The following is a 230,686-nucleotide window of genomic DNA, read 5'->3' as shown; positions in this document are numbered from 1 at the left end:
CTTGTTTGCGCCAAACCGCTAAAGTGAATGAGCAGCCCATCTTCCATAACTTTTGATTCTACCTTAGCTTCTGTCCTTTCTCATGATTTTCGAGTCAGTTCTACTACTTTAGGAAAAGTTGTTGCTCAGAACTTCGCACAAAACCCTAATTTACCCGGAGTAATCGTCATGGATGAAACTCGTTTCTTAGGAATGATTTCACGAGCAAAGTTTCGAGAACAAATGAACACCCCACAGCGGGAAAATCTTTATTTTAACAGTCCTATTCGAGTGCTTCTTGACTATCTCAGAACTCCCCCTTTATTATTAGATCAGAATTCTAAAATAGCAGATGCTGTTAATAGTGCATTAAATCGATCTAAAGAATTAATTTATGAGCCGATTGTGATTGTTTCTGGACATACAATTTTTCGGATTATTGATGTGCAAGTGCTGTTATTAGCTCAAAATCAACTGTTAAATCATGCTCAGAATATTATTCGACAACAACAATCTCAAATTCGACAATCTTTTGATATTATCAAAAACGAAAAAAACAAAGTTAAAAAATGCAGTAAATATTATCAAAATAAACAAGAAATCATCAAGAAAAATTATGAGGATTTTTTAAAAGTCAAACAACAGGAAATTTTTGAAACCGCCAAAAAAATTACTGAGATTAATGAAGATTTTTTGCAAATTAGTCAGCTAGTTATTAAGGAAACAAACAAATCTTTTAATGAAATTGTTGTCAATACTAATTCCATTAATTCTAATACCGATTACATCCAAGAGATCAGCACGTCTATTGCTCATGATTTAGACTCGATGCACTCCGCTTGTAATTTAAGTAGTAAAATTCTCCAACAAATTCGTCATTTGGCTGTCAAAGGATCGATTGTCGCTTATCAATCCCAATCTACACCCCAAGGATTTAATCAAATTAATACAGAAATCAATCAAATGCTGAATCAAATTTTAAATATTAATCAGCAAATGAATAAGATGGCTAATCATTTTAAATTTCATGTTCATAAACTCCAAGATATTGCTCAAAATCAGTCTGGTATTTCTCGCTCGGTTTCCTTGCAGTTAGAACGAGTGGAAATGGTGATGAAGGAATTAAAACACCTCATTGGTAATTATAATCCTAATTTGATTGTTTTAATTGTAGAACAAGCTAAAAATATTAGTCCTGAGTTGACTCAATTCTTTGATTATACTCCTGGGAAAGAAATAAATTCAGACTCCAATAGTCAAAGTTTAATTAAGTTAATTGAACAAACTTTAAAACACCGGAATGATTCTCCCCCGCCTGAATCTTAATGCTATTATTCTCCCGCTAATAGCAGTTGAGCCGCTTCGATCATTTCGGTTTGAAGTCCTAGTAAATCTTCCCGACTGGTTAAATAGGTTTTCAGTGCGTCCAGGGGATCAATACTACTTCCAGAATCCAATTCAGGCAAACGGGGTCGTGCTAATTGGCTAACTAATTCGGGTTTAATAGTGTAGCTATGGGCGGCACTCAAAAGCTGGTGTAATTCTGTATTATTAACGGAATCTAATTGGTCGGAACGCAGTTGATAAATTAACCTAACAACTGCGTCTTGGATGTGATTTTTTTCAATCACTTTAATTAAGGTTTGGAGAGGATCATCAGATTTAGAAAGATCTACTTTAATCGTACAAAAAGATCGCACAGGTAAGGTACAGAATTGCCATTTAACTTGACCTTTTTCGACTTCAATTAAAACAAATCCTTTGTCTTCTTTTTCTTCACTAAAATCCACTCGCTCAATACTTCCGGGATAAATAACAGGGGGATCATTAGTCCGATTCAGATTTTGATGTTTATGGACATGACCTAGGGCAACATAATCAAAACAAGAGCGGGTTAACAAGGACAGGGGAATATTAAATCCTTTACCAACAGCCAAAAACCGTTCCGCTCCTAAATTGGCTTTATCTGCCATCAAATGCCCTAATAAAATAGTGGGTGATTCGGGGTCTAACTGCCGAATTTCTCCCTCTAAAACGACGGTTAAACGGTCAATTAAGAGTTGATTTACTGCTTCTAAAGAGAGTCCTTCGGTTTCAGGACGAGTTAATAAAGTTGACCGAGTTAACCAAGGTAAAGTAATAACTTGAATTGTGCCATTGCGGGTTTGAATGGTATGGGTTGCTAAACTATCCCCAACTACAAAACCGGGAACTCCTAAAGTGCGATAAATCCCTAAACTGGCTCCTCCTTGTCCCTGGGAATGTTGATCGTGATTTCCTACTAATAAAACCGTGGGAATTTCTGCATCGACTAACCGTCGAAATTGGGCAGCAAAGGCTTGTTTAACATAGGGGGCGGGAGTCGCGTCAGGAAAGGCATCTCCGCCAAATAAGACTAAATCCACGGGTTCTGCGATCGCTCGATCAATACAACGCCCCAAGGTGGCGGTAAAGTCCTCTAAGCGAGTATTTAAGCCAGTTTCAGGATTGATTTGTCCATGGGAAAAACCACTTCCCAAATGAATATCCGAAAGATGCAATATTTTAATCATTACTGAGTTTACTAAAGTTGATCAATTATAGTATAATTATTGCTTTCCTAGTCTCAACTCCTCTAGCCCCTAGCCCTTTGAATTTAATAATTAATACAAATAATATGTTTAATAAAAAGCAATGGCCGGAACTCGTCGAATTAATTTTTATTATTGCAGCAATTATCGGTTCCTTTGGTCTGCTCACCGGACAATCAATCACCTATGCAGCAATTCCGGGTGCCTTTGCTCTGGGATTAAATTGGCTTAATCGTCAATTATTAGCCCAACAAATTCGGAAAAATAGTGCGACAAATAAAAGTTTAACTCAGCAACATCAAGCTGATTTAGATCAACTCATGGATCAGTTACAGAGAACGATCTCCACTTTAAATATATCTTCGGGACTTGCTTTAAATCCCAATCCTCAATTGGCTCAGGAATTGCAATCTTTAATGGCAGTGATTCAAAATTTATTAGAACGTCAAAATCTATTAGAAAAAACATTAAGCATGATGCAATCGGAGTTAGAAATTGTTGTGCAAGCGTTCCAAAAACGGCCGGAGTTAGACCAGATTAATAGTTTAACCCATGTGATTGTGGATCTGCAACAATTTATTAATCAATTACCCCAATGGGGAAATTTACAACAACATCAAATGAACGAACTACATCAAAAGGTGGAAAAATCTTTGGAAAAACTATCGACAGAAATAGACAATATTCCTAACCAGATTGAACAGGAAGTTAAACGACAAGGAAAGTAGTTGGGTTGTTGGTTATTTAAAATTAAACAAAAATCAGGAGTTCAGTTGTCTAAATCCTGTATATAATTAATGGAATGATTTCATTAATTAGTAAAAGGATCAACTATATTTAAACTTGAAATTCCTTGAAAATCATCTATATTTCGAGTAACCAAAACTGCCCTTTCTACTAAAGCCGTGCCAGCAATAATAGCATCGGGCAGTTTAATTTTATGTTGTTTTCTGATTTGAATAGTTATTTCCTCAATTTTAGGATTAATAAAAATATTGTCAAACTGCTCTAAACATTCTCTAATAGCTTTATCTTCTTTAACAGATAATCCTAAATAAGATAATAATTCCATTTTGATAATGGTTGAAATTATAACTTGATTATTAGTTAAAAAATCTTCAGTAAACCATTCAATAATTGCTCCCTCATCAGCAAAATAGTCAATAAAAATGTTGGTATCATAAAGATATTTCATTCCCACTCCTGACGTAGTTTTTGAGTATGGGCAATTAAATCCTTTTTCTTAGCTTTCAAAATTCCTCTAACTTGAGCAATTTTATCATAATTTATAGTCTGATCAGTTTTTAAACAATCATCAGGCAAATTTAAAGTAATTGAATCTTGATCTTCACTAATCAAACAATCTTTAGAAATTTTGATAATAGCCATCTATTGATGCTCCTATTTGTTAGGGTAATAATTTAATTATAATCCAACTAGGTGCTACTATTTATTTTGTTGTCATGGTATATACTCCATCCCATTCTTCAGGAACAGCAGTCTGTAAATATTGTTGCGATCGCACTAAATGAATTTGTACCGCCCGATCATCAGGGCGCATTTTTTTCGCTTCTTCAAAAATCCGAATTGCTTGTTTAAAATCTTTCGCTAAATAAGCGATTCTCCCTTGATTAAAACAATCTAAAAACTCTTGTACCTGGTCATCTAAAGCAATTGAACGATTGCCAATTAACTCATAAATACTCACCGCCTGATTCTTGCCTTTCACCCGCACTCGATCCAATTCCCGCACCCAAATTTTATCTTGACATAAATGATAAGTCATCTCACTAATAATAATATCACAACCATATTGTTTAGTAATTTGTTCTAAGCGAGAACTTAAATTTACCCCATCCCCAATAACGGTATAATCCATGCGTTTTTGTGAACCAATATTTCCCGATACCACTTCCCCCGAACTCATGCCAATACCGATTCTAATTTGCGGTTCATCGGGTCGCATTTGATTAAATTCCTTCAGGCGGCGACGCATATCTAAAGCCGATTTTACCGCCATCCAAGCATGATTATCCCGCAGAGGAAGGGGAGCCCCAAATACCGCCATTAAGGCATCCCCAATGAATTTATCTAAAGTACCTTCATGGGAAAAAACCGCTTCTACCATAGTTTCAAAATATTGGTTTAATAATGCCACCACATCGGAGGCTTCTAAATTTTCTGTTAATGTTGTATAACCCCGAATATCGGAAAATAAAATTGTCACTTCCTTGCGTTCTCCCACCATTAAAACATCTTCTCCCAAAGCCATAACCTGTTCGGCAACCCCCGGAGTCATATAGCGATACATGGTGGTTTTCATCCGTTTTTCCCGACTAATATCTTCTAAAACCACTAACCCCCCCCTAACTCCACCTTCGGGGTTAGTCAGGGGATTAACGGTTAAATTAATACTGCGCTCGATTGGTCGAACTTGCTGTTTAGGATAGGTTATAGTGTTGGGTTGTGGGTCTGTGGGTTCTCCCCAGGGATGATAAATTTCCGAATTGGAGTGATCGGGAATGCCTAAAATATAGGTAGTTTGGATGACATCTCCTTGAGTTTCTTCCTGTTTAATTAAACCGACGGTTAAACTTTGTTCAGGAACATAGTGACGGGCGGCATGGCGGAGACTATCTTCCAAACGGAATCTTAAATTGTCAATTGGTAGGACTTCCCAAACATAACGTCCGGCTAATTTTTCTTCCCAATATTGACGAATGGAGCGATCGCCAACTTGTGGTTTCGGACAGCCCAATAATTCCAAAGCCGCATCATTAATCGTCACAATTTTTCCTTGTAAATCCGTAGAAATTACCACATCAGAAAGACTTTGTAAAATATCTTTCTGATATTGCTTTTCCACCATGACATTTTCAAATAACTGGGCATTTTGTAAGGCAATTCCCGCCTGAGCATTAAACGCCCTTAAAAATTCTTCATCGGAATTAGTAAAACTCCCTTTATTCTTATTAATTAACTGAGTTACCCCAATTAATTCCCCCGCCGCATTAAACACTGGCATACATAAAATATTTCGGGTTTGATAACCAGTTCTGCGGTCAGTGTTGGGGTCAAATCGAGGATCACAATAGGCATCGGGAATATTCAAAACTTGACCCGTTGAAGCCACATATCCGGCAATCCCACGATTAGCAGGAATCCGAATTTCTATCATTTTTGAACCATCGGCATTTGCTACTTTTGTCCATAATTCTTGAGTTTCTTTTTGTAATAAAAATAAGGTGCTGCGATCGGCCTGCATTAAATCCCGCGCCTGTTCCATCACCGCTTGTAAGGTGGTTTCTAAATCCAAACTTTGCCCTAAAGTGGTTGTGGCTTTTAATAAGGCGGCAACTCCCCGTTGATTTCGGGCAGCAACAAAAAACGATTGACAACTTTCTAAAATAATCCCAATCGAATCAGCAAAAGCTCTAAATTGTTGTTCATCTTCTTCGGTGAATTCTGCATCTTCAGCTTTATTTAATAACCGTACCACCGCCACGGATTCTTCTGGATTTTGGCTACTAAAAATTGGCATACACAGAATGGTGCGGGCATAATATCCTGGGGGTTCATCCACATCCACATCAAATAATTCACAGTTATGAGCATCGGTGACATTCATGCCTTTACCCGTGCGGGCAACATAACCTAAAATTCCCGAATTCATTGGTAAACGGATTTCTTTTGCTAGTCCAGTTTCTTCCTGAATTTTCGTATACCAGAGTTGATTTTTTTCACGATTTACTAAAAAAATTGTCGTGCGATCAGCTTGCAGAATTTGCCCAATTTTGAGGGTAAAGGCATCGAGCAATTGTTCTAATAGAGTTTCGATTCCTTCATTATTAATCAGATCAATTGCCCGGAGAAATTGCTGAAATTCTGCGGTAATAAAATCTAAAATGCAAATAAACTCCCCAATTGGCAGATGTTTAACACGCGCCGCCAATAGGCCCATACGATCCACTTGTGTCAGCGTAGCTAAGATGCTACCAGCATTAGAAAAAGTCATGGGAAGGGGATAGTTTGGGTGAGGGATTTGAAATGAAAAACTTTGATTAGAGAACGTTAAGTAGCTTGAATAGAATAAAACCTTCCCAACTAGGACATATTAATATATTGACTAGATAATAACAGACAACGGATGGTCATGGCTTCCATCCCTGTCTTGAATCAAAAATTTCTGGTGGATACTAGGCAACGGAGGGAAACGAGTAACGGTAGAGAATCTCCTGATAGTGGTGTTGTAGCTGTTGGGTGGCCGCGGCCCATCCCCAACGTTCGGCTTCTAAACGGGCATTTTGGCGCAGAGTTTCCCCTTCCTGGGGATTGAAAAATAACCGTTGAGTCGCGGTAATTGCTCCATCTTCCTGAAGCGGATCGAACAAGTAGCCATTCACACCATCGGTAACAATATCGGGAATCCCCCCTGACCGGGCTGCGACCACGGGAGTTCCGGCGGCCATAGCTTCTAATAGCACCAATCCCAGGGTTTCAGTACGGGAGGGGAAAATAAAAGCATCGGCGGAGGCGTAGGCTGTGGCTAGGTCTTTTCCTCGCAGATAACCGACGAAATGGGTGGGAGTTCCCTGAAAATGGGCTTCTAGGGCTTGACGATGGGGGCCATCGCCTACTAGGGCTAAACGGGTATTGGGAATTTTCTCTAAAATGGGTTTAATTCGTTCAATTTCTTTTTCCACCCCCAAACGACCGACATAGAGTAATAGATGACAGTCCGGGTGTCCCAGGCTGAGGCGATCGCGCATTTCCACAGTAGCTAAAGAAGGTTGAAACATCTCCGTATCCACTCCCCTCTGCCACAAATCCAGTCTTTCTATCCCATGATCATGTAGTTCTCGTACCATCGCCGTTGAGGTACAAAGATTTAATTGGGCTTGGTTATGGGCTGCTCTTAACATACTCCAGAGTACCTCCTCTAAAAGTCCTAAGCCATAATGGTGCAAATATTGGGGAAGATGGGTATGGTAGGATGCCACTAAAGGAATATTTAATTTTTTGGCATAATATAAACCCCCTAACCCTAAAATCGCTGGATTCGCCACATGAATCAGATCGGGCTGGAATTTTTCTAATTGCACACCAATACCCGGATGGGGAATACCTAATTTTAACTCCGGGTACAGGGGTAGGGGAAACCCTTCCACTCCATAGATTCTAGCCCCTTTATAGTCCGTGAGTCCCCCAGCCGGAGAAATCACCAAAACCTGATCTCCCAACCGTTGTAACTGTTCCACCGTATGACACAGCCGCGTCACGATCCCATCTATTTTGGGCAAAAAAGTCTCAGTGAAAAGAGCGATTCGCATACAAGCTATACACTGATGTCAATAGTCCGAGCTTTCCCATCATCTCATTATTCGTGATCACGGATTTAAGAGGATTGCACGGATTTCACGGATTTTAATCTGCGTAATCCTCTTAAATCCGTGATGGGGAATGGGTTATGGTTAATAAACGGATGACTGATGACTTATGATAAAAAATAGTGATTTTTGACTAATTTGGGGTTAAATTTTAACAATGATAGTCTCGGAAACCCGTTCTATTCCTTTAGTTGAACTTGCTGTAAGAACTCGTTTAGCAGCACAGAAATTAGGGATATTATCAACAGCAGAAAAAAATCAAGCTATTGAAGCCGTTGCTCAGGCTTTAGAAGCGGCTGCATCGGAAATTATTGCGGCCAATGAAGCCGATTGTCGTGCCGCTGAGGCTGAAGGAATTGCTAAACCTTTATATAATCGTCTCAAATTTGATCTGACTAAATTAAATAGTACCATTACCGGATTAAGAGATGTTGCTAAATTGCCCGATCCGGTGGGAGTGGTGCAAATTCATCGAGAATTAGATCAGGGGTTAATTTTAAAAAGAATTACCTGTCCGTTAGGAGTTTTAGGGGTAATTTTTGAAGCTCGCCCGGAAGCGGTGATTCAAATTTCTGCCTTGGCAATAAAATCGGGAAATGGAGTTATTTTAAAAGGCGGAAAAGAGGCGATTAATTCTTGTCAAGTTTTGGTTAAAGCCATTCGTCAAGGATTATCACAAACGGCGATTAATCCCGATGCAGTTCAACTTTTAACCACCAGAGAGGAAATTTTAGAATTATTACGGTTAGATGATTATGTGGATTTAATTATCCCTCGGGGTTCTAATGCTTTTGTAAAGTTTGTTCAGGATAATACTCGCATTCCTGTTTTGGGTCACGCCGAAGGAATTTGTCATATTTATATTGATAAATTGGCGGATATTAAAAAAGCGATCGCCATTACAATTGATGCGAAAACTCAATATCCTGCTGCTTGTAATGCGGTCGAAACCCTATTAGTTCATCGAGATATTGCCTCGGAGTTTTTATTAGAAGTGGTAACGGCTTTACAGGCGAAAAATGTTGAATTACGGGGGGATGAGAAAACCTTAAAAATCGTTAATATTAAACCCGCAACGGCGGAAGATTGGTCAACGGAATATAGTGATTTAATCTTATCGATTAAAATTGTTGAGAGTTTAGAAGAAGCGATCGCCCATATTAATACCTATGGTTCCGGTCATACCGATGCCATTATAACAGAAGATCAAACCACCGCCAAGACCTTTTTAAATCAAGTCGATGCTGCGGGTGTTTTCCATAATTGTTCGACTCGATTTGCGGATGGATTTCGCTATGGTTTTGGTGCAGAAGTAGGAATTAGTACCCAACAAATGCCCCCCCGCGGCCCCGTTGGTTTAGAAGGATTAGTCACTTATAAATATCAAGTGATTGGGGACGGGCATATTGTAGAAACCTATTCTGGAAGTAACGCTAAACCGTTTACCCATCGAGATTTATAATATCGTAATCGGTAATAGGTTATACTGTTAGCCAGGGGTTTTTATCCTTGGCTAATGTTTAGAAATCACTTGTTATGAGTTCAAACAATCAAGACATTCTTGTTCGGTTCTATTTGGGTTTATCTCCTGATGCTCAAGGACGGAAAATAGAAGATATTTGGCAGTGGAAACATGATCGTTTAGAATATACCCATGATTATATTCAATGGTTATTTCCTATGGTAGAAAAAAGCAATTTTAATCGCAATGCACCCACCTTAAATCCCTCTGTTATTGAAACTTTTAGAAAGACTCCAGAATTAAAACAAAGGTTATACCAATCTCTATTATTAATGTTAGATTTTTATGGATTAAAATTAGAATCCCAGCCCTCTCAAGAGATAAAAATTATCAAAAGTGAAAACTATCAACAAAGAAAAAAAAATTGGATTGATTGGCGAGATCATAACTATTTACGCTTGACTCGAATTTTAACCAGTTTAAGGCTATTAGGACTAGAAAATGAAGCCAAAGCATTATTTCAGTGTTTAGATGAAATTTATCAAGAAGAAAAGGATAAAATTGGGTCAGAAACCTATAGTTATTGGAAAAATGCTTAGGGACTTGAGAACTTGAAAGGAGAAATAATATCAGTGGGAGTATATTTTATGGGTAAAATGATGATAAATTCTGTACCCTTATTTTCCGAAGAATGTACTTGAATTTCAGCTTGATGTTTTTGGATAATTTGATAGGCGATCGCTAAACTTAAACCCGTCCCTTTTCCAATGGGTTTGGTCGTAAAAAAAGGATCAAAAATTCGCTCCTGAATATGAGCAGGAATTCCATGCCCATTATCTCTAATTCTGATTCTAATATGATCACTGTCATTCATTTCCGTATTAATAATAATCGTGGGATTCCTACTATTCTCAATATCGGCTTCTTCAATTGCATCAATCCCATTCGTCAAAATTGCCATAAACACTTGATTTAAAGAGGCAACATAACATTCAATCTTAGGTAAATTACTATAATTTTTGATCACTTCAATTTTAGAATTTAAGCGATGATTTAAGAGAATCAAACTATTTTCAATACCCTCATGAATATCAACTGTTTTAATTTCTGATTCATCTAAACGTGAGAAATTTCTTAATGATAAAACAATTTTATGAATTCGATCAGCACCGCTTTGAATTGAGTTGACTAAATTAGGTAAATCTTTAATAATAAAATCCAAATCAATATCTTCAAGAACTGTAATAATTTCATCGGGATTATCAGGATAAAATTCTTGATAAATTCTGATTAATTTTAGTAAATCTGTGGTATACTGTTTGACATATTCAATATTTCCATAAATAAAACTCACAGGATTATTAATCTCATGGGCAACTCCCGCCACTAACTGACCCAAACTTGACATTTTTTCCGATTGAATTAATTGGGATTGGGTGCGCTTCAATTCGGAAAGTGCTTGGGAAAGTTGGTCTAATTGGTTTTGGAGTAAGTATTCACGTTCGGCTAACTGTTCCGCCATTTTATTAAAGGCTATACCCACCTTCCCTAGCTCATCAGAACTATTGATTGTAACTCTTACCGTTAAATCCTGAGCCGCTAATTTTTGAGTAACATGGATAAAATTTTTCAAGGAATAGGTAATTGCACGAGCAATTAAAAATCCTGTAATCGTAACCACTAATACACCAGCCAATAATAATTGTACTAATTCTATCCAAAGCAATTTCTTTCCTTCTTCAAGCCTTGTTGTAGAATATAATATTGTAATGAGTAAGGCATTTTGATTTTTTCCGCCTAAACCAATAGTTTCAGCTAAATAACTCTGATTTTTAATCGTAATATTTTTAGGGGATTGATTAATTTTGGGAGGATTCCAATTCATCTGGGTAACTTCGGGTAAAGTAGAGGCAATAATTTTAAATTCGGGATTCCAAGCTACCAGATCAATATTCATTCCTTTCTTGAATTCCTCCAGCAATTTCGGTGTCACTAACCGACCAAAAACAATAGCTCCTAGTACATTATTTTCGGATTTAATTAGAGAGGTTGTGATGATTAACCCTAGGGACAGATCCTTGATATTTACCAAATCAGAAACAGGCAATCCATTAATACCATTATTAATGTCTATTTTGTGATTAATTTTTGAAACTTTTATGGGTTGAGATCTCAAATCAACGACAATTTTATTTTGAGCATCAACAATCTTTAACCAATCTAGTTCTAATTCTTCTTGTAAGGGTGTAACCTGTTCAAAAATCGAGTTATAATTGCCTGTCTCTAAAGCCGTTTTTAAGGTTTCCAAATTGGAGAGCTTGCGATTTTCTATCATTAATAACTCAATTTGTTCTCCAAACTCTCGGCTAACCCAAGGATTCGCCATTTTCATATCCTCTTGAATATTGGTTTCTAAACTCTGCGTAAACCAGGAACCAATAATCATCACTCCAACAATTAATACGACCAAAAATACAATCAAAAATGGCAGAATAATTTTTTGGCTTAAGGGAAGTCGAGCATAGATTTTCATAATTGTTGGGAGTTGGAGCCAATGGGATAGGGAAGAATATTAAATTAAATAGTTTTATGATTATTATAAGCTATCGTTATTCTCAAAATTCAACTCAACAAAAAACCCCCCGGGGGTCACCGGAGGGGTTAGGAGTTAATCTTTCAGATTAGGCTAAACCATTGTTAGTGGTGGTTGGGTTCAACAAACCTACACTGGCTTCATAGGAGAAGACATTCAAATAGTTCACCTGTTCAATTGCAAGACCTGTATATTGAACTAAGGCTTGAGCATTAGCTTGTTTGAAGGCTGCCAAATCTAGTCCAGGATTTTTCGTTAAGAATTCATCGCTGAAAGGTTCGTGACCATCTAATAAACCTTTACCCACCATATAGGTGACAATTTGAGGATTTGTCAGTGCATCAGCCGACCCAACATTGTAGTAGGTTAAGACATCTTCTTGCACTTGAGGATCAGCAACGTATGCGTCGAAATCCTTCAACAATTCAGAAGGTTTGTTTCCTTTAATTAAACCTTCCCCGGTTGCATAAACATACAACTCATCGTTAGAAAGTTGGGAATCTCCATTGGTATCAATTTTAGGTTTATTGGTCGCAAGATCATCGGCATATTGTTCTTGATACCAAACTAAATCAACCGTTGGAGCCGTGCTAGAAATGTCTTTTTGATTTTCAGAAACGTAGTCAAAGACTTTCTTGGGATCAATATTGTAGACCTTTTCCTCACGGTAATTTTCTAACAAATCTTCCCCGCCTTGATTCACATAGTAGTCAAGATTGGTGTATTTTTTCCCATCTAAATCGTAGGAAGAAGCTTGTTCTAGGATAAAGTCTTTGAGGAAAGCTTTATCAAGTTTTTTGAGTTCCTTGGGTTCGATACCAAAAATCTCGGACAGTTCTTTTTTGTGTTCCTTAACAAATCCATCCACATCCACAGGTGCGATCGCTTTTCCTTGCGGAATTGTCACGTCTAAAGCGTGTTGCAGGATCTCCGTATCTGTGACTTGTTCAATGGGTTTGTTGAGGGTGGTTTCTAACTCGGTTTTGTAGGTTTGACTATAGAATTTATAGTCAATTTCTGCCCCCAGAATCCCACCGTAAACATAATCCGCGACCAAGGAATCATCGAGTTGAGCAACTGCCGATATATCAACGTTGTAATGGGTTGCTAGTTCACCTTTGAAAGCCGTTTTTAGGTATTCTTTATCAACGAATTCCAGAGGATTAATTCCTTGTTTAATTCCGTCGCTAAAGGCAAACTTAATAACATCTTTGTCGCTGATTTTATCAATTAGGTTGCCATTTTCGCTATGAACATCTTCGGGGTTATCGAGAGGAGGAGCAACTTCGCCATCGGGAGGAGGAGCAACTTCGCCATCGGGAGGAGGAGTAACGCCATCGTTGCTTGGGAAATAGTAATCAACAAGCTGTTGGGTGTAACCTTGCCGATAAGCGTCAACATTGATAGCGGTTAGTTGGATACTGTCATCCGGTGACACTTGTTTATAAGCATCGCTCAAAGTGATAGAAATGATGTCTTTGTCCGTCAGAGAATTAACATCTTTCTGGATTTTCAGATCAGTTAATAACTGCGTTTGTTGTTCAACACTTAACTGGTCAAATTGATAACGCAGATAGTTGACATCCAATTGATTGTAGTCATCTTTCAACCAATTTAACGCCACCTGATCATCAACTGCAACGCTATTAATCGCGCTTGTATAGGTGTCTCCGAGATAATCAAGAGCAAGATATTTATCAAGCTGAATACCCTGTTTAACTCCTTCACCATAAATGAATTGCTTGACCTGTTGCAGAGTGATATTTTTGATATCGGTCACATCTGGATAGGCTGCTTTCAAAGCATCGGTATTGTCCTTAATGTACTGTTCATAATCAACAGGGGAAAGTTTCAGCGTTTGATTCTCTGTTTTTAACAAATCCTTGAAGTCAGGACTATAGACTAACTGAATGATTTGGGCATTTGTCAAGTCTTCAACGGTGGTGAACGTTGCGTCTCCACTTCCTAAGAATTGTTTGACTTGATCTAAACTTACTTTTTGGTCAGTAATTAATTTTTCCAGTTGATCACTGACATATCCCACATCAATTGTTGACAGTTTTTGTGTAAAGGCTGCAAGGATTTGTTCGTTGGTTAGGGTAACAACATCTCCCGCTAAAACATCATTAACTGAAACACTATAAGCACCCGCTAATTCTTGAGCGTAAAGGTGACGCACATAGTTATAGTCAGGTGTCTCCGTTTGTGTTAGTTTCAGAGCTTTATCTGCACCCAGTTTAGTGTTAAAGGCTTCGTTAACCACTAATTCTTGAACTTGTTCATTGGTTAACCCATCTAACGCTTGAACATCGGTAGTCAAAACACCATTAACATCTTCCAGGGTGATCACATTGTTATCCAACAAATCTTTCAGTTGGAATTTCACATATTGTGGATCAAAGTCTGCCACTGGGCTAGTTGGTGGCACTGGCGCTGGAACTTCCGTCACCGTAAGCTGTTGAATATATTGTTCAACCGTTACACCTGCGGCTGCAATTTTTTCAGCATCTGCGGTAGTGAAATAATCCTTAATTTGTTGTTCGGTAAATTGAGTATCCGCAGGTAAACCGTATTTTGCTGACAGTTCAGTCTGATATTTAGAAATCAAGAAACCTAAATCTAAAGTATCAGGTTGAACTAACTCAATACTGTCTTCACCTAATGCGGTTTGCAAGTCTTTATTGAGTAATAATTCCGTCAGATTTGCGTCGGTAATTGCTGCTAAAGACTCAATCGGTGTAGTTAAGAATTGATTAACCGTATCGAGGGTAATTTTTCCGTCCGTAACCAACTGTTCTAGCTGATAACGACCGTAAACTAAATCGATTTTAATGGGAGTACCGCCATCGGTTGTACCACCATTATCCAGGGTAATCAGATTGGCTTTAGTTAACCATTGTTGTGCTAATTCCGGTGTAACTTCAGCTTCAGTAACTTTGGCAAATGCCGCGATTTCTGCTGCTTTATTTTCAACCAGGTAGGTTAGGACTTTATCGTTAGAAACAACCTTGGTTGTATCACCCGTAAGGGAGGCAACATTTACCCCTAAAACTTCTGCTAAAGCGGGAGCAAAGGTGGCTTTGATATAATCCAAATTCGGGGGATCTTGAGACAGTTTAATTTCAACACCCGCGCCTAAAGCGGTCTTGAATTCACTGTTATTAATAAGGTCAATCAGTTGTTTCTTACTCAACAAATCAACGCTGGTAACGGTTGTTCCTAGAACTTGATTGACTTGATCTAAGGTAACAGTTCCCGCTTCAATCAAACCACTGAGTTGAAACTCAACATATCCAGCATCAACGCTAATATATTGACTAATCCATTTTTCAGTAACTTGATCCCCACTCACAATTGCAGCACCAAAAGTGTCGGTAACGTACCCTAAATCAATCAATCCTTCTACGCTAAACGCTTTAGCTTCAGGACTAAAAGCAAACTTGATAATTTGCTGACTAGACAGTTCACTAATGTCTTTAACGTGGTAGGAATCTTTCAGCGCGGCTTCAAGTTCTTTACCGTATTTTTTGACATATCCATCGGTATCAAACCAATTGATTGTCTTAACATCAACGGTTTCCTGATCATGCAGATATTGGAGAATTTGTAAATCCGTGACTTTAGCGATCGCATCTACACCAAATGTCGCTTGAACATCTCCTGCAAATTTCACCCGGAAGTAGTCAGAATCAAGGTCATCAGACCAGCCACCAAAGACAATATCGAGTAGAACATTGGGATTTAATTCCTGAACAACGCTGACCTCAACACCATATTGAGACGCGATTTTTTCCGCGTATTCTTTCTGGTAAAATGCCAATCCATCTGCTGAGATAAATTCAGAAAGATTGAGATTCAATTTTGAGGCTTCTTGGGTGATAAACTGATAAATTTGCGCTGGGGTAATTTCCGTAACCGCAGTTACACCATAAAACGCAATTAACTGTGATGAATATTGGGTACTGAACGCTGTTAAATCGAAAGTGACTAGGCTCTTTGCCGCATCAAACTTTTCATTGCTGAAAAAGTATTTTTTCAGATCGTCTAGGGTTAATTTTTTGGAATTTTTCCCTAAACTATCGGCATATTGTGTGAGTTCGTCTGCATATTTATCTAAGCAGAATTTCACATCAATAACTGGAGATTTATCACCAAATAGAAAATCAATGATGTTTTCCGCTTTGATATCTGCTCCAAATTCAGCCGTTAAGACTTTACCATAAATTTCTTTATAGTATTCGACATCAACGACTTCACTAATTTGCTTCAGCAGTCCGAGTTTTTTACCTTCACCCGATAGGAAACCTTTGATTTGTCCATCGGTTAAGTCTTTAACATCTTTGACTTTAAAGAAGTCTTTGAGTTCTTTTTCCAGCAGTTTTTCGACTTTCTTAAAGTCAATGGGATTTCCAGTTAATCCCAATTCTTTGCCAATTCCCAGGATATAAACCTTGATTTTTTCATCCGTTAGGTTGGCAACTTCTTCCTCGGAAATTTTGAAATAAGCGGCTAACTGAGTAGCGTATTTAACGCGAGAGTATTCAACGTCAATGAGGTAATCTACATTGATACTTTCGAGAATATTTTCACTTCCAATTTCATTGGTTTGTGTGATGTCATATTTCTCGACAATTTTATCGAGATTCAACTGTTTCACATAATCCAGACCCAGGAAGGGAGAAACGGTATGTCCGTTTTTAATTCCTTGTTCTTCAATGAAATTAAGAATTTGTTCAACGGACGGATTTTTTCCTAACCCAGCGACTAATTCTTTCCCATAAACAGCTTCTAAGTAATTTAAAGAAACTGTCCAAGAGGTATCGACGTTTTGTTCTGGTGGAACATTATTAATGAACAGCAAAATCTGAAGATTGGGCAGAGCCAGGACTTGTTCAACGGAAATATTGAAGTAGGCTGCAATCTCTTTCGCGTAAACAACTTTGACGAAGTTAATATCAACGGTAGGTGAAGGATGGGTAATTACTTCAGATCCTTCTTTACTGTTGATAAATGCAAAGATTTGCTGATTACTAATGAGTTCTAAGCTCACCCCAAATTTAGCAACCAGTTCCACATTATACGTTGACCGAATGTAATTAAAGTCGATGGAACCTGAGAGTTGATCTCCACTTCCAATTCCTTCTTGGTCAAGATATTTTAAAATATCTTTGTTGGTGATTTTGTCAAGGGTTTTCTCAAGGAATTTCTCTAATTTTTTAGCATGATTTTTCTTGACAAAATCAAAATCAATGAAGACAGAGGGACTGTTTCCTGCTTCTAAACCTACTCCACTAATATAGTTGAGAATTTGTACAAAAGTGAGATTGGAAACAGAGGCAACTTGATAGAAACTTAGTAGTTGTTGGCTATAAGCTTCTAGGTAACTCTTAATATCTACATAGGCTGAGGTATTAATCCCCAGCTTTAATCCATTTTCTTTGATGAAATTGAGAATTTCACTATCTGTAATTTTGCTGAGATCCTCAACTTTTAAACCCGCTTTCAGTTCAACCCCATAGGTGATTTTAATATAGTCAAGATTGAACAATTCTGAGGGAAGTTCCGCAGTTGGTTCTAGTGTGGGAACGGGTGTTGGTTCAACCGTTGGTACGGGTGTTGGTGTTGCGGTTGGTGCGGGTGTCGGTTCAACCGTTGGTACGGGTGTTGGTGTTGCGGTTGGTGCGGGTGTCGGTTCAACCGTTGGTACGGGTGTTGATGTTGCGGTTGGTGCTGCAGGTGTTGTGGTTGGTGCGGGTGTCGGTTCAACCGTTGGTATCGGTGCGGGTGTTGCGGTTGGTGCGAGTGTGGGTGTGGGCGTGGGTGCGGGTGTGGGTGTGGGTGCGGGTGCTGATAGCGATGCCTCAATAAATTGCTTGATTTGCTCAATACTAATTACTGAGAGGTTACTAACCTTAAATTGTTGCAGAATCTTAGTAACAGAAACGTTAGGATTGAACGGACGATTTTCCCCCAGACCAAATTCGAGAAAATGAGCGATCGCACTAATTTGACCTGACTTAACAGCCAACTTAATATCTGGGTTTGCTTCTAAATAATACTTGACATTCAAGAAGGACTTATTGCATTCTCGACCTTCAAATTGACCCACATTAAAAAAGTGGAGAATCGGATTGATTAGACCCTCTTGAGCTTGGACTGCAACATCAGGATTAAGTGCTAAATAATCTTTGAGTTTGAAGACAAAACTAAACTTTCGTGTTTCATCTATTCCCTGCTCCAAGAAGTGTTCACTAGCATTGGTCAAACCATCTTGAACAGCTTGCTTAACATCAGGATTAAGATTGAGATAGTCCTGAATATTAAATAGAGGATTCCAGGGACGGTTTTCACTCTGTCCAAAATCAACAAAATGTTCAGCAACACTTAAACCCTGTTGTTCAGCTACAAATTTGAAATCTACATTCAGCTTTAAGTATTCACGAACACTAAATAGATTACTAAATTCCCGATTTTCATAAATTCCATAGAGTAGAAAGTGTTCTTCTGGTGTTATTAAGTTGGCTTCAACGGCTAGTTTAACATCGGGATTGAATTTCAAATAAGCATCTTTATCAAACAGCTTATCTAGTTTCTTGAAGAATTTATCGGGTTTGTTGGCTAATTTGCCCAGTTTGTCACCCAATTTGTCTAATTCTTTTGAAAATTTGTTCAGGTCATTCATGGTTTTTTCAACCTTGTAATCTATACGACACAATAACGGTATTCTTGCAGATCCATTCTGAAACTATCGAACCGAATATCAATCAAGGATTGAATATTATTCGATTCTGATTGTTTTTTCTGCCCATATTCACTCTAAAACATTGATTTAAGATGGTTATGAATCCTTTATGAGAAAAATCTTAATTTTAGAGTTTTATCAGCTTATTTTTTTAATTTAAACGACAAAAACTTGCCCTATTTTTGTTTTTTAGGTGGACTTTTTGAAATTTAAACCACAAACTTTTTCTTTAACCCTTTTCAAAAATTAGGTTAAAGAAAGACAGTGATTAATTTTAATTCAAATCTCCATTGACTTTGTTATTCCTCACCCACTTAATTTTAGTATTCCCTTAGTTGAGGCAAGAGATAACAGTTTTTAAAATATTGTTAATAGCCTGAGCCATAGACACAACATAGCCTGGCTATTTGTAAGCAATAGATAGCTAATTTTCGCGCTTTTTCAAAAAAAATCCCCACCGGACTTTGCTTGTATCCCAAAGTCACAATATTTGATCGTTAAATGTCCCTGATGAACCAACCGCAGATCGGATAAAACCAATAAAACCTATCCTGATCACTAAATCTGTCCCAATCGCTGGTTACGACCGGGTTACCGCCGTGGACGTTCTGTTGAGTTCAAAAGTTCCCAGAAGTTTCAAGACACCAGACGATAACCCATCCCCCGTACCGTTTCAATCCGTTGACCCCCTAACTTTTTACGCAGATAACCCACATAAACATCAACAATATTCGAGCCTGGATCATAGTCATATCCCCAAACCTGATCCAATAGTTGTTCCCGACTCAACACTTGACCCGGATGGCGCAAAAACGTTTCTAACAGTTGAAATTCCTTAGCCGATAGAGTAATCGGTGTTTCCCCCAAACAGGCTTGACGGGTATATAAATCCAGTGTAATCTGGCCAACAGTTAAAGCCTTATCTTCGTTACTCATCAATGGGGGATGATGTCGCAAACGAACACGAATCCGAGCTAAAAGTTCTGCAAATCGGAAGGGTTTAGTCACATAATCATCTGCACCCCCCTCTAATCCTGCTACCTTATCCGTAATATCATCCCGGGCGGTCAAAATAATAATCGGAATTTGTTCTCCCTGACCCCGTAATTGTTCTAAAACTTGAAACCCATCTTGATCAGGAAGTCCCAAGTCGAGAATCAATAAGTCAAACTCATGGGCGAGGGCTTTTTCTATAGCTTCCTGTCCATTGCGGGCCAAAGTTGTGATAAATCCATTCGCTCGCAGTCCCTTTTCCAGAAAGGAGGCAATTCGGGGTTCATCTTCAGCAATGAGAATTCGACTCATGCGGTCATACCTAGGATGCTTTAAAACGTAGATGCGGATTCCTAACTCACAATCGAATTTTAACATAGACAGGACTTACGCAGCTACACTATATTTAGAGTAGCCAGGGTTAAGAATAGCATTTTCTAGTGGGACTTAGATATTTTCTCGTCGCCAAAGGGCTAAAACCCTTAAATTAATAAATACTCTTGGTTATCGGAAATTTTGGGTTTAAAACCCCTAAGTTCCACTTAGGCTTTTTATTCTATTTTAGTGTACACTAAAGAAGAAGGTTTTAAACCAAGGCAATGAAGCTAAGATATCGATACAGAATCTACCCAACAGACCAACAAAAGAGGCTGATGTCTCAATTGTTTGGTTGTTGTCGTGTAGTTTTTAACGATGCCTTGGCTTACTGTCAAGACCAATACCGTGCGGGTAACAAAAAACCTTCTAGTAGTGAACTATCTAAAAGACTTACAGAACTAAAAAAAACCGAAGAAAAAGAATGGTTAACAGAAGTTTCCTCTGTTCCCTTGCAACAATCTTTGAGAGATTTAGAACAGGCTTATTCTAACTTTTTTAAATCCTGTAAAGTCCAAAGAAAAGGCAAAAAAGTTAAACCACCCAGATTCAAGAAACGTAAATCCAAGCAATCAGCTAGATTTACCGATAATGGGTTCAAACTTTATCCTGACTCTAATTACATTCACCTGGCTAAAATAGGTGATATCAAAGTAATCTGGAGTAGATTATTACCCGCAGTTCCTTCTAGTGTCACCCTAATCAAAGATAGTGCTGATAGATATTTTGTTAGCTTTGTGGTTGAGTTTAACCCCAAACAATTACCCAAGAATGGACAAAGTGTTGGAATTGACTTGGGAATCACTGATTTTGCTACATTAAGTAACGGTGAAAAAATTAAATCACCTAAACCTTTAAAGAAACAATTAAAGCGTTTAAGGAAATTACAACGTAATTTGTCAAGGAAACAAAAGGGTAGTAAAAGAAGGGAGATTGCTAGAAAGAAATTAGCTCAACTTCACGCTAAAATTTCTGATACCAGAAATGATTTTTTACATAAACTGTCAACTAAGATTATTCGTGAAAATCAAACAATAGTCTTGGAAGATTTGAATGTGTCAGGGATGATTAAGAACCGAAAATTAGCCCGTGCCATTAGCGATTTAGGTTGGCGTAGTTTTAGAACCATGTTAGAAGCTAAATCAGTCATGTACGGGCGGGATTTTCGAGTAATTGATAGATGGATTCCCACTTCTCAAATTTGCTCTTGTTGCGGTTTTCACAGTGGCAAAAAAGAGCTAAATATTAGAGAGTGGATTTGCCTCAATTGTGGAACTTCTCATGACAGAGATGTTAATGCCGCAGTAAATATTTTAGCCTGCACTGAGCCCCATTCGACTCCGCTTATGACAGGCTTCGACTGCGCTCAGGACAACCTAGGTCGAAGTGTCGCCGGAGGGCATTCGGAGACTTTAAACGGACGTGGAGGCAGACATAAGACTACCGCCAAGATAGCAGTAGCCCTTGAAGCGTCAACCCATCCAGCATTTGAGCAGCTATCAATTTTTGATCTGCTATGCGTCTAATTATTCCTAGCTTTCAAAAACTTGCCCTGCGTGCTATTCTCGTGTTTTCTTTTGTCATACAAATTTAGGATTAACGGGGTGGTTGTCTTTACGAAATGGACACAGAGCGATTAATAAAGTAGCAAGCCAATTACAAAACGAGATTAGCGATCGCATTGAGCAAGAACTATAATTCTATCAGAATCATCAAAACCTTAATAGTATTTTAAAGTTCTTGCTGATCAAAAATAACCATCAATAATTAATATAAGTAAATTTATGACAGATATGACCTATTACCCAAGTACGATTTTAGTAGTAGATGATATCCCTGCTAATTTAGGAATCTTAGCGAATTTCCTCAATGAAGCGAATTTTGAAGTTTTGGTGGCGGAAGATGCAGAAAGTGCCATGCAAAAACTAGAATATGTGATTCCTGACTTAATTTTATTAGACGTAATGATGCCAAAAATGGATGGATTTGAGATGTATGAACGATTGAAAGAAAATCCTTTATATAGTCAAATCCCAGTAATTTTTATTACGGCTCTTTCCGAAACAGACAATATTGTCAAAGGTCTTTCTTTAGGAGCAGTAGATTATATTACCAAACCTTTTCGTAAAGAAGAAGTTTTAGCTAGGATTAAAACTCATTTAGAATTGCAAATTTTAACTGCAATTCTTGAACAAAAAAATCACTGTTTATTACAAGAAATTGCCGAACACAACCAAGTTCGTACAGACTTGAATCAGTTAAATCAAGAATTAGAAATTCGAGTAAAAAAACGCACCTCTGAACTTTCTCAAACCTTGGAAGACTTACGCAGAAGTAAAGCTCAATTAGAATATAATGTCTTCCATGACTCCTTAACGGGTTTGCCAAATCGTGACTGGTTGATGAAGCGATTGCAGGAGTTAATTGCAGCTAAGGCTAGTTATTCTGTTTTATTTATTGACTTAGATCGCTTTAAAATTATTAATGATAGCCTGGGACATTTAGCCGGAGATGAGCTATTAAACTGTGTGGCAAATCGGATGCAAGGATGTTTAAAACCTTCCCAAACAGCAACGAGGATGGGTGGGGATGAATTTGTAATTTTAGTAGAAACGGAAACAGGGATTTCCGTCGCTCAACAACTATTAGAACAGTTTAAGTTACCCTTTAATTTTAATGGGGGCTACGAAGCAATTATAGAAGCGAGTATTGGCATAACTTCTAGTGTCATGGGTTATCAACAACCGATGGATATTCTTAGAGATGTAGATATTGCCATGTATCAAGCTAAAAAGCGGGGGAGTGGTAATTATCAGGTTTTTGATCCGCAAATGCAGGCCGATGTAATTACACGCTTACAATTAGAACAAGATCTGCGAAAAGCAATCTCCCAACAAGAATTTTGTTTGTACTATCAACCTATTGTTTCCCTGATCACTCAAGAAATTAAAGGTTTTGAAGCTTTAATTCGCTGGAATCATCCCGAAAAAGGCATGATTCCACCGGATGAATTTATTCCTATGGCTGAAGAAATAGGATTAATTAACCCTTTAGGTTGGTGGATTTTACGCGAAGCTTGCAATCAGTTAAGACATTGGCAAGATCAATTACCTGACGTATCTTTGACAATGAATGTTAACTTTTCTCCGCTGCAATTCCAGCAAATTAATTTATTTGAAAAGATTGCAGAAATTGTACAACAAACTGGTATAACTAAAAATACTTTAAATATAGAAATTACTGAAAGTTGTTTATTTAAAGAAGCAAATTTAAACTTTAAATTTTTAAAAAATCTTGGTGTTGGTATATGTATTGATGATTTTTGTACAGGCTACTCCTCATTAAATTTACTCAAGGATTTGCCCATTGATATTTTAAAAATTGATCGTTCCTTTTTGGAAAATCTGAATCGAAATCCCAATGATACAATTCTCATGCAAACAATTATATTATTAGGTGAAAATTTAAAAATGGAAGTTGTTGCCGAAGGAGTTGAGACTCAAGAACAAATAGAAATTCTTAGAGAACTAGGATGTATTTTCGGACAAGGTTACTTTTTTTCCCGCCCCTTAGATAGTGAGAATGCCACGCGGTTCATCGGCTTATAATTAAAAAAAATATTAGGGGATTCTCAAGTATCAATTTGATTTCTATTAAGTACCTAAACAAAATTAATTACAAGTCCTTTACCCTATTCCCCGTTCCCTGTTCCCTCTCTCAACTAGGTAATTTATTTTGTGCAACTACTTATTGGGTTTATAATCATTGATAAATAATCGTAATTGTTTTTCTTGAAAACTTCCAGCTAATTCCCCTAATCGTTCGGCAAAGGGGATATATTTTGCATCTAATTTTTTTAATTGTTCCAGTTGTTTAGTAACGGCTTTTAAATTACCTCTCATTACCAAATCGTACAAAATTACAAGTTCTTCATCCGGTGGTGGTACTAAAAAAGAAACTGAATCTGATTCTACAGATTGATTGACATTTTTATCAAGTTCAACTGACTCTTGATATGTCCAAGATATCCCTAAATGCTTTTGTAATAATGCAAATAACTCGGCAGCTTGTATGGGTTTGGGTAAAAAGGCATTTGCTCCCACATCTAAACTCTTATGCTGATCAGCTTCAAATACGCTGGCGGAAGAAATGATAATCACTAAATCTTGCAATTCAGGTTGAGAGCGAAGACGACTTACTAACTCGAAACCATCCATTTCTGGCATGACTAAATCAGTAATAACGGCATTAAATTGGACAGAATTAACTTGTTCTAAAGCCTCTTGAGCATTAGCAGCTTCTAAGACTTCAAAACCCAAGGGTGCTAATAAATTAACTAGCACAGATCGGTTTTCCCACCGATCATCAACTGCGAGAATTTTCAGTTTAGTTCCCCCATAACCCGCGATCACAGTTTTTGGCTCAATGTTGCATGATTCCCATTGACTAGCAGAAGGGATGTCTAAATCAAACCAAAACTGACTACCAGTATTTAACTGACTGTTAACTTGAATACTGCTACCCATCATTTCAACAATTTTTAAGCTAATTGCCAATCCCAAACCAGTTCCTTCTGACCTCTTATCAGTATTACCCACCTGTTCAAAAGGTTGAAAAATTTTCTGCATTTGCTCTTTACCGATACCAACTCCAGTATCTTCAATTTGAAAGCGGATAGTGTTGATAGCCTGTAATTCCTGGGTATTAGGTTCTAAGGGTACTAATTTTATCAGTTGAACTTTGAAAGTAACGCCTCCACAATCAGTAAATTTAACCGCATTACCCAAGAGATTAATTAAAACCTGCCTTAAGCGTTTTTCGTCCCCGTGCAAGTTGTCGGGTAAAGAAAAGTCAAATTCACAAGTAAAACTGATAGATTTTTGTTCTGCTCTGAGACGAAAGATTTGGCTAACATCCTCTAAAAATGCCCCAAAATTAAATGGCGTTGGGTAAAATTCTATTTTTCCAGCCTCGATTTTAGAAAAGTCGAGAATGTCATTAATTAAAGTAAGTAAATGAGAACCACATTGATAAATAATTTTTACGCTGAGCACATTTTGAGAGTCTAAATTTTTTGCACCCATGAGGATTTGAGCATAGCCTAAAATCCCATTCAGGGGAGTGCGTAATTCGTGGCTCATGTTTGCCAAAAATTCACTTTTGGCTTTATTCGCAGCGTCAGCAGTTTCCTTGGCTATTTGCAATTCTATTTCTGTTTGTTTGCGATCTGTAAGATCGGTATGAGAACCAAGTAAACGCATGGGTTTGCCTTCTGCATTTCGCTCGACAATCCGACCTCGTGATAGTATCCATCTGTAGCTACCATTTTTGTGCCACATCCGAAATTCGCAACTATAAGGTTCATTACAGTCACTTTTTAAATGCTCTCCTAAAAAGTCTAATACCTGGTGCAAATCATCGGAGTGAACCAGTGTTTCCCAAGAACTAAATAGGTTAGGAATTTCCTTGTCTTCATAGCCTAGCATGGCTTTCCATTGGGGTGAAAAATAGATCGTATCGGTTGTGATTTGCCAGTCCCAGATGCCTTCATTCACACTTTCTAAAGTTAGTTGATATCTTTGTTCACTTTTCTTGAGTATCTCTTGTATTTCTTGGCGATCGCGTATTTCTTGCTCTAATTCTTGGGTTCTTTCGGCAACTTTTTGTTCTAAGGAGTGCGAATAATCTTCTAATTGCTCGTAAAACTGCTTGAGTTTCTGACTCATAAGATTAAAAGCATTAGCTAAAGCATTGACTTCTTCAATGGCGGAAGTATTTATTGTTTGATCGAAATTACTATCAGCTATTTCCCTTGCTGCTATACCCAAATTTTGAATGGGTTTAGTAATCCAGGTAGAAGTGACAATTCCCGAAATAATTGCCAAAAATAACGCTAAAAAACATAGTAAAATTGTTGTCTGTTTGCTGGCATTAATTTCTCCCATAAAATCGTTTTCTGGAATGGCAATTACAATTAACCAATCAATACCTTTACCGTCTCGAAAAGGAACAACTTGTACAAATTGTTTTTGTCCATTGATAAAAAAAATCAACTTTTGAGAACTTTGAATAGAATTGAGATTTTTAAATTTTGTTACTAAATAGTTGGCGGTAGCTTGGGTTAAAATATTTTTGCTATCGGTGGCTAAAAATCTTTGTTTATTGCGGTATGGCTTTTCTGACGTAGAAGTAGCCACTAGCATTCCGCTTCTTTCCATAATAAAAGTTTGTCCCGTTTTTCCTACTTTTAAATCTTGCAAAAAATTCCCAATCAAGGATAAACGTAGAACTGCAAATAAGGCTCCAGTAATTTTTCCATTTCGATCAAAAAGAGGCTGATTAGCTGTAATTATTGGAGTGTTAACAATATCACCAAAATCAATTTTACTCCAAGTATTTTTTCCAGATTTTGTGGCTTGTTTGTAGATTTTAATATTTCGCGGATCGAAATTTTTAAATACTTTAATTAATTTGGTTCTTTCACCCTTAGTCCCAGCCAAATAAATATATAGCTGATTCGGCTTTGTTGTACTTGTTGCTTGAATTAATACTTGTCCTTCTTCGTTACTATTAATAGCTATACCCTGACCTTTTTCAGTAATCATTACCATGCCATTGACGTTATGAAAAGTATTTTTTTGTTTCCAAAAATGACGCTCCCATGCTGTCAGGTCTTCTGTGTTTAATTGACCTAGACTAATAGCATCAGCATTAATTTGATTAACTAAACGAGGTGTGGCTAAATAGCTATGTAAATTTTGTTCAATTCTCGTGGCAATTTCACCGCGCAACTGTTCCGCCAGATCATTAACAGCTTTCTCTCCATTTTTTAGCGAAAAATACCCCGTTAACCCCACAAAGGCAAAGATTTGTAAAATAAAAGGAACAATTAAGACACCGCGTAACGGAATTTTCCGAGAATTATCAATATTTTGATCCATAATGCAAAAAATGTGTTGATCCACACTCTACATATCACAGGACTTAGGCAATTACACCATATATAGCGCGCAAAAACCGAGTCTACATAATATATAGCAATTACACAATGACCCCAAAATCTATAATTTGGGTTGCCCCCCATAAAATTAGAACCAAATTTGACTACAATTGGAGTCGAGTCTTGCTAATCGTGGGCAGGAAACTTGCGAATTAAAGGTGTGAGTGATTGGATATGGTAACGGTTTGGATTGGGAATTTGGCTTGGGGAGTGGGTTCTATCGTCGGAGCAGAAATGGTAAGGGATCTTTATCATGTCGCGGCTCATGTTTTCCCGCCCTTAATTCGTTTACACAATTGGCATCATCGGGTATTCCGCCCAGATTTAACTCCCGTGAGTCAGGAAATTTATCGCCAAGCCCATTGGTATAATGATGTCCCCGAAGCCGGGGTGATGTTCAGTTTCAGTTTGATATTTCTGGCGATCGCCCATATTTACACCCCCGAACACCAGGGATTTGCCCTTCTCGGTTGTCTTTATACCCTCAGTTTCCTATTCTCCGCCATTGCCCGAGGTTTGGGAATTCCCAATGCGGATCAATTGACGGATTTGACCCATACTCCCGGGGAATTTGACCGTCCTCCCGCTCCTTGGATGGTGAATCGAACTTACCATTGGCGGCATCATTTTGATAATCAAAATGCCTATTTTTGTGGAACTTTGACTTTATTAGATAAAATCATGGGAACGGCACTTTCACTCAAGGGGAAAACCGTTGCTGTGACTGGAGCATCGGGAACTCTCGGACAAGCTCTTTTATTTCATCTCCATGCTCAAGGGGCAAAAGTTCTGGCTTTGACCTCCGGTGACCAACCCTTGAGTTTAACGGTTGAGGGGGAAACAATCCCGATCAAAACCGTAACTTGGCAAGTCGGACAGGAACAACAATTAGGGGAGTTATTGCAAAAAGTAGATATTTTAATTATTAATCATGGAATTAATGTTCACGGTCAAAGGACTCAAGATGCGATCAGTCAATCCTATGAGGTGAATACGTTTTCCGGTTGGCGTCTATTAGAATTGTTCCTGAGTACCGTTAAAACTAACGCTGATATTGCTAAAAAGGAAGTTTGGGTGAATACATCGGAAGCAGAGGTTGGGCCAGCGTTAAGCCCCCTCTACGAACTGAGTAAACGGACTTTAGGAGATTTAATTACTCTGCGTCGTTTGGATGCACCCTGCGTGATTCGTAAATTAATTTTAGGGCCATTCAAAAGTAACTTAAACCCGATTGGGGTGATGTCTCCTAACTGGGTTGCTAAACAAGTGATTAAACAGGCTCAAGCAGATGTTCGTAATATCATTGTTACGATTAATCCTTTAACTTTTATTGCTTTCCCGATTAAACAATTCTGGGTTTCTACTTATTTTAAATTGTTTAGTCGCCAGCCTAATTAGGGAATTACTAATTACGAATTACGAATTACGAATGGGTTATGAGTTATGGGTAATAGAAAGAGTTTACCTCCCCTGCTCCCCCTACTCCCCCTGCCTCCCCTACTCCCCTACTCCCCCTGCCTCCCCTGCTCCCCTACTTCCCCTGCTCCCCCTGCTCCCCCTGCCTCCCCTGCTCCCCCTGCCTCCCCTGCTCCCCTACTCCCCTACTCCCCTACTCCCCCTGCCTCCCCTGCCTCCCCTGCCTCCCCTGCTCCCCTACTCCCCTACTCCCCTGCTCCCTGTTCCCTGTTCCCTAAGCAAATAAACTATGGTGAGTAATCGTTAAAAGGGTGACGGGGTTGCAGGAAGAAAAACGGGTGAAATGATTAATGGGAACCCCCTGAGATAACTGGACATTGAGAATTCGATGACTCCAACTCCCCTCAATACGTTGTCGTTGTTCTAACCAATTTAAAGCCGCGTTTAAATGTTCAATGGTTTCTAAGGCTAAAACAATTACACCACCAGGACTTAAACGAATACTACAAATCCCTAATATTTCGCCTAAATTTTTTTCACATCCCCCCATAAAAATTCGATTAGGAGAACGTAAATGATGTAAAATATCTGGGGCTTCTCCATGAATTGAAATCATATTATTCACTTGAAACCGTTGGCGATTTTGTTCAATTAAGCTGGTTCCGACCGCTGTTTTTTCAATTGCATAAATGGTAGAATCAGGAAAAATACGAGCAATTTCTATAGAAACTGAACCCATTCCGGCGCCAATATCCCAGATTGTTTGTTTGGGTTGTAATCCTAATTCTCCCAAGATTAAACTCCTCACTTCCCTTTTTGTCATTAGTTCGGGGCGATCGCTATAACTTAAAAATAGTTGATCCCGAATGCCAAAAGTCGGAAGTTTAGATACATCTAAGGGTTCTAGGGATGATCGAGATTGACGTAGTAAGATAACAATATTTAAGGGTGAAAAAACTTGATTTTTTAGTATTTCTATATCCCATTGTTGCACCTTTTCATCCCTTCCCCCTAAATTTTCACAAACCCAAAATTGATAACAATTAGGTAAATCTAAACTTCTGATTAATTGGGCGATCGCGAAGGGATTATAAATAGTATCCGTTAAAATTGCTATTTTTTCTATCCCCTGTTGTAAGGCTTGGATTAAGGTTTCCATCGCCGGACTCTGGGCTCGGAGAATTTGAGCATCTTGCCAAGGGGTTTTAATCCGATTAAAGGCTAACTGAATCGAACTAACATGGGGATGAAAGGTTAATTGTTCGGGGGAAAATTCGGCTATCAATAAATGACCTAATCCAAAAAATAACGGATCACCTGCTACCAAAATTACAATATAATTATTACTAGATTGTTTATTTTCGACTTCCCATCTAATCAGTTGTTGACGAATGGCGACAATGGTTTCTGTTAAATCTCCCAAGGTTAACTGGGTGGCTAAATGTTCAGGAAAATAACTTAAATGGCGATCGCGTCCGACTAATACCGTCGCTCCCATAATTAAATTAAGCACAGACTCACTCAGTCCTGATGCCCCTTCTAACCCAATTCCAATAACATGAATCATCAATCAGGATTTCCTATTGCCCGTTGCCCTTTCCCCGTCCCTTCTTCAACAGGTGTTGATCGTTAGAGATTAACCATCAACACCCGAACAACCAATCACTAACCCCTAGGATTTAAACTCTAAAACAGGCCAGTTTGGTTCTCGATAATAGCGATTCATGTCGTCAAATTTGCGGAGTTCGGCTCGGTTAACCCAGATTTCTTGAGTTGAATCCAACCATTGTTGATTAAAAGAAGATAGAATATTACAAAAATTTGCCCGATCTAAATCTTCAGGAATACTTCCGAAATAACCCAAGGTAATGTGCGCCGTTAGATAATATTGTTGATCGACACCTAACGGAATTAAACCCGGATTTTGATAGATAGATCGGCGAAATTCAAGAGTTTTTTGATAGGACTCTTGATCTCGGGGAACCAAGCAAACGGCAATCGCCCTTGGTAATAACATAAAACCAAAAATTTGCCAACGGATACCCGGAGAAATCGGGGTTGATTTAAACGTCTCAAAAGATTGAGCGATCGCTTCATGCAAATTCGGCTCAAAATTAGGATCTTGACTAGCATCTCGATAGGCACTGTCCCAGACCAAATCAGCCAAGGTAAAATGTAAACTATCCGGGGGGATAGTAATTAAAAAATCAGGATCAAACTTTTCACCCAGTTGCTGTTGACAAGCTTGGAGATTTTGATAGAACTCTTGATTATCCAAGTCTTCCGCCGCCGGAGGCGTAATCACGGTATAACCAGGGAAAGGCACAGCTTGGCGTCTACCCTGGGAGTCGGGTTTAAACTTAGGGGACTCCTGGATATACTCCAACTGAGAGTGATAGGATTCTGGCAGCGTTAACCGCGCCACCCGATTCACATAAACTTGATAAGTATCGTCCAATTTTAATCGCCTCTTTTGAAAAAATTAAGTTATTATGCCAATCTACCTATACTGGGGAGACGATGACTTTTCCTTATTGCAAGCGGTGGAACGATTGCGATCGGCCGTCGTTGATCCCAGTTGGGATAGTTTCAATTCTGACAGAATTGTGTCCGATCAAGCAAATTCTATCGCAATGGGACTCAATCAAGCCATGACTCCCCCGTTTGGGTTGGGTGGACGCTTTGTTTGGTTGGCCGATACCCCCCTGATGCAGCAATGCCCGACGGAGGTTTATCAGGAATTAGAACGAACCCTGCCCGCAATCCCCGATACCACCACCTTACTATTAACCAGTGCCCACAAACCCGATAAACGGCTAAAATCCACTAAACTCTTAGAAGAACAGATTAGTAAATCCAAAGGAGAATTACGGGAATTTTCGCGGATCAAACCTTGGGAAACCGATAAGTTAGAACAGCAAGTTAGAACCCTGGCCACCGAACGCGGGGTAAAACTGACCCCCAATGGTATCGCTCTCCTGGCGGAGTTAGTCGGAAATGATATCCGACAACTGTATAACGAATTGGAAAAACTCCAACTCTTTAGTGGAAAGACTCATCAACCCTTGAGTGTGGAGGACATTTCCCGATTAGTTCAGTCCAATACTCAAAACAGCCTAAAACTTGCCACTTGTATTAAAGCCGGACAAACTAGCGAAGCCCTAGAGTTAATTGCCGATCTACTTTTACATAATGAACCCGCCCTGAAAATTGTGGCAACTTTAGTTAGTCAGTTTCGGACTTGGTTATGGATTAAATTAATGATGGAAACCGGAGTTCGGGATAAAGTCGAAATTGCTAAAACCGCCGAAATTGGCAACCCTAACCGGGTATTTTTCCTGCAAAAAGAAGTCCAAACTCCCACACTCAAGCAATTTCAACAGAGTTTACCCCTATTGCTGCAACTAGAAGCCCATCTCAAACGCGGTGGAGAGGAACTTTCGACCCTACAAACCCAGATTATTGAATTGTGTCGTCTATTTCAACGGGGATAAAAGTTCTAATTTTCAGAAAATAGTTGCACAGCGATTAATGAGTGATACTATCATTGTCATGGACAGGTGAAATCATTTTAGCTATGTCATCACAAGATCAAAGCCCACGGGAACTGGCTAAACAGGGCGATCCCAAGGTGATCGCAGACGCGATTAACCGTTCCCTAAAATCTAAAGGAATTAACGCAGATGTCATGCGGGATAACGGCTGTCTCCATGTCATGATGGAGGGGGATCAGGTTCCTCACTATCAAAAAGATTTGGTTAAATTAGTCCGAAATGGTATGGATCGCCTCGGTGTTGAAACGATTTACACCGTTCGGGTTTATGGGCGTCAGTTCGGAGATGATTTACCCGTTTGGGAAGAAGAAATTGTTCTGAGAACTCCACCGGAACCCGTGATCAGGCCAGTTGCTGATGTCTTTTTGGATGAATCTTCCGTGCCTTTGGTGGATGATGAAGATGAAGACTACAATATTGACGACGAAATTATCGATGATGACGAAATTATCGATGATGATGAATATTTGCCCGACCATAATAATAATGTAGCAGCCGCCTACAATCCCGAGGAGGATGATGATCCCGATGAGGAAATTGAGGAAACTACTCGACAGGTTGAACCCAAAAAGCCCAAAAGCAAGGTTTTACCGTTGATGATCTTGTTCGGGGTCTTAGCGGTTTTGGCCATCTTGGGGGGATTGCATTTTGCCGGAATCTTCCGCTTACCCTTCCTCCCCACAGGTTCCTCCTCCTCTCCAGAGTCCTCCGATACTTCATCTACTCCTTCGACTGCCACCTCTCCTAAACCGCCTGCTTCTCCAGCCACACCAGTTGATCCATTTTCTGAAGCAGTTAAAACCGCAACCACTACCGCAAATTTAGCTCAAAAAGCCCAAACCCGCGCAGAATGGACAAAAGTGGCAACGGAATGGAAACGGGCTAGTGAGTTGATGAAAAAGGTTCCTAACTCCCATCCTAAGTTTACGGTGGCTGAAGATAGGGCCGTTCAATATGCTAATAATCAGAAGATAGCGGAACAAAAAGCTGCTGCTACTCCCAATTAAAATATAGTTGATGGTTTCTATTTTAACTGTATTTCAATTCGGAGATGTGATCAGAATTTTTTTCTGGTAAGGTTATTTATCTGGGTATAAAAAACAATAGTAATACTAAAAAAGCAGGGAAAACTGATACCTACCCGCCTTTTTTTTAGGCAATCTTGCTATGGGCAATAGGTAGTATAGCAAGAGGCAATAGGGAATAGGCAATCTCGCTATAGGTAAATACTTACTGTGAGCAGCTTTTAGCTTTCAAGAATGTCCTAATAGATGTGGCGACTGTTATACCTAATTAAAGATTGAGCCAGTGTATTATTTGGCCCGGGAGCAATTGTAAATTTTTAATAAAGTGCAGACCCCTTTTCATTAAGTTTTCATCAAATTTTGATGAAGTTTTAAACCGAATCGATGCAGGGAAAGGGGCAGTGGTTAATAATAAAGATATAAGTCTTCTACTACTATCATGGTCTTTGGTGATCTTCTATTGGTATCCCAACTTACTTCAGAGCAAACCCTGAATCAAATCATGACACTTACGCAGAAAATTCACCAACAGCTTGAATTAGGTGAAGTTTTAGACGTAACGGTCAAAGGAATTAGGGCAATCTTGGGTTGCGATCGGGCTGTGGTCTATCGTTTCTTACCTGATGGCGATGGGGTCGTAGCAGAAGAATCCGTCAGTCCTGAAGGGATACCAATTTTAGGACAACTAATCTATGATCCCTGCTTTCAAGCCAAGTGGGTAGACCTCTATCGTCGAGGACAGATTAGCTCAATTGAAGATGTAGAGACTAAGCCGCTTCAAGCTTGTTACAAAGAGCTTTTACAACGATTACAAATCCGCGCCAATCTGGTTGTCCCGATTTTACTCCTGAGATCTCCATCGCCTCAAACTTCTCCAACCTTACCCGAGCTTTGGGGTTTATTGATTGTTCATCAATGTCAAAGTTCCCGTCAGTGGACAACCCTAGACATTAAATTTATGCAACACATGGCGATGCAATTAGGAATTGCTATTCAATATAGAGAAGCTGATCACCATCTCCGGCAATTATATCAACAAAAATCGCAAAGAATATCACTACCTATCCAAGAAATAAACGCCAGACCCGATTGCCAATGTTCTCATCTTGATGACGAATATTTAACTGAAAAATCTAATAATGCTATATCAATTCTGGAATTAAATGGGCTAGATCGACTCCAAACCCCAGTCTGGATTTTTGATATTGAGAATTTACAAATGTGGTGGGCTAACCCTGCCGCACTTCATATCTGGAATGCTACTGATCGAGAAGAATTAATTCAACGTAATTTTCAGGATATTTCAGAAGCTACTCGCATTCGTTTAAACGCTTATTTACAACAATTTAAATACAAAAAAAATATCACCGAAACCTGGACATTTTACCCCCAAGGTAAACCGATATCAGTTCGTTGTACTTGTTCTGGAATTCAGATTGAAACGGGTCGGATAGCAATGTTAGTGGAAGGGATTACAGAAGTTGCTAATCAAAGCTCTCCTGAAACCCTGCGGGCGATTGAAGTCCTGAATCATACCACCGTGATGATTTCCCTATATACCCTGGAGGGTGTCCCCTTAATGCAAAATCCCTCCGCTCTTGAGTGTTATGGCGATACCCTCTATCCCAATCTCAATCATGATAATGCCTTTGCCCGCCATTTTGTCGATCCTAAGATTGGAGAAACCGCGATCGTAACCGCCCAATCCGGGGCAATTTTTAGTATTGAGACTCAGGTTTATACTTTAAATGGTATTCGTTGGCATGGTTTAGATGTGCGTTTTACCCGTGATCCAGTAACAGGAAATGCCATGCTTCTTGTGAATGAAAAAGATATTACAGAACAGCAAACTGCTTTGATTGAACATCTGCATACTGAACAAGAATTGCGCTGGAAAGAAGCCTTATTACGTTCGATGACGGATACGTCTAACTTGGCATTTTTTGTTGTTGATAATCGGACGGATAATATTCTCTATTTTAATCATCTTTTTTGTAAAATTTGGAGAATTGAACACTTAGAAATTCAGATGTTAGCAGGAGTTTTAAAAAACAAGGATATTATTCCCGATTGTATTCCTTTAATTGCTGATGTTCCTGCCTTTACCGAGTCCTGTAAACCCTTGCAATCACAAGACAATCGGGCGGTAATTGAGGATACAATTGCTTTTTCTGATGGGCGTACTATTCGCCGTTTTTCTAGTCAAATTCGAGATCAAGACGATCACTATTTTGGACGGTTATATATTTTTGAGGATATTAGCGATCGCCAACAGGTAGAAACCAATCTGAAGGAAAGTGAAGAACGTTATCGCTCTGTGATTGCAGCCATGGCTGAAGGAATTGTCCTCCAGCAAGCCGATGGTCAGATCACCGCCTGTAATCAAAGTGCGGAAGATATTTTAGGGTTAACGACCGACCAGATGATGGGCTTAACTTCCATTGACCCCCGGTGGCGAGCCATTCAAGAGGATGGTTCAAATTTTCCTGGAGAAAACCATCCAGCGATGGTCACTTTACAAACAGGAAAGCCTCAATTTAATGTGATAATGGGAGTATATAAACCCGATAAAAATTTAACCTGGATTTCGATTAATTCCCAACCCTTATTTCCTCCCGACTCACCCCAACCCTATGCAGTGGTGGCTTCTTTTACCAATATTACGGCGCGTAAACAAGTGGAAGAAACCTTAAAACAACAGGCTGAAGGGGAACGGATGATTTATACCATTACCCAACGAATTCGTCAGTCTTTGGATTTAGATGAAATTCTGCAAACCACTACCGCCGAGGTGCGTCAGTTCCTACAGACAGATCGGGTGATCATTTACCGTTTCAATTCCGACTGGGGTGGTATGGTGGTTAAAGAATCTGTAAGTCCTGGGACAAAAGCTATTCTGAAAATGGAAATTACCGATAGCTATTTTGTGGAAAATCAGGGACAATACTATTGGAAAAACACGATTAAAGCGACTCCTGATATTTATACCGCCGGGCTTACTCCCTGTCATTTGGAATTATTAGAACTTTTACAAGTACGAGCAAAATTAGTGGTTCCGATTATCTTACAAACCCAGGGTTTATGGGGGCTATTAGTCGTCCATGATTGTACTCAGCCGCGGGAATGGCAAACCCTAGAAATTGAACTGACGCAGCAATTAGCAATTCAGTTAGCGATCGCCATTCACCAATCAGAACTTCATCAACAATTACAACTGGCTAATCAACAATTACAAAATTTAGCCATGGTTGATCAACTGACCCAAATTGCTAATCGTCGCTGTTTTGATGATATCTTAAATCAAGAATGGCATCATTTAATCCGAGAGCAACGCCCGCTTTCCTTATTGCTTTGTGATATTGATTATTTCAAGCAATATAATGATACCTACGGACATTCTCAAGGAGATACCTGTTTACAACGGGTTGCTCAGGCTTTGCAACAGGGTGTTCAGCGTTCCATTGATTTAGTTGCCCGTTATGGGGGGGAAGAATTTGTGGTAATTTTACCTCACACTGATCGGGAAGGGGCGTTGCAAGTGGCTCAGAAAATTCAAGATGTCCTTGAACAATTTAATCTACCCCATCGTAGTTCTAACGTTGCTGACCGGGTAACCATGAGTATTGGGATTTGTACTTTAATTCCTACGGTCGAGCGGTTTCCTTTGGATTTAATTAATGCTGCGGATCATGCTCTATATCAGGCGAAAACCCAGGGACGAAATCGGGCCGTTGTCAGTATATTATAGATTGAGATGATTTTTTGTATTTTTTAATTAATTCTATGGAATGGACAGCAGAAGCCGAAACTCGTTTGAAAGAAATTCCCTTTTTTGTCCGTCCAGCGGCTCGGAAAAAGATTGAAAAGTTTGCTCAGGAATTAGGCGTTACTCAAATTACCGTTGAGGTTTATGAGCAGGCTAAACAAAAATTTAATTAATAGGGAATAGGGAATAGGAAAAATATTGAATTTAAGATTATGGGAAAACTCAAAGCGGTGATTTTTGATGTGGATGGTACTTTAGCGGATACAGAACGGGATGGCCATAGAATTGCGTTTAATCAAGCCTTTTCTCAGGTGGGTTTGTCTTGGAATTGGTCTGTAGATTTGTATGGTAAATTATTAGCAATTGGTGGGGGAAAAGAGCGAATTCGTTATTATATTGAACACTATGAACCAGACTTTTTATTAACAGACAACTTAAATGATTTAATTAGGGATCTACATCAGTTAAAAAATGAATATTATCGAAAATTATTAGATCAGGGTTCAATTCCTTTGCGTCCTGGGGTACAACGGTTGATTCAAGAAGCCCAGGAAGGAGGAATGAGGTTAGCGATCGCTACAACCAGTGCTTTACCGAATGTTTTAGCCTTATTAGAAAATACAGCCATTCATCCCAATTGGTTTGAAATTATTGCCGCCGGGGATATTGTTCCTGCAAAAAAACCTGCCCCGGATATTTATTTTTATGTCTTGGAAAAATTAGGATTAAATGCAGCAGATTGTTTAGTATTTGAAGACTCCTATCATGGATTTTCAGCTTCTAAACAAGCGGGATTAAAAACAATTATTACCGTCAATGATTATACCAAAAATCAAGATTTTACCGATGCTCTCTTAGTAGTAAATCATCTGGGTGAACCGAATCAACCGTTTACAGTATTAGCTGGGAATATTCCCGAAAAATGCTATTTAGATTTAGCCTTAATATCCTCTTACTTCTCTTGAAAAATTGAACTAACAGGACTAATAACTGATAACTCTTAAACTGATAACTCCTAAACTGATAACTCTTAAACTGATGACTCTTAAACTGATGACTCTTAAACTGATGACTGATGACTGATTCCTACAGTGGTAAAGCTAAAGGTTTAAACCCATGTTTGACTGAAACCTCACCAATTTTTTCCATTTTCTCAACAGTAATTTGATTGCGACCCCAGGAAAAATTAGTATAAATTTTCTCAAATTCCAGTAACATTGATTCTGCAAAACAGGCAAAGAGTTGACGTCCGGGTAACTTCATATTGACAATTTTCATAATTTTCCAGTCAATATCAAGGGCGTGTTCCACAATTCCGCCGTCTAAGACGTAAATTTCAGGATGTTGAATTTTTGTGGCTAAATTCTTGGGATAACCTCCATCAATGAGCAAACAGGGTTTTTTCAGGGTATCGGGATTGATTTCTACCCCCCGGGGCATACTCGCCACCCAAACAATAATATCCGCTTGGGGTAAGGCTTCTTCTAATCCCATAATTTTTCCCCGTCCTAACTCCTCCTGTAAAGCATTAAGACGTTCCTTATCCCGGGCAATTAATAACAATTCTCCGGCCTCTGTGTGGCTATTGAGCCAACGACAAACCGCACTGCCAATATCCCCTGTGGCTCCACAAACGGCAACGGTAGCCTTAGTTAAATCAATCCCTAACCGAGCCGCTGCATTTTCTACCTGACGACAGATAATATAGGCGGTGTGAGTATTTCCGGTGGTAAACCGCTCAAACTCTAACTTAATATTCCGAACCTGTTGAATTTGTTCTAAGTTAAAATTTTCAAAAATAATTGAGGAAAATCCCCCTAAAGCTGTGATATTAATTCCATTTTTTTGAGCATGAGCCATCGCATTAATAATTTTGCGAGTAGCGGCTTTGATGCGACGACTGGCTAACATTTCGGGCAAAAAACAAGACTCTACATATTTGCCTTCGATGATTTGACCTGTAATACTCGTGACTTTGATATCATCAACGATTTGAGGCGGAGCGCTGCACCAAAAATCTAACCCTTGGTCAGCATATTCAGGATATCCTAAATCTCTGGCAACGGCTTGGGCGTGTTCTAAACTGGTAAGATGACCGATTAAACCAAACATGATTCAACTATAGATTTTAATATGGATTTTAGAGTGTGAACTACCCACACTGACTTGGAGTACCAAGTACAGTGTCGGCTTCTGTACTCACAGGCGAATGCCTCAAGACGGACTTGCGTCCCCCTTTTGGTCTTACCTCCCCTCCTACAGCAGAAACGGCTGAACCATCCGTCTTTAGCATTCTGATACCTTCTGCTCTAATATTCATAGCTGCGTTTCCATCTCGGTCATGATCACTACCACAATTAGGACAAGTCCATTCACGAACATCTAATGGCATCTGACTGACTTGATAGAAACAATTAGAACAGAGTTTGGAACTAGGAAACCATCTATCAATCTCAACTAACTTACCGCCTTTTCGTTCTATTTTGTAAGCTAGAAAATTAGTGAATGTTCCCCATCCACAATCAGATATTGCCTTTGCTAAATTGTGATTACGAACCATGCCTTTGACATGAAGATTCTCTACTATGACAGCTTGGCTATCGCTGACCAACTTATGACTAAGTTTATGTAAAAAATTTTGCCGGGAATTACTCACTCGTTCGTACATTTTTGCCACAATTTTTCTATACTTTTGTCTTGACTTACTTCCTTTGTGTTTACGCGCTAATTTTTTCTGCTTACGTTTAAGGTTTTTCTCATGTTTAGCAAGATGTTTAGGATGATCGTATTTAGAAACCTTTTCACCATCAGTGACAACAGCAAAGTGTTTTAACCCTAAATCAATACCGTAAATCTTACCTTCTGAAATAGTAGGGTTTTCCCCTTCAATTTCTGTCAGGATAGATGCCAAATATTTGCCTGATGGTGTTTTACTAATAGTTACCGTCTTGATTTTCCCCTCAATTGGTCTATGTATTTTGGCTTTGACTATTCCCATATTGCCAGGAAGTTTGACATTACCATCAACAATTTTGACATTTTGAGGGTATTGAATTGACTGTTTACCATGTTTAGACTTAAACTTGGGGAAACCTGCGCGTTGCTCAAAAAAGTTTTTATATGCTGTGGTTAAATTAAGTGTTGTAGCTTGTAAAACCTGACTATAACAATTAGCTAACCACAGGGTATCTTCGGCTTTTTTGAGCTTAGGCAGTAGGGCGTTGAGTGCTACCTGTCCTAGCCATGACCCAGTATCTTGATAAACCTGAACGGATTTATTTAAGGCATAATTCCACCACCAGCGCGAACATCCAAATGTTTGGGCTAGATGTGCTTCTTGCAATGCAGTTGGATACAGACGGACTTGTACAGCTTGATGTGGCACTCGATTTGCACCTCCTGGTCTGAATATATTACTACATAATACTGCAAAAAGATTTGGTCAACTCCGTACCTACGTTGACCCACCTCTGTTTCCACCGCTCACCTGGCTACAGGTAGAGCGGGGGACTTCCCGGCGGTGTAAGTTAACGTCTAAAGTAGAAACGTTCCATGGAACGTCTCTACTCGATGTGTTCCAAAATCCCAAGGGTATTTTAGGCGGCGGTGAGACCGTAGGCGGACATTCGCATAATATCGCGGGTCGAAAACCCGATATTGCTTAGAGCTTCCCCGTAAGCAATCATAAAATCCTCGACTAATGCTTCCTTTTCCATTCCCAGAACATGAGCATCATCAGCTACCTGGTTAAGCATTCTCCAAATAATCGGCAGGTTTTGGCGGTTGGCGTCTTCGAGTTCCGCTTTGGAGGCTTCCAAGTTGGCTTTGAGCCATTCTTCCCCAAAATTGAGGTGCAGATATTCGTCCTTGACCACCCCTTCGGTAATTTTGCGGGCAAAATCATCGGCTACGGGAATGTAAATGTTGTAAGCGGCGATCGCAAAACATTCGATAATTAAAGATTGAATCAGCAAGCAGGTGACCACTTTACCTTCGGCGGCGGCATCCTTAAAATTTTGGTGTAAGGAAGCAAAGAACTCCTGGGCAAATTCCATATCCGGTGTGACGGCTAAATTCCGCCCACAGGACTGAAACCCCTTCTTATGGCGCATTTCCATTTTGGCTAAACCCGCCAAATTCTCCTGCTGCTCAGGTAACATTGCACCCAGCTTGATGTAATTGTCGTAGGCTTCCTGTTCTCCTTCAATTACAATGGCGTTAATTCGGCTGTAGGCATCTTTATAGGTTTCAGATTGGAAGTCAATCGCAATGGCTTCAAGCTGTGGCATAGGTTTACAATCTCCTCATCACAAATAAGTTATTATTGCTGGCTTGCCCTCCCCTTCCCCCTTTTGAGGTATCCTTAAAGATCGGGTCGGAGAGTTGATTTTTTCACCAAACTACTTAACTAATTAAGCTTATAGCGATTCTCGCACAAAACCCACGTCTTTTCCGCGTTGGATGCACTTGGACATTGAATTGAATCCAGCTTGAGGGAAGACCAGATTCAATATCATAACTTTTTATTAACCAAAACAAGATAGCAACCATTTGTTACTTATGGCAAAAGCAATTCCAGGGGGAAAAATATTAGTCGGATGCAGCTGGGGTCTATTGATGGTGGGGGCTGGGATTGTATTATTGCCGTTATTGGTGGTTTTGGTGACCTCCTTTTCCACCCCCAACAATGTCACCGAAACTCAGTTTACCCTGGCTAATTATCAAGAAGCTTGGCATCGAGGTCGGTTTCTCCTGGCTTTTGCTAACTCAACCTTAGTGGCTTTAGGAGTAACCGCATTTCAAGTGATTACCTCAGCTTTAGCTGGATATGCGTTAGCCCGCTTAAAGTTTCGGGGACGACAAACCCTATTATTAATTGTTTTAGCCACTCTGGTGATTCCGTTTCAGTTATTAGTAATTCCGATATTTTTGGTTTTGAAATGGGGACACTTACTTAATACCTATTGGGCTTTAATTTTACCCACGGCTGCCAATGGTTTTGGGATATTTCTCCTGCGTCAATATTTCCTGACAATTCCGGTAGAACTCGAAGAATCCGCCGCCTTGGATGGAGCGAACCGATGGCAGATTTTATGGGAAATTATGTTACCTTTGGCTCAACCCGCCCTGGTAACGTTATTCTTATTTACCTTTATTGGGGAATGGAATGATTTATTTAAACCCCTGATTTTTACCACTAAACCTCAATTAAAAACTGTACAATTAGTTCTAGCTGAATTTCAAGAACAATATACCAATAGTTGGCAATTATTAATGGCGGCGGTGGTTATTTCTTCAATTCCAGTGATTGTATTATTTTTGATCGGACAAAAACAATTTATTCGGGGAATTGCCACCACCGGAATTAAGAATTAAAAGGATATAATTAACGAACCATCACCACATCAGACACCCTATTATTGACAAAAATCACATCAATAACTCCATTGGGGTTATTGCGGTTCCAGCGCTCAATGATACGGCGATTAGTATGTTCTACCGTTTGAGTAAAGAAAAAATTGTTTCTTTGGAGCCAACGTCTAGCTTGATTTTCATTAGAACCAATTAAATTTTTCCTGGTATTAGTAAACCAGTCAGAGGAGTTTCCCGTCGAGTTACCCGAGGAGAGACTACAGGTTCCGGTGCTGGTTCCCCATTCTTCCGCCGTAACTGATATTTGTGAACCCGGTCGCACATTACCCCGGGATAAATCAACTAAAGTGACCATGGTGGCTGCCATGATTGACCCTGTATAAACTGGTTGTCTGGCGTTATTGGTGGATTGAAAACTCAGGTTAGAGACGATGGGGGGCTGTCCTGAACGTTCCCAACGGATTTCTGTGAAACGACCATTGAGAAACTGGGCTGAATAAGTCCAACCATTATTCATCCGTCCATTACAAAATAACTGTTGAGCAGCGCTGGCGGAGGAAAATACCGCTTCTCCTAAAACTAAACCCACCGTTGCTAATCCCGTTAGGAAAAGCGTTGCACCCTTCTGAATATTCTTGTTTCTGTTCATGTTTAATTTGATTTTTTTTTCTAATAATATTAATAAAACAGCCCAGGGCTGGACTGTTTTATCGGTGTTTTCCAATTATTTCGAGAAACGAGGGCCTAGACCAACGGCTCCAGCATAAACGGCTTGGGCGCCGAGTTCGTCTTCAATCCGTAATAAACGGTTATATTTGGCGACCCGTTCACTCCGACACAGGGAACCCGTTTTAATTTGTCCGGCTCGGGTGGCAACGGCCAGGTCTGCAATTGTGGTATCTTCAGTTTCCCCGGAACGGTGACTAATTATGGAAGTATAACCATTGCGGGTGGCTAGGTCAACGGTTTCTAAGGTTTCCGACAGAGAACCAATTTGGTTGAGTTTCACCAAAATAGAATTCGCTATTTTCTCCTCAAGACCTCTTTTCAGACGAGTTGGGTTAGTCACAAATAGGTCATCCCCCACCAGTTGAACCTTACTACCGAGTTTTTCCGTTAGGGATTTCCAGTGAGCCCAGTCATCCTCGTGCAGACCGTCTTCGATGGAAATAATCGGGTACTGACCGGTTAATTTACTCAGATATTCAATCAGTTGCTCCCCACTATTGGGTTGACCGTCGTAGGTGTAGACGCCATCTTGATAGAATTCACTCGCAGCCACATCCAGAGCCAGAGCGACCTGTTCACCTGGTTTATAACCCGCGATTTCAATGGCTTGGATGAGAATATCCAGAGCTTCTTGGTTAGAACCCAAATTAGGAGCAAAACCGCCTTCATCCCCGACGCCACCGAGGAGTCCTTTGCCTTTCAAGACATCACTCAGGGATGCAAACACCTCCGCCCCCCAACGCAGGGCTTCTTTGAAGGTGGGAGCCCCAATGGGAACGATCATAAATTCCTGAATATCAACGTTATTGGCGGCGTGGGAACCTCCGTTAATCACGTTCATCAGGGGGACGGGGAGGACGTTGGCAATGGGGCCGCCTAAGTAACGGTACAGGGGTAAACCCAGGGTTTCGGCGGCGGCTTTAGCGACGGCGAGGGAGACGCCTAGGATAGCATTAGCTCCGAGGTTGCTTTTATTGGGGGTACCATCGAGGTCGAGCATGATTTGGTCGATGACGGTTTGTTCCAGGGCACTAACTCCGTTCAGGGCTGGGGCGATGACCTCGTTGACGTTTTTAACGGCCGTTAGAACTCCTTTGCCCCCATAACGGCTTTTATCTCCATCTCGGAGTTCATGGGCTTCAAAGCTTCCGGTGGAGGCTCCACTGGGAACTTGAGCGTGTCCATAGGCTCCGTTATCGAGGTAGACTTCGGCTTCAAGGGTGGGGCGTCCGCGAGAGTCCAGGATTTCACGGGCAATAATAGTAAGAATTCCGGTATCTGACATATCTATATCTATCCTTTATTAGTCCGTTCAGAGGTGTCCGTTGGCTTCAAAGAGTCGAGACAAGAGACAGGTTAACAGGTTATGGGTTGATCTAGTCGCAGTCCTTGGAACATTTTAAGGTTTTGTTTGGGTTAGATTGATAGACATAACCGGGTTTTAAGGCTCCGTTCCCCCTTAGGTCTATAATTTGGCAATAATATTCATCTTGTCATGACGAGTGATTGCCCTTTATCCTGGTAGCTTTGATCCGGTTACGTTAGGACATTTAGATGTTATCGAACGAGGTTGTAAACTATTTGAACAGGTGATTGTGGCGGTCTTGGGAAATCCGAATAAAAAGCCTTTATTTAGCGTAGAGGAACGGATAGAACAAATTCGCTGCGGAACCCAACATCTGAACAATTTAGAAGTAGCCAGTTTTGATGGTCTAACGGTAGACTATGCAAAACTGCGGAATGCTCAAGTTTTACTCCGAGGGCTGCGAGTTCTTTCTGATTTTGAGTTAGAACTGCAAATGGCTCATATCAATAAAACCCTGTCAACAGAAATTGAGACCGTGTTTTTGGCAACCTCAAAGGAATATAGTTTCCTCTCTAGTAGTGTTGTCAAAGAAATCGCCCGATTTGGAGGTTCTGTTGATCATCTTGTTCCTAATCACGTTGCTAAAGAGCTATATAAATGTTACGCCAGGAATCAACCCCAAGACTAGAACCTGAACAAAATGGACTCCGTGTAGAACCAGAAACCTCTGTTAGTAATTCCCCTGGAATTGATATCCAACGGGAACTTAACCGACTGGAGGAGATGATTCTCGATAGTCCTAGAATTCCATTAACTCGACGAACTTTAGTCGATGAAGAACAATTATTGGATCAATTAGATTTGATTCGATTGAATTTACCCAGTGCTTTTCAAGAGTCAGATATTATTGTTCGCCATAAGGATGAAATTCTACAAGAGGCGGAAGAATATGCCCAGGAAATTATCGATGTGGCTGAACAAAGGGCGGCTCGAATATTGAATGAAATGGGTTTGATTCAACAAGCAAAATCTGAGGCGGATCAATTGCGTCAACAGGTTCAACATGAATGTGAGACGCTTCAGCAACAAACCTTGTCTGAAATTGAACAAATTCGTTATCGTCTTCAACAGGAATTAGAAGAAATGCGATCGCGGACTATGGCAGAATGTGAAGAAATTCAAAACGGTGCCGATGATTATGCCGATCACGTCCTAGGAAGCATCGAACAACAGTTAAATGAAATGATGCGAGTGATTCGTAATGGTCGCCAACAAGTACAGGGAAATAATCCAACGCGGTAACTCTACTGATAATGGAATTAGGAGATAGCCTAGGCGTTATTTATAGCATCTTTTCAGTTGTCTCCTATTTCCGTTTACAGATTTTCCCCCATAACCCATTACCCATTGCTTATTCCCTACTATTTTTATGTTAAATAATATTAGGCTATTACTCCTGGCTTGCCAGAATCTCAATATTGATTATGAAATTCTTCATTCTGATCAAAATTTAGTCAAAGTTAAGCTGGGAAAAAATTATTACTTCTGTAATTATAGCACGCCTTTAGTGGATCAATCGACTTTTAAAATTCTTAAAGATAAAGACTATACCTACTCAATTTTACACCAAAAAATTAGAACTCCAAAAACCCTAGGTTTTCTTTCCCCATATTGTGATCAAAACTATCAACGTTACTTAAAATTTAGAACAATTACCGATATTTCAAAGGAAATTGAGAGGGTATTTCAATTTCCCGTAATTGTTAAACGCAATGCTGGTTCCAGTGGACACCATGTTTTTTTATGTGATCATCTTGAGGATATTCAAACGGCTTTAACTAAGATTTTTAATATTGATCATAAGGATTATGACTATGTAGCGATCGCTCAACAATATATTTCAATTCAACGGGAATATCGAGCCGTTTTTTTAAATCAAGAATTAATACTACTATATGAAAAAGATATTAGTCAGGCAATATTTACCGGAAATTTAAGCCCTTTACATTGGGAAGGAGCGCAAGCTAAACATATTAATAATTCTCAAATTCTATCAGAAATAGAAACATTTTGTCAACCCATTTTCCAAGAATTAAATTTAAACTATACCGGGTTAGATATTGCGATAGACAAAGATGATCAATATTGGTTTATTGAGGCTAATTCCCATCCCAATTATGACATCTTTACTAGAGATAACGATCCAAAATTGGCAGTCCAAGTATTTGAAAAAATGCTGACTTTTTTAGCCTCTGAATCTAGGAAAAATCTGTTCTAGGATTTTAGGTATTTTTTCCTGTGCAAGTTAATAATCTGTCACAGGTCTTAATGATTCAACCTAATTTTCAATTAAAACCAGAATTGTACTTTCCGAATATTTAGGTTAGAACTAAAATACTATTCTATCCCTGGGATAAACAGCCCCAAGATTTTCCTAACGTTATTTCCTATTACTACAAATGATCAACGAAAAATTCCGTCGCCAACTTCGTCACGAAGCCCAACTCTGGCAGGAAGAACAAATTATCGATAATTCTGTCTATCAACAGTTAGCAACCCGCTATCAATTTAATCATCTTGAAACCGCCGCTAGTAGTCGGTTTGTCATGATTTTAATGGGGTTGGGAGCCATTCTATTAGGTTTAGGTGTAATTACCTTTGTGGCAGCTAATTGGCAAGACTGGTCAAAAGAATTAAAAGTTATCCTGCTTCTGAGTTTATTTATAGGAGTCAATGCCGCCGGCTTTTATTTATGGCAACAACCATCAGATACCTTGGAAGTGGGAAGAAAACAACGCTTAGGTCAAGGATTATTGATTTTTGGAGCATTAATTTTAGGGGCAAATATTGCCTTGATGGGACAAATTTTTCATCAAAGTGGTTCCGCTCATGAACTATTTTTAGTATGGGGAATTGGAGTATTAGTAATGTCCTATAGTTTGCAACTGACCTCTTTAGGATTTTTAGGACTACTATTGTATGGAATTGGCTATTGGATAGGAGCATCTAATTTATTCTCCTTGCAACCTTTTTCTATCCTAAATTTAGTCCTAGAACATACCCCTTTAATAGCAGGATTTCTATTCATTCCCCTTGCCTATCGCTGTCAGTCTCGGGTCTTGTTTATTATGACCTTACTGATTCTGATTCCCGCTTTACAAATCAGTATCTTTCCCCTGTTTAATTCTAGTTTGCCTGAAGGATTAATCTTCGCTATTCTATTTGTTTTTACCCCAGCTTTATTATGGAGTTATGATGATACCTCATGGCCGATGATTGATAGTAGACTATTTCAACGTTCAGCTAAAACCCTATCCATTATTCTGTTAGCCATTTTATTTTTTAGTTTATCCTTTAACGGATTTTGGAATGATCTTATTGTAGACAATTCAGACAATTCAATGTTCATTAGTCAATTTATTTTGATTGACTTTTATGTGTTTTTGGGAATTATGTTTTTACAATGGTTTCAATTAATTAAACCCAGTGCTATTCATCCGAATAGATGGGGATTTGATTCGGTTAACAGCGTCATTGCTGGATTTTTAGGGTTAACTGGATTTATCTGTTTTTGGCATTTACAAATCCATGCAATTCCTGAAATAGCCACCTTTTTATTCAATGTGCAGATGTTTATATTAGCAACGGGATTAATTAGAATTGGACTCGCCCAAACTCAACGATTTGCCTTTTGGGGAGGAATGATTTTATTAGTCTCCCAAATTATGAGTCGCACCTTTGAATATAACACGGAACTGATTCTAAAAGCCTTTGTATTTACCTTATGTGGTGTGGGAGTAATTCTGGCTGGGCTATGGTTTGAACGCCATTTATTAGCTGCTGCTAGAACCCAAAATCGTTAATTTATCTAATTTTCAGGAGTAAAAACCATGAATTATTCTAACTCGAATGATACCCAATCTTCCGTGATTTTAACTCCGTCTCCTGTCATTAAAAAACAGATCCCAGCTTGGAAATTTTGGACACCGTTATTATTTCAATTAATCCTAATTTTAGCAGTTCCTTCCCAAGCGTTTTATACCCAAGTCACCGGAAAAACCGTAGTATTACAAACCGCCCCCGTTGACCCCTATGACTTTTTTAGAGGATATTATCAAACCCTGAGTTATAATATTTCCAGTGCTGATACACTCAAAGCACTTCCTGGTTGGCAAGAAGTTGCTAAAGGGGCAGAATATTTACCCCAGGGAACTGTAATTTATGTCACCTTAGAACAACCGAAAGATTCAGCAAAATCTCAACATCCTTCAGCTTGGAAACCTGTAAAAGTCAGTGCTGAATATCCTGATAATTTATCTAAAAATCAAATAGCTTTACAGGGAAAATCAACGGGATGGAATATTGAATACGGTTTGGAACGGTATTATATGCCAGAAAACCAACGGGATCAAATTAATAGTACAATTACAGAAGCTCAAAGGAATAATCAACAATCCTTTGTGGTGGAAGTGAAAGTTAATTCTCAAGGAAAAGCAATTCCAGTTAGTTTGTGGGTGCGCGATCGCAATTACAAATTTTAATTGACCAAAACCCAGTTTCTAGTTGTGATACAATTTTCCAAAATATGCTACAATTAAGAAACTGGGTTTTAATATTAATTTAAAATAAATCTCATTTATTCTTTACGATCAATAGATAAAAGGATGAAAAAACTTAATCTTACTAATCTAGGACAAATTAAAACAGCAGACGTAGAATTTGGAGATTTAACTCTATTCATTGGCTCTCAAGCTACTGGGAAAAGTATTTTATTGCAATTAATAAAACTCTTACTTGATAGTGGAGATATTGTGCATACGATCAAAAAAAATGGCTATGACTGGGAAGGAGATATCAATAATTTAATCGAGTTGTATTTCGGAGAGGGAATGCGGAATATCTGGAGTAAAAACACAGAAATATATAGCAATGACAAAAGTATAGATTTAGACCAATTATTAAACGAAAATAGTCGCAAAAAAGAGCAGCTTTTCTTTATGCCAGCCCAGCGTGTTCTAACTCTTGAAAATGGATGGCCTCGATTGTTTCGGAGCTTTAATGGAGCTCCCTATGTCGTTCGCAATTTTAGCGAGAATTTATTGCTACTAATGCAACAAGGTTTGGGTACTAAAGGTAGCCCAATCTTTCCCCAGAAAGGTCGCCTTAAACAAGAACTTCGTGATGCACTAGATGATAGTATTTTTCACGGTGCTCAGGTAGAACTTAACACCACTGGAATGAGTAAAAGCATCCAAATCAATATGAATGGTAATCGCTTATCCTTCATGTCTTGGTCTGCTGGACAACGAGAATTTATGCCTTTACTTCTAGGTCTTTATTGGTTACTGCCGAGATCAAAAGCATCTAAAAAGTCTGATATAGATTGGGTCGTAATTGAAGAACCAGAAATGGGATTGCATCCTCAAGCAATTTTATCAGTAATTTTGATGTGCTTGGAACTTTTGGATCGAGGATATCGCTTACTCATTTCAACTCATTCTCCTGTGCTTTTAGAAGCGGTTTGGGCTATTCGTTTCTTACGAGAACAGAATTCTGATATCAAATATCTTTATCAACTTTTTGCTCTGAAGCCGTCTGCCCCAACTACAAAATTATTTGAGAATATTCTCAATCATAAGACTTTTTTGACCTACTATTTTGACCAAAAAGAAGACGGTGTTTATGTGCGTGATATTTCATCTTTAGATCCATTTGATCCTGACCCGGCGATCTCCAACTGGGGGGGATTAACTAGCTTTAGTAGTCAGGCATCAGATGTTGTTTCCCAAGCGATTCAGGAGCAGGAATGAGTTTTAAGAAAGCGATCGAGAATACGCCTTTATTAAAGAATGCTTTTGAAAAGGGATTAAAAGCTCTAGGTTCAAATAGTAGCAAAGTAAAACCTCCTGATACCAGTAAATGTGAAGGGAGTATTGATATCGATACAACAGTTAAATCCATATATCCCAATGATTCACGTTGGGACTATGTAGTTGGATATGATGGTAAAACTTATTTTATCGAAGTACATACTGCTAAAACAGATGAAGTAAAGTCTGTTCTGAATAAGCTTCAGTGGTTAAAAGATTTTCTCATCAAGGATGCTCCTGAATTGAATCAAGAACCAAAGTCTTTCCATTGGATTGCTTCTAATGGAAATCACATATTATCGGGTAGTTCTCAAGCACGCCAGTTAGCTCAAAAAGGAATCACGGTACATAGAGAACTAAGGTTGTAATTTACAACTGATTTATAATCACAATTACAAAATTTATCGACCTAAACAATAGGGGGGGTGAAGACAAGCCTCACCCCGGGGTGTCGGATTTTAGGTGTTCAGTAATTATAGATCAAGGTTATTGAAATAGTAAAGACAGATATATTGGGAGCAGGGAGATCCCAGGAAGTAAGCTGGTGTTCCCAATCGCTTATCGTCAATACCATCAACCTTTAACACCCTACTGCCTATTGCCCATTTCCTTATATAAGAATTTCAAATCTAAAATTGGTCAATCTTAACCCTATCTTGTAGCAACTGCCCAATAAATTCGATACAGTAGATTATAGTAACAGTTTATTAAGATAAAGACGGTATGAGTGTTAATCTAACCTCAGATTCTGAATCGTTATCAAGGTGGTTTCACATCCAGACAGGATTTGTAAAATCACCCTTATTGATACCACCTGCCCAAGATCGGTCTTCACTGCAACAGGTCTTTCAAACCTTGAATGCCAGAAGCTGCCCCAAGTCCTATAACTTTCACCTCCATACCCGACGTTCAGATGGGCAGTTGGAACCCTATGAAGTCATGGAACAGGCGATTGAAATTGGTTTAAAAGGACTGACAATTACCGATCACCATAGTACCCAAGGGTACAAAGAAGCCCAGAACTGGTTAGATCACTGGAAAAATAAGTATCCTAAACGGGCGAATCAAGCACCTCGGTTATGGACGGGAGTAGAAATTAATGCCCGGTTATTGGCTGTGGATGTTCATATTCTTGGTTATGCTTTCGATCCCGACTCTACTGGTCTGCAACCCTATTTGCAAGGTTGTACCACCTTGGGAACCGATGCCTATGCTGCTGAAAATGTGATTAATGCGATTCAACAGGCGGGAGGATTGGCGGTTTTAGCCCATCCAGCCCGTTATCGTTCTCCGGTGCCAGAATTAATTACAGAAGCGGCTCATTTAGGGATTGATGGTATTGAAGTCTATTATGCCTATCGTCATACTAACCCATGGTTGCCCACCGCTAAAATTACCAGCCAAGTTAAACAATTAGCAGATGGCTATGGTTTACTTAATACCTGCGGTACGGATACCCATGGTCGTGATTTGCTACTGCGACTTTGAAGTCTAGGAGTTAAGCAAAACCGTGATTATACCAGTTCCCCTAAGATTAAAACACGCAAGGATTTCTCCTTGCCATCTTCAATATTCTTTATTGAGTTAAACCATGTTCTAGGGCATAACGGACTAATTCTGTCCGACTATTGGTTCCGGTTTTTGTAAATAGACGACTAACATATTTTTCCACATTCCGAACACTGGTTTCTAAATCCCGGGCTATTTCTTTATTCATTAATCCTTTAGCGACTAAATCTAAAACACTTTGTTCTCGGGGGGTTAAATCAATTTTAATCGGGGGTGGGGTTTGATGAATTCCACTTTTGCCTTTTAACATATTTTCAATCCGGGCAATTTGACCCGCTAAGGTGGCGATATCGGGGTTTCCCTCGCTACTGCTATTGCGCAGGGCTGCTTGTCTGGCTAATAAATTTTTAACAATTACTACCAATTCTTCGGGATCAAACGGTTTAGATAAATAGGCATCACATCCGGCTTGATACCCTTGGATGCGATCGCTTTTCATGCCTTTTGCGGTGAGAAAAACAACGGGTAAGGCTTTAAAACGGGGGTCTTCCCGCATTTGTTGTAAAAATTGATAGCCGTCAACTTCCGGCATCATTACATCAGTAATTACTAAATCGGGTAAACTTTGCTGTAGGGTTTCCCACCCTTGTTTGGCATTACTGGCGGTATCAACACTAAAATTACTATCTTCTAAATAGGCTTGTACAGCTTCTCGTAATCCTGGTTCATCATCTACTAATAACAATCTAGCAGGAACTTGAGGAACTGCCACTTCGGATTCAGGGGGATTAATCGGATTAGACATTATATTGACCTAAATTTAATCTTTTTTCTCACTTTAGCGAAATTTTAAATTGAATTATATCGCTCAAAAGGACGGTTTTTATTCCCTTAACCCAACTTGACAAAATTATAGTTTTATGTATTCTAAGAAGCACTCGCTCCTTGGGGGGTCTGAGCCACCAATAGCGCAATCTGGGACGGATTTAAGAGGATGACGCAGATTAAAATCCGTGAAATCCGTGAAATCCTCTTAAATCCGTGATCCCTATTACCCATTATTCAACCGTTGACGGGCATTTTGTAATGCTTGTTTGACCTGATCAAATCCGGTTCCCCCATAACTATTTCGAGCCGAAACCACTTGACGGGGAGTGATTGCTTCGTATATATCGGCTTCAAATTCAGGATGTAATTGTTTCCATTCTTCCAGGGTTAAATCTTTAAGTAATTTCCCCGCTTCTAAACAAGTTCTGACCACTTTTCCCACTAAACCATAAGCTTCACGAAAAGGAATTCCTCGCGTCGCCAAATAATCAGCTACATCCGTCGCATTCGAGAAATCTTCCGCCACCGCTTCTGCTAAACGACTAGAGCGAAATTCTATGCCTTCTGCGATTAAAATTGTCATACATTCTAAACTACCTTTAACGGTTTTCACCGCATCAAATAACGCTTCTTTATCCTCTTGTAAGTCTTTATTATAGGCTAAAGGTAATCCCTTCATCACCACTAATAATCCTTGTAAATGACCAAAGACCCGCCCGGTTTTTCCCCGCACCAATTCAGGAATATCGGGGTTTTTCTTTTGAGGCATAATACTAGAACCCGTTGAACAGCTATCGGTCAACTTCACAAAACTAAATTCCTGAGATGCCCAGAGGGTAATTTCTTCAGCCAGGCGACTCAAATGTACCATAATTAAACTCGCCGCGCTCAAAAATTCAATCGCCCAATCCCGATCACTGACTCCATCTAAACTATTAGCATAAACTCGACTAAACCCTAATAATTCTGCGCTATAATGGCGATCAATGGGAAAAGTTGTTCCGGCTAAGGCTCCACTACCTAACGGACAAATATCAACCCGTTTATAGACATCTCCTAACCGTTCCCAATCTCGGTTTAACATTTCCGTATAGGCTAATAAATGATGGGCTAAACTAATCGGTTGCGCCCGTTGTAGATGGGTATAACCTGGAATTAAAGTTTCCACATTAGTTTCTGCTAAATCTAATAATACCGTTTGAAAATCAACTAATTGTTGTCGAATTTGTTGAATTTGATCTCGTAAATATAAACGGGTATCGGTTCCGACTTGATCATTGCGAGATCTAGCGGTATGGAGTTTTTTACCCACATCTCCCACTAATTCAGTTAAGCGACGTTCAACGGCAAAATGAATATCCTCAGCATCCACACCGGGATTAAAATTTCCCTCTCGATATTCTTGACGAATTTGTTCTAAACCGGAAACCAGTTTTTCGGCTTCTTCGTGACTAATAATTCCGGTTTTTGCTAACATTTTAGCATGGGCAACTGATCCGGTCAAATCATATTCAATCAGTTGGATATCAAAACCAATACTGGCGTTAAACTCTGCAATAGCAGGATGCAGAGATTTCTCAAACCGTTGGCTCCAAGTTTTAGAGTTCGTTGTTGTCATAATTTGGCTTTTTTTTGATTCTGGTGTCCACACTACACAGTCAAGCGTCTTATGGGAACCCCAAAAAGTTCATGGTGGACACAAAAGACAGTCGGGAGAGTCGCTAGGGTGGATTAATCTGGGGAAACAATCCTGATCAAGTTGAATATTCCACTTAAAGTTAGTTCAGTCATAATCTGCCCACTGCATCAACATTACCTGGGACAATATAATATTAATAGAAATATTAATTATTGGTTAATAACAATACATTGCCAATTAAAATAATCCTGGCAACTTGACTTAATTCTCAATTTCCCTTAGTATCAGTAACAATACATTTCACCATGTATAAAGAATTGAAATAACAAACCCAATAAATAAAGCCATGTCTGAAGCCGATCTCCCCACTCCTGAATCGTTTGATCAGCCTCCCGAAGCACCTTTATGCCCACCCTTTCCCCCGTCGGAGGAGTCCGTTAGTCCGGTTGTGACTCCAGATCAGGAGTGGGAGACGGTGAACTTTCCCAATGCTATACCCTTGGAGGAATTATTGACCCAGTTCGTTGCCGAGTTAGAACAGGCAGAAACGAAGTCTAATAGTGGAGATTTGGTAATTCCAGAGGAAATATTTGTTGAGAGTTCTCAGGGGAATGAAATGGCGAGTGCTTCGCTGATGTCAGTGGCGGGAGAAACCGAAGAAAATCCGGTAAAAGTGGTTCAAATTCTCCATGAATGTAACCGAGATTTAATTAATCGGGTGACTGAATTAGAGGCAGAATTAGATGAAGGTCGGCAAAATCGACAGGATCAAGAAACACAATTATTGCAACGTACCCAGGAATTAGGGGCGACACAGGATCAAGTTAAACGACTATTTAAAAAGTTAGAAATTGCCAATCAAGTGATTCGACAGCAACAGGTTTTAGTTGAAACGTTAACCCAACAATGGGAAGTGACCCAAACTCGACTCGCCCAAATGGAAAGGGATACCGCCCTAACCCAACAACGCTATAATGAACAATTTCATGAGTTAGTTCAATCTCAAAATAGTAACCGAGAATTGCGATCGCGCCTCCATCGTCAACAGCGCCAAACCCTGCAATTTAAAGTCGCTTTAGAACGGTGTTTGGAAAATCAAATCCAGTTTGAAACCGGAAAACAAACCCTAGAAACCCTATCGATAATTACGGAGGAACAGTCCCTATCTTCATCTGCCACTTTATTAGTCCCAAAAGCACCCCCTGTTCAACCTTGGTCAGAGGCTTTAAAACCGAATCATAACCTGATGAATTTGATTGAGGATGCGGTTAATTCATCCAAGGATTTATCTCCAATATCTTCAGAATTAGAAAAGGAGATTCCTCTTGATCACGGGTTAGAATCCTTGACATCGGAACTGAATTCTGAACCGGGTTTTAAACCTCCCGTAGAGTTGACAGCTTCAATCAATAATATTCCTGTGACAGAATTACCTCAACCTCGATTTTTAGAAGGAGAATTAGAGCGAATTCGCCTAGAATATGCTTCTTTCATTTCAGAAGATGCTGATCTATTTTCATTAAAAGCAACCTCAGAAGATACAGCTATTCAATCAAAATCAACAAAATCCATGGGGGGCCAATCCTTTAATTTAGGAGGAACAAAATCTCACACTGCGATTGCCGTAGCCGTTCGAGAACCGGATCAGAAGGAAAACATTCCTAATTGGCCAGCCCCGTTAATTTATCCTCAAAAACGTAAAAAACTAGAGTCTTTAGCATCAATTGATTTACCTACTTTTCCTAAAGAAAATCCCTTTTTAACAGAGGAGTTTTAGGTTTATCAATACCCTTTTTAGGGGGAGTTAAATGAAACTGAAAATCTTTAATCCTAAAAACCTGGTTTATTTAAGAAACCAGGTTTTTAATCCTTTTAACGGCGCGATCGCAAAATTCTATACTACCATCTTTAGCGATTTGATAAGCATAGCAAGATTTAGAGAATTATTTAGAAATTCTACCGACCGCTCAGGATGCTGCTATAATTCGGCAGATACTGGATCAGATGAGCCAGAATATCTAACAGTTTGAGAAGTCTCTATCTCAAGGAACCTAAATAGAGGTAAAACAGACTTATGGTATGGGACAACAACAGAACTGTACTACTCAATTTAACTTGTGAGGAAGGAACAAATGAACTTAAATTCAGGGCGTTGGTTGCGGGGCGTTCGTAACCCCTATCAATTTTTTGCTCAGGGTCTATCTAAATATATATCCCTGGGGTTAGCGATAGTATTGGGATTAACAATTAGTTTGGGAATATTTGCTCAACCGTCCCCAGCTATTGATGAATTAAGATTAATCTATGGCCCAGCAAATATATCCTTAGCCACTGCTGATTTACAAACCTTTGCTCAAACGGGAGAACAGTCTAATCAACTTCGCTCTTTAATTACTTTAGCGAAACTAACTCCCGATCAGGTTCAACAATTTCAGAAAGCACTGAATTTCTCCGTCAAAATTCCTAATAATGTTGTTAATGATCTGCTAGATTCTACCTATGGCAGATTAGTGGTAGGAGCTTTTAATCAATTTGTTTCTGCGGGAAGCACCGCTAATATCGCAGTTGATAAGGTGATTACCGCTTTACGCGAATCTTCCCGGGATGGTCAACTTTCCATATTGGAATTGCTTTTAAGCTACCGGGGAATTACTGCAATTACGGTTAATGTGCAAGATGTGATCAATCTCTACAATGATGTTTATGCTTTAGGAGAGCAGGGGATCGCTTTCCTAAAAGCTCAACCTCTTGTTCAAGAGCGGCTTTGCAAATAATTGAATCGTTAATTTTTTGAATAATAAAAAGGGGTTTTGACTATGAAGTTAAAAACCCCTTTTTATTTTAAGGGAACAGGGATCGCGGATTTAAGAGGATTTCACGGATTTCACGGATTTTAATCTGTCCCCCAATCAAGTCGAGGGCAGGGTTAATCTGCGTAATACTCTGAAATCCGTGATCGGTAATGGGTTATAAACTGATAATTAATAACTAATAACTGATGACTGATTAAATATTTTCTGCTACTTGTTTTAAACGTTTTAATTGAGATTCCATGTCTGCTTTGGTTAGGGTTGCTGCAAAGAGATTAAAACCGAATTTAATTAGAGGATTAGGGATTGCAAATTCAAATCGATTTAAAAGTTTAGTCCCTGGGATTTCCGGTATACATTCCCAGCGATCGCATCCTTTAAAATAGCCTTCAAATCCCCAAACAATTAACCCCGGCTCCCGTTCCAAAACCACCGTTTTTAAAGCGGGTTGAAATAGGGGAAGTTGAATCAAAAATCGGCATTTCCCCCCCACATTTGTATCCCACACATCAATCGGTTCACAGCGTAACATCGGATTCAACCATTGGTGCATCAGTTCCAAATCCGTAAAACATCGTTCTACCACCCTAGAATTGGCCGAAATTAAAATAGATTGTTCAAAAACTTGACGATATGGCATCATAACCTTCAAGCTATAGGCAGATTAATTTCATGGAAAACATGAAAGAGTCTTAGTATAAACGAGGGGCGCATCAGAAAACAAAAAAAACCTTAAATTTTAGCGGTTTTTTCTGCCATTTTAACCAGACTTAAGATGCACTCTCGTTCAAACCACAGCGCACGAGTATCAAAACATCGAATAAGTTACTGGAACGATTATGAATGGAATCGATCAATTAATACCCTTTTGGGGAAAGGACTTATCCTCCCTATCCCCCCTTTATTTTGCCCAGGATAACCCCTTAGCCTTCCCCACCAATATCAATGACCTAAAGCTGGGTCAAGCCTCCGTGGTGGATATTGCCTTGGCTTGTGCCATTCTACTGGTTGGTTATCTGATTGCCTTATTTGCTCAATCTTTAGTTAAAAGTTTGTTTAAAAAAACAGGCTTAGACAACCAAATTGCCAGTTGGGTTTCAGGTTCAACAAGACCAGAAGACAAACTTCCGGTAGAATCTTGGGCGGGAACTGTTGCCTTCTGGATTATTTTTATTTTTGCGGTTGTTGCGTTTCTGGATAAGCTTCAGCTTACCGCAGCATCGACACCCCTAACCAATTTACTCAACCAAGTCACCAGTTATTTACCCCGAATTTTTGGGGCGACGATTTTAATTGCGGCGGCTTGGATTTTAGCTACCATTGCCCGAACTTTATTAATTCGATTGTTCCGAACACTTCGTCTGGATGAACGCTTAAATCAACAAGTTAATGATCATGAGGTTGTCTCTCCCGACCAATTTTCCCTGAGTGAAACCCTAGGGAATGCCCTGTATTGGTTTGTGGTGCTGTTATTTTTACCAGCAATTCTGAGTACCCTTCAGCTACAAGGATTATTAGAGCCTGTTCAAAATATGCTCTATCAAATCCTGGCAGTTCTGCCGAATATTGTGGCGGCATTAGTAATTGCGGGTGCAGGTTGGCTGGTAGCTCAAGTGGTGAGTCGAATTGTTACTAACCTTTTAGCGGCTGTAGGGATTGATCAATTCGGAACTCGTTTCGGCTTAAATCAGGTCGCAGGGAATCAAAAAGCATCTTCCATTCTTGGATTGATTGTTTACGTTTTAATTTTGATCCCTACGGCGATTTCTGCCTTAGAAGCCCTGCAAGTTAAGGCAATTTCCGAGCCAGCAATTTTAATGCTGACGGAGATTTTTAACGCCTTACCCCAAGTCTTTTTAGCAGTTTTAGTTTTAATTGCTGCCTATTTTATTGGCCGTTTTATCGCCAATTTGGTCGCGAATATTCTGACCAGTGTGGGGTTTGATAATGTGTTTCGCTGGTTGGGGATTCATGCTCCCGAATCTCCGATTGTTAACGAAAATACTCCCACCGAAACCCCTGATACTAACGAGTATACAGCCCCTCCCGTTTCTAGCCCATTAACCCAACGGACTCCTTCTGAGTTAATCGGAATTGTGGTGTTGGTTGGTATTATGTTGTTTGCGGCGGTTACGGCGACGGATATTTTGGGGTTAGCTGCCTTAACTTTAATTATCAATCAAATCATTGTGATCGCGGGTCAAGTTTTGATTGGCGTGATTGTGTTTGGAATTGGGTTATATTTTGCCAATTTAGCCCATGATTTAATTGTAAGTTCTGGCACCCGTCAATCGAATCTTTTAGCCCAGGCGGCTCGCATTGCCATTATTATCTTTGTCGGTGCTATGGCCCTCCAACAAATGGGCATTGCCAGTGATATTGTCAATTTAGCCTTTGGTTTGTTATTAGGAGCCGTGGCGGTGGCGATCGCCATTGCCTTTGGTTTAGGTGGACGAGATGTGGCGGGGGAACAACTTCGCAATTTTCTCTCTAAATTCCGTAATGATTAATTAGGGTTAAATAGGAGTGCAAGTGTCCTCCCTTACTTCTATTTAGCTTAATTTTCTCAAACAATTTGTAATCTTTGACTGTAGGGCTTTGGTTTCCAAATCTCTACAGATTTTTTTTGGCTAGGATTTGATCCAGAATCGTCATCAACCCAGTTGTATAGCAAGAGGCAATAGGGAATGGGCAATGGGCAATAGGTAAATACTTACTATAAGTAGCTTTTAGCTTTCAAGAATGTCCTAATAGATGTGGCAACTGCTATAGTTAATTAGCGAATCGGTACAAGACTTACACTTGGGGGAGCATCATGTCGGATAAAGATAATATCTCAGATCAAATTGTCTGTAAAAGTATTAAACTAGCTGGCCCAATCCAGGGTAAAAAAATCCAAATCCAAGTGGATGTTAAACCTGTTCAAGAGGTGAATAAACCAAAATCTAATAAAAATTCCGATTGGCAAATACTAGGATTTTTATTTCTGATTCTGTTTTTTTTGGTTGTAATTGTGGGAAGTTCTGGCGAAGTAGATTCATTTTCAAATCCCTGCTTACCAGATACTTCTGATCCCCATTCTCAAAATCCTAGATGTTAAATACTTGGTGCTAACCAACCTCGGATAAAATAATAGAAGGTTAAAAAATATTCATCTAAAACTCTAGTAGTTAGTAATAACGCCTCTGCACTAGGCGCGAAATCAGCCCCGGTGATGTGACGAAGATATTTTGTCTGATGAACAAATGTATAAAAATTTGTTGGCGCCGGAATTACTTTAAAGCCAACCCTAGCAAAAGTTAGACTAGCTCGACGCATTTCCAATGCCGAAGTCACCAGAATAATGGTTCGACCTAAACGGTGGTTTTGCATAATCCGATAAACTTCAACGGCATTATTATAGGTGGTTCCGCCGTGAGTTTCTAAGATAATTCTATCAGGAGGAATCCCCATATAAGTTAAAAGTTGTTTAACATCATTGGCTTCAATTAAGGGATTAACTAATTCATGACGGGGGCCAGCACTAACAATAATAAACGGCCCACGATCCTGTCTAAATAGTTGTGCCGAGTAGGGAATGCGATCGCCCGTATCCGTTAATTGAATTTGTTTGCGATAGGGTAATTTGGGTTCGGTGGTTCCCCGTCCTAATAATACAATGGCTCCCGCCCGTTCTCCACAACATAAATCCGTTTGTACGGTTTTTAAAGCCACTTTTTCTACCTGTTGGGCTAACCAATTAGCAAATACAGGGGTACTAGCTACAATTAAAATTAATAATGCTATTAAAATCAAACCCGGCCCTGGTTGATCAATTTTACCGTTTTTAATAAAAATAGAAGCAATTAATAATAGAAAAATTGAAAACCCAAGGGGTCGGAAAAGAATTGATAAAATTCCCAATACTACTAACCCAACTTGGCTATCTGGGAAAAATAAAGCGACAAGAATTAAAACTAAAACCAGGATAAATAATAACCGATTAATTAAGCTATTATCCTTCCCGCCCAAAATTTCCCAGATTTTAAAGGCAATGGCACCGACTAGCAACAGAAATAAAATTCGAGTTAGGATAACAAACATGGTATTGCAGGAATTTTTCTGATAATACGGCTAAAATTGCATCAACAATGAGGAGAAACAGAGTGGAGAAGACTTTAGAGGGTATTCCAAAGGCGTTAATCAGAGTTCCAGAAATTACAATTTATTTCTGGATCATTAAGGTTCTGGCCACCACCGTAGGTGAAACCGCCGCAGACTTTCTTTCAGGAACCCTGAACCTGGGTTTAACCGTTGCATCCTTGATTATGGGTGTCTTTTTGATTATTGCGCTTTTCGTCCAGTTTTGGCTGAAACGGTATGTCCCCGCAAGTTACTGGCTTGTAGTTGTTTTAATTAGTATTGTTGGCACGCTGATTACAGATAAATTGGTAGATGATTTTGGAGTTAGCGTATTAACCAGCACTATCGTTTTTACTATTGCTATGGTGGCAGTTTTTATCGCTTGGTACTTGAGCGAAAAAACATTGACAATGCACTCTATTGTAACAACCAAAAGGGAGTTATTTTATTGGGCGGCTATTTTGTTTACCTTTGCCTTGGGGACGGCAGCAGGAGACCTTCTGGCAGAGGCTTCAGGGTTGGGATATACAGCATCAGGCTTAGTATTTGCGGCTTTAATTGGGGCAGTTGCTATCGGGTATTACCAGTTCCAAATGGATGAAACCTTGGCATTTTGGCTTGCCTATATTTTGACTCGACCCTTGGGCGCGTCTGCGGGTGATTTACTCTCACAACCGGTGATAAGAGGTGGTCTTGATTTAGGTACAAAGGAAACAACTATACTTTTCCTTTGTATCATCATCAGCCTAGTGATTTACTTAACCTTGAGCAAAAAAGACCAACCTAAAATCAATCGGATTTGATCAATCTGGTCGGGAATTAGTGATGTTTCAAATGATGGCGAATCGCATCAACAACGGTTTCAACCACTTTAACCCGAGCATAATATTTATCATTAGCTTCTACTAATGTCCAAGGAGCGCAGGGGGTGTGAGTCCGTTGAACCATTTGATTGGCGGCAACTTCATATAAAGGCCATTTCTCGCGGTTGCGCCAATCTTCTTCCGTGAGTTTATGCAGTTTATAGGGATTTTCTCGTCGTTCTTCAAACCGTTTTAACTGTTCTTCTTGGTCAATATCTAACCAAAATTTGACCAATACATAGCCCGCACTGGTTAACTGTTCTTCAAATTCATTAATTTCTTGATAGGCCCGTCGCCATTCTAATTCCGTAGCAAAACCTTCGACTCGTTCGACTAAAACCCGACCATACCAACTGCGGTCAAATATCCCCAGTTTACCCGCCGGAGGCAACCGTCGCCAAAACCGCCATAAATAATGACGGGCTTTTTCCTCGTCTGTGGGGGCGGCAAAGGTGTTCACTTCATAACTCCGGGGATCTAAAATATCCGTTAATCGTTTAATTGCTCCGCCCTTACCCGCCGCATCCCAACCTTCAAACAGAGCTAAAACCGGAATCTGTTTTTGATAGAGAATTTGTTGGAGTTGACCTAAATTAGCCTGTTGATGACGCAGTTGGGTTTTGTAGTCTTCCGAGGATAAAGCGGCTTTCAGATTAACTGCCGCTAGGGGGTGGGGTTCCGTGGGTTCTAAATGGGTCTGGGACGGTGTAAATACGGGGGGTAACTGAATATTTAAACGGTCTAAGGCTTCTTTTATAGATGCCACCACCGTTGATAATACCTTCACCCTAGCCCAGCGTTTACAGTCTCCCTCTACTAATGTCCAGGGGGCGGAACCCGTCCCGGTATGAATCACCATTTCTTCGGCTAGACTTCTGTAGGTATCATAATTTTTAGCCTGTTGCCAATCTTCAGGACGCACCCGCCAGGCTTCCAACTCGTCTTCTGAGGCTTTTTTCAGGCGTTGTTTAATTTCTTTTTTGCTCAAATGAATCCAAAATTTCACCATTACCGCCCCATCGTCCACCAGTTGGCGTTCAAAGGCGTTAATTTGTCGCATCGCCATCGGGACTTCCTGTTCTTCCAGTCGCCCAAATAAGCGATCCTCTAAAACGTAGGTATACCAACTGTGGTAAAAAATGCCAATACTGCCTTGGGGGGGTAATTTCTGCCAAAACCGCCAGAGAAACGGATAGCGGGATTCTTCATTGGTTGATGGCCAAATGGGATGGACGGCAAATCCCCTAGGATCCATATATCCGACCATTTTCTTCACCAGTCCCCCTTTTCCGGCGGCGGCCCAGCCTTCCAAGACAATAATAATCGGTAATTTTTTTTCCCGACAGGTATGCTGAAGCGATCGCAACTCCTTCATTAAGGTGTCTATTTGGCTTTTGTAGCTTTCTTTATCCAGCGATAAGGTTAGATCCAGGGTATCTAGCATCGATTCTCCCATCCTCATGAAGTCCTGACTAGATATTCTAGTTCTTTTTCTCCAATACCTCGAAAACCTCAACAACTTTTTTAACTTCTGTTTTTTCAGCATTAACCCCGCATCTCAACCTATTGTATAATCAAAACTTCCTTAACTGCTGATCTGTAAACGTAAAAAATAATGCGTTTCACCTTAACTCATCAATTCATTTCGTTTAAAAAAGCAATTCCTAAATGGCAATTTTGGACTTGTTTGGCTATTTTATGCTCATTTATTTTACTTTCGATTCGAGTCTCGGTCAACGAGAATTTAGTTTTAGATCAAATTTTAATTCAAGTTCCTCATCAAATCTTTCCTGATAGTTGGGATGATTTTTTTAGATTTCTCTATCTATTAACTGGGGTCAAAGGGACGGCGATTATTGTTGCTTTAACCTTGGTTTTTTTGGCTTGGAAACGGTACTGGATTGAAGCTAAAGTTTTAGCTTTTTCTACCTTGGGAATTTTAATTTTAGTCGATAGAATTCTCAAGCCAATGATTGAGCGCAGTCGCCCTTTAGATCGTCTCGTAAAATCCGTCGGGAGAAGTTTTCCCAGTGGTCATGCGACGGGGAATATTTTGTTTTATTTTTTTATCGCTTATCTTCTGGCAGAAAGGTATCCTAAAGCCACTCCCTATATTTATGGATTCGCGACCATCTGGTTATTGATTATTGGGTTTAGTAGTGTTTATTTAAGATGTCATTGGCCGAGTGATATCCTCGCAGGTTATGGTTTAGGTTATATCTGTTTAACGATTAGTTTGGCTTGGTTAAAAGTTTCCCGTGAGAATCAAAAAGTGAGAGAATAATGAATAGTCAAAAATCGGAATTTAACTCATTCTTTAAAACAATTTGGGAATCCTGGGAGAACTACCCTAAGCTAACTTGGGGCATTTCTATTGTAGGATTATTTTTATTGAGTGCGATCGCCTTTTTAAGTCATTTAGGTGATATTGGTTTAATTGATAAAACCGAACCTATGTTTGTTGAAGCTGCCCGACAAATGCACCTAACAGGAGATTGGATTACCCCCTATTGGAATGGCGAAACTCGCTTTGATAAACCCCCCTTAATTTACTGGTTAATAGTCATAGCGTTTCAAACCGTTGGGGTAAATGAATGGGGGGCGCGATTCCCTTCAGCCATAGCCGCGATCTTATCTACCTTTTTAGTATTTTATACCCTGCGTTATTTCAGTGGGTTTATATCTTTAGAAACAGAATCTGCTCGCACCCGTCAGCGTTGGATAGGAGCTTGGTGGGGAATGGCAATGATGGCTTTAAATCCGGCTTGGGTTGCTTGGGGACGGACGGGGGTTTCTGATATGCTTCTAGCCTCCTGTATGACTATTTCATTATTAGCATTTTTCTTGGGTTATGCTCAACCTAAAACCCGTCAAAAAAAAGGCTGGTATTTTATATTTTATAGTTTTTCAGCCTTAGCTGTTTTAGCCAAAGGGCCGATTGGAATTGTCTTACCAGTTTTGATTATCGCAGGATTTCTAAGTTATACCCAACAATGGCAAAAAGTTCTCTGGGAAATGCAATTGCTCAAGGGAAGTTTGGTATTTTTAATCATTGCCGTCCCCTGGTTTATTTTAGTGACTATGGCTAATGGTCAAGCCTATTTAGAGACATTTTTTGGACATCATAATTTTGCCCGCTTTACTAGTGTTGTCAGTAATCATCCTGGCCCTTGGTTTTATTATTTTCCCGTGATTTTAGTGGCTTTATTACCGTGGTCAGTGTATTTACCTGTAGCTATTTATCAGGTTAAATTTTGGAAAATCCAAGATTGGCGATCGCAGGATCGGTCTCAACATTTGGGTTTATTTGCTCTCTTTTGGTTGGTGATTATTTTTGTGTTTTTCAGTCTTTCGGCGACGAAATTACCCAGTTATATCTTACCTTCTATTCCGGCGGGAGTGATTTTAATTAGTTTATGGGGAAATCAACAAAATAATATTGAGTCTGAACATCCTAAAATTTCTATCCCCTTTTTGATCACAGGTTTTGCGAATATTCTGGTGTTATTGATATTAGCGATCGCCAGTTTTCTTAGTCCTCAATTAGTCGGGGATGATACCCCCAATTTTTCTCAATTATTAGAAAGCAGTCATTTAACAACGGTATCAGGAATCATCTGGTTGATTGCTAGTGGAATTACTCTCTATTGCTTGATGAAAACTCAATGGCGACGGGCAGTTTGGGCGGGAAATGCCCTAGGATTCTTTGCGTTTATGGGTTTAGCAGCTTTACCTGTGGGTCAATTATTAGACACTCAACGACACTTACCCCTCAGACAATTATCAACTACAGTACGCCAAATTCATCAACCCAATGAGCCTCTATTAGTAATTGGGGTCTTTAGACCTAGTTTGGTCTATTATACCCAACAAAATATAGAGTTTATGACCTATGATATTCAGCAAAGATTATTAAAATTATTTCCTTTAGATACTCCCGTTGATACGGTTTTAATTATCACCAGACCAAAAGATATAGCCAAATTAGGATTACAATACTCTGATTATCAATTATTGCAGGATCAGGGGGATTATCAATTAATTAGAATTAAAGTAAAGGTATTATTAAAACGGTAAGATTTCTGAAAAAATCTTACTGGTCAAAGGCAAAAGGCTATCTTGCTATGGGGAATAGACTTTCGCTACCAGTACCAACCCCAAATTTGCCGGATCTGAAAAAAATTGTGGAAAAGGGGTGACAGGTTGAGGAAGCTGTGCTATATTAGTAAATTGACTGCAAGATTAAACGCAGTGTTCATAAGCGGATGTGGCGGAATTGGTATACGCGCACGTTTGAGGGGCGTGTGGCTTTGTCCTTGCGAGTTCGAGTCTCGCCATCCGCATTAGTTTTAAACCTGATCAGTACCTTGCTGTATATATTTCAAAAGAGTAGAGGCGACAAAAAAAGCCAAATTAACAGGAACAGAGTTTCCAATCATTTGTTCTAAATTGGTTTTTGTTCCTATAAATTTAAAAGAATCGGGGAAGGTTTGAATATAACTCCGTTCAATTGTTGATAAAGGTCTGATTGTGGTTAGATCAATATCTTGCGGATCGCCCCTATGGAGTTTATAGTTGGGTGGGATCGGACGATTAACCCCTCTGATGGTGGGACTGGGTTCATCAATAGAAAATATCCCTCGTCGCGCGTAGCTTCTGGGATGTCTATAATAATATTGGAGATTCAATCTATCCCCAAGATAATCTCTAACTGTCATTGGTTTTTTTGATAAACCCAACTTCAATAAATCTACCAAAGCATTATATTTCCCCCCCAGTTCACCAATCAGAAAAAAGCGAGATCTCGATTGGGGTGTATGACAAAAAGACGCATTTAAAACAATTGCAGATAAACCATAACCATTGCTCAAAAACTGCTCAGATATTTGCTTCAAAATAGGACTTTTAGTTATTCTTGGTACATTTTCCATAACAAACCATTGAGGCTGAATAGCACAAACAATATTAGCAAAGTTATAAGTTAAATTAGCGCGATCGCCGTTTAAATCTCGCTTTCCCGCACTAGAAAAATCTTGACAGGGCGGGCCACCAATAATCATTTCAGGATCAAGTTTTTGAATAATTTTGATAGCTGCAACTTCATCCGTGAGATCTTGTAAAATTGCCAAATGATCAAAATTAGCTTGATAGACCTCTAGGGATGGATTCCAGTTGTCAATAGCTGCCAATATCTCAATTCCCGCTTGCTTAAACCCAAGGGATAAACCACCACAACCACAAAATAAATCAACCGCAGTAATCATGAAAACAATGTGATTAATGATTCGAGACTGTTAAAATCGTTCTCCCATTAACCGTTGTCGCATACCCTCGGCAATTTTTTGGCCAAGATATTCAGGAATCAAACTTTCATTCGGCCCCAATAAATATAAAATTAATCGGGTGCGTCCTCGCCAGACTAACAAATTAGCATTGACCACCAATAAATCCTCCTGCCAGATAGCATACATAACCTTATAAAACAATCCGGGCTGGTTATCCGCCTCAATTAATAACGCCGGGAGATGAAATACCGGGTCAACATAAAATTCCGTGGCCACATCCTCTAACCCGGCATCCAGGTTAAATTCCACCGCCAACATTTCTTCCACCTCAAAATGTCCGGCCAAGGCTTCCCGCACCGCCCGACAAACATTTTCTGAGGTTTTATCCGTGAGGGCTTTTCCCCCGCGAGAAACCACTAACTTAATAAACACCAACATCGGCGGATAAATTTGGCCATACAAACTCAGACTATGAATCGTCAGGCCATAGGCCGCCAAAACCCCAAAAATATCGCTGAGTAAAAATGATTGATTTCGATAGGCAAAATGGAGAGCACTTTTGTTCCCATCCGGCTCAATTTCAATAACAGCCTGCTTAGTTTGGTAAACTTGATAGGCCAGTTTAAGATTTTGCAGTTGAATTTCACTACTGACAAATTGCTCATAAAACTGTGGAAACGCCCGATTGAAGCGTTTTAGGAGTTCTAAAGTTGAGGATTTTAAGCCCGGAGCCATAATTGAGGTGAAGGTACGGGAGATATACTATCTAATAAGGTCATTGAAAATCTATTACCTTAACTACGCCTGCATGGGTTTTTGGAAAAACTTGTTTAGCAGTTCAGATTCCTCCGCCTCGTCCTCCTGCCAAGTGGAGTATGAGGGGTATGAGGGAGGAAGCGAGGAGTCAGTATCCCTAAACTCTCGCCCGTCATCGAGCAATAATGGTCGCATTTTTTTTAGTACGGATCGGGACATTGATTTATATGAATTGGAAGAACTTTGCAATGCAGTGGGCTGGTCTCGGCGACCCCTGCGTAAAGTAAAAAAAGCCATTCAGTATAGTTTCCTTGTAGTTTCTATGTGGCAAATTCGAGGGAATCAGCGACGGCTGATTGGTTTTGCTAGGGCCACATCCGATCATGCTTTTAATGCTACGCTCTGGGATGTGGTTGTTCACCCAGATTTCCAGAATAAGGGTATGGGTAAAGCCTTGATGAAATTTATCATCAAAAAACTCCGTAGCGATGATATCAGCAACATTACTCTATTTGCCGACCCTCATGTTGTAGATTTTTACCGAAATTTGGGTTTTATGTCCGATCCAGAGGGGATCAAAGGAATGTTCTGGTATCCAGATTAGGCTTGGGTTGGCGGTTGAGGTGTTGAGGTATGGAGGTGTGAACAAATAACCGATAACCGACAACAGACAACCGACTCCTAGCTTCTTATGAATCAATTTTGCAATTTTTAATCAGATTTGTGTAAACTTAGGGTATACTCAGAAAAGATTAAACGGGATGTAGCGCAGCTTGGTAGCGCGCCTGCTTTGGGAGCAGGATGCCGCAGGTTCGAATCCTGTCATCCCGATTCTGGATTTTAACTTGATTAGTGCCGATTCTTTTTGTCCATCCTCTGATCGGTGTGTTACGATGGGTCATGTTTTAAATTGAGTATAACTACACAACTTTAAAACTTAACGGGACAGGCTGACTTGGGTTAAAACTTTCTCCTGGTGACAATTTCCTCAGATTTTGGGGAGAAAAACAACTCCCTGATCGTCAGTGCAATCTATCAGTGGTCAACACGACCCGGGTTCTCTGTTTAGCGTTACTCCTACTGTATCCCCCTGGGTTCAGTGGTACACACTGCATCTGCAATCTAAAAAATATTTAATTCAAAATTTGGAAACATGATCAGATCAATTGTTCGTTTGGGCGCGGTATTGGGAGTTGTGGGCGGTACGTTTTTACTAAGTCCTGATTCGGGATTGCGTGTATTCAACTTTATTCCGGTGGGAACTGAGCCAGCCTATGCCATTCCAGAAAGCCAAATTCTGGAAAAACTCCGTTCAATTCCGGTGTTCACGATTACCGATACCCAGGGCGCGCCTTTAGTTGCGACTGTACCCCAGGGAGATAAAAAAGCGGCGGTGGCGGGTGTGTTTATCAGTCGCACCGATGCTGTGGCTTTTGTCGATCGCTTAAAAAGTCGTGACCCAAAATTGGCTTCGACCATTCAAGTGACCACGGTTTCTCTGGGTGAAGTATACCGCATGAGCCAGCAAGGTCAGGGTTCGGCGGAGGAAGTGCAGTTTGCCTATGTCCCGGTGCAAAAACAGGTGGATTTGGCAAAAACGGTTCTCAAGGAAAATGGGCAAACTGTCAGCGATTTTAACGGTGTTCCGCTATTTATTGCTAAGGGTGGGCCGGATAATGGCTATCTGACGATTCAAAATGGCAATGAACAGGTGATCCCGATGTTCTTCTACAAAGAGGATCTGCAAAGTATGTTGACTCAATTTAAAAGTCAACAGCCTGATTTAATCTCTAACGTTAAGATTGATGTGGTTAACCTGGAAGGGTTGTTGGATGCTTTGAAAAAGGATAATGATCAATTCTTAAATCGGGTTGTGTTGATTCCGCCCCGTGAAACTTTGGAGTATTTACAAAAAAATCAACCCGCCCCCGCCCCCGCCCCCCGTTAATTGAATCAATCCTAGGAAACTATCATGGGGGAAATGATATCGGGTTGGCAACTGGAACAGTGGATGGAACAGGCTAATGCTGAATGTACCGCCCTGGGGATTTCCCCGAGTGAAATCCACTGGTTTCTCCAGGAGTTGGGAGGTTTAGACCGATTAACGCTACGTTTACAAACCTTCAAACAACAACCTGCAATTCCCCTGGGAGTTCCTTGGTCGGAATTGACCCAACTTTGGCAACGACGCCTAACGGAGCGTATCCCTTTGCAATACCTGTTGGGGAGAACTTACTGGCGCGATTTTGCCTTAAAGGTGTCTTCTGGGGTGCTGATTCCCCGTCCTGAAACGGAATTAATCATTGATTTAGCCGTATCTGCTATTGAGGATATTAATAATAATGGGGTTTGGGTGGATTTGGGCACTGGAAGCGGGGCGATCGCCCTGGGTTTAGCCGATAGTTTTCCAATGGCCGAAATTCATGGGGTAGATACCAGTTTAGAAGCCTTGGCGATCGCTGAATATAACGCTCAAACCACAGGTTTAGCTGATCGCATCCAATTCCATCACGGGTCTTGGTGGGAACCCCTAGAATTCCTACAAGGAAAACTAACCGGAATGGTCTCTAACCCTCCCTATATTCCTTCTGATATTATTCCAACTCTGCAACCAGAAGTAGCCCAACATGAACCCCTGTTAGCTTTAGATGGCGGTGATGATGGTTTGGATTCTATTCGCTATTTGGTTGAAACAGCCCCCCGTTATTTGCGCCCTGGAGGGGTTTGGATTGTGGAAATGATGGCCGGACAAGGAGAAAGGGTTGCCGGGTTGTTAGAGGCTCAAGGAAGTTACTCTGGGATTAAAATTATCCCTGACTTAGCGGGATTTGATCGTTTTGTTATAGCTTATTTGAATTGACTAAAGATCCAGCGGTTGAAACCGTGGCTACACAAACAAAAACCGCCTGCGCGGGTTTTAAACCTGCTTTTTGAGTTAACGCTATGGTTCAAATCCAGCGGTTGAAACCGTGGCTACACAAACAAAAACCGCCTGCGCGGGTTTTAAACCTGCTTTTTGAGTTAACGCTATGGTTCAAGTCTCTATTGATACTCTAATTGATATGGCAATTTCGGGTGAGGCGGTGGTGAGTTTCCCGACGGATACTGTCCCCGCTTTAGCTACCCGTCCTGATCGGGCGGAATTGATTTTTCAGACCAAACAACGTAGTTTAGATAAACCCTTAATCTTAATGGCCGCCACACCGGAAGCGTTATGGCCCTATGTGCAGGGGACGGTGGAAGAATTATCCGTTTGGCAAAAGACTGCTGACGAATATTGGCCCGGGGGCTTAACTTTGGTATTACCCGCTTCTGAGCAAGTGCCTCCGGCCATGAATCCGGCTGATCCGTCTACGATTGGGGTAAGGGTTCCCGATTGTGCGATCGCTCAATCTATTTTAGCCCGCACTGGCCCGATGGCAACCACGAGCGCCAATTTATCAGGACAACCGCCCCTGTTAACCATGGCTGAAATTAATCATCAATTTCCCAAGGTTTTGACGTTATTTTCGTCAGACTTTGATCCAATTATCCCTCAATCTACCTTACCTTCAACGGTGGCAAAATGGGAAAGCAATGGTCAATGGACAATCTTACGACATGGTAATTTATTAATCAGTTAACAGTTATCAGTTAACAGTTATCCGTAAATAAATAATACCAATCTGTTGATAAACTTCGAGCTTACAAACCGTTATTCAACTCTTGCACTAATAACTAATAAATGTTAACTAATAACTGATTCGGTGTTGACCAATAACTGATCAACTCTTACACTGATAACTGATCACTGATTACTGATAACTGAAATGGGTTGGAGCGAATTTTTATATTTCGGTTTTGGGTTAGGGTTAGGGGTTAGCCTAAATCAGCTATGGCGGGGAAAAGGAACAAAATCGCCCGACCCGGTTGGGACAGAAGACCGCTCCAAAGAGGTTGATTATCAACAGCAGGTGCAAACCCTCTCTTATCAATTGAAACAAACTCAACTTGCCTATCATTCGGCGGCGGAATTGAGTTTATTTAAAGCGGGGTTTTTGGCGCGGACGTCCCATGAGTTGCGATCGCCTTTGAGTAGCATGATTGGTACGTTACAACTAATTATCTCCGATCTGTGCGAAAACCCAGAGGAGGAGCGAGAATTTATCAATCTCGCCCACACATCGGCGTTAAAAATGGTGGGATTATTAGATCAAGTGATTTTTGTATCTAAAACCGAATATGGCACAGACACAATGGATATTCATGCCATTGAGTTAGCAAAAGTGATGGATGAGGTAGAAGATTTAACTTGTATGCAGGCGGCAAATCGTAGTATTAGATTAAACATTGATCCTCCTGATCAAGATATTTATGTGATGGCAGATTTACCCCGACTGCGACAAGTTTTAGTCAGTTTAGTTGATACTGCGATCGCTCAAATGAAAGAGGGAAGTGTGAATGTTTCTGCCCATCCTTCTCCCGAAACAGGATTTGTGCATATTTGGGTTGATGATCAACGTCCTATTAGTGCTTGGAGTGAGTCTTGGGATTTATTAAAATCTACATTAGATATTGATCAACCTCCATTTGAGCAAGGGACTTTATCCCCAGGAATGCGGCTGTTGATGAATCAAACTTTATTGAGTTTAATGAAGGGTCGTTTAGAAATTTTAGCGATTCCTTCTGAGGGAGAAGATTCTAATTTTAATCGGACTCAATGTTCGATTCCCTTAGCAAAACCCTAACGCAGTATTTTAGACAGTTTAAGCTCTAATTAAGTTATAATATTGGCAAACTCTAATCGTAACCTAATATGACTAAAACTCTTGATGTTACTGGCTTAACTTCTGAACAAATCGAGCAGATTTCTGGAATGATAGACACATTCAGAGCTATTAATAAACAGCAAAACCCATTGACAGAAGATCAACTATCAGAATTTGATCTAACTCCGTTGTTTTTTGAAAGTGAAATCCTTCAGCCATTTAATCGAAGTCTGCTTTATGGCAACAGCATCTAAACGAATTTATCTTGATACCAACATTCTCGCTTATGTTGCTAATACCAAAGCACCTCAACACAAGACTGCATTAGAAATATTTCGACCCTGTGAAACAGAAATTATCTGCGTTTCATCACAAGTTTTAGCAGAATTTTATTCCTATATTACAAATCCTGCTATCTTAGCAAAACCCTTAGAAACCAACAGAAGCTATTAAGCGCATTCAACGAATTTGTCAAATGCCTCATGTCCGCTTGCTCTCAACTCCTTTCGATCTTTTTGAAGGTTGGATGAGGTTATTGGAAGAACAACCTGTGACCAATGGAGGGATTTTTGACTTACTTCATATTGCCATTATGTTATCTCATCAAGTCACCAGTATTTACACTTTTAATGTCAAGGATTTTTCTTGGTGTTCCCAAATTAAAGTTATTGATCCTAGTCATCTTTAAAAAGTCCAAATAAATACTGGAATACTTAACCGAAAATACCTTTAAAAATTCAGTAGAGACGCTGCATTCAACGCCTCTACAAACAACAAATTAAAATCCCATGACTGTTGCAACAGCTTCCATTTCTGGTGCAATTCCGGCTTTGAATTTATTGTTGCTGTGAGTAATAGCCGTATCGGGATCTTTTAACCCATTTCCAGTTAACACACAAACAATTTTAATCCCCTCTGGAACCTGATCTTTCACTTTCAATAATCCGGCAACGGAGGCGGCACTAGCAGGCTCACAGAAAATTCCCTCCCCAGAAGCTAACAACCGATAGGCGTCGAGAATTTCGGCATCGGTGACAGCGTTAAAACTACCTTGACTGGCATCTTTAGCCGCCACCGCAAAGTCCCAACTCGCCGGATTTCCAATGCGGATAGCTGTTGCTAAGGTTTCGGGGTTTTCCACCGGATGGCCTAATACTAACGGTGCGGCTCCGGCGGCTTGAAATCCCATCATTTGGGGTAAACGAGAACATTTCCCAACAGAATGATATTGACAAAATCCCATCCAATAGGCACTAATATTCCCGGCATTGCCCACCGGAATACATAACCAGTCGGGGGCATCTCCCAGGGCATCTACCACCTCAAAGGCGGCGGTTTTTTGGCCTTCTAAACGATAGGGATTAACAGAATTAACTAACGTAATCGGGTAATGTTCGGCCATCTCCCGCACAATATTTAGTGCCTGATCAAAATTACCCTTAATCGCTAAGACTTCTGCCCCATATAATAACGCTTGGGCCAGTTTCCCTAACGCCACATAACCATCGGGAATTAAGACAAAGGCTTTCATCCCGGCTCGACGGGCATAGGCGGCGGCTGCTGCTGAAGTATTTCCGGTACTGGCACAGATGACGGCTTTGCTGCCTTCCTCTTTGGCTTTGGAAATCGCCATGGTCATGCCTCGGTCTTTGAAACTACCTGTGGGGTTGAGTCCGTCATATTTCACATAGACTTGCACCTGTTTGCCAATGATTTCGGCAATGGTTGGGGCCGGAATCAGGGGCGTGTTGCCTTCTTGTAGGGTGATAACGGGTGTCGATTCAGAAACAGGTAAATAGTTGCGGTAGGCTTCAATCAGACCAGGCCAGCACTTCAATGAGGACTGGGTTGTAGGCAAAGTCAACGTCATCTCGGTAGTAGTTAATAAACGAAAAATAATCCGGTTAAGGATTGACAAATAGACGGATTTATGATACTCAGGAATGCTCTTGACGGTTGGAATCTATAAACTTTATCAGTTGACAGGATCAGCCGTTGGGTGTATTCCTTAATTTAGTTTACCTTCTCGTTTACATTCCGTGAAAAAACTAATCAATTTTGATGTTTTTTTCTATGGGAGTAAACGTTCAGGGTAAAATATAGTTAAGATTTGTTGAGCTAACATTTTTAGATGTCAAATCAACTGCTGATGCCCACTCGTTCATCCACCGTATCTGGGACTCAAACCTTAGATGCCCCTTCAAGCCGGACTTCCGGTTCTGTTATGTCTAAGCCACTGACGATTGATACGATGAAAAATCTGTACAACGCCGATCAGCAAGTGAAGTTTCTGCATTTGCACGCTGAAGTTGAAACCTTGCTCCTAGAATTGCAAACTGTCAAGCAACAGCGCCAAGAAACAACCTCACCCGCAAAGACTTGTTGAGTTGTCCTCTAAGTTCCACTCCCCCGATCATCACTAGCTGGGTTTAGCAAAAACCGCTAAACACCCTAGCTTTTGATGGACTCCGTTTAGAGGCGGTTACCATCGGAGTCGGAGTTACATGGATAGATGGAAAGTGCCTGTTTGTCCCATGCAGGTCGGATTTTTCGTGTCAAATTAAGTAATTGATCAGACTACCCAAAAATTGGGAAGATAAAACCACACAACCTTAGTATTACCCTAGCCCCCAGTGCTGAGGGATTTGAAAGTTTAAAAAATTCTATGACATTATCCTCTGTTCAACCTCAAACCCTAGCATCTTCTGCTAGTTTTCCCTCGGATTTACGTTTAAAAGACATTATCAAAAGTCTCCCTCGGGAAGTTTTTCTTAAAGATCAGAAAAAAGCTTGGCTGACGGTTTTTATTAATGTTCTTCTGGTGGTTGCGGGTTATTTTGCGATCGCTTACTCTCCCTGGTTTCTTTTACCCTTGGCTTGGGTTTTTACCGGGACAGCTTTAACGGGTTTTTTCGTCATTGGTCATGACTGTGGACATCGTTCTTTTTCTGACCGTCGTTGGGTAAATGATTTAGTCGGTCATTTGACATTTCTTCCTTTAATTTATCCCTTTCATGGTTGGCGTTTAGGACATAATCACCATCATAAACATACTAATAAACTGACTGAAGATAATGCTTGGGAACCCTGGAAAATCGAAAATTATGAAGCATCCCCTAAAATTGTACAAATTGCTTATAAATTAACCCGAGCTAGACTTTGGTGGTTGGGTTCAATTTTGCATTGGGCAATTGTTAACTTTGATTGGCGCAAGTTTGAAGGGAAAGGAGAAGAACAGGTTAAATTTTCTGCTTTATTTGTGATTGGATGTGCGGCGATCGCATTTCCTACAATGATTTTTACTCTCGGAATTTGGGGCTTTGTTAAATTCTGGTTAATGCCTTGGTTAGTGTACCATTTTTGGATGAGTACCTTTACTATTGTTCACCATACTGCCCCCGATATTAAGTTTCAAGAACCCGAGGATTGGAATGAAGCCCTAGCCCAATTATCGGGAACAGTTTCACTGCAATTATCCGGCTTGGGTTGAGTTTTTCTGTCACGATATTAATGTTCACATTCCTCACCATATTTCTACGGCTATTCCTTCCTACAATTTACGGAAAGCCTATAAAATTATTCAAGACAATTGGGGTGAATATCTCTATCCTGAATGTGATTTTTCCTGGTCTTTAATGACTCATATCGTAGATCAGTGTCATTTATATGATACTGAAAATGCTTATGTTTCCTTTAAGGAATACAAGCAGTAATTAGATTTAGTAGTGAGTCCTAAAAAACTCAAATATAGAGAGTCCTGAAGGACTCACTACGGGTTATTCGGGTTGATTTGGGGTGAATATCATTACCCCAGATCCTTGATTTGTTTTATAGTTAATTTGTAGTTTACCTTCGGAATTAATCTGAAAAGTTTTAGTTTTTTCTAAAGCTGAGAGAAATTGATCTTCTTGCTTCATAATTTCTTCAGGACAGGCCATTTGAGTTCTCCCGGCTACACCAAATTTTAATTGCTCATCCTTGAGGGTGTAGGAGGCAAAATAACGGTTACAACTTGATGAACCACTAATTTGATTATTTTCAAATTGTAGGGTGATTTCCGTTTCATCTAGGGGCGTTTTGGTGGATTTTTCATTCCCCCAGGATACTAATTTCCAAGAGGTTCCACTGAGAGCATCAGAAGCTATAGAGGGGTTAATCATAGACAAAATGGATAGACTAGCAACGGATAGGGATAGGAGTAGTTTTTTCATAGGGGTCGGTTTATTTTTTAATTGTCCACAAGGGTAATTGTTGAGTTAATTGTAAACGAATATTGTCAATCCCGTTTTGAGCAAAAACATAGGTTTTATCTTGCCAAAGGGGAATATAAGGCACATCTTCGGCGAGCAGTTCTTGAATTTCCTGAAAGATTAATTTGCGAGTTTCTGGATTTTGTTCCTGCCGCTGTTGAGCAATTAATTGATTCATGCGATCGCTATAATAAAAAGAACCCTGATATTGACTAGAACCCTTGACACATCCAGTTTCAACGGAACCTTGACTACATTCTAAAAAGGGTTGAATATAGTTATCCGCATCAAGAAAATCCGCATACCAATCTAAGACAAAAGTGGGATAAATCCCCTCCTCTAAATATTTAAAGGCTGTAGTCGATTCTACACTATTAAGTTGTAATTTTAGTAACCCGCCTAAATCCCTATCTGCTAAGGCTTTTAAGGTTAATCCTAAAAACCCTTTATTAGATGAATTAGACGCATACCAAAGCTCAACGATGGCTGGATTTTCTGGCGTATATCCAGCTTGGGTTAAAAGTTGTTTGGCTTTTTCAATATTACCATCCCCGTACTTTAAATAAAAGGTGGGTTGATAATCGCTAAAGGTGGTAGGAATTAAACTAAACAGTTCTTCTCCTTGATTTTGTAATACCCGTTCATTAATAATAGAACGATTGATTAAAGCGGCTAGGGCTTGTCTAACTTCTATCCGATTTAATGGTTCTGATTTAACATTAATCAGGAGATAATTAATCGTATTTCCATTAGCAGAAATCACTTGCCAATTTCCCGCTTCTGCTCCTTTTTGTAAACTCGAAATTTGATCGGGATTTAAGGATAAATAGGCAATATCAACTGCACTACTTCTAAAAGCATTAAATAAATTAGAGGAACTGGAAAAACGTTGAATATCAACTCCGGCATTGGCGGGTTTTTCTCCCCAATATTGGTCAAAAGCATCGAGGCGAATGACATCAATTCCTAAAGACTTTAATTGATAAGGCCCGGTTCCGACAAATTCATTGGGTTTAAATTTACCTTCTCCAATTTCATAAAATTCGGGAGAAACTGCCGTAATTCCTGAAAATGCTAGGAGGGAAGGAAAGGCGGCAAAGGGTTTTTTAAGTTTAATCGTTAATTCATATTCTCCTATTGCTTGAACTGTATCTATTGTATCTGCTAATAAGGAGGAGGGAGACCCGGCATTTTGAATAAATCTTTTAATAGAAAACTCCATCGCGGCGGCGTTAAAAGGGGTTTGATCATGAAACAAAACGCCCTTTCTGATCGGAATAGTATAGGTTAATCCATCGGCACTCAGGGTGGGTAAAGCGGTGGCTAGTTTGGGTACAAGTTGATTGGTTCCTAGTTTATAATCATAGAGGCGATCGCCTAAATTATACAGGATATTTCCTGACATAACTTCATAGGCATCAGCCGGATCTAAGGTGCGGAGTTTTAAGGTTGTTCCAATAGTAATTCGTCCATTACCCGATGAGGATGAAGAGGAAGAATTAATCGTTTGATGAGAAGTACAACTAACAAGAATTAGACAAAATAAGCAAAATAAACTAATCCATTGGGTGAAAAATTTTCGGGAAAATAGATGCGGATTTTGTAATTGATTCCACAGGTTTACCATCGGTTAAAAATATTAAGGATAAATCTAATCTTTGATCATAGCATTTTGCAACCCCATAAGCGAGATGCAGTGCGAGCGTCCTCGCTCGCTAAGTTTTAGAATACTGCTAAGTACCTAAACAAAATTAATTACAAATCCTCTGACCTGTTCCCTGTTCCCAGATCCGGTGTTCCCTCTCCCAACTAGGTAATTTATTTTGCACAAGCACTTATATTTTATTGAATTACCCGTCAAGTTTCCGAATCCGAATTTTTATCTTTTTCTTCCTCAATAATCACCATTCCAGGTTGTAGGGGGATATCGGTTGGAGGAATTACTAAGGTATCACCCACTTTCAAACCGGATTTAACTTCAACTTTAGTTAAATCTTTTAGTCCCAGGGTTACGGGTTGTTTTTGAACTTGATTATTTGCGTCTAATTTCCAGACAAAAGACGATTTTCCTTGGGATTGAATTAATTCTGTATTGACCGCAATCACATCTTTTTGTTGTTCTAAAATGATCTCAACACTCACCTGACCCCCTGGAATTAATGCCTGGGTTGGTTGATCCAATCTTACCGTAGCAGGAACGGTGACTTGACCGGATGAACTGCTAGATTGGCTGCTATTCGTATTTTCAGAGACCGCTTGTCGATTGACCCGTTCGACCCGCCCGGAAAATGGTTTTGAATCAGGGCCAATAATTGTAATTCGAGCGACTTGATTCGGTTTAACTTGAGCCGCATTCAGGGTCGATAACCGAAGTAGAACCAGTTCTTGATTTGGATCTCCAATTGTAATTAAATCACTTCCTCGAATAATTCCATCCCCTGGTTTAATATTAATATTTAGTACGACTCCATCCAAGGGAGAAATGACAAGATTATTCTGTAAATTTGATTCTTGTTCTTTATATTCTACTTTGAGTCGCTGAAGTTCACTTAAACTTTTTTGAAATTCAGATTGAACTTGTTGGAGTTCGATTTTAGCAGTTAAGATATCATTGGTGGGATCTGTGATTGGTTCAAATTTATTTTTACTGGTTTCCAGGTCAAGAATCGCATTTTTCAAGGCTAATTGTTCATTTTTTAAACTTGCTTCTTTTGACCGAATATCTGCTTTCTTTCCATCTAATTCTGTTTCTGGAATAAACCCTTTTTCCAAGAGATTATTTGATTTATTTAACTCCGCTTCTGCGACGGTTAAATCTTCTTTTGCTTCAATAACTTTCTGTTGTTGACGTTCCAATTGCGCTTGGTTCTTTTGAATTTCAATCCTTTGAGTGATTTGTTGAGATTTAACTTGCTTTCGATACTTCTCTAACTCATCTTTATAATTAATTTCGGAGTTTTTTAATTTGATTTTTGCTTCTTCTACTTTTTGGCGATTTCGTTCTATTTCAAGTTCTTGTTGCTGAATCCCTAATTGCTTTTGCAGTAAGGAATTTTCCCCGGCGGTAGATCTCAAAAGAATTAAATTTTGCCCCCGAATAATCGGATCGCCTACCTTAACAAAAATCTGCTCCACCGCACTATCAGCAGGGGATTTAATTGTTCGTTGCCCACCTAATTCAACGGTTCCCCCTTCACTAATTTTGTTTTCAACCGTTCCCAATTCCACTTTTTGTAACTCAGCAGGAACCCCTTCTGCATCCTTTTTTTGTAGTTTATAATACAAAGCAATACCCGCTAAACTGACTCCAGTTAATAGAGTCATCACCACTAACCATTTAACTCCCCGTTGATAGGCTCTTTTTGCTTGGTAATCTAGGGTTGACACAGATTTCTAACATCCTCCTTATAAGTTGAAACAGGGGACACCATCATTATATCCTAAAAGGATGAATAGGTTTGTTTTAGACGGACAATTAATCGTTAATTTTTATTGTGTATCGTGAAGATTTATATAATTTAATCAAGTGATTATAAAACAAGAAAAAACTTAGTTTTAGGTGGGATATAATCAATCAATACGATAGGTCAATGCCACCAAAACAGTTTATTCTAAAATCTGCCTAATGTTCATAACTTAGAGAATAAAATGGAGAAGTCAAGATGTATACATATGTAAAATCTCAGAGTACAGTTCTCGCTGTTGATGATAGCATTCCTGTGCAAAAACTGGTTAAACGGATTTTGGAAAAACACTATCAGCTAGTTTTTGCAAACAATACCACTGAGGCTTTAGCGGTACTCCATCAGCAGTCCATTGACTTAATGCTTTTAGATATCTCTATGCCCGGAATGGATGGTTTAGAACTGTGTCGAGTTTTGCGAGGATTACCCAATTTTAATCATCTCCCGATTGTGATGCTCACCTCCCGGAATGGGGCTCAGGATCGGGTGGAGGGTCGGTTATCCGGGGCAACGGAATATTTGACTAAACCTTTCTCTGAAGAAGAACTGCTGCATACGATTGAAAAAATTTTGAATCAGACAGTCAGTCTAATGTCTGAATTCTAATGGATTTTGGGAATATTTAGATTAGTTACTATAACACTCGAGAATCGGAAAACCCAAAGAAACGATATAATTTCTTTAGGTTTTCCGATGCGCCTTTAACGATGACAAGCATAATTCCACAGGGTGAGCAGAATCAAGTAGATCTGCATCAGATCGCCGATAATTTGCCGGGAGTGATTTATCAATCGTTGCTACACCCTGATGGTGCTCAAGAGTATTTATATATTAGTCCTAGTTGCCGAAGAATTTACGAGCGAGAACCCGATGAAATTCAGCATCATGCCGCTTTAATGTGGGGATGGATGAATGATCGGGATCAATGGGTTTTTACTCAATCCCTTGTAACCTGTGCTCAAAAATTAATTCCCTGGCAACGACAATGGCAATATCAAACTCCATCGGGACAGATCAAATATTTATCTGCGATCGCCCAACCTTGTCCTCAACCCAATGGCGATCTAATTTTTGATGGATTAATTTTAGAAATTCCACCCCCAACCCTTGATAATTGTTGTCCCTGTTATCCTAAAACCTGCGAGATTGAACCTATTACAACCCATGAAATTGAACAGGTTTTAACTTGGTTTGACCCCTCAGATCATTTAATAGAACCGGAAAAAACTGAAGCAGTTGTAGAAGAACAAGAGGAATTTTTAAGAAATATTTATAACGGCGTAGAACAGGTTATTTTTGTTGTTGCAGTTTTTCATGAAAAGAACTTTCGATGTTTAGGTTGGAATCCCAAAACCGAACAAATAACGGGACGGAAATCTGCTGAGGTTTATGGAAAAACCTTTACAGAAATTTTCGGTTTGGTGGAAGGGGAAAAAGTTCTACAACATTATCGAGATTGTGTTCAGGCTAAAACCTCAATTCAATATGAAGAAGAAATTTGGTTTGAAGAAAAACAAACCTTTTCTTTAACCACCCTCAATCCCATTTTAGATCCCAGAGGAAAAATCTATCGAATTATCGGGACTTCTTTGGATATCACCGCCAGAAAAAACGCAGAAATAGCATTACAAAAGTCACAAATCCGCTTCCAACAATTAGCAGAAAATGTCCCCGGTGTTACCTATCAATATCATCAATATAATCATCAAGGACAGGGCTGTTTTACCTATTTAAGCCCGAAATGTTTAGAATTAACTGAAATTAGACCCGAAGTTATTTTAAAAAATGCTGATTTCTTGTGGAAACTGATTCATCCTGATGATCTAAATAGCTTTGTAGATTCCATGGCCCAAGCTGTAGATACGGGAAAACCTTGGCAACATCAATACCGTTTAATTACTCCTTCGGGTAAGATTAAGTGGATTCAAGCCGGAGGCAGTTTAGGGAAACAACCGGATGGATCAATTGTTTGGGATGGTTTGCTTTTAGATATTAGCGATCGCAAACAAACTGAAGCAGCTTGGCAAAATTCAGAACAACAATTGCGGGAATTAGCCGAACGAGAAAAGATGCAAAATTGCATCGGTAATTTGATTAGAAATTCCCTAGATTGGAATACAATTTTAGAAACAACAGTACAAGAAATTCGTCAATTATTAGGAATTGATCGCTGTTATTTTGTTGGATATCACTCCGAATTAGATCCTCCAGAATGGGAAATCCTCAAGGAATCCAAAGCCTCGAATTTAGTCAGTATTTCTGAAATGTATCCCGGGGATGCCCTACACCCGATTAGTGAGATGGTTTTACAGGGAAAAATGATCCAAATTGATCAAGTAATTACCTGTGAGATTTCATCTATTAGGAATTTTTTAATGGTTTTAGAATTGGAATCGGTTTTAATTTTCCCGTTAAAAATTCAATCTGGTGATATTGGAGCTTTAGTATTAGCCCATTCTCAGGAGCCTCGACCTTGGAAACCTCAAGAAGTCGAACTTTTGCGCTCTGTTATCAATCAATTAGAAATCGCAATTAATCAAGCAAAACTCTATACAAAATCCCAAGAATCTGCTATAATTGCAACAGCAAAAACCCAAGAATTAGAACAAACAGTTTCTAAATTGCAACAAGCTCAAATGCAATTAGTTCATTCAGAAAAAATGTCAAGTTTAGGACAAATGGTTGCCGGAATTGCCCACGAAATTAATAACCCTGTGAGCTTTATTTTTGGGAATCTCACCTATGCTAAAGAATATCTGGATGATTTATTTTCCGTGATTAAACTATATCAAAAACACTATCCCCATCCTGACTTAGAAATAGAAGAAAAATTAGAAGCAGTCGAGCTAGATTTTATTGCAGAAGATCTCCCCCAATTATTAAATTCAATGAAAACTGGGGCGGAGCGAATTAGAGATATTGTTAAATCCTTGAGAATTTTTTCTCGTTTAGATGAATCAGAACTAAAAAATATTGATTTACATGAAAACTTAGACAGTACCTTAATGTTGTTAGAAAGTCGTCTCAAAGAACAACCCCATCATCCGGCAATTCAAGTGATTAAACAATATGGAAACTTACCTTTTGTTGAATGCTATGCCGGGGAACTAAATCAAGTTTTTATGAATTTATTGGCTAATGCCATTGACGCTGTAGAACAACGCAATAAACAGCGATCATTAAAGGAAATTATTGCTGATCCGGGTGTAATTTGGATTACGACCTCATTAACAGATTCCCAGCGCGTACAAATTAGAATTGCTGATAATGGAATTGGAATGTCCGCCGAGGTTTTAGCGAAAATTTTTGATCCATTTTTCACCACTAAAGATGTGGGTTTAGGAACGGGTTTAGGACTATCTACCAGTTATAAAATTATTGTTGAAAAACATAGAGGTCAATTATCCTGTATTTCAGAAGTGGGGTTAGGGACAGAATTTGTCATCGAGATCCCTACAGCACAATCTATGACTGACTAACGGGCTGAGAATTTTGTGTTAATGGGACGCTTTAAAACAGGGAGAATTTTGTTATGTTCTTAACTGTCGGCAAATGGGAAAATCCTCCTTACGGGTTCAAACGTCTCACCTTTGCCCTTTTAGGGGTAACAACTCCTTTCAAATAATTCCTCTTATCTCAATAAATCCTCAATTAAAGTTACTAAATTATCATCGATTTCTAAAGGTGAAATTAACTCAAATTCAACGGTGGGGAATTCTTGAGAAAATTTTTGCAGGGATTGGGCGATCGCATCTTTTATTCCACCAGAAAACATAAAATAAGGGATAATTCCAATTCGGTGAACTCCCGATGCAGTTAATGCTTGAATTTGAGTTTCTAAATTCAAAGAAACTGACCAATAGGCAGGAATTGCCCCGATTTGAGTTGCTAACTGTTCAATGGGTTGATTCCCCCCAGGATGGCGACTTCCATGGGCTATTAAAATCCAATTTTCGATCTCAACCCTTGCCATTTTTGTTGCGATCCAATCGGCTAAAAGGTTGATTTGAGAACCGAAATAAGGTAATAAATTCAGTTGAATTTCTGCTCCGAGTTGTTCCTGAGCAATCGCAACTTCTTCGGGTAAATCGGTGTTAACATGAACGCCTGACGAGAGAAATAACGGTAAAATTTGAACTTGAGAATATCCCCAAGATTGACTTAACTTGGCAAAGTTTTGAATCTGTTGATGCAGAGGAAGGGGAGCTAATTCCAAAGTTGCAGTTCCAACGGAAGAACAACCTGAACGTTCCCCTAAGCGTTTAGCCAATTGATTTAAGGCTTCTTGGGGACGAGGATCACGGCTACCGTGAGCAACGAGCAAAGATGTGGATAGCAAGGGTTAGGGTTAATCCTGAATGTGCAGTTAACGATTGATATTGTATCGAAAATTGATCAACTTCAGGAGTTTGGGAATAGAAAACACAAACCAAAATAAATTTTTTTTAAAAAAGTTGCTGATAATTTTGTGATTCCAAAACAATCAACTACATATCAACTAATTTCACCCAACCGCGGCGGACATTGTAAAGTAGTCGATTAATAATTGCTTGTTCGTCTTCAGTTAAACTATCCCCTAAAATGGCGGATCTTAGATGTTGGCGATCGCTACGGGTCACCACACTAGAAAACATAATTTGACCAAAAAGCTCCTCAAGGGGTACGGGACAGTATGCCATCATGGATCACCTCTACTTAGAATGGCTTGCTCAAAGATGAAAGTTCGTGAGCTTGTATAGATTAATTATGAACTTTTTGTACAGAATATTAAGTGATTCAAAGCTATGTAAATTTGTGATTAATCTGGATAACTGTTGTGATTTGAGTCAATGTGCATCCAAACCCAGCCATAAAGAGGGTTTGGAGACCAAACCCCTACGATAAAATACTACAACCTACAAACATTTTTCTAAGGTAGCCACCACCGATTGGGATAAACTCGGCAAATCATAGCCCCCCTCAAGTCCAAAGACAATTTTAGAAGTAAGTTGTAGACAATATTCGGTAAATATTCCATAGTCTTCAGGTTGTAGAGAAATACTAGCTAAGGGATCATCTCGGTTAGCATCGTACCCCGCACTCACGATCAGCAAATCCGGCTCAAACTGCCGTAAAAAGGGCATAATATAACCTTCAAAAGCAGGTTTATATAACCCCATTGTGCTGCCCGGAGACATGGGAATATTCAGAACATTGTTGTGAGAGCCACGTTCATCAGCATATCCCGTCCCCGGATAACAGGGAGATTGATGTAAAGAACAGTAAGCAATCCGAGGATTATCTTCCACTAACTCTTGAGTTCCATTGCCGTGATGGACGTCCCAATCTAAAATTGCCACTTTCTCAATTCCTGGCTTTTTGAGCGCGTAATAAGCCGCGATCGCCGCATTCGACAATAAACAAAATCCCATACCCCGATCCGATTCAGCATGATGTCCGGGGGGACGAGCTAAAACAAAAACCGGACGTCCCCTATCCAAAACCCGATCCACCCCATCCAACCAAGCACTCACCGCCAAAAGTGCCACATCATAACTTTCCGCCGACATGGGGGTGTCCCCATCTAAATATCCCCCTCCCTGATCTGAGATCGCTTTCACCTGCTGAATATGGGCAGGAGTATGTACTGTTTCCAAAAGCTTGATTAAAGATTCCAGGCGATCGGCTACCGGAGTCGGCTGTTCCCACCGTAACTGTTCTGTCCAAGGTACGGATTTGAGGGCGTTTACAATTGCCGTTAAACGTTCTGGCCGTTCGGGATGGAACAATCCCGTCTTATGGTTGAGGAATTCGTCAGAATAAATAACTGTTAGCATTTGTCAAGAGTTTTTTCAATTTTAAATCCCAGATTTTACCCCCAATCAGAAGGCAAATTATGGTAGAATTTTAGGCATTAGTCACTGATTTTAGAACCCCCACCGAAAGGGATTTTTTTTCTATTAATATTTTCGGTTAAATGTGACTAATTTTAAATTGTAATGGAGTTTTTGAAGGTATGAGTACCTCTGAGTCGAGAATTGTCCCGACGGATCTGAGAAATGAAATGCAGCAGTCCTACCTGGAATACGCCATGAGCGTGATTGTAGGGCGAGCGCTGCCAGATGCACGGGATGGTTTGAAACCCGTTCACCGTCGGATCTTATACGCGATGAACGAACTGGGCTTAACCCCCGATCGGCCCTTCCGTAAATGCGCCCGTGTGGTGGGGGAGGTACTCGGTAAATATCACCCCCATGGGGATGTGGCCGTTTATGACGCCTTGGTGCGGATGGCACAGGACTTTTCCATGCGATCGCCCTTAATCAACGGCCATGGTAACTTTGGCTCGGTTGATAACGATCCCCCAGCGGCTATGCGGTATACCGAATGCCGTCTACAGGCCCTCACCAGTGATTCCCTCCTGCGAGATATCGATTCAGAAACCGTTGCTTTTGGCGATAACTTTGATGGATCTCAACAGGAACCCTTAGTTTTACCCGCACGAATTCCCCAATTACTATTAAATGGATCTTCGGGAATTGCTGTGGGAATGGCGACCAATATTCCCCCCCACAATTTAGGAGAATTAATCGATGGTTTAGTGGCATTAATTCATAATCCCGAGATTACCATAGCCGAATTAATGCGCCATATTCCCGGCCCAGATTTTCCCACCGGAGCACAAATTTTAGGGACATCTGGCATTAAAGAAGCCTATAACGATGGTCGGGGTTCGATTACCATGCGCGGCATTGCTACCATTGAAACCATCGAACATAAAGGTAGACCCGATCGAGAAGCAATTATTGTCACCCAACTGCCTTATCAAACCAATAAAGCGGCGATGATTGAACGCATTGCCGAAATGGTGAATGATAAGAAATTAGAGGGAATTTCCGATATTCGGGATGAAAGCGATCGGGATGGAATGCGGATCGTGATTGAACTGAAACGGGATGCTTACCCCAGAGTTATCCTCAATAACCTCTACAAACAAACGCCCCTACAAACCAATTTTGGGGCGAATATGTTAGCCCTAGTTAATGGTCGTCCCGAAATTCTCACCCTGAAACGCTTCTTAGAAGTATTCCTGCATTTCCGAGAACAAACTATCCGCAAACGCACGGAATATGAACTGAGAAAAGCCCAAGAACGGGATCATCTTTTACTGGGTTTATTAATTGCCTTAGACAATTTAGACGCAATTATTGCCTTGATTCGTCATGCGGCGGATATTCCCATCGCCAAACAAGAATTAATGACCAACTATGGCTTATCTGAACAACAAGCCGATGCAATTTTACAAATGCAATTGCGACGGTTGACCGCTTTAGAATCCCAAAAAATTGACCAAGAACACCAAGAATTACAAATCAAAATTACTGATTTAGAGGATATTTTAGCCCGACGAGAAAGAATTTTAGTAATCGTTGAAGATGAAGCCCTAGAAATTAAACAAAAGTTCAATACCCCCCGCCGTACTATTATTGAACATACCGAGGGAGAGTTAGAAGATACGGATTTAATCGCCAATGAAAAAGCCTTGATTCTATTAACAGAACAGGGCTATATGAAGCGAATGCCTGTTAATACCTTTGCCGCCCAAAGTCGAGCCACAAAAGGCAAACAAGGCACAAAAATGAAAGAGGATGATGGGGTTGAACACTTTATCACCTGTTGCGACCATGACACGGTTTTATTCTTTAGTAATCGTGGGGTAGTTTACAGTATTAGAGCCTATCAAATCCCGGCTTCATCCCGCACGGCGCGAGGAGTTCCCATTATTCAAATGTTACCCATTCCCAAGGAAGAACGGATCACATCTATTGTTCACGTTAGCGAATTTAGCGATGATGAATACTTAGTGATGTTAACTAAAGGCGGATTTATTAAGAAAACTCAACTCTCCGCCTTTAGTAATATTAGAACTAATGGTTTAATCGCCATTTCCTTAGAGGAAGGAGACGAATTACGCTGGGTCAGACGGGCAAAAGTTGACGATGGTATTATCATTGGTTCCCGTCACGGCATGGCGATTCATTTTAAAGCTAATAATAAACAATTGCGACCCTTGGGACGGGCAACCAGGGGGGTTAAATCCATGAAATTGAAAGGGGATGATACCTTAATCAGTATGGATATTTTGCCTAGTGCAATTATTTCTAATTTTGTTGAAGCGGAGGGAGAAGAAATTGAAACCGATGACGAGTTAGTGCTCACAACGGTAGAAACGACCGAGGAAGAAAACGAACTCACACCCGCAGAAACCACCGAAGAAAATGAAACAGAAACTGAAGTTGTAGCGGAGGTCAATTCTCTGGGACTATCGGTTTTAGTCATAACTGCTAGTGGTTATGGAAAACGGGTTCCGGTGTCCCAATTCCGCCTCCAAAATCGCGCAGGAAAGGGGATTATTGCCACCAAGTTTAAACCCCATGCTAAAAAGGATGAAGTTGTGGCTTTAAAAGTCGTGGATGAAACCCACGAATTAATGTTAATTAGCAGTCGAGGGATTATTATTCGTCAAGTCGTGAATGCCATTCCCCTGCAATCTCGAAGTGCTACCGGGGTTCGGGTTCAACGATTATACGAGGAAGATTCCATTGCTGCGGTGGCCATTGTTCCCGCTTCTGGGGAAGAAGACGTGGAAAGTCTATCCAATGCTGAAGAATCTGGAGAATCTGGGGAGTCTGGAGAAGAAGAATAAAAAATAACCCCCTTTCCCTCCGAAACCTCCCGTCTAGGGGGGCAGGGGAGGCAGGGGGAGCAGGGGGAGCAGGGGGAGCAGAGCCCTGCTAATATAAATGTTTTCCAGGTAAGTTAACTAAAAAAGTTCACCTTACCTGAAAAACCAGATATTAAGTAATCTAACGGGCTAGGAGGGATTCGAACCCCCGACACCGTGGTCCGTAGCCACGTGCTCTAGTCCACTGAGCTACAAGCCCCCGTCAGTTCAGCACAACAATCTCAAAAATTAGCTTTTTTTGACTGCTTTATTAGCATAACACATTTTTTCCAAATGGCAAACATTTTTTTTTCAGAATCCGCCGATCGCCTTTCCCACCTGGATGAAACCGGAGAAGCAAGGATGGTGGATGTGTCCGAGAAGGAGGTTACTCGTCGTCAGGCGATCGCCGGGGGACAAGTCAGGATGTTAAGCACCACCTTTGACGCCATTGAAGCCGGAAACGCACCCAAAGGGGATGTTTTAAGCACAGCAAAACTGGCGGGAATCATGGCGGCCAAACAAACGGCCCAATTAATCCCCCTGTGTCATCCCTTACCCCTGGGCAAAATTGATGTCCAAATTATTCCCGATCCCGAATTACCCGGGTATCAAATTCGAGCCCAAGTGATTACCAAAGCAGAAACCGGGGTAGAAATGGAAGCCTTAACCGCCGTTTCCGTGGCGGCTTTGACCCTCTATGACATGGCCAAAGCCTTGGAAAAATCCATTGTGATTGAGTCAATTCGCCTGTTGAGTAAAACCGGAGGAAAATCCGGGGACTACCAACAACAGATAGAAGTCAATCCCAGTTAAGCCTAAAATGGAATAGAAATGCTTGGGAATTAATTGTCTATGCCTCCTCGTTGGCCCCGTCAACCTGACCGGAAAGATCCAGACTATCGTCGTTTGGATGATCGGGTGAATTTTGCCACCCATGTTGCTATTTTTGCCACGATTAATTCGGGTTTATGGTTTTTCCATAATCTGCAATCCACGGACTGGTCTTGGTTAACTGGATTTACTCTAATTTGGTTATCTGCGATCGCCCTTCATGGTATTTATATTTTTGCGATCGCCGACTATTCTCCCGTCACCCCCGATCAATAACATTTGAGTTAACCATTAATCGTTAACCCTTAACTATTTAGGAGTTTAATCATGTCTGTTTTAGATACCAAAACCCTGGAAAAATTAGCCGCTGAAATTGGAGAAAATATCTATATTGATATTGCTAAATGGCATCTGTATTTATCGGATGCCCATTTGCATACACAATTAGCCGAACAACTTTATCCCCTCTTGGAGCAGGGAGACTTTACCGAAAGTGAAGTTCAACAGGTCTTGCAAAAAGTTTATGTCAATTTAGGGGGAGGAAAACAGACGACCTCCTTAGTGAATTTAATTCCCAATGCAGGAATTCAAGACCTGGTAAGAATTTTAAAAGACTTCCAAGAAGACCTGTAAACTTTGTTGTGAGGCGTTCACGCCTCCCTCAAATTCCCATGATCTACACTTAGACATCCTCACCGCCGTAAAACGGACGGTGATTCCTAAAAGGACGGGGTTTCAAACCCAATTTTCTGATGATTGAACTTTACTACTGGTGTTCCCTTTGAACAACAACAGCAAAATTTAGAAGATTTTCCCCACTTAAAAGCTTGGTTTAATCGAATTCAGTCCCGTCCAGCAGTGATCCGGGCTTATGAAAAAGGAAAAGCCTATGCTTCCGGTAAAAAAATGACCGATGAAGCTAAAAAAATCCTGTTGGGTCAAAGTGCAAAAACCCTGGAAAATTAGGATTCAAAAAATTAGAAAAACCGGGTTTTGAAAGTTAATAAACCCGGCTTTTAAACGAGTAAAAAACACCGCTATCAACTAACGCAATAGGGTTTTAAAGAGTTTAATGCCATCGGTATTTCCTAACATGGGATCGGAGGCTCTTTCGGGATGGGGCATCATACCTAAAACGTTACCTTGACGGTTACAGATTCCCGCAATATTATTTAAAGATCCATTAGGATTTTCTTCGGGTTTGGGAGTTTTATCAGTTCCATAACGGAATAAAACCTGGTGATTTGCTTCTAATTCTTCTAGGGTTTTTTCATCGGCATAATAACAGCCTTCCCCGTGGGCAATGGGTAAATTAATCACTTCTCCCACTTCATATTCAGAAGTCCAGGGAATATTCTGATTAATTACTGTTAAAGGGGCAGACTCACAAATAAAGTGTAAATCCCGATTTCTGACTAATGCTCCGGGTAATAATCCCGCTTCAGTTAATACCTGAAATCCATTACAAATTCCCAGAACAAATTTCCCTTGGTTGGCGTGTTCAATTGTTGAACGCATGATCGGAGAAAAACGCGCGATCGCCCCACAGCGCAAGTAATCCCCGTAACTAAATCCCCCCGGAATTACTACCACATCAATATCCGATAAATCCGTATCTTCATGCCAAATCATCCGGGTTGGTTGTCCTAATAATCCTTGAGTGACCCAAGCCACATCTCGATCGCAATTAGAACCCGGAAAAACAATAACCCCAAATTTCATAGTGTATTTATGTAGTAAATTAGTGATAGAAAGAAGTTGATCAAAAAATGTTTTTAGTTAATTTTTGATCAACCCAAATGTTCATCAACTTAACGAGTAACAGCCACAACTTCCGTCAGATCAAATCGATAAATTTCAATCACGGGATTAGCTAACAACTGATCACAAATCTGGTCAAGTTGACTTTTTGCTTCGGTTTCATCCGTTGCTGAAAGGGTCATTTCAATATATTTACCAATCCGCACCTGTTCAACATTGTCATATCCCAGATGTTGAATACCAGATTTCACCGCCACGCCTTGAGGATCAAGAACAGAAGGACGGAGGGTAATATAAATTCTAGCTTGGTAGTGATGGGTCACAACAATCCCTACTTTAATGGCACAGTATTAATTATCCCTCAAAGATTGAAAAAAAGAACCTGTAAGTCTAATTTTCCGTCAGTATGGTTTGAATGGAGTGCATTAATTGTAGGAGAAACTTAAAATGAAATTACGCCATGTAACATTGATGGGATGGGTTTTCAGCCTGGTTTTAGCCCTTGCGCCCAGTGCTGGAGCGAATCTACAGCAAATCAGCCCCGGAGCTCCTGTCTCCCTCTCAGGAACCTCTGGGGGGCCTGTAAATAGTCAGGACTGTGGGTTTATTGCCCAAACTCCGAATCACGTTATTCAGGTTACTGATGATTTACCCTATTGGCGAATTATGGTGACTACATCGGGCTCACCGACCCTATTAATTGATGGCCCCACCGGACGTTATTGTATGTTACCCGAAGGTTCTGCCAATAGCGGTGTTTTACAGTATTCGGGTTATGGAGTTAAGGGAAATTATAACATTTATATTGGCGATCGTCAACAGGGTCAAAACCCTTATCGACTATCAATTTCTGATCAAAAATAATAGTTGAGATTGGGATAAATTAATCGAATTTTGATTAATTTATCGGAATTTGTACTTCACTATATTTGAGGTTCTCAGGTGTCATGGGAGAATTATAAAACAACCGTCGGGGAGAACCCACAATTTCGTATTCAGGATGTTGTTTTAACCAATTTTTTAACCGTTGTAAATTAACTTGATAACTCTCCCAACTATAAGCTCCTTGAATTCCAATACTCAGGACTTTCATGGTAGGAGTATCCGTTATATTGACATCGGATTGTATTTGTTGAGGGGTAATTTCAGGATGGGAATAGAGAAAAGAAACCTCGGCTTGATTCTGACAATCAGATTCCTGTAAATACCGAGCTTCCACCGGAGTTGTCATCGCAATATTATTACTGCTAATATGTTGAAATAGGGGATTAAATGCCTGGCGAGTGGCTTGAGTTAAATCCCCTTGATGGACATAGGTTACCCCTCGATAGGCGGGATATTGTTTAACTTCAATTACCCCAATGGGAGTCGGTGGTGGAAATCCTTCTGGAAAAGTAGCCATAGATTAGGGAAGGGGTAGTGGGTAATAGGTAAGGGGTAAGGGGTAAGGGGTAATAGGTAATATTTAAGAGGAAAGTTTGATCAATAAACTGGCAACTTTTGCTCCTAAACTTTCTACATCCTGCTGTTGTTTGGGATCTTTCAAACTGCCATCGGGATTAAACACTTCAAAGGCTTGGGAAATAGACTTTTGTTGAGGAATAACTAACACCCCAATACTTTCTAAAATAGCCCGAACATGAACTAACCCGCGCATTCCTCCAAACCCTCCAGGGGAGGTGCTCATAATTGCTGCAATTTTATTATTAAAACAGGCTAATCCGGGTAAATTAGGTTCGGGACGGGATGCCCAATCAATGGCATTTTTTAATAACGGTGTAATCGAACTATTATACTCAGGACAGGCAATTAATAATCCTTGATGGGCTAACATTAAATCTTTAAATTCACGAACAGCCGCCGGAATTCCCTGTTGAGCTTCTAAATCTTCATCAAATAAGGGCATCGGGAAATCCCGTAAATCAATATAGGTGACTTCCGCCCCGGCTGTTTTGGCCCCGGCGGCGGCGATTTGGACTAACTTTTTATTAAAGGATGCTTCCTTTGCGCTTCCAGCAAAGGCGAGAATTTTGGGGGAATTTGCCATAATGGTATCGGTGATTATTTTTGAGTATTATTATAAGTTAAAGCCAGGGAATTTGTCGAACTTGCTCCTGGAAAAACCGGGCAAAAATCCGATAATTGTTGCAGATGAGTTAGGGTAATTTCGGGTTTATCTCGGTACATGGTCACCTGTCCACTAATATAAACATAGCCCCGTCCTAACCCCGTATATCGTTTATTAATTAAATGAACGATAGGAGCATATTTATTATCACTAGCTTCAGGAATCCATAATTTCAAACTCCGGTCTTTTGTTCCCGTATGAATAATCCCACTATTCCCAATCCATTTAGTAATTCCCTCCTGTAAATCACAAAAAATAGTAATGGATTGTTGCTTCATCGCGGCTAATAATATTTTAGGATAATCTAAACGTACGGATAACACGCCATTCGGTTGTCCATAGCGACGAAAATCATCCACAATCGAAGCTCGTAACGACCACCAAGGCATTAGAATTGTATAGTTTCTAAACGCACTACTTTCGTTAGTTTGGCGATTCCAAATCATGCGATTATGGGCTTGAGCTTCCGCTTCAGCCAGCATCATTTCTTGATGATATAATCGAGATGATCCATATTTAATAAAATAAGGACTCCAACCTTCCTTAATTAATTTTAAATTATAATTTTCTCCTTGTTTATGAACACAACAAATTAATCGTCCGTGATGATCTCGATATTTTTCTAAGCATACTTCTACAGGTTCATTGCTATCAAATTCAATATCGACTTTTGTTAAAAAACCATGTTCATTCATAAAATATTGCCGCGCCATTTCTGATGCCGCAATTCCCGCATTGGTTCGAGGTTTAGAATCATGGTTAAGTATTTCTTCGGTGTCCACACAATCGAGTCTTAAAAATTCTCGCTTATCATTGAGTAACACCTTGATTGTGTCCCCATCCACAACTCTTGTGACTTGTAAGTTCTTAATCCGAGTTCCCACAATATTTGATTGTCCTTTTCGTGATAAATGATACCGTTTATTTTGATACTGGCATTAATCGTCGTCGCCATAATACCATAGTGGGTTAAAATTGCATCCTAAACATTGATTAAGATGGAACTTATTAGGTATAATTATTAAAGATGAATAATCCTAACCTGATTTTACAGGTTGTTTTTTACAAATCTGAAGAAGAAGGAATATTATCATAATTAGGTAAAAAATTCAACTTTTAATTTTTTTTAGAATCCCATAAATAATAGTGATAGCCAATTAATTAAAGCGACTATTTTTGTTTTAAAACCACTAATGTGATATCATCAAATACCTTCTGATTGCCAATAAATTGTCGAAGATCATCAATCACAGACTGACGAATATCTGGGGCAGAAAGATGTCGATTTTTGACCACAATTTGACAGATTTTTTCTAACCCATATAGCTCTTGATTAATATTTTCGGCTTCCGTAATTCCATCGGTATATAAAATGATAATATCTTGGCTATTTAATTGGACTGTTGTTTGAGCAATAAAATCAGCGATTTCTGCATCTAAACCAATGGGAAATCCTAAATCAATCGTATCAAATTTTTCCACAACACCATCGGCTCGCACGACAATCATTTCCTCATGTTGTCCGCTTAATTTCACCACACCATCAGCATAATCTATAATGGCTAAGGTCATATTTTTATCGGAGTTCATCCGTTCAATATTACCATAAAGGGTGCGGTTGAGGATATCTAAAAAGCGCACTGGATCGGTTTCGTTACTTTCTTTTAGAGCGCGTACTGCGGTTTGTGCCATTAGCATTAATACACCACTTTCTAAACCGTGTCCTGTGACATCACCGATCGCGATCTTCACCCCATGCTCACTCAATAAAACATCATAATAATCGCCCCCTACTTCATCGGCTGGTTCCATATATCCAGCAATATCTAAACCCTCGATCGCGTCTAATTCTGCGGGTTTGGGTAACACCATTTCTTGTAATTTTTTCGCCACATCTAACTCCGCACTCAGGCGCAAATTTTCCTCTTGCAATTTTTCGTTAAGGGCACTAATTTCTTGATTAGCTTCGGCTAATTGGGCGGTGCGTTCGACCACTTTATTTTCTAAGGTTTGGTAGAGACGGGCATTTTCTAGCGCGATCGCGGCTTGTCCTGATAATAATTTAATCACTTCTAATCGGTCGGGTGTAAAAGCTCCAGTCGTGAGGTTATTTTCCAGATAAACAATGCCAATTAATTGACCTTGATTGAGCAAAGGGGTACATAAAATTGATTGAGGTTGATGGGTGATAATATAAGGATCATTAACAAAATTACCCTCTTTGGTGGCATCTTTTAAAACCACATCTTCCTTCAGTCTGGCTACATAATTGACGAGGGTAACAGGTAAGTGATTTTCCAGGGGAATTGATTGTAATGCTGTGATGTTATCATCATTGACAACTCCCGAGGCTTCAATCAGTAATTGTCCCTGAGTTTCTAAGACTAAATAACCTGATTGAGCTCCGGCATTTTGGATGATAATTTTCATCAAAGATACCAGTAATTGATCTAAGACAATTTCCCCAGAAATGGCTTGAGATGCTTTCATCACTGTCGCTAAATCTAAAGTATCGCCGGAGTCAACCCCACTTGATTTGCGGGTAGTTCTTGTTCCTTTAATCAGGGGAGTAGTTGACGTTAAAGTTAATAATTGCGGGTATTTTTTCTCTAAGTCTTTAACTTTAGCCGTAGCACCCCAGAGAGTATACGCGTAGTGGGCTGACTGCATATAATCTTTGGCAATTTTTTCTTTGCCCCAATTTAGGTAAAATTTAGCCGCGAGTTCATTAGCCAGTGCTTCTTCTTGGATAAATTGATTTTCTTTAGCTCCTGAGATAGCGCGATCGTAAAGATCCATTGCTTCTAATTTTTGTCTAAAAACCCGACATTTTTCTGCTTCCACTAAATCAAATTTATGCTGAAAATTCATCGGAGCATGATTCGCCCATTTTTGCATTTTTTCCTGATTAGCTTGCACTTTATTCAACAGACAATCTTGTTCTGCATTCGGAACAAATGGATATATGATTAACCGCACCAAAGAATCATAGAAATGGAACACGGATTCCACTAAAAATGCTGTCACTCCATCTAAATAGTTGGCCGCGTCCATCGTATGTTCTAAAGCTTGCTGATCATCTCCAAACAAATAACAGAGGATGAGTTTATTGACATAAAAATAGTGCAATCCCGTTCGATCATTCGCTTGCTTAAGCATTGGTAAAGATGTCTGCTCATTATATGCTGCACCCAGTAAATAACAAGGATTGTTAGAAGTTTCCAACAAATTAAGAACTGTCTGCTGAAATATTTGATTCCAAATTAAAGCATTATTTTGCTTAAGTTGGGCCAGGGAATGACTTGTGATTGCCATTTCCCTCGCAAGTTCTGTCAGTTCCTGACCGATAAAATATGAATATTGGCCTTTTTGCATGGCAGCATAGCCACCATATTCCAAGTGTCCATTTTCCAGTCCGCTTTGATATCCTTCTGATAAAAGAGATAGGGTTTCTTTTGCATGAACTTTGCCATGAACTGTACAAGAACCAGCTATAAAATTAATTTCAGTTTTAAATTCTAAAGCATTTAATTTATTTACCAAAATTAAAGCTAAATTTCCAAAATTATAACCCGAATCAATCTCTAACAATACTCCCTTTAGGATGACTCCATAAGAGGCATAACCATAAGGAGAAAACAAAGAATTACCATGTTTAACAGATAGAGTAACCAGTGATAATACAATCAAAGGAAACAGTGTAGGAGCTGCTTGATAGGTAGAAGAACCCATACTTGATAAGATACGCATAATTGCTAAGTGATCGGGATCTGTTGCTAAAGGAAGATTGAGTAAATCATCTATAGTTTTCCCATTTAAACAAGTATTTGTTTCTAAAAGTGCTTGCTGAATATCCAACGGTGTCGGAGATTTAGGCAAACTAATTCCCATTAAATTTAGCACTTCTAGCCCAACTTTTACGGCTTCTAATTGTTGGGATTTAGCCATACTAGTTTGAATTTTTACCTCATAAATTTTTACTTTTTCAAGCATAGTTTTTGCCTGTTTAAGCACAACTTCTGCCCATTTTTCCATCTCCTCATAATTGCCGTTAAGGTATGCTGCTTCTACCGCTTCTGAGTACAAGGATAGAGTGAGGTGATACTGACTCTGCCAACTATCTGCACTTAGGAGTTTTATCCCCAAATTTAAGTATTCAACTGCGGCATTATAAGCTGTAGCAATCTTAGCTTTTTTACCTGCTAATAGATTCAATTTAGCTAGGGCATCTCTCTCGGATTTTGTGGTAATTAGCTCCTTCCCTAAATTCAGATTATTGACAATCTCAAATATTTTTTCTTCTCTCTGTTGTTCAGACAATTTTTCTAATAGTTGTTTACCAATTTTTAAATGTGTTTCCGGTTTTTCTAATTCAGGAATCAAGGTATATGCCGCTTGTTGGACGCGATCGTGAATAAATTTATAGTTCGGTAATTCATAATTAGGAGTTTTTAATAAAGCTAATTCGATATTTTCTCTCGTATCTAATGGCATGACCAAATTCTCTGAGACAGCCCTATCAAGACTATCAATAATATTTCTTAACCCGGTTGACTCAACTGCGCTCACCAGAGGTAAATCGAATTGATTACCGATCGCGGCTCCTATTTTTAAAATATCTTGAGTTTCTGGGGGCAATCTTTTGATTTTACCTGTCATTAATTCTACGACATTATCGGTAAAATCTCGCTTTTCAATATCATCTAAATCCCAATCCCAACTCAAAGATATGCGATTGAATTTCAACAATTCTTCTGTATAAAGTGATCGCAAAAACTCATTAATAAAAAACGGATTACCCCCCGTTTTTAACAAGACTAATTGCGCTAAAGATTTAACCTTTTCTGGAGTAGTTTTTAGCGCATCCCTGATCAATTCTGAAATGGTCACTAAATCTAAAGGTGAGAGGAAAACCCGCTCAATAATCGCCCCATTTTTGGCAATTTCATCTAGGGTTAATATTAAGGGATGGGCGGGAGAAACCTCATTATCTCGATAGGCTCCCATTAAAAATAATCCCTGTACATCACCACTCATTAATAATTGTATTAATTTTAATGATGCACCATCAGCCCATTGTAAATCATCTAAAAATAAGGCTAAAGGATGTTCGGGTTGAGTAAAAACTTTAATAAAGTTCTGAAAGACAAAATTAAAACGGTTTTGGGATTCATTCGCCCCTAATTCGGGTACCGCAGGCTGTTTACCAATGATTAATTCTAGTTCGGGAATGACATCAATAATAACTTTACCATTTACTCCTAAACTAGCTAGTATTTTTGCTTGCCATTTATTCAGTTCTACTTCTGTTTCAGTTAACAAGTTTCTGATTAATTCTCCTAATGCTTTAACTACCGCACTATAGGGAATATTTCGCTGAAATTGGTCAAATTTTCCGGCAATAAAATAACCTCTTTTTTCTGTAATCGGTTTATAAATTTCTTTCACTAAAGCTGTTTTTCCGATGCCAGAATATCCAGCAATTAATATTAATTCAGAACCCCTAAAGTCTTTATTAGCAAGGAGTGAAGATGGACTACTAACTCGCTCAAAAGCTGTTAATAAAGTTGTGATCTCGAATTCTCTCCCATATAATTTTTGAGGGATTTGAAATTTATCGGAAATATCTTGAGTCGCTAAAGTAAAATTATCTATATTTCCCGTGGATTGTAATTTTTGTAAACAATTTTCTAAATCTGCTTTTAATCCCCAAGCACTTTGATAGCGATCTTCGGCATTTTTCGCCATTAATTTCATCACAATATTGGCTAGTACCGGAGGAATTAATGGGTTAATTTCTGAGGGTAATATAGGTTGTTTCGCAATATGACAATGGACTAATTCTAAATCATCCTCTGTTTCAAAAGGCAGTTTTCCAGTTAACATTTCATAAAACGTGACTCCCAAGGAATAAAAATCAGTACGATAGTCTAAACTTCGGTTCATCCGCCCGGTTTGTTCAGGGGAAATATAGGGTAACGTTCCCTCTAATACGTTGGGATTTCTTAAGGTGGGATTTTCTCTAGTTAAGCGCGTAGAAATCCCTAAATCAATAATTTTTAATTGTTGGGTTTGGGGGTTAAGTACGATATTGGCAGGGTTAATATCTTTATGGATAATATTGGCAAAGTGAATTTGTCCTAAACTTGTAGAAATTTTAATCGCAATTGACAGAAATTCTCCTAAACTAAACTGATGATGTTGTCTCAATATTTTCAAAGATTCGCCCCCGAAATCTTCGACAAACATGACAAAAGCATTCTGATATTTTTCTAAACCGTAGGCTTTAACGACACCTTCCTGGTTCAGAGTGCGAGTCAGTTCATATTCTTGTTTATAGCGAGTCAGTTCCGCAGGGGTAGGATAATCTTGTTTGAGGACTTTGAGGATCACTCTTTGGTTATCAGTCTCGCGAATAGCGCGATAGACTGCTGAATTAGCACTTTCATAGATTGCAGTGAAAGTCTGGTAGCCATCAATTTTTAGCATTTTTGGTTTTTCCCCTTAACGGATAACTAATAACGATCTAATTAATTATAATCCCTAACCAGAGGTTCTATTAAATCAATAATTTGCTCAAATTGAAATTGACGCACCATTTTAGTTAAGATTTTAGCGAAAGAAGTTTCTGTTTCGGGAATTTCTGGGATTAATCTCATAATTTGCTGATCATCTGCTTCCAGAACGGCTTGATATAATTTGAGTAGCCATTCTTGGGGCATGATTTGGAATTGTTCTGTAGTTAGTTGGGATAATTCATTTATTTCTTCTCCTGTTTGGCTATTTCCATCTGTCATATCTTCATAAATATATTTAACTCCTAAATGCTTTCTTAATATTTCAAAAATTGTATATTCTTTAAAGGGTTTTCTCATAAAATCATCACATCCTGCTGATAAAGTGATCGCTTTTTCTTCTTCTAAGACACTGGCAGTTAAAGCAATAATCGCGGTAGTATTACCTTGAGTCGTTGACTTAATATATTTAGTGGCTTCATAACCATCCATAACAGGCATTCTCATATCCATAAAAATTAAGTGAGGTTGCCATTGCTCCCAAATAGTAATAGCTTCTTGTCCATTACTTGCTTCTTTCACATCAAATCCTAAAGGTAAAAGTAACTTTATTAATAATTGGCAATTAATCGCTTTATCATCTACCGTCAAGATTTTGTAAGTCGGTTGTTCGGGTGCTAGTTTTAATACTTTTTGCTGTGAAATATTCTGATTATTAATAGTTTCTTGACCTAATTTTACGTTAATCAAAAATTGAAAAGTTGTGCCTTTTCCTAATTCACTTTCTACCGTAATATCTCCCCCCATTAACTGCACAAATTGACGACTAATTACTAATCCTAATCCTGTTCCTTCTTGGGCTTCTCGTCCCGATTCTGTTTGCGAAAATGCCTCGAATAAGTTAGTTAATTCTGCTTCAGAAATTCCTGTTCCTGTGTCGCTAATTGTAAAATTTAAAATATAATTTTGATTGTCTTGATTTTCCTGTCTATTAACCATTAAAATTACTTCACCTTTCTGAGTAAATTTAATGGCATTCCCTAATAAATTTAATAAAACTTGACGTAATTTTACCCCATCAGCATAAAGATAACGAGGTAGCTTTTCTCCCCGCACAAAAATTAATTCTAAACCCGCATTAAACGCCCTTAAATGTAACATATCTTCCAAATCATCTAATAATTGATAGAGGTCAAAATCCTTTTGATTCAGAGTCGTTTTTTGAGCTTCAATTTTAGAAAAATCCAACACATTATTAATTAATGTTAATAAATATTCTCCACTACGATGAATAATACCAGCATTTTCATAGTGTTCAGAGGGTATGTTTTTTGTGCGTAAAATTAATTGGGAAAAACCAAGAATTGCGTTTAATGGACTCCGCAATTCATGGCTCATATTGGCAATAAATGTACTTTTTGCTTGATTGGCTATTTCCGCCTTTTCCTTAGCAATAACTAACTCTGCTGTGCGTTCTTCTACTCGATTTTCTAAAGTTTCAAAAGATGTTTGTAACTGAATTGCCATACTATTAAATGAATTGGCAAGAGTTGATATTTCTGTAATACTTTTAGTTTCTATTAGATCATTTTTTTGATCAGAATTTTTCCATTCTCCTAATGCTAAAGTCTTACTTGCTTGACTTAATTGTAAAATTGGTTTAGTAATCCATCGAGCCGTGAGGATACCAATTATTGTAGCAACAACAAGAGTTAGACCACAAAATACAATTGTCAAATAGGCATTTTCCTGAATATGTTCTATAAAGTCAGATTCAGGAACAACAATAACTGTGAGCCAGTTTAAATTTTGTTTGTTCACTGGAAGAACCTGCACAAAATATTTCTGACCCTCCACTAATAAATTAAATTTTTGATTTTTTTGAATGTCTTGTAGTTTAAAGTGATCTGTTAAATATTGGGAGGTTAATCGAATGAGTTTATTTTTACTAGCTGTTGCTTTTAAGCGGCGGGAACTAACATTAAGATTTTGAGATAACTCACTTTTAGCAGTAGTTATAAATGGTACTTCATTAATGGAATTGGCAATCATTTGTCCTTGTTTATCTATTAAAAATGCTTGTCCTGTGTTCCCAATTTTTAGATGTTGGAGAAAATCCCCAAACTGAATCAGATATAGAATTGAAGCAAGTATCCCTTGAAATTCTCCCTCGTTATTATAAAATGGGAGATGATAGCCAATACCCAAAATTGGGTGGTCTTTTCCCCGTGATAAACTGACAAAAATTTGCCAATTTCCAGTTTTAGCCTTCTTTGCTTCACCATACCAAGGCTTACCTTTAGGGGGGTCATTATGAGGATTATAGTCAGTTCTAATCTGTAGTAACTGATGAGTTTTACCTGTAAGATCTGCTCGGTAACGATAGAAGTTTTTGCTTTTTGAACCATTCAAAATTCTCACGGTAAGTTCAGTAGATGTATGTCGTGAAACTTCTAAAAAGTCTTTCTGTTCGTTAGCAATCATCAGACCCCTGACTCTCGGAAAAATTTGTAATTGCTGGGCAAAATGTGTTTGTACTCTTGGTAAATTTTGGTAATCTAAAATTCCTTGACGGATGAGAGAAGCATTAGTTTGAACAACTTGTTCGGGTGCATCGAGATAGCTGTTTAAGTTTTGTTCAATGCGATCGCCGATTTCTGACATCAAAGATGTTGCCATATCTTCCACCGCTTTTTGTCCACTGCGATAGGAGAGAAAACCGACTAATCCTACTGCGCCCACAATTTGCAAAACAAAAGGGACAATTAGTAATAATCTCAGGGGAATTTGTCGAGATTTTGGGGTTTTATGGGCGCGATCGCTATTAATCATTCAGTAATCAGGAATATTATTTATAAAAATTATCAATTATCACTTGTCCATTGTCAATTGTCCACTGTTATGTTAAAGGTTCTATTAAATCAATAATTTGCTCAAATTGAAATTGACGCACCATTTTAGTCAAGCTTTTAGCAAAAGAAGCTTCTGTTTCGGGAATTTCTGAGATTAATCTCCTGATTTGCTGATCATCTGCTTCGAGAACTGCTTGATATAATCTGAGCACCCATTCTTGGGGCATTACTTGTAATTGTTCTGTAGTTAGTCGGGGTAATTCATTAATTTCTCCTCCTATTTGACTATTCCTATCTGTCATATTTTCATAAATATATTTGACTCCTAAATGCTTTGTTAATCTTTCAAAAATTGTAGATTCTTTAAAGGGTTTACGCATAAAATCATCACATCCAGCCGACAAAATAATCGCTTTTTCTTCTTCTAAAACACTGGCAGTTAAAGCAATAATCGCGGTCGCATTACCTTGAGTAGTTGACTTAATATATTTAGTGGTTTCATAACCATCCATGACAGGCATTCTCATATCCATGAATATTAAGTGAGGTTGCCATTCTTGCCAAATCGCTATAGCTTCAATTCCATTACTCGCTTGTTTCACTTCAAATCCTAAAGGTGAAAGTAATTTTATTAATAATTGGCAATTAATCGCTTTATCATCTACCGTCAAGATTTTATAAGTCGGTTGTTCGGGTGCTAGTGCTAATACCCGTCGGGGATTAATTTGTTCAATTTGAGTTGATTCTTGACCTAATTGTACCGGAATTGAAAATTGAAAATTTGTGCCTTTTCCTAATTCACTCTCTACCGTAATATCTCCCCCCATTAACTGCACAAATTGACGACTAATTACTAATCCTAATCCTGTTCCTTCTTGGGTTTCTCGTCCTGATTCGGTTTGGGAAAATGCCTGGAATAAGTTAGTTAATTCTGCTGATGAAATGCCCTTTCCTGTATCTTTGACAGTAAATTTTAAAGAGTGATTCCCCTTAATCTCCTCTTGCTCCCCCTTTACTAAGGGGGGTTGGGGGGGATCGTATCCAACACTTAAAATAACTTCACCTTTTGATGTAAATTTAATCGCATTCCCTAATAAATTTAATAAAACTTGACGTAATTTTACGCCATCAGCATAAATATAACGCGGTAGATTTTCTCCACGCACAAAAATCAATTCTAATCCCGCATTAACTGCCCTTAAATGTAACATATCTTCCAAATCATCTAACAATTGATAAAGGTCAAAATCCTTGTGATTCAGAGTAGTTTTTTGAGCTTCAATTTTTGCAAAATCTAGGACATTATTAATTAAAGTTAATAAATATTCTCCACTTCTTTGAATAATTCCCGCATTTTCGTATTGTTCAGAAGGTAGATTTTTTGCGCGTAACATTAATTGAGAAAAACCAAGAATTGCATTTAAAGGCGATCGCAATTCATGGCTCATATTCGCAATAAAGGTACTTTTGGCTTGATTCGCCACTTCTGATTTTTCCTTAGCAATTACTAATTCTGCTGTTCTTTCTTGTACTCGATTTTCTAAGGTTTCAAAAGCATTTTGCAACTGATGAGCCATACTCTTAAAAGATTTAGCTAGAGTTGATATTTCTGTAATACTTTTAGTTTCTATTAGATCATTTTTTTGATCGAAATTTTGCCATTCTTCTAATGCTAAAGCCTCACTTGCTTGACTTAATCGTAAAATCGGTTTAGTAATCCATCGAGCCGTGAGGATACCAATTATTGTGGCAACAACAAGAGTTAGACCACACAAGACAATTGTTAAATGGGCATTTTCCTGAATATGTTCCATGAAGTCAGATTCAGCAATAACAATAACGGTTAGCAAGTTTAAATTTTGTTTGTTTACAGGTAAAACTTGCACAAAATATTTCTGACCACTTACTGACAAATTAAGTTTTTGAATTGTTTGAATATCTTGTAGTTGAAAATGATCTGTTAAATATTGAGAGGTTAAGCGAATCAGTTGATTTTTACTAGCTGTGGCTTTTAATCGGCGGGAACTCGCATTAACATTTTGAGATAATTCACTTTTAGGAGTCGTTATAAATGGTACTTCATTAATGGAATTAGCAATCATTTGTCCTTGTTGATCGATCAAAAATACTTGTCCTGTATTCCCAATTTTTAAATGTTGAAGAAAGTCTCCAAACTTTGTTAGATATAGACTAGAACCAAGTACCCCTTGAAATTGTCCCTGTGCATCTTCAAATGGCAAATTATAAGTTGCAGCCAGAAGCGGGTGATTTTTTCCCTGTGATAAATTGACAAAAATGCCCCAAGTTCCTATCTTGGCTTCCTTTGCCGCACCATACCAAGGCTTCCCTCCGGGGGGGTCATTATGGGGATTATAGTCAGTTCTAATCTGTAGTAATTGATGAATTTTACCTGTGAGATCTGCTCGGTAACGATAGAAGTTTTTGCTTTTTGAAGTATCTAAGATTCTTACATTAAGTTGATCAGATCTGTATCGTGAAACTTCTATATAGTCTTTTGTTTCATTAGCAATTTTCACCGTACTCACACTAGAAAAAATTTGCAATTGCTGGGCAAAGTGTATTTGTAGTCTTGGTAAATTTTGGTAATCTAAAATTCTTTGCCGGATGAGAGAAGCATTAGTTTGAACAACTTGTTCGGGTGCTTTGAGATAGCTATTTAAGTTTTGTTCAATGCGATCGCCGATTTCTGCCATTAAAGATGTTGCTATATCTTCTACGGCTTCTTGTCCACTACGATAGGAAAGATAACCGACTAATCCTACTGCGCCCACAATTTGCAAAACAAAAGGGACAATTAGTAATAATCTTAGGGGAATTTGTTGAGATTTTTGGGATTTTGAGGTGCGATCGCTACTCATCATTTTGATAAATTTTAAATATAATAAAAAATCCCTGGTTTACCAGGGAAGATCACAAAATTAACACTGATCACTGGTACGGGCGGGTTCTTTTATATCTGTTGTTAATCACCTAAATCTCGATGAACCCGCCCCTACAAATGATTACGCCCCACCGCGCAATTTTTCTAATACACTCCGATCCTGTAACGTAGAGGTATCTCCGGTAATTTCCTGACCCGACGCCAGCGATCGCAATAACCGCCGCATAATCTTCCCAGACCGGGTTTTGGGTAAATCATCCGTAAACCGAATTTCCCCGGGACGGGCTAAGGCCCCAATTTCACCGACAACGTGCTTTTTCAATTCCTTGGCCAACTCCTCCGAGGCTTCCTTGCCTTCCTCCAAAGTAACAAAAGCCACAATCTCCTCACCCTTAATCTCATCAGGTTTTCCAACCACCGCCGCCTCAGCCACCGCCGGATGGGACACCAAAGCTGACTCAATTTCCATCGTCCCTAAACGGTGTCCTGACACATTGATCACGTCATCCACCCGACCCATGACCCAGAAATATCCATCCCGGTCTTGATGGGCTCCATCCCCGGCAAAATAGAGGGGTATACCGTCTTTGGGTTTCAAATATTCCCAATAGGTGCGCCGGAAGCGGTCGGGATCACCATATATCGTCCGCATCATTCCTGGCCAGGGATAGCGCACCACCAAATACCCGCCACTGTCATCGGTCACGGGTTGACCTTCGGTGTCCACCACATCCGCTAAAATCCCAGGGAAGGGTAAGGTGGCCGAACCAGGTTTGGTGGGGGTCGCCCCGGGTAAGGGGGTAATCATAAATCCGCCCGTTTCTGTTTGCCACCAAGTATCGACAATCGGGCATTGACCGTTCCCAATCACCCGTTGATACCACATCCAAGCTTCCGGGTTAATGGGTTCTCCCACGGTTCCTAAGAGCCGTAGAGACGATAAATTGCGGGACTTGGGATGATGTTCTCCCATTTTCATAAATGACCGAATGGCGGTGGGGGCGGTATAGAAAATCGTTACCCCGTATTTTTCCACCACATCCCAGAAACAACCTGGGTTAGAGGCCCTCGGAGCCCCCTCATACATGAGGGTTGTCGCCCCATTGGATAACGGCCCATAGACAATATAACTGTGTCCGGTGATCCAACCGACATCGGCCGTACACCAATAGACATCGGTATCCTGTAAGTCAAAGGCCCATTTATTGGTAATGTGGGTGTAGAGGTTATACCCGCCCGTGGTGTGGACAACGCCCTTGGGTTTGCCCGTTGTCCCACTGGTATACAGGATGAACAGCATATCCTCACTATCCATCGGCTCGGCGGGACAGTCGGCGGAAACCCCCTGTCTGAGATCATGCCACCAATGATCCCGTCCCGGTTCCATATTAATTTTTTGGTTAGTTCTCTGTACCACTAAAACGTTATCAACGCAGGTCGCCCCCGCTTCAATGGCCTTATCCACCTGTTCTTTTAAGGGGACAATGGCATCTTTGCGCCATCCCCCATCGGCGGTAATTACTAATTTAGCTTCCGCATCCACTAACCGATCTTTTAAGGCTTCTCCACTAAACCCGCCAAAGACAACGGTATGGGGCGCGCCAATGCGGGCACAGGCTAACATGGCAATGGCGGCTTCGGGTATCATGGGCATATAGATGCCAATGCGATCGCCTTTTTGCACTCCTAACTGTTTGAGAACGTTTGCCATTTGACAGACTTCTCGATGCAGTTGCAAATAGGTTAAAGTTCGGGTATCGCCAGGTTCTCCTTCCCAAATTAAGGCGGCTTTATTTTTCCGCCAAGTGGTTAAATGCCGATCTAAACAATTATAGGAAATATTAATTTTGCCATTCACAAACCATTTGGCAAAAGGGGGTTGCCAGTCTAAAACCTGATCCCATTTTTGAAACCAATGGAGTTCTGTTTCCGCTAGTTCTGCCCAAAATGCTTCGGGGTTAGCTTTGGCTTTTTCATAGAGTTGTTTGTACTCCTCTAAACTTTTAATATGAGCATTCTGGGAAAACTCTGGTGTGGGTTGAAACAACCGATTTTCTTGCAGAATCGATTCTATCGTAGGTTGTGACATAATCAGTAATCAGTCATCAGGGATCAGTTATCAGTGTAAGAGTTAAGAGTTAAGGGTTAAGAATAGGCTTGATAATTCTTAACTTTATTGATTACTGATTAGGCTGCATAGGCATTTATAGCTTATAATTTAGCGAACGAGGACGCTGGCACTGCTTATATATAAAGATTTTTCAATCATAAACTTAGACGCTTAACCGCTTACTGATTACTGTTTACTGATTACTAATTATGGAAATGATTGGTCAACTCTTAGATCGAAGATACCGAATTGTTCAAGTCCTTAGTTCAGGAGCTTTTGGACAAACCTATCTGGCTGCGGATACCCGACGTCCGGGTCATCCCCAATGTGTGGTGAAACAATTGCGACCGCCTAATAATAATTCTAATACTTTAAAGACGGCATTGCGATTATTTCGCCAAGAAGCAGAAATTTTAGAACGGTTAGGAAAACATGATCAAATTCCGCAGTTGTTGGCTTATTTTGAGGATCATGATCAATTTTATTTAATTGAAGAATTTGTGAGTGGACAGCCTTTAATGAAAGAGTTAGTCCCTGGGGTTCCTTGGTCAGAAGAACAGGTGATTTTATTAATCGAAGATATTTTAGAAATTTTAGTATTTGTGCATGAGAATCAAGTTATTCATCGGGATGTCAACCCCTCTAATTTAATCCGTCGTAAATCCGATCAAAAATTAGTATTAATTGATTTTGGTTCTGTCAAAGAAGTCAGTAGCAGACTAGCTGATGGTAATGGTCAAGGATTACGAACCATTGCCACGGGAACCCCTTTTTATATGCCGATTGAACAGTTCCAAGGTCATCCCCAATATAATAGTGATATTTATGCGGTGGGGATGATTGCGATTCAAGCGATTACCGGGTTAGAAGCCTCGGATTTACCGAAATTACAAGACCCGAGTTTATCGAGTACCGGGGAACCGAGTTGGCGCAATTATAGCAAAGCTAGTCCAGGGTTAGCCCAGGTTATTGATCAGATGGTACATCCTTATTATAGCAAACGCTATCTGACTGTAATTGATGTCTTAGATGATTTAAGAAAGGCAACTGGACGTTCAGGATTTAATATTAATAAGTTAAAAAATTTTCCTATTTATCAAGAAGAAAAAACTCCGATTTCCTGGCCTAAAATAGTAGCAATTACCACAACTGGATTAGTCGGTTTAATCGTGATTTTTGGATTGCTGCAAGTTTTAAATCGTCCCGATCCCATCAAAGCCGAAAATTCTTTAAAAAGAGGTGTAGAAAAAGTCAATCAAGGTGATCCAAAAGGTGCAATTCGAGCCTTTAATCAATCCATTAAATTTAATCCAAATAATCCCGAGGCCTATCATAAACGCGCCAATGCTCACTATGATTTGAAGGAATATAAAGAAGCCTTGGCCGATTATACCAAAGCCATCGAACTCAATCCTAACTATGTTAATGCTTATTTTAACCGGGGTTTAACCCGTTATGATACCTCGGATTTATCGGGGGCTTTAGCTGATTTTAACCAAGTCTTAAAACAAGAACCACAGGACGGAGAGGCTTTCTATAAACGCGGTTTAATCCATTATGACCTAGAAGATTATACCGCCGCTATTGGAGATTATAATACGGTTTTACGACTACAACCCAAACAAGCCAAAGTCTATCGCGCTAGAGGGACTGCATTGGTGAAATCAGGAGATTTACAATCAGGAATGGCCGATTATACCGAAGCGATTCACCTAGAACCTAAGAACCCGATCGGATATTATGATCGAGGTCGGGCTAGATTTCATTTAGGGGATTATCAAGGGGCTTTAGCGGATTATAATACCGTCTTGCAACTTGATCCGAATAATTCGGAAGCCTATGCTAATCGTTGTAGCGTTTATATTAATTTATGGGACTATAATCAAGCGATTAAAGATTGCACGGAAGCGATTAATAGAACTCCCAATGAAGTCGCCTATAATAATCGTTGTATTGCTAATTTGAATTTAAAAGATTATCCCAAAGCGATTGCAGATTGCTCAAAAGCTATTGAAATTAAAGGAGATGATTATAAAGCTTATGGTAATCGAGGATTAGCCCGTTCATCCGCCCAGGATTATCAAGGGGCAATTGCCGACTATACCCAAGGAATTAATATTAATCCCAATGATGCTGAAGCCTACGGAAATCGCGCCCAAGTCCATGTTACCATGAAGAATTATGATAAAGCGATCGCCGATTATGCCCAAGCAATTCGTCTGAAACCAAACTATGCGGCGGCCTATTATGGACGGGGATTAATTAGAATTGAAATCGGCGATAAAAGCGGTGCAATTAGTGATTTTGAACAGGCGGGAAAACTCTATTTGGAACAAGGCTTAACCGGGGGTTATAAAGATGCCCAGTTCCAAATTAAACGCCTACAATCCGGGGGGTAATTGAGTTTATCTGCCAATTCTATTTTTAAAACCAGAGGCTTTAAATTGTTTGAGTTGCAGGGGAGGTTCCAGATTAGAAGGAATCGAAATTCTAAATTCAAAATCACTAATTCCAGGAGGAACTGTATCAATATTGCCTAACCTTCCTCGATTTTGCATCACGGGGTTGTTAGTCGCATCATAAATCCGACCAAAAATATCCGCATCCACAACAACTTTTCCCGATGTATTATTCGCTTTTCCGGTAATAATAAAACAGTTGGCATCTTGACTAGAACCACTCGATACCGCCCCTTCAGATAATTCAGGAGGACAGTCTTTGTAACTTAAATCTTGCAGTTGAATCGGAATTAATGCCCAAGCTGGGGGAGTCCAAAAACTTGTAATTAAAACCCAGAAACAAGCGCAAACAATAACGGGTAAAATTCTAAATTTCATGGAAATTTTGAGTTATTTTATATGTAGATATTGTTGGAGAGACTGACCCATGATCTCAATCGGAGCAGGTTGCTTTAACCACAATTCTAAGGCGGCGGCTCCCTGCTGCACTAACATGGGCAGTCCATTTAAAATCATCGCACCTCTGGCAGCCGCTAAAGTCAAAAATTGGGTGGTTTCAGGAACATAAATTAAATCATAGGCGATCGCACCTAGTTTAATTTTGTCCATCACCGACACCTCCACGGGAGACTCTCCAACATTCGGGTACATTCCCACAGGGGTTGTATTCACCAGGAGGTCAGCTTGGGGAAGGAGACTCGATAATTGCTCCCAGGTACAGGTTTTGACCGCTACCGAGAGGGGGGACTTGATCCAACTCTGTTGAAACGTTGCTAATCTCTGGGGGTCACGACCGACCACATAAATTTCCCCGATCCCTAACTGGGCACATCCAGCCACCACCGCCCGCGCCGCCCCGCCATATCCCAGGATTACGGCTACTTGATCATGCCAATGTTGATGATACACCTCTAGGGGAGTCAGAAAACCCACAACATCGGTATTTGTGCCACTCCAACCCTTTTGAGTCCGCCAGACAGTATTCACCGCCCCGACGGACTGAGCCAAGGTGGTCACCTCCGATAAAAAGGGTAAAATTGCTTGTTTGTGGGGAATAGTAATATTAAATCCCTGAATTCCAATGGCAGCAAATCCCTCCATAGCGACCTTTAAATCTTGGGGAGAAATGGCAAAGGGGAGGTAAACATAATCTACTCCCAAATGGGCGATCGCGGCATTGTGCATCACTGGTGAAAGGGAATGTTCAATCGGATCACCGATTACTCCTAATAGTTTGGTTGTTCCTTTAATCATCTTTTCTCCTGTTTAATCAATTCTTGCCATTCTAAAATGATAGGAGAAGGAAGAATTAGAGTGTGTTTTTTACCCTCTAATGGTAAATGTAGCTTCACCTGTTCTGTTGAGGAGAGTTGAGGCAAAACTTCCTTGAGGTTATATTCACCAACATTAGGGGCAGGTGCGTTTTTAGCTAATTGATCCTCAGCTTGAAATAGTCTTCCTTGACGAGTCATAATTTCTAACCCTTGAGGATGAAGAAATGCAGCCTGATTCGGAAATCCCACTAAACGTAAATTAATGGTGTCAATCTGATCATTCTTGACTCGTTTAAACAGAACAACTTGCCAAGCACTCCCTGTTTCATCTCGTAAGCTATGACGGGATTGATACAACATTTGTCCGGGGGCTTCTTGTTGTTGCCCGATAGTCGCGTTGGCTGGTTCTAGGATGAAAAATTGGCTTCCTAAGATTAAGAACAACAAAGTCATCGGGATGACTACGATTTTGGTTAATAATCTCAACATCATTCCTCTCCTTGCAAATCATTAAAAATCAAAAATAGCTAGACAAAGCCCAGCTAAAATTCGTACAATCGGTTTAATCCATCTAAATCCGCGATCAAAATTCCTGAGCCTCTGCCAAAATCGGGTTAATATCATACCAAAAATGTTGGGCTTGGTGATATTCAAACACCCATAAACTTCTTAATAGGGTTTGATATTCCATTTGACCACTTAATTTTTTAGTCAGTGCTACTTGACGTAACATTTCTCTTTCATCGGCTTCAATAGCTAAGGTTAATTGATGGCGACGTTGTAAAATCACTTCCTCTAAGGATTGTCTAGTTAATGGAGGATCTTCTCTTTGTAAACAGCTATATAACAAAATTAGTAAACTCCGAACATGACCGCCACTAATTGTACAAAGTCGATCTAAAGTGTCAGGAGTGTCAAAAATACTTGTTACTAAGTCTGGATATTCTTTCGGATCAATACCCGGAAAAGCTCGAGCCATTACCATTTGGCGTAATAGTTCAATTCCTGGTTCACAGGGTGTACCGTCTTCAAATTTTACCGTAACCATGGGTAAGGTTTTCGGATCGCTCCCAAAGCGATTCATTAGTTGTCCTAAATTATTAGAAAAAATTAAACCGAGGGGAATAGTATAAACAACATGACAATTTAGTTTATTTAGTTGTTCACCCCGATCAATAAATAAATATTCCGGTTGCGGGCGTCCGGTACTATTTTGGGTATCAAGAATCCGGTCTAAATTATCAACAATGACGACTAATCCCTTTTTTCCCATTTGTTTCAATTGTTGGATTGATGGTTCCAATAATTCTTTATTTATCGCCTCTAAAATATTATTAGTTCGAGGTTCTAAATATTGACGCAATAAAGACCTTAAATCTCGACTATCTTTGGTTTTAGCCGTAATATTTCCAATTCCCATTGACAGGGAAAACTCCCCTTCCGTACTGGCAGCTAACGTCCCAATTCCGGGGACATTAATATCTCCTTTTAAATCAATTTCTGTATTTAAAACTCCGATCACTCCACTGAGTAAACTTTTAAAGCCTTTAGGTTGTAATTTAATTTTCAGTAGTTCAATACTTTCACTAACTTGACGGGCGATCGCTAATAAAATATCGGTAATATCCACATCCGCCATATCTAAATCCTTACTCGACTCAAAATAAACGACATGGAATCCTTCTTGTTTGAGTTGAGCTTGAAGTCGGAGTAATTCCGTTGACTTTCCCGATCCAACATGACCTGTAAACAGTTGACAAGTGGGGCGATCGGGTGATAAACGAGTAATCGTTCGAGCAATTTGCTCAATCAGTTTCCCACCGCGTGCAGGAGAAAAATCGATATAATATTGTTTATCTTCTGGGTTTTCTACATTTAGCGTTAAAACCGGATTAGAAGCGTTAAAAAAACGAGATAAATCAAGTTCCATTGTTGTTAAATGAGTTTGAATTTTGACAGGATCTCTATTACCTTAAGACTTGACATCGATGTTTCGATGTTCCCTATTTTCTGCGATTCAATATAAATCTTTAGTTTGCCAGGATTAGTAGGCTAACCACAACCCAAAACTAAAACCGAGACCGGAAGCAATCCCCAAAATCAAAAAGGTATAAAACCCATTGTACGACGCAAGTAATTTTTCTCCTGCTACCATTTGCGCCACGACCCCAGCAACCAAGGCGATCGCACCCCAAGCAGCAATAATAACCTCTGGCTGTATTTGTTCAATCACCCGCATCATAGCTTTTTGACCCGCCCCAATCCCAGCCCCAATCCATCCTCCTAATAGTAATCCAAATAGGCTCCCCGTTCCCAGTTTGGCTCTTGATTGAAATATTGCATCTAAAATAATCCCTAACATCAATCCCATAATTACCCCAAAACCCCCACCGAAAACCGAACCTAACCAGTTTCCTCTGCGAGTTCCAGCAATTAGCCCGGCAATAGCAGCAATGCCCATCACCGTCAACAGTCCAATTATCGATTTAGAGGCCGTTTCTGAGCCAGCGATCGCCCCTAATCCGATGCCGACCATCCCCCATACCGTTGCTGTAATTACCCCCCCAGCTTCGTTTCCTAGCACCCAACCAGCCATCGCTCCAGCAAACATCAACGAGATTAACCAAGGTTGAGACGAATCCGAATCTTCACTGGCGACTAAGGTAATAGTAAACCAAGCAATTAGGCCAAATATCCAAACCCAGAAGGGAATCTTCAAAGTTATTAAAATCCAAGCTATCAGCGTATAACAAACAAACACCCCTGTTAGCCAGCCTAGGGGGATAGTAGGGGGGGTTGGGGGAGCAGGGGGGGCAGGGGGGGCAGGGGAGGCAGGGGAGGCAGGGGGGGTTGGGGGAGCAGGAGAGGCAGGGGAGGCAGGGGAGGCAGGGGGAGCAAGGGGAGTTGGGGAGGGAGGGTGACTTAAATGGGTTTTTAGGGTTTCGTAGGCGTGGCTAATTTCTTTGAATTTTGCCTCGGCTTGGATTTGTAGGAGAGAATTTTGGGGATAACGATCAGGATGCCATATCAATGCTAGATGTCGATAGGCTTGTCTAACTTCCTCTAAGCTTACCCCTGGTTTTAAGTCTAAGATTTTATAATATTTTTCAATCTCCACGTTTAAAATTTGTTGACCTGCTCTTATTTTTTAGCCCTCAGAATTATTGTAATCAAGAATAAACCCCTTACGGATTAAATTATCTAGGACAGATTTCTCCCCATTCTAAATTATTGACATAACATTCTTTCATTCCTTGTTCAACTTCCACTAATTTAATATCACTCAACCTTAATTCTGAATTTTCATAGCAAATGATCTGTGTAGGATATTTTGATGAATTTCCAGAGGGGGAAACGGTCGAATTTTCAATGGTTTTTAATGCCGGAATTAGTCCCGACATAACCACCAATGCTAAAGCCCAAGGTAAATCAATTGCCATGATCAAATCTCCCAAATAATAATGATATCAATAATTTCTTAAAGTTGTTTCTATTCCCTACCATTACTATAGTAGGCAACAAGCAACAGAATACCCCCTAATCCATTCCTTCGTGTCCTTGTGGTAACATCTACAGTAATAGGATTTCGGTGAATCGGTTTCTGGCTTTATGTTCTAGCCAAATTTGACCCTGAAAAAAAAATCTTTTGCCAAAGGGGTTGACATTCCTAGAGAAATAGAGTAGATTAGTAAATCGTGAGGGAAAAACAAGCGAACCACAGGAACGCAAAGCCCTCAAGAACAGGAAAAGTTTTATCGAGCTTTCCTGGTGTCTATGGCTCAGTGGAACCACTCCGATCCATCTCGAACTCGGAAGTGAAACGCTGACACGGCGAAGATACTTGGCGGGTAGCCGCCTGGGAAAATAGCTCGGTGCCAGGTTAATATCAAACTAAAGCCTTCTTCCAGTGATAAATCGGGAGAAGGCTTTAGTATTTTAACCTCAGAAACCCGGTTTCTTTGACCCGCTTGATCCCCCAAACCCCATCAAAAAGCCAGATCGGATGATCAAAAAAAATCTTTTGCAAAAGGGGTTGACATTCCTAGAGAAATAAAGTAGATTAGTAAATTGTGAGGGAGAAACGAGCGAACCACAAGAACGCAAAGCCCTCAAAAACAGGAAAAGTTTATAGAGCTTTCCTGGTGTCTATGGCTCAGTGGAACCACTCCGATCCATCTCGAACTCGGAAGTGAAACGCTGACACGGCGAAGATACTTGGCGGGTAGCCGCCTGGGAAAATAGCTCGGTGCCAGGTTAATATCAAACTAAAGCCTTCTTCCAGTGATAAATAGGAAGAAGGCTTTAGTATTATAGAATATTTGGAAATCCTTAATGTATGATGAATGCGATATTACCTCCTAGGGTTATTTTAGATCCCCTATTACAACAATGGTTATTAGAAGATATTGGACGAGGCGATCGCACGACCGCAGGATTATTAATCGGAAATCAGGTCAAATCTGCCGATTGGATTGTTAAAGAAAAGGGTGTAATTGCTGGATTATCGATTGCGGAAAGAGTGTTTCAACTGTTGGATCATGAAATAGAATTTACTCCTTTAGTTAAAGAGGGAGAATGGTGTGAAAAAGGGACAAAAATTGCATTTTTACAGGGGAGTTTAGAAGCATTATTAACCGGGGAAAGAGTCGCGTTAAATTTAGCCATGCGACTGAGTGGAATTGCTACAGAGACGCGGAAATATGTAGAAGCGATCGCTGATTTACCCTGTCAATTAGTGGATACCCGTAAAACCACACCCGGATTAAGATTATTAGAAAAATATGCGGTGCAAGTCGGTGGGGCAAAAAATCATCGGATGGGATTAGATGATGCGATTATGATTAAAGATAATCATATTGCGGCGGCAGGGGGAATTGCAGAGGCGATCGCAAAAATTCGAGAAACCATGCCCTATCCTTTAACCATTGAAGTCGAAGCAGAAACCTTAGAACAGGTTAAAATAGCGTTAGAACATCAAGCGGATATTATTATGTTAGATAATATGTCCTTAGAGTTAATGGGAGAAGCTGTTAATATAATTCGTGAATATAACTCCCGAATTAAAATAGAAGCATCGGGAAATATTACCTTAGAAACTATTCGTTTTGTTGCAGAAACCGGGGTTGATTATATTTCAACCAGTGCCCCGATTACCCGTTCAAATTGGTTGGATTTAAGCATGAGAATCTAAACCAAAATTTAGGGGCGAGGTTGCCTCGCCCTAATATTTCACTTAGAAATAAAATGCACCCAAAAAGTACCATCAGGGATGCAAACCCGGCGGATCAATAGATAGGAATAATTCAAATAAGACCCACTCAAATCCGTGCGATAACCCGAGGAAAACCATTCTCCATAGGGGTCATGAACAATAAACCCATATTCGTCATAACCCACCACGGGCATAATATGACCAAAGGAGGTAAAATATCCATGAATAACGGCGGGATTTCCAGCCGCAACCCAATCTTTGATATCATCAATGGTGGCATTTTCAGTAAAATAGTCCTGACAACCATAATCTCGGACAATTCGAGCTAAATCGTTAGGGTTATGGCGACTGTAGCCCTTATTGATAGCATATTCATAGAGTTCATCTTCAAACTGGCCGGAACTGGTTTTGCGACGAGCTTTAAAGTATTCCAAACACATGGCGATGGAAGTCACATTGCATGATCCCGTCGGATTAAACCAATTATCCAATTGAGATTTATAGGGAACATTGAGACGGAAACTCGGAGGAAGTGGTTTAGGATAAACCCGATTTCCATTTTCATAAATTTCAGCGTGTTCTCCCCAAATATATAAAACCGAATATCCCCCGTAGGATTCGGTGCGTAAAGCGACTCGTAAATGCCCCCGGATGGGATCGTAGGCTAAAACACTAAATTCTTTATCGGCGGGAATTGTAAATTTCTCCGAGTCATTGAGTTGAGAAGAAGCAATGGGTTTAACTTTAAAAACTGTACTTTTAACGGTTTTCAGAATTGGGGTGGCTACGGGAATCTGTTCCCGTTTTGCTTCTATTAGCTTTTTCGCCGTCACTGCACCCAGATAACCCGCTTCACCACACTCCATCAACTTCTGAAATTGGTGTAATGCAGCTGTTGATTTGGGGCCAAAAATCCCGTCCACAGGCGGATCAAGCAGTCCTAAATCAATTAGTCGAGTCTGAATTTGACGGGAAAGTTCGTCGTCTTCAGAAATGCCTTTAGTATCATATCGAGTATTTTTACCGAGAAAATCTTGTAGTTTCATAGAGGCTAATTCTCACCAATGACTCAAAAAACATGGAGATCAAAGTTGTCAGGACAATTTTACCATTATTAGTCCCTGTGAAACTTCCCAACTCTGGGTTTTCTTTAATTCAAGGAACATAATTTTACCGATAACTCTTTAGCTGATAACTCTTTAACTGATAATTCTTTAACAGTTAACTCTTTAACTGTTAACTGTTAACTGATGACTGATGACTGATGACTGTTGGAGGAGGGTTTTAAAATTACAATTCCATAGGCGTTAGGAGACAAATACCGTTGTGCCGCCTGTTGAATGGTTTCTGAGCTCAAACCTTGAATGTGATCGGGGTAATGGAGACCCGCAGTTAAATCTCCCACCAAAGATTGATAGTATCCATACAACCCGGCGCGATCGCTAGGAGTTTCATTTCCAAAGATAAACCGATTTGCCACCTGCATTCTAACTTTGGCAATTTCATCTTCGGTAATTAATTCGCTTTGGATTTGACGAATATGATCGGTGACAATTCCTTCAACCAGAGCCAAATTCTCTACGGGTAAACGGGCTGAAATATAAAATACCCCCTGCCAACGCTGGGTCATATTACTCGCAGAAATCGACGAAACTAACCCCCGATTTTCCCGTAGGTCTTGGAATAGTCGTGCGGTTCTTCCTTGACCCAAAATATAGGCTAAAACATCTAAAGGATAGGTTTGAGACAGTTCTGCTAAACCGGGTACGCGCCACAACATCAGTAATCGGGCTTGTTCCAAGGTATCATCGACGATTTCTTGACGGACAATTTCCTGAAAACTCGCTTCAGGAGTCCAGGGTTGCAGTTCAGGGAGGGCAGAAGCCATCGAGGATGCCGGATAAACGGAGCTAACGGCATTTTCCACCGTTTGGATCAAATTTTCCACGGGTAAATTTCCCACCACTGCAACGGTCATGGAGCGCGGCTGATACCAGGTGCGATGGAAGTCCCGCATTTGTTGGGATTGTAACTGCTCAATGACTGATGCTGGCCCTAAAACTGGACGACGGTAGGGGAGTCGCTCAAAGGCGATTTCCATGGACTGACGGAAGGAACGCCGACCCGGGTTATCTTCAGCCCGACGAATTTCTTCTAAGACCACAAATCGTTCCCGTTCAAAGGCTTCATCCGCGACGCTGGCATTGAGTACCACATCAAACTGTAGGGGAGCTAAATCCGCAAAGTCTTGGGGAGCGGTGGTGATGTAATAATGGGTATAGTCCTGACTGGTTGCTGCATTGGTGACCGCACCGCGCTGTTCGATTTTTTGCTCAAATTCGCCGATTTGCAGATGGGGTGTGCCTTTAAAAACAATATGTTCTAAAAAGTGGGCCATACCGTTGATATCATCGGATTCAATGGCTGAACCAATATTAATCCAAACGTTGAGATTTACCGCATCAACGGCTAACTTTTCTGCCACAATGGTCAGGCCATTGGAGAGTTGATGAACAGTGGGATTGATCGGTCGAGGCAAAGATGGTTTAACGAGGATAGAAGTCATTGAGTTCAGTTATCAGTAAACAGTTATCAGTTATCAGTGGTTAGACGCACCTTAGCAAAGCGCAATCTCGTTAGGCTATCGGCGCATCCGTACCAGTTATTAGTTATTCGTTGATAGTTGATAGTTTTTACTGTATTGTAAGTTATTAGCTAAAAACTGACAACTCCTACACTGATAACTGTTTACTGATAACTGATTATGGCATTCTTTCGTCAATATATGGCCCCGTTGATTGTGGTCATCATGTTTTTATTCGCTCTGTTCGTTGTCAGTGCGCGAATTTTTCTCCCTGGAGATATGAGCGCCCCAGCACCCATTGGCACGGTTTTTGCTCCGACTAAATCGGCGACCTATTTCCTTAATCATATCCGTGTCTGAAGTTTTTATCCCCGGTTATCATTTGCGCCAGGGGTCACGTTTAGATCGGGCTTTATTACTCAAGTTTGCATATAGAACCTATAAGGAACAATTCCCCGATCAAGATTTAAGCCATCTCGCCCTAACTATTGAGCAGTATTTTTCGCCTCAAACTCCTTTGTGGTGGGTGGATAAATTTAACCCAGACCCTCGCCCACCCGAACCGATAGCTTGTTTATGGTTAGGTAGTGCGATTGATTTAGCCGACGGAGAACGCACCGCCCATGTTTTTTTATTGTATGTGGCACCAGAACACCGAAAACGGGGTATTGGTTCAGCTTTAATGGCTCATGCCCAACGGTGGGCCATAGGACGGGGCGATCGCAAAATTAGTCTACAAGTTTTCACGAATAACCAACCCGCTCTCAATCTCTATCAGAAATTGGGTTATCAACCTCAATCTTTGTTGATGCAGAAGATTCTATAGTTAAGGATATCGAGGGATTTCTAGGTTATAATTAGGGGTTCGTTTCTCTCGTGAATGTTAGAAATTGTTGGCATTATGATTATGCTAACACATACCAATGGAGGTTAACTATGAAATTTATTGTTGAACAGGACAAATTAAGTTCTAATTTATCTTGGGTATCTAGGGCGATTCCATCCCGTCCGAATCATCCAATTTTATCTAATATTTTAATTGATGCTGACGAAGAAAATCAACGGTTAAATTTAACTGCATTTGATTTAAGTTTGGGGATTCGGGCGAGTATGCAGGCGACGGTCACCGAGGGAGGAACCTTAACTGTCCCGGCTAAATTATTTAATGATATTGTCTCCCGTTTACCCGGGGGAGAAATTACCATTGATGATCAAGTTGGGGAAGCCATTGTTAATTTAACTTCGAGTTCAGGAGAGTATCAAATTCGAGGGATGGCGGCGGAAGAATATCCCGAATTACCTGCTATTGAAACGGGCGATTCTATTCATTTGGCGGCGGAATCTTTGATTTCGGGATTGAAGGGGACGTTATTTGCTACGAGTTCCGATGAAACTAAACAGGTTTTAACTGGAGTTCATTTAAAAGTTCAAAATAATACGATCGAATTTGCTTCAACAGACGGTCATAGATTAGCAGTTGTGCAAACGGAAAATTTAAGCGAAACCGATCCCGATGAGGAATTAGAGGAATTTGAGGTAACAGTTCCAGCCCGGGCTTTAAGGGAAGTTGAACGCATGGTGGCGATGCGAACTGTTGATACTCACGGCGGGTCTAAAGATGATTCTCCCGTGGTGATTACCTTGCGATTTGATGAGAGTCAAGTAATTTTTGAACTGGGGGAACAACGATTAAATACTCGTAAATTAGAAGGGGCTTATCCGGCTTATCAACAGTTGATTCCCCATCAATTTGTCAACCAAATTAATTTAGATCGGCGGGGATTTATCGGTGCGTTAGAACGGATTGCGGTTTTAGCTTCTCAGAAGAATGATATTGTTAAATGTAGCATTGATCATGTTAATCAACAAATTGCTTTATCCGTAGAAGCTGCCGATGTTGGTAATGCTTTGGAATCTCTCCCCGCTCAAATTTCTGGGGATGAACCCAAGGAATTGGCGTTTAATGTTAAATACTTATTAGAGGGTTTAAAAGTATTTAATACCTCGGAAGTTTCCCTGCAATTGAATGCTGCCACGACTCCAGTTATTGTTAATCCGTTAGGGGGGATTAAAATGACTTATTTAGTCATGCCTGTACAATTAAGGAATTAATTCCTAAAAACCGGGTTTCTTGGACAAACCCGGTTTCTGTATACTGATATAAAACAGATTTAAACTCGCTATAGAGAGTAAAAAAAAACAAATTTTCAGATTAAATATAAAACTTTAATTCCATCATTCTCCTCTAAAATACTCCTGAAAATATTGACGATATAACTCACAACTGGGAATAACTGAATTTCCATCAATATGAACCAGTCCCATACTTTTTAATTTAAACGCTTTCACCTGTTCAATTTTAATAGGTTGATTTGTACTAATGACTTGTTGATAAGCTGTGACTAAATCTGGGTCTTGCTCCAGTAACCATAACTGTTCGTGGAGATGATCGGCATAAATTCCCGTATCACTGGTGGCTTTTTCTAGTAACTCTTGTAGGGAAAAATTATGGCGAACACTATGATCAAGTGCCACCCTTACTAAATAAGGAAATCCCCCCACAAATTCGGTGAATTGTTTTAACTCTTGAGCCGTTAATTGTAATCCATATCGTTGCGCTAAAGTTTCAACTTGATTGATATTAAAATGCAGTAAATCAACTCCCAAACCTACATTAAAGGGAGATTTATTGGTGTCTAAAGGAATGTAAATATCCGTTGAATAGACAATTACAAACCTTAATTTTTTCCAATTGCTAATATCTCGGGTTTCTTCATGCCAAGATCGTAATAGGGCTAGGACATCCCGGGCTAAGGAAGGATATTCAAATAACTGATTCACTTCATCAAGGGCTAAAATAATGGGTTCTTGAATTGATTCTAATAAATATCCCTGAAAATATAGGGAACTGCTGACTAATGTTCCTACATCTTCATCCCAAAAATCATCAATTTTGGATTCTAATTCTAACTGTTGAGTTACATTGGCACACAACCAACGGAGGAACTTGTCTGTAGACGAAAAAATCAAGCTACTGGCTAAATGGAGACTCAAGCGCACGGGATGATACCCTTGTTGTTGAGCATAATCTAAAATTCGAGCCATTAAGGAGGTTTTTCCCATCTTGCGAGGGGCTTTAATTCTCAGCAATGTGCCTTGATTTTGAATTTCTTGATAACAGATTGATTCGATCGGCGATCGCTCAATATAAAATATAGAATCAAGGGGAACTTGGCCATCGGGGGATTCTAAACTCTGATGTTCAGGAAAAATAATCTTGGGAATAATTTCAGGGATATTTTTATCGTCTAATTCTTTATCCAATAAACAGCGACAATTTGTTTTAGTGACCTTTTCACCTAGTATATCGGATAAAAGTTGCCACAGATGCGGGGCGACTCCATTTTTTAAATAACTGGGAGAATAACCATTTTCTTCGGCAATTTGATCATAGGTTTTTTTTGTTTCTAATAGGGCTTCTGTTAAAATCACTTTCTGAATATAACTCAGAGATTTTTTACCTTTAGCAGTAATTAGCATTTCAGTTAATCCCAAAATTTCTTCAACACTTTTGACCATTTTAACCCCAATATTTTTTATGTTAATAAATTATATAACTGAATCTGAGTATTTTATTTAATAAATTTAAAATACAGAGTTACTTTAATTAATATAGCAGTCGCCACATCTATTAGGACATTCTTGAAAGATAAAAGCTGCTCACAGTAAGTATTTACCTATAGCGAGATTGCCTATTCCCTATTGCTATATATAGCAATCCGCTGTGATCTTAATTTTGTCCTGATTCCCAATTCACTCACCGGAAACGACTAAAACCCTAGACAGTTTTTCCCAACACGAACAAGATGGCTGTGCCATTCTCTAATCTGTCTAATGCACCCTGGAACTTTAGGTTAGTCTTTGGAGTCGGGTTGTGTCAATAAGATAACTCGGAACTGGTCTAGTTGAAATAGTGTCACACTCTCCCATATTTGCCGGAGTAAATATCGGTAAAGTAAAAACATCGAGTTAAATTTTTAGCCATGAAATCCCATCTGACTTTAACAACTTTTGAATCTACTGCCAGTTTCGCTAACTCTTGTGATAGTTCTTTGAGTATTTCAGATTTACAAAAAATCATTAATAAGATTGAAACTTTCACTGGGGATGAATGGCTTTCTTTGTGTCCTGATATCGATCAAGGAGAATTCTATCGGGAATGGTTTATCTGCTATGATCCTGAAGTCACTCAAACTTGGGAAGCCTACGATTATTTAACCGATGATTGGTTTGAATCCCATGATTTATCCCAAGTTAAAGCAATTATTGATCGGATTGAAAATGCTAGAATCTATATCCCTATTGCCGCTTAATTTTTGCTGTTTCTTAACTGTAAAATTCTATGATAATTCCCCAGGGGCTAATTAGCCCCTATATTTTTGAGAACTAATTTCTATAGCAGGGAACAGGGGGGAAGAACTTCTCCATCAGGTTTTCTGGATCAGTATGAGTCATAACCGCGATGCCCGCGACTGCCATATTATGAATTAACGGCAACGGATTGCAATTTTTCTAAAGTAGGATAATCGGTATACCCTTTTTCTGTTCCTCCATAAAATGAAGATCGATCATAAGGATTTAATGGAGCATTTATCTCAAAACGTTTGGGTAAATCGGGATTAGAAATAAATAACCGCCCATAGGCAATTAAATCGGCATTTCCAGAAGCGATCGCTTGATTTCCGCTCTCTCGATTATGGGCTCCGGCGGAGATAATTGCCCCCTTAAAATAGTTACGGAAAAATCCAGCGTTTAATTCGGCTAAAGGAATTTCTGTTTGCTCCATTTGAGCCCAATTATTCAGGGCATCGGCATTTGATCGCGGTTCAACAATATGTAAATAAGCTAGATTAAATTGATTTAAAGCATTAGCTACATAACTAAAGGTTGCTACGGGATTAGAGTCGGATATACTATTAAATGAACCCGCCGGAGAGAGTCGCACCCCGACGCGATCGCTTCCCCAAATACTCACCACTGCTCTCGTCACTTCTAATAAAAATCGGCTTCTATTTTCCAGTGTGCCACCATACTGATCGGTGCGTTTGTTGGTACCATCTTGGAGAAACTGATCCAATAAATAGCCATTAGCACTATGAATTTCCACCCCATCAAATCCCGCCGCTAAAGCATTTTCTGCCGCTTGGCGATAGTCCTCTACAATTCCAGGAATTTCCTCGGTTTCTAAAGCTCGGGGGGTGACGAAGGGTTTTTCCCCTTCCAGGGTACTGGCTGTGCCTTCGGGGGCGATGGCTGAAGGGGCTACGGGTAAGGCTCCATCGGGTTGCAGTAAGGGATGGGAAATTCGGCCAACGTGCCACAGTTGCAGGAAAATCCGGCCTCCCTGTTGGTGAACGGCTTGGGTGACGAGTTTCCAGCCTTGGGTCTGTTCCGCCGAATGAATTCCTGGTGTGCCTGGGTAGCCTACTCCTTGAGGGGAAATTTGGGTGGCTTCGGAAATAATTAATCCCGCCGAGGCCCGTTGTCCATAATATTCAGCGTTGAGGGGGACGGGGACATTTCCGACTCCGGCGCGGTTGCGGGTTAGTGGGGCCATGACTAAGCGGTTGGGTAAGGTATAGCGACCCAATTGGAAGGTAGAAAATAGGTTAAATTGACTGTTCATTATGTTTTTTTGCCCCAGACTTGGTTTAGTAGTTAAACAACTGTTTAATTATCAAGATAAAACATTCCTGGAAAAAAGTCAAGCGGTTGTTTAACTATTTAAGTTTGGGCTCACAGGAGTTAGAATGGGGATAATACAGCATCCGTGTCAAGTGGTTGATACGGATGGAAATATGGCCCTACTTTAAACCCATGATGTCCGACTCCTGCGAAAATCTCGATACCTATTCACCTTTAACCGTAACCATCAGTGATACGGAAAAACGAGCTAAAATCTTTGCCGCTTTGGGTGATCCAACAAGATTGCGAATGATTCAGATGTTAGCACAACAAAAGGAAATGAGTGGATCTGAGGTGGCATCCCAGGCAGGAATTAGTTTAGCTTTGTTTTGTCACCATTCTAAAATTTTAGCAGAAGCGGGATTAATTCATATTAGAAAAGACGGACAAACCAAGTATAATTCGATTAATTGGAATGTCTTAGAGGAGTGTTTTCAAGGGTTAATGCAGTCGGATCAAAAAAGGAGTAATGCTGATCCCTATTCCCTGTTATGATTTACTTCCTGGTAAAACGGTAAAGTCATTGTAAAATCGCTTCCCTCTCCCACCTCAGAACTACAGGTTAGGGTTCCCCTGTGTTTATCAACAATGATAGCATAGGTAATTGCTAATCCTAAACCCGTGCCTTGTCCCACAGGTTTTGTGGTAAAAAATTGGTCAAAACTACGACGGATTACTTCCCGTGACATCCCAATTCCATTGTCACCAATATTAATCGTTAATTGAGATTTATCGGTGTTAGGTTCAATTTTAATAGTGATTTTGGGGACAAATTTATCCTCTGTGATGGGCTGATTTTTTAACATTGCGACTTTACTCTCAATGGCATCAATAGCATTATTCAATAAGTGAATAAAAACCTGATTAATTTCACCAGCATAGCATTCAATAGTCGATAATTTATCGTAGTCTCGAATCACTTGAATTTCAGGACGATGAGAAGTAGGTTTGAAACGATGACTTAATAGCATTAATGTACTTTCAATTCCTTCTTTGAGGTCTACGGTTTTTAATTGTGCTTCATCCAGTCGAGAAAAAACCCGTAGAGATCGGACTAAATCTCGAATTCGATTTGCTCCTACTTCCATTGAGGATAAAAGGTGGGGAAGGTCATTTTTCAAAAATGCCAAATCAATTTCTTCAGACCATTGTTCAAGTTCAGGAATATTAGGGGGAAGATACTGTTCATAAAGTTTAATAGTTTTGAGTAAATCTCCCACATATTGTTGAGCATAAAAGATATTTCCGTAAATAAAATTAATCGGATTATTAATTTCATGGGCTACTCCCCCGACTAGTTGACCCAAAGAAGACATTTTTTCCGTTTGAATTAACTGAAGCTGCATTTTTCTTAATTGTAAATGCACATTAATTCGGGCTAATACTTCTTCCGGTTCGATGGGTTTAGTAATATAATCTACTCCTCCCACTTGTAACCCTTTTACTTTATTCACCAAGTCACTTAAAGCCGTCATAAAAATTACGGGAATATCCTTCGTTTTAGGATTATCCTTTAACTGACGACAGGTTTCAAACCCATCAATTCCCGGCATCATCACATCTAATAAAATTAAATCCGGTAAAGTTTCTTGCAGTTTTAGTAAAGCATTTTCCCCACTTTTGGCAATAGAAACTCTAAAGCCAGATTGATTCAAAATATCTAATAACAGCTTAACATTCGTCAAATTATCATCAACAATTAAAATAGAATGGGAATAGGAATTTTTCATAGATTATTGATTATTAATATAAGGTTGAATAAATTGGATAATTTGTTCATCGTCAAAGGCTTCAGCCAATTGAATCATATAATCAGCAAAAGCAGTATATTGAGTATCTAACTGTTTAATCCGATTTGCTTCATTTTGAATATCTAAAATGTAACCTCCTTTGGCAAAATCATACAAGCTGATCAATTCTTGAGAAGGAGGAATCATTAAGGAATTAACGGATACAGGTATTTTTGATTGGTCTATTATTGGTTCTGAATTTTCATAAATCCAAGTTAATTTTAACCCTTCTTGCAATTGACGGAATAAAATTTCCTCTTGTATGGGTTTGGCCAAAAAACCATTGCAACCTGCCTTTAAACATTCTTCTTGATCCGCACTAAATACGGAAGCAGAAGAAGCAATAATTACCAGATCGGAAAATTCGGGATCATTTCTTAATTGTCGAGTCATCTCTAACCCTCCCAAAATGGGCATATTTAAATCCGTGATAATTATATCAGGATACCATTCACGCACTTTTTCTAACCCTTCTTGTCCTTGAGTTGCTTCAATGACTCCAAAACCAAGGGGTTCTAACAAATTAACCAGAACAGATCTATTTTCCCAGCGATCATCTACAATCAAAATGGTCTGTTTTTCTCCTTCATAACCGATCATTTTTTGTGAAGTTTTAGTTTTATGAAGCGGTTGATCTTTGGCTGCGGGTAAATTGATATCAAACCAGAATTTGCTCCCAACTCCTGGAATACTTTCAACGTTAATCTTGCCTGCCATCATTTCTACAATTTGATGACTAATAGCTAATCCTAATCCCGTACCTTCAGCTTTACGGGCGTGTTCTCCCACCTGTTCAAAGGGTAAAAATATTTTTTTAATTTGTTCTGTATTCATCCCCACTCCGGTATCCTCAACTTGAAATCTTATTGTATATATTTTGATAGAATCAGATTCGATTAATTCCGATAAAACCTGCACTTGAAAACAAACTGACCCGGTATCAGTAAATTTAATGGCATTACCTAATAGATTTAATAAAACTTGACGTAACCGTTTCTCATCGGCATGAATAACTTTAGGTAAAGGAGTTAGAACTTGATAATTAAATTCTAATTCTTTTTGTTCAGCTTTTAGACGACAAACTTCACTAATTCCCCATAAACAATGTTCTAAATTAAAATCTACGGGATAGAGTTCTAGTTTCCTGGCTTCGATTTTAGAAAAATCCAAAATATCATTAATTAGAGTCAATAAATGAGAACCACACTCATAAATAATATGCAGTCCTTGCAGATGTTTGGGAGTTAGATTCGGTTGTCGTTGTAGAATTTGAGCATAGCCTAAAATCCCATTTAAGGGAGTGCGAAGTTCATGACTCATATTAGCCAAAAATTCACTTTTAGATTGGTTAGCAGATTCGGCATCTTCTTTCGCGGTTTGGAGTTGTGCTGTACGTTCTTCTACCCGTTGTTCTAAAGTTTCATTGGAAGTGGCTAAAATCGTAAAGGATTGTTGTAATTGTTGAGCCATTTGGTTAAAAGAATCTCCCAGAAGCATAATTTCTTTAATGCCCTTAATCCGAATTTTTTGTCTGAGATTTCCACTGGCAATTTCCCGAGAAGCAATACTCAAACGCATAATTTTTTGCGTAATCCAATGGGAGGTTAATAGTCCAAATACTATGGCAACTCCTACAGCAATTAAACAAAGAATAATGGTTTTTTGAGTATTCGCATTAATTTGACCCATGAAATCAGATTCAGGAATCACCACCACAATTAACCAATCTAAACCCCATGGATCTTTCCAAGGACTAATTTTAACAAATTGATCTTGATGATTAATTGAAATTTGTAAAGAATGCTGCTCCATGATGGAGCTAACCTGACCCAATTTTTGAGTTAAAGCATTAAAAGTTTCTCGAATAATGATATCTTGACTTTCCGCAGCCCTGAGTCGTTTTGCCACACCTTCTACCATTTTATAAGGTGGTTTTGAGGATGAACTTGCCACCACCAGTCCGTTTCGTTCTAAAATAAAAATTTGCCCAGATTCACCTACTTTTAAATTTTTTAAAAACTCACTAATTTGTGATAAACGTAAATTAGAAACCAGAACTGCGATTAAATTATTTTGATCATTATAGAGGGGATAACTCGCAGAAATAGAAATAATATCAGGAAAATTATCCCAGTGATAAATTTGACTCCAAATCGGTTTTTTTGCCTGAACTGCATCGGTATAGGCAGCTTCACCTCGAGGATTATAATTATCATAGGATGCCATCAATTTAGTTCGATTGCCCTGGGCATCTGTGGCGTAAGTATTGGCTCGACCTTGGGTTTGAGGAGAAAGTTCATCAATAGTAGCTTTATTCAAATCTAAAAAATATCCGGCTCCGGCATATTCTCCCGAGGGTAATACATAATAAATATAACCTACATCAAAGGCTTGAAGTTGTCTCCAAAAATACTGACTAACCTCTGGAAACTTTTGCAGATCCAAGAATCCCAATTTCACCGCATCCGAATTAATTTGATTAATTTGATGAGGTGTAGAAAGATAATTATTTAAATGTTGTTCTACCCGAGAACTGACTTCATTTTCGATTTCTTGGGCTAGTTCCCTAATGGCTTTTTCTCCATGACGAAAGGCTAACCAACCTGTCAAACCGACAGCAATAAAAATTTCTAATAAAAAAGGAATAACCAATACCCAACTTAGGGGTATTCCTTGGGATTTATGAGATCGACGAAACAGGGGAAACAATGATAATATCATATTCAATTGGGGTGATAATTTGAGGATGAAACTGGAGTCATAAAAACCGTTAGCTTAAGGGGAATTTTGCCACTCTGGTGTTAAGCTGCGAAAGTCAAATTGCGATGCACCTGGATGACAACTCACACAACTATTCACCGTCAGAGGTTGGGAAAGATCAACCCGGGGATGGAGGGCCTTAAAATAACGGGAACGATTAAAACGATAGGGGATGGTCTCATCCTTGAGGGCAATGGGACGGGAATAGGTTTGGAGATATTTCCACATTAACAATAATGATGGCCCTTCCAAGGGTTGCAGCATCGCACCATAATGTTGGGGATCTTGAATCACTTGCTGCCAAGTTTGGGTGGGAAAGACTTGGGGAGGAATCGGAATATGACAGCTTGAACAGGTGTTGAGATAAATTTCATATCCCAGTTTATATGCGGGTTGAATACCGTCCACACTCCCGATCTGATTGGGGCTGGGGGCGTTTTCAGCCAGGACTATTGGGGAGACTAGGGGGGGTGTTTGTGTTATTCCCAAGGCAATACCGATACTCCAGATACCGACTATTAGAATTAATACCCAGGAAGGAGAGCGTCCCTTTTGCTTTTGAATTCTGTTTTGACTTAAAAAACCCATAACCAAGACAAATGATCTGGCAACATCACTGAAATCCTAGCTCAGATTAGCACTGTCTTTGGAGAATGTCAGTTAATCTAGGTTGAGGATCATCCCTTCGCGGGCAACAATCCCATTGGGAAAAACAGCCTGAACTTGGGCTTCAATTTGATTCAAAATTTCGTCGGTATGGGACGGATCATGTTGATACATAACCACCTGCTTGACTCCGGCTTTTTTGGCGACTTCTACGCCCATTTCCCAGGTGGAATGTCCCCAACCAATTCTAGGCAATTGGTGATTGTGATATTCTTCGTTGGTATAGGTGGCATCATAAATAAAAACATCCGCTTCCCTGGCTAGACGCAAAACATTGGCATCGAAGCGATCGGGAAAATGTTCGGTATCGGTACAATAAACCGCCGTTTTTCCTTGCCAAGTAACTCGATATCCCACCGCCCCATTGGGATGATTCAGAGGGGCCGTTTCAATTTTGATATCATCTAAAGTTAATGTATCCCCCGGAAATAGGTCATAGAACCTCATGTCCGACTGCATGACATGGATGGGGACGGGAAAATTGGGGTGAACCATCTGATCACAGAGACGATCTTTGATGGTACTGCCATCCGGTGCGATCGCCCCATAAATATGAAAACGATTAATCGGAATAAAAGCGGGAACGAAAAAGGGAAATCCCTGGATATGATCCCAATGGGTATGGGAAAAAAACAGATAGGCTTCCACGGGCATTTGTTTGAGCAAATCCATTCCCAAGACTCTCAAGCCGGTACCTGCATCGAAAATCAGGCGTTTTCCACCCAAGCGCATTTCCACACAGGAGGTATTCCCCCCGTATTCAACCGTTTGCGATCCAGGCGTGGGTATACTGCCCCGCACCCCCCAGAATCTTACGGAAAAATCAGTTGCAGAGTTCTTGTCCATGGGGGTTGCTCGATCAGAAGAATGTGGGTTCTGGGCTGGAGGATCAGAAACTGGCATCGTTTGTTTTAGCCTTGGACGTAGAACGTTGACAGAACCGACACCGACATCAAGTAAAGTGTCAGCTTGGGCTTTGAATGGCCCTGTGTTCTTTTGGGGACTCCCCTGCGCCCCAAAGAGCATATTCAATTTTTTTGTTTCTATCTGCCCTAGAAGTCAAAGGGTTTCAAGATTCCCTGATTTTTTCAGCAAGTTAAGGGGAGTGCCATGCTGCCGGTGCGGGTATATTCAGCCGTACAGATGGGTCAACAACCTGTTGCATTTTATCACAGGGCTAAACTCATTTTAGCCTCGAATTTCCACAATGCAATTATTCTCATTCACGAAAACCACTCTAGGTTCATGATTAGTAGCTTCTTCGGGCTGGAATTGTGCATAAGACATCACAATTAAGCGATCGCCCACAACGCCTAAACGAGCAGCGGCACCATTTAATTCGATCGCCCCGGAGTTAGCCGCACCTGGAATGACATAGGTGACAAACCTTTCCCCATTAGCAACATTCACGACGTGTACCTGTTCATGAACCAAGATTCCAGCCGCATCGAGTAGGGATTGATCAATGGTGATACTGCCCACATAGTTAACATTGGCTGCGGTCAGGGTACAGTTATGAATCTTCGCGTAGAGTAGTGTTCGGTGCATTTGCTGTAATCAGTAATCAGTAATCAGTAATCAGTGTAGAAACTTCACAACCACACTTGGTATACCAGTAATCACTTCAGAAGAAAGTTTACAGTTACTGTTAATCAATAAAATCCCGATTTTATGTCTCCCACTGATAACTGATAACCGATAACTGATTACTGATTACTGGCTGCTTTAATCCCTTTTTCTAACAGGGGCGCAACCTGATCCACATCCTGCCAACCCAGGATTTCAGTAACTTTCCGTTCTAGGTTTTTGTAGGTTCGGAAAAATTCAGCAATTTCTTCTAGGCGATGATGGGGAATATCTTTCAGAGATTTTACATCGGCGTAGCGGGGGTCGGCTGCGGGAACACAAAGAATCTTTTCATCTCGATCGCCACCATCGATCATTTCTAACATTCCCACGGGTCGGGCTGCGATCACACATCCGGGAAAGGTGGGTTGATCCATAATCACCAAACCATCTAGGGGATCTCCGTCATCTCCTAGGGTATTGGGAATGAAGCCATAATCAAAGGGATATTGGACGGAGGCAAACAATACACGATCAAGGGCAAAGGCTTGTAACTCTTTATCGTATTCGTATTTGTTTTTGCTTCCGGCGGGAATCTCAATCAAAACGTTAATTAAACCCGGTTTGGGTTGGGGCACAATCTTCGATAAATCCACGAATCGTTCTCCAAGCTTGGACAATCATCAACATCGGGGAAAGCTCCCCTCTAACATTCTAAAGGGGATGGGGATTTCCTCCAAGGGGGGTTGGGCTGTTTGCCACCGAAATCAATTCAGTATCCCCATTTAACCGACGCCGATTCCCCGACCATTTTGATTAAACTCTATAACGGTTTGTTCTGATAATTCATGGGTTGTCATTGCCCTTAAGATTTCTAAGGGCAAGGTTAAATGATAAGCTCCTGCTTGTAGGGTGGCAGCGGCTTCCTGGGGGGATTTAATGCTCGCGGCTAATATTTTAGTCGGACTTCCTGTTAATATATCGTTCATCTGTTTTACTAATCCAATACCATCTCCTAATAATCGAGTTGCCCGGTTCACATAGGCGATCGCATATTTTGCTCCCGCCTCCATCGCTACAGCAGCTTGGGCGGCACTATAAATCGCCGTGACAGAACAGGGAATTTCGGGAGATAAATACGCGACGGTTTGAAATCCTACGGAGGTCGCTGGAATTTTTAAAACTGTTTGTTCTCCTAGCAATTCAAAGGCTTTTTTTCCTTCTCTTACCATTCCCTGAAAATCCGATGCCATTAATTGATAATAGATTTCCCCCGAAATTAATTGTTTTAACTGTTTTAAGGTTTCTTCCGGCGATAATTCACTTTTGGCTAATAAAGTAGGATTAGTTGTAATTCCCTTCACCCATCCCCAATCTTTAACTATTTGTGCTTCCGAAATAATTGCCGAATCCAAATATAAAGCCATAGATTTAATTCTTTTTAGGTGTTGGCTAACTCTTAACTGTCAACTCTTAACTGATTCATGACATTCCTTCAAATGGCCCTAAAAAGGTGGGTTTAGGGCGAATAATGTGCAGTTCTAGGATCGCTTTCATCACCGCTAAAATTTCTCTTTGGGTATAGAATCTCATGGAGTCATTTCTGAATTTTCCCCAGTCCGGCGTGCCTAAACCCACCGAGTCTATGCCCAATTTATTACAGGTATAAACCGCCCGAGGAAGATGATATTTTTGAGTAATTAAAACCGCCTTTTCTACGCCAAAGATTGCTTTAGCCCGATAACAACTTTCATAGGTACTAAATCCAGCATAATCTAATTTAATATCTTTATTCGGAACTCCTAAACGTTCTGCATATTGCTGCATTGCCACCACTTCATTATATTCGGGAGTCCCATTATCCCCCGTCATTAAGATTTTATGAACTCGCCCCAAACGATATAATTCTACTGCCCCTTCCACTCGATCTGCTAACATTGGTGTCGGGGTTCCATCCGCCCAAACTCCTGCCCCAAACACAATCGCCACGGGTTCATTCGGGACGGTTTCCGGTTGCGTAAATCGACGATTATTCGTGACGGTTTTAATATAAATCGTTAACAAAAAAGGGACTAATATTGTTCCCAAAACCATTAATAAACCCAGAAAACGCCAGTGCAAGATAAACCATTTAGGCATAAGATTGAAGTTAACCGTGGTAGAGACAAAGTTTAGCTTAGGAATAGGGTATCAGCAAAACGGTTATTTTGACTCCAAGGGTGAACCCAGTTGGGTCAAATTCAAAACATAACCGCCTGTCACCAGATAAACGGAGTTCGCTATTGCCCCTAAATGACGCACTAACGCCCCTAAACGATCGCGGAAGGTTCTACCCATGACATAGGCGGGAACCACTCCCCATCCAGTTTCTTCGGCTACTAAGATGATAGTTCCTGGAAGTTTATCTAATATTTTTAATAATTGATCCTGCGTATTTTCCCAGTTAACTTCATCTTGCTCTAACAAATTAGCTAACCAAGTTCCCAGGGAATCGACTAAAATACAAGTATTTTGACTCGATATTTTTTCTAAGGTTGCGGTTAGGTCTATCGGAACTTCTAAAATTTCCCAGGACATCGGGCGACGTTCTTGATGTTTTTGAATCCTGATTTGCCATTCTTGATCCGAGGGATCTCGTTGAGAAGTTGCAATATAAATCACTTGTTTTTCAGACTGTATGGCTAAGGTTTCCGCCCATTCACTTTTCCCTGAGCGGGCTGGGCCAGTTACTACTATTAATTCAGAAGGGATAATCAAAGAACTCATATTAAGTTTTCCAAAATAATTTTAATCTTGTACATAAACTCACAAATAGTGCTATAATTATAGTATAAAATAATCCTCGCAAAAAGCCCAGAGTGGGAGTATTAGTTAGGGCTTCAATTTTAGCTGTCCAACCGTTTAGCTCTAAAATTGGCCATAATAAATTAGCAAAAGCAATATAACCAATCATCGGATTTTTACCCGTATCAATGAATAACTGAAACCAGGGTTTTTGCTGGAAACCATCAATCAAAATTGTTAAGATCATCAACAGAAAAATAGCGATCGCCGTGGTAATAAAAAAATAACTCATGGTGGCCGGATCTTTTTTTATCCCTCCTTGATAGGGTTCAAAAGCTAATCCTAAAATTAACCCATACATTCCCCATTGATACATTTGATATAATAAAAGTTCCAGGGGATGATGGGGTTCCCTAAGTAAACGATAACCGAAAATCAATAAAATTAAACTAATTCCTGTGGTTTGGGGGAGTAAGCGAGACTGTAAACCAATGAGTAAATTTAAAATAATCAGTCCCATGACAATCACAATTCCAATTAAGCGAAATGGGTTCCAATTTTTCGGGATATCTTGATCATCAACCTGTTGATAATTAATGATTTCTTCCCCCACAAAAGTTCCTGGGATCGCAATAAACAAATATTTTAAATACTCAAATTTATATAACCAAGAAATCGGGGATATTGATAGAATATCTGTTATCCATCCCCCGGCGGATTTAGATAGAATCAAACCTAATAAAACTCCTAGTAACCCGATCCTAAATTGGGGATAATTTCGAGTGAATAACCAAATAAAAGAAGTAAAAACAATAATATTAGTTAAGACCAATAAAATAATATCACTCCGATAGAGAGAAAATTCAGGAAATTTAGGATCATGGGGATATTGAATTTGAGTTAAAATTGCGATCGCCGCCCCCCAACCGACTAAATTTAAACCCAAATTCAACCATTTAGGAATAAACTTAGGTAATTGTACAAACATTAAAAATAATACTCCAAATCCGATTAAGGCGAGTTGCCATTTTTCGGAATTAGGTTCAGGACTAATAACTGTTGGTCTAAAATGTTGTAAAATAATCGCAAAAGTAGCTAATAAAAATCCCCGTTTTAAAATTCCTATAATAATATCAACGGTTTTCCATCCTTGAGATAACCGTCGAGATAAGGCTAAAGGAATCGCTATTCCTAAAGAAAATAGAAAGATAGGAAAGACTAAATCTACCCAAGTTAGTCCAGATACTTTAGGATTAAATTGATGGTTAGGAGGTGGAAATTGGGCGTGATACATCCAAGCGGGTAAAGTTCCATCAAAAGGAATTACACCGGATAAAACCATTGCTAAAACCGCCATCCCTCGCAGGGTATCTAACGCATCTATTCGTTTAATATTTGATCGATATTGATAGGCTAATTTCATTGGAGTCAACCTTATATATAGCAAGTCTAAATCAGTTGTACAAATAGCTAATCCAAATAATCTTAGGGGGACGGCGCGCCCATTGGTGTCAACTTCAGCCGAAAACCCCCGATTATAGCCGAGATTAGATCCCCCTAAATCCCCCTTAAAAAGGGGGACTTGGATCTCCTGTTCCCCCGATTGTTAAGGGGGGTTAGGGGGGATCATTGACTTGGGATCAGATAAGCGTGAATTCTGGTTTGATCGCCTACTTTTAGCGTTAAGTTGACACAGATGGACGCGCCGTCCCCCTACAGGACGAATGTAGGTATTTTTTAATAACCCCGATCATTATGAGTGTACAATTCATTTAGGATTGCTATAGATTAACTTCCAACTGCTGCAATACCAAATATCAGAGTCAGAATTAAAGCAATTGCCATAAAAATTATAGCAATCAAAAATAGCCAATATTGCAGAGTATAAAGTTTCCGCAATTGTCCCAAAGCACCCATCAAATTTTCGATATCATTTCCCTGAGTATCTACAATTAATTTAAACGCTTTTGCCGCATTAATTGTCCAAATTCCAGTAATTAACAGAATCACTCCCTGTACCAGTTCACCGAATCCTCCTTTCAGAAGCACAATAACTCCACCAATAGCTCCTAATATTCCACCAGCAATTAGAAAGTAACTCACAAATAACATTTTTTTAGACAAATCCAAAATCAGTTGATTCTGAGATTCATTAAACTCATAAGTTCCATTGTCCATAATTTCCCCTGAAAAAAAGTTAAGTTAACTACAACTTAATTTTACTCCTATTTTCTAAAATGGCAATCATTCAGTTAAAAAAATCTTGTCACTTCTGCTGTTTGTGATAGAATTTGGGCAAATGCTCAACCCATTGATAACCCCAGGGTTAGAAACGATTGAGCAGAAATACTAAAGAAACGGAGTGAGGATAATGAATTTTAAAACCTTGGCATTGTCTGTTATTCTATCTACATTGGGATTGGCGACCGTCGCTCAAGCGGAAAATGAATCGGATTTGCAACAATTAAGAACCACAAATCGCTGTCCCGAATGTGATTTAAGAGGGGCAAATCTGCAACAGTTTGATTTACGGGGGGCTAATTTATTTAAAGCTCAACTGCAAGGAGCCGATTTAAGAGGGGTTGATCTTCGCAGTGCTAATCTGAATCAAGCCAATTTATATCATGCCGATTTAACTCAAGCTAATTTAGCATCGGCTAACCTATTTGATGCTAATTTAAGGAATACTATATTAGAACGGGCAGATTTAAGAGAAGCGGATCTTTCCCAAGCCGATTTAGCTCAGGCAAATTTAATCAAGGCGAATTTAAAAGATGCGAGTTTAGTCGGTACAAACTTTAGCCAATCCTATCTCAATCAAGCCAATTTAGAAAATGCTGATTTGCGTCAGGCATTTTTATTTCAGACGGATTTAGAAGCAGCAAATCTCACCAGGGCTAATTTATTGGGTGCAGATTTACGCAAATCTAATCTGGATCGTACAGTTTTAGAAAATGCCAATTTAACCGCTACGATTTTGGCTGATACTAACATTGATCGGGCTAAATTATCTCAAACAACCCTCCGAGGAAGCCTGCTACAAGGCACGGATTTATCCCCCCTTGTTTGTGTAATTACAAATGTTGTTAATTGTGTGGTTGCACCGACTTCAGAACAGGTTGAAAGTCCAGAATTACCCTTCAATTAATATTGTCCAGGTGAAGTCCCCTTCTTCAGCCCCTCGGTCAGACGTGGGGACTTCCTACAGATGATGCTGAAAACATAAAAAGTTTTGTATCTTATTTATATAGCAACGGACATGGCGATTAGGACAAAATATAGGTCATGTCCCTTGCGAAAGCAAAGAATCCATGTCCTAAGCCTGATGGCGACTGCCATAACACTAACTTTATTATAAATATATATTAAAAAATACATTAACATTACTCTAATAAGCTTATTCTTAAAAGGGATAGTTTATTTTTAAAGGAAGGTTAATGTGGCCAGACTAATAGATGACACTAATCAGGATTTTTTGGTTGGAACCAGTGATAACGATGAAATCATCGGGCTAGAAGGCAATGATAACCTCTTTGGCCTGCAAGGAGACGATCTCTTGTTCGGCAATACAGAGGATGATGTTCTGTCTGGTGGACGAGGAAATGACGTTTTATTTGGTGGTCAGGGCGATGATAGTTTGTTTGGAGGTAAAGGCAATGATACCTTGTATGCCGATGCAGGTTCAGATACCCTAACGGGTGGACTAGGTACAGACGTATTTGTTTTTACACGAAAGTCGGGTTCACTAGCCCTGGTGAGCGCTGATGTGATCACTGATTTCACAGTCGGCCAAGATCTGATTCAACTTCGGGGGATTTCGGTTCAAAGTATTGAGTTTAAAGATAATGGTTCAGGAGGTACAATTGTCCGCCATAAAGACACCCTGGAAATTATTACAATTCTTCAGGGGGTTAACAGCAGTAGTGTTGACACAAGTATTTTAGTGTCGGATGTTCCAGAACCGGAAGTTACCCCAGAACCCGCTCCCGAACCCACCCCGGCACCAACTCCGGCACCAACTCCGGCACCAACATCCGCACCAACTCCGGCACTAACTCCGGCACCAACATCCGCACCCACTCCAGAAACAACCCCAGAACCAACATCCGCACCCACTTCAGAAACAACCCCAGAACCAACATCCGCACCCACTTCAGAAACAACCCCAGAACCAACATCCGCACCAACACCAGCACCGACTCCCGAACCAACATCCGCACCAACCCCAGCACCCACTCCAGAACCAGGTGTCTCTAATTCACCAATAGTAGAGGCGAACAAAGGGTTACAGGTAGCGGAGGGCGAAACCAAAACCATCAGCCAAACGGAACTCAAGTTTACTGATGACAAAGAAACTGATCCAAGTAAGATTGTTTACACTCTGACTAATGCACCCCAATTAGGGGAACTCAAGTTAGATCTAACTGTATTAGGGAGTAATGCAACCTTTACTCAAGCCGATATTGATCAAGGCAAACTTACCTATAGCCAAACTCAGCCCGTATCTACTACTAAAGCTGAACCTGTTTTGATTAGTGGCGATGCTGCCCATCCCTATCATAGTTCTTTTAGTTTTGTCGGTTCTAAGGTTTTCTGGCTAGAAGGGCCTACCTTAGATGAACAAGCAATCTTTGGCTATGATGGCAGTCAAACCACTCGCTTCACGGACTTCCTCTATACCATTGCCTATCCTCTTGGTGACACAAGTAATCCCAATTCCTCCAACCCTGTGTTGTTTCATGCCTTTAATTTTGGTGTTGGTGAGAATAAGGATATTGTGAAGATTGAGGAATCAACAGCAACTTCTATCAGTCCGAATACCACTAAGAATCAGCCCATCGGGTTTCAGTACAGTCAAGACGGTAAGGTAACCTATCGGTTCACAGGTGAAGATAGTAATGGTTATCAACAACTATGGACTTATGATGGTCAGACCGTAACTCAATACACGAATGAGGATTTTACTCGCATCGGCTATACTTCTAAGTTTGGAGCCACTCCTGTCAACGGTAAAGATGTCTTGTTATTTGATGCTAAGAAAGGAGAGAGTTCCGCAGTTTATAAATCTGATGGAACAACAACCACAAAGTTAACTCCCGATTTTAACTTTGAATTTCTCAACGTTAATGCGGTTCCAAATGACCAGTTTTTCATTGCAGCTTCAAATCCATCTACAAGTCCTGAAAATCCTACGGTTTTTGAAGGAGATATTTTCTTCTACGACGGCACAAACACAACTAAACTCAGTAACGAGAGTACCAAGAATCGACAACTGTTAACGACTAATAGTTCTAATACTCCTACTTTCTTCTGGACAGGTGACGATGGGAGTGGGTTTGAACTATTCCGCTCCGATGGAACAACCACAACTAAAATTACTAACAACAACTATACTGACATCTTTCAATTTCAAAAAATTGGAGATGATCAATCAAATCTCTATGCTTGGAAAGTGTCAGATGGAACAACAGACCAGATTTTGAGTTACAACATCGAGACGAACGAGATTAAAACACTTTCGTCCGAAAGTACCCAGAATTCCTTCATCTATACTAATAGTTCATACAACTCACAAAAGTCAAATGATGTTTACTGGAAAGGTGATGATGGTTCAGGTGTGGAACTCTACCGTTTTAATGGCACAACCACAGAAAAATTAACAAATCAGAACTTTGCTGCAATTGAGCGAGTGCAAAAACTTGATGATCAGAAGTTTATTATTAGTACCTATAACCGAGCAAATCAAACGGAAACAGGTAAAATCTTTTTGACTGATGGAAACACAGTCACAGAAATCAGCAACCCCGATGTTCAAAACAATCAACTTCCACTAGGAGATTTTAATCCGTCATTAGGTGTGATCTGGACAGGGGAAACAACTGGTGATGGTGATTACTTCACCACAGACAATTTATTCCGCTATGATCCTGTTACGGGTGAAACAACTCAGTTGACGACCCTGGGTAAATTGCAAGGCGTTTTATCCGCTTCTGATCCAGAATTAGGTCTATTGTGGTCAGCTAAAGATGGCGAAGCAGATGGTAATGTCGATGATATAGAAATCTTCCGTTATGATCTGTTAACTAAGACAACAACCCAGTTAACAGAACAGAACTTTAATATTTCGACCCGCATAGAATTCGACCCGGAAACAAAAATCGCTATCACTTCCCTTCAAGGAGGTTTTGATGTTCCATCTGGTTCTATGGGTGGCTCGCCAATTTTCCGTTATGATCTTGCCGCCGTTACTGGTGCATCTTCAGATAGTTTCCAGTTTACTGTTTCTAATTCATCCTCCGATACCAGTTCACAGGTATTTCCGTTGACGGTTGTATAAGTGAATTATTCACAGAAAATTGAGTGATTAATCACCAGGAATTAGTAACTTTAATCGTTATCCCTCTGTTAAATCGGGGGGATTTTTTTTGGTAGTAGTTGTGGTTTTCTCCTAAGCTGTTGTGCACCTATAATTGTGATTAGGAAATTGCCCCATCCCTGTAGTGGGAGCGTCCTCGCTCCCTAGAATATACAGTTTAAATGCACAACAGCTTAATATAGCAAGTCTAAATCAATTGTATAAATAGTTTGACATCCAATTCATCGTAGGGGCGAGGCGCGCCTCGCCCCTACAGGGGAATATAAATATTTTTTGCGATTAACAATTACCGTGAGTCATTTTGTACAATCCATTTAGACTTGCTATATAATAGGAAATAAGTAGTAATCGGGCGGGTTTATAAAGGTGATCTGTAGGAATTATAAATTGTGACGGAACCCGCCCCTACAATTAATATTATTGTGCGGTTTTATTTAACATTTCTTGAAGTTGTAGGACGGCTTTATTATTCCCCTGTTGTGTATATAATTCCAGGGCTTTTTTCCAAGCATTCGTCGCTTCGGCGGTATTGCCTTTTTTCCAGAAGGAGTCCCCTAAATTTTTTAAGGCTTCCGCATAGTCAGGATTAATTTCTAAGGCTTTTTGATATTGGGCGATCGCTTCATCCCATTGTCCTTGACTAGCGTGTAAAAATCCCAAACCATTATAAGCTAGGGCATATTGAGGATTCAAACTAATAGCTTCTTGATAGGCTTGAGTGGCTTCTTCAGTTTTTCGTTGATAAAATAAAGAGTTTCCTAAATAAAAATGATATTTAGCTTCTTTGGGTTGATTTTCTACCAATTTACGAAAAATTGTTTCAGAAGCGGCATAATTTCTAGCTTGATAGAGTTGAATTCCTTGACGAACTATTGCTTGTCGAGATTCTTTCTTATCTAACTTTTGCTGTTCCGCTTCACTGGGTTTACCCCGCAACTCGCTGGGAGTGGGTAAATCATTTTGAGCTTGTACTTTCGACGATAATACAATAATTATTCCTAAAATTATTGTTGTTACCTGGGTGAAATTTAACTGTTTAGTTTTCATCTTTGTAATTGTAATCTGATCTTAAAATTTTTCCTCACAATATTCCGACAGGTTGTTATCTATCGGAATATTGATCATATTTTAATTAATGCAGAAAATGACGAATACCCGTGAATACCATGACTAATCCTAACTCATTGGCTGCGTTAATTGAATCTTGATCTCGCATACTCCCTCCCGGTTGCACAATAGCAGAAATGCCCGCCGCCGCCGCCGTGCGAACTGAATCATCAAAGGGGAAAAAGGCATCACTCCCTAAAACACCGCCTTGAGCGTTGTCTCCGGCTTGTTTCAGGGCAATTTCTACTGACCCCACCCGATTCATTTGTCCGGCCCCCACCCCTAATGTTGTCTGATTTTTAGTCACAACAATGGCATTAGATTTAACGTGCTTAACCACTTTCCACGCAAACATTAATTCCTCTAATTCTTCTGGCGTGGGTTGCTTTTCTGTGACTACTTTCCAGTCCGTAGATTGTTCAACTAAATCATCGGCGGTTTGAACTAAAAACCCCCCTGCAATTAGTTTAATTGTTTCCTTTGAACCTTGAGTTAAATCGGGTAAGATTAACACCCGTAGGTTAGATTTTTTCTTGAGAATTTGAGCAGCTTCTGGATCACAATCAGGGGCAACAATACACTCTAAAAAGGTTTTACTTAAAGCCGTTGCCGTCTCTTGATCAATAGTTCGATTTAATGCTACAATTCCCCCAAAAGCCGAGGTTGAATCCGCATCAAAGGCTTTTTTATAGGCAGCAGATAGGCTATTAGCAACGGCTACACCGCAGGGATTCGTATGTTTTAAAATGGCTGCTGCGGGTTGCTCGGGAAACTCACAAATAATCCGTCTAGCGGCTTCTAAATCCACTAAATTATTATAACTTAAGGGTTTGCCTTGTAAAATCTGACCCGACGCCCACCCGGTGGGCTGGGTTCCGGTTTGATACCAAGCCGCCGGTTGATGGGGATTTTCGCCATATCTTAAGGATTGAATTTGAGTTCCTGCTAAGACAAAACTTTGGGGTAAGGGAGATTCAGAATTGAGTTCTTGTTGTTCTAAATAGGCTGCGATCGCCCGATCATAAGCTCCCGTATGTTGAAAGGCTTTTAAGGCAGAATGTTGCCGAAATTCTAAAGAAATTTCCCCATTTTTTTGCTTAAATTCTTCTAAATAAGATCCATATTGTTCGGGATTACATAATACAGTTAAATGAGCATAATTTTTAGCCGATGCCCGTAATAAAGTAGGGCCACCAATATCAATATTTTCAATCGCGTCTGCTAAAGAAACATCCGGTTTAGCAATAGTTTGTTCAAAGGGATAAAGATTAACCACGACTAAATCAATCGGGCGAATATTATGGGTTTCTAACTCGCTTAAATCTTGAGGAACATCTCGACGGGCTAAAATTCCCCCATGAATGCGAGGATGGAGGGTTTTAACTCGTCCGCCTAAAATCTCAGGAAATCCCGTATAATCAGAGACTTTGGTAACAGTAAGTCCAGCTGCTTTTAAAGCTGTTGCTGTCCCTCCACTACTAATTAAATCGAAACCTAATTCTTCAACTAGGCTTTTAGCAAACTCAATCAGTCCTCGTTTATCAGATACACTCAATAAAGCTAAACGCGCCATGGGGCAAAACTCCGAATTCAAAAACAACAGTCTACCATTGTTGCACCTACTGGCTCAATTTCTGTTCCTACCCATTACCACCGATGACAAAACCGACCTCAAGAACTCAATTTGTAGATTGTAGATATTTTGGTCAGTGAAATCCGCTAGAATATGATCAACAAACGTAAAAACAAGCCCAAAAATCCATATATTCTAGCTTTTAATAGGCAAAATTAAAAATGACTACAGTCATGATTGTCGATGATAGCAACGCTCTCCGAGAGATAATTGCTAAGATGTTGCGAGACAGTGGGATCGAGGTGATCTCAGCCGAAGATGGAGTTCAAGCCTTAGAAAAAATTGAACAGGTTACACAACTGGATTTAGTCGTATTAGATATTGTCATGCCCAATATGAATGGCTATGATCTGTGTCGCCATATTAGAAAAAATCCCAAAACCCAGAATCTTCCTGTAGTTATGTGTTCTAGTAAAAGTGAGGAATTTGATCGCTACTGGGGAATGAAACAGGGGGCGGATGCCTATATTTCCAAACCCTTCCGTCCTGAAGAACTGTTGAGTACCATCAAACAACTGCTACGGAGGTAAGGATCAGTCATCAGTTATCAGTCATCAGTTTTAGGGGCGGGTTCATCCAGATTGAGGTGATTAACTCCTATCTAAAATAACCCGCCCGTACCCGTTAAACAGTTATCAGTTGAGGAGTTAATAAATTAACTGTAAACTTCTTAACTGATAACTGTTAACTGTTAACTGATGACTGAATAGTCGTCCCGCAGATTATTCTTCTTCGGTACTATCAATTTCATCATCCTCATCTTCTTCATCTTCTTCAGGGGTTAAAGTCCCTTCGGGAACTAACTCAATAGTTGAGTTTTCTTCCAACCAGGTGAAGGTTTTTTGTTGAACTAAATCTTCCGTCACAAAAGCCCGCAACCGTTGAGGATCAACATCTTGACCCTTAAGTTCTGAAAGAACTTTGATTTCTTCGGCTTTAATTTCTTCATCGGTGACGGTCAAAGATTCTAGTTTGGCGACTTCCTTCAAAGCTAAAGACCGCTTCAAAGCGTCAATTGCCTCTGGACGGGCTTGTTCTCGCAGACGAGGCACCATTTCCCCCGTGAATAACCGTTTAACATCTAACCCCATCTTGCTCAACTGCATCACCTGTTCAGTAATCAGTCGGTCAACTTCCTGACGAATTAAAGTTTCAGGTAAATCGACTTCAATGGTTTCTGCTAAAGCATCCACTAAGGCTTTGCGTTGATTGGCTTTGGTTTGGTCGTCCTTTTCCCCTTGAAACCGCTTTTCCAAAGATTCCCGCAGTTCCGCTAAAGTAGAAAACTCGCTTACTTCTTCGGCAAACTCATCATCTAACTCTGGGAGTTCTTTTTCCTTAATCTCATTCAGAGTAATAGTAAAGGTGGCATCCTTCCCAGCAACATCTTTATCCCCATATTCATCGGGAAACTTCAGATTTAAGGTTTTGGTTTCTCCAGAATTCATGCCCACAATGCCATCAACAAAACCAGGGATAAACCGACCTTCCTCCAAATCCACCTGGAAATTATCACCCTTAGCACCCGGAATTTCTTCCGGTTCGCCCGTTTCCGACTCTTGGGTAAAATACCCTTTAAAATCAACAAACGCCACATCCCCTAATTGGGCGGGTCTAGCTTCAACCGGAATTAAGGTAGCTCTTTTTTCCTGTTCCTGTTTTAATACCTGTTCTACCTGTTCGGGGTCAAACTTAACTTCTTCGGCTTGGACAGTCAAGCCCTTGTATTGACCGAGTGTCACCTCGGGTTCCACATCTACAACCACTTTAATCGTCAGGGTTTGTCCGGGTTCAAATTGCTGAATCAGTTGATCAATATCGCCTTGAGGCTCAAAGTTGCCAATCGCCGGAATATTCTCCTGTTCGACAGCTTTGGGTAAATACTGGTTCATCAAATCATCCAACGCAGCCGCCTTAATTCGTTCCTGACCCAAGCGCTGAACCAAAATGTGGCGAGGCACTTTGCCTTTGCGGAACCCAGGAATATTCACCGAACGGCTCATCTTCCGAACAACTTGCTCATAAGCATTTTTAGACATCTCAGGGGTAATCTCAATGTCCAATCCAATTTGACTTGCGGGAAGTTTTTCCTGGGTTACTTTCATAAAAAATCGTGATATTCTGAATTCAACACCCCCAACATATTTAACTCGCGGGGGAACCATAATCACCGGATTAGCAAGGTAAGATTGCTAATGTCGGGTTGTGTACTCAAATAGTGATCGTAACTGATTATGCGCCCTTGTGTGACCGTTTATTAGATTCCGTTCTATTTTGGTCAAAATCGGAACGGCTAAACTATAATAGATGGGGGAGATTAAGCCTCCACCCGACAATTAATAATAATTAACCCAAAGGTTTTACGGACTATAAAAATTTAGATTTATTAAAATTGCTGTTTTTTGATTACGGAGGTTACAATTTTGTCAAATTCTTATCGAGTTGCCATTCTGGGGGCGACGGGAGCGGTCGGGGCGGAGTTAATCGAACTCCTGGAAAGTCGCAATTTTCCAGTGGGGGAATTAAAGTTATTGGCTTCTCCCCGTTCGGCAGGAACCTCCTTAACCTTTAGGGGGGAAAGCTTACCCGTTGAAGCTGTGTCGGAAACCAGCTTCGATCAGGTTGATATTGTGTTGGCATCGGCCGGAGGATCAACCTCTAAGGTCTGGGCTTCAAAGATCGTGGAAGCCGGGGCTGTGGTGGTCGATAACTCCAGCGCCTTCCGTATGAACCCCGATGTGCCGTTAGTCGTCCCGGAAGTTAACCCGCAGGCTCTTAACAACCATAAAGGGATTATTGCTAACCCCAACTGCACCACGATTTTAATGGCGGTGGCGGTTTGGCCGTTATATCAGGTACAACCGATCCGGCGAATTGTGGTTGCGACTTATCAATCAGCCAGTGGGGCTGGGGCCAGGGCAATGGAAGAAGTCAAGCAACAGACCTTAGCCATTTTGCAAGGAGAAACACCTAAAACAGAAATTTTCCCCTATCCCCTGGCTTTTAATCTTTTCCCGCACAACACACCGATTAATGAATTGGGTTATTGTGAAGAAGAAATGAAAATGATTAATGAAACCCGCAAAATTTTTGGGGTCAATGATCTGATGATGACCGCATCTTGTGTCAGGGTTCCCGTGTTGCGCGCCCATTCAGAAGCGATTAACCTAGAATTCGAGCAACCTTTCCCTGTGGAAAAAGCACGGCATATCCTCAGCACCGCCCCGGGAGTGGAACTGGTGGATGATCCCAAAGCTAACTATTTCCCGATGCCAATTGATGCCAGTGGACGTGATCCGGTGTTAGTGGGTCGAATTCGTCAGGATTTATCCCATCCCTGCGGATTAGAATTATGGCTCTGTGGAGATCAAATTCGCAAGGGTGCCGCCTTAAACGCGGTGCAAATTGCTGAATTGTTAGTGGAAAAACAACTTTTAGGTTTACGGCGTTGAGGTTTTAACCATGACAAACGCAGGAAACACCGATAATTGATATTAAAGACAAATGGTAAGTTTTGGACGAGTTATAACAGCCATGGTAACGCCGTTTTACGAAGACGGTAGTGTGAATTATGCAGAGGCGGAAAAGTTAGCGGCTCATTTGGCGAGTGCCGGAAGTGATGCCCTGGTGGTGTGCGGAACGACGGGGGAATCTCCGACCTTGACTTGGGATGAGGAATACGAGTTATTTCAAGTCGTGCAGAAAGCGGTATCAGGAACAGCTAAGGTAATCGCCGGAACGGGATCGAATTGCACCCAAGAGGCGATCGATGCCACCCAGAAAGCAGCTAAACTGGGATTAGATGGCACATTACAGGTTGTCCCGTATTATAATAAACCGCCCCAGGAGGGTTTATATCGGCATTTCCAAGCCATCGCCCAGGCCTGTCCCGATTTGCCAATTATGCTTTACAATATCCCTGGACGCACAGGACAAAATCTCCTCCCAGAAACGGTAGCGCGTTTGGCGGAGATTGGGAATATTGTGGCGATTAAGGAAGCCAGTGGCAATTTAGATCAAGTCAGCCAAGTTCGACGGTTGACACCCTCCGAATTTTCGATCTACTCTGGGGATGATTCTCTGACCTTACCCATGTTAGCCGTTGGTAGTTACGGGGTGGTCAGCGTCGCCAGTCATCTGGTGGGAACGCAACTCCAACAGATGATTCAAGCCTTTGCAGCGGGTCAAATACAAGTAGCAACCGACATCCATATCCGATTATTGGAGTTGTTTAAAGTCTTGTTTGTGACCACAAACCCAATTCCGGTGAAAGCAGCATTGAACTTGCAAGGCTGGAATGTGGGATCAACTCGTTTGCCGTTGTGTGACCCAACGGTTGAAGTGACAAACGCATTGAAGAACGTGCTGAGTCAATTAAATCTAGTTAAGTAGGATTTCGGCACACTTTTCTAGGCTTTGTGAAAACTAAATATCCACTCCTGATTGACAGAATTTTCAAAATGATTAGGATGATTCTGGAAATTCTGTCAACTCTTAAGTTTTGCCTTGATTATTTCAATTGTCAACCCCTAACAAAAAAGGATCAGCATGATTAAAAACAGCAACACTCCCGTGATTAGAAAAAGAAGCTCGACTATGGCTTCCCCCACTTCGACTCCGGTATTTAGTTCCGGTTCCCTGAAAATTATTCCTTTAGGGGGATTACATGAAATTGGAAAAAATACTTGCATCTTTGAATATGAAGATGAAATTGTGATTTTAGATGCGGGTTTAGCATTTCCCACCGATGGAATGCACGGTGTTAATATTGTTTTACCCGACGTCACCTATCTGCGGGAAAACCGAGAAAAAATCAAGGGAATGATTGTTACCCATGGTCATGAAGATCATATTGGGGGCATTGCTTTTCACCTGAAACAATTTGATATTCCGGTAATTTATGGCCCTCGGTTAGCAATGGCATTATTACAAGGAAAATTAGAAGAAGCTGCCGTTGCTGATCGTACTGAATTACGCTCAGTTCGTCCCCGGGAAATGGTCAGAATTGGGAAATATTTCCTAGTAGAATATATTCGCAATACCCACTCCATTGCTGATAGTTTTACCGTCGCCATTACAACTCCGGTGGGTGTGGTGATTCATACGGGAGATTTTAAAATTGATCATACTCCGGTGGACGGAGAATTTTTTGATTTCCAACGGTTAGCCGAATACGGAGAAAAAGGGGTTCACTGTTTATTAAGTGACTCTACAAACGCTGAAATTCCAGGATTTACCCCGTCTGAAAGTTCCGTTTATCCCAACTTAGAGCGGGTTTTTGCCCAAGCTCAGGGTCGGATTTTAGTCACAACTTTTGCTTCCTCTGTTCACCGTCTGAATATTATTTTAGATATTGCTCAAAAACAGGGACGGTTAGTATCGGTGGTGGGTCGCTCCATGTTAAATGTGATTGCCCACGCTCGGACATTAGGATATATCAAATGTGAAGATCGGTTATTTGTGCCCCTGAATGCAATTAGTGGTATTCCTAATGATAAATTACTGATTTTAACCACCGGATCTCAAGGGGAACCGTTATCGGCATTAACCCGAATTGCTGAGGGAGCCCATCGTCAAATTAATATTAAGCAAGGGGATACCGTTGTCTTTTCAGCTAACCCGATCCCTGGGAATACAATTGCAGTGGTGAACACCATTGATAAATTGATGATGCAGGGAGCAAATGTGATTTATGGACGGGAAAAAGGGATTCACGTTTCCGGTCACGGATGTCAAGAAGATCAGAAATTAATGTTGGCTTTAACCCGCCCGAAATTCTTTGTTCCTGTGCATGGAGAACACCGGATGTTAGTTCAACACCAAAAAACGGCCCAAAGTATGGGGATTCCTGCCGAAAATATGGTGTTAATTGATAATGGTTTTGTGGTGGAATTAACCAAAGAATCTATCCGAATTGCGGGTAAAGTTCAAGCCGGAATTGAACCTGTGGATGCCTCTCGCTCTGGGGTGGTTAAAGATGAAACCATGAAGGAACGCCGTCAGTTAGCCGAAGAAGGGATAGTTACAATGGCGGTAGCTGTGGGAACCGATGGTAAGTTATTGGCACGGCCTGAAATTCATTTAAAAGGTGTGGTAAATAGCGTTAATCAGGCTGCTTTACAAGAACAATTAACCCAAACTATCGAAACAGTTTTAAGTGAACGTTGGACAGAATTTGCCCGCACTTTTGACTCAGAAACTAAGGAAGTGGACTGGGAGGGGTTAAAAGTTCAAGTCGAACGCTCGATTCAGCGCGTCCTGCGCCGCGAAATTGCTAGTAATCCTTTGTTGGTTTTATTAGTTCAAATTCCCGACGAAGAACCTGCTACAAAACTCACGGGTCGCCGTCGTCCTCGCAGCACGGCAAGAGTTGCTTCTTAGGTTTTAAAAAAAACAAAATTCCCCAGAAACCGGGTCGAAAGAAACTCGGTTTCTTTTTTTTGGAAATTTAGGAATTCAGGAAGTTAAAGAGATGAAATCGGGAGTTATCCTACGACAGAGATAAAATTAATAAAAGGTTTAAATAAATTAGTGTACAAATATGAATTTGATAAAATTATTGATCTAATTGAACATTTGATCAACCATGAAGAAACAACTATCGCGTAAAACTCGCCAAATTCCCCTCAGACTAATATTAATTGTCCCCTTTGTCCTGCAAATTGTGGGAGCAGTAGGATTAGTAGGTTTTCTCTCCTATCGCAGTGGACAAGAAGCCATAGAAGGCCTGGTCATATCTTTGATGACAGAAATAGGCGATCGCATTGAACAAAACTTAAACAGCTATCTCAATGAACCCGAACAATTTACTCATATTAATGCTTCCCTCATCCGTCAAAGAATTTTAGATTACCAAAATTTAGCAACCTTACAAACATACTTTGCCCAGCAATTGCAAATTTTTCCTAAAGTCAGTGATATGTTACTTGCTAACGAACGTAAAGACTATGTAGAGGTTTCACGACATAAATCAGATCAACTGACTATTAGAATTTTGAATGCTACCAAAAGCAAAAACTTCTATCGTTACCGAGCAGATAAGACAGGTAAAATTAATCAATTACTACAAATTAGAACTGACTTTGATCCACATAATAACCCGCCTGACGGTGTTCATTGGTATGTGGAGGCACGGGAAGCCAAGCGTGGGAATTGGGTTGTTTTTGTTAGTTTATCACAGGGATCAAATCAGCCGATGCTGGCCGTTGGCTATGATCTACCATTTTATGATAGTAGGGGCAAATTTCAAGGCGTAATTAGTTCAAGTCTTTATCTGATAGAATTTGGAGAATTTATACAAGGTCTCAAAATTGGTAAAACAGGGCAAGCATTTTTGATCGATCAAGAAGGTCAAATGATTGCCAACTCTGTGAATGAAGTACCATTTATTACTACTGTTAAAAGTGAATTATCTCAGAATGTTAATCCTATTTCCCGCCGTTTAAAAGCCACAGCTAGTCAAAATCAACTGATTCGCTTAACCTCTCAATATTTAACAGATCACTTTCAACTAAAAGATATTCAAACAATTCAAAAACTTAATTTGTCAATTGATGGTCAGAAATATTTTGTGCAGGTTCTTCCCGTGAACAGACAAAATTTAAACTGGCTAACGGTGATTGTCATTCCTGAGAATGACTTCATAGAACATATTCGGAAAAATGCCTATTTGACAGTTGCATTGTGTGTTCTAACTCTTGTTGTAGCGACAATAATTGGTATTCTCACTGCTCAATGGATTACTAAACCAATTTTACAATTAAGTCAAGCGAGTCAGGCTTTAGTATTAGGAGAATGGCAAAATTCCGATCAAGAAAATGATCTAATAGAAACTAAAAGTATTACAGAAATATCTATTCTAGCCAAATCTTTTAATAGTATGGCTGATCAGTTACAAACATCTTTTGAAACCTTAGAAAATCGGGTAGAAGAACGCACAGCCGAGTTAGTTATTGCCAAGGAAAAAGCCGAAGTTGCTAATCAAGCCAAAAGTACCTTTATTGCCAATATGAGTCACGAATTGCGATCGCCTTTGAATGCTATTTTAGGCTTTTCTCAATTGATGGTAAGAAACTCTAATCTTTCCTCTGATCAATATGAAAATGCCGGAATTATCTATCGCAGTGGTGATTATCTATTAACCCTAATTAATAATATTCTGGATTTATCTAAAATAGAAGCAGGAAAAACCAGCCTAAATCTGACTAATTTTGACCTGTATCAGTTGTTAGATGATTTAGAAGATATGCTCAATTTACAAGCTAGTAATGCTGGATTAAAATTAATCTTTCAACGGAGTGAAACTGTCCCTCGCTATATCTGCACCGATGAAGTTAAACTACGTCAAGTGTTAATTAATTTACTCAGTAATGCGATTAAATTTACTAAAGAAGGTGGCATTAGTTTAACGGTGGATAAACAGGAAGACGACTTAACAGATATTGTCATTCTAAATTTTAAAATCCACGATACGGGAGTGGGAATTTCTCAAGCTGAATTACCCAAACTTTTTGAAGCCTTCACCCAAACCCAAGCCGGAAAAGAAGCCCAAGAAGGCACGGGTTTAGGATTAGCCATTAGTCAGAAATTTGTGCAGTTGATGGGGGGAGATATAACCGTAGAAAGTCAACTGGGTCAGGGCACAACCTTTTCATTTCAAATTCAAGCCAAACCGGGTCAAAATATCAACGATGAACCGACTAAAACCCGACAAAAAGTATTAGGATTAGCTCCCGATCAACCGACTTATAAAATTCTAACCGTTGATGATAAAGAAATTAATTGTCTATTATTAATTAAACTTTTAGAACCCTTGGGATTTCAGTTAAAAACAGCTAGTAATGGAAAAGAAGCGATCGCAATATGGGAGGAATGGGAACCCCATTTAATCTTTATGGATATGCGAATGCCGGTGATGGATGGATATGCAGCGACTAAATATATTAAATCAACCACAAAAGGCAATGCCACGGCTATAATTGCCTTAACAGCGAGTGTTTTAGAAGAAGAAAAAGCCGTTGTATTATCAGCCGGATGTGATGATTTTATGAGAAAACCTTTTACAGAAGATCTGATTTTTGAGGTTATAACTAAACATTTAGGGGTAAAATATATCTTGTACCAAACACAGCCTATTTTGACCCCTTCCCCAGATCACGAAATAACTTTAGATGCTTTAAAAGTCATGTCTAAGGACTGGATTGATCAACTTTATAAAGCGGCGCTTGAAGCTGATATTCAAGTTGTGATGGGATTAATTACAGAAATTCCAGACACAGAGATGAATCTAATACAATTTCTCACAAAAGCAGTGCGGAAATTTCAATTTGAACAGATCATTGATTTAGCCAATCCTTTAATAAAACATGATTAACCAGCATCCCAGTACACCAAAAAAAAATAGACAGATTCCCCTGAAATTAGTGTTAATTATCCCCTTTGTGTTGCAAATTGTGGGGGCGGTGGGATTGGTGGGTTATTTTTCCTATCGCAGTGGACAAAAAGCGGTAGAAAATATGGCGGATCAGTTAATGAATCAGGCAACCAATCGAGTACAGGATCATCTGAACATATCCCTGGAAACTTCACAGCAAACTATAGCGGTTAATTATCGTGCCACTCAAGGGGGTCGCCTGAATATCAAGGACTTTGAGTTAATCCGTCAGCACTTATGGGAACAGATTAATTTAGCTCCAAGATTGGCGATCACTTCGTATATTAATGAGCAAGGAAAACAAATCGGTTATGGACGGATCATCAACCAAGAATTTGTTGAATTAGCCCAAAAACTAACGGCGGAAAAAGATATCCAGATTGGCACACTTTTCTTATATGAAGTGAGTTCTACACAGAAAAAAATACAGAATCAATATTTAGTAGATCAAGACGGTAAGCCTGGCAAACATACTTATTCAGTGCCTGTTGATCATACGGTAGCACCCTGGTATCTACAGGCCAAAGTCGTTAAAAAACAAACTTGGTCAAAAATTAATGTTTCCAAAATTGCCCCATCATTGACTATCAATGCCGTATTTCCTATTTTCGATGGGGGTGGAAAATTTCAAGGTGTTTTTAACTCTAGTTTAATGTTGTCGGATATTAGCACTTTTTTAAATCAATTACGATTCTCACCATTGGGGCAAAGCTTTATCATAGAGCGTTCTGGTGATCTCGTCGCCACATCTACATTGGAGCGTCCTTTTGTAAATCTGAGCAATAAACCGCTTGCTCGTTTACCTGCGACTGAAAGTCAGAATGGATGGACAAAGGCGATCGCGATTCACCTGAAACAGCAATACCAAGATTTAAGCCAAATTCAAAAGAATTCACACTTTCAAGTCCCTGTTAAAGGAAACACACTCTTTACCCAAGTTGTACCTTATCAAGATAAATATGGTTTAGATTGGCTGCTGGTGACGGCGATCCCCCAGTCTGACTTTATGGGAAAAATTAATGCTAACACCAAAATCACAATTTTACTTTGTTTATTGACTTTAGGAATTGCTACAGGATTAGGAATTATTGCCTCAAATTTAATTACTACACCGATTCAAAAATTAAGTCAAGCGAGTTGGGCGATCGCTGAGGGTGAACTAAGTCAAGTTATAGAAATTCACGGGGTTTCTGAATTAGAAACTTTGGCTGATTCTTTTAATCAGATGGCGAGTCAATTACAAACCTCTTTTGAAACCTTAGAACATCGGGTCAAAGAACGCACAGCAGAATTAGCAATTGCCAAGGAAAAAGCGGAGGTAGCGAATCAAGCCAAAAGTACCTTTATTGCTAATATGAGTCATGAGTTGCGATCTCCTTTGAATGCGGTTATCGGTTTTTCTCAATTAATGTTACGTTCTAATAATCTCCCATCAGAACAATATGAAAATATAGGTATTATTTATCGCAGTGGAGAATACTTACTAACATTAATTAATAATATTTTGGATTTATCCAAAATCGAAGCTGGGAAAGAAACACTTAATCCCAAAGATTTTGACCTGTATAGATTGCTAAATGATTTAGAAGATATGCTGCATCTGCGGGCTACAAATGCCGGATTAAACTTGCTTTTTCAGCGCCATAAAAATGTCCCTTGCTATATCTGCACCGATGAAGTTAAACTCCGTCAGGTGATCATCAATTTACTTAGTAATGCCATCAAATTTACCTCGGAAGGTCAAATTATTCTCTCAATTTTTCGAGGCGATCAAGAAACAATAGATATTTTTAATCTCCATTTTCGGATTCAGGATACTGGAGTAGGAATTGCCACCGCAGAATTACCCCAACTCTTTGATGCTTTTACCCAAGCTCAAGCCGGAAAAGAGATACAGGAAGGAACGGGTTTAGGATTAGCAATTAGTCGGAAATTTATTCAACTGATGGGTGGGGATATTTCGGTTGAAAGCGAATTAGGAAAAGGTACAACTTTCCAATTTTATATTCAGGTAAAAATGAGTCAAGAAACAGTCAACAAGAGTACAGAAAATCCTCACCAAGTTCTGGCTTTAGCTCCGGGTCAACCCACCTATAAAATTCTCACCGTCGATGATAAACCGATTAATCGTCAATTACTAATTAAATTACTCAGTCCGTTAGGATTTGAGGTAAAAGAAGCTAGTAATGGACGAGAAGCGATCGCCATTTGGGAGGAATGGGAACCCCATTTAATTTGGATGGATATGCGAATGCCTGTGATGGATGGTTATGAAGCCACAAAATATATTAAATCGACTACAAAAGGCAATGCTACGGCGGTAATTGCCTTAACAGCTAGTGTATTAGAAGAAGAAAAAGCCATTATCTTATCAGCCGGATGTGATGATTTTCTCCGTAAACCATTTGTAGAACACACTATTTTTGAGGCTCTAGCTAAACATTTGGGAGTGGATTATATTTATGCAGAAACACAACCAGTTTTGCATATTATTCCCAAACATAAGTTAATTTCAGAGAATTTAAAAATCATGTCCTCTGAATGGATTGTTCAACTCTACAAAGCAGCATTAGAGGCAAACCCTACTCGAGTTTTGGAATTAATTGAAGAAATTCCATCCGCCGAGATTGATCTCATACAATTTCTAACAAAGGTCGTGCGTAAATTTCAATTTGAGCAGATAATTGAATTAACCGAGTCTTTAATAAACCATGATTAACCCTAGTCCCAAGACCGTCAAAAAAAACAGACAAATTCCCCTGAGATTCGTGTTAATTGTTCCCTTTGTGTTGCAAATTGTGGGAGCCGTAGGATTAGTCGGTTATTTATCATATCGTAGTGGACAGGTGGCTGTTGAGAAACTGGCTGATAAATTGATGACACAGACCAGTAAGCGTATTGAACAACATCTTAATAGTTATTTAGGTAAAGCTCGAGAAATCAATCGTACCAATGTTGATGCTTTCGAGTCAGGAATATTGAATTTGAATGATTTTAATGCTATTGGAAAATACTTTTACCACCAGGTAAAAACCTTCAATTTTACGACAGTTGGTTTTAGTAAGGATAACGGAGCTTATATCGGTGTGAGTCGTCGTCAGATGAAGAATAAAAATGAGTTTGGACTTGATGAACGGTTATCTAATAACAGTGTACATCGTGTCTATTCAGTTGATAGCCAAGGTAATCGTCTTAAGGTTATAAAGTTAATTCCTCACAGTCCAACATCGATACCTCCGAAAAAATTTGCTTGGTATGTAGATGCCGTTAAAGCTGGTAAACCCATCTGGAGTTCTATTTATGGCTGGAATACTGGACATGACATTATCGCAATTGCAACCAGTACCCCCATCTATAACCCACAAAAAAAGCTGCTCGGTGTGTTTGGTATTAATTTAGATCTATTGCTGATTAGTGACTTTCTAAAAACCTTAAGTAACAAACAATTAGAACATATCTTCATTGTAGAACCGTCAGGATTAATGGTTGCTAGTTCCGACAATGAATCCCCTATTAATGAATCTCCGAGTTCTAAACCTGTTTATCGGGTCAAGGGTAACGTCACCATCACTCGACTGAATGCAGTTGATAGTCGTAACCCAATTATCCGTGAGGTAACACAGTATTTAATCCGAGAATTTGGCAGTTTACAGGCGATTAGTAAGCCCCAATTACTCCGTCCTAAGATCGATCAAAATCCATTTGTGAGAGTGATTCCTTACCGGGATTCCTTGGGTTTAGATTGGCGTGTGGTCATTGTTGTTCCTGAATCGGAATTTCTAGCAGAAATTCAGGCGAATACCCAGATAACAATTTTCCTTTGTTTATTCACTTTAATCCTAGCGACTGGCTTAGGAATTATCACCTCAAATTTAATTGCTAAACCGATTCATGACTTAATTAAAGCTAGTCGTGCCATCACTAGTGGTGAACTCAATCAGGTTGTAGAAATCAAAGGTGTTTCTGAATTAAAGACTTTGGCAGATTCATTTAATCAGATGGCGATTCAGCTACAAACCGCATTTGAAACCTTAGAACATCGGGTACAGGAACGTACAGCCGAGTTAGTCATTGCCAAGGAAAAAGCCGAAGTTGCTAATCAAGCCAAAAGTACCTTTATTGCCAATATGAGTCATGAATTGCGATCGCCGCTGAATGCTATTTTAGGCTTTTCTCAATTGATGGTAAGAAACTCTAATCTTTCCTCTGATCAATATGAAAATGCCGGAATTATCTATCGCAGTGGTGATTATCTATTAACCCTAATTAATAATATTCTGGATTTATCTAAAATAGAAGCGGGAAAAACTAGCCTAAATCCGAGTGATTTTGACCTGTATCAGTTGTTAGATGATTTAGAAGATATGCTCAATTTACGAACTAGTAATGCTGGATTACAATTGATCTTTCAACGAAGTGAAAATGTTTCTCGCTATATCTGCACCGATGAAGTTAAATTGCGTCAAGTCTTAATTAATTTACTCAGTAACGCCATTAAATTTACCCGAGAAGGGGGGATTACTTTAACAATTAATCAACAGGAAGAAGACTTAACAGATATTATCATACTTAACTTTACAGTCCGGGATACTGGAGTGGGAATTGCCGAAGCTGAATTACCCAAACTTTTTGAAGCCTTCACCCAAACCCAAGCCGGAAAAGAAGCCCAAGAAGGCACGGGTTTAGGATTAGCCATTAGTCAGAAATTTGTGCAGTTGATGGGGGGAGATATAACCGTAGAAAGTCAACTGGGTCAGGGCACAACCTTTTCATTTCAAATTCAAGCCAAACCGGGTCAAAATATCAACGATGAACCGACTAAAACCCGACAAAAAGTATTAGGATTAGCTCCCAATCAACCGACTTATAAAATTCTAACCGTTGATGATAAAGAAATTAATTGTCAGTTATTAATTAAACTGTTAGAACCCTTGGGATTTGAGATCAAAATAGCCCGAAATGGAAAAGAAGCGATCGCAATATGGGAGGAATGGGAACCCCATTTAATCTTTATGGATATGCGAATGCCAGTGATGGATGGATATGCAGCGACTAAATATATTAAATCAACCACAAAAGGCAATGCCACGGCTATAATTGCCTTAACAGCTAGTGTTTTAGAAGAAGAAAAAGCCGTTGTATTATCAGCCGGATGTGATGATTTTATTAGAAAACCTTTTACAGAAAATAATATTTTTGATACCCTGGCTAAACATTTGGGTGTAAAATATATTTTAGTGGCAACGAGTTTACCTCCATTAGATAATTCAGCAGAAAGCAACTTGAGATCGCAACACCTCGTATTTATGCCTAGAGAATGGATTATTCAATTACACAAAGCTGCTCTTGAGGCTAATACCAACCTCGTTTGGCAACTAGTAGGAGAAATTCCAAAAACAGAAACTTGTTTGATACAATCCCTCACAAAAATTGTGCGTAAATTCCAATTTGAACAAATTATTGAATTAACGGAACCTTTAATCAGCCATGATTAGCGAATATTCAAAATCTCCACAAATTCCCTTGAGATTAGTGTTAATTGTCCCCTTTGTGTTGCAAATTGTCGGCGCAGTGGGATTAGTTGGTTATTTGTCCTATCACAGTGGACAACAGGCTGTAGAAAACTTAGCCAATCAGGTGATGGATCAAGCAGGAAATCGGATTAACGATCACCTCGATCATACCTTAGAAATTCAAAGGCAAACCGTAGCAGTTAATTATCAAGCTTTCCAACAGGGTGTGATTAACCTGAATGACTTTGAATCCCTGCGGAAGTATTTTTGGCAACAGATCAATTTATCTCCCTCTCTCACATTAAATATGTTTGCCAATACCCAAGGAGAAATGATTTCCTATCAACGCATTCTCAGTCCAGAATTTTTAGCTGTAACCCGTCAGTTAAGCGGGGAAAATCTGCAAAAAGGGACAGTATTTTTTCAAGAAAATCGGCTACCAGACATTAAAAACCGTAAATACTATCTATTGGATTCTCAAGGTAAAAGTAAAAAATTAGTCAAGTTTCAGGCATTAGTAGATACACGAGAAACGGCTTGGTATAGGGATGGCAAAGTAGCGATTGGACAAACTTGGTCGCAGATTTATGCTTATAAAGTACCCCTTCTCTTGGGAATAAGTGCTATCGTTCCAGTTTATGATGCTCAGGGAAAATTTCAAGGTGTTTTTAATAGTGGCATAACTTTAGATGGAATTAGTACATTTCTAAATAATCTAAAATTTTCGCCTTTAGGACAAACATTTATCCTTGATCATGGAGGTGATTTAGTTGCAACTTCAACCCTAGAAACTCCCTGTCTTAAGGATAATCAAGGAAACCCAATTCGCTTACCTGCGATTCAAAGTCAAGATGCTTGGACAAGGGCGATCACTACTTACCTCAAGCAACAATATGGGAATTTTAATCAGATTCCCAAAAACCTACAATTCAGAGTGGCAGTTAAGGGAAATACCCTATTTGCTAAAGTTTTATCTTATCAAGATCAATATGGACTGGATTGGTTACTGGTGACAGTAATTCCCGAATCTGATTTTATGGAAACCATTAATGTCAATACCAAAATCACGCTTTTTCTTTGTATATTAACTTTAATGATTGCCACAGTTTTAGGAATCATTACCTCCAATTTAATTGCTGCACCAATTCAGCGATTGAGTCAAGCAAGTCGGGCGATCGCTGATGGTGAACTGAGTCAAGTTGTAGAAATCAAAGGTGTTTCTGAACTAGAAACCTTAGCAGATTCTTTTAATGAAATGGCGAGTCAGTTACAAACCTCTTTTGAAACCTTAGAAAATCGGGTACAGGAACGTACGGCAGAATTAGAAATTGCCAAAGAAAAATCTGAAGTTGCGAATCAAGCCAAAAGTTCATTTATTGCTAATATGAGTCATGAATTGCGATCGCCCCTGAATGCTGTTTTAGGGTTTTCCCAATTAATGCTACGCGCTACCAACTTACCCCAGGAACATCACGAAAATGCAGGCATTATTTATCGCAGTGGTGATTATCTATTAACGCTGATTAATAATATTCTGGATTTATCCAAAATCGAAGCCGGAAAAACCACCTTTAATCCTCGATATTTTGATCTGTATTATCTACTGGATGATTTAGAAAATATGCTACATCTACGAGCAACATCTGCGGGATTGACACTGATTTTTCAGCGTCATGAAAATGTTCCTCATTATATCTATACCGATGAAGTTAAACTGCGTCAGGTAATCATTAATTTACTCAGTAATGCCATTAAATTTACCTTAGATGGTCAAATTATTCTCCATGTTTTTCGGGGAGATCAAGAAACAATCGATATTTTTAATCTGCATTTTTGTATTCGTGATACTGGAGTAGGAATAGCCCCGGAAGAATTACCCAAGCTGTATGATGCTTTTTCTCAAGCTAAAGCTGGGAAAGAATCGCAAGAAGGAACGGGTTTAGGATTAGCAATTAGTCGGAAATTTATCCAATTAATGGGGGGAGATATTTCTGTTGAAAGTGAATTAGGAAAAGGCACAACCTTTCAATTCTATATTCAGACGAAATTGGGTCAAGAAATCGTTAGCAAGAGTACAGAAGACCATCCCCAAGTTCTGGCTTTAGCTCCGGGTCAACCCACCTATAAAATTCTCACTGTTGATGATAAAGAAATTAATCGTAAATTATTAATTAAGCTGTTAGAACCGTTAGGATTTGAGGTAAAAGAAGCAGGTAATGGACAAGAAGCGATCGCCATTTGGGAGGAATGGGAACCCCATTTAATTTGGATGGATATGCGAATGCCTGTGATGGATGGTTATGAAGCCACCAAATATATTAAATCTACAACTAAAGGCAATGCTACGGCGGTAATTGCCTTAACAGCTAGTGTTTTAGAAGAAGAAAAAGCCATTATCTTATCAGCCGGATGTGATGATTTTCTCCGTAAACCGTTTACAGAACACACTATTTTTGAGGCTCTATCTAAACATTTGGGAGTGGAGTATATTTATGCAGAAATACAACCAATTTTGAATAGTAGTCCCAAACAGAAGTTAATTTCAGAGAATTTGAAAATTATGTCCTCTGCATGGATTACTCAACTCTATGAAGCAGCATTAGAGGCAAACTCTACCCAAGTTTTAAAATTAATTGAAGAAATTCCATCCGCCGAGATTGATCTCATACAATTTCTAACTAAGGCAGTGCGGAAATTCCAATTTGAACAGATAATTGATTTAGCCGAATCTTTGATCGGCAATGATTAAAAAATATCGCTTATACTATGCTTAAACTCCTTAGATACATTAGTGTTTTTCTGATTACCGTCTGTTTGCTATTTGCTTGTAATACTTCAGCACCGACCCAATTAAAACGCCCTCCTTTGAAAGTACAATTTACATCTTTTGTTGGGGAGCATTCAGGCATCATTGCTCAAGAAAAAGGATTCTTCAAAGCCCTGGGGGTAGATGTGGAATTAATTTATAAACGATACATCCAATTAGAAATAGCAAATTTCAGTGCGGGTAAGTATGATGGCATGGTAGTGACCTTGGGAAGTTTTATCAACTTGAGTACCACAAATCCAGATATACAAGCTGTGGTGGTTATAGATGAATCAACAGGCGCAGATGTAGTAGTCGCCCAATCGCAAATTAAAACCGTCGCTAACTTGAAAGGGAAAAAGTTGGGTGCAAATCTAGGCGGTTTTAGCGAAATTTTCGTGACTGAAATGTTGAAAACTGCCAAGTTAACCAGCGATGATGTGAACTTAGTTAAAGTAGAGGCTTCAGACATTCCTCAACGCCTAAAAGATAATGCTATTCAAGCCGGACACACCTGGGAACCCCATCTTTCTGAAGCCATTAAATCAGGGGGGAATATTTTATTTACCAGCAAACAAACCCCTGGCTTGATTTTAGATCTGATTGTCTTTCGTGATGAGATAATCCGCGATCGCCCCGAAGACGTTCGGGCATTTGTACAAGGATGGCTACAAGCCTCTGCCTACTGGAAAGCAAATGTTCAGGAAGGAAATGCTATCATCAGTAACGCGTTAAAAATTCCTCGCAATACAATCTCTCTGGAGGGAGTAAACCTAACTAATTTAGGTGAAAATCAAAAATTATTTCAATCTAGCAACCCTAACTCCATTTACAAAACTGCCAAGATATATGCAGACTTTTTTATTCGCTCTGGAAACGTGACGCGCATTCCTGAGCTAAAGGGTTTGTTCAATTCTTCTTTCTTAAACCCTCCCTCGTAGTTTAAAGCCATGCAGCACCCCCTTTTGGGCGGTATCCGTACAAAGTTGATCGCTTCCTTTCTGATTGTTGCTTTGAGTCCGTTGCTGTTATTGGCATTTCTCAACAAACAGACAACTGAAAAAGCCCTTACTGACAACGCCAAACAAGCCCTATCTGGAGCGGCTAACGAAACCGCTAACAGAATAGATGCCTTTATTGATGGAAATCTCAATGCCGTGCGCGTAGAGGCGCTTTTACCAGGTTTGGCACGCTACCTCAGCCTAACTCCAAAGCAGCGAAATGACAGCCCCGAAATGCAATTGGCAGCAGAAACATTAATCCGTCTCAGTCGCAAAGATATGGTCAATATTCTCTCATACTCTTTGCTTGATTTAACCGGGAAAAATGTATTAGATACACATACATCAAACATTGGCAAAGATGAATCGGGTCAAGATTACTTTGAAAAACCATTGAAAACAGGATTATCCTTGGTTTCTAGCATGAAGCGATCGCCGACAATTCCTGACCTTGTAACGCTCTTTTTTAGCAGTCCAGTTCGCAATGCTAAGGGAGATATATTGGGTGTCTTGCGTGTTTCATATAATGCTACTGTTGTTCAACAGTTAGTAACTCGACAAACTGAACGGGCTGGGGCAAAATCCTTTGCTATTCTGTTAGATGAAGATGATATTTATTTGGCACATAGCACTGCACCAGAACTGCTTTTTAAATCAATTGTGCCTTTGCCTACCGATATTGTAACTCAACTGCAACGGGAAGGGCGTTTGTCTAATTCCCCTGTCAAGGAATTGGCAACTAATGAGCCAAAAATTAAGCAAGCATTGGATCATAAACAGTCCTATTTAATTGCATCTTTGGCAGCAACAGATAATCAGGTTAATCTGATTGCGATCGCTCGTTTGCAATATAAACCTTGGTCTGTGTTGTTCGCCCGGCCCCTTGCTGTTGCCCTAGCACCCGTAGAAAAGCAAATTCGTGATGCAATATTTCTATTTGTATTGATCGCGGGAGTAGTGACAATCATCGCTTTTGCCACTGGGCAACTGCTAACAAAGCCAATAATTTACCTTACCAATATAGTTTTTCAGTTTACCGAAGGTAACTTAAATATCCGCGCCGAAATTAATTCAAAAGACGAAATAGGTCAACTGGCAAAATCGTTTAACAACATGGCACTTAAGTTACAAACATCTTTTGAAACCTTAGAAAATCGTGTAGAAGAACGCACAGCCGAGTTAGTCATTGCTAAGGAAAAAGCCGAAGTTGCTAATCAAGCCAAAAGTACCTTTATTGCCAATATGAGCCATGAATTGCGATCGCCTTTGAATGCAATTTTAGGCTTTTCTCAAGTCATATTAAGAAGCTCCGATCTCCCCCTAAAACAATTAGAAAATGTCGGCATTATCTATCGGAGTGGTGACTATCTATTAACCCTAATTAATAATATTCTGGATTTATCTAAAATTGAAGCGGGAAAAACCACATTAAATCCGAGTGATTTTGACCTGTATCGGTTATTAGATGATTTAGAAGATATGCTCAATTTACAAGCTAGTAATGCCGGATTAAAATTAATCTTTCAACGGAGTAAAACCGTCCCTCGCTATATCTGCACCGATGAAGTTAAATTACGTCAGGTGTTAATTAATTTACTCAGTAATGCGATTAAATTTACTAAAAAAGGTGGTATTAGTTTAACGGTGGATAAACAGGAAGACGAATCAACGGATATTATCATTCTTAACTTGAAAATCCGCGATACGGGAGTGGGAATTTCTGAGGCAGAATTACCCAAACTATTTGAAGCCTTCACCCAAACCCAAGCCGGAAAAGAAGCCCAAGAAGGCACGGGTTTAGGATTAGCTATTAGTCGGAGATTTGTGCAGTTGATGGGGGGAGATATTACCGTAGAAAGTCAACTGGGTCAGGGTACAACCTTTTCATTTCAAATTCAAGTCAAACCGGGTCAAAATATTCAGGATACACCGACTAAAACCCGAAAAAAAGTATTGGGTTTGGCTCCGGGTCAAGTGACTTATAAAGTCCTGACTGTTGATGATAAAGAAATTAATTGTCAATTATTAGTTAAACTTTTAGAACCCTTGGGATTTGAGATCAAAATAGCACAGAATGGAAAAGAAGCGATCGCAATATGGGAGGAATGGGAACCCCATTTAATCTTTATGGATATGCGAATGCCGGTGGTGGATGGATATGCAGCGACTAAATATATTAAATCAACCACAAAAGGCAATGCCACGGCTATAATTGCCATAACAGCCAGTGTATCAGAAGAAGAAAAAGCCATTGTATTATCGACGGGATGTGATGATTTTATTAGAAAACCCTTTACAGAAGATCTGATTTTTGGGGTTCTAGCTAAACATTTAGGGGTAAAATATATCTTGCACCAAACACAGCCTATTTCGACTCCTTCCCCAGATCAAGGAATAACTTCAGATGCTTTAAAAATAATGTCTAAGGACTGGATTGAGCAACTTTATAAAGCGGCACTAGAAGCTGATGTCCAAGTTGTAATAGAATTAATTACAGAAATTCCAGACACAGAGATGAATCTAATACAATTTCTAACTAAGGCAGTGCGGAAATTTCAATTTGAGCAGATAATTGATTTAGCCGAGCCTTTAATCATCAATGATTAGCAATCACACTTAAATTATATTCCTGATCTTCCAAAGAGAGCCGCTGAAATGCTCGGGTGATAGGGATTAAAATTTTGATGAATTCACCCCATCACCCCCTCCGTATTAACCGCCAATCATCGTTGGTTGGGGTTCAAACACGGGGAAAATGCGATCGCCCTTGTAATCATCAGAAACCAAAGGATGACCATAATAGGCATCAATTAACAGTTGTTTCAAGTCCTTAATCAAAGGATAGCGGGGATTAGCTCCCGTACATTGATCATCAAAAGCTTGGTCAGCAACTTCATCTAATTTAGCCAGAAATTCCGCTTCGCTAGTATCTTTTAAAACCTCTTTAATAGAAGCCGGAATTCCCACTTGACGCTTTAATTCTTCAATGGCTAAAATCAAATAATCGATTTTTTGATCTTCAGTTTCTCCCCCTAAGCGCAGATAATCTGCAATCCGAGAATAGCGCCATTTTGCATTCGGATATTTATACTGGGAGAAAGTGGCTTGTTTGAACGGAACATCGGTGGCATTATAACGAATCACATAACTAATCATTAAGGCATTTGCTAACCCGTGGGGAATGTGAAATGTGCCGCCTAATTGATGGGCTAAGGAGTGACAAATTCCTAGAAATCCATTCGCAAATGCCATCCCCGCCATGGTAGAAGCATAGTGCATTTTTTCCCGGGCTTTGGGATCATTGGCTCCATTTTCATAGGAACTCGGCAGGTATTTAAAGATTAACCGAATTGCCTCTAAGGATAACCCATTGGTATATTCCGAAGCTAACACCGAAACATAGGATTCTAGGGCATGGGTTAGGGCATCAACCCCTCCAAAAGAGGTTAAACTTTTGGGCATATTTAACACCAATTCCGGGTCAACAATTGCCATATTTGGGGTTAAGGCATAGTCAGCCAGAGGATATTTAATATTAGTACGGCGGTCAGTTACCACGGCAAAAGGTGTCACTTCTGACCCAGTTCCCGAGGTGGTCGGAATGGCAACTAACATGGCTTTTTTGCCCAAAGGAGGCAATTCATAAACCCGTTTACGGATATCCATAAACCGCATGGCTAACCCTTCAAATTCAATATCCGGGTGTTCATACATCAGCCACATAATTTTAGCTGCATCCATGGGAGAACCGCCCCCAATGGCAATAATTACATCGGGTTTAAACGTATTCATTAAGGTTAATCCCCGTTGTACCGTATCTAACGAAGGGTCGGGTTCAACATCGTAGAACACATCATATTTAATCCCAATTTCCTCTAAAACTCCTTCGAGGGAACGGGTAATTCCTAAATCAAATAGGGGTTTATCGGTAACAATAAAAGCCCGTTCTTTTCCGGCCAATTCTCGAATGGCAACGGGTAAAGATCCATATTTGAAATAGATCTTCGGAGGAATCCGAAACCAGAGCATATTTTCCCGACGTTCGGCGACGGTTTTAATATTTAATAAATGCCGAGGTTCGACGTTTTCACTAATTGAATTTCCTCCCCAACTACCACATCCCAAGGTTAAAGAAGGGTCAAGACGGAAGTTATAAATATCACCAATTGCTCCTTGAGAAGACGGCGTATTAATTAAAACCCGGGCAGTTTGGACGGTATCCTCAAACTTTTTAATATGGTTGATATTGTTGGGAGAAGTGTATAAAGAAGCCGTATGTCCCCGTCCCCCTAACTGTACTAAAGTATCGGCTTTTACCACCGCATCCTCGAAATCCTTAGCCCGATACATGGCTAAAATGGGGGAAAGTTTTTCATGGGAAAAGGGATCATTTTCGTCAACGTCTACCCCTTCTCCAATAATTACCCGGGTTTCTTCGGAAAGGCTAATTCCAGCTAATTCGGCTAATTTTTGTACGGGTTGACCGACAATTTCTCCATTCAAATGTCCGTTAACAAAAATAACCTTGGCCATGCGTTCCCGTTCTTCGGGATTGAGGAAATAGGCACCCCGGAGAATAAATTCCTGCTTGACTTCTTCGTAAACAGAATCGACCACAATTACCGATTGTTCACTGGCACAAATCATGCCATTATCGAAGGTTTTACTAATAATAATTGAGGAAACGGCCATTTTAATATGGGCGGTATCGTCAATTAAGGCTGGGGTATTGCCCGCCCCGACTCCCAGGGACGGATTACCGGAGGAATAGGCGGCCCGTACCATTCCTGGCCCTCCGGTGGCTAAAATTAGCTTAATGTCCGGGTGCTGCATCAGGGCTTGGGACAGGGGGACAGTAGGTTGGTCAATCCAGCCAATAATATCTTCTGGGGCTCCGGCGGCGACGGCAGCATCTAGGACGATTTTAGCGGCGGCGGTGGTACAATTTTTAGCACGGGGATGGGGGGAGAAAATAATCCCGTTGCGGGTTTTTAAGGCAATTAATGCTTTAAAAATAGCCGTGGATGTGGGGTTTGTGGTGGGAACAATTCCGGCTAAAATTCCCACGGGTTCGGCGATTTTTTGAAACCCAAAGGATTTGTCTTCTTCGATCACCCCACAGGTTTTTTCATGTTTATATTTGTTGTAAATAATTTCTGAAGCAAAGTGGTTTTTAATCACTTTATCCTCTACAACCCCCATGCCGGTTTCTTCTACGGCCATTTTTGCTAAAGGAATCCGGGCTGCATTTGCCGCGAGTGCCGCTTTTTTAAAAATGTAGTCTACCTGTTCCTGGGTATAGGTTGCATACTTTTGTTCGGCGACTTTCACCCGTTGGATTAGGGCTTCAAGTTGATCAATGTTTGTGACTTTATCCATGATGATATATCCCCCTGTTTCGGTTTAGATTCAGGTTGTTGTATTGTTCGTTCATATCATAATAGTTTTTATCGATTTTGGAATCGGGCAGGGACAAAATTACTCAGTTTTAATATAAACTTAATATAAATTTAAGATTAAAACCCTATTTTGAGCTTCAGAAACCTTTTATCATGGATTCATAATCGATCAACTCTTACACTGATAACTGATAACTGATAACTGATTTCTATGGTAGCCACAACAACTCGAATTTCTGACCCCGCCCATGATGTCTTACGCTACGAACATCAGTCTCTGAATGCGATTTTTAACCCTAAAACCGTGGCGGTGATTGGGGCGACGGAAAAGCCCAATAGTGTGGGTAGAAACTCTACTATGGAATTTAATTAGTAGTCCTTTTGGCGGGATGGTTTTTCCCGTGAATCCCCATCGCAATAGTATTTTAGGAATTAAGGCCTATCCTAGTATTAAGGATACTCCAGAACCCGTCGATTTAGCCATCATTGCTACCCCGGCTCCTAGTGTTCCCGGGGTGATGGAGGAGTGCGCCGCCGTCGGGGTGAAAGGGGTAATTATTCTATCGGCTGGATTTAAAGAAATCGGCCCTAAAGGCATAGAATTAGAACAGAAAGTTTTACAAATTGCGCGAGCCAATAAAATTAGAATTATCGGCCCCAACTGTTTAGGATTAATGAATCCCTTAACCGGACTTAATGCCACCTTTGCGAATGCCATGGCAAAACCGGGAAGTGTGGGTTTTATTAGTCAAAGTGGGGCTTTATGTACTTCGATTTTAGACTGGAGTTTCCGAGAAAATGTCGGGTTTAGTGCCTTCGTTTCCATCGGTTCGATGTTAGATATTGGTTGGGGAGATTTAATCTATTATTTAGGCAATGATCCCCAGACTGAAAGTATAGTTATCTATATGGAATCCATCGGGGATGCCCGATCTTTTTTATCCGCAGCCAGGGAAGTCGCCCTAACTAAACCAATTATTGTGATTAAGGCTGGACGCACCGAAGCCGCCGCCAAAGCCGCCGCCTCCCACACCGGAGCCATGGCCGGAAGTGATGATGTTTTAGATGCGGCTTTTAGACGTTGTGGCATCCTGCGGGTGTATCATATCGCCCATTTGTTCTCCATTGCCGAACTTCTGAGTAAACAACCCCGACCCAAGGGGCCACGACTCACGATTTTAACCAATGCTGGAGGGCCAGGGGTATTAACCACCGATACCCTAATTGGAGAGGGAGGCACCCTCGCCCAACTCTCGGGCGAAACCCTGGAGGCTCTAAATCAAGTCCTACCGCCCCAATGGAGCCATGATAACCCCATTGATATTTTAGGGGATGCTGACCCCGAACGCTATGCCAAAGCCTTTGATATCGTTGTAGAAGATCCGAATAGTGATGGTATTTTAGTAATTTTAACTCCTCAAGCCATGACCGATCCGGGTAAAACGGCGGCACAGTTGAAAGATCGTTGTCTGACCATGCCCCATAAACCGATTTTAGCCAGTTGGATGGGGGGCGCGGATGTGGAATCGGGGATTAAAATTCTCAATCAGGCCAATATCGCCACCTTTGCCTATCCCGACTCGGCAGTACGGATGTTTAACTATATGTGGCGCTACACCTACAATTTAAGAGGGTTGTATGAAACTCCGAGTTTACCAAAGGCTAGTGAGGATGATAGTCTCGTTTGTGATTGTGTACAACATCTGATTGACTCGGTTTTAGCCGAAGGACGCACCCTGTTAACGGAGTTTGAATCCAAACGTCTACTTTCAGCCTATGGCATACCCACCGTACAAACCTATATCGCCTCAACTCCCGATGCTGCGGTGAACTCAGCCGAACAGTTAGGCTATCCAGTGGTATTGAAACTCCTGTCAAAAACCATTACCCATAAAACCGATGTGGGCGGGGTGAAACTCAACCTCGATACCCCCGAAGCTGTCCGTCAAGCCTATACCGATATTGAAAACGCTGTGACCCAACAGGTAGGGGCCGAACACTTCCAAGGAGTGACGGTACAAAAGATGGTCAAATTAGAAGGCTATGAATTGATTATTGGTAGTAGCCTTGATCCTCAATTTGGCCCGGTGTTGTTGTTTGGCATGGGTGGGCAATTAGTCGAAGTCTTCAAAGATCGCTCCTTGGCGTTACCTCCTTTAAATACGACCCTTGCCCGGCGGATGATGGAACAAACCAAAATTTATAAAGCCCTGTTAGGGGTGCGGGGTCGGCATTCAGTCGATATGGAAGCCTTAAAAGAGTTATTAGTCCGGTTCTCGAATTTGGTAGTCGAACAGCCTTGGATTAAAGAGATTGACATTAACCCATTATTGGCTTCGGAAAATGAGTTAATCGCCTTAGATGCCCGAGTGGTCTTACATTCCCCCGACACCAAACCCGAAGATTTACCAAAACCGGCCATTCGCCCCTATCCTCGGCAATATATTACCCATTGGACATCCCAAAAAGGCATGGCGATTACCATTCGGCCCATCCGCCCTGAAGATGAACCCTTGATGGTCAAGTTCGATGAAAGTTTGTCGGAGGAAAGTGTTTATTTACGCTATGCTCATCTGGTGAAACTCAGTTCCCGTGTTACCCATGAACGCTTATCGCGGTTGTGTTTTATTGATTATGACCGGGAAATGGCTTTGGTCGCCGAATATCAACACCCCGAAACTGGGGAAAATAAAATTATTGGGGTGGGACGACTGAGTAAAGGTTATGGTAACGATGAGGTGGAATTTTCCTTACTGGTGAGTGATACTTACCAACGTCAGGGAATTGGTACGGAGTTATTGCGCCAATTACTGAATATTGCCCGTCAAGAGAAAATGCCTCTGATTTTTGCCGAAATTCTCAGCGATAATCGGATTATGCAGAATATTTGTCAACAATTAGGGTTTACCTTAAATCGGGTTATTGGTGAACCGATGGTGAGGGCGGAAATTCAATTGTAAGGGTTAATAGAAACTGTTTTTTTTCATCAAGAATATTGTTAGCGATCGCTGCTTTCAATTTAACTCAAATTCAACCAACTAAAAACCATCTCTGTTGTTAACTCTAACTCAATTCCTGCTAAAATAGGTAATTTTGCTAGACCTTGATATAATTCAACTCTTTGACCTGGAAATACTGCTAAAATACTTTCGGCTTCTGGGTCAATTAACCATCCCAACTCAGTCCCATGGCTTAAACAATGCAATAATTTACCTAAAGTTTTAGTTTGGCTTTGTTCAGGAGAAAGTATTTCAATTGACCAGTCAGGATTAATTTCAAATCTATTAACAATTCGTCCCGATGGTAATAAAGGAATTCTTTCCCATCGAAATACCGTAACATCTGGAACAATAGATACTCCTCCAAAAGTACAACGTAATTCTGGAAAAGCATAAGCTATTTTCTGACTTTTAGCAATTTGATTAATAGATTTGCAGAGTTCACCTTGAAGTACACTATGTTCGCCTTGAGGCATCGGTTTTTGAATAATTTTTCCTTGAATAAATTCTGAAGCAGGTTTAGTTTTTGGAAGTTTAAGGAACTCCTCTAAAGTCAGTTGAGCTTGAATAGCTGTAGTCATCGTATTTGTAATATAATTAGAGAATTAAATATTTCTATTATAGGCGATCGCTTTAAAAATATGAAAATTACTATTTTCTACCCGTAGAGGCAGGTTCTCCCAGATATTTGATATTCACAAACCCTCTCACAAAACCCGCCCCACCCCATCTGCAAATTAACAGTTAAGATAGGGCGGGTTGATCAAAATTATCTGTAAGTATCATAAATTATTCCAGAACCCGCCCCTACAATTACAAACCGAAAGATTGGAAAAAACCCCGGTTTCTGGACATTAAACCTGTCCCACGGCTTCAATTGCGGCTTCTAATGCCAAGGAAATATGTGTCCAATGGGTTCCCCCTTGACAGAAGACAATATAAGGTTCTCTTAACGGCCCATCGGCGGAAAATTCCGAGGTACTGCCATCAATAAAAGTCCCCCCCGCCATGACTAAATGACTTTCATATCCGTGCATTTCTGCGGGTACGGGTTCCAGATAGGAACCAATAGGAGAATATTGTTGAATAGCTCGACAAAAAGCAATTAATTTCTCGGGAGAACCTAACTCAATAGCTTGAATAACATCCCTTCTTTTTTCAAACGGTAAAGGATTAACCGGGTATCCTAATTGATTAAAAACATAAGACGTTAAATGGCTTCCTTTAATTGCTTCTCCCACCATTTGAGGTGCTAAAAATAACCCTTGAAACAGAATCCGATTTTGATCAAAAGTTGCCCCCCCACTGCTCCCAATACCTGGCGCAGTTAATCGACAAGTGGCCGCTTCCACCAAATCTTCCCGCCCAGCTACATAACCCCCCGCTTGTACAATAGTTCCCCCGGGATTTTTAATCAAAGAACCCGCCATTAAATCCACACCCACGGCAGTTGGTTCCCGGGTTTCAATAAATTCGCCATAACAATTATCGACAAAACAAATAGTATGGGGATTCTGTTTTTTCACAATATTAACAATGTTCTCAATCTCATCAATCGATAAACTCAAACGCCAGGAATAGCCACAGGAACGCTGAATTAAAACCATCCGGGTTTTAGCCGTTATTGCCGACTGTAGACCCTGCCAATCAATTTTTCCTGGGGCAGTGAGATCCAATTGGCGGTAAGATATGCCAAACTCTAATAATGAACCTTGACCTTGACCGCGCACACCGATCACCTCCTCCAAGGTATCGTAGGGAGCGCCAGCTACCGCCAGCAGTTCGTCCCCAGGACGCAAACAGCCAAATAAGGCACAGGTAATGGCGTGGGTTCCAGAAACAAACTGCACTCGTACCGCAGCAGATTCGGCTCCCATAATCTCAGCAAAGACTTGATCTAAGGTTTGACGTCCCAAATCATCGTGGCCATAACCTGTAACGCCTGCAAAGTGGTGAGTTCCAACTCGGTAGTGACGGAAGGAATCTAAAACTCGTTTAAGATTATGCTTGACCTGCGTGTCAATACCAGAAAAAATCGGAAATAGTTCCTGTTCTGCTTCTTTTAGCTGTTCGATGCTAGATATCATCACTGAACTCAATCAATTTGTGGGCGGTGCATAATTATGACGCAAATAGGACTCTTTCGTTAAAAAAAAAGCTCGAATTTTCGTTTCTTCATGACGATCGCAACTTCACCTCAATATAAGCCCGACTGGATCACCATTGCTTTTATGGTGTCGCTCCATGCTGCCGCGCTGTTGGTATTTTTGCCCAGTAACTTTAGCTGGGCCGCCGTGGGTCTAGCTCTATTTTTGCATTGGGTGACTGGAGGCTTAGGAATTACCCTAGGATTCCACCGCCTGGTTAGCCATCGCAGTTTTGAGGCTCCCAAATGGTTAGAATATTTTTTAATCTTTTGTGGAACCTTGGCCTGTCAGGGGGGGCCAATTGATTGGATCGGGTTACACCGTCTCCATCATCAATATTCTGATCAAGATCAAGATCCCCATGATTCCACAAAAGGCTTTTGGTGGAGTCATATGGGCTGGATGTTGTTCCACACTCCGGCGGATGAGCAAATTCCCCGTTTCACAAAAGACATTTCCGATGACCCAGTATATCAGTTCTTCCAAACCTACTTCTTGGTGATTCAAGTGGTATTTGGATTCTTGCTGTATCTAATGGGGGGTTGGCCTTTTGTGGTTTGGGGTATTTTCTTTCGGGTGGTGGTGATGTTCCACTGCACCTGGTTTGTCAATAGTGCCACGCACAAATTTGGGTATCAAACCTATGAGTCGGGAGATTCCTCGCGTAACTGTTGGTGGGTCGCCGTTGTCACCTATGGTGAGGGTTGGCATAATAATCACCATGCTTTTCAATATTCCGCCCGTCACGGTCTGCAATGGTGGGAAATTGACTTAACCTGGATGACCATTTCGCTGTTACAAGCGTTAGGGCTCGCCCAAAAAGTAAAATTACCCCCCGCCAATGCTGAAGCTCAACGGATCTAAAATTGCCGATTACCCTGAACAACGTGCTTCAGGGTCATTAAGGCTTCTAAACCAATTAATCCCCGACGATACCCTTTCTGGTTAGAAATTCCCAGAAAGATTGCGTCTCCTCGGTTCAAGTGACGGGAAAATCGGGGAGACGCATTAATAAAAGTCAAAGCACTATTAACATCCTGGGCAAATTTTCGACTCTCGGAATAGGATTCGGTGGCTAAACAGTTCGCGTGACCGCTACTATGGGTATTCATCCAAATAATCGCTTGTTCTAAATGATCTACCCTTTTAAAAGCAACGGTGCGAGTTAAATAGGGTCTTGACCATTCCGTTGTTTCCGCTAAGATCAATTCCGAAAATTCTTGAGCGAACCCTTCATCTCCTCGCAGTTCAAAGCCAGCTTCTCTTAAGTTATTCCATAATCGCACTAGGGATGAGCTTTTTTGATTGGGATCAATCAGAACTTTTTCAATGGCATTCACAGCATCCGGTTTACCATCATGACTATCTAAGATCATCCATCGGGCTGTATCCACACTTGCCGTAGATGACCAATATAAATAACAATTTCCTATGGCGGAGCGCAACACCGGAACTGTGGATTGATTCACCACTTGTTGCACAAAATGGGGGCGTCCGTAGGGAATGACTAAATTGATATATTTGTCTTGAGTGATTAACTGTTGAATCGGGGTATGGGGTTCTGACGGTAAGATTTCTAAACAGCCTGGGGGGAGTCCCGATTCCTCTAAGGCGATTTGCAAGGTTTGAATAATCATCTGATTAGAATGGGTGGCTTCTGTTCCACCTAGTAGCACTAAACTATTGGCGGTTTTTAAACAGAGTCCCGTGGCAATAGCCGCCAATTCGGGAAAGGCTTCATAAATTAACGCCACTACCCCCAGGGGAATTGGTTGAAAATAGGTTTGTCCCTGTTCGAGTTGATAGGAAGCACTCATCACCCGACCAATGGGATCGGGCAGTTGTCCCAGACGCTCTAAAATTTGAACGGTGGTTTCTAAGCGTTCTGGAGTGAGTTTCAGCCAGTCGGTGATTAATTCCGATAGTCCTAGGTTGCGACTGGCTTCTAGGTCAAGAGTATTGGCTTCTAGGATGTCATTCTGTCGCGATCGCAAGGCCTTCGCCATCAGTTGCAAGGCGAGACTTCGATCTGCTCCTTTGGTTTTGGCTAATTCAAAACTAGCAAGGTAAGCACGACGCAAAGGATTGTCGGTCGGAAGGAGAGAGAAATCATCAATTATCATGCCGCTAACGCCCGTAAGCGAGCCAAACCATCAGTGCGGGTAACATCGCTAACACGATAGCAACCATTGCCCATAACACAAGATTTGGCTCAGGTAAATACAAAGCTAATGGTAACCAGATCACTAACGGAATTAAGAGCATCCCCAAAGTCATCAAATCTTCATGTCTTTGACACATGGGTGTCATAAAAACCCGTGATACTGTCAGGCAAAGGTAAACCAATACCACATTACCCCAATCCCTATAGGACTTACTGATTATGGTATTTCAATTTGGTAAGACTGTTTTGGCTACCACCCTTGGTATTACAGCCTTAATTTCTGGTATTGCTTACGCTTCGGGAACTTCTCCGGCGTTGGCAGAGACTTCCGCGCCTACCAAAAAGCCTACGGTCACACATTCTGCACCTGCAACCACAAAGCCTGCGGCCACACATCCTGCACCTGCACCTAAAAAGCCTGCGGCCACACATCCTGCACCTGCACCTAAAAAGCCTGCGGCCACACATCCTACGCCTACAACCACAAAGCCTAAATAAAAATCATCAACTAAAACCCCCACTCCTCCAGGCGCGCTCACAATGCCTTCACCATCAGGCGAGACTTCGATCTGCTCCTTTGGTTTTGGCTAATTCAAAACTAGCAGGGTAAGCACGACGCCAAGGATTGTCGGTCGGAGGGAGAGAGAAATCATCAATTATCCACGCCACTAACGCCTGTAAGCGAGCCAAACCATCAGTGCGGGTAACATTGCTAACACGATAGCAACCATTGCCCATAACACAAGGTTTGGCCCAGGTGAATACAGGGCTAATGGTAACCAGATCACTAATGGAACTAGGAGCATCCCCAAAGCCATGGGTAAATAGTGGGCTTTTAACCCTGGACTGGCTCTGTTCCATTGATGACCTGTCCAACGCCAAGCCTGTTTATAAGGATAATGGGTGGCGAGTTGTTCCAAGCAATAACCACTCTCATCAACAACGAAAATTTGCTGACAGCGATCGCAGCCAAAGGCTTCCGTCAGCGCAATGGGAACTAGCCGCCCCTTTCGCCGACAGGGGCAAGGATAATCCCCATTCAAATCAATCTTTTGAGCTTTTTGGGATGGCACAAGTGATTAATTAACTTAATGTTTTTGTAATAATTGAGAAGAAAAAAGTAAATTAAATCAATTATAGTCAAGTTGAACTTTGAATTTAAAGGGTTAGCTTTTTTTAATTCCTATTCTTCAGGGATTATATCACGGCAATTTTGATTTGCATCCTCAAAAGTCTAAATCCTCAGCTTTTGTGAATCTTCTAAAACTAGAGCGATAAACCTTCTGTTAAAAGGGTTTGACCTAAGATTTATTCAGGAAAGCTCGGATCAGAGCAGCCATTTCAAAGGCTTGATCTCGGGTGAAACTATAATTTTCAGAAACCTTGATTGTTTCGGCTTTTATCAGAAAAATGGGTTTTAAACCCCTAAGTTCCACTTAGGCTTTGTGTTAGGATATTAGTGGTCTAAACAACCCGCCCAACTTTGCAGTCGATGGAGAAAAAAACTCCGAGTACACCAAAGACCAAACAAAAAAATGACAAAAAATTATCGGGAGAACTAATTCTCCCGATAAAATGCTACCATATATTCTTTCCAAGCGGGTGACGCGATTCGAACGCGCGACATTCACCTTGGCAAGGTGACGCTCTACCACTGAGCTACACCCGCAACTCGTTCACCTTTTCTATGATTCCAAAAATCTTGAAATTTGTCAACCCCTTTCCCAAAATTTTTTATAGCCTGAGAGTTTAACGGTTTTCTGACTGCTGTTTCAGGGTTTCCCCTGACAAAGCCGGACTAGCACTAGCAGATAAAACCGCCGTAGAATCCACAGTTGTTGCTGCACTTTGCTTAATTTGACGCATTAAATTTGCCATTTCAATCGCATCCATCGCATAGTTCCAACCGTGATTGGCTTTAATTCCGGCTCGTTCTAGGGCTTGCTGCATGGTGTCGGTGGTCAGAACCCCAAAAATCACGGGAACACCCGTTTGAAACGCCGCAGCTGCGATCCCTTTGGAAACTTCCGATGAGACATAATCAAAATGGGGAGTTTGTCCCTTAATTACGGCCCCCAAACAAATAATCGCATCATAGCGACGGGTTAAAGCCAACTGATGAGCTACTAAGGGAATCTCAAAACTCCCCGGAACCCAAACATAATCAACTTGTGTTCCCTGGGGATCGGGATCAATCCCATGTCGTTTTAAACAATCTTGACATCCTTCTAACAGTTTGGTTGTGATCAAGTCATTAAACCGACCAATCACTATGGCAAACCTTAAGGAGTTTGTCTGGGTAAAATTTCCCTCAAAAACCGCCATTTTTGTTATCCGATCCTTTTTTGTTAACAAAAGTTAACAAATATATAATTTAAGACATAAATCGATAGGGAATCTTAGGTTGAACCGCTCAGGGCAACTGTCCCAAACCTTCCCACCCTCAATTCCCCAGGTGTATTAAACCACTAGGTAGTTTAATACACCAACTAAAATCACTAACACGAACCAAAGACCGGAACCCACATAAAGCAAAGGCTTAGATTGGCTCCAGTATTGGGGGGAGGCATAGGCAAAGGGAACGCCTACCACCAGGAGAAAAGATAAAATCACCAGTGCCGCAAGGACAACTTGAAACAGAATTGTTAACATTGTTTTTTCCCAACTTGACTTGGCAGTAAGTAAAAATACTGCTGACAGGCTCACCGAATCCTGTTTAGCGGTTTAATTATTAAAACTACCAGAAATTGCCACCGGTGAGAAGAAGTTAAGCTGGTGGTTTCTAGGGGAGTAGGGGAGTAGGGGAGTAGGGGAGTAGGGGAGTAGGGGAGTAGGGGAGTAGGGGAGGCAGGGGGAGCAGGGGGAGCAGGGGGAGCAGGGGGAGCAGGGGAGGCAGGGGGAGCAGGGGAGGTAGGGAGGTAGGGGAGCAGGGGGAGCAGGGGAGGCAGGGGGAGGCAGGGGGAGGCAGGGGGAGCAGGGGGAGCAGGGGGAGCAGGGGGAGCAGGGGGAGCAGGGGGAGCAGGGGGAGCAGGGAGGTAGGGAGGTAGGGGAAGGGAATTTGTATTGTGTGTGGGGGCTGAGATTTGCTGAGTTTATTGATTTTTCGTTACAAAAATCTAAAATTTACCTGTGGTGATCTCAGACGCCTATGGGAAGTGATGAAAATTAATTAAGGGTTTGATAAGAATCACTGTGAAATTTCGGAGTTATTCTTATACTAACTAAGAGGTTAATAAAAAACAAATATTCCCAACCTGATCTTACTCCCTCTGTTTTTAAATGGCCATCATTAAATCATTTTCCAGGCTTTGCCTGAAATCATGGATGGTAGGGCAGTATAAGTAATATCACCGGAACGGAAAAGCTCAATCCTACGTCACCCCTGATCAGGGGTATCCCGTTGCAAGAGCTAACCCCCGTAAGTGCAGCCTCTGATTACTGGAGCAACTGAGATATAAACTATGCCAGCCACTAAAATCGATGCCGACAACTTAAACCCCTCTTTTCAGGACTATTCTGAGCCTGATGAGCTAATGAGTCAGGATCTTGAGCCTGATTTGGATGATTTAATTGATTTGGAGATAGGCGATGCCAGCGATGTCAAACTCCAGAAACCCAGCAATAATCGTCGTACTACAGATTTAGTTCGATTGTATCTCCAAGAAATTGGTCGGGTGCGTCTGTTGGGGCGGGATGAAGAAGTATCAGAAGCCCAAAAGGTGCAGCGTTATCTGAGGTTAGTTGACTTACGGGACAATGCTGCCGAGCAGGATGAGGGACTGATCAATACTTATGTGCGACTGATCAAAACTCGGGATCAATTATCGGCTCAGTTGGGTCATCGTCCGTCTTTAGAGCGGTGGGCAACCACGGCTGGAATTGATGTAACGGAACTCAAGCCGATTTTAGCTTCAGGCAAAAGGTGTTGGGCAGAAATCGCAAATTTGACGGTTGAGGAGTTGGATCGGATTCAAACCGAAGGGATACAGTCCAAAGACCGGATGATTAAAGCGAATCTGCGTTTAGTGGTATCGGTGGCGAAGAAATATCAGAACCGAGGTTTGGAACTGCTAGATTTAATTCAAGAAGGAACTTTAGGACTGGAGCGGGCGGTGGAGAAGTTTGACCCGACCCGGGGATATCGGTTTAGTACCTATTCTTATTGGTGGATTCGTCAAGGGATTACCCGAGCGATCGCCACCCAAAGTCGCACGATTCGTCTTCCGGTTCATATTACCGAAAAACTGAATAAAATTAAAAAAGCACAACGGAAAATTTCTCAGGAAAAAGGTCGTACCGCCACCATTGAAGATATTGCCCATGAGTTAGAAATGACTCCGGTACAAGTCCGAGAAGTGTTGCTGCGGGTTCCCCGTTCTGTGTCTTTAGAAACGAAGGTAGGAACGGATAAGGATACGGAATTAGGGGATTTACTCGAAACCGAGGAGGTCACACCGGAAGAAATGCTCATGCGTGAATCTTTACATCGGGATTTACAGAATCTTTTAGCAGATTTGAGCAGTCGGGAACGGGATGTGATTTTGATGCGCTATGGTTTGGGGGATGGACACCCCTATTCCCTGGCGGAAATTGGTCGGGCGTTGGAATTATCCCGGGAGCGAGTCCGTCAAATTGAAGCTAAAGCCCTACAAAAACTGCGTCAACCTAAACGTCGCAATCGGGTGCGGGACTATTTGGAGTCTTTGAGTTAATCCCTAATCGTTTATAGATTGAGTTTTTATACCCCCCGCTAACCGTAGTTATCGGGGGGTTTTAGTTGCAATAACTGTTTTTTTTGATAATCAGGAAATTTTTTGTGTATGATTGTCAGTATGCAAGCTTTATTGAAAACAATTGAGCGTATGGGTTTATATACGACAGTCTCTTTTAAATCTGAACTTAATGATAAGGGTTGGCGGTTAACCCCCCAACGGGAAACGATTTTACAGGTCTTTCAGAATTTACCGAAAGGAAATCATCTGAGTGCGGAGGATTTGTATACTTTACTCAAAAGCCGAGGGGAAGCAATTAGTTTATCGACGATTTATCGCACGTTAAAGTTAATGGCGCGGATGGGAATTTTGCGGGAATTGGAATTGGCTGAAGGTCATAAACACTATGAAATTAATCAACCCTATCCCCATCACCATCATCATTTAGTTTGTGTTCAGTGCAATAAAACCCTTGAGTTTAAAAATGATTCTATTTCTAAAACCAGCATGAAGCAGGCGGAGAAATCGGGGTTTCATTTATTGGATTGTCAATTAACTATTCATACGATTTGTCATGAGGCTTTACGCATGGGTTGGCCGTCTTTGATTTCTACAAATTGGTCGTGTTCAAAGGCGATCGCTGATGGGTCTTCTGAAATGGATGAAATTGATTACTAATTACTGATAACTGATAACTGAATTAAAGGCTACCAAATAAAACGGTATCCGCATTAGGGCCATAGAATGCTCTGGCCTGTGCAACCGCTTGTTGGGTTAAACCATCGTAAACTCCATTAATCGGGCCGTTATACAGTCCTTGGATTCTTAATCGCTGCTGCAACTGTTGGACATTAGTTGTCCCATAAACAGGAGGAGTTGTGGCGACAACTGCGGTAATCCGGGTTGAGGGTCGCGCCAACGATTGTAGATTAAATAAGGAGTTTTGAGTGGTGGGGCCGGCTATCCCAGTCACCGTAACTCCCCTAGATTCTTGAAACCGAATTAAGGCATCTTGAGTGGCGGTATCAAAAAAACCATTGATCGGGCCATTATAATAGTTTAATTCCCGCAAACGCCGTTGAATTTTTCTAACTTCTGGGCCTGTATCTCCTAAAGAAATTGTGGATAGGGAATTAGTGATGGGAATAGTCTGATTTTGGACAATGGGGATGGGTCTGGGTTGCAGGCTCCGTGTGGTTGTGGTGGCATTAACAAGATAAAAAGCCGTGGTTGGCCCGACTTCTCCTGTGTCTGTAATTCCATTAGCCCGTTGGAAGTTAATCACAGCCCTTTGAGTAGACTGACCAAACACCCCATCTACAATTCCGGTATAATATCCCAAGGTTCGGAGTTGTGCTTGCAATAGCTTCACCGCAGAACCTCGACACCCTATTGTCAGAATCCTATCAAATTGAGGGGTAGAAGTAACTCCAGGAATATAAGCCCCACTTAAAGTTCCTAAAGTTGTAGATGTGGCGACTCCAGTGGCTGGAATGCCCTGGGATTGTTGGAATTGTTGAACGGCAATGGCTGTGGCGGTATCAAAATAGCCCGTAACCACACCATCATAAAAGCCCAAGGCTTGTAGTTTTTCTTGTAATACGATCACCTCTGGCCCGCGATTGCCTTCTCGTAAAGTTGTACCTGTGAAAACAACATCCCGACCGGAATTAAGGCCGTTATTAAGTACGGCGAGGGTAGCTTCGGTGACTAAACCCGTTGCCGGAATATTATAGTCCTGTTGGAGTCGAATCACCGCATTTTCTGTGACGCTCCCAAAGTTGCCTGTGGGTGTTTGGTTGAAATAACCCAAGGTTTGTAAGCGCCTCTGTAAATCCGAAACCCCAGGGCCACTATCTCCTCGTCCCAAGCCAATTAAATTTCGATTATAGCCAGTATTGCCAGTATTGCCAGTATCAAGGGGGGGGCTGATAATGACTCCTAAGCCCAAAGCAGCCAGGGTTTTAGGGCCAACAATCCCATCGGCGGATAAACCCGCATCTCGTTGAAACCGAATCACCGCATCTTTGGTCAGACCCCCAAAATTCCCTGTAGCATTGGCATTAAAATAGCCCAATTCTTGTAAGCGTTGTTGAATTTGCCGGACTTGGGTTCCAGAATCTCCAGACATGACCAAAGCTTGGGCGGTTTGGGCGACCGCTAACACCGAAAAGGCCACAGCTAAAGCGAGAAAGTAGCGGTAGGTTTGACTCGAAAGTTTTTCCCAGTTAACCTCATTTAATCCTGAGAATTGATCAGAAGCCTGATCTTCATGAGTTAGAGCTAAGGCTAAAAACGCATAGGACTCAATCATTGTTTTTGGGGGAAATATTATCTATTAACTCAGACCTTTCCAGAAATTGGGTCTTGAAAGGTTGGTTTCCCCTATTGTAGATCAGCTTTAAAAGTGAGACTTAAATCCAACCTGCGCGATCGCAAATTAAGGCCACAATCACCGCAAAGGCCGTAATTCCTAAAGCCACCCAAGGACTTTGACCTTGACTGACAGCAAAAGAAGTCGCTACACCCGCGCCTAATGCTGCGGTTACGGCGGACTCAAGGGGATCGCGTTGTGAGTGTTTGGGGTTCATAAGCTAGGGGAAGTTGGATTAACGCCATAGTTTTGAATGGGTTTAACCTATCACCTGGAGCCATAAAGTCTGTGGGTTTGAGTCGCAATTGCAATTAAGCTTTAGGTTTAGATACGTTTCTTAATCAATCTGAAGAATTCTTACCCGCAAAGCTTGTATTTTTGTGAAGATATGTTACTATGCCTAGAATTACATCAGCAATTTGTGTACCCGTTTACAAACAAAATCGCCTGACTATGAACCATACAGCCCAAATGACCAAAAAATTCCTGATTCTTTTAGCAACCGTTAGCAGTGTAGCCGCCCTCGGTGCTTGTGGTCAACCCAGCGCCAATAATACCGCTCCTGGACAACCCGCCACTGAACAGGCCGCTACAACACCCCCTGAAACCACAGCCAGCACTGCTTCTCCCTCTCCCGCCACAGGTACAACCGCCAGCACTGCTACCACGACTCCAGCCGTTGCTTCGGAAAAGACTGATACCACGGCTAATTTAGTTTCCAACGAGTCGGAAAGTATTGTTCAAATTGCTGCGGCTAACCCCTCTTTCAGTACCTTTACTAAAGCAGTTGAAGCTGCTGGTTTGACTGAAACCCTCTCTGCTCCAGGTGCTTACACCGTTTTTGCCCCAACCGATGAAGCATTTGCCGCTTTACCTGCGGGAACTTTAGAAGAATTAATGAAGCCTGAAAATAAAGAAAAATTGGCTAAAATTCTCCAATATCATGTTTTACCCAATAAAATCGCCTCGGCTGAAATTAAGCCCGGTGAAACTGCTACGGTTGAAGGAGACCCTGTAGATTTAGAAGTAGCTGAAGGCAAAGTTAAAGTTAATGGAGCCGAAGTAATTCAACCTGATATTAATGCCAACAACGGCGTTATTCACGTTATTAAGGTCGTCATTCTTCCTCCTAATGTCGCATCTCCTACGACCACATCTCCTGAAGCGACATCTCCTACGACCACATCTCCTGAAGCGACATCTCCTACGACCACATCTCCTGAAGCAACATCTCCTACTACTTCCCCTCAATAGGATTTCAGGATTTATATAATTCAAGATTAATCTATTTTCAGATTATCTGAAAGCCCGGTTTCGCAGAAGTTACCGGGTTTTTTAGTAATTAAAATCAATATCTAATTTTAACTGAGTTGCTTTGACTTCTTTTTGTTTTTCGGCGGATTTTAAGACTTCATATCCTAACGGAATTGATAACCTTTTTTGATCTTCAATTATTTCTTGAATCGTCACAATAGAGATAATATCAGAGCTTTGACTCATATATTTATTTTGATAAATTCCGGCGGATTTGGCGGTTTTAATCATCTCTTTTGTGGGTTCTTTTAAAGTAATAAAAATTCCCATTGCTGCTTTTTCTAGGGTTAATGTTCCTTGTAAATCCCGAATATCTCCCGATTTAATATTACCGGATTTTACTTGTAGGATAATTTTTTCCGGTTCATCCTGTTCACTTCTAAAATAGGCAATACCATCAATTCCTTTATCCGCGCCTTTTTTGGGATTAATAATAGCCCGATTATTACTATAAGTTAAAACCGCCCATTTTTCAAATTCTTTGCGGGTGCGATCATCTTTTTTATTGGCTAGGGCGATCGCAGATTTCATGTCTTTCGGAATACCATTGAGTTGAATTTGTTCTAATACTCCTTTGCCAAAAGCATCTTCTAACCGTTTTAAAATTAAACTAATACTTTGATAGGTAATATCAATTCCTATCCATTGACGCTCTAATTTTTGGGAAACTGCAACGGTTGTCCCACATCCACAATAAGCATCTAAAACAACATCACCTTGATTACTACTAGCTTGAATAATTCTTTCTAATAATGCTTCAGGTTTTTGAGTGGGATAGCCTAAACGTTCTCTATCCTGAGAAGAAATCGGTGCAATATCGTCCCATAAACTTTGAATGGGTTTACCTTTTAATTCATCTAAAAAACGTTATAGATTTCTACAATTCTCAAAGTTATACTAACTAAATAAGCCAAAAGGCTACCCTTTCCTAGAACTTTTGTTAATCCGGCAATTAAATCAATACTTTGTTGGGTAAAATGACCTTGATAATTGCTAAAAATATCCTCTAAACCTTGATTAGCCTGATCATCCCAAGTCCAAGTATCAATAAAAGCTTGAGCTTGGGCTTGATCTTCTTTGCCTAAATTATTATAAATTTGATTATAGTTACGTTTAGAATTAAACGGCGGATCGATATAACATAAATCTACAGATTCATCCTTAATATATTTCCGCAGAACTTCTAAATTATCACCATAGAATAATTGATTAACCATGTTTTTTGATCCATTGATTTTTAATTATTTTTTGCGATAAACTTTCTATTGATGCTCAATTGAAACCATCCAAACCAAGAATATCATATTTTATCTGAGTGTTTAAAACTTCTTTGTGTCTTGGTGTCTTTTTGGTTAAATCAGGCTTTAACATTATAAACATAGCCACAAGAATAAAATAAGCTAGAATATGAGAGGCAATCCAATCCAAAAACAATAGAAAAGCCATGAGTGCTTCAACAAATCAACCTCCCCGACTCATTCCACTCCTAGAAAATGGAGATCTGCTTTCTCGCGCGGAATTTGAGCGGCGTTATCAATCAATGCCTTATATTAAAAAAGCTGAACTGATCGAAGGAATTGTTTATATGGCATCACCCCTACGCTTTCAACCCCACGCCGAACCCCATGCTAATTTAATTGGCTGGCTTTGGAATTATAAAATAGCGACACCAGGGGTACGTTTAGGGGATAACCCGACAGTAAGACTCGATCTCGATAACGAACCTCAACCCGATGCAGTATTATTAATTGATCCAAATGGTGGAGGTCAAAGTCGCCTTAGCGATGACGGTTATATTGAAGGTGCACCTGAACTTGTGGCGGAAATTGCGGCTAGTAGCGCGTCAATTGATTTACGAGACAAAAAGCGAGTTTATCGTCGGAATGGGGTAAAAGAATATCTCGTTTGGCAAGTGATGGAAGGACGTTTTGATTGGTTTTTCTTGCAGGATGGGGAATATATTTCTCTAACTCCTGATGCAAAAGAAATTATTCATAGTCGAGTTTTTCCGGGGTTATGGTTGTCAGTTTCAGCCCTTTTAAATGGGAATATGTTAGAAGTTATTGCTACATTACAAACTGGGTTAGCAACTCACGAAAATCAACAATTTTTGTAATAGTTTTGTTTGTTTTTAAGCTGATTCATCCAGGCTTCATTTCCATAAATTCCGATCAATAAAGCCGGAATACTTAAATCTGCATCAAGTTTTTCCCAATGCAATCCTGCACCGGAGGGAGTAACTTCAACTTCTGCTAAATCTTCAGGAGAAGCATCTGCTAACCCCTGAGCAATTTCTGGGGGAAAACTAAAAGAAACACCATATTTTAAATCAATAGTAATTTTTCCGATTTGCCAATCATAATAAGCAGATTCTGCCCTCGGTTCAAAGGTATTAGCAATCAACGCTGCTTGTCGTGCATTCTTAATTTCTTCCTCTAAAGTTTGCTGATCAAAAATTAGATTATCCATGAATTGTTCTCCAAGCCGTAATTAATTTTAACTGATGAGTTGCAACAATTTTTAAGGCTTTTACAACCTCTTTATTACTAATATCACCATAAACTTGAGATAAAGAAGGAGGTTCTGTTTCACTGCCTAGTTTAATAATCACTTGCCCTCCTCCCTTAATAACATGAACGTGGGAAGGCAAATGATCATTAGGATAAATAATAACATTAAAACCATCTTCTCGGTGAACCGTTGGCATGGGCAATACAACTAAAATTTGCTAGGATTAGAAGACTGATATTTTAAATCTTCCCAGGAAACTCCTTGGTTTTGTTGATATTCTAATTTTGCTTCTTGAAAGGCTTCTAAATCTGATCTGATTTTATCATAAAACTTGAAAACCTGGTTTCTTCTTAAATATATCAAGGTCAAACTTCTACTTTTTACTAGAAACCCAGTTTCTGCACACAACTCCTGCTGATGTGAAAATTTCGTGTAAAATTGTAAAATAACCCTTGCTCCCTATAATTAACATCCTATGAAAAGCGCATTTTTAGACCGCCTCCACAGTCCTGAACGTCCCGTTATCGTGTTTGATGGGGGAATGGGAACCAACCTACAAACCCAAAATCTGACGGCGGATGATTTTGGCGGAAAAGATTATGAGGGGTGTAATGAATATTTAGTTTATACAAAACCTGAAGCCGTTGCTAACGTTCATCGCGGCTTTTTAGAAGCGGGTGCAGATGTTATTGAAACCGATACCTTTGGCGCTACTTCTATTGTTTTAGCTGAATATGATTTGGCTGATAAAGCTTATGATTTAAACAAAACCGCCGCCGAATTAGCAAAACGTTTAACTGCCCAATATTCTACACCCGAAAAACCTCGATTTGTTGCCGGGTCAATTGGGCCGGGAACTAAACTTCCTACCCTCGGACATATTGATTTTGATACCTTACATCATGCTTTTGCAGAACAAGCGGAAGGATTATTTGATGGGGGGGTAGATTTATTTATCGTTGAAACTTGCCAAGATGTGCTGCAAATTAAAGCTGCATTAAACGGCATTGAAGACGTTTTTACTAAAAAAGGTGAACGTCGCCCGATTATGGTTTCCGTGACGATGGAAGCCTTTGGAACTATGTTAGTTGGGTCAGAAATGAGCGCGGCATTAACCATTTTAGAACCCTATAAAATTGATATTTTAGGTTTAAATTGTGCCACTGGCCCCGATTTAATGAAGGAACATATTCGTTATCTATCGGAACATTCCCCCTTTATTGTTTCCTGTATTCCTAATGCGGGTTTACCGGAAAATGTGGGGGGAAAAGCCCATTATAAACTCACGCCACTGGAACTCAAAATGGCGTTAATGCACTTCGTTGAAGATTTAGGCGTTCAGGTGATTGGCGGCTGTTGTGGAACCCGTTATGAGCATATTCAAGCCCTAGCTGAAATTTCTCAAACCCTGAAACCAAGGCAACGGGAACCCCAATTTATTCCCTCGGCGGCTTCAATTTATAGTCCCCAAAGTTATGAACAGGAAAACTCCTTTTTAATTATTGGAGAACGTCTGAACGCCAGTGGGTCTAAAAAATGCCGGGATTTACTCAATGCCGAGGACTGGGATGGGTTAGTTTCCTTAGCAAAATCCCAGATCAAAGAAGGGGCGCAAATTTTAGATGTTAACGTCGATTATGTCGGGCGAGATGGCGTGCGAGACATGAAAGAATTAGTCTCTCGTGTTGTTACTAATGTTAATTTACCCTTGATGTTAGACTCGACGGAATGGCAAAAAATGGAAGCGGGGTTAAAGGTTTCCGGGGGGAAATGTTTACTCAATTCTACTAACTACGAAGACGGGGAAGAACGCTTTTATAAAGTCTTAGAAATTGCTAAAAAATATGGTGCTGCTATTGTGGTAGGAACCATCGATGAGGAGGGAATGGCCAGAACCGCCGAAAAGAAATTTGAAATTGCGAAACGGGCTTATAATGCGGCTATTAATTATGGTATTCCTGCTTATGAAATCTTTTTTGACCCCTTGGCATTACCGATTTCTACAGGTATTGAAGAAGACCGAAATAATGGCAAAGCCACGATAGATTCTATTCGTCAAATTCGTCAAGAATTGCCCGGATGTCATATTGTTTTAGGGGTTTCTAATATTTCTTTCGGTTTAAATCCCGTGGCGCGACAAGTGTTAAATTCGGTGTTCCTGCATGAAGCCATGCAAGTGGGGTTAGATGCGGCTATTGTCAGTGCGAATAAGATTTTACCCCTAGCAAAAATTGACCCCGAACATCAAGAGGTTTGTCGAAAATTAATTTATGATCAACGGGGATTTGATGGGGATGTTTGTACCTATGACCCCCTGGGAGAACTGACTAATTTATTTCAGGGTAAAACTACAAAACGAGATCGGTCTGGAGATATTAACCTCCCTGTAGAAGAACGTTTAAAACGTCATATTATTGACGGAGAACGGATTGGATTAGATGATGCTTTAGCCGTAGGTTTAAAACAATATCCACCCCTAGAAATTATTAATAATATTCTCTTGGATGGGATGAAAGTGGTGGGAGAATTGTTTGGGTCTGGGCAAATGCAGCTACCTTTTGTGTTGCAATCTGCCCAAACCATGAAAGCCGCCGTTGCCTATTTAGAACCCTATATGGAGAAGTCAGAAACGGGGAATAATGGCAAAGGAACCTTTATCATTGCCACGGTTAAAGGGGATGTGCATGATATTGGTAAAAACTTAGTTGATATTATTTTATCCAATAATGGCTATCGGGTGATTAATTTAGGGATTAAACAACCCGTAGAAAATATCATCAATGCTTACAAAGAACATGGCGCGGACTGTATTGCCATGAGTGGATTATTAGTTAAATCTACCGCGTTTATGAAAGAAAATTTGGAGGTATTCAACCAAGAGGGAATTAAAGTTCCGGTGATTTTAGGTGGGGCGGCTTTAACCCCAAAATTTGTCTATGAAGATTGTCAAAATACCTATCAAGGTCAAGTTATTTATGGGAAAGATGCCTTTTCTGACTTGAATTTTATGGATAAGTTAATGCCTGCAAAAACAGCAGGAAAATGGGATGATTCCCAAGGATTTTTAGGGGAATATGCGGAAGCCAAGAAAATTAAAGTCAAGTCAGAAACGGTTAAAAATGATTTAGAAAATCCCGAAGAAATAGTTATTGATACCCGACGTTCTGAAGCCGTTGATGTTAATATTGAGCGTCCCACACCTCCCTTTTGGGGAACGAAAATTTTACAACCGCAAGATATTCCTATAGAGGATATTTGGTGGTATTTAGACGTACAAGCATTAGTTGTAGGTCAATGGCAATTCCGCAAACCCAGAGAACAATCAAAGGAAGAATATAGTCAATTCTTAGCTGAAAAGGTTTATCCGGTTTTAGACGAATGGAAAACCAAAATTTTGGCAGAAAATTTATTACATCCTACGGTGATTTATGGATATTTCCCCTGTCAATCGGAGGGCAATTCCCTCTTAATTTTTGATCCTGAAAATCATCAAAAACAGTTAGCCCGATTTGACTTTCCTCGACAAAAATCACGAAAACGTTTGTGTATTGCGGACTTTTTTGCCCCTAAAGAAAGTGGCAAAATTGATGTTTTCCCGATGCAGGCGGTAACTGTTGGAGAAATTGCTACGGAATACGCTCAAAAATTGTTTGCTGATAATGACTATAAGAATTATTTGTATTTCCATGGAATGGCGGTGCAAACGGCCGAAGCGTTAGCCGAATGGACTCATGCAAAAATTCGTCGGGAGTTAGGATTTGGAAATGAAGAACCGGATAATGTCCGTGATGTTTTAGCCCAGCGTCATCGGGGTTCTCGTTATAGTTTTGGATATCCGGCTTGTCCGAATATTCAAGACCAATATAAGCAGGTGGAACTGTTACAAACTGACCGAATTAATATGTATATGGATGAAAGTGAACAAATTTATCCAGAACAGTCTACAACGGCGTTTATTACCTATCATCCTGTTTCTAAATACTTCAATCTTTAACGTTTTTTATCCTCCTTGACTTTGATTTAGGGGGGAAATAGTTCCTGTTTCACAGCCCTTAATTCCTTCTGGATAAGGGCTAATTTTGATCATAGGTTGACAGAACCTAACGGTTAGGTTATACTGGTGATAACAACCAAAAATCAGATTGTCCAGTTTTTCGGCTGAAGTTGTTTTTGGGCAAAAAATTCATTTTAATTGTTTAATATTGATTATTTTATTTAATGTATAACTCGTAATTCGGATTTTATGCCCAAAATTTTCTCTGACCAGAATAGTAATTTATATTTCTATATCTATACTAACGATCATCAACCTGCTCACGTTCATGTATATAAGGGAAAAAAGAATGAGGCTAATATTATGAAAGCTAAAATCAATATAGGAACATCAGAAAAACGACCTCATTTAGTACAAGGCAATACTAATATGACAAATAAAGATATAATTGCTGCTTTAAAAATAGTGGCTAAAAATCAGGAAATATTTTTAGAGAAATGGCAAGAAATTCATGGGAGATAAAACATGAGAAAACCAAATTAAATGGTTAAATCCGATTCAAGGTTTGTGATTCATGAACCTTGAATCCAAAAAATAAAGATAGATTGTCCGCTAATTTAGAAGTAAAATTTAATTGTAAGCAAGGTTAAAAATATGAGCAATAAAAATTGGGAAAAAGAATTAACAGAAGAAAACCTCTTAGAAGAAATTGCTAAAGCTAAACAAGCTTGGCAAGAAGCAGAAGCAACCGAACCTAGAGCCATTTCTGTAAAATATAATCAAGATCAAGATTTAATTGTAATTCACTTAAAAAATGGTAGTATTTTTAGTTTTCCGCCTCGACTCGCGCAAGGTTTAGCGGATGCAACACCCGAACAATTAGCCGATGTTTGGATGCCAGCATCGGGTGAAAGTATTCATTGGGATAGTTTAGATGTAGATTTTGGAATTCCTGAATTAGTTATGGGAATTTTTGGCACAAAATCTTGGATGGCTGAACTTGGAAGAAAAGGAGGTCAAGCTACCTCAAAAGCTAAATCTGAAGCCGCTCGAAAAAATGGCAAAAAAGGAGGTAGACCTAAGAAAGTTACCGTTTAATTTTATGGAACAGTTAGTATGAAAACTAAAAGCATAAGCTCTGAGTTCAGCCTTGGTCATTTTTTCAAAATCTGATATCATAAAAACTCCCAAATTCCAGTGCTTAAAACAATAATTTCTAAAGATTAAGCCCTGAAGGGCTTACTACGGGTTTAGTTTTTTAGGCGTTTTCCTTCTCCTTGAATGCGTAAATATTCGCCAAATAAGGCAAGGAATCCAGAGGCTAAAATTAGGATGACGCTCAAAGCATTAATATCGGGTTTGACGCCAGTTCTAATTCGACTAAAGATTTCCATGGGTAAGGTATTTGCCCCACTTCCGGCGGTGAAACTGGCGATTAAAAAATCATCCATACTTAATACAAAAGCTAGTAAACAACCGGATATAATACCGGGCATTAATTGGGGTAATAAGACTTGAATAAAAGCCTCTATGGGAGTTGCTCCTAAATCTAAGGCGGCTTCTTCTAAATGGGGGTCTAAATCGGCTAAACGGGTAGAAACCACTAAAGCAACGTAGGCTAAACAAAAGACAACATGGGCGGATACAATTGTCCATAAACTGAGGGGAATGGCAACGGCGGCTAAAAATACTAGGGTTGCCACCGCCATGGCGATATCAGGAATAATTAAGGGTAAATAGGACGCTCCTTGATATAATCCTTTTCCGGGGAAGTGATAACGGGCTAATCCTACAGCCATTAATGTGCCAATAATCGCGGCAATTCCTACGGCAAAAAATCCTACGGTTAAACTATTTTTTAAAGCGGTTAAAATTCTGGCATCTTGGAATAATTTAACATACCATTGTAAGGTAAATCCTTCCCATCCCGCACTATACCGAGATTTGTTAAAACTAAAAAATGTTAAGACAAAAATTGGCAAGTACATATAGAAAAACATCAAACCGACAAAAACTACCTGCCAAGAAATTCTAAACTTTGGTTTAGTAGCCATATCAAGGATCTCCTCGGGTTGTTGTTGGATTTCTTGCATAAATTTTTCCTAATTTATTTTAATTAACGAGACGGTTTAGCATCTCCATATTTAATTAAAAGTGCGATCGCAATACTCACCCCCAAAATTAATACCATACTCAAGGCTGAACCAAAGCCCCAATTTTGAGTTGAGCCTAAAAATTGGTTATAAATTAATCGAGAAACCGTCATACTGGAGGCTCCTCCTAATAGTTCTGGATCGACAAAATCCCCCATTGAACTAATAAAAACCAGCAGAGATCCAGCGGCAATTCCGGGTAAGGTTTGGGGGACGGTGACTTTCCAAAATGTTTCTACAGGTCGCGCCCCTAGGTCGGCGGAGGCTTCTAATAATCGCCGATCTAATTTTTCTAAAGAGGCGTATAAAACCGTGACCATATAGGGTAAATAACTATAGGCCATACCAATTAAAACCGCCGGAGTTCGATTTAATAGTTCTAAGGCGGGTAATCCAATTAATCCTAAGACAGAATTTAATACTCCGGTTGGTCTTAATATGGTAATCCAAGCGTAGGTTCTTAATAAAGAAGATGTCCACAGGGGCAGAACAAAGGCTAATAATATGATGTTTCTCCACTGTTTTGGGGCTAATTGAGCAATCCAATAGGCGACGGGAAATCCTAAGAGTAAACAAATTGTGGTCGTGCCAAAAGCATAAAAGAGCGATCGCCAAATCACCAATAAATTAATCGGTTCAAATACCCTTAAATAATTATCAATGCCATTGGGAATTACCAAATCTCCAGGACGAATATCCTTAACTAAACTTAGTTGAAAAATCAATAAAGTTGGCAGGATTAATAATAGTAATAACCATAGACCCGACGGCCCCAAGAGTGCTAAGGGGCCAAGGAGTTGAGAACCGAGTTGTCGCCAGCCTTTTTTGATTGCAGGTGGAGAAGAAGTCGTTGGAGTTTTTGGTGAAATAGTCATAGATCAGGGAATTACGAATTACGAATGGGGAAAAAATCATTTTTTTCTGAGAGTTTGACCCGGGTTGAATATTCTAATTACCTTAACAATTGCTATAGATTGGTTAAGGGTTAGCAGTTAACAATTAACTGGTTAACTGTGTCCAATACCGTTCATAAATTTCATTGGCTTTACCTAAATCATGAATCATTTCACTGCGAGCCAGGATTGATTCTGGAGGAAATAAAGTCGGATCATTTCTCAAAACATCCGGCAGTTTCTCATAGGCTAATCTCGAAGGAGTGGCAAATTTCAATCGTTTCACTAAGGTTGCGGCTACATCAGGTCGCAACATAAAATCAATCCATTTATAGGCACCTTCGGGGTTGGGAGCACTTTTAGGAATGACCATTGTATCAATCCATAAAGATGATCCACTATAGGGAGTAATATATCTTAAATCTTCATTTTCTTCCCTAATTTCTGCCGCATCGGAGGAATAACACATCGCCATTGACAAGTCCCCTACAATCATTTGAGGTCGCCAAGAATCTGTGGTAAAAGAAGCGATCGTTGGCCGTAATTCTACTAATTTTTCATAGGCTTGTCGAATTTGATTGGGGTCAGTAGAATTATAGGAATAGCCTAACATTCTTAATGAGGCTCCCATGACTTCCCGCACATCATTGAGTAACGTGATTCGCTTTGACAATTTATCTTTATATTCCCAGAGATAACTCCAATCTTTCGGAGGAGTTTCTAATTTATTGGGATTAAAAATTAACCCGGTTGTTCCCCAACTAATTGGAACACTATGAAGACCACCGGGATCATAAATCGGGTTTTGAAATTGCGGAAATAAATCCTCTAATCCCACTAATAAAGAGTGATCGAGTTCAGCCAACAGACCTATTTCGATCATTTTTTCTACCATATATCCCGAAGGATAGATGACACTATAGGCACTTGCTCCTCCGGCTTGGAGTCGGGCTAACATGGCTTCATTAGAATCGAAGACATCGGCCACAACTTTTAACCCCGTTTCCTCTCGAAAATGATCTAACAAATCCTGATCCGTGTAGCCAGACCAAGTGTAAATGTACAGGGTATCGGAGGAAATCTGAGTGTTTGGGGTGGTTTTGACCTCAGCTAATGTCCAACCACAGCTTGACAGGGATGATGCTACCATCGCAGTAACGGAAGTTTGCAAAAACTGACGTCGTGTTTGAGCCACCCTAAAATTCCGATGTTTTTGTGGATAAGTCGGAGACACTGTTTTTTCTCAGTGGAAGTTTAACAAATCAAACCATGGATTTAATTTTCCCACAGGATAGGAAAAAAATTCACAAAAATTACAGATTAGATTTTATCTTAGATCATCTAAAAACTGAGTTTCTGAATTTCAGCTAAGAAATAAAACCTAGACTTGAGCTTCAGAAACCCGTTTTCTCGATATAAAAATTGAGTTTCTCAGCTATGGCGTTACACTCGATAGCTGACGTTGGCTTTCTACTTGTTGCTCTTTCAGTTGCTGCTGAATTTGATCCTTAACAATTTGGCGATATTCATAGAAATGTTCTACCTGTCCACAAACCACTAAATAATGATCTAAAACCCGAGGTTTATGTCGTAAAATATTCCATAAATATCGCCAAAACGTCGAACGAGTTTCCCGCACAATCCCTTGATACCAACATAAAATTAATAGCGCCCGCATTGTTTTCATATCCACTAATTTCCGTCCAATGGAATTAGTTTTCGGCTCCCCGATCATCATAAAATGACGATAAGTGCGATCTAAATATCGTTGAGGATCATATAATTCATAAAATCCATTCACATATTCTAGGGCGATTTCTTCAAGCGGTCGAGTCGGTCGAAAATTCATTAAGGTAGTTTGATTGGCATTCCCAGTTTCCTCAATTAATCGCCCTTCTTTTTTCAAACGATGCCAAAGAGCAGTATTAGGTAAAACCTGCAACATACTAAACATAGCAATGGGAATTGTGGTTTTTTCCACAAACCGCACAATCCGATCGCCCGCCCCGGTTTCTTCCCCATCAAAACCAATAATAAATCCCGCCATCACCCGTAATCCAGAGCGGATAATTTTTTCCACGGAATCACTCAAAGAGCCACGAGTATTTTGGAATTTTTTAGTTAAATTTAGACTATCTTCATCGGGAGTTTCAATCCCTAAAAATACAGCCCTAAAATTACACTCAACCATCAAATCCATTAATTCTTGATCCTGAGCTAAATCAATAGAAGCCTCCGTGGTTAAACGGAAAGGATAATTATTATCCTTCATCCAGACTTTTAATTCATTCAGCAATAACTTAACATTGCGTTTATTGCCGATAAAATTATCATCTACCAAGAAAACACCCTGACTAAAATTTAACTCTTTTAACCTATCTAATTCTGCTAAAAGTTGAGCCGGAGTTTTGGTTCGGGATTTACGTCCATATAACACAATAATATCGCAAAACTCACACTGAAACGGACAGCCCCGGGAGTATTGCAAAGAAATCATATCATAGGCTTCTTTCTCCAATAAATCAAAGCGGGGGATAGGAGATGTCGTAACATCGGGTTTGTCTCCTTCTATGCGAAAAACCCCTTTTTCATCTCCCCTTTCAATCGCTTCTACTAATAACGGTAAAGTAATTTCACCTTCATCTAAAACTAAATAATCCGCCCCAGCAATTTCTGCTGCTTGAGGTGTGGAGGTGGGATAGGGGCCCCCTACAGCGACTTTTTTACCCCGTCGTTTCGCCTCGCGAATTTGCTCCAAAAAATCTTCCTTTTGGACAATCATTGCCGAAACCATCACCAATTCAGCCCAATTCCATTCTGCTTCGGTGATCTCTCGAACATTACGGTCTACTAATTTAAACTCCCAATCTTGAGGTAGAATTGCCGCTACCGTAATTAAACCTAAGGGTGGCAGTAAAGCTTTCCGGTTGACTAAGGCAAGGGCTTTTTCAAATGACCAGAAACTTTGGGGGAAAATGGGATAAATTAAAAGAACACGCATTATAATTAACCCTGTAAAAGATCAGACTCCGAAGTTTAAAAGCTCCAGGAAAATCAATGATTTTCCTATAGTTTTGCCACTTCTTCAGCAAGAGTGTCTACAGTATAACGAATTTGTTCTTCCTTGTGGTTACAAGTAATAAAAAATCGTAACCGTGCGCCATTTTTAGGGACGGAGGGATAAAACATAAACGGTACATTAATCCCCCGCTTGAACAAATTTTGAGACAGTTGTACCGATTTCCAAGAATCTCCAACAATAATCGGAATCACGGGAGAATCTTGACTTAACCCGGTATTTAAGCCTTGCTCCTTCGCTAAAGTTAAAAATAATTTAGCCCTTTGATGTAACTTTTCTACCCGTTGAGGTTCATTTTTCAACACCTGAATCGCTGCGATCACAGAAGCCGCATTGGGTGGAGAAATTCCCACACTAAAAACAAACCCTGGGGCGGTATATTTCAGATATTCAATTAATGATTTAGATCCGGCAATATATCCTCCACAACTAGCAAAGGATTTGCTTAAAGTTCCCATCCATAAATCTACATCATGGGGATTAATTCCAAAATGTTCTCCAATGCCTCGACCCTGTTCTCCTAATACGCCAATAGAGTGAGCTTCATCCACCATTAAAAAGGCTTTATGATGTTTTTTAACCTGAATAAATTCGGGTAAATTGGGAATATCTCCGTCGGTGCTGTAGACGCCTTCGACAATAATTAAAACCCGTTGATAACGAGGGCGCCTTTCTCGCAATATTTGATCTAAAGCTTGCCAATCATTATGGGGAAAAGCGATCGCCGTCGCCCCAGATAATAAAGCTCCTTGTAATAAACTATTATGACTCAGGGCATCATGTAAAATCAGATCATGTTGTCCGAATAAATGCCCCACCGTGGTCACATTAGTCGCATGACCCCCCACAAAAACAATACTATCTTCCACCCCAACAAAATCAGCGATCGCCCGTTCTAATTCTTGGTGAATGACCTTTTCACCGGATAATAACCGACTAGCACAAGCGGAAGTTCCATAACGATCAATTGCCTCTTTTGCATATTGGGAAACCACGGAATCGCCACACATTCCTAAATAATTATAAGTGGCATAATTAATATAGTCCTGACCTCGAATCCTAGCCCGATCATTGGCAATTCCCTCCTGGGGAGTAAAAAAGGGATTTCCTAATCCTAAATCTGCCAATTCTTGCTGTTGTTGTTTCAGATGTAGATATTCGGGAAAGTATTCAATTTGATAATATTCAGGAGGGATTTCAGGAAATGAAGCTGATTCTGCTTTTTTTTGAAGTAGTTCTGCTAAAAGTGAGCGTTTTTCTTGACAAGATAAATGACTAACAGATGGTAATAAATTAATCATTGATTTTTTCCTGTTCTGATAATAAAATATTTAATAATGTATCGACATCCGCATCCGATAATTGATCTAGATGATGTAAAAGATGTTCCGCATCTTCGGGGGAAATCCCTTTTTGATATTGGGTCATATCCAAGGTGTTGTTGTGATCGGCTAAATATTTAGCCAAAGTACAAATATTGGGATAATCCCATAACAGGGTGGGGGGAAGTCGGCGTCCCAAAATCGTTTCCAAGTCTCCAGAGAGGTTAATCGCTTCGATGGAATTTAGGCCATAATTGGCAAAATCCTCCTCCACATCAATCTCCAACGCTTCTAAACCCAACCGTTCCGCGAGTTGACTGACTAACCACCCCTCAATTGTGGCGACAGACTCGAAAGACTCAATGCCATTCACCGATGATTCTGGATGATGCACCGTTACCGATGGTTGTTGGGGTTTTGTCCCATTCATAGACGCATTTAACACTTGCATGAATCACTCCTCCATCACCCTAAAACTTTAGCATCCCAAGTTAACAGAATCCTGTTTTAAGTTGCCCGTTGCCTGTTGCCCGTTGCCGTTCGACCGTTCGACTGGCTCACGGCTCACGACGTGGCCTGTTGCCTGTTAGCGAGCGAGGGTACTCCCCCTGCCTCCCCTGCCCCCCCTGCCTCCCCTGCCTCCCCTGCCCCCCTACTCCCCCGACCTCCCCTGCTCCCCCTACTCCCCTAATTTGCCCGCTATAAAACTAGCACGACAGGCATGGCGTTGAATTTTACCACTGGAGGTTTTAGGCAAAGTTCCGGGTTTTAGCAACACCGCTTTATAAACCTGTAAATCATGGGTTTGAGACACGGCGCGACGGATGGACTGAAGAACCATCTGTTGAGGGGAGGTTTTGGCAGAACCGTTATTATTATCCCAGATGCGGATTTGTTGCCAATATTGACGTTCTACTTCTGCTGCTATCACTAACCGTTCTTCTCCCGACCTATCAATCGAAAATCCGGCGACGCTACTGGGTCTAATTAGGGGGTGACTTTGTTCAACTGTCCATTCAATATCTTGGGGATAGTGGTTACGACCATTAATAATAATAATATCTTTAATTCTTCCGGTAATAAATATTTCCTGATGGTCTAAAAATCCCAAATCTCCAGTCCTTAAAAACGGCCCTTCCCCCGTTTTTAAATAGGCATTAAACAGCATTTCAGTTTCCTGGGGTTTATTCCAATATCCCTGTCCTATACTCGGCCCTGAAACCCAAATTTCTCCGACTTTTCCTGGTTCACAAATATTCCAGGTTTTAGGATTAACAATTAATATTTTTTGATCCGATAAACATTGACCACAACCGACTAATGTTTTTGTATTGGCTGTTAAATTAGTAGCCACTTCATCAATTACTACAATCCGATGATTCTCTAAAGCAATAGCATCAACGGTTTTAAAAATTGGCGGTGCTGTTTTTAAGCCTCCAGTAATAATTAAAGTCGCTTCCGCCATACCATAACAGGGATAAAAAGCCTCTTGCCTAAACCCATATTGAGCAAAGGTTTGAGTAAATCGTTCTAAGACTTTATGATAAATCGGTTCGGCTCCATTAAAAGCCACTTCCCAGCTACTTAAATCTAAATTTTCTAATTTTGGGGGTAAACTTAGCCCGGCTTTTCCTAATACTTTTTTCACACATAAATCATAGGCAAAATTTGGCCCGCCACTGGTAGTTGCCCCATACCTAGAAATAGTTTGTAACCAGCGTAACGGATTTTGCACAAACATCAAAGGAGACATTAAAATCACTGGAAATCCCCCAAATAAAGGTTCTAAAACTCCACCAATTAATCCCATATCGTGATAGGGAGGTAACCAAATTACCCCCGTACTTTCAGAAGAATGACCAAAATAATTATAAATTGCGGTTAAATTATGTAATAAATTCTGATGGGAAATCATCACCCCTTTGGGGGTTGACGTAGAACCGGAAGTATATTGTAAAAAGGCAAGAGTTTGACTATCAATAGAGTGAGGTTGCCAATTTTTTTCGATTTCATAATCTATGGTATCTGTTGCTAACCAGTTTAACGGCGCAATATCAGACATTTGTGGAAAAAATCGTTGTAAACTTGATAATGTAGATTCAGTAGTTAACGCAACAGTCGCATTTGTATCAGCAATAATAGCCTGTAAACGGGGAAGTGATCGATCTGGTTTAGGAGGATAGGCGGGAACTGCAATTACTCCGGCATACAAACAACCAAAAAACGCGCTAATATAGTCTAATCCTGGTTGATACAATAATAAAACTGGATTTTGAGGTTGACAAATGGATTGTAATTTAGAGGCAATTGTTCTGGCTTTTTGGTTTAACTGTTGATAGGTTAAAGTAACAGTTTCGGTTTCCCCATCAACTAAAAAAGTATAGGCTATTTTATCTGGTTGATAAGTTGCCCGATATTGTAATAGTTCAGTTAACGTTGTCCATTGCCAGGAATTTAATTGCTCAGTCATGTAAAAAATTGAGTAAGGTTTTGTTATCTATATTTAACCACAAAGACACAAAGAAGTTGTAAACACACAGGGAGTGTTCATTACTCTAGTTAATTTTATTTAAAGGGTTTCAGCTTTTTATTGTGTTCATTTCCACAGAGTCACTATTTTTAAATTCAGTAAATATCTAACTTTTACTGATAATTTTTCTAGTTGTTTTATGATCAATTTAAGTGGGAATGGTGCGGGTGCTGATCGCTTACAACCCCTACGATGGTTAACTTTTAAGAACGATTTGCCAATTCTGACAATTGACTGGTTTCTGTGTCTAATTTCCATTGTCCAACAATATCTAAACTCCCTTCTAAAAATTTAGTCCGACAGGTACGACGTTGAATTTTACCACTGGTGGTTTTAGGAATAGTTGCTGTTTTCAATAATACTATCCCAAACACATCAACGGTATTCTGTTCGGCGACAGCTTTACGAATAGCATTAACCACTTCTTCAACGTTCAAATTGCGCAAATAACGTCGTTCGATTTCTGATACAATAATTAACTGTTCTCCGAGTTCCGTCTCAATAGAAAACGCCGCATTATGTCCATTACGAATAGCCGGGTGACAGGTATCTAATGTGGCTTCAATTTCCTGGGGATAACGATTTCTTCCCCAAAGAATCATCATGTCTTTGATCCTTCCAGTAATATACAATTCCCCATCACATAAAAATCCTAAATCTCCCGTGCGTAAATAGGGCCCCCGTCCTTCTACATAAACCTTAAAGGTTGTTTCCGTGTCTTCGGTTTTATCCCAATATCCCAAACCTACACCTTTCCCCCATACTAATATTTCACCAACTTGATCCGCGTCTCGTCGCGTTAATTTTTCAGGATCGACAATTATTACCTCATCCCCTAACCAGGGAAACCCACAACTGACGAAAGAGCGAGCAGGGGGGGCAGGGGAGGCAGGGGGGGCAGGGGGGGCAGGGGAGGCAGGGGAGGCAGGGGAGGCAGGGGGAGTAGGGGGAGTAGGGGAGGTGGGGGAGGTGAGGGAATGCTGATCGGTTGGTTGTTTGGGGATAACTTGATTTTGTTCTAGGGCGACGGGATCGACCCAGATCACTTTGGGGGTTAAGTGTTTGTGTCCACCGGAAATAAACAGGGTGGTTTCAGCCATTCCGTAGCAGGGATAAAACGCCTCCAGTTTGAACCCACAGGGGCCAAAAATTTCTGTGAACCGTTTTAAAGTGTCCCAACGCACAGGTTCGGCACCGGAAAAGGCCACATCCCAGGAACTTAAATCTAACTTTTCTAGCTTTTCAGGCGTCGCTGTCCGACAAACCAAATCATAGGCAAAATTTGGCCCGCCGCTGGTGGTGGCTTGATATTCAGAAACTGCTTCTAACCAACGAAAGGGTTTTTGTACTAAAGAAACAGGTGACATTAATGTTACGGGAAATTGTCCATATAAGGGTTGAATTACCCCTCCAATTAATCCCATATCGTGAAATAGGGGTAGCCAAATTAACCCTTGACTATTGTTATGATGTCCAAAAGCGTTATAAATAATTGCCGAATTATGTAGAACATTTTGATGGGTAACAATTACACCTTTTGGGGTTCCCGTTGAACCAGAGGTATATTGTAAAAAAGCAATTGTATCCCCATTAATTTGCGGTTCTTGCCAGTTTGTAGCGAGGTTTTGAGTCAAAAGGTCATCGGTCGCCACCCAAGGTAGAGACGTTCCATGGAACGTCTCTACTTTGGTTTTGGGAAAGTTGGCGAGTTGGGTTTGTAGGTGTTCAATTAACGCTTTTGTACTTAAAATTGCCCGACATTGAGACGATTCTAAACGGGTTTGTAACTTAACAATTGCTTGGGTAGATACCGGAGGATTATCGGTAACGGCGATCGCACCCGCATATAAACAGCCAAAAAACGCCGCAATAAATTCTAATCCCGCACTATAGGGATAAATGACTAAAACCCGATCGCCTGGGGATAAAAATGATTGTAAATAAGATGCAATTTGGACGGCTTGTTGATATAACTGTTGATAGGTCAAAGTTCCCGACTCGGTTTCTCCATCGGCTAAAAACCGATAAGCGAGTTGATCCGGTTGAGATTCGGCGCGATCGCGCAATAAATCGACTAAATTAGAAAAATTGCTCATACCTAAGATAGAGTCCTAAAGGACTCACTACGATAGAAGTACAGTTTAAATGAAAATTGCCATTATTTCCTCTGGTTTTTTCCCCGTTATTGATGGTGTTACTGTTAGCGCCATGATGCGACTACAAAGGTTAAGTCAGTGGGGACATGAGGTTTTATTTTTTTGTCCCGACTATAGCACCATTGAAACTGTTTATCCCAATTGGCGAGAATATAGCGGAAACATTTTACCAGGTGTGCGAGTTTTAAATTTACCTAGTACGCCATTTTTAGGATTAGATTTTGAACGTAACCCCTCTATTACATCCTATTCTATTTTATTAAAAGAATTAGAAAAATTTCAGCCAGATTTAGTTCATGTCGATGAACCAGAAAGGCTGTTTTTTGGATTTTTTAGACGGGCTGGAATAGACTATGCTAAAAAAGCCAATATTCCCTGTATTGCGTTTTTTAGAACTTGGTTTTTATCCTACGCTGAAGATTATATTCCCTTGCCAAAATTTGCCGTTGAAATTATTAGAGAAATATTTAGAAGAATTTTTGCTTGGATTTATAACGGTTATGATGTCACCTTATTTACCAGCAAAATCACCTATCAACTCGCCCCCCAGATGGGAATTACCAATGCAATTTACGAGAATTTAGCCGGATTTGATGCCCAACGCTTTGATCCCAATTTAAAGGAAGAACACTTTTTTAAAACCTATTATAATTTACCCGAATTAGATGGGTTAACTAAATTAATCTTTGTGGGTCGTTTAACTCCCGATAAGGGCTGGAATTTCACCTTAAAAACCATCGCAAAAATTGCAGAAAAAATTGATTTAGAAAAAGTGGGTTTTATTATTATTGGGGATGGACAAATGCAGGACGAAATCATCGCAGGTTTAACAAAATTTACCCGTCATGTCTATTTCCTGGGTCGGGTGGCTTATGACCAGGTTCCGGCGGTTTATGCTAATAGCGATATTCATATTACCACCTCAGAACGGGAATCGAGAGGATTAACCGTATTAGAAGCTTTTGCCTCGGGAATTCCAGTATTAGTTCCCCGGGCGGGAGGACTAGTAGAAAATGTTCAAGATGGGGAAAATGGATTTTTATATACCCCTCAAGATTCCGAGGATTTTACTCACAAATTAAAACAATTAATCGATGATCCTCTATTAAGAAAAACCCTAGGAAATCGAGGAATAGAATCCGTCGGAAATTACAGTTGGGATGTAGTTATTAAAAATTTAGTTAATATTTGGGAACAAAAACTTCAGGAAGCCAATCAAAAATTCTCCAATTAACCTAATTTTAAATCTCTTTGTGTCTTTGTACCTTGGTGTTTCCTTCAAATCAGTTGCTTAATATTGAAACAGATTGACAAATGCTCTTTACAATACTTAATATAAGCAAGCTATAACTGATGAAACCGTGGGACAAAGAACGTATGCCGACTTTTTTGCTGGTTTGGTTGGGACAAATTGTTTCTATGTTTGGTTCCAGCTTAACCGAATTTGCCTTGGGGGTTTGGGTGTATCAAACCACAGGTTCCATTACCCAGTTTGCCCTGATTTCTGTTTGTATTCATCTGCCAAATCTATTGATTTCCCCCCTGGCAGGTGCTATTGTAGACCGTTCCAGTCGTCGCGGCGCGATGATTATTAATGATATTATTGCGGCGGTCGGAACCTTAATATTAATGGTATTGGTGTTTTCTAACCGTTTAGAAGTTTGGCATATTTACGTCGCTGTATCCATTAGTTCCATTTCCGGTGCCTTCCAATGGCCCGCTTATATGGCCTCCATTCCCCAACTGGTTCCCCGCAATGATTTGAGTCGCGCTAATGGCATGGTGCAAGTTTCTAGGGCGATCGCTAAAATTTCTGGCCCAACGGTTGCGGGAATTTTAGTCGGGAGTATTGGCATTGGTTCAATTTTAATTATTGATTCTGGAACCTTTGTTTTAGGGTTAATTACTTTATTAATTGTACGTTTTCCCAAAGTAGAACCTTCAAAATCCCAACAAAAACCCTTAAGTTTTAACCGACTTTGGAAAGAAACTCTTTCCGCTTGGGATTATATTCTCATGCGTCCCGGTTTAAAAAAATTATTAGGCTTTTTTGCTATCACCTACTTTACCGAAGGAATGCTTGCTATTTTATTCTGGCCTGTGGTTTTAACCTTTGCCAGTAGTCAACAATTAGGCTTAATTCTTTCTATTAGTGGTTGTGGAATGCTTCTCGGAAGCGTGGCGGTCAGTATTTGGGGCGGCCCTAAAAACCGGATGAAAGCAATTTTATGGTTAGTGGGTTTACAGGGTTTATGTCTGTGTTTGAGCGGGTTTAGACCTTCGATTTTCCTAGCTGGAATTGGGGGATTTGGTTATTTATTTGCCCGGCCTTTTATTGTTAGTAGTAATCACACCATCTGGCAATCTAAAATACCCTTTGAATTACAAGGACGGATCTTTTCTTTACAAAGTGTGGTCGAGCGATCGCTTTTAATTCTATCCCATTTAACCGTTGGGCCCTTAGCTGATCGGGTTTTAGAACCCATGATGAAACCCGGTGGACTCTTAGCTGATAGTATCGGTCAAATTATTGGAGTCGGCGCGGGACGAGGAAGTGGGTTATTATTTATGTTAATTGGTATCCTCAATATTGTAGCCGCTTTAATTGCCTATCGAATGCCTCGTTTACGACGAGTTGAAAAAGAAATTCCTGATGCCATTCCCGTCATCAGTTAACAATGTAGAGACGTGCCAGGACGCGTCTCTCTTTCAAATCTTGTAAATCTTTTAACAGGTTACTAAATACTATTAACTCTTAACTTATTATGAAAATTCTACAAATTATTCCTTCAATTTCTTTAGTATATGGTGGCCCGAGTCAAATGATCCGGGGTCTATCTTCAGCGTTAGGAAAACTGGGGGTTGAGGTCACAGTTTTAACCACAAATTCTAATGGCGATCGCGGACAACCGCCCTTAGATGTTCCTTTGGATATTCCCGTACAGGAAAAGGGTTATCAAATTCGCTATTTTCCCTGTTCTCCCTTTCGTCGTTATAAATTTTCTTTAGATTTATTAAACTGGCTAAAAAACCACGCCTCTGAATATGATTTAGCCCATATTCATGCCTTATTTTCTCCCGTAACTTCGGTGGCTGCAACCGTCGCCCGTTATCAAAAATTACCCTATATTTTACGCCCATTAGGAACCCTTGATCCAGCCGATTTAAACAAGAAAAAACAGTTAAAAAAACTCTATGCAGCCTTATTAGAACGTCCCAATATTGCCGGGGCGGCGGCGATTCATTTTACCAGTCAGGAAGAAGCCCGAATATCGGAACGATTTGGAGTCAAAACGAATGATTTAGTGATTCCTTTAGGCGTAACTTTACCTGAATTAACCGAAATTCCCCAAGTAATTTTATCCCATTTAGAAATAAAGCCGAATATTCCGATTATTTTATTCTTATCTCGAATTGAACCCAAAAAAGGACTGGATATTTTGATTCCGGCTTTAGAAAAAGTCTTAAAAACCGGATTAGAGTTTCAATTTATTTTAGCAGGTTCTAATCCTCAAGATCCCGAATATGAGGCCAAAATCAAACAACAAATTCAACAATCTCCTTTAGGCGAAAAAACAATAATTCCCGGGTTTGTCACCGGAGAAATCAAAACCGCTTTATTAACAATAGCGGATTTATTTGTTTTACCTTCCTATTATGAAAATTTTGGAATTGCCGTCGCAGAGGCGATGGCGGTTGGTACTCCGGTGGTGATTTCCAAGGGAATTTATATTTGGGAAGATGTGGAAAAAGCCCAAGGAGGTTGGGTCGGAAATGGCAATATTGATGAAATTGCAAGTTTAATAGAAACCGCATTAACTAACCCACAGGAACGTCAACAGCGAGGATTAAATGCTCAAAATTATGCCTTAAATTATTATAGTTGGGATGCGATCGCTCAACAAATGATTCAAGCCTATCAAGGATTAATTTCAACTTCAAGATCATTATAAAGTTAGATATAAGCTCTATCTTTCTATTTGTGGGAGCTACAAGGATCAAAAAGCGATCGCTTTACAAAATCGGCGATCGCACGAGGGGAATTATCTTAAGAAAGACCGTGAGCAAGTCTTATAAAAGAGTCACATTCACTGCGGAGGGGCCTTTTGGCCCCGGTTCGGTCTCGAACTCCACAACCTGGCCTTCCTCCAGGGTTTTAAAGCTGTTGCTTTGAATAGCCGAGAAGTGCACAAAAACATCTTTAGAGCCATCCGCGGGGGCAATGAAACCAAAGCCTTTTTCTGCGTTGAACCATTTGACCTGACCTTTCATTCTAGCCATGTTTTGACCTCTAGGGAATTATGATCACCACGAACCTGTGATCGCCGACTTTGTAGAGCGATCACACGAGGGAGTTATCTAAAGAAAGACCGTGAGCAAGTCTTATAAAAGAATCACATTCACTGCGGAGGGGCCTTTTTGACCCTGTTCGATCTCGAATTCCACAACCTGGCCTTCAGCTAGGCTTTTAAAGCCACCGCTTTGAATAGCCGAGTGGTGGACAAAAATATCTTTAGAGCCATCCTCGGGGGTAATGAAACCAAAGCCTTTGGAGTCGTTGAACCATTTGACCCGACCTTTCGTTTTAGCCATGTTTTAACCTCTAGGGAAATAAAATTAACCTCAAACCACTATTCTATAAGAGTTTGATTGAAATTTTTGGATATGTCTATTATAGTTTAGCTTACTCAAGGATCAAATTTCGACAAATAAAAAAGGTCTGACTGATAAAATCATCCGATCCAATTCAGATCGATTGTGTTCAAGAAGATCATGCCCCCACAATTTATTTTTCTTATCGGCGCAATCTTCTTAATGCTCATACTTCGATATCCCCAGAAATTAAAGTATTAATTAAGTCCCCTGTAAAAGTTATATCACTGAGCAATCTAATTAAAGTTGGCTCTAAATGGCTTTTGCGATCTAGTAGAAAGGTATTTTCATCTGATCGGAACATCAGATCTGCACCAACGTAATCGCCCTTTCTCCACCAATCCTACATCAATTCACGGGTTGCGCCCAGATGTAGTTACAATAGGGGCAGTATATGAATGACTATTTTTACCCCTTATTGATCCCCCCAACGATGCAACCGACCGATCCGACAAAATTTACAGATAAAGCCTGGGAAGCCGTGGTTAAATCCCAAGATGTGGCGCGTCGTTTTCAAAATCAGAATTTAGAAGTCGAACATCTGCTGATCGCCCTGCTCGAACAAAATGGACTCGCCACTACCCTCCTGAGTCGGGCGGGAGTCGATACGGATATTTTTAGCCAACAATTGGAAGCCTTTACCAAACGCCAGCCCAAGGTCGGACGCATCGACCATTTATATTTAGGACAGAGCTTAGATTTATTATTGGATCAAGCCGAAGCAGACCGTCAAGCCCTACAGGATGGTTTTATCTCCATTGAACATTTAATCCTGGCTTTCTCGGAAGATGACCGCATTGGTCGGAAACTACTGGCCGGAGAAACCCCCACCAGTCAACGGCCCGGACGTCCGGGTTATGATCGTCCGGGCCGTTCTCCTTCGATTCGTCCGAAATTAGAGGAGGCGATTAAAGCGATTCGGGGGAGTTCAAAGGTCGAAACCCAAAGCCCAGAAACCAGTTATGAAGCCTTAAAAAAATATGGTAAAGACTTAACAGAATTGGCGAAAGCCGGAAAACTTGATCCGGTGATTGGTCGGGATGAGGAAGTGCGGCGGGTGGTCAGTTGTTTATCTCGCAGAACTAAAAATAATCCGGTGTTAATTGGAGAACCGGGAGTCGGAAAAACAGCGATCGCCGAAGGTTTAGCCCAACGAATTGTGAACGGAGATGTGCCAGAATCCTTAAAAAATCGCCAGTTAATTTCCTTAGATATGGGAAGTTTAATTGCTGGAGCCAAATATCGGGGAGAATTTGAAGAAAGACTGCGATCGGTATTAAGAGAAGTCACCCATTCGGAAGGACAAGTTGTGTTATTTATTGATGAATTGCATACCGTGGTTGGGGCGGGTTCCGGGGGTGCTTCATCGGGAATGGATGCCAGTAATTTACTCAAACCCATGTTAGCCAGGGGGGAATTGCGGTGTATTGGTGCTTCAACTGTTGACGAATATCGCAAACATATTGAAAAAGATCCGGCTTTAGAAAGACGGTTTCAACAAGTTTATGTCGATCAACCTTCTCCTGAAGATACGATCTCAATTTTAAGAGGATTAAAAGACCGTTACGAGCGCCATCATGGGGTAAAAATTACGGATAGTGCATTAGTGGCGGCGGCGATGTTATCAAGTCGTTATATTAGCGATCGCTTTCTACCCGATAAAGCCATTGACGTGGTCGATGAAGCCGCCGCCCAATTAAAAATGGAAATTACCTCCAAACCCGTGGAATTAGAACAAATTGATCGGCGGGTCATGCAGTTAGAAATGGAAAAATTATCCATAGAAGGAGAAAGTTTAGGAACGGGGGAAAATAACCGTCGAAATGATGGGGGGGTGGCAATTCGTTTAGGCAGAATTAAGGAAGAAATCGAGAGTTTAAAAACTAAACAGGAAAAGCTAGCCTCCCAATGGCAAGGGGAAAAACAACTCCTAGATAGTATTAATAAACTCAAGGAAGATGAAGAAGAATTACGAGTCCAAATTGAACAGGCAGAACGGGCCTATGATTTAAACAAAGCCGCCCAATTAAAGTATGGTCAATTGGAAGTTTTACATCAGGAACGGGAAGGCAAAGAAGCGGAATTAGTTAAGTTACAATCCGAGGGTTCTTCGATGTTGCGTGAGGAGGTCACGGAAGCCGATATCGCGGGGATTATTGCTAAATGGACGGGGATACCTGTTAACCGTTTATTAGAGTCAGAACGGCAGAAATTACTGCGCTTAGAGAGTCATTTACATCAACGGGTGATCGGACAACAGGAGGCGGTGGCGGCGGTTTCGGCTGCGATTAGAAGGGCGCGGGCGGGGATGAAAGATCCCGGGCGTCCCATTGGATCTTTCCTATTTATGGGGCCGACGGGGGTGGGGAAAACCGAGTTAGCGAAGGCCTTAGCGGAGTTTTTATTTGATAGCGAGGAGTCGATTATTCGGATTGATATGTCCGAATATATGGAAAAACACGCGGTTTCTCGGTTGGTGGGCGCGCCTCCGGGCTATGTGGGGTATGACGAAGGCGGTCAACTATCGGAAGCGGTGCGACGCCATCCCTACTCGGTGATTTTATTTGATGAGGTGGAAAAAGCCCATCCCGATGTGTTTAATATCCTATTACAAGTATTAGATGATGGCCGGATTACCGACTCCCAAGGAAGGACGGTGGATTTTAGAAATACTGTTATTGTGATGACCAGTAATATTGGGGGGGAACATATTTTAGATGTGGCGGGGGATGAGTCCCGTTATGGGGAAATGGAGAAGCGAGTGATGACGGCTTTGCGATCGCATTTTCGCCCAGAATTTTTAAATCGGGTGGATGATACTATTCTATTCCATCCGTTAAGTAAAGGGGAATTACGGTATATTGTGGCGATTCAAGTTAAACGGATTCAAAGGTTATTATCAGATCAAAAAATATCCATTGAATTATCACCTGCAACCTTAGATTATTTAGCGGATATTGGTTATGATCCAGTCTATGGGGCTAGACCGTTAAAACGTGCGATTCAACGGGAATTGGAAAACCATATTGCAAATTTATTGTTAGAACAGAAGTTCGTCACGGAAGATACAATTTATGTGGATTATGAAGATGAAAAATTAGTCTTTAATCATCAACCTTTGATTCCTAAAGCTAAAGAAGAACCGTTAATTATGAATGTTCAACCGATGAGAAAGACAATATCTGATCCGTTGGAAATGGATGTTCAGCCCGTGATATTAACCACATCTAAAACAGCAGAGGGGGATGATATTATTACGGTTGAAACCGTGAAGGATGAATAGATTTTGATTTAACTTGAGGGACGTTCGATCCAACGTCTCCTAAAATTTGACTCAGCTATAATAAAAGCAAGAAATTTTAATCCTTGTAACTCCTATGGTTGATATTACTATTGCGATTCCTACCTATAATGGGGCGACCCGTTTGCCTGCGGTTTTGGAGAAATTGCGATCGCAAACCGGAACAGAACAAATTCAATGGGAAATTATAATTGTTGATAATAATAGTACGGATAGTACCGCAGAATTAGTTAAAACCTATCAAGATAATTGGTCAGATATTGTTCCTTTAAAATTTGTTTTAGAAACAGAACAAGGGGCAGCCTTCGCTCGAAAACGAGCCATTAAAGAGTCGGAATCGTTATTGATTGGCTTCTTAGATGATGATACATTACCCGCCTTAGATTGGGTGGAAAAAGCCTATGAATTTGCTCAAAACCATCCTAAAGCTGGGGCATTTGGGAGTCAAATTCATGGAGTTTATGAAGTAGAAACCCCTCCTAATTTTAGTCGTATTTCCAGTTTTTTTGCCATTACGGAACGGGGAGATAGTCCCCATTTATATGAACCTCAAATGAAGATGTTACCGCCTTCTGCGGGGTTGGTAGTGCGTCGTCAAGTTTGGTTAGAAACTGTACCAGAAGACACCTTTTTAAGTGGACGTTCCAGTCAATCTATTTTGAATAGTGAAGACTTAGAAGCGATTATGTATATTCAAAATGCCGGGTGGGAAATTTGGTATAATTCGGAAATGCACCTCTATCATCAAATTCCCCAAAAACGGTTAGAACGGGATTATTTATTATTTTTGATGCGCAGTACAGGGTTAGCACGGCATCATATTCGGATGTTACGGTTAAAACCTTGGCAACGGCCGTTATTATTTCCTCTGGGGTTAGGAAATGATATGAGAAAGGCGATCGCTTACTATCTTAAACATCGAAAAGAATTAAAAACCGATGTGGTGGCAGCTTGTGAAATGGAATTTTTAAAAAGTAGTGTGATTAGTCCCTTTTATTTGTGGAAAACATCTTATCTCAAAAAATTATGACCGATTTTACTGTTGTGATTCCCACCTATAATGGAGCCAGTCGGGTTCCTGATGTGTTAGAGAAATTGCGATCGCAAACTGGAACAGAAAATATCACTTGGGAAATTATTGTTGTTGATAATAATAGTAATGATCAAACGGCCAATATAGTTCAGAATACCATTGCATCTTGGCAAGAAGTTTTCCCGCTCAAGTATGTATTTGAAGCCAAACAGGGTGCCGCTTTTGCCAGACAACGGGGACTAGAGGAAGCCCAAGGGGAGTTAATTGGGTTTCTGGATGATGATAACTGGCCGGATGAAAATTGGGTAGCCCAAGCCCATAATTTTGCACAGCTTTATCCCCAAGCGGGCGCTTATGGCGGACAAATTCATGGAGTTTATGAAGTGCCACCCCCAGAAAATTTTAAGGCCATTGAGGGATTTTTAGCCATTCGAGAACGGGGGCCAGAACCCAACCGTTATCAACCCCAGGTGTTAAGCTTACCCCCAGGAGCAGCAATGGTGGTTAGAAAGCAGGTGTGGAGTCAAGTTGTACCCAAGCAACCTCAAATGAGTGGGAAGTTACCCGGGGGAAAAATGGTGCAAGGGGATGATTGGGAACCCTTGATGTATTTACATAAAGCAGGCTGGGAAATTTGGTATAATCCCTCTATGCACACCTATCATCAGATTCCGGCTTGGCGACTCAAACGGGATTACTTATTATCTTTGATTCAGGGGTCGTGTTTATCTTTTTGTTCCTTACGAATGATTGGTGCTAACTTCTATGAAAAGCCGATAATTTTAGCGCGAACTGTAGTAGGAAATAGTTACAATGCTATGCGGCATTATTTTAAATATCAGGGTCAGCTTAAAACTGATTTAATTGCTGAGTGTCAAATGCAGATTTATTTAAGCCGGGTTAGGAGTTTTTTTTATTTTTTGAATAGACAGTTTAAAAAATAAAATCAAAATCAATTAAAATCAATCAATCTTAATTAAATATATGAAAAAAATGCTTGATAATTTAGATCGAAAATAGGCAATTAATTTTGTTTAGCTACTTATAAATAATCGAGATAAATTGGTGTTTTCTATTGTTCCAGAATATGATATTTAATTCATTAATACATTAAATTATGTCATTAGTTTCTGTTGTTATTCCCGTTTACAATGCTAATCAAACAATTCAAGATACAATCAATTCAGTTTTGAATCAAACATTTCAAAATTTTGAGATTATTATAATTAATGATGGTTCTCAAGATTCTACACTAGATATTATTTCTAAGATTGCTTCTCAACTTCAAGAACCTAAAATTCAGATCTTTTCTTATCCTAATACGGGGGTATCAGAAAGCCGAAATCGAGGATTGGCTAAAGCTTCAGGTGAATTTATTGCTTTTTTAGATCATGATGATCTTTGGACTCCTGATAAACTTGAATCTCAACTCAATGCACTTAAAAATCATCCCGAAGCAGTCCTGGCTTATAGTTGGACAGATCATTGTGATGAATTTGGACAAGTGACGGTTTTAGGAAGACATATTACAAAGCAAGGATATATTTATGAGAATTTATTAGTCGATAATTTTTTAGATACGGCTTCTAACCCTTTAATTAGAAAATCAGCTTTGGATAAGGTGGGAGGATTTGATAGTACAATTAATTCTTCAGGCGAATGGGACTTATGGTTAAGATTAGCGGCTAAATATCCTTTTGTCGGTATTCCTAAAACTCAAGTATTGCACCGATTATCAAAAGGCGCAATGTCGGCTAACATTGTTTCTCATAAGCAAGAATGTTTAGAAGTGATTGAACGAGCATTTAATCAAGTACCGCCTTCACTTCAACCTCTAAAGTCTTTAAGTTTAGCAAATATTCATAAATATTTACTCTGTAAATCCTTAGAGGGGGAACCCAGTAGAGAAAAAGGCCGTATAGCATTAGGATTACTGAAGGATTATATCCGTTATCAACCTGAATTGCGATCGCAACTCAAATTTGCTTTAGTGATGTTTATTAAAAGTTTACTCATGATAATTTTTTCTCTGTAGAATCTCAATTTTTATTACATTAAAATGCTTATGAAATGTCAAGATTAATATATCCCAATAATGTGCTAGTATTCGCCAATTTAGACGTTTTCTTCAGTATAATTTCAGCTAATTGGGGAGGACATAAACTTAAAATAGCAATTTTATATAAAATCTTTGCAGTGATTCCTTTTTGGAGCAAGGTGGAATCATATTCAATCGTCTTTCTAAATAGTTGAAATGCTTCCATCCCCTGATTCCAAGTTGGAAGAGCTTCTAATACTTTAACCGTTAAGTATTTATAAAGATTGCCTAAACTCTGCTTTTTTAAATGTTGTAAAGATGGCGGTGCTTGAGCAAAATTTTTTTCAATTACTGCAATAGCAGCAACTTCTTTCATAACAACATTCATAGACATTGAAGAAATAGATTGTCGATATAAAATCTGTGGTTTGGGCACGGCTACAAATGGATATTTTGCTGCTAATCTTAAATACATTTCCCAATCTTGTGCAGATCTTAAAGATTCATCAAAAAGACCAACTTCATAAAAAGCTTGTTTACGAATTAATGGATTAGAACCATTAGAGAGAAAATAAGCCAATAATAAATGTGGGTAAACATCACCTGTAAATGTTGCTCGACTATCGGGACGTAAAAAATTACCCGCTTCATCAACAGCATCCGTCCAGCTATAGGAAACAGCAGCTTCAGGATGGTCTTGTAAGGCTTTTAATTGTGCTTCTAATTTATCAACAGTCCAAAGATCGTCAGCATCAATGAAAGAAATATAATCACCTGAAGATAGAGTAATACCTCGATTGCGACTTGTATTCGCTCCCTCATTATTATAGGAAAATACGGCTAATCTAGGATCGCAAAAATGCCTAATTATTTCTAAAGTTTGATCCGTTGAACCATCATTAATAATAATTAGTTCAAAATCAGTAAAAGTTTGATTTAATACTGATTCAATGGTATAATAAATTGTCTCTTCTCCGTTAAATACTGGAATAACAACTGAAATTAGAGGCATATTTTTAATCAGGAGTAGTTTCAATCAATGATGTTATCGCACCAATATTTTTAATAATACCATATTTATTTAGAACATTTTTAGCTTGCTGTTTCGGTAAAAAAATAATTGTTGCAATTTTTATTAAAGTTCTAACGGTCACTCGTTGACGCAGCATTTTTGGGTCATAAATCACAACATGATATAAAAAATTTAATGCCGCAATCGCTTTATCTCGATCAGGTTCGCCTTCTAGGGCTTTAAAAGTTAAGTATTTGTAAATATTAGCTAAACTTCGGTTTTTTAAATATTGCATTGAAGCAGGAGCTTGACTAAATTCCCGTTTAATAATACCGGTTGAAGCCTTTTGTAAACGCCATACATTCGTACTCATAGAGTTACCACTTTGGCGATATAAAATTTGAGCCTTTGGAACAGCAACATATTGATAACGCTTGGCTAATCTAATCCACATATCCTTATCTTGAGATGCTTCTAATGACTCATCAAATGTTCCTACTGTTGCAAAAGCATCCCGATGAATTAAAGGATTTGAACCATTTTCTAAAAAATTTGCTAACAAAAGATGACGATAAGCATTGCCATTAACGGTGACATGACCGCCAGGGCGTAAAAATTTACCCGATTCGTCAATACAATTTGTCCAACTATAGGCAACTTTAGCTTCCGGGTTTTCTTGCAACGCTTTAAGTTGTAATTCCAATTTATCGGGAGTCCAAAGATCATCAGCATCAATGAAAGAAATATACTCTCCAGATGCTTTTTCTAATCCTCGATTTCGGGCATAGTTTGCTCCTGAGTTATCATAGGAGAATACTTTCAAATGAGGTTCTGTAAACTTTGAAATTATTTTTAAAGTTGAATCCGTAGACCCATCATTAATAATAATTAACTCCAGATCAAGAAAAGTTTGATTCAAAACAGAATAAATTGTTTCTTGAATAGTTTTTTCAGCATTATAGGCTGGAATAATTACAGAGATTAAGGGCATTTACAATCTCACTCCTGATTATTAATTTCACTTTTAGGTAAAAAAGCTAACATAATTTAGACCACCGTAGGGAAAACCGAATTAAACCTGTAGGGGGATTACGTTTATCGGGGTTAGGCGATCGCACACAATCATAACATCACCATTCTATAGATACCTTAACCTGAAATCACTATGACCGTACTCGAACAGGGAACCATTACCATCCATACTGAGAATATCTTCCCGATTATCAAAAAATCCCTCTACACCGACCACGAAGTCTTCCTGCGGGAACTCGTTTCCAACGCCGTTGACGCCATCGCTAAACTGAATATGGTGTCTCGGTCTGGGGAATACTCCGGGGATGCGGGAGAACCCGAAATCACCATCACCCTCGATAAAGAGAACAAAACCCTTGCCATTACCGATAATGGTATCGGTATGACCGCCGAGGAAGTCAAAAAATATATTAACCAAGTCGCCTTTTCCAGCGCCGAAGAATTTATCGAAAAATATCAGGCCAACTCTGACCAATCCATCATTGGCCATTTTGGTTTAGGGTTTTACTCCTCCTTCATGGTCGCCCGTCAAGTCGAAATCGATACCCTCTCCTATCAAGAGGACTCCCAAGCGGTTCACTGGACGTGCGATGGTTCTCCGGTCTTTAAACTGGAAGACTCTGGCCGCATCCAACGGGGAACTACCATCACCCTGACTTTGATGGATGAGGAAATCGAATATACCGAACCCTCCCGCATCCGTCAACTAATTAAAACCTATTGTGATTTTATGCCCGTCCCGATTAAATTGGACGGCGAAATCATTAACCGCCAAAAAGCACCCTGGCGGGAATCTCCTAATAACTTAACCGACGAAGATTATTTAGAACTCTATCGCTATCTCTATCCCTTCCAAGAAGAACCCCTGCTTTGGGTACATCTAAATACTGACTATCCTTTTATTGTGAATGGGATTCTTTATTTCCCCAAACTCAAGCCCGATGTGGATGTCACCCAGGGCAATATTAAACTATTCTGTAATCAAGTTTTTGTCAGTGACCACTGCGAAGATATTATCCCTAAATTCCTGATGCCTTTGCGGGGGGTGATTGATAGTACGGATATTCCGTTAAATATTTCCCGCAGTGCTCTACAAAGTAATCGCACCGTCCGTAAAATTGCCGATTATGTGGCGAAAAAAGTCGCCGACCGTCTGAAAGAATTATATCGGGATAACCGCAAAGAATATATCCGTTGTTGGCAAGATATTGGTACTTTTGTTAAGTTTGGTTCCCTCAACGATGATAAGTTTAAAAAACAAGTTGAGGATATTCTGATTTGTCGTACCACCTATACCCCAGAATCTGTTAATAACGAGGAAAAAGCCGTTGATGTCCAGGTACAAACCGAAGCCGGAGATGTGTGGCAAGATGTCGCCGCCCAAACTCCTGAAAATACCGACGAAAAAGGTCGTTACTATACTACCTTAAGCGAATATCTCGAACGCAATAAAGAGCGCAATGAAAATCGGGTATTTTATTGTACCGATGAAAGTAGCCAAGCCACTTATATTCAGTTACATACCAGTCAAGGATTAGAAGTTTTATTCTTCGATTCCTTTATTGATAGTCATTTTATTAGTTTCCTAGAACGGGAACACACGGATGTTAAGTTTTCCCGGGTGGATGCGGAACTAGATGACAATTTAATTGCTAAGGATAATAGCCCTGAAATTGTTGATCCGAAAACCAATAAAACCCGCAGTGAAATCATTAAAGACCTGTTTACCGCAGCCTTGAACAAGCCTAAATTAACAATTCGGACTGAATCATTAAAATCCGAAAATACCCCGCCTGCGATGGTTTTATTACCGGAATTTATGCGACGGTTGCAGGATATGACCGCTCTGATGCAGCAACAAAAAGTTGAATTTCCTGAAGAACATATTCTGTTAATTAATACTGCCCATCCGTTGATTCAGAATTTAGTTAATTTGAGTCAAGGGGCAATTATTCAAGAGGGTGGCGAGTCTCCTTCGACGGAGTTAGCAAATATGATTTGTCATCATGTCTATGATTTAGCCTTAATTGCTCAAAAAGGCTTTGATGCGGAGGGAATGAAGGACTTTGTAGAACGTTCTAATCAGGTGTTAACGCGGTTAACAACTAATTAAGATGACGGTAAAAAAAAACCTGATTACATCTTAAGATATATCCCCCTAAATCCCCCTTGAAAAAGGGGACTTTGAGATGACAGATCCCCCTAAATCCCCCTTGAAAAAGGGGACTTTGAAACGATAGATCCCCCTTGTAGGGACTTTGAAATCCAGTTCGTTTCTCAAGGGGGGTTAGGGGAGATCTAAAACTCAAGTTAAAATCAAAGGACTTTCAAAGCGATGGGATTGTTAGAACCAAAATTCTGTATAATGGAGGTTTGGGTGCGAGACGTTCCTGCCAAAGTCTAGGAATAAAACCCGAAAACGTAAGCAGGGAGATAGGTTCAGACAATTGGTCAATGGAGTTAAAATCCACCAATAAATCCAATCAAAACCTGTCTTAACTTTAAATATGTGACCTTAAAGGAAGGTCAATCTTGGAATCAATGGTACGGATATCCGAAATTAAAAAAAATACGGTAGCCAAACCAAAAAGATTCGGCAATTCCCACAACGCCAGACTGATTATCAAAACGTTGAAGCTGGGAATAACGGGAAATCGGGTGTAAGTCAAATGCCTAGGTAGTTCTCTAGCCAATTGCCCAAGTTTAACGCGAGTAAACATCCGTCTGAACTGTCGTAAACATTATGTAGTGAAATTGACTTGATACACTGCGTTCAAAAGAACAAGGGGAAAAGATAGAGGTCTCCAAACACCTTTATAAAAGGTAAGGTTTTTTATACAACACTTACTGAGATTCCCAAAAGTACCCCGGCAGATAGGATGAAACTAAAGGCAATAATCCCATATTTAAGGAACGTGTGCGATTCGTTTAACCTAAAATAAGCTGAAAGGCTTATGGGACGGTTAGCCTAACTGCTTAAACAGTTAGTGACAACTGATTACATTTATGGGTGAACTGCCGTGCAGTAAGTCCCATCCCTCAAGTGCTGACTAGATTCGAGGGTGAAAGCTACGGGTTCAGACCTGGACGTTCAGCCCACGACGCAATGTCAAGAATCTTCCAAAGCATCAATCAAGGTGAATACTACATCCTAGATGCTGATATCTCAAAGTGCTTTGACCAGATTAACCATAAACACCTACTGTCCAAAATTGATTGTCCATCAACAATAAAAGCCCAAATCAGACAATGGTTAAAAGCTGGAGTTATGGACAACGGCATATTTAACGCAACAGAGGCAGGCACTCCGCAAGGAGGTGTCATTAGTCCTTTACTTGCAAACATCGCACTAGATGGAATGATTAATTTAGTTAAAAATTTCTTTCCAAAGAAACCAAATAGCAAAAATTACGCTACCACCATCAGATATGCCGATGATTTCGTGGTAATCAGTCCACAATTAAAAATCATTCAACAGTGCCAAGCCTCCATCGAAAAATGGTTAAAACCTATAGGGTTAGAACTGAAACCAGCCAAAACCCGTATATGCCACACACTGAGAGAAATCGAAGTAAACGGCAAAAAGGTAGCACCAGGATTCGACTTTCTAGGTTGGAACTTTCGCCAATATCCAGTTGGTAAACATCATGCCAGTAAAACTGGTGGTAAAAATCCTAAATTATTAGGACTCAAAACCCTAATTAAACCTAGTAATAAGGCAATCAACGCTCACGCGAATAAGGTAAAGGAAGTGATAAAAAACCACAAATCCTCACCCCAACACGCATTAATCAAAAACCTAAATCCGGTCATAAGAGGATGGTGCAATTATCATTCCAAAGTCGTTTCTAAAGAAACGTTCTCCTCCTTAGACCACATGACATGGCAAAGATTAAGAGCATGGACAGTCAGAAGATGCGGTAAAGCAAGTTATGGAAAACTGAAAAATTATTTCAGGAAAAACGGGAATAGTTCGTGGAACTTTGAAACCAAAGAGGGTTATAAACTATTAGCCCATCAAGATACATCTATCACCCGTCATGTAACTATAAGACCTGAAGCATCACCCTATGACGGAAACTGGACATATTGGAGTACAAGAAAAGGTACATCCTTCGATGTACCCAACAAAGTAGCGTTTCTGCTTAAAAAACAGAAAGGCAAGTGTACCTTCTGTGGGCAATACTTTACCCCAGAAGACATTGCAGAAATCGACCATATCATTCCTACGTCTTTAGGCGGAAAAAATGACTATAAGAACCTGCAATTACTACACCGCCATTGTCACGATACTAAAACGGCAACTGATGGGTCTTACAACTCAAAAGAAACCGGATGTTCTGATGATAACAGTCAACTAGACTAGGAGCCGTGTGCGATGAAAGTCGCAAGCACGGTTTTGAATGGGAGTCGGGGGTTGCAAAGCCCCCCTCGACCCCTAATACTTTTAAAACAAGAGTAAGCTGGAGTTAACCATGTCTCGGATTTGTCAGTTAACGGGAAAGAGAGCCAATAACGGTATGGCTGTGTCCCACTCCCACCGTCGCACCCACAAATTGCAGGAAGCGAATTTACAGTGGAAACGGATTTGGTGGCCCCAAGGCAATCGTTTTGTCAGATTGAAACTTTCTACAAAAGCCATTAAAACCATTGAACTCAAAGGGTTACAAGCCATGGCAAAAAAAGCCGGGCTTGATTTGAACAAATTTTAAATGTGGCCGAACAACAGCCAAGATTTCCCCAGCCCCCCTAGACAACAGGGGGGCTATTTTTTGGGGTCTATCTGAATTTTAGTTTTCGCGATCGCTTTTCAAAAAAAACTGGGCATTCTAATAGAGTAGAGGAGAATCCCTAAATTGTATCCCTGACAGTCGAAAGTGTGATAGCAAGCACAACAAATCAAGAATTATTGACTGTTTTGATTTGGGCTAGAGGTTTTATTTTATCATAGGGTTAGCATCTAAGAAGTCTGCAATCCCATGGAGTTGAAGCGCGACTGAACACGGAAAGATCCGTATTTTTACTGGAGCTATTCTGGGGGAAGAAATGCTAAAACTAAGGGTAGGGAGTTTTCCCCATATTAATACAATTTAATCCGTTCACGGTTTTACTTGATTTTGGCTTCAGGCATTATTCCCCAATACTTCCTAGTAAACGTGAAATTTTAAACTGATTAGCCATCACAACCATTCCAATAAAAGGTTAGGTAGGCATCTATGTCACAACATCACAAAAACAAGTTCTCTAACCCCATTCTGTCTTTGTTCCGTTCGATTCGGATTGCTGTTCAACGGATGACACGGCAGACACTGCGATCACTGCTTAGAGTTTGGGTCAAAATAAACCGTCAGGGTCGTTATAGTCGGGCGGGTTTTGTGTTGCCTACTGTGACCATGGTGCTATTAGTGGTGGTGCTATTGACCATAACGATTATGTTGCGATCAATGGATCGGGCAAAAATGGCTCAATATCGGCGGGTGGATGAACAGGTTCTACAAGCAGCAACCCCGGCATTAGATCGGGCTAGTGCAAAAATAGAGTATTTACTGAATCAGGATAAAAGTCTCCCTTTAGCTACACCATCGGATGATGAATTGTACCGCGCTCTTAATAGTAAGGACTATCAGTTTCAAGGTGAAGACGTTTTAAGTATTCAGATTCCTCCTCCACCAAACTCCACTGAACAGGAAAACTACTTGAATAATAACGCTTGGAGGTTTCCCGTTGATACTAACAATGATGGGAAGGACGATAGCTATGTCTTGTATGGGATTTACTTCCGTTTGCCTAAAACTGCTAGAGCTAGAATTGCAACGGAAGCTCGGACTCCTCCGATGAAAAGTATACAATCGGAGGCAAAAAAATGTGTATCTGCGGGAAGCAGTGCGGATTTAATTGATGGCTCTGGGTGGAGTAAGCAAGATGGAAAATTGAAAAAAAGTTTCTTTGTTTACACGACTACTGTACCGATGCCCGATGCTAACGGAGAAGTTAAAGGAACAGCAGGCTTTACAGCTTTAGAATATCAACAAGACCGAACTCGAATTCCTTTTAGTAATAATGCCGTCGTTTATGAAGACGACTTAGAAGTTGCTCCAGGGCCAGCATTTAAGTTAAATGGCCGAATGTTTACAAATAGTAACTTGATTACGACTCCAGGTAGTACAAACACAATCCGTTATTACATGGTCAGTTCTCCAGCTTCCTGTTTTTATGAAATAGAAAATAGTAAAATTGTTGTCGGGGGAAATGTAGTCAATGGAACTGCTAATGATTCAAGTAAAAAGGGTTCATCAACTGTAGATTTATTTAAAGCTGCTACATCTTTTACGGAAACGAATCAGACAATTTCTACCACTGATCGATCTACAACGCAGGAAGCAGCAGATGTGCTTTACAATAATAATGCTTATGAAAATCGCATTAGTTTGCTAGTAAAATCTCAACTCACAAGTGCTAACACAACCGATCCAGACACTGTAAAAAATGCAATTTTAAATCGAATTAAAGAAGATTCAACTCTTGATTCAACTAAAGTTCGTGAGGAAGAATTAGAAACATATTTCCGAGAACGGACGCGAAGGGTTCCCTATAAAGAGGCACCTGCTGGTGATTTAGGGGTTGGAAGTTACAGTATAAGTACAAAACCCCTTGCTGGTTCAGGTAATAACTTGCGACCTGTTGATTTATGGGCTAAGCCATTTGATCCGGCTAATCCTGCAACTTCGTATACAGGGATTACCTTAAAAGCCGATCAGTTAAAAGCTCCAGAACCTCCCAAGAATCCACAAAATGAAGTTGAACTCGGAGATCGGGTTTTGGTGGGCAATAATCAACCTAAACTGTCTTACACCGGAAATACCACAGCCCCCTTCTTTGAGGCGGCTAAAGCGACCTTGGGGAAATGGACAGGGACTCAAAAGGATCGAGAACGTCCGACTCAAATTCAAACTTTACCGAATGTTGGCGCAATAGATCGGCATGGATTTTGGGAGAAAGCAGCGGGTCAGAAACCCGATCCGATTATTTCCGGCTATGGAGGGTTACGAGTCGTCACCGGAGCAGGCATTTATGAACGTTCTAGCTCCTTCCTACCTCCTCCAGCTTGGGATGATCCGGCGACTGCAAGTGTTGATGAAAGCAAATATGGGGATAAGGGTTATCCGATTGTTTGGCCCGATACCATGCCCATGTCTCCGACAAAATTGTCAAAGGTTTATGATAACGTAACTCCAAAATGGATCGATATCCCAGGATGGCCCTTAACTATAGCAAATTCCGCCGCACCTACGGGTAGTCTTGATCCTAATACCCCTAAATATGCTAAGGGCGATCTGAAAATGCGGGCAACAGCCGTTTATCACTATGCCCAAGATATCTTCAATCCTAAAGAAAACGATACAACCCAAAAACCCATTGCTTGTATCAGCAGTTACTATGACCCCTCAAATCGCCTGACCAGTCTGAATACAGGGGGTTTCCCCAATTCCAATAATGGTAAGGTTTATGGGCCACCAACAACAGCTAGACCAGGGCAATCTACTATAACCGCAGGTTTGTTAGGAGGTACCAGTCCCACTGTTTTGGAAAACCAAGCCAATTTAGTTTTCCCCGATGGTCGGTTTGTGAACGAGCGTCTGCGTATCGCCCTAACCAAAGAGGAAGTCAAACGGGATTTAGGCGATCAGTCGGCCATTGATTCGGCTCTCTGTGCCTTGGGAATTTTAGGCACAACGGGCTATAATCTTGGCTCCGTCCCTTCCGCTACTACTTTTCCCGAAGGGGCAATTAAGGAAACTGCTTTCTTGAATGCCCGGGAAGTCAAAGCCGTAGAAACGGATAATACCGCTACAACCATTGATGAAACCTTTACTGTCCGTGATCCTGTTGACCCCACTAAGATTGCTGGTGAATTAACCACCAGTTATGCAATGCCCCTAGAAAATCGGTTCCCCCAAGAAATTCGGGCAACGGTTATCGACTTAGGAATGCTGCGAAATCAACCTATTACCTTTGGAAGTGGAATAACTGGCCCTTTACCGGAATATCTCTTGCCTAATAGTGGGATTATCTATGCAACACGGGACGATGCTCTGCCCGATCTCAGTGACACCGATCCTAATACAAGGGTAAGGGGAAGTGGTTCAGACTTTAAACTTGATCCAAGTCGTCGTCCTAATGGGATTGTTTTGGTCAATGGTAAATATCTGGCCAGAAATGATAAGGACAATAATGGCCAGAATGACGATGCCTTACCTGCTGATGCCAAACAAGCAACTGAAAAAATCCTACAGGAGAAAGGACTGATTCTGGTTTCCGATGTCCCTGTCTATATTAAGGGTGAATTTAACCCGCATAATGCTAAAGACGGTTCAGCAATACAGGAGTTTAAAGAGTCATTAGATGATACCTGGAGTAACTTCTACACTCGAAAAACCCTGAATACAGACTTTGCCTGTCGCCCTGGTGATCCCAGACTCAAACCCAATTGCACCTCCGCCACCGGCGGAGATACATGGCGACCTGCAACGGTATTAGCCGATGCCGTTACCCTGCTTTCTGATAACTTCCGCTTTGGTTTCCGCAATGAAGGAGACTTCGATCTCAGAAATAATGCGGGTAATGCCAAAATTGGCTATGACTTGAATGGCAATGGCGAGATTAAAGCCAGCGACCCTACCACGAATGAGCTTATTTTCGCTGATACGGATAATGATGGAACCATTAATAAGAACGAGTTTTGGATTGATCTCAATGGTAATGGGATAAATGATGGCTCATCATTAAATATTCGAGAAATTGACATTACTGCTAATGCTGCCCGGATCATTAACGGTTTTAATCAGTCCAACAACTTTGTGACCAATGGTTTAAGTAGTGGTGCATTTTCTAGGACTTTAGATGCGAATCAAAATCCGCAGTTGATTGGATCTGCAACGCTCGATGCGAGCGAAAAAAATACCGGAGCAACCAAAAAAGCCTCGGATTTAAGACTCTCGGATTCCCACTATCTGACCACCAACACAACCGCAGTTGATTCCTCCTATTTTAATAACTTTGTGACTCCGATTCAACGGCGAGTGCAGTTCTCAGAATATGTGATGGAAGTCTGCCGTAAAGTCCCTATTTCTGCTTGTGGGCCTAATGATTGGGTGGTTGGGTACGACGTTAATAATGATGATGATTTTAACGATAATGCTGAACTCAGTGCAACCAAACAAGTTAAAGACGCGGCGGGTAATGTTAAGAAAGAGTCTGATTTGACATTGTATGATCTACTCGTCAATGTTCCTAAAGAGTTAGGAATTTACAATTTAGACAATCTGAAGAACAAGTTTAATCCTCCTGCCATGTTTTCAGGAACAACGGGCTACTGGAGAATTACAGAAGAATCTCAACGGCTGCCTCGACGAGTGGGTTTCCTTCGATCTCAAGGCGGGATGATTCGCCTAGATCAAATGAATCGCCCAATTATTGTTGGTATTGCCGACCCAGGTAATGGAGCAGGTGCAGACGTTAAAAATGGATGGCTGCAATGTTATGTGAGCGCAGATGTGACAACGCCTGACTATCAAGCGGGTGGTGAATATCGCCATCGTGCTAATCCAGATGAGCCAGATCTGAACAAGAACTATCTGTGCCCAAAACTAGGTGACAAGGTGGGGGGTCAAGTCCAAGAACCTCGAACATTGAATCCCAATAACAACGGGGGCACAGCCTCACTCTGGTTTGTGACGAATAACGGCGGGGTCAGAAATTACGGTTATCAGTATCCCCTCTGGTTTTATAACCCCAGAACTCCTGGCACTCCTGTTACCTTGACCCATGGCAAACCTCAACAACCGTTGTTGATTCCGGTTTTGCAACTTCACGCGACTGACAATGCGTCAACAACAGCAACAGAAGTCAATTTCCCTGTTGGTGCCAGGCTGCTTGGTGTAGTTGGTCAGCCACAAAGTCGATGGTCGATTCCGGCTAAAGCTGGTACAACCATATACAATTTGGTTTTAGGTTCCGGGGATGGGCCAAGTCGTCCCAATGAGTCCAATGGCGGTTTAGAAAACTTCCCTCGCCTGATCGAAAATTGGGTCTCAGGAACGGCAGGAACACGGGGTACAGTTCAAATTCTAGGTTCCTTTATTCAAATCCGCCGTAGTCGCTATGCTACTGCTCCGGCAATTCCACTTCAACTCAAAACAGGTAGTACAGATAAGGATCTTGTTACAGCACAGGGAATGTTTGGTGTAGTGGATCAGAATTTCAGCGATGTCTATAACTTCAATAACGTTAATAGACGGGTGAGTTACTATACTCCCTCTAATCGGAATTGGGGATTTGATGTGGGTATTTTGTCTCAACCCCCTGACTTATTTGCTCAGAAATTCACCGCTCCTTCTACCGAAGCACCCGATAACTATTTCCGAGAAGTCAGTCGCGATGATGACTGGGTTAAAGCTTTGTTGTGTTCCAAAGTATTCCCTTCTAACTCCACTACTATATCTGATCCAACTAAAGCAACCACCAACGCTGTTCCTAATAGCATTCGTAATAAGCTTGTTTGCAATCCTTGATTTCCCTATAAGTAGGTAGGCGTAATTAAACCTAACTATGTAGATAGGGTAAACCCTTGCTGTAAATAGCTTTCAGCCACACTGGGACGGTGGGATATTCTCGCCCACCTACTTAAGTGTCTTTTCCACGTTCTTAATTTCGCAGGTGAATAATATGATTCCCAATAAAGATAAAACGGGTTTTACCCCCTCATCAGAATCGGGCTATACAATCCTAGAAGGACTAATGGCGGTTGTCGTTGTATCGGTCATGTTGTTAGCAATTGGCCCTGTTATTGCCTTCTCTGTGGGGACTCGCGTGCAAGCCAAACGAGTTGAACTAGCAACTCAAGCGGGAAAAAGTTATATTGACAAGGTGAAAGGTGGCCAAATCGAAATCTATCATATCGATCATCCGGATCGGACTCTGCCTTTTAAGACAGACGAACAATCCTGGCTTACTACTAGCCCTCCAGCTAACGCAAGTTTAAGCTGCGCTCCAGACACTCCAACAGCTACCGACCCAAATCCTGACAAAATCATGATCCCCTGCACAACTCCATCTGGGTTATATTGCATGGATTTTGATGGGGGAGGTTGTCAAAGTAACACTCCTAGTGTGACAGATATGGTAGTTCAAGGAATCGTCTATGACAATACCCCTAATTCCACTATTGCAACAACTAAGAGCTATCAATTAGCAGTTCGAGTTTATCGGGCTAACTCTTTTGGTGCGGGTATTACTCTTAAAACACCAACTGATAGTGATCGTCTAAAATCAAATAGCTTGGTCACAAATGCCGTTGGCGATCGCACACAACCCTTAGTTATTATGACCGCAGAAGTTTTACCGTCAGGTGCAACCTTTGAAAATCTTCAACAACGACTAAATCTTACACCTACACCGTAATGTTTTAAGTCCAACTTAATTCACCTACTTTTCTTAAGTTAATGGAGCAATAAAAATGAGTATCTTTCTAAAATTATTACTTAAACATCAAGTTAGGTCAAGTCCGGCAAAATTTGATCAAAACTATCAAGTCAAAGGCATGACAATGATAGAACTATTAGTGGGTACGATTATTGCTTTTATTGTGATCACTCCATTAATGGGAATGGTAATTGGTCTATTAAATGATGATCAACGAGAAAGTGCCAGAGCAAACACCGAAGAAGAAATCCAATCTGCATTCGATTATATTGCAGAAGATGTTAGTCAAGCTCTCTATATTTATGTTCCCAAAAAACAAGAATTAGACTCATCAACAACTCCGCCAACTACTAAGGAAACTAAGGAAATTGATCAACTAAAAGCTGCTGGTTTTTTACCGAATACTGGAACTCCTAAGAATGAAAAACCTGTTCTTGTTTTTTGGAAACGAAAAATAGTAGAAGATGCTGTTCCCGTAGGTTCTGCTTTACTACCTAAAGATTGTAACCCCAAACCTTACCCACCAGATCAACCAGATAAACAAAGGAACTGTAATGATACCTACGTTTTATCATTAGTCAGTTATCACTTACTAGAAAAAGATACAAACCCAATTTGGTGTCAACCTTCAGGAGGCAATTGTCCTAGTCGAATAGTTAGGTATGAAATTTCTGATGGGTTAGCAAAATCTGATGGAACCTACTATACAAAAGCAGAACTTGGGACAAACCTTGAGAGCTATTGGAAGGATAGTAAGGATAATTTACCCTATAATTCCAATTTTAGTTTATCTAAACCCTTAGAAAATGTTACTGACATAACAAAAATAGCCGGTGTCACACCAAATGTTTTAGTTAACTACATTGAAAAATTTGAACTAGATCCTAGCTCAACAAATAACTTAGCTAAATTAACAATTCAGGCAAATGCCCTAAGACGTAATGACGCTAATGCAGTAGTTTGTCCGACTGATGCTAAGATTGATGCTAATAGTAAGTCACCCTATTGTCCAAAATCATCAGTTCAATTGCGAGGCTTAAGTGGTCTGGGTGAAAATTAGAATTAACTCAAAAATTATTAAATAATCAAAAAGGATTAATTATGAAAACTCAACAAATATTAAATAGGCTGTTAATAAATCGGTTAAAAAAAAATCCCGTTCAATCTGATCAGGGGTTTACCTTGATTGAATTGTTAGTTGTAGTTTCAATGATTGGTATTCTGAGTGCGATCGCCGCTCCGGGTTGGCAAGCATTTACAACCGGACAACGGCTTAAAACCGTCAATAATCAGGTGTTTCAAGCGATTAAATCAGCCCAAGCAGAAGCAAAACTCAAAAAAACAGATGTTACTGTAACATTTAATACTGCGGTTGATCCACCTACTGTTAATTATGATGGTAATCCCCAGAAGCTAAATGTTTCTGGTGAAATTAAACCAGGAACAATCAAACTGGTTACAGGTGCAGGAGATACAACAGTAACCGCCGATTCAGATATTGTTTTTAATTATCAAGGAAGTATCAAAAAAATGACTCCTGAGCAAAAATTGCCCTTCACAGTAACAGTCTCCCTTCCTGATGGCAAAGGTAAACGCTGTACCATTGTTCAAACTCTGTTAGGAGGAATGAGAACCGCAGAGAACACTAATTGTCCCATCCCTCCTTAAATAGTTGAAAGAATGCGATCGCGTAGCCTCCACCCTGCAACATTGCAATTATAGCAATGGGCAAAAACTTCTTGTGTCTTTGTGGTTAAATTAGACCTAATCTCTCTCAGGATAACGGTGTCTGCTATAACTCCGTAATATCCACAGATTGATTAATCTTTCAACGTTCAAAATAGTTTTAAAAAATCCGTAATTCTCCCGTGGTCAGAGCCTCTGATTTTTCGCAGACTGGTAGTTAGGTTCGTTTAAAAAACATAACTATTCTAGTTGAAACCAGGTGTGCTTTTATGATCAACTCTAAAAAGACCTGCGATCGCTCCTTAACCTCCTCTGATAGCGGATTTACCCTAATTGAACAACTAATTATTATCCTCATCATTGGTGTTCTGGGCGCCATTGCTGCCCCCAGTTGGTTAGGCTTCATTAATAATCAGCGCCTCAATACATCCATAGACCGAATTTACTGGGCAATGCAAACCACCCGTGCAGAAGCCAAACTCAATAAGGAGACCCGGCAAATCAGCTTTCGAGATCAAAATAATACCGTGCAATGGGCAATTCATCGTCCAGATGAAACCCCCACAGAAAATCAATGGACGATCCTAGATCAAGGCGTTCAAATTGACGAGGCAGAAACAACCCTATATCAAAACAAAACCACCAAAATCTGGAGGATGCAGTTTGACCATAAAGGTCGTGCTAATGGTCAGTTAGGACGGGTGACCGTATCCCTTCGCAATGGTAGCCCCGCCAAACGCTGCACATTCGTGTCCACCCTATTAGGAACATTAAGAATAGCCCAAAATAACCCAAAACCCAAAGATGGGAAATATTGTTATTAAAAAAGTTGACAATAGAATTTCCTTTTCCCTTTCTTTGTGTCTTTGTGCCTTAGTGGTTATTGGTGTCAACTTAAGTAATAATTTCATTGTTTTTATCCTAGACCAGATCCCCCTAAATCCCCATTAAAAAGGGGGACTTATGAAGTACAGTTTCCCCATTTTTAAGGACTTATGAATCCAGTTCACCTATTAAAAAGGGGGACTTATGAAGTACAGTTTCCCCATTTTTAAGGACTTATGAATCCAGTTCACCCATTAAAAAGGGCGACTTATGAAGTACAGTTTCCCCATTTTTAAGGACTTATGAATCCAGTTCACCCATTAAAAAGGGCGACTTATGAATCCAGTTCCCCCCTTTTTAAGGGGGGCTAGGGGGGATCTACACGCCCAGAGAAAATCAGTTGAATATTTTTTTTTCCCTATTTTTTTGTGTCTTTGTGGTTCGTCAAATTGACCAATAACCCAACTATTCACCACCAGACATCATTTTCTGTAAAGAACTCAACCCTTTTTTCACCCGACGAGAAACCGTCACCGAACTAATACCCAAACGTTCCGCCGTTTCCTTCTGGGTTAAATCATACAGAAACACAAACTCCAAAACCTTACGGGTTCCGTCCTCTAATTTAGCTAAAGCCTGCTGGACACGAATTTGATCCTCTTGCGCCAACTGAAAACTCCGATAACGACCGTCAGGAACCATTTCCCCCAAACAGGTCGCCCCATCTTCCCCATCTTGAATCGGAGCATCCAAACTCAGCACAGAACGGTTGTAGTTAGCCAGCTTCACCTCATTCCACTCATTCACAGAAATTCCTAACACCTCCGCCACTTCTCCATCCGTGGGCGGGCGCTTGAGTTCTAACTGAAGTTGTTGAATCACCTTCACCGATTGCCGTTGTAGGGTCAACCATTGACGAGGTACCCGCACTGACGGGCTTTTATCTCTT

The 230,686-nt window shown here is 40.2% G+C and carries 178 protein-coding genes, 4 tRNA genes, 2 rRNA genes and 4 pseudogenes (1 of these 188 running past the window's edge); 93 read left to right on the top strand and 95 right to left on the bottom strand.

Going from position 1 to position 230,686, the window contains the following annotated elements:
* Positions 1 to 27 precede the first annotated feature (27 nt).
* Complete coding sequence (locus AC2D3N_RS16945; protein ID WP_484691564.1) at positions 28 to 1,305, top strand: CBS domain-containing protein; 1,278 nt, start codon at positions 28 to 30, stop codon at positions 1,303 to 1,305.
* Positions 1,306 to 1,310: 5 nt separating this feature from the next.
* Here AC2D3N_RS16945 and sbcD read toward each other — a convergent pair whose 3' ends face one another.
* The gene (sbcD, locus tag AC2D3N_RS16940; protein WP_484691563.1) at positions 1,311 to 2,531 is read right to left on the bottom strand and encodes an exonuclease subunit SbcD; all 1,221 of its coding nucleotides are present in this window, start codon (positions 2,529 to 2,531) and stop codon (positions 1,311 to 1,313) included.
* 104 nt (positions 2,532 to 2,635) lie between these two features.
* On the opposite strand from sbcD, the gene AC2D3N_RS16935 reads away from it, so the two are divergent.
* Positions 2,636 to 3,277 carry a hypothetical protein gene (locus AC2D3N_RS16935; protein ID WP_484691562.1) on the top strand — a complete coding sequence of 214 codons (642 nt, stop codon included), beginning with the start codon at positions 2,636 to 2,638 and terminating at the stop codon, positions 3,275 to 3,277.
* Positions 3,278 to 3,360: 83 nt separating this feature from the next.
* On the opposite strand, the gene AC2D3N_RS16930 is transcribed toward AC2D3N_RS16935, so the two are convergent.
* The 4 genes from AC2D3N_RS16930 to AC2D3N_RS16915 form a co-directional block, all read right to left on the bottom strand.
* Positions 3,361 to 3,744, bottom strand: coding sequence for a type II toxin-antitoxin system VapC family toxin (locus tag AC2D3N_RS16930; RefSeq protein WP_484691561.1), 384 nt, complete (start codon positions 3,742 to 3,744; stop codon positions 3,361 to 3,363).
* Positions 3,741 to 3,938 (bottom strand): hypothetical protein, encoded by a 198-nt coding sequence (locus AC2D3N_RS16925; protein ID WP_484691560.1) that lies wholly within the window; start codon positions 3,936 to 3,938, stop codon positions 3,741 to 3,743. The genes AC2D3N_RS16930 and AC2D3N_RS16925 overlap by 4 nt, the downstream gene beginning before the upstream one ends.
* 61 nt (positions 3,939 to 3,999) lie before the next feature.
* On the bottom strand, positions 4,000 to 6,564 hold the full coding sequence (locus AC2D3N_RS16920) for a GAF domain-containing protein (protein WP_484691559.1): 2,565 nt from the start codon (positions 6,562 to 6,564) through the stop codon (positions 4,000 to 4,002).
* Between the two features lie 181 nt (positions 6,565 to 6,745).
* On the bottom strand, positions 6,746 to 7,879 hold the full coding sequence (locus AC2D3N_RS16915) for a glycosyltransferase family 4 protein (protein ID WP_484691558.1): 1,134 nt from the start codon (positions 7,877 to 7,879) through the stop codon (positions 6,746 to 6,748).
* A gap of 214 nt (positions 7,880 to 8,093) precedes the next feature.
* On the opposite strand from AC2D3N_RS16915, the gene AC2D3N_RS16910 reads away from it, so the two are divergent.
* Both AC2D3N_RS16910 and AC2D3N_RS16905 read left to right on the top strand, forming a co-directional pair.
* The gene (locus AC2D3N_RS16910) at positions 8,094 to 9,398 is read left to right on the top strand and encodes a glutamate-5-semialdehyde dehydrogenase (protein WP_484691557.1); all 1,305 of its coding nucleotides are present in this window, start codon (positions 8,094 to 8,096) and stop codon (positions 9,396 to 9,398) included.
* Positions 9,399 to 9,472: 74 nt separating this feature from the next.
* Positions 9,473 to 9,997, top strand: coding sequence for an opioid growth factor receptor-related protein (locus tag AC2D3N_RS16905; protein WP_079678454.1), 525 nt, complete (start codon positions 9,473 to 9,475; stop codon positions 9,995 to 9,997).
* On the opposite strand, the gene AC2D3N_RS16900 is transcribed toward AC2D3N_RS16905, so the two are convergent.
* The 3 genes from AC2D3N_RS16900 to AC2D3N_RS16890 all read right to left on the bottom strand — a co-directional run bounded on the left by AC2D3N_RS16900 (position 9,994) and on the right by AC2D3N_RS16890 (position 20,038).
* Positions 9,994 to 11,931: a sensor histidine kinase gene (locus tag AC2D3N_RS16900; protein WP_484691556.1), complete on the bottom strand. Its 1,938-nt coding sequence runs from the start codon at positions 11,929 to 11,931 to the stop codon at positions 9,994 to 9,996. The two genes, AC2D3N_RS16905 and AC2D3N_RS16900, sit on opposite strands and share 4 nt — an antisense overlap.
* A 148-nt stretch (positions 11,932 to 12,079) precedes the next feature.
* The gene (locus tag AC2D3N_RS16895) at positions 12,080 to 18,673 is read right to left on the bottom strand and encodes a hypothetical protein (RefSeq protein ID WP_484691555.1); all 6,594 of its coding nucleotides are present in this window, start codon (positions 18,671 to 18,673) and stop codon (positions 12,080 to 12,082) included.
* A gap of 696 nt (positions 18,674 to 19,369) precedes the next feature.
* Entirely contained in the window at positions 19,370 to 20,038 is a 669-nt protein-coding gene (locus AC2D3N_RS16890; protein WP_079678457.1) for a response regulator transcription factor, read from the bottom strand.
* 287 nt (positions 20,039 to 20,325) lie between these two features.
* Between AC2D3N_RS16890 and AC2D3N_RS16885 the strand changes: the two genes are divergently transcribed.
* Both AC2D3N_RS16885 and AC2D3N_RS16880 read left to right on the top strand, forming a co-directional pair.
* Entirely contained in the window at positions 20,326 to 21,627 is a 1,302-nt protein-coding gene (locus AC2D3N_RS16885) for an RNA-guided endonuclease InsQ/TnpB family protein (RefSeq protein ID WP_484691554.1), read from the top strand.
* 258 nt (positions 21,628 to 21,885) lie between these two features.
* A complete protein-coding gene (locus AC2D3N_RS16880; protein ID WP_484691553.1) occupies positions 21,886 to 23,709 on the top strand; it encodes a two-component system response regulator in 1,824 nt (607 codons plus the stop codon).
* 135 nt (positions 23,710 to 23,844) lie between these two features.
* Here AC2D3N_RS16880 and AC2D3N_RS16875 read toward each other — a convergent pair whose 3' ends face one another.
* The gene (locus AC2D3N_RS16875) at positions 23,845 to 27,042 is read right to left on the bottom strand and encodes an ATP-binding protein (protein WP_484691552.1); all 3,198 of its coding nucleotides are present in this window, start codon (positions 27,040 to 27,042) and stop codon (positions 23,845 to 23,847) included.
* A gap of 233 nt (positions 27,043 to 27,275) precedes the next feature.
* Here AC2D3N_RS16875 and AC2D3N_RS16870 point away from each other — a divergent pair, with 233 nt between their 5' ends.
* Entirely contained in the window at positions 27,276 to 28,499 is a 1,224-nt protein-coding gene (locus AC2D3N_RS16870; RefSeq protein ID WP_079678460.1) for a bifunctional sterol desaturase/short chain dehydrogenase, read from the top strand.
* Between the two features lie 292 nt (positions 28,500 to 28,791).
* Here AC2D3N_RS16870 and cbiE read toward each other — a convergent pair whose 3' ends face one another.
* Positions 28,792 to 30,087, bottom strand: coding sequence for a precorrin-6y C5,15-methyltransferase (decarboxylating) subunit CbiE (cbiE, locus tag AC2D3N_RS16865; RefSeq protein WP_484691551.1), 1,296 nt, complete (start codon positions 30,085 to 30,087; stop codon positions 28,792 to 28,794).
* Between the two features lie 102 nt (positions 30,088 to 30,189).
* Complete coding sequence (locus AC2D3N_RS16860) at positions 30,190 to 30,975, bottom strand: DUF1868 domain-containing protein (protein ID WP_484691550.1); 786 nt, start codon at positions 30,973 to 30,975, stop codon at positions 30,190 to 30,192.
* 34 nt (positions 30,976 to 31,009) lie between these two features.
* Here AC2D3N_RS16860 and holA point away from each other — a divergent pair, with 34 nt between their 5' ends.
* The 5 genes from holA to AC2D3N_RS16835 all read left to right on the top strand — a co-directional run bounded on the left by holA (position 31,010) and on the right by AC2D3N_RS16835 (position 37,827).
* Positions 31,010 to 32,011, top strand: a complete 1,002-nt coding sequence (holA, locus tag AC2D3N_RS16855; protein ID WP_484691549.1) for a DNA polymerase III subunit delta — start codon at positions 31,010 to 31,012, stop codon at positions 32,009 to 32,011.
* A gap of 83 nt (positions 32,012 to 32,094) precedes the next feature.
* Complete coding sequence (locus tag AC2D3N_RS16850) at positions 32,095 to 33,078, top strand: hypothetical protein (RefSeq protein ID WP_079678464.1); 984 nt, start codon at positions 32,095 to 32,097, stop codon at positions 33,076 to 33,078.
* Between the two features lie 520 nt (positions 33,079 to 33,598).
* On the top strand, positions 33,599 to 36,844 hold the full coding sequence (locus tag AC2D3N_RS16845; protein ID WP_484691548.1) for a diguanylate cyclase domain-containing protein: 3,246 nt from the start codon (positions 33,599 to 33,601) through the stop codon (positions 36,842 to 36,844).
* Between the two features lie 35 nt (positions 36,845 to 36,879).
* Positions 36,880 to 37,035, top strand: a complete 156-nt coding sequence (locus AC2D3N_RS16840) for a PCP reductase family protein (protein WP_026787533.1) — start codon at positions 36,880 to 36,882, stop codon at positions 37,033 to 37,035.
* 39 nt (positions 37,036 to 37,074) lie between these two features.
* A complete protein-coding gene (locus AC2D3N_RS16835) occupies positions 37,075 to 37,827 on the top strand; it encodes an HAD family hydrolase (protein WP_484691547.1) in 753 nt (250 codons plus the stop codon).
* A gap of 121 nt (positions 37,828 to 37,948) precedes the next feature.
* On the opposite strand, the gene AC2D3N_RS16830 is transcribed toward AC2D3N_RS16835, so the two are convergent.
* From AC2D3N_RS16830 to AC2D3N_RS16820, 3 genes are all read right to left on the bottom strand, one after another.
* Positions 37,949 to 38,974, bottom strand: a complete 1,026-nt coding sequence (locus AC2D3N_RS16830; RefSeq protein ID WP_079678467.1) for a long-chain acyl-[acyl-carrier-protein] reductase — start codon at positions 38,972 to 38,974, stop codon at positions 37,949 to 37,951.
* 40 nt (positions 38,975 to 39,014) lie between these two features.
* Entirely contained in the window at positions 39,015 to 40,247 is a 1,233-nt protein-coding gene (locus AC2D3N_RS16825; protein WP_484691546.1) for an RNA-guided endonuclease InsQ/TnpB family protein, read from the bottom strand.
* 211 nt (positions 40,248 to 40,458) lie between these two features.
* Positions 40,459 to 41,151, bottom strand: coding sequence for an aldehyde oxygenase (deformylating) (locus AC2D3N_RS16820; RefSeq protein ID WP_484691545.1), 693 nt, complete (start codon positions 41,149 to 41,151; stop codon positions 40,459 to 40,461).
* Between the two features lie 271 nt (positions 41,152 to 41,422).
* On the opposite strand from AC2D3N_RS16820, the gene AC2D3N_RS16815 reads away from it, so the two are divergent.
* Complete coding sequence (locus tag AC2D3N_RS16815) at positions 41,423 to 42,238, top strand: carbohydrate ABC transporter permease (RefSeq protein WP_079678469.1); 816 nt, start codon at positions 41,423 to 41,425, stop codon at positions 42,236 to 42,238.
* Positions 42,239 to 42,248: 10 nt separating this feature from the next.
* Here AC2D3N_RS16815 and AC2D3N_RS16810 read toward each other — a convergent pair whose 3' ends face one another.
* Entirely contained in the window at positions 42,249 to 42,884 is a 636-nt protein-coding gene (locus AC2D3N_RS16810; protein WP_200816745.1) for a hypothetical protein, read from the bottom strand.
* Between the two features lie 75 nt (positions 42,885 to 42,959).
* Positions 42,960 to 44,249, bottom strand: a complete 1,290-nt coding sequence (gene eno, locus AC2D3N_RS16805) for a phosphopyruvate hydratase (RefSeq protein ID WP_484691544.1) — start codon at positions 44,247 to 44,249, stop codon at positions 42,960 to 42,962.
* 217 nt (positions 44,250 to 44,466) lie between these two features.
* On the opposite strand from eno, the gene coaD reads away from it, so the two are divergent.
* The 8 genes from coaD (at position 44,467) to AC2D3N_RS16765 (ending at position 51,628) form a co-directional block, all read left to right on the top strand.
* Positions 44,467 to 44,958 carry a pantetheine-phosphate adenylyltransferase gene (coaD, locus tag AC2D3N_RS16800; protein WP_079678471.1) on the top strand — a complete coding sequence of 164 codons (492 nt, stop codon included), beginning with the start codon at positions 44,467 to 44,469 and terminating at the stop codon, positions 44,956 to 44,958.
* Positions 44,928 to 45,572 carry a DivIVA domain-containing protein gene (locus tag AC2D3N_RS16795; protein WP_484691543.1) on the top strand — a complete coding sequence of 215 codons (645 nt, stop codon included), beginning with the start codon at positions 44,928 to 44,930 and terminating at the stop codon, positions 45,570 to 45,572. Before coaD ends, AC2D3N_RS16795 begins: the two co-directional genes overlap by 31 nt.
* Positions 45,573 to 45,699: 127 nt before the next feature.
* The gene (locus AC2D3N_RS16790) at positions 45,700 to 46,548 is read left to right on the top strand and encodes an ATP-grasp domain-containing protein (RefSeq protein WP_079678473.1); all 849 of its coding nucleotides are present in this window, start codon (positions 45,700 to 45,702) and stop codon (positions 46,546 to 46,548) included.
* 181 nt (positions 46,549 to 46,729) lie between these two features.
* Positions 46,730 to 48,133: a DUF2157 domain-containing protein gene (locus AC2D3N_RS16785; RefSeq protein ID WP_484691542.1), complete on the top strand. Its 1,404-nt coding sequence runs from the start codon at positions 46,730 to 46,732 to the stop codon at positions 48,131 to 48,133.
* 27 nt (positions 48,134 to 48,160) lie between these two features.
* Entirely contained in the window at positions 48,161 to 48,811 is a 651-nt protein-coding gene (locus AC2D3N_RS16780; RefSeq protein ID WP_484691541.1) for a GDYXXLXY domain-containing protein, read from the top strand.
* Positions 48,812 to 48,934: 123 nt separating this feature from the next.
* Entirely contained in the window at positions 48,935 to 50,080 is a 1,146-nt protein-coding gene (locus AC2D3N_RS16775; protein ID WP_079678476.1) for an AAA family ATPase, read from the top strand.
* Positions 50,077 to 50,508, top strand: a complete 432-nt coding sequence (locus AC2D3N_RS16770; RefSeq protein ID WP_079678477.1) for a hypothetical protein — start codon at positions 50,077 to 50,079, stop codon at positions 50,506 to 50,508. Before AC2D3N_RS16775 ends, AC2D3N_RS16770 begins: the two co-directional genes overlap by 4 nt.
* Before the next feature lie 355 nt (positions 50,509 to 50,863).
* A complete protein-coding gene (locus AC2D3N_RS16765) occupies positions 50,864 to 51,628 on the top strand; it encodes a PHP domain-containing protein (protein ID WP_234996660.1) in 765 nt (254 codons plus the stop codon).
* Between the two features lie 88 nt (positions 51,629 to 51,716).
* On the opposite strand, the gene AC2D3N_RS16760 is transcribed toward AC2D3N_RS16765, so the two are convergent.
* Together AC2D3N_RS16760 and argH are read right to left on the bottom strand one after the other, a co-directional pair.
* Complete coding sequence (locus tag AC2D3N_RS16760; protein WP_079678478.1) at positions 51,717 to 52,454, bottom strand: response regulator transcription factor; 738 nt, start codon at positions 52,452 to 52,454, stop codon at positions 51,717 to 51,719.
* A gap of 246 nt (positions 52,455 to 52,700) precedes the next feature.
* Positions 52,701 to 54,095 (bottom strand): argininosuccinate lyase, encoded by a 1,395-nt coding sequence (gene argH / locus AC2D3N_RS16755; protein ID WP_484691540.1) that lies wholly within the window; start codon positions 54,093 to 54,095, stop codon positions 52,701 to 52,703.
* A 367-nt stretch (positions 54,096 to 54,462) separates the two neighbouring features.
* Here argH and AC2D3N_RS16750 point away from each other — a divergent pair, with 367 nt between their 5' ends.
* Both AC2D3N_RS16750 and AC2D3N_RS16745 read left to right on the top strand, forming a co-directional pair.
* The gene (locus AC2D3N_RS16750; RefSeq protein ID WP_079678480.1) at positions 54,463 to 55,893 is read left to right on the top strand and encodes a hypothetical protein; all 1,431 of its coding nucleotides are present in this window, start codon (positions 54,463 to 54,465) and stop codon (positions 55,891 to 55,893) included.
* A 355-nt stretch (positions 55,894 to 56,248) separates the two neighbouring features.
* A complete protein-coding gene (locus tag AC2D3N_RS16745; RefSeq protein ID WP_484691539.1) occupies positions 56,249 to 56,890 on the top strand; it encodes an alpha/beta hydrolase in 642 nt (213 codons plus the stop codon).
* Between the two features lie 232 nt (positions 56,891 to 57,122).
* Here AC2D3N_RS16745 and AC2D3N_RS16740 read toward each other — a convergent pair whose 3' ends face one another.
* Positions 57,123 to 57,566 (bottom strand): SRPBCC family protein, encoded by a 444-nt coding sequence (locus tag AC2D3N_RS16740; RefSeq protein WP_079677409.1) that lies wholly within the window; start codon positions 57,564 to 57,566, stop codon positions 57,123 to 57,125.
* 199 nt (positions 57,567 to 57,765) lie between these two features.
* Here AC2D3N_RS16740 and AC2D3N_RS16735 point away from each other — a divergent pair, with 199 nt between their 5' ends.
* Both AC2D3N_RS16735 and AC2D3N_RS16730 read left to right on the top strand, forming a co-directional pair.
* A complete protein-coding gene (locus tag AC2D3N_RS16735; RefSeq protein ID WP_484691538.1) occupies positions 57,766 to 59,436 on the top strand; it encodes a mechanosensitive ion channel in 1,671 nt (556 codons plus the stop codon).
* A 305-nt stretch (positions 59,437 to 59,741) separates the two neighbouring features.
* The gene (locus tag AC2D3N_RS16730) at positions 59,742 to 60,026 is read left to right on the top strand and encodes a hypothetical protein (protein ID WP_484691537.1); all 285 of its coding nucleotides are present in this window, start codon (positions 59,742 to 59,744) and stop codon (positions 60,024 to 60,026) included.
* On the opposite strand, the gene AC2D3N_RS16725 is transcribed toward AC2D3N_RS16730, so the two are convergent.
* Positions 60,023 to 61,009 carry a YdcF family protein gene (locus tag AC2D3N_RS16725; protein WP_079678484.1) on the bottom strand — a complete coding sequence of 329 codons (987 nt, stop codon included), beginning with the start codon at positions 61,007 to 61,009 and terminating at the stop codon, positions 60,023 to 60,025. The two genes, AC2D3N_RS16730 and AC2D3N_RS16725, sit on opposite strands and share 4 nt — an antisense overlap.
* A gap of 62 nt (positions 61,010 to 61,071) precedes the next feature.
* Here AC2D3N_RS16725 and AC2D3N_RS16720 point away from each other — a divergent pair, with 62 nt between their 5' ends.
* Positions 61,072 to 61,851 carry a COG4705 family protein gene (locus AC2D3N_RS16720; RefSeq protein WP_200816746.1) on the top strand — a complete coding sequence of 260 codons (780 nt, stop codon included), beginning with the start codon at positions 61,072 to 61,074 and terminating at the stop codon, positions 61,849 to 61,851.
* Positions 61,852 to 61,867: 16 nt separating this feature from the next.
* Here AC2D3N_RS16720 and pap read toward each other — a convergent pair whose 3' ends face one another.
* Entirely contained in the window at positions 61,868 to 63,355 is a 1,488-nt protein-coding gene (pap, locus tag AC2D3N_RS16715) for a polyphosphate:AMP phosphotransferase (protein ID WP_079678486.1), read from the bottom strand.
* 171 nt (positions 63,356 to 63,526) lie between these two features.
* On the opposite strand from pap, the gene AC2D3N_RS16710 reads away from it, so the two are divergent.
* The 3 genes from AC2D3N_RS16710 to AC2D3N_RS16700 all read left to right on the top strand — a co-directional run bounded on the left by AC2D3N_RS16710 (position 63,527) and on the right by AC2D3N_RS16700 (position 66,254).
* Positions 63,527 to 64,195: a phosphatase PAP2 family protein gene (locus AC2D3N_RS16710; protein ID WP_484691536.1), complete on the top strand. Its 669-nt coding sequence runs from the start codon at positions 63,527 to 63,529 to the stop codon at positions 64,193 to 64,195.
* Positions 64,195 to 65,988, top strand: coding sequence for an ArnT family glycosyltransferase (locus tag AC2D3N_RS16705; protein WP_484691535.1), 1,794 nt, complete (start codon positions 64,195 to 64,197; stop codon positions 65,986 to 65,988). Before AC2D3N_RS16710 ends, AC2D3N_RS16705 begins: the two co-directional genes overlap by 1 nt.
* A 184-nt stretch (positions 65,989 to 66,172) precedes the next feature.
* Positions 66,173 to 66,254, top strand: a tRNA-Leu gene (locus tag AC2D3N_RS16700).
* A gap of 6 nt (positions 66,255 to 66,260) precedes the next feature.
* Here AC2D3N_RS16700 and AC2D3N_RS16695 read toward each other — a convergent pair.
* Both AC2D3N_RS16695 and AC2D3N_RS16690 read right to left on the bottom strand, forming a co-directional pair.
* On the bottom strand, positions 66,261 to 67,175 hold the full coding sequence (locus AC2D3N_RS16695; protein WP_079678208.1) for a DNA cytosine methyltransferase: 915 nt from the start codon (positions 67,173 to 67,175) through the stop codon (positions 66,261 to 66,263).
* A 30-nt stretch (positions 67,176 to 67,205) separates the two neighbouring features.
* Positions 67,206 to 67,931: a hypothetical protein gene (locus tag AC2D3N_RS16690; RefSeq protein WP_079678209.1), complete on the bottom strand. Its 726-nt coding sequence runs from the start codon at positions 67,929 to 67,931 to the stop codon at positions 67,206 to 67,208.
* Positions 67,932 to 68,004: 73 nt separating this feature from the next.
* Between AC2D3N_RS16690 and AC2D3N_RS16685 the strand changes: the two genes are divergently transcribed.
* From AC2D3N_RS16685 to AC2D3N_RS16645, 9 genes are all read left to right on the top strand, one after another.
* Positions 68,005 to 68,556, top strand: a complete 552-nt coding sequence (locus AC2D3N_RS16685) for a GNAT family N-acetyltransferase (protein ID WP_079678210.1) — start codon at positions 68,005 to 68,007, stop codon at positions 68,554 to 68,556.
* A gap of 153 nt (positions 68,557 to 68,709) precedes the next feature.
* Positions 68,710 to 68,783, top strand: a tRNA-Pro gene (locus tag AC2D3N_RS16680).
* Between the two features lie 322 nt (positions 68,784 to 69,105).
* Entirely contained in the window at positions 69,106 to 69,900 is a 795-nt protein-coding gene (locus AC2D3N_RS16675) for a Tic22 family protein (RefSeq protein WP_484691534.1), read from the top strand.
* A 24-nt stretch (positions 69,901 to 69,924) separates the two neighbouring features.
* Positions 69,925 to 70,812: a peptide chain release factor N(5)-glutamine methyltransferase gene (prmC, locus tag AC2D3N_RS16670; RefSeq protein WP_484691533.1), complete on the top strand. Its 888-nt coding sequence runs from the start codon at positions 69,925 to 69,927 to the stop codon at positions 70,810 to 70,812.
* 169 nt (positions 70,813 to 70,981) lie between these two features.
* Positions 70,982 to 71,575: an L-threonylcarbamoyladenylate synthase gene (locus tag AC2D3N_RS16665; RefSeq protein ID WP_484691532.1), complete on the top strand. Its 594-nt coding sequence runs from the start codon at positions 70,982 to 70,984 to the stop codon at positions 71,573 to 71,575.
* Between the two features lie 186 nt (positions 71,576 to 71,761).
* Positions 71,762 to 72,679, top strand: coding sequence for a sensor histidine kinase (locus AC2D3N_RS16660; protein WP_079678213.1), 918 nt, complete (start codon positions 71,762 to 71,764; stop codon positions 72,677 to 72,679).
* A gap of 68 nt (positions 72,680 to 72,747) precedes the next feature.
* On the top strand, positions 72,748 to 72,954 hold the full coding sequence (locus tag AC2D3N_RS16655) for a hypothetical protein (protein ID WP_484691531.1): 207 nt from the start codon (positions 72,748 to 72,750) through the stop codon (positions 72,952 to 72,954).
* On the top strand, positions 72,938 to 73,153 hold the full coding sequence (locus tag AC2D3N_RS16650; protein ID WP_484691530.1) for a type II toxin-antitoxin system VapC family toxin: 216 nt from the start codon (positions 72,938 to 72,940) through the stop codon (positions 73,151 to 73,153). The genes AC2D3N_RS16655 and AC2D3N_RS16650 overlap by 17 nt, the downstream gene beginning before the upstream one ends.
* A gap of 22 nt (positions 73,154 to 73,175) precedes the next feature.
* Entirely contained in the window at positions 73,176 to 73,388 is a 213-nt protein-coding gene (locus tag AC2D3N_RS16645; protein ID WP_484691529.1) for a type II toxin-antitoxin system VapC family toxin, read from the top strand.
* A 90-nt stretch (positions 73,389 to 73,478) separates the two neighbouring features.
* Here AC2D3N_RS16645 and thrC read toward each other — a convergent pair whose 3' ends face one another.
* Complete coding sequence (gene thrC / locus AC2D3N_RS16640; RefSeq protein ID WP_079678216.1) at positions 73,479 to 74,570, bottom strand: threonine synthase; 1,092 nt, start codon at positions 74,568 to 74,570, stop codon at positions 73,479 to 73,481.
* A gap of 261 nt (positions 74,571 to 74,831) precedes the next feature.
* On the opposite strand from thrC, the gene AC2D3N_RS16635 reads away from it, so the two are divergent.
* Both AC2D3N_RS16635 and AC2D3N_RS16630 read left to right on the top strand, forming a co-directional pair.
* Complete coding sequence (locus AC2D3N_RS16635; RefSeq protein ID WP_079678217.1) at positions 74,832 to 75,086, top strand: hypothetical protein; 255 nt, start codon at positions 74,832 to 74,834, stop codon at positions 75,084 to 75,086.
* 279 nt (positions 75,087 to 75,365) lie between these two features.
* A pseudogene (locus AC2D3N_RS16630) lies at positions 75,366 to 76,413 on the top strand (fatty acid desaturase).
* Between the two features lie 63 nt (positions 76,414 to 76,476).
* On the opposite strand, the gene AC2D3N_RS16625 reads toward AC2D3N_RS16630, so the two are convergent.
* The 3 genes from AC2D3N_RS16625 to AC2D3N_RS16615 form a co-directional block, all read right to left on the bottom strand.
* On the bottom strand, positions 76,477 to 76,911 hold the full coding sequence (locus AC2D3N_RS16625; RefSeq protein WP_484691528.1) for an META domain-containing protein: 435 nt from the start codon (positions 76,909 to 76,911) through the stop codon (positions 76,477 to 76,479).
* Between the two features lie 10 nt (positions 76,912 to 76,921).
* Complete coding sequence (locus AC2D3N_RS16620) at positions 76,922 to 78,577, bottom strand: ABC transporter substrate-binding protein (RefSeq protein WP_079678220.1); 1,656 nt, start codon at positions 78,575 to 78,577, stop codon at positions 76,922 to 76,924.
* Between the two features lie 230 nt (positions 78,578 to 78,807).
* Positions 78,808 to 80,337 carry a permuted SH3 domain-containing protein gene (locus AC2D3N_RS16615; RefSeq protein ID WP_484691527.1) on the bottom strand — a complete coding sequence of 510 codons (1,530 nt, stop codon included), beginning with the start codon at positions 80,335 to 80,337 and terminating at the stop codon, positions 78,808 to 78,810.
* Between the two features lie 275 nt (positions 80,338 to 80,612).
* On the opposite strand from AC2D3N_RS16615, the gene AC2D3N_RS16610 reads away from it, so the two are divergent.
* Together AC2D3N_RS16610 and AC2D3N_RS16605 are read left to right on the top strand one after the other, a co-directional pair.
* Entirely contained in the window at positions 80,613 to 81,020 is a 408-nt protein-coding gene (locus AC2D3N_RS16610) for a response regulator (RefSeq protein ID WP_484691526.1), read from the top strand.
* A gap of 101 nt (positions 81,021 to 81,121) precedes the next feature.
* Positions 81,122 to 83,893, top strand: coding sequence for a PAS domain-containing sensor histidine kinase (locus tag AC2D3N_RS16605; RefSeq protein ID WP_484691525.1), 2,772 nt, complete (start codon positions 81,122 to 81,124; stop codon positions 83,891 to 83,893).
* A 152-nt stretch (positions 83,894 to 84,045) separates the two neighbouring features.
* Here the strand turns inward: AC2D3N_RS16605 and AC2D3N_RS16600 are convergent, their stop codons facing one another.
* The 3 genes from AC2D3N_RS16600 to AC2D3N_RS16590 form a co-directional block, all read right to left on the bottom strand.
* Positions 84,046 to 84,753: a sirohydrochlorin chelatase gene (locus AC2D3N_RS16600; protein ID WP_484691524.1), complete on the bottom strand. Its 708-nt coding sequence runs from the start codon at positions 84,751 to 84,753 to the stop codon at positions 84,046 to 84,048.
* Between the two features lie 148 nt (positions 84,754 to 84,901).
* A complete protein-coding gene (locus AC2D3N_RS16595) occupies positions 84,902 to 85,093 on the bottom strand; it encodes a hypothetical protein (RefSeq protein ID WP_079678225.1) in 192 nt (63 codons plus the stop codon).
* A 216-nt stretch (positions 85,094 to 85,309) separates the two neighbouring features.
* Positions 85,310 to 86,230 carry a histone deacetylase family protein gene (locus AC2D3N_RS16590; RefSeq protein ID WP_079678226.1) on the bottom strand — a complete coding sequence of 307 codons (921 nt, stop codon included), beginning with the start codon at positions 86,228 to 86,230 and terminating at the stop codon, positions 85,310 to 85,312.
* A 179-nt stretch (positions 86,231 to 86,409) separates the two neighbouring features.
* Here AC2D3N_RS16590 and gyrA point away from each other — a divergent pair, with 179 nt between their 5' ends.
* A complete protein-coding gene (gene gyrA, locus AC2D3N_RS16585; protein ID WP_484691523.1) occupies positions 86,410 to 89,100 on the top strand; it encodes a DNA gyrase subunit A in 2,691 nt (896 codons plus the stop codon).
* A 164-nt stretch (positions 89,101 to 89,264) separates the two neighbouring features.
* On the opposite strand, the gene AC2D3N_RS16580 is transcribed toward gyrA, so the two are convergent.
* Positions 89,265 to 89,338, bottom strand: a tRNA-Arg gene (locus AC2D3N_RS16580).
* Positions 89,339 to 89,412: 74 nt separating this feature from the next.
* Between AC2D3N_RS16580 and moaC the strand changes: the two genes are divergently transcribed.
* From moaC to AC2D3N_RS16560, 4 genes are all read left to right on the top strand, one after another.
* Positions 89,413 to 89,934 (top strand): cyclic pyranopterin monophosphate synthase MoaC, encoded by a 522-nt coding sequence (gene moaC, locus AC2D3N_RS16575; RefSeq protein ID WP_484691522.1) that lies wholly within the window; start codon positions 89,413 to 89,415, stop codon positions 89,932 to 89,934.
* A 39-nt stretch (positions 89,935 to 89,973) separates the two neighbouring features.
* A complete protein-coding gene (locus AC2D3N_RS16570) occupies positions 89,974 to 90,228 on the top strand; it encodes a 2TM domain-containing protein (protein WP_484691521.1) in 255 nt (84 codons plus the stop codon).
* A 51-nt stretch (positions 90,229 to 90,279) separates the two neighbouring features.
* Positions 90,280 to 90,585, top strand: a complete 306-nt coding sequence (locus AC2D3N_RS16565) for a DUF3181 family protein (protein ID WP_200816731.1) — start codon at positions 90,280 to 90,282, stop codon at positions 90,583 to 90,585.
* Between the two features lie 123 nt (positions 90,586 to 90,708).
* Complete coding sequence (locus AC2D3N_RS16560; RefSeq protein ID WP_079678231.1) at positions 90,709 to 90,918, top strand: glutathione S-transferase family protein; 210 nt, start codon at positions 90,709 to 90,711, stop codon at positions 90,916 to 90,918.
* A 78-nt stretch (positions 90,919 to 90,996) separates the two neighbouring features.
* On the opposite strand, the gene purQ is transcribed toward AC2D3N_RS16560, so the two are convergent.
* Positions 90,997 to 91,674, bottom strand: coding sequence for a phosphoribosylformylglycinamidine synthase subunit PurQ (purQ, locus tag AC2D3N_RS16555; protein ID WP_079678232.1), 678 nt, complete (start codon positions 91,672 to 91,674; stop codon positions 90,997 to 90,999).
* Between the two features lie 89 nt (positions 91,675 to 91,763).
* Complete coding sequence (gene purS / locus AC2D3N_RS16550) at positions 91,764 to 92,036, bottom strand: phosphoribosylformylglycinamidine synthase subunit PurS (protein ID WP_079678233.1); 273 nt, start codon at positions 92,034 to 92,036, stop codon at positions 91,764 to 91,766.
* A 124-nt stretch (positions 92,037 to 92,160) separates the two neighbouring features.
* Here purS and AC2D3N_RS16545 point away from each other — a divergent pair, with 124 nt between their 5' ends.
* The gene (locus AC2D3N_RS16545; RefSeq protein WP_079678234.1) at positions 92,161 to 92,577 is read left to right on the top strand and encodes a hypothetical protein; all 417 of its coding nucleotides are present in this window, start codon (positions 92,161 to 92,163) and stop codon (positions 92,575 to 92,577) included.
* Positions 92,578 to 92,611: 34 nt separating this feature from the next.
* Here AC2D3N_RS16545 and AC2D3N_RS16540 read toward each other — a convergent pair whose 3' ends face one another.
* The 7 genes from AC2D3N_RS16540 to acs form a co-directional block, all read right to left on the bottom strand.
* Positions 92,612 to 93,115, bottom strand: a complete 504-nt coding sequence (locus AC2D3N_RS16540; RefSeq protein WP_144017701.1) for a heme-binding protein — start codon at positions 93,113 to 93,115, stop codon at positions 92,612 to 92,614.
* Between the two features lie 63 nt (positions 93,116 to 93,178).
* Positions 93,179 to 93,760, bottom strand: a complete 582-nt coding sequence (locus AC2D3N_RS16535; RefSeq protein WP_144017702.1) for an NADPH-dependent FMN reductase — start codon at positions 93,758 to 93,760, stop codon at positions 93,179 to 93,181.
* 14 nt (positions 93,761 to 93,774) lie between these two features.
* Positions 93,775 to 94,725 carry a thermonuclease family protein gene (locus AC2D3N_RS16530; RefSeq protein ID WP_484691520.1) on the bottom strand — a complete coding sequence of 317 codons (951 nt, stop codon included), beginning with the start codon at positions 94,723 to 94,725 and terminating at the stop codon, positions 93,775 to 93,777.
* 286 nt (positions 94,726 to 95,011) lie between these two features.
* On the bottom strand, positions 95,012 to 100,330 hold the full coding sequence (locus AC2D3N_RS16525; RefSeq protein ID WP_079678236.1) for a SpoIIE family protein phosphatase: 5,319 nt from the start codon (positions 100,328 to 100,330) through the stop codon (positions 95,012 to 95,014).
* 41 nt (positions 100,331 to 100,371) lie between these two features.
* Positions 100,372 to 103,188 (bottom strand): hybrid sensor histidine kinase/response regulator, encoded by a 2,817-nt coding sequence (locus AC2D3N_RS16520; RefSeq protein ID WP_144017703.1) that lies wholly within the window; start codon positions 103,186 to 103,188, stop codon positions 100,372 to 100,374.
* 67 nt (positions 103,189 to 103,255) lie between these two features.
* Positions 103,256 to 106,090 (bottom strand): ATP-binding protein, encoded by a 2,835-nt coding sequence (locus AC2D3N_RS16515; protein ID WP_484691519.1) that lies wholly within the window; start codon positions 106,088 to 106,090, stop codon positions 103,256 to 103,258.
* Positions 106,091 to 106,231: 141 nt separating this feature from the next.
* Positions 106,232 to 108,199 carry an acetate--CoA ligase gene (acs, locus tag AC2D3N_RS16510; RefSeq protein ID WP_484691518.1) on the bottom strand — a complete coding sequence of 656 codons (1,968 nt, stop codon included), beginning with the start codon at positions 108,197 to 108,199 and terminating at the stop codon, positions 106,232 to 106,234.
* Positions 108,200 to 108,429: 230 nt separating this feature from the next.
* Between acs and AC2D3N_RS16505 the strand changes: the two genes are divergently transcribed.
* Entirely contained in the window at positions 108,430 to 110,619 is a 2,190-nt protein-coding gene (locus AC2D3N_RS16505; RefSeq protein WP_079678239.1) for a serine/threonine-protein kinase, read from the top strand.
* Positions 110,620 to 110,625: 6 nt separating this feature from the next.
* Here AC2D3N_RS16505 and AC2D3N_RS16500 read toward each other — a convergent pair whose 3' ends face one another.
* The 6 genes from AC2D3N_RS16500 to AC2D3N_RS16475 form a co-directional block, all read right to left on the bottom strand.
* Entirely contained in the window at positions 110,626 to 111,057 is a 432-nt protein-coding gene (locus tag AC2D3N_RS16500) for a hypothetical protein (RefSeq protein WP_079678240.1), read from the bottom strand.
* A gap of 12 nt (positions 111,058 to 111,069) precedes the next feature.
* A complete protein-coding gene (locus tag AC2D3N_RS16495; RefSeq protein ID WP_484691517.1) occupies positions 111,070 to 111,933 on the bottom strand; it encodes a shikimate dehydrogenase in 864 nt (287 codons plus the stop codon).
* Positions 111,930 to 112,406, bottom strand: coding sequence for a DUF3122 domain-containing protein (locus tag AC2D3N_RS16490; protein ID WP_234996649.1), 477 nt, complete (start codon positions 112,404 to 112,406; stop codon positions 111,930 to 111,932). Before AC2D3N_RS16490 ends, AC2D3N_RS16495 begins: the two co-directional genes overlap by 4 nt.
* 130 nt (positions 112,407 to 112,536) lie before the next feature.
* Entirely contained in the window at positions 112,537 to 113,883 is a 1,347-nt protein-coding gene (locus tag AC2D3N_RS16485) for a P-loop NTPase fold protein (protein WP_079678243.1), read from the bottom strand.
* 114 nt (positions 113,884 to 113,997) lie between these two features.
* Positions 113,998 to 115,071 (bottom strand): J domain-containing protein, encoded by a 1,074-nt coding sequence (locus AC2D3N_RS16480; RefSeq protein WP_484691516.1) that lies wholly within the window; start codon positions 115,069 to 115,071, stop codon positions 113,998 to 114,000.
* Positions 115,072 to 115,150: 79 nt separating this feature from the next.
* Positions 115,151 to 115,393: a hypothetical protein gene (locus tag AC2D3N_RS16475; protein ID WP_079678246.1), complete on the bottom strand. Its 243-nt coding sequence runs from the start codon at positions 115,391 to 115,393 to the stop codon at positions 115,151 to 115,153.
* Between the two features lie 324 nt (positions 115,394 to 115,717).
* Between AC2D3N_RS16475 and rrf (AC2D3N_RS16470) the strand changes: the two genes are divergently transcribed.
* From rrf (AC2D3N_RS16470) to nadC, 3 genes are all read left to right on the top strand, one after another.
* Positions 115,718 to 115,834 (top strand): 5S ribosomal RNA (rrf, locus tag AC2D3N_RS16470).
* 257 nt (positions 115,835 to 116,091) lie between these two features.
* Positions 116,092 to 116,208: ribosomal RNA gene (gene rrf / locus AC2D3N_RS16465) — 5S ribosomal RNA — on the top strand.
* 84 nt (positions 116,209 to 116,292) lie between these two features.
* Positions 116,293 to 117,144, top strand: coding sequence for a carboxylating nicotinate-nucleotide diphosphorylase (gene nadC, locus AC2D3N_RS16460; protein WP_200816739.1), 852 nt, complete (start codon positions 116,293 to 116,295; stop codon positions 117,142 to 117,144).
* Between the two features lie 38 nt (positions 117,145 to 117,182).
* Here the strand turns inward: nadC and AC2D3N_RS16455 are convergent, their stop codons facing one another.
* Positions 117,183 to 118,211, bottom strand: coding sequence for a C39 family peptidase (locus tag AC2D3N_RS16455; protein ID WP_079678248.1), 1,029 nt, complete (start codon positions 118,209 to 118,211; stop codon positions 117,183 to 117,185).
* Between the two features lie 197 nt (positions 118,212 to 118,408).
* Positions 118,409 to 119,731 carry a M16 family metallopeptidase gene (locus tag AC2D3N_RS16450; RefSeq protein WP_079678249.1) on the bottom strand — a complete coding sequence of 441 codons (1,323 nt, stop codon included), beginning with the start codon at positions 119,729 to 119,731 and terminating at the stop codon, positions 118,409 to 118,411.
* Between the two features lie 198 nt (positions 119,732 to 119,929).
* Between AC2D3N_RS16450 and AC2D3N_RS16445 the strand changes: the two genes are divergently transcribed.
* The 3 genes from AC2D3N_RS16445 (at position 119,930) to dnaN (ending at position 121,861) form a co-directional block, all read left to right on the top strand.
* Positions 119,930 to 120,109, top strand: a complete 180-nt coding sequence (locus AC2D3N_RS16445) for a hypothetical protein (RefSeq protein ID WP_079678250.1) — start codon at positions 119,930 to 119,932, stop codon at positions 120,107 to 120,109.
* On the top strand, positions 120,102 to 120,575 hold the full coding sequence (locus tag AC2D3N_RS16440; RefSeq protein WP_079678251.1) for a GNAT family N-acetyltransferase: 474 nt from the start codon (positions 120,102 to 120,104) through the stop codon (positions 120,573 to 120,575). Before AC2D3N_RS16445 ends, AC2D3N_RS16440 begins: the two co-directional genes overlap by 8 nt.
* A gap of 110 nt (positions 120,576 to 120,685) precedes the next feature.
* Entirely contained in the window at positions 120,686 to 121,861 is a 1,176-nt protein-coding gene (gene dnaN / locus AC2D3N_RS16435) for a DNA polymerase III subunit beta (RefSeq protein ID WP_079678252.1), read from the top strand.
* Between the two features lie 123 nt (positions 121,862 to 121,984).
* On the opposite strand, the gene AC2D3N_RS16430 is transcribed toward dnaN, so the two are convergent.
* A complete protein-coding gene (locus AC2D3N_RS16430; protein ID WP_079678253.1) occupies positions 121,985 to 123,328 on the bottom strand; it encodes an AAA-like domain-containing protein in 1,344 nt (447 codons plus the stop codon).
* A 464-nt stretch (positions 123,329 to 123,792) separates the two neighbouring features.
* Here AC2D3N_RS16430 and AC2D3N_RS16425 point away from each other — a divergent pair, with 464 nt between their 5' ends.
* Positions 123,793 to 124,122 carry a hypothetical protein gene (locus AC2D3N_RS16425; protein ID WP_484691515.1) on the top strand — a complete coding sequence of 110 codons (330 nt, stop codon included), beginning with the start codon at positions 123,793 to 123,795 and terminating at the stop codon, positions 124,120 to 124,122.
* Positions 124,123 to 124,289: 167 nt separating this feature from the next.
* On the opposite strand, the gene AC2D3N_RS16420 is transcribed toward AC2D3N_RS16425, so the two are convergent.
* Positions 124,290 to 125,435 (bottom strand): alkene reductase, encoded by a 1,146-nt coding sequence (locus tag AC2D3N_RS16420; RefSeq protein ID WP_484691514.1) that lies wholly within the window; start codon positions 125,433 to 125,435, stop codon positions 124,290 to 124,292.
* Positions 125,436 to 125,599: 164 nt separating this feature from the next.
* On the opposite strand from AC2D3N_RS16420, the gene AC2D3N_RS16415 reads away from it, so the two are divergent.
* Entirely contained in the window at positions 125,600 to 125,989 is a 390-nt protein-coding gene (locus tag AC2D3N_RS16415) for an ArsR/SmtB family transcription factor (RefSeq protein WP_484691513.1), read from the top strand.
* Here the strand turns inward: AC2D3N_RS16415 and AC2D3N_RS16410 are convergent.
* The 11 genes from AC2D3N_RS16410 to AC2D3N_RS16360 all read right to left on the bottom strand — a co-directional run bounded on the left by AC2D3N_RS16410 (position 125,974) and on the right by AC2D3N_RS16360 (position 137,238).
* Positions 125,974 to 127,224, bottom strand: coding sequence for a sensor histidine kinase (locus AC2D3N_RS16410; protein ID WP_079678256.1), 1,251 nt, complete (start codon positions 127,222 to 127,224; stop codon positions 125,974 to 125,976). The genes AC2D3N_RS16415 and AC2D3N_RS16410 overlap by 16 nt on opposite strands.
* A 3-nt stretch (positions 127,225 to 127,227) precedes the next feature.
* Positions 127,228 to 130,005 carry an ATP-binding protein gene (locus AC2D3N_RS16405; RefSeq protein WP_484691512.1) on the bottom strand — a complete coding sequence of 926 codons (2,778 nt, stop codon included), beginning with the start codon at positions 130,003 to 130,005 and terminating at the stop codon, positions 127,228 to 127,230.
* Between the two features lie 54 nt (positions 130,006 to 130,059).
* The gene (locus AC2D3N_RS16400) at positions 130,060 to 130,632 is read right to left on the bottom strand and encodes a cytochrome C (protein WP_484691511.1); all 573 of its coding nucleotides are present in this window, start codon (positions 130,630 to 130,632) and stop codon (positions 130,060 to 130,062) included.
* A 72-nt stretch (positions 130,633 to 130,704) separates the two neighbouring features.
* Positions 130,705 to 131,613: an MBL fold metallo-hydrolase gene (locus AC2D3N_RS16395; protein ID WP_484693768.1), complete on the bottom strand. Its 909-nt coding sequence runs from the start codon at positions 131,611 to 131,613 to the stop codon at positions 130,705 to 130,707.
* Positions 131,614 to 131,898: 285 nt separating this feature from the next.
* Positions 131,899 to 132,258: an aspartate 1-decarboxylase gene (gene panD / locus AC2D3N_RS16390; RefSeq protein ID WP_484691510.1), complete on the bottom strand. Its 360-nt coding sequence runs from the start codon at positions 132,256 to 132,258 to the stop codon at positions 131,899 to 131,901.
* A 158-nt stretch (positions 132,259 to 132,416) separates the two neighbouring features.
* Positions 132,417 to 132,932, bottom strand: coding sequence for an inorganic diphosphatase (locus tag AC2D3N_RS16385; protein WP_079678261.1), 516 nt, complete (start codon positions 132,930 to 132,932; stop codon positions 132,417 to 132,419).
* Positions 132,933 to 133,061: 129 nt separating this feature from the next.
* Positions 133,062 to 133,703: a transaldolase family protein gene (locus AC2D3N_RS16380; protein WP_484691509.1), complete on the bottom strand. Its 642-nt coding sequence runs from the start codon at positions 133,701 to 133,703 to the stop codon at positions 133,062 to 133,064.
* Between the two features lie 55 nt (positions 133,704 to 133,758).
* Complete coding sequence (locus AC2D3N_RS16375) at positions 133,759 to 134,415, bottom strand: SanA/YdcF family protein (protein WP_079678263.1); 657 nt, start codon at positions 134,413 to 134,415, stop codon at positions 133,759 to 133,761.
* Positions 134,416 to 134,478: 63 nt separating this feature from the next.
* Positions 134,479 to 135,042, bottom strand: a complete 564-nt coding sequence (gene cobU / locus AC2D3N_RS16370; protein ID WP_484691508.1) for a bifunctional adenosylcobinamide kinase/adenosylcobinamide-phosphate guanylyltransferase — start codon at positions 135,040 to 135,042, stop codon at positions 134,479 to 134,481.
* 1 nt (position 135,043) lies between these two features.
* The gene (locus tag AC2D3N_RS16365) at positions 135,044 to 136,483 is read right to left on the bottom strand and encodes a DUF5009 domain-containing protein (RefSeq protein ID WP_484691507.1); all 1,440 of its coding nucleotides are present in this window, start codon (positions 136,481 to 136,483) and stop codon (positions 135,044 to 135,046) included.
* Between the two features lie 365 nt (positions 136,484 to 136,848).
* A complete protein-coding gene (locus AC2D3N_RS16360) occupies positions 136,849 to 137,238 on the bottom strand; it encodes a hypothetical protein (protein WP_484691506.1) in 390 nt (129 codons plus the stop codon).
* Between the two features lie 193 nt (positions 137,239 to 137,431).
* Between AC2D3N_RS16360 and AC2D3N_RS16355 the strand changes: the two genes are divergently transcribed.
* Both AC2D3N_RS16355 and AC2D3N_RS16350 read left to right on the top strand, forming a co-directional pair.
* Positions 137,432 to 138,208, top strand: a complete 777-nt coding sequence (locus AC2D3N_RS16355; RefSeq protein WP_079678267.1) for a pentapeptide repeat-containing protein — start codon at positions 137,432 to 137,434, stop codon at positions 138,206 to 138,208.
* 291 nt (positions 138,209 to 138,499) lie between these two features.
* Positions 138,500 to 141,397, top strand: a complete 2,898-nt coding sequence (locus tag AC2D3N_RS16350; RefSeq protein ID WP_484691505.1) for a cadherin-like domain-containing protein — start codon at positions 138,500 to 138,502, stop codon at positions 141,395 to 141,397.
* Positions 141,398 to 141,853: 456 nt separating this feature from the next.
* Here the strand turns inward: AC2D3N_RS16350 and AC2D3N_RS16345 are convergent, their stop codons facing one another.
* Positions 141,854 to 142,483, bottom strand: coding sequence for a tetratricopeptide repeat protein (locus AC2D3N_RS16345; RefSeq protein WP_079678269.1), 630 nt, complete (start codon positions 142,481 to 142,483; stop codon positions 141,854 to 141,856).
* Between the two features lie 85 nt (positions 142,484 to 142,568).
* Positions 142,569 to 144,116, bottom strand: a complete 1,548-nt coding sequence (gene purH / locus AC2D3N_RS16340) for a bifunctional phosphoribosylaminoimidazolecarboxamide formyltransferase/IMP cyclohydrolase (RefSeq protein ID WP_484691504.1) — start codon at positions 144,114 to 144,116, stop codon at positions 142,569 to 142,571.
* Between the two features lie 221 nt (positions 144,117 to 144,337).
* On the opposite strand from purH, the gene AC2D3N_RS16335 reads away from it, so the two are divergent.
* On the top strand, positions 144,338 to 144,706 hold the full coding sequence (locus AC2D3N_RS16335) for a response regulator transcription factor (protein ID WP_079678271.1): 369 nt from the start codon (positions 144,338 to 144,340) through the stop codon (positions 144,704 to 144,706).
* Between the two features lie 192 nt (positions 144,707 to 144,898).
* On the opposite strand, the gene tig is transcribed toward AC2D3N_RS16335, so the two are convergent.
* On the bottom strand, positions 144,899 to 146,281 hold the full coding sequence (gene tig / locus AC2D3N_RS16330) for a trigger factor (RefSeq protein ID WP_484691503.1): 1,383 nt from the start codon (positions 146,279 to 146,281) through the stop codon (positions 144,899 to 144,901).
* Between the two features lie 318 nt (positions 146,282 to 146,599).
* Here tig and AC2D3N_RS16325 point away from each other — a divergent pair, with 318 nt between their 5' ends.
* From AC2D3N_RS16325 to AC2D3N_RS16285, 9 genes are all read left to right on the top strand, one after another.
* On the top strand, positions 146,600 to 147,628 hold the full coding sequence (locus tag AC2D3N_RS16325; RefSeq protein ID WP_484691502.1) for an aspartate-semialdehyde dehydrogenase: 1,029 nt from the start codon (positions 146,600 to 146,602) through the stop codon (positions 147,626 to 147,628).
* Between the two features lie 52 nt (positions 147,629 to 147,680).
* The gene (dapA, locus tag AC2D3N_RS16320) at positions 147,681 to 148,568 is read left to right on the top strand and encodes a 4-hydroxy-tetrahydrodipicolinate synthase (RefSeq protein WP_079678274.1); all 888 of its coding nucleotides are present in this window, start codon (positions 147,681 to 147,683) and stop codon (positions 148,566 to 148,568) included.
* Between the two features lie 204 nt (positions 148,569 to 148,772).
* Positions 148,773 to 150,557, top strand: a complete 1,785-nt coding sequence (locus AC2D3N_RS16315; RefSeq protein WP_234996654.1) for a ribonuclease J — start codon at positions 148,773 to 148,775, stop codon at positions 150,555 to 150,557.
* 205 nt (positions 150,558 to 150,762) lie between these two features.
* A complete protein-coding gene (locus AC2D3N_RS16310; RefSeq protein WP_484691501.1) occupies positions 150,763 to 153,549 on the top strand; it encodes an ATP-binding protein in 2,787 nt (928 codons plus the stop codon).
* A complete protein-coding gene (locus AC2D3N_RS16305; protein WP_484691500.1) occupies positions 153,542 to 156,328 on the top strand; it encodes an ATP-binding protein in 2,787 nt (928 codons plus the stop codon). Before AC2D3N_RS16310 ends, AC2D3N_RS16305 begins: the two co-directional genes overlap by 8 nt.
* Positions 156,321 to 159,104 carry an ATP-binding protein gene (locus AC2D3N_RS16300; protein WP_484691499.1) on the top strand — a complete coding sequence of 928 codons (2,784 nt, stop codon included), beginning with the start codon at positions 156,321 to 156,323 and terminating at the stop codon, positions 159,102 to 159,104. Before AC2D3N_RS16305 ends, AC2D3N_RS16300 begins: the two co-directional genes overlap by 8 nt.
* Entirely contained in the window at positions 159,097 to 161,871 is a 2,775-nt protein-coding gene (locus AC2D3N_RS16295) for an ATP-binding protein (protein WP_484691498.1), read from the top strand. Before AC2D3N_RS16300 ends, AC2D3N_RS16295 begins: the two co-directional genes overlap by 8 nt.
* Positions 161,872 to 161,888: 17 nt before the next feature.
* Positions 161,889 to 162,869 (top strand): ABC transporter substrate-binding protein, encoded by a 981-nt coding sequence (locus tag AC2D3N_RS16290; protein WP_484691497.1) that lies wholly within the window; start codon positions 161,889 to 161,891, stop codon positions 162,867 to 162,869.
* A gap of 9 nt (positions 162,870 to 162,878) precedes the next feature.
* The gene (locus AC2D3N_RS16285; RefSeq protein WP_484691496.1) at positions 162,879 to 165,536 is read left to right on the top strand and encodes an ATP-binding protein; all 2,658 of its coding nucleotides are present in this window, start codon (positions 162,879 to 162,881) and stop codon (positions 165,534 to 165,536) included.
* A 105-nt stretch (positions 165,537 to 165,641) separates the two neighbouring features.
* Here AC2D3N_RS16285 and adhE read toward each other — a convergent pair whose 3' ends face one another.
* Positions 165,642 to 168,311 (bottom strand): bifunctional acetaldehyde-CoA/alcohol dehydrogenase, encoded by a 2,670-nt coding sequence (gene adhE, locus AC2D3N_RS16280; RefSeq protein ID WP_484693767.1) that lies wholly within the window; start codon positions 168,309 to 168,311, stop codon positions 165,642 to 165,644.
* A 228-nt stretch (positions 168,312 to 168,539) separates the two neighbouring features.
* Here adhE and AC2D3N_RS16275 point away from each other — a divergent pair.
* Positions 168,540 to 171,288, top strand: a pseudogene (locus AC2D3N_RS16275) (bifunctional acetate--CoA ligase family protein/GNAT family N-acetyltransferase).
* Positions 171,289 to 171,347: 59 nt separating this feature from the next.
* Here AC2D3N_RS16275 and AC2D3N_RS16270 read toward each other — a convergent pair.
* Positions 171,348 to 171,908 carry a Uma2 family endonuclease gene (locus AC2D3N_RS16270; protein ID WP_484691495.1) on the bottom strand — a complete coding sequence of 187 codons (561 nt, stop codon included), beginning with the start codon at positions 171,906 to 171,908 and terminating at the stop codon, positions 171,348 to 171,350.
* A gap of 273 nt (positions 171,909 to 172,181) precedes the next feature.
* Positions 172,182 to 173,414 (bottom strand): methionine gamma-lyase family protein, encoded by a 1,233-nt coding sequence (locus AC2D3N_RS16265; RefSeq protein WP_200816734.1) that lies wholly within the window; start codon positions 173,412 to 173,414, stop codon positions 172,182 to 172,184.
* A gap of 90 nt (positions 173,415 to 173,504) precedes the next feature.
* Here AC2D3N_RS16265 and AC2D3N_RS16260 point away from each other — a divergent pair, with 90 nt between their 5' ends.
* Complete coding sequence (locus AC2D3N_RS16260; protein ID WP_079678285.1) at positions 173,505 to 174,338, top strand: acyl-CoA desaturase; 834 nt, start codon at positions 173,505 to 173,507, stop codon at positions 174,336 to 174,338.
* Here the strand turns inward: AC2D3N_RS16260 and AC2D3N_RS16255 are convergent.
* The 7 genes from AC2D3N_RS16255 to psbZ all read right to left on the bottom strand — a co-directional run bounded on the left by AC2D3N_RS16255 (position 174,335) and on the right by psbZ (position 178,290).
* On the bottom strand, positions 174,335 to 175,597 hold the full coding sequence (locus tag AC2D3N_RS16255; RefSeq protein WP_079678286.1) for a glutamate-5-semialdehyde dehydrogenase: 1,263 nt from the start codon (positions 175,595 to 175,597) through the stop codon (positions 174,335 to 174,337). The genes AC2D3N_RS16260 and AC2D3N_RS16255 overlap by 4 nt on opposite strands.
* 4 nt (positions 175,598 to 175,601) lie before the next feature.
* Positions 175,602 to 175,784 carry a hypothetical protein gene (locus AC2D3N_RS16250; protein WP_144017708.1) on the bottom strand — a complete coding sequence of 61 codons (183 nt, stop codon included), beginning with the start codon at positions 175,782 to 175,784 and terminating at the stop codon, positions 175,602 to 175,604.
* 144 nt (positions 175,785 to 175,928) lie between these two features.
* Positions 175,929 to 176,177, bottom strand: coding sequence for a hypothetical protein (locus tag AC2D3N_RS16245; protein WP_484691494.1), 249 nt, complete (start codon positions 176,175 to 176,177; stop codon positions 175,929 to 175,931).
* 129 nt (positions 176,178 to 176,306) lie between these two features.
* Positions 176,307 to 176,711 (bottom strand): hypothetical protein, encoded by a 405-nt coding sequence (locus AC2D3N_RS16240; RefSeq protein ID WP_026794931.1) that lies wholly within the window; start codon positions 176,709 to 176,711, stop codon positions 176,307 to 176,309.
* Between the two features lie 524 nt (positions 176,712 to 177,235).
* Positions 177,236 to 177,307, bottom strand: a tRNA-Gly gene (locus AC2D3N_RS16235).
* A gap of 80 nt (positions 177,308 to 177,387) precedes the next feature.
* Positions 177,388 to 177,963 (bottom strand): 6,7-dimethyl-8-ribityllumazine synthase, encoded by a 576-nt coding sequence (gene ribH, locus AC2D3N_RS16230; RefSeq protein WP_484691493.1) that lies wholly within the window; start codon positions 177,961 to 177,963, stop codon positions 177,388 to 177,390.
* A 135-nt stretch (positions 177,964 to 178,098) separates the two neighbouring features.
* Positions 178,099 to 178,290, bottom strand: a complete 192-nt coding sequence (gene psbZ / locus AC2D3N_RS16225) for a photosystem II reaction center protein PsbZ (protein ID WP_026788463.1) — start codon at positions 178,288 to 178,290, stop codon at positions 178,099 to 178,101.
* 809 nt (positions 178,291 to 179,099) lie between these two features.
* Between psbZ and sigC the strand changes: the two genes are divergently transcribed.
* Positions 179,100 to 180,350 (top strand): RNA polymerase sigma factor SigC, encoded by a 1,251-nt coding sequence (sigC, locus tag AC2D3N_RS16220; RefSeq protein WP_079678289.1) that lies wholly within the window; start codon positions 179,100 to 179,102, stop codon positions 180,348 to 180,350.
* Positions 180,351 to 180,500: 150 nt separating this feature from the next.
* On the top strand, positions 180,501 to 181,028 hold the full coding sequence (locus tag AC2D3N_RS16215; protein WP_079678353.1) for a Fur family transcriptional regulator: 528 nt from the start codon (positions 180,501 to 180,503) through the stop codon (positions 181,026 to 181,028).
* A 22-nt stretch (positions 181,029 to 181,050) separates the two neighbouring features.
* Here AC2D3N_RS16215 and AC2D3N_RS16210 read toward each other — a convergent pair whose 3' ends face one another.
* Together AC2D3N_RS16210 and AC2D3N_RS16205 are read right to left on the bottom strand one after the other, a co-directional pair.
* Positions 181,051 to 182,664, bottom strand: a complete 1,614-nt coding sequence (locus tag AC2D3N_RS16210) for a peptidoglycan-binding domain-containing protein (RefSeq protein ID WP_484691492.1) — start codon at positions 182,662 to 182,664, stop codon at positions 181,051 to 181,053.
* A gap of 100 nt (positions 182,665 to 182,764) precedes the next feature.
* Complete coding sequence (locus AC2D3N_RS16205; RefSeq protein ID WP_200816735.1) at positions 182,765 to 182,941, bottom strand: hypothetical protein; 177 nt, start codon at positions 182,939 to 182,941, stop codon at positions 182,765 to 182,767.
* A gap of 179 nt (positions 182,942 to 183,120) precedes the next feature.
* On the opposite strand from AC2D3N_RS16205, the gene AC2D3N_RS16200 reads away from it, so the two are divergent.
* Complete coding sequence (locus AC2D3N_RS16200; protein WP_484691491.1) at positions 183,121 to 183,978, top strand: fasciclin domain-containing protein; 858 nt, start codon at positions 183,121 to 183,123, stop codon at positions 183,976 to 183,978.
* An 81-nt stretch (positions 183,979 to 184,059) separates the two neighbouring features.
* On the opposite strand, the gene AC2D3N_RS16195 is transcribed toward AC2D3N_RS16200, so the two are convergent.
* The 3 genes and pseudogenes from AC2D3N_RS16195 to AC2D3N_RS16185 all read right to left on the bottom strand — a co-directional run bounded on the left by AC2D3N_RS16195 (position 184,060) and on the right by AC2D3N_RS16185 (position 185,255).
* Positions 184,060 to 184,569, bottom strand: a complete 510-nt coding sequence (locus tag AC2D3N_RS16195) for a restriction endonuclease (RefSeq protein ID WP_484691490.1) — start codon at positions 184,567 to 184,569, stop codon at positions 184,060 to 184,062.
* Between the two features lie 135 nt (positions 184,570 to 184,704).
* Positions 184,705 to 184,845, bottom strand: a pseudogene (locus tag AC2D3N_RS16190) (DNA methyltransferase); the annotation flags it as partial.
* Positions 184,846 to 184,895: 50 nt separating this feature from the next.
* A complete protein-coding gene (locus tag AC2D3N_RS16185) occupies positions 184,896 to 185,255 on the bottom strand; it encodes a hypothetical protein (protein WP_484691489.1) in 360 nt (119 codons plus the stop codon).
* A gap of 227 nt (positions 185,256 to 185,482) precedes the next feature.
* Between AC2D3N_RS16185 and AC2D3N_RS16180 the strand changes: the two genes are divergently transcribed.
* Complete coding sequence (locus AC2D3N_RS16180; protein ID WP_484691488.1) at positions 185,483 to 186,154, top strand: Uma2 family endonuclease; 672 nt, start codon at positions 185,483 to 185,485, stop codon at positions 186,152 to 186,154.
* On the opposite strand, the gene AC2D3N_RS16175 is transcribed toward AC2D3N_RS16180, so the two are convergent.
* Both AC2D3N_RS16175 and AC2D3N_RS16170 read right to left on the bottom strand, forming a co-directional pair.
* Entirely contained in the window at positions 186,139 to 186,507 is a 369-nt protein-coding gene (locus tag AC2D3N_RS16175) for a DUF2442 domain-containing protein (RefSeq protein WP_484691487.1), read from the bottom strand. The two genes, AC2D3N_RS16180 and AC2D3N_RS16175, sit on opposite strands and share 16 nt — an antisense overlap.
* Entirely contained in the window at positions 186,500 to 186,745 is a 246-nt protein-coding gene (locus AC2D3N_RS16170) for a DUF4160 domain-containing protein (protein ID WP_079678294.1), read from the bottom strand. Before AC2D3N_RS16170 ends, AC2D3N_RS16175 begins: the two co-directional genes overlap by 8 nt.
* Positions 186,746 to 187,024: 279 nt before the next feature.
* On the opposite strand from AC2D3N_RS16170, the gene metH reads away from it, so the two are divergent.
* The 3 genes from metH to AC2D3N_RS16155 all read left to right on the top strand — a co-directional run bounded on the left by metH (position 187,025) and on the right by AC2D3N_RS16155 (position 191,641).
* Complete coding sequence (gene metH, locus AC2D3N_RS16165) at positions 187,025 to 190,543, top strand: methionine synthase (protein WP_484691486.1); 3,519 nt, start codon at positions 187,025 to 187,027, stop codon at positions 190,541 to 190,543.
* 249 nt (positions 190,544 to 190,792) lie between these two features.
* Positions 190,793 to 191,065 carry a DUF4160 domain-containing protein gene (locus AC2D3N_RS16160; RefSeq protein WP_079678296.1) on the top strand — a complete coding sequence of 91 codons (273 nt, stop codon included), beginning with the start codon at positions 190,793 to 190,795 and terminating at the stop codon, positions 191,063 to 191,065.
* Between the two features lie 132 nt (positions 191,066 to 191,197).
* Positions 191,198 to 191,641 carry a DUF2442 domain-containing protein gene (locus AC2D3N_RS16155; RefSeq protein WP_484691485.1) on the top strand — a complete coding sequence of 148 codons (444 nt, stop codon included), beginning with the start codon at positions 191,198 to 191,200 and terminating at the stop codon, positions 191,639 to 191,641.
* A 152-nt stretch (positions 191,642 to 191,793) separates the two neighbouring features.
* Here the strand turns inward: AC2D3N_RS16155 and AC2D3N_RS16150 are convergent, their stop codons facing one another.
* The 8 genes from AC2D3N_RS16150 to AC2D3N_RS16115 all read right to left on the bottom strand — a co-directional run bounded on the left by AC2D3N_RS16150 (position 191,794) and on the right by AC2D3N_RS16115 (position 202,616).
* Positions 191,794 to 192,636: an ABC transporter permease gene (locus AC2D3N_RS16150; protein WP_079678298.1), complete on the bottom strand. Its 843-nt coding sequence runs from the start codon at positions 192,634 to 192,636 to the stop codon at positions 191,794 to 191,796.
* A gap of 23 nt (positions 192,637 to 192,659) precedes the next feature.
* Positions 192,660 to 193,571, bottom strand: a complete 912-nt coding sequence (locus AC2D3N_RS16145) for an ABC transporter permease (protein WP_079678299.1) — start codon at positions 193,569 to 193,571, stop codon at positions 192,660 to 192,662.
* Positions 193,572 to 193,695: 124 nt separating this feature from the next.
* Positions 193,696 to 194,739 carry a polyamine ABC transporter substrate-binding protein gene (locus AC2D3N_RS16140; protein WP_079678355.1) on the bottom strand — a complete coding sequence of 348 codons (1,044 nt, stop codon included), beginning with the start codon at positions 194,737 to 194,739 and terminating at the stop codon, positions 193,696 to 193,698.
* A gap of 285 nt (positions 194,740 to 195,024) precedes the next feature.
* Positions 195,025 to 196,590: a B12-binding domain-containing radical SAM protein gene (locus AC2D3N_RS16135; protein ID WP_079678300.1), complete on the bottom strand. Its 1,566-nt coding sequence runs from the start codon at positions 196,588 to 196,590 to the stop codon at positions 195,025 to 195,027.
* 65 nt (positions 196,591 to 196,655) lie between these two features.
* Positions 196,656 to 197,969 (bottom strand): aminotransferase class I/II-fold pyridoxal phosphate-dependent enzyme, encoded by a 1,314-nt coding sequence (locus AC2D3N_RS16130; RefSeq protein ID WP_484691484.1) that lies wholly within the window; start codon positions 197,967 to 197,969, stop codon positions 196,656 to 196,658.
* Positions 197,962 to 198,441 carry a phosphopantetheine-binding protein gene (locus AC2D3N_RS16125; protein ID WP_079678302.1) on the bottom strand — a complete coding sequence of 160 codons (480 nt, stop codon included), beginning with the start codon at positions 198,439 to 198,441 and terminating at the stop codon, positions 197,962 to 197,964. Before AC2D3N_RS16125 ends, AC2D3N_RS16130 begins: the two co-directional genes overlap by 8 nt.
* Positions 198,442 to 198,669: 228 nt before the next feature.
* Complete coding sequence (locus AC2D3N_RS16120) at positions 198,670 to 200,460, bottom strand: fatty acyl-AMP ligase (RefSeq protein WP_484691483.1); 1,791 nt, start codon at positions 200,458 to 200,460, stop codon at positions 198,670 to 198,672.
* A 263-nt stretch (positions 200,461 to 200,723) separates the two neighbouring features.
* A complete protein-coding gene (locus AC2D3N_RS16115; protein WP_484691482.1) occupies positions 200,724 to 202,616 on the bottom strand; it encodes a fatty acyl-AMP ligase in 1,893 nt (630 codons plus the stop codon).
* A gap of 49 nt (positions 202,617 to 202,665) precedes the next feature.
* Between AC2D3N_RS16115 and AC2D3N_RS16110 the strand changes: the two genes are divergently transcribed.
* From AC2D3N_RS16110 to hpsP, 3 genes are all read left to right on the top strand, one after another.
* On the top strand, positions 202,666 to 203,910 hold the full coding sequence (locus AC2D3N_RS16110) for a glycosyltransferase (RefSeq protein ID WP_484691481.1): 1,245 nt from the start codon (positions 202,666 to 202,668) through the stop codon (positions 203,908 to 203,910).
* A gap of 119 nt (positions 203,911 to 204,029) precedes the next feature.
* Positions 204,030 to 205,352, top strand: a complete 1,323-nt coding sequence (locus AC2D3N_RS16105; RefSeq protein WP_484691480.1) for an MFS transporter — start codon at positions 204,030 to 204,032, stop codon at positions 205,350 to 205,352.
* 89 nt (positions 205,353 to 205,441) lie between these two features.
* A complete protein-coding gene (gene hpsP / locus AC2D3N_RS16100) occupies positions 205,442 to 206,629 on the top strand; it encodes a hormogonium polysaccharide biosynthesis glycosyltransferase HpsP (protein ID WP_484691479.1) in 1,188 nt (395 codons plus the stop codon).
* A 118-nt stretch (positions 206,630 to 206,747) separates the two neighbouring features.
* On the opposite strand, the gene AC2D3N_RS16095 is transcribed toward hpsP, so the two are convergent.
* The 3 genes from AC2D3N_RS16095 to AC2D3N_RS16085 all read right to left on the bottom strand — a co-directional run bounded on the left by AC2D3N_RS16095 (position 206,748) and on the right by AC2D3N_RS16085 (position 207,633).
* On the bottom strand, positions 206,748 to 206,957 hold the full coding sequence (locus AC2D3N_RS16095) for a cold shock domain-containing protein (RefSeq protein ID WP_079678307.1): 210 nt from the start codon (positions 206,955 to 206,957) through the stop codon (positions 206,748 to 206,750).
* Positions 206,958 to 207,059: 102 nt separating this feature from the next.
* The gene (cspE, locus tag AC2D3N_RS16090; protein WP_079678308.1) at positions 207,060 to 207,269 is read right to left on the bottom strand and encodes a transcription antiterminator/RNA stability regulator CspE; all 210 of its coding nucleotides are present in this window, start codon (positions 207,267 to 207,269) and stop codon (positions 207,060 to 207,062) included.
* 226 nt (positions 207,270 to 207,495) lie between these two features.
* Positions 207,496 to 207,633: a hypothetical protein gene (locus tag AC2D3N_RS16085; RefSeq protein ID WP_484691478.1), complete on the bottom strand. Its 138-nt coding sequence runs from the start codon at positions 207,631 to 207,633 to the stop codon at positions 207,496 to 207,498.
* A 129-nt stretch (positions 207,634 to 207,762) separates the two neighbouring features.
* Here AC2D3N_RS16085 and clpB point away from each other — a divergent pair, with 129 nt between their 5' ends.
* The 4 genes from clpB to AC2D3N_RS16065 all read left to right on the top strand — a co-directional run bounded on the left by clpB (position 207,763) and on the right by AC2D3N_RS16065 (position 213,698).
* Positions 207,763 to 210,612, top strand: coding sequence for an ATP-dependent chaperone ClpB (gene clpB, locus AC2D3N_RS16080; RefSeq protein WP_484691477.1), 2,850 nt, complete (start codon positions 207,763 to 207,765; stop codon positions 210,610 to 210,612).
* Between the two features lie 94 nt (positions 210,613 to 210,706).
* Entirely contained in the window at positions 210,707 to 211,660 is a 954-nt protein-coding gene (gene hpsE / locus AC2D3N_RS16075) for a hormogonium polysaccharide biosynthesis glycosyltransferase HpsE (protein ID WP_484691476.1), read from the top strand.
* Positions 211,657 to 212,607 carry a hormogonium polysaccharide biosynthesis glycosyltransferase HpsE gene (gene hpsE, locus AC2D3N_RS16070; protein WP_484691475.1) on the top strand — a complete coding sequence of 317 codons (951 nt, stop codon included), beginning with the start codon at positions 211,657 to 211,659 and terminating at the stop codon, positions 212,605 to 212,607. Before hpsE (AC2D3N_RS16075) ends, hpsE (AC2D3N_RS16070) begins: the two co-directional genes overlap by 4 nt.
* Before the next feature lie 173 nt (positions 212,608 to 212,780).
* Entirely contained in the window at positions 212,781 to 213,698 is a 918-nt protein-coding gene (locus tag AC2D3N_RS16065) for a glycosyltransferase family 2 protein (RefSeq protein ID WP_484691474.1), read from the top strand.
* Positions 213,699 to 213,726: 28 nt separating this feature from the next.
* On the opposite strand, the gene AC2D3N_RS16060 is transcribed toward AC2D3N_RS16065, so the two are convergent.
* Together AC2D3N_RS16060 and AC2D3N_RS16055 are read right to left on the bottom strand one after the other, a co-directional pair.
* A complete protein-coding gene (locus tag AC2D3N_RS16060) occupies positions 213,727 to 214,713 on the bottom strand; it encodes a glycosyltransferase (protein WP_484691473.1) in 987 nt (328 codons plus the stop codon).
* A gap of 4 nt (positions 214,714 to 214,717) precedes the next feature.
* A complete protein-coding gene (locus tag AC2D3N_RS16055; RefSeq protein WP_484691472.1) occupies positions 214,718 to 215,704 on the bottom strand; it encodes a glycosyltransferase in 987 nt (328 codons plus the stop codon).
* 174 nt (positions 215,705 to 215,878) lie between these two features.
* On the opposite strand from AC2D3N_RS16055, the gene htpG reads away from it, so the two are divergent.
* From htpG to AC2D3N_RS16015, 8 genes and pseudogenes are all read left to right on the top strand, one after another.
* Positions 215,879 to 217,858 carry a molecular chaperone HtpG gene (htpG, locus tag AC2D3N_RS16050; protein WP_484691471.1) on the top strand — a complete coding sequence of 660 codons (1,980 nt, stop codon included), beginning with the start codon at positions 215,879 to 215,881 and terminating at the stop codon, positions 217,856 to 217,858.
* Between the two features lie 924 nt (positions 217,859 to 218,782).
* A pseudogene (locus tag AC2D3N_RS16045) lies at positions 218,783 to 220,111 on the top strand (group II intron reverse transcriptase); the annotation flags it as partial.
* A 109-nt stretch (positions 220,112 to 220,220) separates the two neighbouring features.
* A complete protein-coding gene (gene rpmB, locus AC2D3N_RS16040; RefSeq protein ID WP_026787250.1) occupies positions 220,221 to 220,457 on the top strand; it encodes a 50S ribosomal protein L28 in 237 nt (78 codons plus the stop codon).
* A gap of 504 nt (positions 220,458 to 220,961) precedes the next feature.
* Positions 220,962 to 226,316, top strand: coding sequence for a hormogonium polysaccharide biosynthesis protein HpsA (gene hpsA / locus AC2D3N_RS16035; RefSeq protein ID WP_484691470.1), 5,355 nt, complete (start codon positions 220,962 to 220,964; stop codon positions 226,314 to 226,316).
* 154 nt (positions 226,317 to 226,470) lie between these two features.
* Positions 226,471 to 227,205, top strand: a complete 735-nt coding sequence (gene hpsB, locus AC2D3N_RS16030) for a hormogonium polysaccharide secretion pseudopilin HpsB (RefSeq protein WP_484691469.1) — start codon at positions 226,471 to 226,473, stop codon at positions 227,203 to 227,205.
* A 55-nt stretch (positions 227,206 to 227,260) separates the two neighbouring features.
* Positions 227,261 to 228,286, top strand: a complete 1,026-nt coding sequence (locus AC2D3N_RS16025) for a hypothetical protein (protein ID WP_484691468.1) — start codon at positions 227,261 to 227,263, stop codon at positions 228,284 to 228,286.
* A gap of 41 nt (positions 228,287 to 228,327) precedes the next feature.
* Positions 228,328 to 228,894: a prepilin-type N-terminal cleavage/methylation domain-containing protein gene (locus AC2D3N_RS16020; protein WP_484691467.1), complete on the top strand. Its 567-nt coding sequence runs from the start codon at positions 228,328 to 228,330 to the stop codon at positions 228,892 to 228,894.
* A gap of 287 nt (positions 228,895 to 229,181) precedes the next feature.
* Positions 229,182 to 229,736: a pilus assembly FimT family protein gene (locus tag AC2D3N_RS16015; RefSeq protein ID WP_484691466.1), complete on the top strand. Its 555-nt coding sequence runs from the start codon at positions 229,182 to 229,184 to the stop codon at positions 229,734 to 229,736.
* A 466-nt stretch (positions 229,737 to 230,202) separates the two neighbouring features.
* On the opposite strand, the gene AC2D3N_RS16010 is transcribed toward AC2D3N_RS16015, so the two are convergent.
* A protein-coding gene (locus AC2D3N_RS16010) for an RNA polymerase sigma factor SigF (protein WP_079678323.1) crosses the window boundary here: on the bottom strand, positions 230,203 to 230,686 show its 3' portion. Its footprint extends 290 nt past the window's final position; only the last 484 of its 774 coding nucleotides appear in the window; the start codon falls outside the window, past its right edge; it ends in the stop codon at positions 230,203 to 230,205.

Source organism: Planktothrix sp. PLAVEN19ND (genome assembly GCF_057220675.1).
This window is presented reverse-complemented; position numbering and strand designations above follow the sequence as displayed.

What these genes read in the sequence shown, in the direction of transcription:
- sbcD (WP_484691563.1), bottom strand. Translation starts at nt 2,531, where the DNA reads ATGATTAAAATATTGCATCTTTCGGATATTCATTTGGGAAGTGGTTTT.
- purQ (WP_079678232.1), bottom strand. Translation starts at nt 91,674, where the DNA reads ATGAAATTTGGGGTTATTGTTTTTCCGGGTTCTAATTGCGATCGAGAT.
- AC2D3N_RS16735 (WP_484691538.1), top strand. Translation starts at nt 57,766, where the DNA reads ATGAATGGAATCGATCAATTAATACCCTTTTGGGGAAAGGACTTATCC.
- AC2D3N_RS16635 (WP_079678217.1), top strand. Translation starts at nt 74,832, where the DNA reads ATGTCAAATCAACTGCTGATGCCCACTCGTTCATCCACCGTATCTGGG.
- AC2D3N_RS16620 (WP_079678220.1), bottom strand. Translation starts at nt 78,577, where the DNA reads ATGGTAAACCTGTGGAATCAATTACAAAATCCGCATCTATTTTCCCGA.
- AC2D3N_RS16565 (WP_200816731.1), top strand. Translation starts at nt 90,280, where the DNA reads ATGTCTGTTTTAGATACCAAAACCCTGGAAAAATTAGCCGCTGAAATT.
- AC2D3N_RS16515 (WP_484691519.1), bottom strand. Translation starts at nt 106,090, where the DNA reads ATGATGAGTAGCGATCGCACCTCAAAATCCCAAAAATCTCAACAAATT.
- AC2D3N_RS16590 (WP_079678226.1), bottom strand. Translation starts at nt 86,230, where the DNA reads ATGCTAACAGTTATTTATTCTGACGAATTCCTCAACCATAAGACGGGA.
- AC2D3N_RS16140 (WP_079678355.1), bottom strand. Translation starts at nt 194,739, where the DNA reads ATGGTAGCATCATCCCTGTCAAGCTGTGGTTGGACATTAGCTGAGGTC.
- hpsB (WP_484691469.1), top strand. Translation starts at nt 226,471, where the DNA reads ATGATTCCCAATAAAGATAAAACGGGTTTTACCCCCTCATCAGAATCG.
- AC2D3N_RS16455 (WP_079678248.1), bottom strand. Translation starts at nt 118,211, where the DNA reads ATGAAACTACAAGATTTTCTCGGTAAAAATACTCGATATGATACTAAA.
- AC2D3N_RS16740 (WP_079677409.1), bottom strand. Translation starts at nt 57,566, where the DNA reads ATGCCATATCGTCAAGTTTTTGAACAATCTATTTTAATTTCGGCCAAT.
- AC2D3N_RS16875 (WP_484691552.1), bottom strand. Translation starts at nt 27,042, where the DNA reads ATGGATCAAAATATTGATAATTCTCGGAAAATTCCGTTACGCGGTGTC.
- AC2D3N_RS16925 (WP_484691560.1), bottom strand. Translation starts at nt 3,938, where the DNA reads ATGGCTATTATCAAAATTTCTAAAGATTGTTTGATTAGTGAAGATCAA.
- AC2D3N_RS16055 (WP_484691472.1), bottom strand. Translation starts at nt 215,704, where the DNA reads ATGCCCTTAATCTCTGTAATTATTCCAGCCTATAATGCTGAAAAAACT.
- AC2D3N_RS16445 (WP_079678250.1), top strand. Translation starts at nt 119,930, where the DNA reads ATGGCATTCTTTCGTCAATATATGGCCCCGTTGATTGTGGTCATCATG.
- AC2D3N_RS16795 (WP_484691543.1), top strand. Translation starts at nt 44,928, where the DNA reads ATGTTACGCCAGGAATCAACCCCAAGACTAGAACCTGAACAAAATGGA.
- AC2D3N_RS16345 (WP_079678269.1), bottom strand. Translation starts at nt 142,483, where the DNA reads ATGAAAACTAAACAGTTAAATTTCACCCAGGTAACAACAATAATTTTA.
- AC2D3N_RS16830 (WP_079678467.1), bottom strand. Translation starts at nt 38,974, where the DNA reads ATGTTTGGTTTAATCGGTCATCTTACCAGTTTAGAACACGCCCAAGCC.
- AC2D3N_RS16135 (WP_079678300.1), bottom strand. Translation starts at nt 196,590, where the DNA reads ATGCGTGTTCTTTTAATTTATCCCATTTTCCCCCAAAGTTTCTGGTCA.
- metH (WP_484691486.1), top strand. Translation starts at nt 187,025, where the DNA reads ATGAAAAGCGCATTTTTAGACCGCCTCCACAGTCCTGAACGTCCCGTT.
- AC2D3N_RS16725 (WP_079678484.1), bottom strand. Translation starts at nt 61,009, where the DNA reads ATGTTTGTTATCCTAACTCGAATTTTATTTCTGTTGCTAGTCGGTGCC.
- AC2D3N_RS16540 (WP_144017701.1), bottom strand. Translation starts at nt 93,115, where the DNA reads ATGGCTACTTTTCCAGAAGGATTTCCACCACCGACTCCCATTGGGGTA.
- AC2D3N_RS16780 (WP_484691541.1), top strand. Translation starts at nt 48,161, where the DNA reads ATGAATTATTCTAACTCGAATGATACCCAATCTTCCGTGATTTTAACT.
- AC2D3N_RS16155 (WP_484691485.1), top strand. Translation starts at nt 191,198, where the DNA reads ATGAGCAATAAAAATTGGGAAAAAGAATTAACAGAAGAAAACCTCTTA.
- AC2D3N_RS16085 (WP_484691478.1), bottom strand. Translation starts at nt 207,633, where the DNA reads ATGTTCCGATCAGATGAAAATACCTTTCTACTAGATCGCAAAAGCCAT.
- AC2D3N_RS16170 (WP_079678294.1), bottom strand. Translation starts at nt 186,745, where the DNA reads ATGCCAACGGTTCACCGAGAAGATGGTTTTAATGTTATTATTTATCCT.
- AC2D3N_RS16840 (WP_026787533.1), top strand. Translation starts at nt 36,880, where the DNA reads ATGGAATGGACAGCAGAAGCCGAAACTCGTTTGAAAGAAATTCCCTTT.
- AC2D3N_RS16770 (WP_079678477.1), top strand. Translation starts at nt 50,077, where the DNA reads ATGAGTTTTAAGAAAGCGATCGAGAATACGCCTTTATTAAAGAATGCT.
- AC2D3N_RS16415 (WP_484691513.1), top strand. Translation starts at nt 125,600, where the DNA reads ATGGAAATATGGCCCTACTTTAAACCCATGATGTCCGACTCCTGCGAA.
- pap (WP_079678486.1), bottom strand. Translation starts at nt 63,355, where the DNA reads ATGCTAGATACCCTGGATCTAACCTTATCGCTGGATAAAGAAAGCTAC.
- gyrA (WP_484691523.1), top strand. Translation starts at nt 86,410, where the DNA reads ATGAGTACCTCTGAGTCGAGAATTGTCCCGACGGATCTGAGAAATGAA.
- nadC (WP_200816739.1), top strand. Translation starts at nt 116,293, where the DNA reads ATGAATGCGATATTACCTCCTAGGGTTATTTTAGATCCCCTATTACAA.
- AC2D3N_RS16425 (WP_484691515.1), top strand. Translation starts at nt 123,793, where the DNA reads ATGAAATCCCATCTGACTTTAACAACTTTTGAATCTACTGCCAGTTTC.
- AC2D3N_RS16690 (WP_079678209.1), bottom strand. Translation starts at nt 67,931, where the DNA reads ATGGCTCCGGGCTTAAAATCCTCAACTTTAGAACTCCTAAAACGCTTC.
- AC2D3N_RS16525 (WP_079678236.1), bottom strand. Translation starts at nt 100,330, where the DNA reads ATGCTAAAAATTGATGGCTACCAGACTTTCACTGCAATCTATGAAAGT.
- AC2D3N_RS16610 (WP_484691526.1), top strand. Translation starts at nt 80,613, where the DNA reads ATGTATACATATGTAAAATCTCAGAGTACAGTTCTCGCTGTTGATGAT.
- AC2D3N_RS16250 (WP_144017708.1), bottom strand. Translation starts at nt 175,784, where the DNA reads ATGACACCCATGTGTCAAAGACATGAAGATTTGATGACTTTGGGGATG.
- panD (WP_484691510.1), bottom strand. Translation starts at nt 132,258, where the DNA reads ATGCACCGAACACTACTCTACGCGAAGATTCATAACTGTACCCTGACC.
- AC2D3N_RS16450 (WP_079678249.1), bottom strand. Translation starts at nt 119,731, where the DNA reads ATGACTTCTATCCTCGTTAAACCATCTTTGCCTCGACCGATCAATCCC.
- cobU (WP_484691508.1), bottom strand. Translation starts at nt 135,042, where the DNA reads ATGAGTTCTTTGATTATCCCTTCTGAATTAATAGTAGTAACTGGCCCA.
- moaC (WP_484691522.1), top strand. Translation starts at nt 89,413, where the DNA reads ATGGCAAACATTTTTTTTTCAGAATCCGCCGATCGCCTTTCCCACCTG.
- AC2D3N_RS16880 (WP_484691553.1), top strand. Translation starts at nt 21,886, where the DNA reads ATGACAGATATGACCTATTACCCAAGTACGATTTTAGTAGTAGATGAT.
- AC2D3N_RS16775 (WP_079678476.1), top strand. Translation starts at nt 48,935, where the DNA reads ATGAAAAAACTTAATCTTACTAATCTAGGACAAATTAAAACAGCAGAC.
- AC2D3N_RS16395 (WP_484693768.1), bottom strand. Translation starts at nt 131,613, where the DNA reads ATGCCAGTTTCTGATCCTCCAGCCCAGAACCCACATTCTTCTGATCGA.
- AC2D3N_RS16785 (WP_484691542.1), top strand. Translation starts at nt 46,730, where the DNA reads ATGATCAACGAAAAATTCCGTCGCCAACTTCGTCACGAAGCCCAACTC.
- AC2D3N_RS16500 (WP_079678240.1), bottom strand. Translation starts at nt 111,057, where the DNA reads ATGAAATTTAGAATTTTACCCGTTATTGTTTGCGCTTGTTTCTGGGTT.
- holA (WP_484691549.1), top strand. Translation starts at nt 31,010, where the DNA reads ATGCCAATCTACCTATACTGGGGAGACGATGACTTTTCCTTATTGCAA.
- AC2D3N_RS16845 (WP_484691548.1), top strand. Translation starts at nt 33,599, where the DNA reads ATGACACTTACGCAGAAAATTCACCAACAGCTTGAATTAGGTGAAGTT.
- cspE (WP_079678308.1), bottom strand. Translation starts at nt 207,269, where the DNA reads ATGGCTAAAACGAAAGGTCGGGTCAAATGGTTCAACGACTCCAAAGGC.
- AC2D3N_RS16255 (WP_079678286.1), bottom strand. Translation starts at nt 175,597, where the DNA reads ATGATAATTGATGATTTCTCTCTCCTTCCGACCGACAATCCTTTGCGT.
- AC2D3N_RS16285 (WP_484691496.1), top strand. Translation starts at nt 162,879, where the DNA reads ATGCAGCACCCCCTTTTGGGCGGTATCCGTACAAAGTTGATCGCTTCC.
- AC2D3N_RS16835 (WP_484691547.1), top strand. Translation starts at nt 37,075, where the DNA reads ATGGGAAAACTCAAAGCGGTGATTTTTGATGTGGATGGTACTTTAGCG.
- AC2D3N_RS16765 (WP_234996660.1), top strand. Translation starts at nt 50,864, where the DNA reads ATGAGTGTTAATCTAACCTCAGATTCTGAATCGTTATCAAGGTGGTTT.
- psbZ (WP_026788463.1), bottom strand. Translation starts at nt 178,290, where the DNA reads ATGTTAACAATTCTGTTTCAAGTTGTCCTTGCGGCACTGGTGATTTTA.
- AC2D3N_RS16625 (WP_484691528.1), bottom strand. Translation starts at nt 76,911, where the DNA reads ATGAAAAAACTACTCCTATCCCTATCCGTTGCTAGTCTATCCATTTTG.
- AC2D3N_RS16545 (WP_079678234.1), top strand. Translation starts at nt 92,161, where the DNA reads ATGAAATTACGCCATGTAACATTGATGGGATGGGTTTTCAGCCTGGTT.
- AC2D3N_RS16015 (WP_484691466.1), top strand. Translation starts at nt 229,182, where the DNA reads ATGATCAACTCTAAAAAGACCTGCGATCGCTCCTTAACCTCCTCTGAT.
- AC2D3N_RS16475 (WP_079678246.1), bottom strand. Translation starts at nt 115,393, where the DNA reads ATGGCAATTGATTTACCTTGGGCTTTAGCATTGGTGGTTATGTCGGGA.
- ribH (WP_484691493.1), bottom strand. Translation starts at nt 177,963, where the DNA reads ATGGCGGTTTTTGAGGGAAATTTTACCCAGACAAACTCCTTAAGGTTT.
- AC2D3N_RS16195 (WP_484691490.1), bottom strand. Translation starts at nt 184,569, where the DNA reads ATGAAATCTGCGATCGCCCTAGCCAATAAAAAAGATGATCGCACCCGC.
- AC2D3N_RS16895 (WP_484691555.1), bottom strand. Translation starts at nt 18,673, where the DNA reads ATGAATGACCTGAACAAATTTTCAAAAGAATTAGACAAATTGGGTGAC.
- AC2D3N_RS16360 (WP_484691506.1), bottom strand. Translation starts at nt 137,238, where the DNA reads ATGGACAATGGAACTTATGAGTTTAATGAATCTCAGAATCAACTGATT.
- AC2D3N_RS16110 (WP_484691481.1), top strand. Translation starts at nt 202,666, where the DNA reads ATGAAAATTGCCATTATTTCCTCTGGTTTTTTCCCCGTTATTGATGGT.
- AC2D3N_RS16365 (WP_484691507.1), bottom strand. Translation starts at nt 136,483, where the DNA reads ATGAAATTAGCCTATCAATATCGATCAAATATTAAACGAATAGATGCG.
- AC2D3N_RS16935 (WP_484691562.1), top strand. Translation starts at nt 2,636, where the DNA reads ATGTTTAATAAAAAGCAATGGCCGGAACTCGTCGAATTAATTTTTATT.
- AC2D3N_RS16645 (WP_484691529.1), top strand. Translation starts at nt 73,176, where the DNA reads ATGCCTCATGTCCGCTTGCTCTCAACTCCTTTCGATCTTTTTGAAGGT.
- AC2D3N_RS16750 (WP_079678480.1), top strand. Translation starts at nt 54,463, where the DNA reads ATGTCTGAAGCCGATCTCCCCACTCCTGAATCGTTTGATCAGCCTCCC.
- AC2D3N_RS16180 (WP_484691488.1), top strand. Translation starts at nt 185,483, where the DNA reads ATGAGTGCTTCAACAAATCAACCTCCCCGACTCATTCCACTCCTAGAA.
- AC2D3N_RS16295 (WP_484691498.1), top strand. Translation starts at nt 159,097, where the DNA reads ATGATTAGCGAATATTCAAAATCTCCACAAATTCCCTTGAGATTAGTG.
- AC2D3N_RS16120 (WP_484691483.1), bottom strand. Translation starts at nt 200,460, where the DNA reads ATGACTGAGCAATTAAATTCCTGGCAATGGACAACGTTAACTGAACTA.
- AC2D3N_RS16335 (WP_079678271.1), top strand. Translation starts at nt 144,338, where the DNA reads ATGACTACAGTCATGATTGTCGATGATAGCAACGCTCTCCGAGAGATA.
- thrC (WP_079678216.1), bottom strand. Translation starts at nt 74,570, where the DNA reads ATGACGTTGACTTTGCCTACAACCCAGTCCTCATTGAAGTGCTGGCCT.
- AC2D3N_RS16145 (WP_079678299.1), bottom strand. Translation starts at nt 193,571, where the DNA reads ATGACTATTTCACCAAAAACTCCAACGACTTCTTCTCCACCTGCAATC.
- AC2D3N_RS16535 (WP_144017702.1), bottom strand. Translation starts at nt 93,760, where the DNA reads ATGGCAAATTCCCCCAAAATTCTCGCCTTTGCTGGAAGCGCAAAGGAA.
- AC2D3N_RS16375 (WP_079678263.1), bottom strand. Translation starts at nt 134,415, where the DNA reads ATGCCTAAATGGTTTATCTTGCACTGGCGTTTTCTGGGTTTATTAATG.
- AC2D3N_RS16115 (WP_484691482.1), bottom strand. Translation starts at nt 202,616, where the DNA reads ATGAGCAATTTTTCTAATTTAGTCGATTTATTGCGCGATCGCGCCGAA.
- AC2D3N_RS16505 (WP_079678239.1), top strand. Translation starts at nt 108,430, where the DNA reads ATGGAAATGATTGGTCAACTCTTAGATCGAAGATACCGAATTGTTCAA.
- AC2D3N_RS16105 (WP_484691480.1), top strand. Translation starts at nt 204,030, where the DNA reads ATGAAACCGTGGGACAAAGAACGTATGCCGACTTTTTTGCTGGTTTGG.
- AC2D3N_RS16300 (WP_484691499.1), top strand. Translation starts at nt 156,321, where the DNA reads ATGATTAACCCTAGTCCCAAGACCGTCAAAAAAAACAGACAAATTCCC.
- hpsE (WP_484691475.1), top strand. Translation starts at nt 211,657, where the DNA reads ATGACCGATTTTACTGTTGTGATTCCCACCTATAATGGAGCCAGTCGG.
- AC2D3N_RS16850 (WP_079678464.1), top strand. Translation starts at nt 32,095, where the DNA reads ATGTCATCACAAGATCAAAGCCCACGGGAACTGGCTAAACAGGGCGAT.
- AC2D3N_RS16215 (WP_079678353.1), top strand. Translation starts at nt 180,501, where the DNA reads ATGGGTTTATATACGACAGTCTCTTTTAAATCTGAACTTAATGATAAG.
- AC2D3N_RS16945 (WP_484691564.1), top strand. Translation starts at nt 28, where the DNA reads ATGAGCAGCCCATCTTCCATAACTTTTGATTCTACCTTAGCTTCTGTC.
- AC2D3N_RS16745 (WP_484691539.1), top strand. Translation starts at nt 56,249, where the DNA reads ATGAACTTAAATTCAGGGCGTTGGTTGCGGGGCGTTCGTAACCCCTAT.
- AC2D3N_RS16210 (WP_484691492.1), bottom strand. Translation starts at nt 182,664, where the DNA reads ATGATTGAGTCCTATGCGTTTTTAGCCTTAGCTCTAACTCATGAAGAT.
- AC2D3N_RS16150 (WP_079678298.1), bottom strand. Translation starts at nt 192,636, where the DNA reads ATGCAAGAAATCCAACAACAACCCGAGGAGATCCTTGATATGGCTACT.
- AC2D3N_RS16400 (WP_484691511.1), bottom strand. Translation starts at nt 130,632, where the DNA reads ATGGGTTTTTTAAGTCAAAACAGAATTCAAAAGCAAAAGGGACGCTCT.
- AC2D3N_RS16420 (WP_484691514.1), bottom strand. Translation starts at nt 125,435, where the DNA reads ATGAACAGTCAATTTAACCTATTTTCTACCTTCCAATTGGGTCGCTAT.
- AC2D3N_RS16810 (WP_200816745.1), bottom strand. Translation starts at nt 42,884, where the DNA reads ATGAACAGAAACAAGAATATTCAGAAGGGTGCAACGCTTTTCCTAACG.
- AC2D3N_RS16815 (WP_079678469.1), top strand. Translation starts at nt 41,423, where the DNA reads ATGGCAAAAGCAATTCCAGGGGGAAAAATATTAGTCGGATGCAGCTGG.
- clpB (WP_484691477.1), top strand. Translation starts at nt 207,763, where the DNA reads ATGCAACCGACCGATCCGACAAAATTTACAGATAAAGCCTGGGAAGCC.
- AC2D3N_RS16060 (WP_484691473.1), bottom strand. Translation starts at nt 214,713, where the DNA reads ATGCCTCTAATTTCAGTTGTTATTCCAGTATTTAACGGAGAAGAGACA.
- AC2D3N_RS16355 (WP_079678267.1), top strand. Translation starts at nt 137,432, where the DNA reads ATGAATTTTAAAACCTTGGCATTGTCTGTTATTCTATCTACATTGGGA.
- AC2D3N_RS16890 (WP_079678457.1), bottom strand. Translation starts at nt 20,038, where the DNA reads ATGAGTCGAATTCTCATTGCTGAAGATGAACCCCGAATTGCCTCCTTT.
- AC2D3N_RS16665 (WP_484691532.1), top strand. Translation starts at nt 70,982, where the DNA reads ATGGTTCAAGTCTCTATTGATACTCTAATTGATATGGCAATTTCGGGT.
- AC2D3N_RS16695 (WP_079678208.1), bottom strand. Translation starts at nt 67,175, where the DNA reads ATGATTACTGCGGTTGATTTATTTTGTGGTTGTGGTGGTTTATCCCTT.
- AC2D3N_RS16685 (WP_079678210.1), top strand. Translation starts at nt 68,005, where the DNA reads ATGGGTTTTTGGAAAAACTTGTTTAGCAGTTCAGATTCCTCCGCCTCG.
- AC2D3N_RS16305 (WP_484691500.1), top strand. Translation starts at nt 153,542, where the DNA reads ATGATTAACCAGCATCCCAGTACACCAAAAAAAAATAGACAGATTCCC.
- AC2D3N_RS16930 (WP_484691561.1), bottom strand. Translation starts at nt 3,744, where the DNA reads ATGAAATATCTTTATGATACCAACATTTTTATTGACTATTTTGCTGAT.
- AC2D3N_RS16520 (WP_144017703.1), bottom strand. Translation starts at nt 103,188, where the DNA reads ATGATTAATAGCGATCGCGCCCATAAAACCCCAAAATCTCGACAAATT.
- AC2D3N_RS16595 (WP_079678225.1), bottom strand. Translation starts at nt 85,093, where the DNA reads ATGGCATACTGTCCCGTACCCCTTGAGGAGCTTTTTGGTCAAATTATG.
- rpmB (WP_026787250.1), top strand. Translation starts at nt 220,221, where the DNA reads ATGTCTCGGATTTGTCAGTTAACGGGAAAGAGAGCCAATAACGGTATG.
- AC2D3N_RS16260 (WP_079678285.1), top strand. Translation starts at nt 173,505, where the DNA reads ATGACGATCGCAACTTCACCTCAATATAAGCCCGACTGGATCACCATT.
- AC2D3N_RS16650 (WP_484691530.1), top strand. Translation starts at nt 72,938, where the DNA reads ATGGCAACAGCATCTAAACGAATTTATCTTGATACCAACATTCTCGCT.
- AC2D3N_RS16270 (WP_484691495.1), bottom strand. Translation starts at nt 171,908, where the DNA reads ATGACTACAGCTATTCAAGCTCAACTGACTTTAGAGGAGTTCCTTAAA.
- AC2D3N_RS16290 (WP_484691497.1), top strand. Translation starts at nt 161,889, where the DNA reads ATGCTTAAACTCCTTAGATACATTAGTGTTTTTCTGATTACCGTCTGT.
- AC2D3N_RS16655 (WP_484691531.1), top strand. Translation starts at nt 72,748, where the DNA reads ATGACTAAAACTCTTGATGTTACTGGCTTAACTTCTGAACAAATCGAG.
- AC2D3N_RS16095 (WP_079678307.1), bottom strand. Translation starts at nt 206,957, where the DNA reads ATGGCTAGAATGAAAGGTCAGGTCAAATGGTTCAACGCAGAAAAAGGC.
- AC2D3N_RS16675 (WP_484691534.1), top strand. Translation starts at nt 69,106, where the DNA reads ATGATCAGATCAATTGTTCGTTTGGGCGCGGTATTGGGAGTTGTGGGC.
- AC2D3N_RS16310 (WP_484691501.1), top strand. Translation starts at nt 150,763, where the DNA reads ATGAAGAAACAACTATCGCGTAAAACTCGCCAAATTCCCCTCAGACTA.
- argH (WP_484691540.1), bottom strand. Translation starts at nt 54,095, where the DNA reads ATGACAACAACGAACTCTAAAACTTGGAGCCAACGGTTTGAGAAATCT.
- AC2D3N_RS16430 (WP_079678253.1), bottom strand. Translation starts at nt 123,328, where the DNA reads ATGGTCAAAAGTGTTGAAGAAATTTTGGGATTAACTGAAATGCTAATT.
- AC2D3N_RS16175 (WP_484691487.1), bottom strand. Translation starts at nt 186,507, where the DNA reads ATGGATAATCTAATTTTTGATCAGCAAACTTTAGAGGAAGAAATTAAG.
- AC2D3N_RS16885 (WP_484691554.1), top strand. Translation starts at nt 20,326, where the DNA reads ATGAAGCTAAGATATCGATACAGAATCTACCCAACAGACCAACAAAAG.
- hpsA (WP_484691470.1), top strand. Translation starts at nt 220,962, where the DNA reads ATGTCACAACATCACAAAAACAAGTTCTCTAACCCCATTCTGTCTTTG.
- dnaN (WP_079678252.1), top strand. Translation starts at nt 120,686, where the DNA reads ATGAAATTTATTGTTGAACAGGACAAATTAAGTTCTAATTTATCTTGG.
- AC2D3N_RS16915 (WP_484691558.1), bottom strand. Translation starts at nt 7,879, where the DNA reads ATGCGAATCGCTCTTTTCACTGAGACTTTTTTGCCCAAAATAGATGGG.
- purH (WP_484691504.1), bottom strand. Translation starts at nt 144,116, where the DNA reads ATGGCGCGTTTAGCTTTATTGAGTGTATCTGATAAACGAGGACTGATT.
- AC2D3N_RS16020 (WP_484691467.1), top strand. Translation starts at nt 228,328, where the DNA reads ATGAAAACTCAACAAATATTAAATAGGCTGTTAATAAATCGGTTAAAA.
- AC2D3N_RS16910 (WP_484691557.1), top strand. Translation starts at nt 8,094, where the DNA reads ATGATAGTCTCGGAAACCCGTTCTATTCCTTTAGTTGAACTTGCTGTA.
- AC2D3N_RS16490 (WP_234996649.1), bottom strand. Translation starts at nt 112,406, where the DNA reads ATGACTTTGTTGTTCTTAATCTTAGGAAGCCAATTTTTCATCCTAGAA.
- prmC (WP_484691533.1), top strand. Translation starts at nt 69,925, where the DNA reads ATGGGGGAAATGATATCGGGTTGGCAACTGGAACAGTGGATGGAACAG.
- dapA (WP_079678274.1), top strand. Translation starts at nt 147,681, where the DNA reads ATGGTAAGTTTTGGACGAGTTATAACAGCCATGGTAACGCCGTTTTAC.
- AC2D3N_RS16185 (WP_484691489.1), bottom strand. Translation starts at nt 185,255, where the DNA reads ATGGTTAATCAATTATTCTATGGTGATAATTTAGAAGTTCTGCGGAAA.
- AC2D3N_RS16485 (WP_079678243.1), bottom strand. Translation starts at nt 113,883, where the DNA reads ATGGAACTTGATTTATCTCGTTTTTTTAACGCTTCTAATCCGGTTTTA.
- AC2D3N_RS16380 (WP_484691509.1), bottom strand. Translation starts at nt 133,703, where the DNA reads ATGGCTTTATATTTGGATTCGGCAATTATTTCGGAAGCACAAATAGTT.
- AC2D3N_RS16870 (WP_079678460.1), top strand. Translation starts at nt 27,276, where the DNA reads ATGGTAACGGTTTGGATTGGGAATTTGGCTTGGGGAGTGGGTTCTATC.
- AC2D3N_RS16125 (WP_079678302.1), bottom strand. Translation starts at nt 198,441, where the DNA reads ATGCAAGTGTTAAATGCGTCTATGAATGGGACAAAACCCCAACAACCA.
- AC2D3N_RS16605 (WP_484691525.1), top strand. Translation starts at nt 81,122, where the DNA reads ATGACAAGCATAATTCCACAGGGTGAGCAGAATCAAGTAGATCTGCAT.
- AC2D3N_RS16710 (WP_484691536.1), top strand. Translation starts at nt 63,527, where the DNA reads ATGCGTTTCACCTTAACTCATCAATTCATTTCGTTTAAAAAAGCAATT.
- AC2D3N_RS16905 (WP_079678454.1), top strand. Translation starts at nt 9,473, where the DNA reads ATGAGTTCAAACAATCAAGACATTCTTGTTCGGTTCTATTTGGGTTTA.
- AC2D3N_RS16025 (WP_484691468.1), top strand. Translation starts at nt 227,261, where the DNA reads ATGAGTATCTTTCTAAAATTATTACTTAAACATCAAGTTAGGTCAAGT.
- tig (WP_484691503.1), bottom strand. Translation starts at nt 146,281, where the DNA reads ATGAAAGTAACCCAGGAAAAACTTCCCGCAAGTCAAATTGGATTGGAC.
- AC2D3N_RS16205 (WP_200816735.1), bottom strand. Translation starts at nt 182,941, where the DNA reads ATGAACCCCAAACACTCACAACGCGATCCCCTTGAGTCCGCCGTAACC.
- AC2D3N_RS16820 (WP_484691545.1), bottom strand. Translation starts at nt 41,151, where the DNA reads ATGCCACAGCTTGAAGCCATTGCGATTGACTTCCAATCTGAAACCTAT.
- AC2D3N_RS16660 (WP_079678213.1), top strand. Translation starts at nt 71,762, where the DNA reads ATGGGTTGGAGCGAATTTTTATATTTCGGTTTTGGGTTAGGGTTAGGG.
- AC2D3N_RS16265 (WP_200816734.1), bottom strand. Translation starts at nt 173,414, where the DNA reads ATGATATCTAGCATCGAACAGCTAAAAGAAGCAGAACAGGAACTATTT.
- AC2D3N_RS16130 (WP_484691484.1), bottom strand. Translation starts at nt 197,969, where the DNA reads ATGATTAATTTATTACCATCTGTTAGTCATTTATCTTGTCAAGAAAAA.
- AC2D3N_RS16760 (WP_079678478.1), bottom strand. Translation starts at nt 52,454, where the DNA reads ATGTCTAATCCGATTAATCCCCCTGAATCCGAAGTGGCAGTTCCTCAA.
- AC2D3N_RS16200 (WP_484691491.1), top strand. Translation starts at nt 183,121, where the DNA reads ATGCCTAGAATTACATCAGCAATTTGTGTACCCGTTTACAAACAAAAT.
- AC2D3N_RS16405 (WP_484691512.1), bottom strand. Translation starts at nt 130,005, where the DNA reads ATGATATTATCATTGTTTCCCCTGTTTCGTCGATCTCATAAATCCCAA.
- AC2D3N_RS16730 (WP_484691537.1), top strand. Translation starts at nt 59,742, where the DNA reads ATGTCGGATAAAGATAATATCTCAGATCAAATTGTCTGTAAAAGTATT.
- AC2D3N_RS16900 (WP_484691556.1), bottom strand. Translation starts at nt 11,931, where the DNA reads ATGAAAATCTATGCTCGACTTCCCTTAAGCCAAAAAATTATTCTGCCA.
- AC2D3N_RS16570 (WP_484691521.1), top strand. Translation starts at nt 89,974, where the DNA reads ATGCCTCCTCGTTGGCCCCGTCAACCTGACCGGAAAGATCCAGACTAT.
- AC2D3N_RS16065 (WP_484691474.1), top strand. Translation starts at nt 212,781, where the DNA reads ATGTCATTAGTTTCTGTTGTTATTCCCGTTTACAATGCTAATCAAACA.
- AC2D3N_RS16495 (WP_484691517.1), bottom strand. Translation starts at nt 111,933, where the DNA reads ATGATTAAAGGAACAACCAAACTATTAGGAGTAATCGGTGATCCGATT.
- AC2D3N_RS16160 (WP_079678296.1), top strand. Translation starts at nt 190,793, where the DNA reads ATGCCCAAAATTTTCTCTGACCAGAATAGTAATTTATATTTCTATATC.
- htpG (WP_484691471.1), top strand. Translation starts at nt 215,879, where the DNA reads ATGACCGTACTCGAACAGGGAACCATTACCATCCATACTGAGAATATC.
- AC2D3N_RS16790 (WP_079678473.1), top strand. Translation starts at nt 45,700, where the DNA reads ATGTTAAATAATATTAGGCTATTACTCCTGGCTTGCCAGAATCTCAAT.
- AC2D3N_RS16410 (WP_079678256.1), bottom strand. Translation starts at nt 127,224, where the DNA reads ATGAAAAATTCCTATTCCCATTCTATTTTAATTGTTGATGATAATTTG.
- AC2D3N_RS16315 (WP_234996654.1), top strand. Translation starts at nt 148,773, where the DNA reads ATGGCTTCCCCCACTTCGACTCCGGTATTTAGTTCCGGTTCCCTGAAA.
- acs (WP_484691518.1), bottom strand. Translation starts at nt 108,199, where the DNA reads ATGTCACAACCTACGATAGAATCGATTCTGCAAGAAAATCGGTTGTTT.
- AC2D3N_RS16705 (WP_484691535.1), top strand. Translation starts at nt 64,195, where the DNA reads ATGAATAGTCAAAAATCGGAATTTAACTCATTCTTTAAAACAATTTGG.
- AC2D3N_RS16920 (WP_484691559.1), bottom strand. Translation starts at nt 6,564, where the DNA reads ATGACTTTTTCTAATGCTGGTAGCATCTTAGCTACGCTGACACAAGTG.
- hpsP (WP_484691479.1), top strand. Translation starts at nt 205,442, where the DNA reads ATGAAAATTCTACAAATTATTCCTTCAATTTCTTTAGTATATGGTGGC.
- hpsE (WP_484691476.1), top strand. Translation starts at nt 210,707, where the DNA reads ATGGTTGATATTACTATTGCGATTCCTACCTATAATGGGGCGACCCGT.
- sigC (WP_079678289.1), top strand. Translation starts at nt 179,100, where the DNA reads ATGCCAGCCACTAAAATCGATGCCGACAACTTAAACCCCTCTTTTCAG.
- eno (WP_484691544.1), bottom strand. Translation starts at nt 44,249, where the DNA reads ATGTCAGATACCGGAATTCTTACTATTATTGCCCGTGAAATCCTGGAC.